Genomic DNA, 203,832 nt, shown 5'->3' with positions numbered 1-203,832 from the left:
CAGCCTTGACAGCAAGGCTCCCTGCCGTTTGAGGTGGCTGGGAGTTTAAGCCAGAAAAAGGATGCTTTTTCCACCTTAACTTTGCCGTTTCGTGGTCAAAGATTGGGGGTAAGCTCAGTCCGCCACACGGTGCGGGAGCCGCACCCTACAGCCCACAACGCCTATCGGTGTCTCGTAAGCTTCCCTGTGCTCATCGAACGACGCCTCATCACCCCGAAATGTATCGATTTTATGTCGTCATTTCGTGTTGTTTTTGGTGCCACCGGTTTAACGATTCGTGTTTGTCAGCAAGGTCAGACACCCCGAAAGCCGATGCTTCGAGCAGCGCTAAGCGGCTTGGAAGTCATACCTCACGGTTCGCGAAGCGGGTGGGGGGCGATAGCCTGCAGGGCGCATCATGTATGGCTTGAATAGCCGGTAATGGTAATCTTGGTGGAATGATGGACCCGAGGGTCGCGTGATGCCATGCGGTTCAGGTCCTGCAACCATCGCTTCGGAAACCGTGCAGTCACCGGTACACGATACGGCTTAGCGTGCAAGAGATGTCTGTAAGAATTACTGAGTCGATCTGTTTGTGTCTTACATCGATTGTTACGAAGAAGAGTGGAGAAGCATCATAATAGGCTTTCTTCGGCGGATATAGAAGTAAGGTGAGGAATCATCACTTTACTTTTTGGTCCCGGAATTGTATAGCCTATGGATACTTATTGGGCCTGTTTCTCCATGGGGAAAACTGGTTGCCCGAGGGTTCAATCCGGACAATCGAGCCTGAGTGGCTCATGAACAGTGTTATATAAATCATGCATGAAAACAGAGGAGACGACAATGAAGAAGCTTCTGGTTCTGTTCTGCTCCGCCGGTGTTCTGTTGATGGCGGGATGCGGGAGCGAAAAGGTGACCCCCGAAGATGTCGGGAAGAAGTACATGGAAAAACGGTTTGCCGGTGCCGAAGCCAATTTGACCGAGCTCAATTATGATGTCGTGGATACCGGCGATGACACGGCTACGGTATCCATTGAAGGCAGCATCTCCTACAAAGAGCAGATTTTCCTCGAGAAAAAAGGTGGCAAGTGGGTTGTTGCTGCGGAAGCTCCGGAGGCCACCGAAGCTGTTGCTGAAGCTGCAGAAGCAGACGAGGCTGTTCATGCAGAGGCGGATGCCGTCCAGGAGCCTGCGGCTGACGTTGAGGCCGATGCCGAGCCTGTCGAAGAAGCCCATGACGCCCATGGCGACAGCCATGCTCCCGAAGAAGTCGCTCATCACTGATTTTTGTGGGGTGTACGGGCAGCTGGATGCGTTATGTGCCCCGGCCCGGTAGATCCCTTGGCTTCGTTTTAAAAAACCGCCTCTTTCGAATTTTTCAGGAAGAGGCGGTTTTTTTTGTCTGAATGTTTCGGTTCTTCCGGATAGGGGCGTGCAAGAGCACCAGGAATCTTGACGCTGTACCTCCGGCGTGGTATGTAATATCATGCTTTTTTAGGTGGTTATCTCCTGGATTTTGTTATTTCCTTTCTTCATGATCTTTCTCTCAGCTTCTTTTCTTTCATGGCTCCTTTCACGTGACGCTTCTTCCTGTTTTCCCTTCTGAGACCTCGGTGAATGTTCCATTTGTCGATCGGGCATCTTTATATAAAGGTGCTCATGGGCTCCACGGTACGCTGTTTCCATGATGCCCCTTTGAGGGGTTGTGGCGGTGCATTTAGCCATGGAATCGTGCTGCTAACGCCGGGGGCCGGAGGTGAGGGTACGGGGGCGTTGCGCAAGGTGTCATCAGTCCGTTTGATCAACATATTCAATGGGTCACAGGCCACTGGTTTGTGTGTTCAGGGCAGGGTGAACGCAGCCTTTGCCAATCGTGTGGCTTTGACTGATTTTAAAATGCAACGGAACGCTGTTTTAGTTCTTGACGCTCTCTTTTGGTATCTGATATATCAGATACAGAAGATCACGCATCATCGGTGATGCGCTGGTATGTATATTAAATTGGGATAAGCGACATGTCAGAGATTTTAGAAATCGTAAAAAACAGAGACCCTCATCAGCCGGAATTCCACCAGGCCGTTACCGAAGTGGTGGAGTCCGTAATGCCCGTTCTTGAGCAGAACCCTCAGTACCGACAGCACAATGTCCTGGAGAGACTTGTGGAGCCGGAGCGTGTCATTATGTTTCGAGTCCCCTGGCTCGACGATGAAGGCAAGATTCAGGTGAACCGAGCCTTTCGCGTTCAGATGAACAGTGCCATCGGCCCCTACAAGGGCGGATGTCGTTTTCACCCCTCGGTGAACCTCAGTATTCTCAAATTCCTCGCCTTTGAGCAGGTCTTTAAGAACGCTCTGACAACCCTTCCCATGGGAGGCGGCAAAGCAGGCTCCGACTTCGACCCCAAAGGCAAGTCCGACAACGAAGTCATGCGCTTTTGCCAGAGCTTTATGGCGGAACTCTTCCGTCACATCGGTCCCAACACCGACGTACCTGCCGGCGATGTGGGGGTAGGGGCCCGTGAGATCGGCTACCTGTTCGGTATGTACAAAAAACTCACCAACGAGTTCACCGGGGTTCTCACCGGCAAGGGCCTCAACTGGGGCGGCAGCCTGGTTCGCCCCGAAGCCACAGGGTACGGCGCCGTCTACTTCCTGGACGAGATGCTCAAGACCCGCGGTGAGAGCATTGAAGGCAAGACCGTAGCCATTTCCGGTTACGGCAACGCCGGCACCTATGTCATTGAAAAAATCAATGAACTCGGCGGCAAGGTGGTCACCATCGGCGACGAGTACGGTTACGTTCATGACCCCGACGGCATCAAGGGTGAGAAGCTGAAGTACATGGCCGACCTTTGGACCATTTACCGTCGTCCCGCCAAGGATTATGCCGACAAGTACGGCTGTGAGTGGGTTCCCGGCAAAAGGCCCTGGGAAGTCCCCTGCGACGTGGCCATGCCCACTGCCCTTGAAAACGAACTCCAGCTTGATGACGCCAAGACCCTCGTTGCCAACGGCTGCAAGGCCGTGGTTGAGGTGGCCAACATGCCCTGTACCCTTGAGGCTGCACACCACTTCAAGGAGAACGGGATCCTCTTTGCCCCCGCTAAGGCAGCCAACGCAGGCGGTGTGGCCACCTCCGGCCTGGAGATGAGCCAGAACAGCATGCGCCTTGCCTGGGGCCGCGAGGAAGTGGACGCACGCCTTAAAGGAATCATGCAGAACATCCACAACACCTGCCTGTCCGCAGCCGAGCAGTACGGCATGCCCGGGAACTACGTGGCCGGTGCCAACATTGCTGGTTTCATCAAGGTTGTGGACGCCATGATCGATCAGGGCGTGGTTTAATTCCGGTATTTTAAGACGGTTACCAAAGAAATACCCGGAACAAGACAATACAGACGGGGGGCCGATGCTTCGCAGAACGCGTCTTATGCAGCCGAAGTGAGTCGGGAGGGTCGGCGCCCCCACCTGTCTTTAACATACATGAGTTTCCATTTTTTCTGGAAGGAGTGGACCATTGATAGATTTAAAAAGCATCCCCACAACCAAGGAAGACCTCGATTCCTACGAGGTGAAAAACAACTTTCATTCCTGGTCTTACCAGCCCGAGAAGTCCCCCCTGCGCGTTGTGTCCGCCAAGGGTGTTCGTTTTACCACCGAAGACGGTCGTGAGCGCCTGGACTTCAGCTCCTGCTTTGTCAGCCACAACATCGGCCACCAGGACCAGCGCGTTATCGACGCCATGTGCAAGCAGGCCAACGAGCTGACCTCCTTTGCTCCCAGCATGTCCACCAAGCCCCGCGCAGTCCTGGCCAAGATGCTGGCGGAAGTGACCCCCGGAGACCTCTCCAAGTCCTTCATCTCCCTGGGCGGCACCGAGGCCAACGAAGCGGCCATTAAGATTGCCCACCAGTTCACCGGACGCCGCAAGATCATCGGTCGTTTCCGCAGCTACCACGGCGGCACCGCCACCTCCATGAGCCTTTCCCTGGGCGACTCCCGCGGCTGGCAGCAGGTTCTGGGCGGTGCGGATCTCGTTCGCGTGCCCCAGCCCTACTGCTACCGCTGCATGTTCGGCCAGAGCTACCCCGGCTGTAAGATGGAGTGCGTCAAGTACGTGGACGAAGTGATTGAACTCGAAGGCGGCGGCGACAAAGTGGCTGCCATCATCTTCGAGCCCATCACCGGCGCCAACGGCATCATCGTGCCTCCCGACGAGTACATGAAGGAACTCCGAGCTGTCTGCGACAAGTGGGGCGTTCTCATGATCGCCGACGAGGTCATGACCGGCTTCGGTCGTACCGGTGAGTGGTTCGCCATGAACCACTGGGACGTGGTGCCCGACATCATGACCATGGCCAAGGGCCTCTCCTGCGGTTACCTGCCCATCGGTGCCACCATTGTGCGTGAGCACATCGGCGAAGCCTTCAAGAACACCTTCTTCGGCCACGGCTGCACCTACGCAGGCCATGCCATGAGCTGCGCGGCCGCCGGTGCGGTGCTTCCCATCTACCAGGAAGACAATCTTATCGAGAACTCCCGCGTCATGGGCGCCTACCTCCTGGACAAGGCCATGGAGCTCAAGGAGAAACACCCCAGCGTGGGCGATGTTCGCGGCAAGGGTCTGTTCGTGGGCATTGAGCTGGTCAAGAACAAGGAGACCAAAGAGCCCATCATGGCCGTTGCGGACCGCGTTAAAAAGGGCCTCAACCCCAAGACCGCCGTTGCCGCCAAGCTCGGCGAGCTGGGCATGATGGCCATGGCCGCCAACCCCAGCAACGTTATCGCCATGGCTCCCGCGCTTATCGTGACCAAGGATGAGATCGACGAAGGCATCGCCAAGATGGACGAAGCCCTCAATGTTGCCGACACCTATACTGAATAACAGCCTCTCTCCGGCTCCTGTCGGGAGCCGGAGGGACCTGTGGTTATAACTGAAGACCATTTCGCCGGGGCTGGGTTTATGAAGACCCCGGCGTCTTGAAACACGCTTTTCAAAAGGAGAGCAGTTACATGGAATTTACGAGAGTCAAGAACTTCATCAACGGTGAGTGGGTTGAAGACCCCAAAGCAACTTATATTCCCCTGCACAACCCCTCTACAGGTGAAGTGATCGGTGAAGTTCCCATGAGCAGCACCGAGGCCTCCATTGAAGCAGTCAAGGCTGCGGATGCCGCTTTCCCCGCATGGAAGAACCTGTCCATCGGCAAGCGCGTAGGTTACCTTTTTGCTCTTCGTCAGGCCATGCTTGACCACCAGGAAGAGCTGGCCGTTGCCATTGCCACCGACCAGGCCAAGCACATCAGTGAAGCCCGCGGTGAGGTGATGCGCGTTGTCCAGATCTTTGAAGCTGCCTGTAGCATCCCCACCCTGATGCAGGGCGAGACCCTGGACAAGATCGCCAACGGCATCAACGGTCGCGTGACCAAAGAGCCCATGGGCGTGTTCGGCGGTGTGGCTCCCTTTAACTTCCCCGCACTCGTCTTTGGCTGGTTCATCCCCTACGCCATCGGTACCGGGAACACCTTTGTCTACAAGCCCTCCAACGAGTCACCGCTCTTCATGCAGATCATCGGCGACATCTTCAACGAAGTGGGGCTCCCCAAAGGCGTGGTCAACATCATCCACGGCGACCCCAACGTGGTTGAGGCCTGGTACGACCGTCCCGAAATTGCCGGTGTCTGCCTCGTGGGCTCTTCCCCCACGGCCAAGGCCATCGCCCAGGGCTGCGGCAAAAACGGTAAGCGCTCCATGCTTCTCGGCGGCGCCAAGAACTTCCTTGTGGTCATGGAAGACGCCAACATGGATGTGTTCATCGAGAACTTCATCCATTCCGCCTACGGCTCCGCAGGGCAGCGCTGCCTGGCTGGCTCCATCATCGCCGTTGTTCCGGAAGTCTACGACGAGTGCATCGAGCGCATGGTCGAAGCCTCCAAGAAGGTCACCGTGGGTGATGCCATGGACCCCGATATCTACATGGGACCCGTCATCACCAAGGCAGCCAAGGAGCGCATCGAAAAGTACATCGAGATCGGCATCGAAGGCGGCTCCAACCTCGTTCTTGACGGTCGCAACCCCGAGCTGCCCGAGAAGAACAAGGACGGCTACTTTGTCGGTCCCACGATCTTTACCGATGTCACCCCCTGTCGCACCATCGCCCAGGAAGAGATCTTCGGCCCCGTGGTTTCCGTCATGAAGATCAACGACCTGAACGACGTGCTGGGACTCATCAAGGAGCAGCCCTTCGGCAACGGCGCCTGCATCTTTACCCAGAACCAGTACTACACCGAAAAATTCATCTCCGATGCCAACGTCGGCATGGTGGGTGTGAACGTGGGTGTCTGTGCCCCCCACCCCTACCTGCCCTTCGGCGGTATCAAAGACTCCCTTGTCGGCACCGACAAGGTCCAGGGTAAAGACGGTATCGACTTCTTTACCCAGAACAAAGTGGCCACCGTTCGCGTGACTCCCCCCGAGGGCGTTGCCGAGTGCGGCACTCGCGTAGACGGCGACAAGTCTGTTCGCAGCTGCGTAGCCCAGTAGGAGAAAAGCTGATCCTGAAAAGGGAAGAGGGGGCCCGTCAAAGGGCTCCCTTGACCCTTTCGGGACCGTCCAGCCAAGGGGAGAAGTGCCGCTCCCCGGATCCCCGAAAGGGGTTCTTAACTCCGGCTTAACTTGTGAAGTTACAAACCATACCGACAGGTGCACTATGGCGTACAAAAAAATTGTCGTGGCCGTTGATGTCAACGACGCAAGCTCTGCCCTCATGGAGCAGTCCGTTGAGCTTGCCGTGAAAGAGGGGGCGGAACTCGCCGTGTTCCATTGCCTACGCCAGTCTACGGTTGCGGAACTGGAAGACCGCATAGGAACCTTCACGGAGATGGATCAGGCGTCATCTCATCGGAAACGCATTGAACGAAAAGACGCCCAGGTGATGCACGCCGAGGCGTGGCTTCAGGGCCTGTGCATTCTTGCCAAAGGGAAGGGAGTCAAAACGAGAACCCATGTGGCTGTGGGAAACCCCGGGGAGGACATCGTCGAGTATGCCGGCGACTGGGGGGCGGACCTGATCGTGCTGGGGCGGACAAACCGCGGCACCCTGGCCGACCTTCTCCTGGGAAGTGCCAGTAACCATGTGGTTCATCATGCGCAATGCTCCGTACTGCTCGTTCATACGAGTCCGACGGGCGGGTAAACCCGACAGCGCCTGGTGACCTTCACGCCCAAAATAGATAACATCCAGAAACTATGAGGGGAATTTAAAGGTGGGGAACAATCCAGCTGTAAGAAATAAAATTGAAGTGAAGAACCTGACCAAGCGATTTGGCGACCTGCTGGTTCTTGACAAGATCAACTTTACCGTGGCTGAGGGGGAATTCCTCAGCATTGTCGGTCCGACCGGGTGCGGGAAAACCACGTTCCTGAATCTTCTGTCTACACTCATGCCTTCCTCTGACGGCAATATCTTCATCGATGGAGAGGTTGCCGATCCCACCAAGCACAACCTTGCCTTTGTTTTTCAAGAGCCCACATGCCTTCCGTGGCGAACCGTGCGTGAAAACGTGGCCTTCGGCATGGAGGTAAAGAACGTCTCCGAGGCGGAAAAAGAGGAACGCCTCGATCGTATCATGGATATGGTTGGCTTGACCGACTGCGCCAGCCTCTATCCCAACCAGGTATCGGCCTCCATGATCCAGCGGATTGCCGTTGCCCGTGCCTTTTCCGTCGACCCTGACCTGCTCCTGATGGATGAACCCTACGGCCAGCTCGACGTTAAGCTCCGCTACTACCTGGAAGACGAGCTTGTTTCGCTCCAGAACAAACTGAAAAGCACCGTTATTTTCGTCACCCACAACATTGAGGAGGCCGTCTACGTTGCCGACCGCATCCTGGTCCTGAGCAACAAGCCCACAAATGTTCGCGCCGAGGTGGTGGTGGACCTGCCCAGGCCCCGCAACCCCATGGACCCCAAATTTGTTGAGATCCGTGAGCACGTCACCGAACTCATCCGCTGGTGGTAACCGCCGCCTTTGGGGAAAAGATGCACGAAACCTTTTTTTAACCGGATGGTTGAAAGGGGCAAAAGCCGTTCAGACTGCAATCCCGGCTTTTAGCTTCCGCGCCACCCGGCAGCACCACGGTCCGCAGGCGAGGTTTACGCCGATGGGACCGCTTAAAGAACCCGACCTTGAGGCGATCGGGCGAGAAAAGACCCGATGGATGTCGGGCACTTTAGCACCTGTTGGTGAACCCTCCCCTTTTGAGGTGTGCAGGAGGAGGGACGAGGTGTCACTCCGTGAAACATTAACTGTAGTTATGCGAAGGAGAGTGTAATGAGAAAGCTTAAATTAATCGGCATCGTGTGCCTGGTTCTTTTGTTTGCCGTGACTGGCGTCGGAACGGCATTCGCCAAGAAGAAGCTTTTTAAATTAAAGACCTGCTGGCTTCCCGAACATGAAGCATTCATGGCCTGGTACATGGTGGAGAAGGGCTGGGACAGGGAAGAAGGTCTGGACATGGAACTTCAGTACTACGACTCAGGGATGGCACAGCTGGAAGCCCTTCCCTCAAAATCATGGCACCTGGGCGGTAACGGGGCCACTCCCCACGTTCTGGCAGGCCTGCGCTACGGCACCTACTGCGCCATGGTGGGCAACGACGAATCCTTTACCAACTCCGTGCTCGTGCGCGCCAACAGCCCCATTTTAAAGACCAAGGGATGGAACCCCAAGAACCCTGAGGTCTACGGCAGCCCCGAAACCATCAAGGGCATCACGATCCTCACCACCACGGTCTCTTCTCCCCACTACACCATGAGCTCCTGGCTCAAGGTTTTCGGCCTTAAGGACAAGGACGTCATCGTCAAGCACATGGACCAGGCCCAGGCCATGGCTGCCTTTGAAGCGGGCGTGGGCGACGCCGTCTGCCTCTGGGCTCCCAACATGTACATCGGCATGGACCGCGGTTGGAAGGTTGTGGGCAACATCCATACCTCCGGCACCAGCCTGCCCATCACCATGATGGTGGCCCGTGAGTTCGGCGACGAGCACCCCGAGATCGTGGCCAAGTTCCTCCGTCAGTACTTCCGCGTGGTCAATCTCATGAAAGAGCACGGCCAGGGCAACTTCGACACCCCCACCAGCAAGCAGCTCCTCGCCGATTACCGCCGGTTCTTTGAAGAGTGGGTGGGCACCCCTCTGACCAAAGAGATGGCCATGATGGACATCAAGATGCATCCCGTGTTCACCCTGGAAGAGCAGCTCGAACTCTTTGCCAAGAAGGACGGCCAGATGAGCACCGTGGAGATCTGGATGCGCGACATCACCGATTTCTTTACCGCCCAGGGCAAGTTCACCCAGGCCGAGCGCGACAAGGTCGTCAACAGCGACTACATCACCGACAAGTTCCTGAAGCTGGTGAAGACTCCGATCCCTGCGTACAACTAAGGATTGCTTCCTCCTGACATAAGGGATTTCCCCCTTTCCCTTTCCGGTGTTTTCGGAAAAGGGGAAGGGGGATCGGATGCAAAAAAGTACACGATTACGACTCGGAGGTTCATGATCCATGAGTTATGAAGAGGTGAAGGTTACCAAAGAACCCATCATGGTGATCCTTCCAATCATCAGCATCATCTTCTTTTTCGGGGCCTGGCAGTCCCTGCTCACCTTCGGGGTGGTGCCCAGCTCCCTTTTGGCGTCTCCCCTGGAGGTCCTCAAGCTGTTTATTGCCAAGTGGACCCAGTTGAACCCGGACGGCGCGCTTCTCACCACCCACATGTGGACCAGCATCCAGGAGGCATTTACAGGGTATGTTCTGGCGCTGCTGGTGGGGATTCCCCTCGGTCTTGCCATGGGGTGGTTCCCGGTTGTGGAAGGCCTCGCCCGACCCATTTTTGAATTGATCCGACCCATTCCCCCCATTGCCTGGATCCCCCTGACCATTTTCTGGTTCGGCATCGGCATCCCCGGCAAGGTCTTTATTATCTGGATCGCCGGTATTGTCCCCTGCGTTATTAACTCCTACGTCGGGGTGAAGATGACCAACCCCGTGCTGATTCAGATGGCGCGGACCTACGGTGCCTCCAGCTGGCAGATTTTTACCAAGATCTGTATTCCGTCTGCGCTTCCCATGGTTTTCGGCGCGCTCCAGATTGCCCTGGCTTACTGCTGGACCAACCTGGTGGGGGCCGAGCTCCTGGCTGCCGACAACGGACTGGGCTTCATGATCACCATGGGCCGCCGTCTGGCCATGCCGGACATGGTGCTCCTCGGGATGGCCATGGTAGGGTTGACGGGCGCTGTCATCGGCGTGGTCATCGATGCCGTTGAAAAGCGACTTCTTGCAGGGATAAGGAGGTAGGACACGTGACATCAATTGCCAACGAAACCCAATCGACGGCCAAGGAGCGGAGCCCCATCACGGTGAAGACCGTTTTGATGAACAAGTGGTTCCTCTACGCCGTCTCCCTGACCTGTTTTTTCGGGCTGTGGGACTATGTGGCCTACAAAAAGATCCTGGGCAGCTCCCTGGCCCGTCCCCTGGAGGTGGTGGAGTACATGGGGTACATGATCACCCACCGCCTGGCCGGCAACTCTTTGTGGGGCCATGTCTGGGCCAGTACCCGGCGCATCCTCATCGGCTTTTCCATTGCGTCCCTTGTGGCCGTGCCCCTGGGGCTGATGATGGCCCTGAACAAGTACGTCAACGCCATCGTCAAGCCGATCTTCGACCTCATGAAACCCATGCCCCCCATTGCCTGGATCTCCATCTCCATTCTCTGGTTCGGTATCGGGGAGCCCTCCAAGGTCTTTATCATCATCATCGGGACCTTTGTGCCCTGCCTGTTGAACTCCTACAACGGGGTGCGCCTGGTGGAGCCCGAACTTTACGATGTGGTCCGGGTCCTGGGCGGCAACCGGCGGGATGAGATCCTTCAGGTCTGCTTTCCCGCGGCCTTTCCTTCCATCTTTGCAGGGCTCCAGATTTCCCTTAGTATCGCCTGGACCTGCGTGCTGGCAGCTGAGCTCGTCAGTGCCCGCTCCGGCCTGGGGTACGTCATCATCAAGGGCATGAACCTGGGTCGTCCTGCCATGGTCTTGGGGGGCATGGTGGCCATCGCCCTTGCGGCACTTCTGACATCGCAGCTGGTGGGATTGCTGGAAAAAGTGCTCTGCCCCTGGAAGCGTGAAATCGAGGGACTCTAACCTATTGGAGGATGGAAACAAGACAATGGCTGAAAACGGAAACACAAACGCAAAAATTTCCTGTCGGAACATCAGCAAGACGTTCATCCAGAAGGGGAGCCAGAAGGTCCATGTTCTTGAAGACATTAGCCTTGATGTGGAAGAGAACGAGTTTGTGGTGATCTTAGGGCCCGGTCAGTGCGGGAAGAGTACTCTCTTGAGGATTATGGCGGGCCTTGAAACCCCCACCACCGGCAGCGTGGTCATCAACGGCAAGGAGGTGGACGGTCCGGGACAGGACCGGGGCCTCGTGTTCCAGAGCTACATGCTCTTTGCCTGGCGAACCGTCATGGGCAACGTGGAGATGGGCCCGAAGCTCCGCGGGGTCGGTAAGGAGGAGCGCCGAAAGGTGGCCCAGCACTATATCGACATGGTGGGCCTCCAGGGCTTTGAGAGCAAATTTCCCCACCAGCTCTCCGGCGGTATGAAGCAGCGCGTGGGCATTGCAAGGGCCTACGCCAACCAGCCCGAGGTGATGCTCCTGGACGAACCCTTCGGCCAGCTTGACGCCCAGACCCGTATCTACATGGAGCAGGAGACCGTCCGCATCTGGGAGCAGGAGAAACGAACCGTCATCTTTGTCACCAACAACATCGATGAGGCCCTGTATTTAGGGGATCGCATCATCTGCATGGAGGGCAAGCTGCCCGGTCGCATCCGCGAGGTGTACGAGGTCAACCTGCCGCGACCCAGGAAATTTACCGACCATGAATTTTTGAAGCTTCGCCATGAAATTACCGAGGCCTCGGAGTTGACCTTGTAACCCAAACGCGTTTACCGCACATCGGCGGGCCCTTCATCTTTCATGGGAAAGGTGGAGGCCTGCCGGGCGGGACCCGGGAAGGGGTTACGGTGTTTTTTTTTTAGTGGGAGGGCCTTTGGCCGCGGCACAGAGTGTGTGTCTGACGGGCAAGGGGCCGGGTTTTAACGGATTCATCTGTTTTGTGCGTGGTGTTCAATGAAGAATACTCTGTGCTGGATATTTCATAAAATATATAATATAAAATATCAGATAATTTGCAATACAAGGCACAGGGGGCTCCAAGGGCCATGAGGCCGGATCGACCCCTGTTTGCCTGAAATAAAAGACCATAAGGAAGGACCATGCAGTCGTCAGCAAGACAGGGGGAAAGCGGGGTGATTAACGTTCAACCCCTGCGCGAACAAATTTACGATTACCTTCGCAATGATATCAACAAAGGCAACCTGCAGCCCGGACAGTTGGTGAACACCAACGAGATCAGCCGGAGCATGGGCATCAGCAAGACCCCCCTGCGCGAGGCGCTGATTCAACTGGAGTGCGACGGTTTTGTCACCATCCTCCCCCGGCGTGGGGTGATGGTCAACCGGCTGACCCTTTCGGACGTGCGCGAGTCCTGGGAGATCTGCAGGGCCTTTGAGTCCGAGATGATCAACCGCCTGTTTCACCGCATCGACGCCTCCTGCATCGCGTCCATGGAGGCCATCAACAACGAGATGAAAGAGGCCATGGCCGAAAAGGACACGGATCGCTTCTACCAGCTCAACATCGACTTTCATGATGCGTTTCTCTCGTTGTCGGACAACCGCCAGATGCTTCGCATCCTGAAGCGCATCAAGCAGAGGCTCTACGATTTTCTGTCCCGCTCCTGCATTCCGGAGTGGGAGACCGTCAACTGCGACGAGCACGAGCACCTCATCGAGCTGCTGCGCTCCGGGGACCGGGAGTCCGCCACGGCGTTTCTGCGGGATATCCACTGGTCTTTTGAGAAGCAGGAAGACCATATCCGGCGCTTTTACAAGCAGGCCACCAAGGAAGAGGTGGCCCTGGCCGGGGAGTGAGGGTCAGGAAACACAGGCTATATCATCCCGGGGGTCAGGCCCGGGGTGCGATCAATATGAAAAAAGACGGGTGAACGCAGCAAGGCTGCTTTACCCGTCTTCGTGGTTTTAAACACAGGTGGGAGCCTGCTGTGGTACCGAGCCGGAAGGGGGCAGGGGGCAGCATGTTTTCGGTTCTCCGGCCCCGACCGTTATGTACGAAGGATGTTTGACGCATGATGACCTTTCTCTTGACCGGTATCGTGGTGTTCCTTACCCACACCCTGGAAGTGATTACCGGCTTTGGGTGTACTGTTCTCGCTTTTCCCTTTGTGACCTGGATCCTGGGGATCTATGAGGCCAAGATTCTGTTGGCCGTGTTGACCTGGATCCTGGGCGCCTACCTCGTCTCAACGAAGTTTCGCCACATCAACTGGCGCCAGTTCGGCATCATCGTGGCCCTGGTTGGCCTGGGCATGCCCGCGGGTATTTACCTCTTCAACCATTTTCCCAGCGACACCCTGAAGCTGCTTTTGGGGATCTTCATTGTCTGCACCTCCATCATGCAGCTGAAAAAAGAGTACGGCGGCATCCAGCTTCGCGTCACCATCCCCGAGTGGGTCTACTACGTGCTCCTGGTGTTGGGCGGTGTTCTTCACGGTGCCTTTGCCACGGGCGGTCCCTTTGTGGTCCTCTATGCCACGCGCAAGCTCCGGGACAAAGGAGAGTTCCGGGCCACCCTGAGCCTCCTGTGGGTTTCGGTCAACACCTTTCTCATTGCCACCGACGCCACCTTTGATCCCATCCTCTCCAACATGGGCGCCGTGATCACCCAGGGCGCCGCCATGGGCCAGAGCCTCCTCAACCTGGTCTGGTCCCTGCCGTTTCTGCTGGTGGGCATTCTCATCGGTGAGGTGGTCCATCATCGGGTGGATGCGGCCCTTTTCCGAAAGATCGTCTTCTGGGTGCTCCTGGCCACGGGTGTGTTCATCATCCTCGCCAACGTGCTTCATATCGCATAACGATTCAGCCCGAAAAAAGCCTCCGGCGGCCCTGCCGGGGGCCAAACTTTTAAAAAGTTTGACAAACAGGTCTTAAGTAAGCCTTCCAGGCTACGCCGAAACAATTTCGACATTTTCTGCCTTAGAAGAGTTTTTTGCGGAGCTTTTTTTTAAAAAAGCGACCCGCCGGAGGCATAGCTGAATAGTTACACAGATTTTAAAAATTCTTCTTAAATGAATTTCACTTGATTTGGCCCGAGAAACGAGGGACGAAGCGCAAGGGCAATCAGTTTTCGAGGTGGCTCACCTCGCCGCCGGATGTCTTTTTTTATTTACTTTAAATACGCAAAAACCGGTCCCGGCATGTCATGCCGAGACCGGTTTTTTTGTTTGGTAACCATGGGCCCCCATTGACGGGAGGCCGGGGTATGGGTGCTTACAATGACGTGAGCATCACTTGAGAACCGTGACATCCATGGCCGCCAGAGCCATGCGGGTGTCCGGGGATGCCTCGTAGAGTCGGATCATCTCAGCGGTGATGGGACGGCCCAGCTCCATGGAGAGCTTGTCGGCCAGGAGCTCCCTGTCGAGGTCCGGGACCTTCACCGGGGACATGCCCGCCTGCTTGAGATGCTTGTCTATGATGGATTTATCCCCCTGGGGCACGTAAATGGTCCCGGTGGAGATATCCACGGCAAAGGCAATCACCCCCGGGATGATGCCGAACAGGAGCCCTGCGGCATCCAGGAGAAACACGGCGGTATCGAGCCTGCCGCCGGATTGTCCCTTGCGCTCGGGGTAGAGGAGGTACCCGCAGGCCGTGAGGTTCAGGACGGCCGTCAACAGGGCGATGGCCGTCATTTTTCGTATCAGGTTTCTGGTTTTCATGGTGACTCCTTATTGCGGCACCAGCACCGTGTTGTCGATGAGCCGGGTTTTGCCCAGCATCACGGCAAGGGCCATGAGGGTGGGAGAGGTGACGGTCTCCACCTCGTCCAGGGTTTCGGGGTCGCACAGGGAGATGTAGTCGATGGTCATGTCCGGGCAGCCGGACAGGTGGGTCTCGGTCATGGCCTTGATGGCGGCGGCCTGGGTCTCTCCGGCTGTGATCATCTCCCGGGCCTTTGACAGAGACTGGCTGAGGCGAAGGGCTTCGGTGCGCTCGTCATCGCTTAAGTAGGCGTTGCGGGAGCTCATGGCCAGGCCGTCTGCTTCCCGGATGAGGGTTCCGCCGATGATCTCGATGTCCATGTTCAGGTCTTTGACCATGCGGCGGATGATGGCAAGCTGCTGAAAGTCCTTTTCACCGAAGACGGCCACATGGGGCTTGACGATGTGAAAGAGCTTGGTGACCACCGTGGTGATCCCCTTGAAAAAGACGGGTCGGGAGAGGCCGCAGAGGTGGTTGGGCAGGGTCTCCAGCTGAACGTAGGTCTCGTAGCCCTCGGGGTAGATCTGATCGCTGGTGGGGGTGAACACCACGTCCACGCCCGCGTCCCGGGACTTGGCCAGGTCGCTCTCCATGGCCCGGGGGTAGGCGTCCAGATCCTCGTTGGGGCCGAACTGGGCCGGGTTTACAAAGATACTGGTGACCAGGATATCTGCGTGTTTCTTTGCCTCCCGCATGAGGGAGAGGTGCCCGTCGTGGAGAAAGCCCATGGTGGGTACAAAGGCGATACGTTTTCCCTGTTGCCTCAGGCTGTCGCTTAAGCTCTGCATCTCGTGAATTGAACCGATGACGTCCATGTGGGTGGCCTCACTATTGGGGTTTGTTTCTTTTTTAACGTATGACGGCACCTGTGTCCGGGGCGGTTGTTTCTCCTGTTGCCCAAGCATCGGATGCCTGTTTTATCAGCCATGGGCTTAATCCAGTCTCGTTGAAAAGTCAATCCGTTGGAGTCGCTTTCCGGCGGAAAGTCCGGGAAACAGGCCGGAACTGAGGGGCCAAGGACCCTTGGAGGCCCCAGATCCCCAGGCCCTGTGCGGGGTGTGGTGGCAAAGCTTCCCATGCCTGGCGCTTGCATTGGTATTTGGTGTCTGATATATCAAAAGGTGCCCCTTTGTAAATCATGGCAAGCGGTATATATCATCTGAGATTCGGTACGAAGGAGGGTGTGGATTGACACAAAACGGCAGGTTGTCCATGGAAGAATTTGATTCCCGGTTTAAGGTGTTCTATGAGTTGATGCCCTGTAAAATCAGGGAAATCCTGTTGGTGTCCAGCCTGTATGATGCGTGCATCATGGAAGAGGACGGGCGCCTTTCCGAAAAGATCGTCACCGAGTACCGGGGGCTCAACCTGAGCCGTCCCCCGCGCCTGACCTGGGTGTCTACGGCCGAAGAGGCCCTGGACATGCTGGAGAAGCGTTCCTTTGATATGGTGGTCACCATGTTGCGCCTCGTGGACATGGATGCCTTCACCCTGGGGGAGGAGATCAAGCGCAAGTGCCCGAACATCCCCGTTGTGTTGCTCACCCACAGCCCCCTGCCCAGCCAGTTTGACCCGGTTCGGTCCAAGTCCCGGGGCGTGGACCGCATGTACGTGTGGACCGGAAACGCCGACATCCTCCTGGCCCTGATCAAAAGCGAGGAAGACCGCCTCAATGTGGCCCACGACACCGACAAGGCCGGTGTCCGTATCATTTTGATGGTGGAGGACTCTCCCCTGTACACGTCGGCCATCCTGCCCATCCTTTACAAAGAGGTGGTGACCCAGGTCCAGGACGTCATGGAGGAGGTCCTGAACCATGAGCACCGGCTGCTGACCATGCGGGCCCGGCCCAAGATTCTCGTGACCCAGAGCTATGAAGAGGCCATGGAGATCTACGAAGAGTACAAGGAGTACATCCTCGGGGTGATTTCCGATGCCAGTTTCCCCCGGGACGGTGCCGTGTGCGACGATTCCGGGTACCTGGTGCTCTCCCACATCCAGGGGGAACAGGCCGATATCCCCCTGATGATGGCCAGCACCGAGTCGTCCAACCGCAGCGTTGCCGATGAGCTCGGTATCTATTTCGTGGACAAGAACTCTCCCTCCCTGTCCGGTGACTTCCACCACTATTTTGTAAACCAGCTGGGCTTCGGGGATTTTGTGTTTCGGGACAGCGACGGGGGGGAGCTCTGCCGGGCCCCCAACTTCCGTGCCCTTGAGAAAAAACTGGTCGATATCCCGGACGAGTATTTTTACAACCACTGGAAGAAAAATGATTTTTCCCGCTGGTTTTTCGCCCGTTCCGAGACCCTCCTGGCAAACAGGCTGCGTCCGGCCACGGATGAAGATTTCATGGGCAACATTGCCGACATGAAGGCCTTTATCCTCAAGAATATCCAGGAACGGCGCCGCAACCGCCAGAAGGGGGTGGTGGTTCAGTTTGATGCCGATGAATTTGACCCGGAGACCGAGTTTCTGAAAATCGGGAGCGGGTCCCTGGGGGGAAAAGCCCGGGGCCTCGTTTTTGCCTCCACCCTGCTTCGCCATCACCCGGAACTCCACGACAGCTTCGGGGGCGTTGAAATTTCCCTGCCCCAGACCCTGGTCATCTCCACCGAGGGCTTTGACGCCTTTGTGCGGGAGAACGACCTGAAGTGGGTGGCCAAGGCCGATTTGCCCGATGAAGAGGTGATCGAGCTGTTCCAGGACGCCACTTTCCCCGGCTGGATCGACGAGGAACTCCGTGCATTTTTAAAGGAGATCAACCACCCCCTTGCCGTCCGTTCCTCGGCCCTGTTTGAAGATGCGCAGTTCATGGCCTATGCGGGCCTGTACCATACCTGCATGATCTCCAACGACGATGCAGAGCTGGAGGTGAGGCTGAATCAGCTCATCTCCGCGGTGAAGCTTGTCTACGCCTCCACCTATTTCCAGGGGCCCAAGAGTTTCGCCCGTCGGGTGGGGCATCGCACCGAAGAGGAGAAGATGGCGGTGATCATCCAGGAGGTCTCCGGCCGCAGGTGGGGCGACTACTACTACCCGGCCGTCTCGGGGGTGGCCCAGTCCTACAACTACTATCCCTTCGGCAAGATGGAGGCGGATGAAGGCATCGCCGCCATCGCCATGGGGCTTGGGCGTACCGTGGTGGAAGGGGAGCAGGCCCTGCGGTTTTCCCCGCGACGCCCCCATATCCTTCCCCAGTTTTCCCGGGTGGAAGAGATCCTGAAGAACGCCCAGCAGAGCCTGTATGCCCTGAAGGTGGGGGCAAAGGCGCGGCGCTCCGTCATGACCCTCAACTCGGAGATTGAAAAGCTCAACATCCGTGACCTGGACGACGCCGGGCCGGCCTCTTTCCTTTCCGGGACCTATGTCCGGGAGGAAAACACCATCCGGTACGGCCACCAGTGTCGAGGCCCCAAGGTGTTGACCTTTGACAGGATCCTTAAATACAACATGTTCCCGCTGCCTGAGCTCCTGTCAAAGGTCCTTGAGGTCGGTTCCCAGGGCATGGGCTGTTCCGTGGAGATCGAGTTTGCCGTGGAGCTTCCCCTCAAGCCCGGTGAGCAGGGGCGCTTTGTTCTGCTTCAGATCCGTCCCATGACTGATCGGGACGAGCTGGCAGACGTGGTGATCACCGATGAAGAGAAGGCCGCCGGGGTCAGTGTTTCCTCCCACGCCCTGGGAAATGTCAAGGGGCAGCCCGTCACTCATATCCTCTATGTGAAGCCCGATACCTTTGATTTGAAGAACACCCGGGAGATCGCCCGTGAGATCGGCCGCATGAACGCGGAGATGGCCAGGCGAGGGGAGAAGTACCTGCTGCTGGGGCCGGGGCGCTGGGGATCGGCAGACCGCTGGCTGGGGATCCCCGTGACCTGGGAGGAGATCTCCGAGGTATGCGGCATCATCGAGAGCAGCCACGCGGACCTTAAGGCCGACCCGTCCCAGGGGTCCCACTTTTTCCATAACATCACGGCCCTGGGCATCAACTACGTCTCCATCCTGGCGGAGCGGGGCGACTTTTTCGACATGGAATGGCTCCTTGAGCAGCCCGTGGCCGTGGACGGCGAGTTTACGGCCCTTGCCAGCTTCGAGGTCCCGTGCGTGATGAAGGTGGACGGGCGCCATGCTGTAAGCGTTCTGTTACCGCCAGCCTGAGGCACCGTGCAGGGGGGGCCTGCCGGGACCGTATCGCCCTGGGGTAAACACGTTTTCCCTTGGTGAAGGCCCTTGAACAGACGTTGACGGGCGAGTCATTTGTGTGTACATTCCGTTTTTTTGAATGATGGGGGCTCCTGTTTTTTTAAGGGATTGGTGAAAAGGGGGCCCCTTGCCTCCCCGTGGGAGGAGGCAGGTTGAAGAGCCGGTGTTGCCATGGGGCGCTGCCGGCTGGTGTGATTATATTTGAAAGGATACTTTGGAAAGGGTTTTCCGGCGCGCAGGTTTTGGCGCGAGCGGAAACATGGCCCGGGTGCTGTTGAATTGACCAGACTGATTTTTTTGACATCCATCCGGAGTTACCGACGGAAGAGTTGAACAGGATGCCCGCAGGGCATCCTCCTTGGGGACATTCCATGGAGCGGGAACACAACCCGTGACCCACGGCAATGATGGGGACCCCGAGGGGCGCGTTGCCGCACCGCCCTTCCGCATACTGATGAAGGAGATGTGTGATGGATAATCAGGGAAAACAAGGCATAAGCATCATTGCCAAACCTTTGCGGGAACAGATTTACGAGTATTTAAGGGATGAAATGTACCGGGGCAGCCTCCTGCCCGGCTCCCTTGTGAACGTCAATGAGATCAGCCAGCGCCTGGGCATCAGCAAGACCCCCCTCAGGGACGCGCTGATCCAGCTTGAGTGCGACGGGTTTGTTTCCATTCTTCCCAGGCGCGGGGTGATGATCAACAAACTCTCCCTGGAAGATGTCAAAAACGCCTGGGAGATCTGCAGGGCCCTGGAATCGGAGATCCTGATCCCCGTGTTCGACAAGCTCAAGGAACCGGCCCTGGCTGAAATGGAGCGGCTGACCAAGGAGATGAAGCGGGCCTCCGAGGTCAAAGACACCTACAGCTTTTACCAGAGCAACGTGGCCTTCCATAACGTCTTTCTCAACCTCTCCTCCAACGATCAGATGCGCCGTATCATCCAGCTCAACAAGCAGCGCCTCTATGATTTTCTCACCCGCAAGCACATTCCCCAATGGGAAGAGGAGCATTGCGAGGAGCACATGGCCTTCATCGACCTCATCCGTCGCGGTGACGCAGACGAAGCCGCCCAATACCTGAAGGTGACCCACTGGTCCCTGGAGGACCAGGAGACTTACATCCTCCAGTTCTACTTCAACGGGGAGACCCATGAGTAAGCACGCACCCGTGAGCCTGGAGACCCTGGGCATAGGCGTCCTTGACGGCGGCAGGGGCTGGGTGGCCCTGGACAAACCCTGCGGGGTTTCGGTCCATAACGATCCGGGCAGGGATCTGGTCTCAGCGGTGATCCATACCCTTGCCACGGAGCCCGCCAGGCTCCTGCAGGAAGAGGGCACCAGATCCGACTCGGTCCATGCCGTGCACCGCCTGGACGGGGACACCAGCGGGGTGGTGCTCTTTGCCTTTGGTAAAGAGGCTGCACGGCACCTGACGCGCCAGTTCGAAGAGAAACAGGTCACCAAGGAGTACCTGGCCCTGGTCCACGGCGACCTGACACCCGAAAAAGGAAGGTGGGCGCAGCCCCTGGCCAAGGAAGCCGGCGGGCGCACCAACCCGGCAGGCAGTGGAAAACGCATGGCATCCATCACCGCCTTTTCCGTTGTGTCCCGGTCCGTGCACTACACCCTGGTGCGCTGCAGCCCCCTCACCGGCCGCAAACACCAGATCCGTCGCCACGCGAAACTGTCCGGGCACCCCCTCACAGGAGACCGGAGGTATGGCTCCAAACGCGCCCTGGCTGTTCTGGAAGAGCGTTTCGGGTACCGCCGCCTGGGCCTCCACGCCCGGACCATCACCTTTTGCCCTCCGGGTTCAGACCAGACCATCACCGTGGCGTCGGCCGACTCCGTGCCCGAGGCCATGGAGACTCTTCTCCAGGGCGACATGGCCCAAGAATGATTTCACCTCAATGACGTTTAACCTGTCAGCAGCTTAATAAGCTGCTGTCATGGCTTTAACAGCTTGCATGTGACATTTTGTAGGGTGTGCTTGCGCACCATTTGTTCTGAATCGTTACGCCGATGTTTCAAACCTGTTTGTTAAACTTTTTTAAACGTTTAGCCCCCGGCAGGGCCGCCGGAGGTATGCTTTTCGCTTTCGCGAACCCCGGGGTGTTGCATGGGGACCGTCTGTGGTATAGTGCGCCATTCGGATCGGCATCCGTGGATACCGCCGGGCCTGGGGAGTTCCCTGAAGCATTTGCGGGCGGGCAGATAAGTCACCATCAATCTATACGAAAGAGATCATGAGCCAGACCATCAATACATCAGTGGATATCGGAGGCGTACGCCTCGCCAACCCGGTGATGACCGCATCGGGAACCTTTGGGTACGGCAAAGAGTTTGACGAGGTCCTCAACCTCAACCGGCTGGGCGGCGTCGTCATGAAGGGGCTTTCCCTGTATCCCGCCAAGGGCAACCCTCCCCCCCGCATCGCAGAGACCTCCTGCGGCATGCTCAACGCCATCGGCCTTGAGAACGTAGGGATCCAGCGGTTTATCAAGGAAAAACTTCCTGAGATGAAGGCCTTTGACACCAAGGTGTTCATCAACATCTACGGCAAGACCGTGGAAGAGTACGCGGCCATCGCGGACACCGCCGAGGGCGTGGAGGGCATCCACGGCATTGAGATCAACATCTCCTGCCCCAACGTGAGCGCAGGGGGCCTGGCCTTTGGCGTGGACCCGGTGGCGGCAGCCAACGTGGTCAGGGCGGTGAAGGCAAAAACCAGCCTGCCCGTCATGGTCAAGCTCAGCCCCAACGTCACGGATATCACCGAGATCGCCCGGAGCGTGGAAGGGGAGGGGGCTGACTCGGTTTCCCTGATCAACACCCTCACCGGCATGGGCATTGACATCCATACCCGTAAGCCCCTGCTGGCAAACGTGGTGGGGGGGCTCTCCGGGCCTGCGGTGAAGCCCGTTGCCATCCGCATGGTCTACCAGGTGGCCAAGGCCGTGAAGATTCCGGTCATCGGCATGGGCGGGATCATGACCGCTGACGACGCCGTGGAATTCCTCATTGCAGGGGCCTCCGCCGTTCAGGTGGGCACGGCCAACTTTGTGTACCCCGACGCCGCCGAGAAGGTGGTGGACGGTATCGAAGCCTTTCTCAAGGAGAAGGGGATCAGCGATGTCAACGACCTCATCGGAAGCGTAGAGGTCTGAAGTCCTTAAAGCCCTGACAGCCGGGCTTCGATGATCAGGACATACGAAAGAATTTTAAAAGCCGCGTTTTTACGCGGCTTTTTTTATTGGGGGACGACACCTTGGGATGCGGCTTCAGCCGTGGGGCTTTTCCCTTGCGTTTCGTTCCCCTCAGGTTCCGAAGGCGGTGCCCCGGGATCGGCAGGTGGTGAATATCCTTGCTTTTGAGCTCTATCTTTGTTTATTAAGACTGAACATAGTTAGGGTTTATGTCTGTTGTCTTTTCATTTGGTTTGTCGTTCGAATGTTAACCGATGTGAAACAATGGAAAGGGGGAGTTGATGAAGCGCACCATCCCGGTTCTTCTTGTTCTGGCTCTTTTGGTCTGCCTGCCCGGATCAGGCTCTTGCGAGGTGTCGGCAGACGTCATTCTGGGGCAGTGGTACACCAAGGATAACGAGGCTGTCGTCGAAATCTACAAGGAGGGCGACACCTATGCGGGGAAGATTGTCTGGCTGGCCGAGTCGGTGGCCACCGATGAGAACGGGGCCCCTGTGGTGGACGCCAACAACCCCGACCCGGAAAAGGCCAAACAGCCCGTTCTGGGCATGACCCTGGCCCACGGATTTTCCCATGTGGGGGGCAATGACTGGGAGAACGGTCATATCTACGACCCGGACAACGGAAAGACCTACAAGTGCCTCATGAAGCTTAAAAAAGGGGGCAAGCAGCTGAAAGTGCGCGGGTTCATCGGGGTGTCTCTGCTGGGACGCAACGAATACTGGACGCGCAAGGGGCTGTAGCTGTTTTATCCCCGGTGCAGACATGCGCGTGTACCGGCCCGGGCTCTCCGGGCCGACATCATACCGACCATCAAACGTCAATGAGGAGGAAATATGTGTAAGCGAATTGTGATGATACTTCTGGCCCTCTGCCTTGCCACAGGCACTGCTTTTGCCGTGGATGCAGAGGATGTCACGTTCCCGGAGAAGGTCACCTTTGACGGCGTAGACCTTGTCTTCAACGGCTCGGGCATCCGTGTCAAAAGCTTTGTAAAGCCCTATGTGGCGGCCCTTTTCCTCCAGGAGAAGAGCTCCGACGGTGAGGCCGTGGTCGCGGCCGATGCCCCCATGGCCATCCGGCTCCACATCACCAGCAAGCTCATCACCTCCAAGAAAATGTCCAAGTCCACCCGCAAGGGCTTTAAGACCTCCACCAACGGAAACACCGCCCCCATCCAGGCGGAGATCGACCAGATGATGGACGTGTTCAGCGAAAAGATCCACGTGGACGATGTCTACGACATGGTCTATGTCCCCGGCACCGGCACCTCCATTTACAAGCAGGGAGAGAAAAAGGCCACCATCAAAGGGTACGAGTTCAAAAAAGCCCTCTTCGGCATCTGGCTCGGCGCCAAGCCCACCACCGAAGCCCTCAAAGCCGGTATGCTGGGACAGTCCAACGGCTAGTAAAAAACAAAAGCATGCCTCCGGCGGCCAAGGGCTGAGCCCGTGAGCAGTGGGTGGCTACCCGAGGCTCGTCATCCAGCCTGTTGCGATGCTTAAAAATAAAAAAAGGTGGAACCGAACATTCGGTTCCACCTTTTTTATTTCAGCTTGCTCTCCACACCGCCGAAGGCGGTATGTAGAATGAAAATGCGACCGCGTTTTCTTTCTACAAGATAGCTTTCATGGCAGTCATGAAACTGCGGAGCTCTTTGCCGATGACTTCCACGGGGTGGTTGCGGATGGCATCGTTGACGCCGATGAGGGCCACGTTGTCCACGCCGTTGCCGTCTGCGGCAAGGCCTTTGCCGATGATGTCGGTCTCTACGCTCTTCATGAAGTCTGCCAGGAGGGGCACGCAGGCGTTGGCGAAGAGGTAGCAGCCGTATTCCGCGGTATCGGAGATGACCTTGTTCATCTCGTAGAGCTTCTTGCGGCTGATGAGGTTGGCGATGAGGGGGGTCTCGTGGAGAGACTCGTAGTAGGCGGACTCCTCTTTGATGCCAGCTGCCACCATGGTTTCAAAGGCCAGCTCGACCCCTGCCTTGACCATGGCCACCATGAGGATGCCGTTGTCGAAGAACTCCTGCTCGGAGATCTCCATGTCGCCGGCGGTGGACTTTTCAAAGGCAGTCTGGCCGGTCTCTTCACGCCATCCCAGGAGCTTGGCGTCGCCCTCGGCCCAGTCGGCCATCATGCCTTCGGAGAAAGCACCGCTCATGATGTCGTCCATGTGCTTGTTGAAGAGGGGACGCATGATGGTCTTGAGCTCTTCGGAGACTTCAAAGCATTTGACTTTGGAGGGGTTGTCCAGACGGTCCATCATGTTGGTGATGCCGCCGTGCTTGAGGGCTTCGGTGACGGTCTCCCAGCCGTACTGGATGAGCTTGCTGGCGTAGCCTGCGTCCATGCCCTTTTCGATCATCTTATCAAAGCAGAGGATGGAGCCGGTCTGGAGCATGCCGCAGAGAATGGTCTGCTCGCCCATGAGGTCGGATTTGACCTCGGCAATGAAGGAGGAGAGGAGGACGCCTGCGCGGTCACCGCCGGTACCGGCGGCGTAGGCTTTGGCAATCTCCAGGCCGTCGCCGTTGGGGTCGTTCTCTTTGTGGACGGCGATGAGGGTGGGGACGCCGAATCCGCGCTTGTACTCTTCACGTACCTCGGTTCCGGGGGATTTGGGAGCCACCATGACAACGGTTAAGTCCTCGCGGACCTGCATGCCCTCTTCAACGATGTTGAAGCCGTGGGAGTAAGCCAGGCAGGCGCCTTTTTTCATGAGGGGCATGACGGCCTTGACCACGTTGGTGTGCTGCTTGTCCGGGGTGAGGTTGAGCACGAGGTCGGCGGTGGGGAGCATCTCTTCGTAGGTGCCGACTGAAAAGCCGTTTTCAGTGGCGTTCAGGTAGGACTGGCGCTTCTCGTCGATGGCTGCCTGACGCAGGGTGTAGGAGACGTCAAGGCCGCTGTCACGGAGGTTCAGGCCCTGGTTGAGACCCTGGGCCCCGCAACCGACGACAACGATTTTTTTGCCTTTGAGCTTCTCCACGCCGTTGAACTCAGACGGGTCCATGAAGCTGCATTGGCCAAGCTGTTCCAGTTGAAGGCGTAAGGGAAGGGTGTTGAAGTAGTTCATCTTTGGATGCTCCATATCATGAAAATAAAGATTAATGGGCCATATCGGCTTGCTGGGGTCGCCCGAAGGCGGCCCCGATTGTGTTACCTGTTTGTCAAACGATTCAAACGCTTGGCCTCCGGCAGGGCCGCCGGAGGCTTTTTTTATATAAACCTATATCACATCACAGGACGTGACGGGGTTTGACTTGAAATATTCAAGGCGGTTCAGGCCGTTGATGTAGGCCTTGGCGCTGGCCGTGATGATGTCCGGGTCGGCGCCGCGGCCCAGGGAGACATGCTCCCCTTCCTTCATGCGGACGGTGACCTCACCCTGGGCGTCGGTGCCGCCGGTGAGGGCGCCGATGGAGAAGCGCAGGAGCTCGGGCTCCCGCCCGGCGATCTTGGCGATGGTGTTGAACACCGCGTCGATGGGGCCGTTGCCTTCAAAGGCTCCCTGCTTCACCTTGCCGTTGATGCCCAGGCGCACGCTGGCCATGGGGTAGACGGTGGTGCCGGAGGTGACGTGGAGGTATTCCAGGGTGTACACCTCGTGGCTTCGCAGGACCACGTCCGTGACCAGGGCTTCCAGGTCCTCGTCCACGATCTCTTTTTTCCGGTCGGCCAGGACCTTGAAGCTTTCGAAGACGGTGTTGAGTTCCTCTTCGGTGAGGTTGTAGCGCATCTCCTCCAGGCGGGAGCGCAGGGCAAAGCGCCCGGAGAGTTTGCCCAGCACCAGCTTGTTGGTGGTGAGCCCCACGGTCTCCGGCCTCATGATCTCGTAGGTCATGGGGTTCTTGAGCATGCCGTCCTGGTGGATGCCCGACTCGTGGGAGAAGGCGTTGGCCCCCACAATGGCCTTGTTGGGCTGCACCATGATGCCCGTGATGGAGCTGACCAGGCGGCCCGTGGCGTGGATGCGCGTGGTGTCGATGCCTGTTTCCATGGGAAAGGTCCCGGGGCGCGTGTGCAGCGCCATGACCACCTCTTCCAGGGCCGTGTTGCCGGCCCGCTCGCCGATGCCGTTGATGGTGACCTCGGCCTGTCCGGCTCCGGCGGCGATGGCCGCCAGGGTGTTGGCCGTTGCCAGTCCAAGGTCGTTGTGGCAGTGGACGCTCAAAGTGGCCTTGTCCATGCCCGGGGTGTTGGCCATGACGTGGCGCACCAGCTCGCCGAATTCACTGGGGACCGCGTAGCCCACGGTGTCGGGGAGGTTGACGGTGGTGGCCCCGGCCTCGATGACCGCCCCGAAGATGCGGCAGAGAAAGTCGGGGTCGGTGCGGGATCCGTCTTCGGCGGAGAACTCAATGTTGTCCGTGTACTGCCGTGCGTGGGAAACCGCTGCCACGGCCCGCTCCACCACCTCGTCGCGGCCCATGCGGAGCTTGTACTCCAGGTGGATGTCCGAGGTGGCGATGAAGGTGTGGATCCGGGGTTTTACCGCGTCCTTGATGGCTTCCCAGGCCCGGTCGATGTCCCCGGCGGTGGCCCGGCACAAGGCGGCCACTTCCGCGTTTTTTACGGTCTCCGAGATGCGGGAGACCGCCTCGAAATCACCGGGGGAAGATGCGGGAAAGCCTGCTTCGATGACGTCCACGCCCAGAGCGTCCAGATGGGTGGCGATGCGCAGTTTTTCCGCGGTGTTCATGCTTGCGCCGGGTGACTGTTCGCCGTCTCGTAAGGTGGTGTCAAATATGGTGATGGTTCTGTTCATGGTTTTGTGCTCCGAAAATTGGGTCTGCAAGTTTGTCTTGTGGTTCTAACGATGTGTCGTTTGAATTCAGGCAAACCCAGTGAGCATGGACCGCAGGATGCCTGCGGCGTCTCCTGCGGTCATTGTCACCTCTTTCATGGTACGGGGCCTCCTGGTCCCCTGTTGGTGGTATGGCGGCCATTGAAGACCGCCGTGTGTATGTGGCCTGCGGGACGTGTCGCAAAGGGTGCGTCCGGCTATTTTTTCTTGGCCAGCTTGTACTGAAAGCTGTCGGCCAGTGCCTCGAAGCTCGCTTCGATGATGTCCTCGGAGACGCCGATGGTGCTCCAGATGTCGTCGCCGTCCCGGGATTCGATGAGGACGCGGACCTTGGCCTCGGTGCCGCCCCGACCGTCCATGACGCGGACCTTGAAGTCCACCAGGTGCATGGTCTCCAGCTCTTTGTAGAACCGGCTCAGGGCCTTGCGCAGGGCGTTGTCCAGGGCGCTCACCGGGCCGTGGCCTTCGGCTGCGGTGATCTCGCTTACGCCGCCTACGTTCACCTTCACGATGGCGTGGGAGGTGCAGGGGCGGTCCTTGTCCTTTTCAATGGTGACCCGGAACGATTCCAGATCGAAGACGGGTTCGTACTGGAGCAGGAACTTGTCCATGAGGACCTTGAAGGAGCCGTCGGCCACCTCGTACTGGTAGCCTTCCTGTTCCAGCATCTTGATCTCGCTGACGATGCGCTTGGAGTCGAACTCCGGGGCGTCCAGGTCGATGCCCATCTCCTTGGCCTTGTACTCGATGTTGCTCCGGCCAGCCTGGTCCGAGACCAGCACCCGCCGCCTGTTGCCCACATCCTCGGGGTCGATGTGCTCGTAGGAGAGGGGCTCTTTCATGACGGCGCTCACATGGACCCCGCCCTTGTGGGCAAAGGCGCTCTTGCCCACAAAGGGGCGGGAGGCCAGGGGGATCATGTTGGAGGTCTCGCTCACGAAGCGGGACAGCGGTTTCAGTTTCTTCAGGTTCGCCTCGGACACGCAGGGGCGTTTCAGCTTCAGGTTCAGGATGGGGATCACCGAGGTGAGGTCGGTGTTGCCGCAGCGCTCCCCGTATCCGTTGATGGTGCCCTGCACCATGATGGCTCCTGCCTGGACCGCTGCGATGGAGTTGGCAACGGCCAGGTTGCAGTCGTTGTGGGCGTGGATGCCCATGCGGACGCTTCGGCCGGTTTCGGCATCAAGGGCGGCCTTCACCGTCTCCAGGATCTCCGTCACCTCGTGGGGCAGGGTGCCTCCGTTGGTGTCGCACAACACCACCACATCCGCGCCCCCGGCAAGGGCGGCGGACAGGGTTTTCACCGCGTACTCGGGGTTGGCCTTGTACCCGTCGAAGAAGTGTTCGGCGTCGTAGAGGACCTCGCGCCCGTGGCTTTTGAGAAAGGCGACGCTCTCTTCGATCATGGCCAGGTTCTCAGACAGGGTGTTGCCCATGATGTCCACCACATGGAGATCCCAGGTCTTGCCGAAGATGGTGATGGTCGGAGAGCCGCAGGCCACCAGGGCCTTTAAGTTGGCGTCTTCCTCGGCGGGGATCCCCTGCCGCCTTGTGGAGCCGAAGGCGGTGATGCGCGCGGTGGCGAAGGTTTCGCCTTTGGCAAGCTCGAAGAAGCGATCGGCGGCAGGGTTGGAGCCGGGCCATCCGCCTTCGATGTAGTGGATGCCCATGTCGTCCAGGCGCTGGGCCACTTTGAGTTTGTCCTCCGGCGAAAAGGAGATGTTCTCCCCCTGGGCGCCGTCGCGAAGGGTGGTGTCGAATATCAGGACCGGTTCCATGTCATCTTGCTCCGGGTGTTGTCTTGAAAATGATAACCAGGTGGCTCTTGTGCGTCTGTTTTTTTCTTGTACGCACCGGCCATGGGGTTGCCCCGGCCTTTCGCAGGCCGGGGATGTCTGTTTTGTGATCAGTTGCCGCGATACAGGGCAATACTGCCGGTGCGGACAATCTCTTTAATCCCCATGGGAGTGACCAGCTCAATGAAGGCCCTTAGCTTGTCTTCCGTGGCCGTGGCCTGGATGGTGACGTGCTCGGGACCCACATCCACGATCTTGTAGCGGAAGATATCGACGATGTTGATGAGCTCTCCGCGGTTGTCTGCCTTGGCGTGGACCTTGATGAGGGCCAGCTCCCTCTGGACGTAGTCCGATTCGGTGAGGTCGTGGACCGTCACCACGTTGATGAGTTTGTGGAGCTGCTTTTTGATCTGCTCCATGATGCCGGGGTCTGCCGTGGTCACCATGGTGATGCGGGAGATCTCGGGCTCGTTGGTGGCCGCCACGTTGAGGCTCTCGATGTTGTAGCCGCGGCCGGAGAAAAGGCCGACGATGCGGGAGAGGACGCCGGGCTCGTTGTCCACCTGGATGGAGAGGATGTGTCGTTTTTCGCTCATGGGTCGATTTCCTTCGTATCTATAAGGGGGGCCGGATTTCGGCCGCCCGTATCGGTTCAGGGTGCGATGGCGTTAAACGGCGGCCCTGCAGCAACGCAGGGCCGGTCCACGGATCAGACAAGGAGCATGTCGGTGATGGCCTTGCCCGCAGGGACCATGGGGTAGACGTTCTCTTCCCGGTCCACCATGAACTCCATGATCACGGCCCCTTCGGTTTCGAGGCCCTCTTTGAGGACGGCTTCCACCTCTTCGGGCTTGGTGGCCCGGAGACCTTTGGCGCCGTAAGCCTCAGCAAGCTTCACGAAGTCGGGGTTGTGGTCCAGGGTGGTGGCGGAGTAGCACTTGTCGTAGAAGAGATCCTGCCACTGGCGCACCATGCCCAGGTATCGGTTGTTGAGGATGATGACCTTGATGGGCAGCTTGTGCTCCACGGCCGTTGCCATCTCCTGCATGTTCATCTGGATGCTGCCGTCACCGGCCACGTCCACAACGAGCTTGTCCGGGCAGGCCATCTGGGCCCCGATGGCCGCAGGCAGGCCGAAGCCCATGGTGCCTAAGCCACCGGAGGTGATGAACTGGTGGGGACGGTTGAAGTGGTAGTACTGGGCGGCCCACATCTGGTTCTGGCCCACCTCGGTGGTGACGATGGCCTCGCCCTTGGTCATCTTGAAGAAGGTGTCGATGACGTACTGGGGCTTGATGGTCTCCTGCTGGTCGTAGGCCAGGGGCGTGGTGTTTTTCCAGGCCTCGATCTGGCTCTCCCATTCGGTTCGGTCCGGTGCGTTTTCGGTCACCGCCTCTTTTTCCAGGAGCTCGTTGAGTTTTTCCAGGGCGATCTTGCAGTCCCCCACGATGGGCACGTCCACCTCGATGTTCTTGTGGATGCTGGTGGGGTCGATGTCGATCTGGATGATGGTGGCGTTGGGGGCGAAATCATCGGTTCGACCCGTGACGCGGTCGTCAAAGCGAACCCCCACGGCCAGCATCAGGTCGCACTGGCTGATGGCCATGTTGGCACGGAAGGTGCCGTGCATCCCCGGCATGCCCAGCCACAGGGGATCGGTGCCGGGAAAGGCGCCTAAGCCCATGAGGGTGCTGGTGACGGGCAGGTTGGTGCTTTTTGCCAGCTGGGTCAGGGCCTCGGAAGCCCCGGAGAGCACCACGCCGCCGCCGGAAAAGATCAAGGGGCGCTTTGCGTTCTTGATGAGCCCGGCCACCCGTGAGAGCTGCTTGACGTTGGGCTTGTACGTGGGCTTGTAGGTCCGCATGGAGATATCCTGGGGACCGTTGACCTTGGCCTTCAGGGACTGCACGTTTTTGGGGATGTCCACCAGGACCGGGCCGGGGCGACCGGATCGGGCCAGGAAGAAGGCTTCCCTCAAGATGCGTTCCAGGCTGTCGATGTCCTTGACCAGGTAGTTGTGCTTGGTGCAGGGACGGGTGATCCCCACGATGTCCACTTCCTGGAAGGCGTCGTTGCCGATGAGCTGGGTGGGGACCTGGCCGGTGATGATCACCATGGGGATGGAGTCCATGTAGGCCGTGGCGATGCCGGTGACGGTGTTGGTGGCACCGGGGCCGGAAGTGGCCAGGCAGACGCCTGTACGGCCCGTGGCCCTGGCAAATCCGTCGGCTGCATGCACAGCGCCCTGTTCGTGGCGTGCAAGGATATGTCTGATATCCGTCCTGGCAAGTTCGTCGTAGATATCGATGACCGCACCACCCGGGTATCCGAAGATGGTGTCAACCCCCTCTTCCTTCAACACTTTCATCAGGATTTCAGTTCCTGTGAGTTCCATTGCAGACATTCCTTGATCCTTTGCTTGTTTGGCGACGGGGAAAGGCCGCGTCCCGTCGCCGTAGTCATCGTCAAAATTCTTTTAAAACGGAGTAAACGGCCGCCGAAGCGGCCGGTAAGTCCATGTTACTTCACCACGGCCCCTTGGCTGGCCGAGGAGACCATGCGGGCGTAACGGGCCATGTAGCCCTTGGTGATGCGGGGGGCGGGAGCCTCCCATTCGGCTTTGCGTTTTTCAATGGCCATCTCGGGGATCATCAGCTCAATGCTCTTGGTGGCGATGTTGATGGCGATGAGGTCCCCTTCGCGGATGAGGCCGATGGGACCGCCCGAAGCCGCCTCAGGTGAGACGTGGCCGATGGCCGCGCCGCGGGTGCCGCCGGAGAAGCGGCCGTCGGTGATGAGGGCCACGGAGCCGTCCAGCCCCATGCCCGCGATGGCGGAGGTGGGGGTGAGCATTTCGCGCATGCCCGGGCCGCCTTTGGGGCCTTCGTTACGGATGACCACCACGTCGCCTTTGTTGATCTTGCCGGCCATGATGGCCGCAGAGGCTTCCTCTTCGGATTCGAAGACGCGGGCCGGGCCCTTGTGCTGCATCATCTCGGGGAGGACGGCGGACTGCTTGACCACGCAGCCCTCCGGGGCGATGTTGCCGAAGAGGACGGCAAGGCCCCCTTCCTCGTGATAGGGGGTGTCCCAGGGGCGGATGACGTCGGCGTCCAGGACGTTTGCCCCTTTGATATTTTCACCCACGGTGGCGCCGGTGACGGTGATGCACTCTGTGTTGAGGCGTCCCTGGTCGGCCAGGATTTTCAAGATGGCCTGGATACCGCCTGCGCGGTTCAAGTCTTCGATGTGGTCCTTGCCGCCGGGGGACAGGGAGCAGAGGTGCGGGGTGACCTTGCTGACCTCGTTGATGAGGGACAGGGGCACCTCAACGCCCGCTTCATGGGCGATGGCCTTTAAATGGAGCACGGTGTTGGTGGAGCAGCCCAGGACCATGTCCACGGCCAGGGCGTTGGCAAAGGCCTCCTCGGTGAGGATCTGGCTGGGGGTGATGTTCTTTTCCACGAGTTCCAGGATCTTCATGCCCGCCAGTTTGGCCAGGCGCTCCCGGGCGGCCATGACCGCGGGGATGGTGCCGTTGCCGGGCAGGCCCATGCCGATGGCTTCTGTGAGGCAGTTCATGGAGTTGGCCGTGAACATGCCGGAGCAGGAGCCGCAGGTGGGGCAGGCCGAGTCTTCCATGGCGGTGAGCTCTTCCTCGGTCATCTTCCCGGAGAGAACCGCGCCCACGGATTCGAAGACGCTGATGAGGTCCACCTTTTCATTGGGGCGCTCGGGGTGGCGACCGGCCAGCATGGGACCGCCGCTGATAAAGATGGAGGGGATGTCGAGGCGCGCAGCGGCCATGAGCATACCCGGGACGATCTTATCGCAGTTGGGGATCAGGACCAGGCCGTCCAGGGCGTGGGCCGTGGCCACAACCTCCACGGAGTCGGCGATGAGCTCCCGGCTGCCCAGGGAGTAGCTCATGCCGGTGTGGTTCATGGCGATGCCGTCGCAGACGCCGATGGTCCCGAACTCAACAGGCATGCCGCCTGCCATGTAGATCCCTGCCTTGACCGCTTCGGTGATGCGGTTCAGGTGGGTGTGACCCGGAATGATGGTGTTGGCCGAGTTGGCGATGCCGATGATGGGGCGTTCAATTTCGGTGTCGGTGTAGCCCATGGCCTTGAAGAGGGATCGGTGCGGGGCTCTCTCTACGCCCTTCTTGACATTGTTGCTTTTCATGACGTGCTCCATAAAAAAAAGCCGTTATCAGCGAGGGCTGATAACGGCTTTTTTTTTGTGTGATATTTATGTTAAGCCATTACCAGTCGCCTTTATGTAGACGAATCCCAATCACGGGCACAATGCCCACTACAAGAATGAGAATCACAATAATAAGGTTGGTAATCGCTTTGGCGTCGTACATGAGTCCGGGTTTCCTAAATAGATTCATTTGATCGTCACTTGATATCCTCTTCATCCCCCTTTGTCAAGGAGTTCGTATCGGATGTGAAAAAAAGTCGGGGGGAATCTTTTATATATGTTAAGCCTGCGGGCGTTTCGCTTTAGGAAAAACGTGTTTCTTCTGGTAGAATCGGTTTCTCTTTATCTTCTTAACTGATTGATATGGTTGGATTGTTTTCTGTGTATTGTCTCGGGGAGGGAGGGCCCGGGATTAAATCACGCCCATGGTTGAGCATGGGCGTTTTTACAGGCTTTTTTCGCCGGTGACGAAGGGCCGAAGGCCCGGAACACGGACCGGGGCCCGGGCAGGATGGCTTACGATGCGGGCAGGGGAATGTGATTGATGGCCGAGGCCATGTAGCCGGCGCCGAAGCCGTTGTCGATGTTCACGGCGGCTACATTGGAACTGCAGCTGCTCAGCATGCCGAACAGGGCGGTCATGCCGCCGAAGCTGACCCCGTAGCCCACGCTGGTGGGAACGGCGATCACCGGGGCCTTCACCATGCCGGCCACCACGCTGGGCAGGGCGCCCTCCATGCCGGCCACCACGATGATCACTGTCGCCTTTTCCATGGCTTCCCGGTGGCGCATGAGGCGGTGAATACCGGCAACCCCCACGTCAAAGATGGACTGTACGCGGTTTCCCATGTATCGCGCGGTGAGCAGGGCTTCACGGGCCACGGGGATGTCCGAGGTCCCGGCCGAGAGCACCAGCACGGTGCCGTGACCTGTGGGCTCCGGGTCGGAGGGGGCCCAGATGAGCATGCGTGCGTCCATCTCGTACCGACAGGCGGGGATGGCCGCAAGGACGCGCTGCGCCTTCTCTTCATCCACGCGGGTGGTGAGGATGACATTCTCCTGGGTGATCATTCTCTCCATGATGCCGATGATCTGCTCGCTGGTCTTGCCCTCTCCGAAGATCACCTCGGGAAAGCCTTTGCGCAGGCTTCTGTGGTGGTCGATGTTGGCAAAGTCCAGGTCTTCGTTGACCACGTGGGTGAGTTTGCCCGCGGCCTCGTCCACGGAGAGCTCTCCGTTTTTGAGGGTTTCGAGAATCTGTGTGAGGCGTTGTTTGTCCATGGGGGTCCGTCACGGGTTGGGGGGTGAGTTCTTGGGGTACCTGTCGGACCTGTTCTAATCGTTTTTTGCGATGAGGTCAACGACGGCCTCGCGCATCTCCATGAACAGCTCCACCAGCCGGGGATCGAAGTGGGAGCCGCTGCACGCCTGAATTTCCCGGAAGGCTTTTTCCACAGGCCAGGGGGCCTTATGGGGGCGCTCGGAGATGAGGGCGTCAAACACATCGCAGATGGCCACGATGCGACCGATGAGGGGGATCTCTTCGCCTTTGATTCCCTGGTTGTACCCGGTGCCGTCCCATCGTTCATGGTGGGTGAGGGCGATGGTGCGGGCGTCCTGCATCAGCGGAGAGTTGCTTCCGGCCAGGAGGCGGGCGCCGATGGTGGTGTGCCCTTTCATCTGCTCCCATTCGGTGTCGGTGAGTTTTCCTTTTTTCATGAGGATTTCATCCGGGATGCCGATCTTTCCGGCGTCGTGCAGGGTGCTGGAGAGGGCCAGGCGTTCGGTCTCCTCTTCGGACAGACCGGCCCTGCTGCCGAGCATCTCGGCCAGTTTGCTGATGCGCAGCACGTTCTGGCCGGTGCCGCAGTCCCGGAACTTGGAGGCCAGGCTCAGGCGGTTGACGATCTCCACCTGGGTCTCCTTGAGTTCCCGGGTGCGCTGCCTCACCTTCTCTTCCAGGATGAGGTTTTTGTTTTTCAGGCTCTCCTGGGTCACCTTGAGGGTGAGGTGGGTTTTTACCCGGGCCCTGACTTCGGAGATGTCAAAGGGTTTGGTGATGTAGTCCACGGCACCGATGGAGAGCCCCTTGCGCTTGTGGGCGGGGTCGTCCATGGCGGTGATGAAGATGATGGGGATGTCCCGGGTGGCCGGTGACTCCTTGAGCCGGCTGCAGACCTCAAACCCGTCCATGCCCGGCATGAGGATGTCCAGGAGGATGAGGTCCAGAGGGTTGGCGTGGGCGTACTCAATGGCTTTTTCGCCGCCTAAGGCCACCCCGAGCTTGTAGTCCTCCCTGAGGGCCTGGACGAGGATGTCGATGTTGGCCTTGGTATCGTCAACGAGGAGGATTCTCCTGTTGGCATGTTCTGTCATGGGGTCGGTCCTTGTGCCAGGCTTCGAAGGCCTTTTATTCGTTGGGGCGCGACGACGTGCTTGCGCTCGCCGGGGCTGGCCCGCCGGTGTGTTTGAGGTGTCGCGAGAGGGTGTCCGTAAGGGAGGCGGCCCCCTCGAAATCGTATGCCAGGATCGCTTTTTCCATGGCCGTGATCAGTTGTGTCATGTCGGAGGCCGGCCGGGGGATACGGGCCAGGTTTTCCTGGACCTTCCGGAAGCACCCTTCTGAGGCCACGGGATCGAATTGTGCCAGGTGGCCGGCCAGCTCAGGCAGCAGGGCCAGTGCTGTTTCCATGGGCGAGGACGGACGGGGGGGCGTGACGGGCGGGACGTTGTCAGGGGCGGTGGTGTTGCCGATCTTTTCGGCGGATTCCAGCACCACGGCAAGGGAGGCCTCCACCAGGTGGAGTCTCTCGGCAATATGGTCCTTTTCCTCTTTCTGGATGGCCGTCTCAAGGGATTTGGCGGCCAGCATGAGCTCCCCTGCGGAGATGTTGCCGGCCACGCCTTTCAGGGCATGGACGCTTCGGGCGGCCTCGTCGAGGTTGCCTCCGGCCATGAGCTTTCTGAATTCCGTGAAAAACGGTGTGTACTGGGCTTTGAACTCCTGGAGGATCCGGACGTAGGTGTTCCAGGAGCCCCCCAGCCGGTGGACCCCTTCCTCCAGGTTGAGCCCGGGAAGGGTAAAGGAGAACTCCCGGCGGGCGGGAGCCTGGTCGGAGCGTTGGGCGTATCGGGCTCCCAGCTTCAGGGCTTCGGTAAGGCGGATGTTTTTCCGGATGACCGAAAAGAGGCGGGTTCGGTCGATGGGCTTGGAGATGTAGTCGTTCATACCCGCGGCCAGGCATTTTTCCCGGTCCCCGTACATGGCGTGGGCGGTCATGGCGATGATGGGCAGGCCGATGCGCTTCAGCTCGTTGCGGATGGCCCGGGTTGCCTGGTAACCATCCATCTGGGGCATCTGAATGTCCATGAGCACCACGTCGTAATTTTGAGTCTTTACCTTTTCAACGGCCTCGGTGCCGCATTCGGCTGTGTCGATGAGGGCCCCGGAGCCCTGAAGCATTTCGGTTGCCACCATGCGGTTGATGGGGTTGTCCTCCACCAGGAGAACGGAGACACCGGAAAATTCGTCGCTGGGGGCGGGGTGCCGGGCGGTGTCGTTTTTCTGGGTGGACTCGTACCCGAAGATCTCCATGATGGAGTCAAAGAGCAGGGACTGCTTGATGGGCTTGAGCAGGAAGCTCTCCACCCCGAGCTGCTTGGCCCGCTTGATCTCAAACTCATTTCCCAGGGCGCTGATAATGATGATTGGGGGGGCATCCGGCCTATTTGTCCCCTTGATCTGCCGGGCCACCTCAATGCCGTCCATGCCCGGAAGCCGAACGTCCAGGACCACCAGGTCGTAGGCACGTCCCTGGTGGGCACCCCGGCAGAGGCCAAGGGCCTGCTCCCCGGACTCAGCCAGGTCCGTGCGGAACCCGAAGGACTCCATGTACCGCTTGATCACCATGAGGGTGGAGGGGTTGTCGTCCACGATGAGGGCGTACATCTCGCCCATGGTGGGCGGCAGGGTGGGGGTGGCCGTGACGCTTTCGGGTACCACCTTGAACCGGGCGGTAAAGGAGAAGAGACTGCCCTGGCCCCGCTCGCTTTTTACCCAGATGTCGCCTCCCATGATGCGGACGATGTTCCGGCAGATGGCAAGGCCCAGGCCCGTGCCACCGTATTTGCGTGTGGTGGAGCCGTCCGCCTGGGCAAAGGCGTTGAAGATATCGTCCGAGCCGCTTTCAAGGAGGGCCGGATCGATGCCGATGCCGGTGTCCCGGATTTCAAAGAGGAGGGTGGCCCGGGATCCTTCCATCTCTTTTAGGGATACCCGGATGCAGATCTCTCCCTTTTCGGTGAACTTAAAGGCGTTGCTGATGAGGTTGGAGAGCACCTGGCGCAGGCGCAGGGGGTCGGCGATGAGCTGCCGGGGGATCCTGGGATCGATGTCGATGATGAGCTCCAGTTGCTTGGCCATGTTCTTTTCGAGGAACATGTCGGTGCTCTCGTCGATGAGTTCGTGCAGGGAAAAGGGGATGCTTTCAAAGGTGAGCTTTCCCGCATCGATCTTGGAAAAATCGAGGATGTCGTTGATGAGCTCCAGAAGGGAAAGGGAGGAGCTGCGGATGATGCCCAGGTACTCAAGGCGTTTTTCCGTGTCGATGTTTTTTGTCAGCAGGTCCGACATCCCCACAATGGCGTTTAAAGGGGTTCGGATCTCATGGCTCATGTTGGCCAGGAACTCGCTCTTGGCCCGGGTGGATTTGTCGGCCTCTTCCTTGGCCCGGGTGAGGCGTTCGTTGGCCCGGATCAACTCGGCGGTGCGCTCCTCCACCCGTTTTTCCAGGTCGTTTCGTGCCTGGGCAAGGGCCTCTTCAGCCCGCTTACGGTCGGTGATGTCCCGGGCCACGCCCCGGAAGCCCGTGGGTTCCCCGTGCTGGTTCCGGATAAGGGTGGCGGAGATGGAGAGGACAGCGGACTTGTTTTTGCCTACCATCTCATAGTCGCTGATCTTTCCGGAGGTGCCGGTTTTGTAAATGGTGCTGAAGACGTTGAAGAGCTCGGCCGCGGTTTTTTTGCTGGTGTACGCCTTGTAATGGAGGCCCATGAGCTCCTGGCGCGTGTAGCCGGAAATGTCGCACATGGAGTTGTTGAAGAAGATGAGCTTGCCGGCCAGGTTCACTTCGAAGAACCCCTCCTGGATGCTGTCCAGGATGGTCTGGTAGGAGCTTCGGCTCTTGATGAGCTCCTCTTCGTAGGTTTTGCGCTTGGCGATCTCTTCCCGGAGCTTCCGGTTGGCCGCCACCATCTCGGCGGTTCGGTTCTCCACCTTCTCTTCCAGCTTGTCCCGGTACTCTTCCAGTTCGGCCTGGCTGGTGATCTGCCGGGTGATGTCCCGGAGGAAGGTGAGGGTGGCGGGGCGCCCGTTCCACAGGATGCCGGAGGAGCGCAGGCGAACCACGCCAAAGCTGTCGTCGGCTTTGACGGTGCGGAAGGTGTACTCGGAAAACCCTTCTCCTGAGGCGTCTCCAATGGTGAGGCGGTAGCTCTCAAGGACCCTTATGGTGTCGTCGTGGTGGATGAATTCGGCGATGGGGTGGCCGATGATCTCCCGGGACGGGAGGCCCAGGTGCTGTTTCACCTTGCCGTTGGCAAAGACAAAGCACTCGTCCTGAATGACCACCACGCCGTCGCTGGCGTGTTCGACCATGGCGTCCTTGACGGCAAGGGAGGCACGGGCCTGGGTCAGTTCCGCCTCAAGGCGCAGAATTATCTCTTCCGGTGTCTCATGTCGCGTGGGGTCTGGCAACGGATAGCCCTCCGGTGAACGCCTGCCCACGTGCCCTGGTTTCATCATCGGGACCGTCGGGAGGCAGGGCGCTTCGGTGCTTCCTTTGGATGAGAAAAACGGGCGTGAGCAATGTTTATTTTTACAGCACTGCGTTTATCGTTACCGTACCTTTTCTTCAATTACAATGGGTTTGACTGTTTTTTTACGGACTGTTCCTTGTGGGCGGACAGGAATTCTTGCCTGATTTATTTCCCTTTGCGGGCCAAAGACGAGGGGTGGGTGGACTCGATGTAGCGCTTGACTCCCTTGACGATGCCGTCGCAGATTTTCTCCTGATAGGCGGAGTTACCAAGGCGCTTGCATTCCCGTTTGTTGCTGATAAAGCCCGTTTCCACCAGGATGGCGGGCATGCGGGCCCCCAGGAGCACATAAAACGGAGCCTGCTTGACCCCTTTGTTCTTGATGTTGCTGTAACTCCCCTTGAGGTTGGCCACCAGGGAACCCTGGACGTATTGGGCCAGCCTGCTGGACTCATTGATCTTGGCGTTTTTCATCAGGCTGTTCAAGATGGTGTGCAGGTCGCTGATGTTTTTTTCACTGGTGGCGTTTTCCCGGGCGGCCACGTTGATGGAGGCCCGGTCCTTGGCCAGGTTGAGGAAATAGGTCTCCACCCCGTAGGCCTTTCTGTTTCGTGAGGCGTTGGCGTGGATGGAGATGAACAGGTCCGCCCGCTTGCGGTTGGCAAAGGTGGTGCGCTCGTCCAGGCTCAGGTAGCGGTCGGTGCTGCGTGTGAGAATCACCTCGCACTTGAGTTCTTTGCGGAGCTTTACGGCCAGGCGCTTGGCAAGGGACAGGACAATGTCCTTTTCGGCAACGCCCTTGTAATACCCCGGGGCTCCGTGGTCCTTGCCGCCGTGACCGGCGTCGATGACAATACGCCGGACGCCCAGGGCCAGCTGACGCGCCAGGTCGTCGGGGGTGATGAGATCCCCGGGATCTTTTTTCGGGGCCTGCGGCAAGGAGGCGGGGGCCGAGGCTTTGCTGCTCCAGATATCCACCACAATGCGGTCCGGCTTTTTCAGGGAGAACACCTTGTAGTGGCTGAAATTAACCGCGTCCACCACCACCCGGACGGTGCCGGGCTTGAAGAGGCCGGAACGGACCTGCTTGACCCTGGGATCGTTGGGAAGAGTGATGCTCGTTTCCAGCTTTTTCTCCGCGTGTCCCTTGATGTCGATCCAGATGCGTTTGGGGCGCTTGTTTTTCGGGTCGTGGCGCAGCATGCCGTGGGTAAAGGCCAGGGACCCCTTGGTGTCCAGCACGATGCGGGTGCGTGAGGGAAGGGATCCGTAGCGGATGTGGGTGACGGCGCCATTGGTCGCTTTACCGCTGGCCGGGGTGGGGTGGACCACGGCTTTGTCGGCCTTCCGGGTTTCGGAGGCTTTGACGGAACGGGGCGGTGCCTTGGGTTTGGCCGGGCTGGCCGCAGGCTTGGGAAGGTGCCTCAGGAGCTTGGTTGCCTCATGGCTGTAACGGCTGGAGCTGAAGGCCCGTGCCTGGGTCAGGAGGCTCCGGGCGCGTTCGAGGTCCGAGCGCTTGCCGGAGTATTTTTCCAGTTCGATGTAGAGTTTTCCGGCCTGGTAGAGGCCTGCCGGAGCCCAGGGCCCCCGGGTGTCTTTGCGCCAGGCATCAAGGTATTTATTGGCACAGGTCTCCCATTTGTCTCGCCTGTTCTTCCAGGACGGGGTCTTCAGGAGTTTGCGGTGGTAGGCTTCTGCGGCATGGTAGGCTTTTTTTGCCTCGTCACGGGGGGCTGCCCCGGCCGGGGCGGCGGCAAGCAGCACCGGCAAAAGAAACAAGAGCAGGAGACAGGCCACGACAACGGTCCGAGGGCAACCCTGGGACCGTATGGGGGCATCTGTTTTTTTGTGGATCTCTCTGGTCTGCTGCACCCGATCTCCCACTTCAGCTCTTTGATTCCTCTTCGGACAGGGTTTTCAGTTCGTTGAGCAGGGCCAGGGCCTGCAAGGGGGTGGTGGCGTTGATGTCCACCGACCGGAGTTTTTCGAGAACCGGATTTTCCCGTGACGGGAAAAGGGCCAGCTGGACAAATCCGCTCTCTTTTTTTCTGGCTTTCCCGCTTTTTTTGGGCGGCTTTGCCTTTTTCTCAGGGAGGCCTTCTCCCAAGCGCCGCCCGAGGTTTTTCTGGTCGCCGTTTTCATCGCTTTCGATGACGGAGAGCACTTTTTTTGCCCGTTTGATGACGGTCTGGGGAACACCTGCAAGGCGTGCCACCTGGATACCGTAACTTCTGTTGGTCCCGCCTTCAACCAGTTTTCGTAAAAAAATGATGTTTTCGTTCCACTCTTTCACCGCAATGTTGAAGTTTTTGACCCGGGGCTTAAGCCCTTCGAGCTCCGTCAACTCATGGTAATGGGTGGCAAACAGGGTTTTTACCCCGGCTCCCGAGAGGTCGTGGAGGTATTCGGCCACGGCCCAGGCAATGCTGAGGCCGTCGTAGGTGCTGGTGCCCCTGCCGATTTCATCCATGATGATGAGGCTGTCGGAGGTGGCGTTGTTGAGGATGTTGGCCGTCTCCTCCATCTCCACCATAAAGGTGCTCTGCCCCTGGGAGAGGTTGTCCAGGGCGCCCACGCGGGTGAAAATGCGATCGGTGACGCTGACCACGGCCTTGGCCGCCGGGACAAAGGAGCCGAGCTGGGCCATGAGGGTGATAAGGGCCACCTGCCGGAGCACGGTGGACTTACCGGCCATGTTGGGACCGGTGATGAGGATCACCTGATTGTCCGTGTTGTCCAGGCGGATGGAGTTGGGGACATACCGTTCGGCGGTGATCATCTTTTCCACCACAGGGTGGCGTCCGTCCCGGATGTCGATGATGCCGTCGGTGGTGATAACGGGCCGCGTGTAGCCGTTGTGGTCCGCAATCTCGGCCAGGGCCAGGAGCACGTCCACCCGGGCGATGAAGCGCGCGGCCGAGGCCAGGTCGGCATTTTTTTCCGTGACGGCGTCCCGCAGGGAGCAGAAAATCTGGTACTCCAGGGTGCTGCGCCGCTCTTCGGCATGGAGGACCTTGGTCTCGAATTCCTTGAGCTCTTCGGTGATGTAGCGTTCGGCGTTGACCAGGGTCTGCTTTCGGATGTAGCTGTCCGGCACCTGGGCGGACTGGGCCTTGGAGACCTCGATGAAGTACCCGAAGACTTTGTTGTATTTGACCTTGAGGGAGGAGAGGCCGGTCTTTTCGCGCTCCGTCACCTCCAGCTCGGCGATCCAGCTCTTGCCGTCGGTGGTGAGGCGGATGAGCTCATCGAGCTCTTCGTTGAACCCTTCCTTGATGATGCCGCCCTCCTGAAGGGTCAGGGGGGCGTCTTCCCGGACGGCTCGCTGGAGCAGTTCGGCGAGCTCGGCAAGGCCAGCTGCGTTGCCGTCGAAGCGGTACAGTTCCGAGCCGAAGTCCGTGAGCTGTTCCAGAAGGCGGGGCAGGGCCACAAGGGAGTTTTTCAGGGCGGTGAGGTCCCTGGCGTTGCCCTGGTTCATGGCGATGCGCCCGGCCAGGCGCTCCAGGTCAAAGACCCCGCCTAGGTCCTCTCGTGCCAGGCTGCGGCGCGTCATGTGCTCCTTGGCTTCGGAGACAGCGTCCAGGCGGGCTTCGATGGCCTTGGGCGTCAGCAGGGGAGAGCGGATCCAGCTTTTAAGGAGGCGCCCACCCATGGCGGTGACGGTTTTGTCGATGGTGCCCACGAGGGTTCCTTTTCGGGAACCGTCACGTAAGTTGGCGATGAGCTCCAGGTTCCTGAGGCTGGAGTCGTCCATGACAAGGTAGTCGTCCAGCCCGTAGGTCTCAATGCGGTCGAGGTGTTCGATTTTCCTGAGCTGGGTCTCGCTGACGTAGGATAGGATGGCCCCTGCGGCGCCCACCCCGGCTTTGAGCCCTTCGCACCCGAACCCTTCCAGAGAGCGGGTGTTGAACTGATCCGTCAGGCGGCTCTTGGCGCCCCTGTGATCGAACTCCCGGTCCTCCAGGTAGGTGAAGGAACTGTTTTGAAGGGCCACTTTCAGGGGCTCCATGTCCCGGTCGATGCGAAGGGACTCGGGGAGCAGGACCTCCGAAGGAGAGAGCTTTACCGATTCATCAAAAAGGGCGGACAGGTCCGAGGTCTCGCAGAGGCGAAAGGTGCCGGTGGAGATGTCCAGGCAGGCCAGCCCGGCAGCCCCGTTGTTGCGGTGGATGGAGAGGATGAAGTTGTTGCTCTTCTCATCGAGAAGGGCCGAGTCCAGAATCATACCCGGGGTGACAATGCGGGTGACATCCCGTTTGACGAGCCCCTTGGCCGCCTTGGGGTCCTCCACCTGTTCACAGACCGCCACCTTGAGCCCGGCGTTGATAAGGCGGGCGATGTAGCTGTCCGCTGCCTTGGCCGGGACCCCGCACATGGGGATGGGGTTCTCGGACTTTTTGTCCCGGGAGGTGAGGGCAATCTCAAGGACCTTGGACGCTTTTTCCGCGTCTTCGAAGAACATCTCAAAAAAGTCACCCATACGGTAAAAAAGGATCGCGTCCGGGTGGCTGGACTTGATCTCAAGATACTGGGCCATCATGGGTGTGGGTTTGTTTTGCGTCATGGTTGTCTTGTTGGCTGCCGCTCCCCGCGAAAGCAAACGCCGCGCTCAGTGGCGCGGCGTACATGGCTTTGGGACGGATTACTACAGGGCATCTCCGGGATGAAAGGCTTTATGGCGACGATGCGTCAGTGCCTCTTCTGCCGGGTGATTTCCCGTGGGGTTCAGGTTAAATCTGGGCGAATAATCAGCTCTGTGAGGACTCGGATTCCAGGGCTTCGGGGGCTTCTTCAACGGCGACTTCTGCCTGGGGCTCGGGGGCTTCCACGGGGCGTCGCTTCAGAAGGTCCATCTCACCGCGGAGGGTGGAGATCTTCTCCTGCTGGGAATCGATGACCGCGTTGAGCTCCTTGACCATTTTACTGGAGCGGAAACGGGCCATGAGGCCGGAGGTGTAGGCCAAAAGGAAGCCCAAAAGGAAAAAACCGAGGAAGTAGAGGCCGTGGGCGATGGCCGGAGACTGGTAACCCCATACCTTGAGATCGACAGACAGTGCTTCAGTGGTGCGGAGGAAGACCCAGTTTTGATAGGCAACGACAAACAGTGCGACAAGTATCAAGAATATCAGAGCAAATTTAAGTTTTTTCATGGTTTTCTCCTGGTGTCGTGCCCGGTTTTTTTCCGTCGGCAGGGTTTTTGAGCCTGCGTTTGGGGCGCGGTCCGGCACAATGTGGCGGACGGGTTCGGCGAATCGGCAGGCAATTCGAGAAAGATACTGTTGGATTCACATAAACTTTTTGATTGAAAAGTTCAACCTTTTTTTCTCCTGAAGGGCTTGGGCGGCGGGCTTTTTGGGCCGCAAGCCATGGATCAGAGCCGCACGAGGTCCAGGGCTCCCCAGAACCCGATACGGGAACCTGCCACAACCACAAGCCCTTCCACTCCGGGGATGGTTTTCCCGAATTCGACGGCCCCGTCGATGTCTTTTTCACCTGCGACCCTGTTTCCGATGGACGTGGCCACCGCATCGGCCAGGGCGCCGGATGGGGAGACCACGCATACGGCGTCGCTTTTCCCGAAGCTCAGGGAGTGGCCCACGGTGCCGGAGGAGGTGCAGACGGCAAAGGGCGCTTGCACATCCTTGAAGGCCAGGCCCACCTTCATGGAGAAGGGCGAGTCCCCTGCGTGGAGGGCCACGGTGGTGTCTCCTTTGACGGCAATAAAGGTGTCCCCGCCGTTTTCAACAATCACCTCGGAAGAGTAGGGGAGCAGGGCCCTTGCCACAGACTCGGAGAGGGCGCCCGCCACGGCGGCCATGGGGCCGACCCCTGCCTTTTGGGATGCCTCGGCCATGGTGCGGACCAGGGCCGGGGCCGGGCCGGTGACCGGTACGGGGACCAGGGAGGTGGCAAAGTCCGGGTGGGTTTCGAGCCATGTCTCCAAAGGGGTGCGGGCATCCAGGATGGCCCGGACAGCTTCGGCGGTGAGGTCACGGCAGGCGGAAATGGCCAGGTCGGTCTCCTTGACCGTGGCCCGAAAGGTGGTGAGGCTCTCCCGTGTGCAGAGCTTGCGATAGGTTCGGTTTTGATAAAGGGGGTTTTCGTTGCTCATGGGGTCTCTATGGTGACGGGGTGAGATGAATGACCTTCGGGCGGAGTTCCTCCGGGCAGAGGCGCAGGAAGTAGGTGTCGGTCATGCCCGAGATAAAGTCCCGGACCACCATTTCGGCCGGGGTGGTTTCCAGGTAGGCCGCGGGCATGGTGCGGACAAAGCCCTCCATGATGAGGGAGCCTTTGCGTTTGCTGCGCAGGTCGTCCAGGCAGGTGTCAAAGACCAGGGCAAAGAGCTGGGAGAGGTTCCCCAGGTGCGCCTTGATGGCCGGGCTTCGGTAGATGCGCTTGAGGTTGAATGTCTTTAGGGCCTTTATGGCCTCTGCCGCCTCGTCGGAGTAACGGATCTCCCCTTCGGTGCTGTGGGTGATGACGTCGGTGACCAGGCTGTAGACGATGGTGCCGTTGGTCTCGCCCAGGATCCGGGTGCAGGGCTTCGGCAGGTCGCTGCGCTTGATGATGCCCAGGCGGATGGCATCTTCGATGTCCCGGCCGATGTAGCTGATGGTGTCCGCAAATTTGACCACGCACCCTTCAAGGGTCAATGGTGCCGGGGCAAACCGCTCGCCCTGGCCCAGTCGGCGCATCTCGTCGTCCAGGCGGGCAAAGGTTTTGTGCCTGTCCGGGGCAAGGGGAAGGTCATGGCTCTCTCCGTTGTGGCAGAAGATCCCGTCCAGGGTCTGGAGGGTGAGGTTCCAGCCTTTTCCCCCTTTTTCCAAGGTGTCGAGGCACCGGACGCTCTGGATGTTGTGGCGGAAGGGACCTGAGCCTGCCTGTCTGGAGAGCTCCGAAAGGATCTTTTCCCCCTGGTGGCCGAAGGGGGCGTGGCCGATGTCGTGGCCCAGGGCGATGGCTTCGATGAGGTCTTCGTTGAGCCCCATGGCCCGTCCCACGGTGCGCGCAATACGGGAGGCCAGCTGCACGTGGAGCACCCGGTGGGTGAGGTGGTCGTTCTGGATCAGGGAGAAGACCTGGGTTTTGTCGATGTATCGGGTGTAGGCCTGGGAGTTGATGATCCGGTCCACATCCACGGCGTAGGCGGGGCGGTAGCCGGATGCTTCGGCTGGATCGGGCTGGCGGCGCAGGGCGTCGGTGGACCTTGCTGCATGGGGAGACAGGGTCTCTTCCACGCGTTCTAAACGGCGTCGGATTGTGGTGCCGGATGGGTCCATGGGTTGCAACCGTTTGGTGTGTGGGCTGACCAACGGGCGTACCGGCCCGGAAACAAGCCGGGCCGGTATGCGTCGATTTTACAGCTGCTTGACGATTTTTGCGATCACGTCGTCAAGGGCTTTGGAGAATTCGTTGGACTTGTTTTTGGTGAAAATGGGGGTGCCTGCATCCGAGGCTTCCACCACCTCCGGGTCAAAGGGGAGGGTGCCCAGGAAGGGAATGCCCATCTGGGTGGCCGTGGTCTGGCCGCCGCCGCTCTTGAACAGGGAGATCTTGGTGTTGCAGCCGGGGCAGGAAAAGGGACCCATGTTCTCCACGAGGCCCACCACGTCGAGCTTTACAGTCTGGCAGAAGTTGATGGACTTGCGCACATCGGCAAGGGCTACTTCCTGGGGCGTGGTGACCACGATGGCCTTGGACTCAGGGATGGTCTGGACCACGGTGAGGGGCTCGTCGCCGGTTCCCGGAGGGGCATCGATGACGAGGAAGTCAAGATCACCCCACTCCACCTGGCTGACAAACTGCTGGATCATGCCCGCTTTGGCCGGTCCTCTCCAGATAACAGCCTGATCGGCTTCGCGCATCAGGCACTGCATGGTGATGACCTTCAGGTTCTCACCTTTTTGGGCAGGGATGAGTTTTCGCTCTTCGTTGATGTCGAGGAGCTCGCTTAAGCCCATGATCTGGGCAATACTGGGGCCATGGAGGTCCACATCCATGAGGCCTACCTTAAAGCCCTTGTCGGCAAGGCCCACGGCGAGGTTGGCGGAGATGGAGCTTTTGCCCACGCCACCTTTGCCGCTCATGACAAAGAGTTTGTTCTTGATCTTGGAGAGGGTACCCTTGATCATTCTTTCCTGTTCCTGGGCGGCATCGGTTTTTCCGCCTTTGGCTTTTTTAGCCGCATCCACACTGTCGTGAATCATGGTGCTCAACACTCCTTAGTGAGTTCAGTCTGCGGGCTTGTTTGTGGTACTGGTGTTCGGCCCGCTGGTCATGAGGTCACCGGACTGATCGTCCGGGCTTTCACACTCTCCACGAGCGACACATGGAATGCACACGCCGTTTCGTGGGGACTGTAAAAACAGGGTCGCCTCCCCTGCCGTCCATCAGGGGAAGACTCAATATAATGCAAATCAGGATTTCTTCAAGGTGTAATGGACGAGATATTTTTTTACCTGATCTGTTTTGGGATGGCTAACTTGTTTTGTTTTCTTTGCTCTGTTTTGATCGTGTTCCTTGTATTTGTGAGCGATCCCCTGTAAATCAAAGACAAAGGAAGGGTGCCGGACCGTCATGTTCACGGCGCTTTTTTTTATCGCCATTTTCGGCTCGCCTTTTGGCAAGCCGCATATATGTTCCGGTTGTATGCCGACTCTTCGTTTCTTTTTTTGTAACTATTCAGCTTATGCCTCCGGCGGCCTGCCGGGGCTAAACTTTTGCCTGATTTTATAAAGGCGGGTTTAACAAACAGGTTTTAAAAAATCTTTTTGAGTGAACTTTTACTTTAAAGGCAGATGTGATTTGACCCGAGGAACGAGGGGCGAAACACATCTGCTATCTGCTTTCAAGGTGGCACACCTTGCCGCCGGAGGCTGTTTTTTTGAGCTGAATAGTTACCTTTTTTTTAGGTGCAGATACTGACTATGGATAATAAGACCATTGAACCGGGCGCCTTTGCGGCGCACTCCATGGCGTTGACGGTGCTGAGCCGTCTCAGGGACAAGGGCTTCCAGGCCCTTGTGGCAGGCGGGGCTGTGCGGGATTGCCTCCTGGGGCGCCCCGTACGTGAACTCGACATTGCCACAAACGCCTCCGCCCTGGAGGTGACGGCGCTTTTTAACGGTGCGCGGGTGGAAAAGGTGGGCCGCAGTTTTCCCCTGGTCCTTGTGAATGGGGTGGAGGTGGCCACGTTCCGCGGGGAGAGCCTTGAAGAGGACCTTTTTCGGCGGGACCTCACCTTCAATGCCATGGCCTGGTGCCCGGATACCCATAGGGTCATCGACCCCTGGGGGGGCGTCGGGGACCTGTCGAAGCGCATCGTTCGCTTTACAGGCAACCCTGTGGAACGAATCCGGGAGGATCCCTTGCGCCTGTTGAGGGCGGCGCGGTTTGTGGCGGAGCTTTCCGGGGAGATGGCAGAAGAGAGTCTTGATGCCATGGCAGCCGAGGCAGGCCTCATGGCCGACGTGGCTTCCGAGCGGATCCACCATGAAATCCTCAAGGCCATGGCAGGAGAGACGCCGTCCCTGTTTTTCGAGACCCTGAGGCAAGGCGGGCTTCTTCCGTATCTCTTCCCCGAGATGGAAAAGAGCGTGGGCCACGACGGGGGCATTCATCACGACGAGACCGTCTGGGAGCACATGATGATGGCCACCGACGCCATCTCGCCTAAATTTCCCTTGCTGCGGCTTGCCATGGCCCTGCACGACGTTGCCAAACCACAGTGCGCGGACACGGGCAAGAACGGTATCCGGTTCCATGGTCACGAAAAGGCGGGCGAGCCCCTGGTGGACGCATATCTGGAGCGCCTGGGGTTCAGCAACCAGCAACGGGCCTATGTCTCCAAGATCGTGCGCCATCATATGCGGCGCATCGATGCCGATTCCACCCCCAAGGCCGTGCGCCGCATCCTGCGGGACCTGGACGAGAGCAGCCTGCCCTGGCAGGACTGGATGCGCGGGGTATTTGCCGACGGCAAGGCCAACAAAAAGAAGCGGGGCGGATACTCCCTTGCTGAAATGCGGTTGATGGTGGGCGCCGTGTACGCCGAAACCTCCCCCAAAAAACAGGGCGCCTTTTCCCTGGCCCACCTGGCCGTCAATGGCTCCGATCTCATCACCCATGCGGGCATTCCCCAAGGGCCCTGCGTGGGAAGGGTCCTCAAGGCCCTCCTTGACAAGGTGATCGAATCCCCGGAACTCAATACCAAAGAGACCCTGCTTAGAGAAGCGGCATTGCTGGCAGAAAAGCAGGCATAGCCTTGGGTGGCTAAAAGCAGCCTCCGGCGGCCCTGCCGGGGGCTGAACTTTTAAAAAGTTTAATAAATAGATTCAGCTTAATCTAAATCAAAGGCGAATGTGGTTTTTCCTGAGGAACGAAGGGGAGAGCGCATTCGCAACCTGCTTTCAAGGTGGCACACCTTGCCGCATTTCTTAAACCCACCGTGGAACCTTTTGGCAATAGTCCCGGTAACTCTCCCCGAACAGCTCTTCCAGCAGTTTTTCCTCCCCACAGATGACAAATCGGTACAGGACCTTTTTGAGCACCCAGACAAAGGGCAGGGTGGCAGGGTTTCCCAGGACCGCGCACCAGCCGGTCATGACCATGAGTGCCACCACGTACATGGGGTTCCTGGTCTGGCGATAGGGGCCCCGGACGACAAACGCCCTGGGGCGGGTAAAGGGGTGGGTTGGGGTATGGGCCTGCCGAAATTTTTGGACGGCATGCCAGAAGATCCAGAGGGCAGGCACCCAGAGAATGGGACCGGTAAGATAAAAGGGGCTTTCCGGAAGCCTGAGTCCGGGAAGCAGGCGATCCGTAAGAAAGGCCAGAGCGGCCATGAGGGTGAGCCAGGCCGGTGGCCAGATACGCAGGTGCATTTTAGGTGGTTCCTTTCTTTTGTGGGCGGAGTGTTTGCAACTAGTGAGAGGTGAATAGTGAGTAGTGAATAGTGAGTGGTGAATAGTGAATAGTGAATAGTGAATAGTGAATGGCACGGTTTCGTAAGGCGTGCCAACCACGGGCGGAGCCCGTCAGCAAATGTGAAGGGGCGAAGCCCCGGAGCATTTGCGAGCCTGGGTCCCAAGGGCTCAGCCCTTGGCCGCCGGAGGCCTGCTTTTTCCCGCTACTTTGAATGTCCGGGCGCGATTGATGACGGCGGCCAGTTCGAGCTTTCGAAAGGCGGCCAGGTCGCCCCTCAGGATGTCGGAGAGGGATTCGAGCCCCTTTGCTTCAACGGTCTCCATAACCTGGTCCAGGATGTCTGCCAGGGTGCGGGAGCCGTCCATGAGGGGGGCGGCTATGGCCACGGCCTGGGCCAGGGCGCGGGTCTGGGAGGCTTCCACGATCTGTTCCACGTCGTCAAAGGTGATGCGGGTGGTGCCCAGGACCATTTCGTGGCGTCCGTAGGTGGTGATTTTGACCCGTCCCCGTCGTTCTTCTATGGGGATGCTTTGGGGGTGCGGGGTTCGGTGGGCCACGGGGCGCAGGGGGCCGGTGGTTTCCTTCACGCGGCCGTCGGCATGCTCTTTGGCGATGGCGTGGGCTTTTTCTGTGACATCTTCCGGGGCGTAGTCCGTCATCTGGATGACATGGTCTGCCGTGGCAAAGTAGTCGCCGGAGCCGCCCATGACAAGGATGGTGGAGACTCCCTGGCGCGTTCGAAGTTCTGTGACCCGATCGATGAAGGGGGTGATGGGTTCGTTTTCCGAGGCCACCAGGCGCTGCATTTTTTCATCGCGGATCATAAAATTGGTGGCCGAGGTGTCCTCATCCAGGAGGAGGAGCCGGGCTCCTGCCTCGATTCCTTCGCAGATTCCCGCGGCCTGTGAGGTACTTCCGCTGGCGTTCTGGGTGTGAAAGGCCGCGGTGCTGCGTCCGAAGGGGAGGTTGTTGATAAAAGGCGAAATATCGGTGCCTGTGATGCTGCGTCCGTCGGCTGCCCGGATCTTGAGGGCGTCGGGCCGGGTGATCACCAGCTCTCGACCGTCCCCGGGGATGTGGTTGTAGACCCCCAGCTCCAGGGCGTTTAAAAGGGTGGACTTTCCGTGGAACCCGCCACCGACGATGAGGGTCACGCCCTCAGGGATTCCCATGCCCGTCACCTTGCCCCGGTTGGGCAACGCCACCTCCATGCGCAGGGAGGCCGGTGAGGAGAAGGGAACGACCCCTTTGCCCAGGGGCCGCGGGTCGATGCCGCTGGCCCGGGGGAGCAGGGCGCCGTCGGCCACAAAGGCCACCCGCCCAAGGCATGGCAGCTGGGCCCTCAGGGCGTCGGCGTCTTCGCAGCATGTCACGTGGGCGGTGAGGGCGGCGCGCCTGTTTTCTTTGAAGAAGAGAGCTTCGGTGGCGATGGCCGGGAGTTCGGAGAGAAGCATCTCCATGGCGTCCCGTCCGGCGATGCGTCGTCCGAAGGCGGGGAGTCCGAGGAAGAAGCGGGCCTCGACGTGGTCGTCCGTGACGGACATGGCCGTGCGGGGCAGGATCTCCTGGGCCGGGGTGTCGATGAGGATGAGCCCACCTTTGCCTGTGCCCCGGATGCCTTTGATCGTGTTTCGTGCGGTGCGGGTGAAGAGCCGGGTCAGGTAGTCGCAGAGGGCCGTGGTTCGGCTCGGGCTTGAGGTGAAACTGCCGTCAAAGCCGGAGGCGGCGCGGTCCACCCGGACACGGAGGCGCGAGGGCTGGGCAAAGGGGTCCCCCTGGACATGGTCGATGAAGAGGGTAAAGGCCTTGAAGGCATAGGTGCCCTGGAGCTCTTTGTAGGCTTTGTACCCCTTGCCGTCGATGCGGCGCAGGATGTTTTGAAGTGTCTGCGTGTCTTTCATGGGGGATCCGTGATCCGTATGTGTCTGTTGCGGCGTGCCAGCCCGGCTCGCCCGAAGGGTGAGAAAATCAAACAGCAAACGTTGAGTTACATTTTGCATGTGTAAAATAGCTGCCATTTTTATTGTGGTCTCACGAAATCATATGGTTTTCCTTTCGGCTTGTTGTTTTCTTATGAAATATCCGGGCCAGGGCGCCTGATGGACCGGCGAGGGCGGGTAAATCCTGAAACACGTGTTGAGTGTCAGGATACCCCATGGGCGGACATGCTGACAAGGCGTGGCGCGTTGGGGCCGTAGGTTTTTTGTCTTCGGCGGTCCTGCCGGGGCTGGTTTCTGTGGTTCGTGTTGTGAACATCGTTAATAACACGTTGACAGGCCAGGGGGGACACGGTACACCCTTTAACGTCTTCCCCCTGGCATAACGTCTGTTATTTTTGGTGTCCCGAACCTGGGCACGGCCCCCGGATGTGCCTTCAGCAGAGAGGTCCCATGAACCGACTGATCGATGTTGCGGTGTCCCACCACCGCCGTGTCCTGCTTCTGGTGTTCCTGGCAACGCTCCCTTTTCTCTGGTTTTACGCACACCAGAGCTTCCGCAATCACATCAACGAATTTTTTGATGCCGACGACCCGGATATCGCCTATTACACAACCTTTCAGGAGGTGTTCGGAAACGACGAGGTGATGGCCGTGGTGTTCAGGGACACGGATATCTTCACCCCGGAGAATCTCTCCTTTATCCGGGATCTCACCGATCTCATGGAACGGCATGCCGGGGTGCAGCGGGTGCTCTCCCTCACAAATGCGGAGGTGGCCGTGGGGGACGGGGACACGGTGTCCTTTGACCCGGTCCTGCCCGACGGGGCTGTCACCTCCGAGGTGGCGGAGGCCTCCCGGGGGATGGCCTTGTCCCATGAGATCCTTACCGGCCAGGTCATCTCCGCCGACGGCACCACCACCTGCCTTCTTGTGGAGCTGCTTCCCTTTGACTCCAATGAGGAGAAAGGCAAGGCGATTCGGTCCCTTCAGGCCGCAGCGGACTCGGTCTCCGGGGGGCGTCACCTGCGGTACTCGGGAGGCCCCTGTGTAGAGGTGGAGATCAACGCGTTGACAAGGCGCGACAACATGCTCTTTACTCCTGTGACCTTTCTGATTATCATGGTCATCGTTTATCTCATGCTGAGAAATGCGGCTTTGTCGCTTCTCGGCCAGGTGAACATACTGATCATTGTTTTATGGGGTGTCGGGCTTCTGGTGATGTGCGGAGAGGTGGTCAACACAGTGACGGTGGTGATCGCACCGGTGCTTCTGGCCATCTCCATTGCCGACTCCATCCATATCCTTTCCCACTACCGCACCCTGTACAACCGCAACGGCCGTAATCATCGGGCTGCGGTGAGGGAGGCGGCCCGCAACCTCTGGCGACCCTGTCTGTTTACCAGTCTCACCACCGGCATGGGCTATCTCTCCTTTGTGACCACAACGGTGAGGCCTGTGAAAATCGTGGGGGTGTTCACCGCCGTCGGCGTGATGATCGCTTTTTTCATGTCCGTGTTTGTCCTGCCTGCGTTTTTGATGGCGTGCCGCGCGGCTGTGGAAAAGCGCCATGGGGACAGATCCCCCCTCGGCAAGGGGGGCCAGGATCCCCTGATCGGGATGTTGACGCGGCTGGGCCACTGGGTGGTGGCCCGCAGCGGGGTGGTGGTGCTTGTCTTTGTTGTGGCGGCGGCGGGGGTGGGGTACGGCATGAACCGCCTTCGGTTTGATACGGACTTTGCCGCGTACCTCAAGGACGGCAACCGGGTAAAAAAGGACATTCGGTTTGTGGAGGGCAATATCAGGGGGACCGTCCCCGTTGAGATGGTGATCGAGGCGGTGGGCCCGGAAAGTGATTTTACCCACCCGGAGAGCATGAAGGTGCTCTCTGAGGTGGCGGACGAGGTGATGGCCCATATGGCCGGGCAGTACACCCATGTGTTCTCTGCAGCAGATTATTTCGCTGAGATCCACGGCGCCTTTACCGACGGAGAGGTTGGAGAAGGGGCGTTGCCCGGGAGTCGCTTAGACCTGCTGGATTATTACGAGCTGGCTGACCCCGAGGTTCTGGAGCGGATCTTGTCTCCGGATTACCGGATGGCGCGCATCTCCTTTGCCTCCAAGTTCGGGCCCAATGCCAGTGCCGAAAAGGTGCGGGCCTTTGCCGAGGCAAGGGTGGGGCAGATTCTGGGAAGTAACTACCGGTATCGGTTTACAGGGCTCTCGTCCCTTTACAACACCATGGACAAGAACCTGAAGATCAGCCAGGTCAGAAGCTTCGGCACCGCCTTTGTCCTGATCTTCGTGATGATGTTTTTTGTGTGCAAGAGCCCGCTGCTGGCCCTGCTCAGCATGGTGCCCAACCTGTTTCCCATCTGCACCACCCTGGGCATCATGGGGTGGGTCGGCATCCCTTTGGACACCTCCACCATCATGATTGCAAGCGTTACCATCGGCATTGCCGTGGATGATACCATCCATTTCATCACCTGGTTTCGGCGAAATTGCGAGGCCGGGCTCTGCACACGGGAAGCCCTGGTGAAAACCTTTGGGGATACGGGCAAGCCCATCGTGATGACATCGGTGGTGCTCTGCACGGCCTATTTTGTGTTTATGACAGGGTCGGTGAAGCCCGTCATCGCCTTTGGGGCGCTGGCGGGGCTGTCCATGTTTTTTGCGTTGCTGGGGGATCTCCTGATCCTGCCGGCGTTGATTTACCTGATAAAGCCTGCGCTGTGCAGGGACGAGGCTCAAGGTGATGCCCCGGGGAGATGTGTCTGATGCGTTGTAGGGTTGTGGCCTGTGTTGTGCTGATCTGGGCCGTGTGTGTGGGGTGGGTGTGTCCGGTGTGCGCCTGGCTGCCGGAGGGTGTGGAGGCTGAGTGGACCCTCGGTGCCAAGAGCATGGCGCCCATGAACAATACGGATTATGTCGAAGACAGCATGATCAGCAACGAGGTGAGGCTGGAAGGGGCGCTCTTCTGGGCGGGGGAGGGGTTTTCTGTTTATGGGACCCCTGAGCTGCGAATCAACGATGCCGTGTTCAGTGACTCCCCGGGCGGGGAGATCCGCTACAGTGACAGCGGGACAACCCTGAGGCGGAACCTCACGTTGTCGTCGCGGGGAGTCGAGCTCTCGTTCCGGGAGCTTTATGTGGAAAAGGAGACGGACACAAGCCGCTGGCGGGTGGGAAACCAGGTCTTTGCCTGGGGCACCGCCGACTTCATCAACCCCACCAGTTACTTCAACCCCGAAGATCTCCGGGAGCTTTTCCTGAAAGAGGAGGACGGCCTGTTGCAGGGGGTGCCTGCGGTCTCCATGCTGCGTTTTATCGGGGACTACTCCGTGGAGGCTGTTTTTATGCCCATGGGGGTGGGGCGGCTCAACGCCTGGGAGGGGGACTATTTTTACATCGATCCCGACAACTTCTCCCTGCCCGTGAAGCGGACGGACAACGAAGAGCCCGATGTCACCGTGGACAATGCGGGGGTGGGGATCAAGGCGTCCCGGAGCGTGGGCAGCTGCGATCTTTCGTTGAGTGCCTACCACGGCCCCGACCGTGAGCCCCTCATCACGCCGGACCGGGTGATTATGGAACCGGGGGAGCCGGTGTCTGTGGTGGCCCGCTCTTTCCACGGGGATGTCACCTCTGTGGGGGCAGACGTCTCCGCCGACCTGGGGCAGTGCGTGGTGCAGGCGGAAGGCGCGTGGAGCTTTGACAAGCAGGGGTATGTTACCCAGGACACGAGCAATCCGGCTGCCATGGTGTTTCCCTATGAGATTGTGGACTCCGGTTTCTGGTCGGTGTCGGCCGGGCTGAACTGGTTCCTTCCGGTGGTGGACTGGTTCCCCGCCCACGAGGGAGAGTCCGTGGTGACCCTGGAGGCTCATCGGTCGGGCTACACCCGCAATGGCCTTGGGGACCCTTTTTACGACGAAACCCTTGCCTTCCGATACCAGGACAGCTTTTTAAGCAGCCGGATTCCCGTCTCCCTTTTCTGGGTGATGGACGGTGAGGACGAAGGGCAGATGACCTGGGCCAAGGTGGGGTACGATTTTCAAAACGGCCTGGTGGTGGAGGGCTCCCTGGTGTTTTATGACGGATCTGCCCCGGAGCTGAACGAGGTGGGATCCCCGTTCTGGTACCTGAGGGATCGGGACCTGTTCATGGTGACTTTAGAGTATCAATTTTAACCCTACCGGCTGTGTCGGTGTTGGTCCCGGGCGGAGCTTGGGCGGCGGCGCGGCACAGGTGTTTTTATGACATTGAGGTGACTGATCGCCTTATCACTGCCAGAGGCATGGGGGGCGAATGGTCACCGGAAGAGAGGAGCAGATGGTAAAAATGCGAAAAATCATGATTCTTGCGGTTGTCGGTGTGATGATCCATGCCGGGGCCTTTGCCCTCACGGGGCGCGAGGTGGTGGACCGGTCCGAGGAGATCGCCAGTCCGGATACGGCCACCAGCGAGGTGGTCATGGAGATCGAAAAAAAGGGCAAGGTGACGGAAAAGGTCTTCACCCTCACGGCCATGGACACCGAAGACGGTGAAGACCGGGCCCTCATTGCGTTTCACAAGCCGTCCCGCATCAAGCTGCTGACCCATGCCCATAAAGGCAAGGATGACGATCAGTGGCTCCAGATGTCCTCGGGCCGGGTCAAGCGCATCAGCCAGTCTTCGAAAAAGAAGGCCTTTGTGAACTCCCACTTCACCTATGAGGATATCGCGTCACGGGATGTGGACGATTACGCCTACACCCTTTTGGGCAAGGAGACCGTGGCCGGAGAGCCCTGCTACATGGTGGAGAGCCTGCGGATCAGGGGCAAGAAGGTGTATGACAAGACCGTGCTTTACATCAGCGAGAAGGACTGGTTCCTGAGGAAGATGGACTACTATTCCAAGGGCAAGTTGTTAAAAATTCTTGAGAACAAGGATATCCGGACCGTCGACGGGATCCTGACTCCCTATGAGGTGGTGATGAGCCGGGCGGGAAACGGGGGACAGACACGCCTCCTTCTCCAGGAGATCCGGTATAACCTGCCCATGAAGGCCACGGATTTTCGAAAAGAGTCCCTGCGGTAAACCGGGTGTGGCCGGTTTCGCTTTGATAATTCCTGAACGTGTGGTAAAAAAGTTGATCTCTCCTTCGGTGAAGGAGGCTTCCACGAATTGTCGTTTATCATGCCAATGACCATGAACCCGATGGAGACTATGGATACATCCAAAGCAACAGGGACGAACGCACCCCGCAACCTGACCAAGGGCGAGGCCACAAGGCGGCGCATCCTGGATGCCGCCCGCAAGGTTTTTTCAGAGCACCCCTACCATGCGGCCAGTGTCCGGATGGTGGGAAAGGCTGGGGGATTTGATCACCCGATCATTCATTACTATTTCCCGAAAAAGGCCGGCTTGTTCGAGTGCGTCATGGAAGAGCATGTGGTGGAGTTCCGCGAGTTCATGGAACACTGGTTCGATGGCCTGGACGCTTACACCACCGACGAGGGGCTGGCTGTATTCATCGAGCGGGTCATTGATTTTCATCTCTCCAACAAGGACCTGTTCAGGACGCTCATGCAGAATACGGCCCACGTGGAAAACTTCGATCAGTTTCCCGCCTCGGCCCAGTACGCGGTGTTCCACGACAGCTTCCTCAAGACCTTTCGTCAGAAGGTGCATCACAACGCATCGGACGAGGAGGTGAGCAAGTTCGTTTACAGCTTTACCGTCCTGGCGGCCAACTACCTGGGTGCAAGCTCCACCTACGCCCGGTTCCTGGGCATGGACGGAGAGTGCGACGCCTACTGGGATTGGGTGAAAGAGACCATTCATTACCTGTTTTTACCGCGAATGGAAAAGATTATTTTCGATCATCAGGACAAGTAACGGGCCCCTCGGGGGGTTTCAAACCGATTCTTTCAGGCGGGGCAGACGGCGATGCAGTGACCCGGCAACGGATGCCCCGGCCACAGGATACGCAACCGCTTTATTAAAAAAAATGCCGGGTTCCGTCAGGCATGGCATGGCCAAGAAAAAGAGATCAAGCAACTACCCCGAGCCGCAACGGCTCTCCTATCCCGAGGCGGAAAAGGCCCATTCATGGCTTTCCATGCTTCTGGATGCTTACATCATCGCCGACAAAGGCATTCATGCCAGCGTGGAGGCCCAACTCAAGAAAGGGCGACGGCTTGCATGCGCCAAAGGGTGCTCCACCTGTTGCTCCACCCACGTCACCATTCCTGTCTACCCCCTGGAACTTGCGGGGATCTACTGGTACGCCATTGAGAGCCTCAGCGGAGAGGCCGCACAAACCATCCAGCACCAGCTGGCCCGGTTTCACCCCGGGGCCGGGTGTCCGTTCCTCGTGGACGGAGGCTGTGGCATTCATCCCATGCGCCCCCTGGCCTGCAGGCATTTTAACGTCTTCGACACCCCCTGCGCCGAAGGGGAGGACCCGTTTTTTACCCGCAGGGGCGATGTGCTCACCCCGGATGAGAAGGCCAAGGACAAGGCCCTTATGGCCATGCTCCCCTACCACGGCATCACGGACCGGGCCGAAAAGCGCGAGACCATCAAAAAAGGGCTTATTCACAACACCGTCCAGAACCTCCAGGAGATCGAGTGGGTGAAACTGGCCCAGAGGATGGGGGGGAAATAGGAAACAGGAAATAGGTGATAGGTGATAGGTGATAGGGGGGGGAAGGCCCTCGTTTTATGACCTTATGGATTACATGAGCTGGAACTGCCCGGCGAAGATGGCCGCAAGGGCCAGGGTGTAGCCGGCCAGAAAGCTGATGTAGCTGAGTTTGAGAAGCTTGAACTTCGGGGTGAGGATCACGGTGCTCATGCGGTAGAGGTCCCGGGCCACCATGGTCCCCATGGTGGCTGAGTTCTCAAGCATTTCGGCCATTTTTTCGATATAGGCCTCTTCGGTGTACTCGGCAATGCTTGAAAAGTGGAGCAAAGGGGGCTTCGGGTCCCCTTTTTTCGTGTAGCGCCTCGGAATGAGGCTGAGGACAGCGAAAAAAATGCTGAGAACCGAGGCTGAGACGCCCAGGAGGATGCCCCAGTGCCACTGGGGGCGCACCAGGCCCGAGAGGGCGATGGGGATGAGAAACGAGTTCACCGTGATGACCGTGGACGCCCGCCGGTCGGCAAACCCCACGTAGTTGATCTGCTTTGAGATGACCGCGCCGAGGATGGAGGCGCGAAAGACCGGCGGCCAGATGGTTTGTTTCAAAGGGTCTTGATCGGTGGGGGCTGGCATACCGCTCCTTAAAATTTTTTTTCCTAACTGTTTGGTGTGTTGAGGCCCGGCTTGTTCCGTTCCGGCCCGGCTGCGCGGGCGGGTGAGGCAACAACCGGCTCAAGGGGGACGCTGACCGGGTGCTTCGGCAGTTAAGGAAACCATGTTGTCATTCCATTGTCAACGCAGGGGAGGCCTCCCTTGACTTGATTCTGAAGCTGGCTTAGTCTGAAGCAAGTGCGGCGCGTTGAAACCGGAGTGGCAACTGACAGCTGTTTTTCCGGTTTTTTTGTGCCATCGCTTGATGGACCATCGTCAACAATCGACAGCAAAGAGGACTCACCATGGTGATACCCGTTATCCTTGCCGGGGGCTCAGGCACCCGGCTCTGGCCCCTTTCCCGCGAACTTCATCCCAAGCAGCTCATCGGCCTCATCAATGAGTACACCATGTTGCAGAACACGGTGCTGCGTCTTTCCGGGTTCGAGGCCATGGGCCGTCCCATCGTGATCTGTAACGAGAACCATCGGTTCATGGTGGCCGAGCAGCTTCGCAGCATCGGCATTGATCCGTTGGCCATCATGCTGGAGCCCGTGGGCAGGAACACGGCACCGGCCCTGGCCGCCGCTGCGTTCAAGGCCCTTGAGGTCGACGAAAACCCCACCCTGCTTGTTCTCCCTGCGGACCACACCATCACCCATACCGAAAAGCTGCACGATGCCATGCGCGAAGGCCGTGACCTGGCCGAGGCCGGGCGCCTCATCACCTTCGGCATCGTCCCGGAGTCGGCGGAGACCGGATACGGGTATATCCGCAAAGGCGCGTCCGTCAACGGGGGGAGCGCCGTGGTCATCGACCGGTTCGTGGAAAAGCCGGATCTTGAGACCGCCGAGTCCTACGTGGCATCCGGGGAGTATTGCTGGAACAGCGGCATGTTCATGTTCGGCTGCCGGGAGGTCCTCGGTGAGCTGGAGCGCTTCGCCCCGGAGATCGTGGCCACCTGCCGGGAGGCCGTGGAGAAAGGGGCGTCGGACCTCGATTTTTTCCGCCTGGATAACGAGGCGTTTTCCGCCTGTCCCGAGGACTCCATCGACTATGCGGTGATGGAAAAGACCGACAAGGGGGTGATGATCTCCCTTGCCGCCGGGTGGAACGACGTGGGCTCCTGGGACGCCATCTGGCAGATCGGGAACAAAGATGAGAACGGCAACGTGGTCAAAGGGGACGTGGTTACCCACGACGTCTCCTCCTCCCTGCTCCAGGGGGAGAGCCGGATGATCGCGGCGGTGGGTATTGAAGACATGATCATCGTGGAGACCAAGGATGCCGTGCTGGTTGCGCCACGGAACCGTGGTCAGGACGTGAAGAAGATCGTCAGCCAGCTCAAGGCCGATACCCGCTCCGAGGCCCAGCTCCACACCGTGGTCTACAGGCCCTGGGGATCCTATGAGGGCATTGACATGGCCGACCGGTTCCAGGTGAAGCGCATCACCGTCAAGCCCGGTGCCGAGCTCTCTTTGCAGAAGCATTTTCACCGCGCAGAGCACTGGGTGGTGGTGCGGGGAACCGCCATCGTCACCCGGGACGACGAAAAGATCCTCCTCAAGGAGGACGAATCCACCTACATCTCCCTGGGGACGGTGCACCGGCTTGAAAATCCGGGGAAAATTCCCCTGGAACTCATTGAGGTGCAATCGGGAAGCTATCTCGGGGAAGACGATATTGTCCGCCTGGAAGACAACTACGGCCGATAGGCACGGTTTGGCGAAAGGGGTTGTATGGTGAGTCGATCCGTGATGACACATGACCATTCAAAGGGTGGGTACCAACGATGAGCGGAGATGTATTTCATTCCCTTAAAGGGCATTTTCTCCTGGCCATGCCGTCCATGAAGGATCCCAATTTTGCACGGTCTGTGGTGTATCTCTGCGAGCATACCGTGGACGGGGCCATGGGGTTTATCGTCAATCGTCCAAGCCACCTGATGGCGGCCCGCGACGTCTACCAGGAGTTCAAGCTCGACCATGTGGATGCCGCCGTGAATGTGCCTGTGTACACGGGGGGCCCGGTTCAGCTGGATGAGATCTTTCTCCTGCACGGCCCTCCCTTTGATCATGAGGGTACCTTCCCCATGGACGAGGAGGTGGCCCTGTCCAACTCCATGGAGACCCTGTCGGCTGTGGCCCGGGGGGAAGGTCCTGAAAAAGTGGCTATTTTTCTGGGTAGCTCGGGGTGGGCCGCCGGGCAGCTCGAAGGGGAGCTCGCGGGCAATGTGTGGTTGACCGTGGAATCCGGCATCGACCTGATCTTTGAGGTCCCGGCGGAGATGCGATGGGAAAAAGCCCTGGATCGCCTTGGCATTGATCCCGTGCTTCTTTCCGGCGATTTTGGCCGGGCCTGACCGGCCGGTAAAGACAACCCCCGCTCCTGACAAATGAAAGGGCGCGTTCCTTGAGGACGCGCCCTTTTTTTTATCCTGCCTCAACGAGCGCTTTTCTGATGTTGCTAAACGGTGTTTATTTCTGTATTGACATTCCAGAACTTTCATTTTAGAAAAAACCGCGCATCGGGTCCGTTGATGAATGACGACAGGCTCCCCTGGGCAGATACACCTCCTAACAAACGGTTTTTGGAGATGATATCCTGTTGAGGTGTTGCTGATCGATGCAGCTGAAATCTGCAGCGGCCGCTGTTCCGGCATGGGCCGACGGATTATGGCAAAGGTCAGCCCACGGGATGGCTGTTTTTTGGGAATTAAACAGAACAAGTGTTTTGATATAAGCCTGCCATTGAGCCGAGGGATGTGCCCGGCGATGCCTCGTTCAAGGCGCGTGAGCCGAACGGTACACGTCTGGGTTCAAGCAGGCCCTGGTTTTCTTAATGTTAAGGAATGTGACGTGTTGACTACAATGAAATTGAGAACCCGGATGCTGCTGAGCATCTGTTCGGTCATGGCCCTGGCTTTTACGGTGACCATCGGGATCGTTGCCGTGATGTCAGGCAACCTGGCAGAGACGGAAGCCCTGGAAAAAGCAGAGCAGATGGCCCACCGGTACGGCGGCGTCGTCAAAGCGGAAGTGGAGGTGGCTGCGGACTCGGCCCGGACCCTGGCCCAGGTCTTCGGGGGCGTGGTGACCGGCCTTGACACGGTGGACGGCGACCTGTCCCGCCGGGATTTGTTGACGCACCTCATGAAACAGGTGATAGACAAAAACCCCGCTTTTTATGGTGTGTGGACGATCTGGGAGCCCAACGCCCTGGACGGCAGGGATGCCGATTTTGTGAACGCCGAAGGCCACGACGCCACCGGACGGTTTGTGCCCATCTGGAGCCGCAGCTCTGGCAGCCTGAAGCTTCGGCCCAGCCTGAACTACCGGCGTGAGGGTGACGGGGATTACTACCTTGTGCCCCAGCGAACCGGCAGGGAGGTGCTTGCCGAACCCTATGCCGTCAACATCGGCGGCCGGGATCATTTGATGACCACGGTGAGTGTTCCCATTGTCATCGGCGGCAAGGTCCTGGGGGTGGTGGGCGTGGACATCGCCCTGAAAACATTCCAGGACGCCTTTGCCGGACTCAAGATTTACGGGACGGGTTACCTCTCCATTGTCTCCAACAGGGGCGTGTATGTCTCCCATCCCGATGGGGCAAGGCTCGGCAAAAGCCTTTTTACGGAGACCTCCTGGGGACGCAATTTCGACCAGGCCATCCGGGACGGGAAGTCTTTCCGGGGGAACAACATCTCCAAGACCCTGGGGTGTGAGGTGGTGCGCATGGGCGCGCCCATCAGCATCGGTCGGTCCGATACCCCCTGGGCGGCCATGATCAGTATCCCCACTGCAAAAATTTTGAAGGAGGCGCACACCATCCGGCACGTCTGCCTCGGGGTGGCCCTGGTTGCCATGCTGCTGCTTGTTGCCACGGTTTATGTGATCACGGGGCGCGCCACCCGGCCCATCATTCGGGCGGTGGACTTTGCCGAGGCCGTTGCCAAAGGTGATTTCAGCCGGACTCTCTCCACCCGGAGGCACGATGAGATCGGTACCCTTGTGGGGGCGCTGAACTCCATGGTGGGCACCCTGGGAGACATGTTCCGGGATATTTCGGCGGGGGTAAGCCAGCTCAATGCCTCCTCCTCCAACCTCTCCGCGGTTTCTGCCCAGATGTCCTCAGGCGCCCGGGAGACCATGGAGAGGACAAGTTCATCCACCGCGGCCGCAGAGGAGATGAGCACCAACATGGCCTCGGTGGCTGCCGCCGCCGAGCAGTCTTCCCAGAACATCGGTCGGGTCGCAGCAGCCACGGAACAGATCACCGGGACCATCGAAAAGATTGCGGGCAACTCCGAAGAAGCCCGCCACGTGAGCAAAGAGGCGGTATCCAGCGCCAAGCGATCTTCTGAAAAGGTAAAAGCCCTGGGGGCCGTTGCCCATGAGATCAACACCGTGACCGAGGTGATCACCGAGATTTCCGCCCAAACCAACCTGCTTGCCCTGAACGCCACCATTGAGGCGGCCAGGGCAGGGGAGGCCGGCAAGGGCTTTGCCGTGGTGGCAAATGAGATCAAGCACCTGGCCCACCAGACCGCCGAGGCCACCCAGGAGATCAAGGAAAAGATCAACGGCATTCAGGTCTCCACCGATGAGACGGTCAAGGAGATCGAACATATCTCCGAGGTGATCTTCCAGACCAACGAGATCGTCTCGTCCATTGCAGAAGAGGTGGATGAGCAGTCCATGGCCACCCGTGACATTGCGGACAGCATCACCCAGGCATCCCAGGGGATGGCTGAGGTGAGCGCCAGTGTGTCGGAAAGCACGGCTGTGGCCGCGGATATGGCCCAGGATATCGTCGGTGTCAACGAGGCGGCCGAGGAGATTGCCGAAAGCAGCGCCGGTGTCAAACAGAATGCGGGGGATCTCCACGATTTGTCGGATCAATTGAAAGGGATGGTGGAGCACTTTCAGCTATAGCACGGCTGGTTACTTGGAAATATTTAGATATTTCAAAAATGCAAAAGGTATTTCACCGTTTTCTGATCGAATTTCTCACCCTTCGGGCGAGCCGAGTGCACCCATCTTCTGCGTTATCAGAGCTTTTATATAACCACGACATCTGCAGCTCTGATGGTGTGTTTTTCGCTTGTGCCTCCGGCGGACCTGCCGGGGGCATAAGCACATGCCTATTGCCGCGCGTGGGCCAGGGTCATGTCGATCATCTGTTCAACCTCCTGCCGCCGGGCTCCTCCCTTGATCATGATGACCATGCCCATGAGCTGGCAGAAGAGGTGGCTGGCAAGGACAGCCGTGTCCTTTTCGGCCGGGATTTCCCCTTGCTCTTTTGCCGCGTCCAGGCAGATCCTCAAGTCAGCTTTCTGAAGGGTCCAGTGGTGCTGGACGCGGTCCAGGACCATCTGGTCCACCTGGTTTTTTTCCGACACTGTGGTGAGGAGGAGGCACCCGTTGCCCCTGCCGGAGTAGGCATAGTCGATGCGGTGGCGGAAAAAATCATTGATATTCCTCAGGCCCAGGGGCTGGCGGCGGAGGATATGCCCGACATGTCGGTGCACGGCCTGGATATAGTGGTCGATGCACGCGCAGAACAGTCCTTCCTTGTTGCCGAATTCCACATACATGCTGTGTTTGTTGAGCTTTGTCGCCTTGACCAGGTCGTTGACGGAGACGCCTTTGTACCCTTTGTCAAGGAATTGCGAGGTGGCCGCGTTTAACACGTCCTGGTGATTGTACTCTTTGTTGCGGGGCATGGTTCTGTCCTGTGGAGGGTTGGTGGTGGAAGGGGTAAATTAAAATGACCGTTCTGTTATGTCAAGGGCCAATGTCCGGCGTCCCTGGTGTCGGTGTGAAGGGTGTGGAATATAGAGATATATCTGATATAATACAGCATCCCGTCAGGTTTTCTTCCTTTTACCCCCATGGAAAGGCAGGCCCCAATGACCCATCACGCGGCAGTTGTCCGGATGATCCGATCCCTCCTTGATGCTCAGCGACTTGGCGTTCTCAGCACCCATTGCAGGGGGCATCCCTATGCATCTCTGGTGGCTTACGGAGTCACCGACGACTTTTCCCGGCTCTTTTTCGCCACCCCCCGGTCCACGCGTAAATACGCGAATATGACCGAGGACGACCGGGTTGCCATGCTCATCGACAGCAGGTCCAACGCGGAAGCCGACTTTCACGAGGCCCGGGCCGTGACCATAACAGGCCGGGTGTCCGAACCCGGGGAAGACGCCGCCGCTCCCTTAAAAGCCCTTTTTCTATCCCGTCATCCCTACCTCTGCGATTTTGTCACGGCCCCCTCCTGTGCCTTTATGGTGGTAAAAGTCCGGCGCTGCATTTTTGTGGAGCGGTTTCAAAACGTCACCGAGATCGAGGTGAGCCCATGACCTTTCTTGTGCCCCTGGCCCGTGCGGGAACCCACGGCGAGTCGGTGGTGGGGGGCAAGGCCAGTGCCCTGGCCCGCATGGTTCAAAACGGTATTCTGGTCCCGGACGGGCTCTGCGTGACGGCTGAGGCGTACGGCGTGTTTGTTTCAGAGGCCGGGCTCTTTGAGCGGATCCAGATGACGCTTCAGTGCAAGCCTTTTTCCGAGATGCGGTGGGAAGAGGTGTGGGACGCGGCCTTGAGGATCCGCAACCTGTTTCTGACGGCACCCTGGCCCCCGGCGCTTTATGAGGCCCTTGCCACCGGATTGGAACGATTCGTTGACGGTGGTCCCCTGGTGGTGCGATCGTCGTGTCCTGAGGAGGACTCCAGGGGCGCGTCCTTTGCCGGCCTGCATGACTCTTATGTGAATGTTCGCGGCCTGGAATCCACTCTGGATCACATCAAGCGGGTCTGGGCCTCCCTCTGGTCGGACGGAGCCCTTCTTTACCGGCGGGAGCGGGAAGCTGATTTCCGTTCGGGAACCATGGCCGTCCTTGTCCAGCGGCTGGTGAGCGGTGAGGTGTCCGGTGTGGCCTTCAGCCAAAGCCCCCTGGTGGCATCCGAGGGGGTGGTGGAGGCTGTGTACGGTCTCAATCAGGGGTTGGTGGACGGCACGGTGGAGCCGGATCATTGGCGGCTGGACCGTGCCTCCGGGGCGATCCTGTCGCACCGGCCACCTGAAGGCCGTCCGTCGTGCCTTGGGGTGGGGCCTTCCGGGGTTCGCACGGTCTTGCTTCCCGAAGCCAGGGCGGCCAGGCCTCCGCTTGGGCCGGAAGAGGTGGCATCGGTGTTTGCCCTGGCGCGTCGCATGGAGTCCCTGCTGGATTCTCCCCAGGATCTGGAGTGGACCCTGGCCAAAGGGCGGGTGCATGTGCTTCAGTCCCGGCCCATCACCACCCTGGAGGCTCCGGGTGCATCCGGGAACGACGCCCTGCACAAACGCCTCCACCGCAGCTACGACAACCTTTGTGCCTTACGGCAGAAAATCGAGACCCGGCTCCTGCCGGAGATGGCCGATGCGACCGAGGAGATGGCCCGGGTCTGCCTGGAAACCCTGGACGATGGGGCGCTGGTCCGCGAGTTAAGGCATCGTCTTGAGATCAACGAGACGTGGGTCGGGGTTTACTGGTCGGAGTTTATCCCCTTTGCCCATGGGGTTCGGCTCTTTGGCCAGGCCTACAACGATGCCGTCAAGCCCGACGATCCCTTTGAGTTTACCCTTCTTCTGACCCATACGCCCCTTGTGGGCATGGCGCGAAACCGTCGCCTGGGAGCCCTGGCAGCCCAAATGCGGGAGCACCCGGACTGGAACGGAGGGGCTGGTTTCAGCGTTGCCTCGCTGCCCCCTGAGATTGAGGCGGCGGTGTCCGCGTTCATCGAAGACTACGGAGAGCTCTCCTGGGCGGTGGCCGGGGGGGCTTTGGCCCAGTCGCCCCGGCAAACCCTTGTGTCCCTCATCCTTGAGATGGCGGCCCACCCGCCTGCACCCGAGGCCACGGCCAGGGACGCATCCACGCTGGAAGAGAGGTTTCTGGGCTCTTTTCCCATTGAGTCCAGGGAGTACGCCCAGGGGGTCCTGGCCCTGGGGCGGTCCAGCTACCGTCTTCGGGACGATGACAATATTTACATGGGGCGCCTTGAAGCTGAACTCTTTCGCGCTGTGGCCGAGGGGCGCAGGCGGCTGGAGCAGAAGGGGACGGGGGCCGATGCCGAGGGACTTCGTGGGGAGCTGGAACGCTTCGGGAGCCGCCCCACCATCCAAAGCGCTCCGGCCCGGGATGCGGAGAAGGCCTCCGTGGTCACAGCCCGCCAGATCATGGGGCAGCCCGCCGGACAGGGACTGGCCCGGGGCAGGGCCCGTGTGATCCGAAGCCCCGGAGATCTTGCCGGGCTGGCATACGGAGAGATCCTGGTGTGCGACGTGGTGGAGCCGACCATGACCCATGTGGTGCCCCTGGCCGCAGGGATCGTGGAACGACGCGGGGGGATGCTCATCCACGGGGCCATCATTGCCAGGGAATACGGCTTGCCGTGCGTGACCGGCGTGCCCGATGCCACGGTTCGCATTGCCACCGGGGATCTGCTGACCGTGGACGGGTACCTGGGCATCGTGACCCTGGGGGAAACCGATGAGATCTTCGGGGAGGGGACGGCGGGCTGCGTGAAAAAAGATTGCTGATTTAAGTGCGATACGATATAAGCAGGCGTCGCATGAACCACGGGTTGCTACGACCCGTGGTTTTTTTATTGTCCAAACTGAGGAACCTTCTATGATCTGCGCAACCAACGTGGCGCTTGCCTACGGCAAACGCGTCCTGTTTAAAGACGTCAATATCAAGTTCACCCCCGGCAACTGCTATGGCCTTATCGGTGCCAACGGCGCCGGCAAATCAACTTTTCTCAAGATCCTTGCAGGGGAGATCGAGTCCGACAAGGGCGACATCAGCGTCGGGCCCGGCGAGCGTATTGCTGTCTTGAGGCAGGATCACTTTGCCTTTGATGAAGAGACGGTCATCAACACGGTGATCATGGGCCACCAGCGGCTCTACGACATCATGGTGGAGCGGGACGCCATCTACGCCAAGGCGGAGTTCACCGAAGAGGACGGCATCCGTTCCGGTGAGCTGGAGGCGGAGTTTGCCGAGATGAACGGCTACGAGGCCGAGTCCGAGGCCGCGGTTCTTCTGAATGGCTTAGGGATCCCGGAAGAGATGCGCCATCTGAAGATGAAGGAGCTGGAAGGGGGGGACAAGGTCCGTGTCCTGCTGGCCCAGGCCCTCTTCGGCAACCCCGACGTGCTGCTCCTTGACGAACCCACCAACCACCTGGACCTGAAGTCCATCGCCTGGCTGGATGATTTCCTGGCGCGGTTCCAGAACACCGTCATCGTGGTCTCCCACGACCGTCACTTTCTCAACCAGGTGTGTACCCATATCGCCGACATCGACTACGGCAAGATCCAGGTGTTCGTGGGCAACTACGACTTCTGGTGTCAGGCGAGCCGCCTGATCCAGAAGCAGAAGCAGAACGAGAACAAGAAGACCGCGGACAAGGCCAAGGAACTCACCTCCTTTATCCAGCGATTCAGCTCCAACGCGTCAAAAGCCAAGCAGGCCACCTCCCGGAAAAAGCTCCTGGAAAAACTGACCCTGGAAGACATGCCCGTTTCGTCCAGGCGATACCCCTGGGTGGCCTTCAAGCCGGAGCGTCCCTGCGGCAACGTCATCCTGGAGATCGAAAACCTGAGCAAGACCATCGACGGCCAGGAGGTGCTCCGAGACCTCAACCTGGTGGTCAACAACGGGGACAAGGTCGCCTTTGTGGGGGACAACGGCCTTGCCAAGAGCACCCTTTTTCAGATCCTGGCAGGGGAGATGGAGCCGGACTCCGGCAGCTTCCGCTGGGGTCAGACCATCACCCCCTCTTTTTTCCTCAAAGAGAACCGGCAGTACTTTGAAACCGACATGACCCTGGTGCAGTGGCTGCTCCAGTACGCACCCCCGGAAGAGGGAGAGAGTTTTGCACGGGGTTTTCTCGGTCGCATGCTCTTTTCCGGTGAAGAGGCCATGAAAAAGACCGGGGTTCTTTCCGGTGGGGAGAAGGTGCGCTGCATGCTGTCGCGCATGATGCTCTCCGACGCCAACGTGCTGGTCATGGACGAGCCCACCAACCACCTGGACCTGGAGTCCATCACCTCTCTGAACGAAGGGCTCATGGCCTTTCCCGAGGTGATCCTTTTTGCGTCCCACGACCACCAGTTTGTCTCCACCGTGGCCAACCGCATTGTGGAGCTTACCCCCCGGGGCAGCCTGGACCGGCTCATGAGCTTTGACGACTATCTGGCCAGCGCCGACGTCGCAAAGGAGAGGGAAGAGCACTACTGCGGGGAGAGCGCCCTGGCGCTGTAAGTTTTAAAATTCTTTGGCGAACGGGCCATGCCAGTGCGGCGCCCGTGCCTTGAACCGATGCGAAACCTCTGCGCCCCCGGTACCCGTGCCGGGGGCTCTTTGCCATGTGGGAGAGAGACCATGAACATCAGCACCATGCCCATCACCGACCTGAAGGTGGAAGAGCCCTTTTCAACCCTGTTTCCCGTGGGGGAGGACACCCTGGAGGGGATCCGCCTGGATATGGAGTCCAACGGGTACGACGACGCCTTTCCCATCATCGTGTGGGAAGAAAAGGGCATCGTTGTGGACGGTCACACCCGGTATACCGCGGCCCTGGCCGTGGGGTTGGAGACCGTTCCCGTCCTGATCCGGAATTTTGAAAACGAGGACGACGCCATCCTCTACGCCTTTCATCTCCAGCGCAACAGGCGAAACCTGGCCGATGAGGACATCGTCCGCTGCCTGCAGCTCCTGGATTCCATTGACGAGGCCCGCGGGGACGACGGGGAGAAGCGCACCAAAAAAGAGATGGTCAAGGAGCGCGCCAACGAGCTGGGCACCAGCGAGAGCAAGGTGGACAAAGCCCGAAAGGTGATGGAACACGCCGACGATTCCATCCGTGAGGCCGTGGAATCCGGTGAAAAGTCCATCAACCAGGCCTTTAACGAGATGCAGGAGATGCGACGGGAGAGCGGCGAGCTCAAAGGGCGCACCACCTCGTCACTGGCCTGCGGCGCCCGCTACAACAAGACTCTGGGCAAGCTCATCGAAGAACTCACCCGGATCCGGGACGAAGGCTGGGAGCAGATCTCCATGGAAAAGGCCCTCCTGGATGTGGAGACCCTCAAAAACATTGTGGAGGGGTAAATCGGCCAGATGCCTCCGGCTGCAAGGTGGGGGCACCTTGAAATCCTATGGCGAATGGATGGAGGCAGACATCATGCACCTGTTTTCGTGGAATTGGCGTGTTGTGTGATATGGCGCAGCCGTTTTAGCGGAACTTGTTTCAAGAAGCGATCCGTCATAAGGCCCATTGGCCCTCTGTAACGCATATTGGATAGATGACAGGCGCGATTCCTTGGTGAATCGCGCCTGTTGTGTTTTTGGGGGAAACTTTTATTGCGGGGTCTCAAGGGTGAACATGGTGCGGTCCACCACAGGGTTCACGAAGGCGCGATCGATGCGGATGGTGGCCTTCACCCCTTTTGCCGTGGTGAGGGTGATGGTGCGGAACCGGTTGGTGCCGTCCGGGTCGGCCGTGGGTGAGAGGTGGAGGTCGTAGACCTCATCCCCGCCTTTGGACAGGCTGGTCCGGGTGGGGAGGCCCCGGGAGTCTATGTCGATGGTTTTGGTGTGACGCCTGTCGAGGCGAAGCACCAGCGCCCGGGCGCCCTCTTCGGGCAGGGAGTGGAGCCGTGCGGACTCAAAAGGCCCCACCATGATCTTGCCCGAGAGCAGGGCGTGGATTTCGGAGAGGGACAGGGGGATGCCCGTGGCAGAGGCCAGGGAGGGGTCTTCCACCTTTTTGGCATAGGGTTTATGGCTGCCCATGTGGGAGCGGAGCCTGAGGCGCGTGCCGTCATAGGCAATGGACTCCACGGGGGTGGCCGCGGCCATGATCTCCAGCCTCAGGAGGTTGGGGGCATCACCGGCCCAGGCAAGACGAAACCGTCGGGTTTCCCCGTCTTCGGTGGTGGTCACCGAGCCGATGCCTTTAAAGGTGGTCACCTCGTGGTTGAGTTGGGTGAGGCGAAGGAGTTCCTCTTGGGCGCCGTCGGTCTCGAACCGGAGGGCAGGGGGGGAGAGGATGCTGCATGCTGAAAACAGGGGCAGGACACAAAGAACGATGAGGATCAGGACTGGGCGTTGCATGGATGATTACTTTCTTCCGGTTGTGTGAATAGGGGCGGACATCACCTGGCCCTGGAAAGGCCGCGTCTCCGGTAACGATTCGGCTTATGCCTCCGGCGGCCCTGCCGGAGGCAAGCTGAATAGTTACGTTGCTTTTAAGATGAAATACCTTGTTGCCGGAGGCGGGTTTTTGGCGCTGGGTCGTTACCGTCTCCGTACGTCAGGTTAACAACAAGTGCACGGCGTCTATTGGGCCGTGTCGCTCCCTTCCAGGGAACGGATTTTTTCACGGATGGCCGGTGCGTCTTCATGGCCCAGCTTCAGGGATTCCCGATAGTAGTTCAGGGCCTCCTGGGTCAGGTTGTTCTGTACCAGGGCGTCCCCCAGGTGCTCCATTACCACCGGGTCCTCGGGAAGCAGGGCCGCAGCCTCCCGCAGGGTGCTCAGGGCCTTGGAGTACTGGCCTTTCTGGTAGTAGACCCAGCCCAGGGAGTCGGTGATGTAGCCGTCTCCGGGCTTGTACTCCAGGGCCTTTTTGATGAGGCGTTCGGCATCTTCCAGGTGGATGCCCTGGCGTGCGTAGGTGTACCCCAGGTAGTTCAGGGCATTGGGGTCCTCGGGGTCCAGCTCAAGGGCCCGTTTCATGGCACTGGTGGATGCCTCGCTTTTTCCCCATTTGTCGTAGAGAACCCCGATGCGGAAGTGCAGTGTCGGGTCTTCCGGGGTGAAGGAGATGGCCTTGAGGAGGCAGGCTTCCGCCTTGTCGTATGCCTTTTGCTCTTCGTAAAACGAGGCCAGGTAGTTCAGGATTTCGATGCTTTCGGGCTGTTGCTCCCGTGCCTCTTCAAGGGTTTGGATCGCTTCATCCTGTCTTCCCTGTTCCCAGAGCTGGACACTGACAAACAGGATGGCCCGTTCGTAATAGTCCGATGCGGGGGAGATGCGGGTAAAGCACTGGATGGCCTCTTCGGAGTCTCCGAGCTTTTCACAGACGAACCCGAGCATGTAGTTGAACTCGGAGTTGTCCTTGTAGGCGGTCATGACCCCGGTGAGGAGCCGGTGGGCTTCGGAGTACTTACGGCGTTCAATGTACTGCTGATTGATGAGGGTGTAGATCTCGGGCCACCGGTCTGCAGAGGCGGTGATCTCATCGTAGAGCGCCCGGGCCTGCTCCTCTTCCTCCAGTGTGTCGTGGAGCAGGGCCATGGCCAGGCTGGCGTGGAGATCACCGGGGCTGTGGGTAAGGGCCAGGCGGTACTGGGCCTTGGCCTCGTCGTATTGTTTACGGCTGACGAGGATATCGGCAAGCTCCAGCCTTGCCTCGATGAACTCCGGAGCGATGTCCAGGCTCTCTTTGAGGTGGTGCATCGCCTTGTCCTCATCGCCTTTCTCTTTGTACAGGAGGGCGGCGTAGTAATGACCGGCGTAGGCGTAAGGGTACGCCTCCAGAAGCTTCAGGTAGGTCTCAAGGGCGTTGTCGCGTTTGCCGATGGTGGTCTGGAGCAGCCCCAGGCGAAAGTAAGCCTCTTCCCGCGTGGGGTCGGATTCAATGACCCGTTTCAGGAGCTTTTCGGCCTGTCCGGCCCGACGCTCGGCCAGGCGGATACGGACCAGAAGCAGCAGGGAGTCGGCGTCATCGGGGTGGTCGGCCAGGATGCCGTCGATGACCTCAAGGGCTTTTTCTTTATCCCCGGCGAGAAGGTGCACCACGGCAAGCTCCCGCTTGAGAATCAGGGCCGATGGGTCTTTTTCGGACGCTGTGGTGAGGTACGCGGCGGAGGTGGCGTAGTCTTCGGCCTTGCGGGCCAGCATGGCCTCAATGTAGAGGCGGTAACCGGACCAGGTTTCCGGGCTGTCGGGCTCCTCAATGGTCGATGTTTCTGGGGCCATGGGGGTGGAGGCGGTGGAGGAAAGACCTTCCCGGGTGGAGGAGGCGCACCCGGAAAGAAGAAGCACCGACAGGGTCAGGGCCGACAGAAAGACCGGGGCGCGTCGAAGCCCCCGGGTCGTGGCTGAGGTAAGGTTCATACATTCCGTTCCATGTGGTTGAGGAAGGGAGTTATTCGGACCGATCGGTGTACAGGTGGAAATCCGGAAGCTCGCTTTGAAAGAAATCCTTCATCCGTCGGGTGATGTTTTTTTCAATCTGACGGACCCGTTCCCGGGATATGTTGTACTTTTCACCGATCTCCTGAAGGGTCAGGGGGTCTTCCGAGAAGATGCGGGAGTTGAAGATCTCCAGTTCCCTTTCGGCCAGTTCCTTTTTGAATGCCTCCACTTTATTGTGGAGCAGCGATTCCAACTCCTTCCGTGCGACCTGGTCTTCCGCCGAGTCGGATTCGGAGTTGAGAAACTCAATCCGTTCCGTGTCGGAATCTTCCTTCAGGGGAGCATCCAGAGAGACATCCCAGCCGTCCAGGCGCTGGTCCATGTCGATGATCTCCTTGGGGGAGACGCCGAGGCGTTCGGCAAGAAGCTTCGGTTTGGGGTCAAAGCCCTGCTCGATGAGTTTTTGTTTCTCCTTTTTCAGTTTGAAAAAGAGCTTTCTCTGACCCTGAGTGGTTCCGATTTTGACCAGGCGCCAGTTATCCATGATGAACTTCAGGATATAGGCTTTGATCCAGAACGAGGCGTAGTAGGAAAATTTTACGTTTTTATACGGGTCGAACTTTCGCACGGCCTGCATCAGGCCGATGTTGCCTTCCTGAATAAGGTCCAGCAGGTTCTGCATCCAGACGCGCTGGAAATCCAGGGCGATCTTGACCACGAGCCTCAAGTTGGCGGTGACCAGCTGGTACGCGGCCTCGGGGTCTTCATGTTCCTGGATGCGTATACCCAGTTCCACCTCCTCTTCCCGGGTGAGCAGCTTGTACTGGCTGATCTCCGAAAGATAGCTCTGGAGCGGGTCAAATTTGGCGACTGCATTGCCGCCGGAGGATTTGACAGGCAGATGGGTATTTTTAGACGCAGGCTTCTTTTTTTTGGAAGCCTTGACGATGACCTCGGTTTCAGATGTCATAGGGTCTCTTTGTGAAGCGTTGTTGTCGTTTTTCTCGTTGTCTCTTTTTATTTTCATATCGAAACATTGTCACTGAAGATGTAAGGGGGCTGCGGTTTTTTCATCACCGCCTGTGCACAGGGCACCTCCCGTGGAAATCGTCGTAAAAATGGTTTCGCACCTCTTTATGCAATAAAGCAGGGTGTCGTCTTATCTGAATGTATCATGAATCGCCGATTATGGGAAAAGTCTGCAATTCTCAGTCCCCGATATATCACAGTGGGGCGAATTGCCAACCTTGGAAACACCGGCCCCTTGAAGAGGTCGTGATTTCGACCTGTTGACCGGGTGATTTCTTTTAACGGACCGGATTTTAACGAAAGCAGGCATGCATGACCTCTCAAGGTACCTTTTCCCTGTCTGTGGGCTCGTCATGGGAGCCGCGTCATCAGGGCGTCATCCGCACCAGTCGTGTCACCCGGATCGGGAACAGCCTTTTTCAATGGGGTCCTTTTTTTGGGTGGACAAACGAAATACCGTCTGCTAAATAGCTTCTCGCATCAATCAATGCGCCTGTAGCTCAGTTGGATAGAGCATCCGCCTTCTAAGCGGATGGCCGCAGGTTCGAATCCTGCCAGGCGTACCATAAAAAAAATAAAGGCATTCCTTGATTTCAAGGGGTGCCTTTTTTGTTTTATGGGGCACCGCCTTCCTGTTTGTGACTCACACGTCTCTGCATCTCCTTTATTCCTCGTATAACAACCGGTTTGCTGCCCTGTGTTCGGTATGGTGAAAATTTGTGTGCCATAGGGTAAAAAGAAAGCAACTGTTGTGCCACGAACAGGCGTTTTTCATAACTGTCCGGGGTCGCAGCAATATCAGGGATGGAGGCGATGGGCTCAGACGGTATGGCCCTGTGGATTGTGTCTTTTGTAGGCACCCTGGACGAATGTGTATCAAAAAGATCCGTACAGGGGGCGACGTCCCGGCAAGGCCCGTCAGCCCGCTGATCCTTCACCGCCCCGGACCAGGCGTCTCACGCCGTGGCAGACCACCGCACACTCCAGCCCGAAGGGGAGGTATCCCCCATACCCCAGCAGGGGCATTTCGAATACGTGGAACCGCCCCACATAGGGAATCGCGTAGGTCCAGCGTGCCAGGCTGAACATGTTCCACATCTCCCAGAAAAAGCCGCAGGCAAGGGCCGAGATGGCCATGAGCCAGAGGTGCGACCAGTTTCCCGATTTCAAAGGGCTGAAGACCGTTTCATACCCCGCCACCTGTTGAACGGAGACGATGAGCAGAAGAGGGGAGAGCCACAGGAACGGATAGAGAAGGTCCGGGCGGATCCCGATGCCGACCAGGGCCACGGCCGAGATAAGCAGAAGGCACAACGGGGCCAGGGGCTTTGCACCAATGTCGATGCGTACAAACCGGCCCATGCCCGCCCAGAGGCGCGGAAAGGTGGCCAGGAGGTCGCAGGTGCTTGCCACCCCGGGGAGGACCGTTGCAAAGGCCAGGCTGGCCTGGCCGTTCAAGGCGAGCAGCTCGTCGTGGCCTGCGTGGTAGGACCAGTTTGCCGCAAAGCGGTTCAGGTACTCGAAAAACCACCAGAACACCGGGCTCGCCGCAAACAGGGCGATAAGGTAGACCGGCTCGTGGGTCAGCATGCACCGCCCTGTTCGTTTGTGGGTGATTCCGTTGACGACCAGGATAAAGGAGAGCCAGAGGGGCACGAAGGTCTGGTCCTGAAGGGGCTCGAACCAGGGGAACCGTGTCCAGGCCAGGGCCCAGGAGACCAGGAGCATCATCAGGCCGATTCGGCCCCACCAGGGAAGCCGTCTGGTCGAAACTCTTTTCGGGCGGGGTTGTGGCTCCTGGGACCGGATGAGGTGGCGGAAAAACGGGCCCATCACAAGGAGGATGGCGGCTGCAACAGCCACAAAAGCACCCCAGGAAAAGGGAGCCGGGGGCTGGAGGTCGGGTGTTGCGGTGAGGGTAAAAAAGGGCCGGAGCGGTTTGCCGTCGAGCCAGGCCCCCAAAAGGGGCAGCCCGATGAGCAGCAGGGCAATTCCGGCCGCGATAAGGGTTGGGGTCACGAATTTTTTTATCACGATACGCCTGTGCGGTTCTTGTCGTAGAGGCACGCATGCCAAAGGGTGGACGTCAGTCTTTTGAGTCTCAGGGGAGTGGGGAAAGTCGTGGGGCGATGAACGTGGACGGACGGGGCGCTGAGCCGCTCCCTGAATAAAGGGGTCATAGCCCGACGTCCCGTGGAGCGAAGAACCGGACGGGAAAAACATGTTCCAATGCGTCATTATATAAATTTGGGACGTAATGATCAACAACAGCAACTACAGGGCCAACGCATTTAACAATTCCGTTGCCTCCGGCGGGTCGCTTTTTGAAAAAAGCGTCGCAAAAACTTTCCGGTAATCAAAACACGTCTCTTGATAGGGGGGCTATGGCCGGTTGCGACGCATCCAAAAATGAAACCTGTTTGTCAAACTTTTCAAAAGATTGGCCCCCGGCAGGGCCGCCGGAGGCAAAATCTAAATGCGTTTGCCCTGACGGCAACTATGCCCCGGAAGACGCCAGGTTGATTTCCAGTTCGGCCTTCAAAGGGGTGGCGGCGCTTCTGGATGAACCTCTGCCGCCCCGCCTGCCCTTGCCTCCGGCCCGTTTACCCCCTGACGCCTTGGGTGGGGTTGTCTCGGGAGATGTAATCTCAAGGGTTACGCTGGTCCCGGGGGTGGTGTTTGCCAGCAGGGCCATGGCCTTGAGGTTGAGTCTGGCCTCCAGTATCAGCCGGTCGAATCGGTCCTGGGTCAGCAGCATTTCAATGCCCTTTTTACGGGCTTCGGATGGCGTGAGGTCCGTGGGGTGGACGGAAGGGGGCACCGTGATGGCGATACCGGCAGGCGCGGTCATGGCGTTTTGGGGGCGCGGCTGGTCCCTGTTTTGACGTTCGCTTTTTTCCGGTTCTTCTCCTGGCTTGATGGTCAGAGCCACATCCTGGCCTTCGGTGTTATCAAAGCCGAGGGTGAGGGTCAGGCCGCTGTGCATCACCTTTCGTGCCATGTTTCTTGATCCCACGGTGAGACAGATAAAGAGGTCGTCCTCGTTGTTCATGGTTCGGACGGCAAGGCGGCTGTCCTCGTCATAATACTGGGGCCGTATGGTGTCCCATTCGTTCGTCTGGCCGTCGACCCGCAGGGTGTCAACGGGTTGCCAGGCGCTTTGGATTTTCTGGGTCGAGCTGCATCCCATGAGAAGGAGCGCTGTAAGAACGGCGAAGGGGACTGCAATGAGTGTGCGGATGCTTTGCGTTTGGTGCATGGAGGGTGGGTTCCTTTGCTGGGGTAAGGGTCTCTCTGGACCGCCGATGACGATAATCTGCAGGGTGTACAGCAATGGGCATGCCAGCCGGGGGGATGCTTACGGAACCGTTAGAAATTCAGGGAATGGGGCCGCCGGGGGTGGGCTATGCACCTCGTGGCGGCCCCGGAAAGTGGGGGATTTCGGGACACTGGGGTGGGGCTGTGGGTAAAAATTCCCCACATCTGTGGCGTTTCAGGTCAGGTGACAGCCGTTACGCGGCGCGTTGGCTGAACACCACACCCAGCAGTACGGCCCCGGCCATGAGGAGCTGCAGGGAGGTGAGGGATTCGCCCAGGAGGACCCATCCGATCAACACCGCATTGACGGGGACCAGGTTGATGAAAATGGAAGCCCTGGAGGCCGGTACATGGCTCATCCCCCAGTTGTAGAGGCCGAAGGCGCCAAGGGTCACAAAAAGTCCGAGAAACGCCATGGCAACCATGAGCTCCGGGGTCCACACGGCTGTGGGTGTTTGAAGGAGAAGGGGCAGGCCGGGGGTGAAGAAGAGGGCCCCTGCCAGCAGCTGCATGGCGGTGAGGCTCCAGGGGTTGTAGCGCTGGCACAGCTGCTTGACGATGATCATGTTGATGGCCGCGCTTACCATGGCGCAAAGTTCAAGCCCGTTTCCCAGAAGAGGGTTCTGGGCCTTGCTGCCCGGGGCGTCCAGGATCGTGAGGCAGATGACGCCTGCGATGGTGATCCCCAAGCCTGCCATGAGGTTGCGGTTGATCTTTTCCTTGAGGAAAAGCCAGGCCCCGAAGGCAACGAAGAGGGGAACCAGGGCCGAGATCACACCTGCCTGGGATGAGGTTGTGTAGGTGAGTGCATAGGATTCCAGCAGAAAATAGAGGCAGGGCTGAAACAGGACCATGGGGACAAGGAGTTTCCAGTCCCCTCTGCGATAGCTTGCAAAGGCGGATTTACCCACAAAGGGGGCCAGCAGGAGCAGTGCCGTGGTCATGCGGAGCCACATGACAGACCAGGGGTTTAAGACCGCAACGGCAATTCGCATGGCGGCAAAGGAGCCGCCCCAGAGCAGGACGGCCGCCAGGAGCGCCGCCACCGGTAACAGGAGGCGCTGCGGGGAAGGGGTTGTGTGGTGTGCGGTGGGTAAAGGGGCCTGTGCTGTCTCCATGGATGATCTCCTCTGTGTCGGGTTGATACAGACCCTATCTCACCGGCGAAGGAGGGTATTGTATGAAATTGCGGTGGGGATGCTTTTTTGTCTGGCCCCTTATGCTTCCGCCATGTATTGCCTGGGCGTTGCCCCGGTGAACTGCTTGAAGCGCTTGGTGAAATGGCTTTGATCGCTGAACCCCGTTTCCAGGGCGACCTGGGAAAAGGGCATCCCTTGCCGCATGAGGCGCTGGGAGAGGTCAATGCGGCGCTGGGTGCGAAAGGCATGGGGCGCAATGCCCGTGGCGTGTTTGAAGACACGGAGGAAATGGTATCGGCTCAGGCCTATGGCCTCGGCCACTTCGTCCAGGGACATTTTCCGGCCCAGCTCCTCGGAGAGGTACTCCTTGGCCAGGCAGACACGGCGGGACTCGCCCTGAAACGTGTCGGGGCTCTGGGCATTGGCATAGCGAATCAAGAGGTGCCCCAGGGATTCCATGAGGGCTGTTTCCAGGGCAAGCCGCCCCTCATGCATGGTCATTCGATGGAAAAAAAGCAGGAGGCGATCCTGAAGGCCTCTGTCGCGAACCACCATGCGTTGGAATTCCGGTGGTGCAGAGTCTTTTCCCGAAACATCCCTGAAGGATGCGGTCATCACATCAAGCATGATGTTGACAGACCAGTACGAGAGCTGCTCCCGGCCGATGGGAATACCGGAGTGGACCTGGCCCGGATTGATCAATGCAAGGCTTTGCCTGTCCACAACAGCCTCGTGTTCCTCCGGCCCCACGCAGTAACTTGCCCCCCTGTCCGCGAGAACGAGGGTGTAGGTGTTGTCATGGACATGCTTGGGGAAAATGTGATGGCTATCAATGACTCGCGTAACTTCGATATCTTTAAGCTCGCCATGGCGATAGAATGTCGTGTTTCCAGGTTTTTTCATGGCCCAATACCGGTCTTTTCTCGTGTTTGGCAAGAAGGATCGATTCTATCAGGTGTCTCTCCATATTTCTTGTAGAAAATTGCGGGGGCCGCTATCCGAATCTCCGTTACCGGGTGGGTGCGGCAAGATCAGGGACTTGGGAAGGGCGATTGTTCTGTGGTAGAATAGCAACGTAACTTTGACGGGTTAGGCCGGTGTTTCCCCAATGGGATACCGGCCCCTCTTCATAAAAACCCCACGGTGGTGTACCGGTTATCTTCTTGCTCAGGAGGTGTGCATGAAAAAGAGATGGCTTTGGATGGTTGCGATGGCCCTTGTCTTCAGCGGGTGCTCCGGGATCCGGGTCAATCAGGACTACGACCCGGCACAACAGTTCGGCAGGCTGAAGAGTTACGCCTGGCTCTCTGAATCCCAGCCTGTCACCGGGGACCCCCGTATCGACAGCTCGTTGCGGGACAGCCGGACCCGTTCGGCCGTGGAGCAACAGCTCAGGGCAAAGGGAATCAAAAAGGTGGATGACGCAGACGCGGCCTTTTACCTCCGCTATGAGTTTGTCCTGAGAAAAAAGATCGAGTCCAGCGGAACCGGCGGAAGCGTCGGCTTCGGCAGGGCCAGCCATGGGCGCTACAGCGGTGTCGGTATCGGTACGGGGACCAGTGTGAGCGATTACGATGAAGAGTCCCTCATCATTGATTTTGTGGGGCGAGACTCGTCCACCCTTTACTGGAGGGGTACCGGGGCTCAGCGTTATTCCGAATACAAGGACCCCGATAAAGCCATCAAGTCCCTTAACAAACTGGTGAAAAAAGTGCTGGACCAGTTCCCCCCGAAGTGAGGCCCAGGGTTTCGCCCGGTCTCCCCGGACAACGGCACACACCGGCTGTTGTCGTGTTCCTGCCTTTCCCCTAATTTCAAAAAACGAGGGATAAATGCGCCCATTCGCGTCGGTATTCCGGCTTGAGCTTGTTTGATGAGGTTCCCTTTCCCGTGAATATCGTGTAAGACAGCCATCGCGCCAAAAGAGCACGGATGGAAAAGGCGAGGGGGTTGTGCGGGTGGGAATGGTGAGCAGTAACGTGAACAATGGTCTGTTTTTGATTGCCGTCATGCGCAGCCGTCTGATATAACCCATCGTTATTTCCATAAAGAGAGCAGCAACAAAGAGACGGATGAAACGACAGGCGATGCCCGAAGTTACGGCGCGCGGGTCGAAGCGTGTAGAAAGTTAGGGTGAGGTGGCTTGACGGCAACCGGTTCGGCGGGGTCTTGCGGATGCCTTCCGACGGGGAAACGGTTAAGGTGCCTCAAAGAGAAATGGAGAAGCAGGTAAGGAGACACAGATTCATGAAGGACAATGTTTTGGCAAACCCGGGGCCCCTGGGTCTGATGGGTTTTGGAATGACCACCGTTCTTTTGAACATTCACAATGCCGGGTTTTTTCCCATGAGCGCCATGATCCTGGCCATGGGCCTGTTTTATGGCGGCATGGCACAGATCATCGCAGGGATTCTTGAGTTCAAGAAAGGCAACACCTTCGGGGTGACCGCCTTTATCTCGTACGGCCACTTCTGGCTGACCCTGGTGGGGCTGATCCTCATGCCGAAATTCGGGTGGATCGAAGCCACGGAACACCATTTCATGGGGTGGTACCTCTTTATGTGGGGGCTTTTCACCTTTTTCATGTTCTTCGGGACCCTCAAGGCCAACCGGGGCCTTCAGTTCGTGTTCGGCTCCCTGACCATCCTTTTTGTCCTTTTGGCCGCCCACAACTGGACCGGCTCCCATCTCATCGGCGTCATCGCCGGTTTTGAAGGCATTGTCTGCGGACTGAGCGCCATCTACCTGGCCATGGCCGAGGTGCTTAACGAGCAGTACGGCCGCGTGGTGCTTCCCATCGGGTAGCGATCCGGTCGCGGCTTGAGCCCAACGGGTTACCAAAAGCCCCCCACTGTCCCGGCGACGACAGTGGGGGGCTTTTTTTGTGCGGATCGTCGCGCCCTGCGACACCCTGTGCGACAGGGGGCGTCGCATGCACACCCTCCACCTGGTGGCCACGGGCATTCTCCTTGTTTGCTGCCGGATGAGTATGATAAGACAAACAAATTCTAATTGACGATGCAACCTCACGGAGAATCCCGAGCACCATGAAAGTGATTAAAATAGGCGGCGGCTGCCTCAAGGGCAAGAAGACCATTGAATCGATCCTGGACCTCCTGGCGGGTCGGGTGAAAGGCGACATCATCGTTGTTTCGGCGTTGAACGGCATCACCGACATGCTCATCGACGGCATGGCCGATGCCCTGGCCGACGAAGAGACGATTCCCACGCTCATGAGCCGCCTGCGGACCAAGCACATGTCCACGGCACGGCACATCATCGCCGATGCTGATCTCCAGAAGACCTTTTCCAAGACCTTCGGCAAGGGCCTGCAGCGCCTGGAACGGTATTATTACGGCCTGAGCTACACCGGGGAGAGCACCCCCAAGATGCGCGATCTCATCAGCAGCTACGGGGAGCGCTTCAGCGCGGAGCTGCTCACCTGCGCCATGAACGCGCGGGGCGTCAGGGCTGTCTGCCGCATGCCCCAGAATATCGGGATGATCACCGACGGAAAGTACGAGGATGCCACCGCAGACCTGGAGGTGACCCGGGCGAATTTTCGCGAGCACTTAGGGCCCCTGGTGGGCGAAGGGACCCTGGTGTTCATGCCGGGTTTTTACGGGATCAGCGAAGAGGGCAACATCACCACCTACGGCAGGGGAGGCACCGACTACTCCGCGGCCGTGGCCACCGTGGCCATGGAAGCCGAGGTCCTGGAGTTCTGGAAGGACGTGGCCGGGTTCATGAGCGCGGATCCGCGCATGGTGCCCGATGCAGAGCTGATTTCCGTTCTCTCCTATGCCGAAGCCGCTGAGTTGTGTTATTTTGGTGCAAAGATTCTTCATCCCCGCGCCGTGGAGCCGGTGCGCCGGTACGGTCTGGACATCGCCATCAAAAGCACCCTGGATCCCGATGCCGAGGGGAGCCTCATCACCACAAGCAGCCCCGAGGCGCCCCACGTGGTGAAAAGCGTCACCCAGAACACCGACGTGGGCATCATCAAGGTGTATGCCTCGGGCATGGGAGCCCGGCCGGGCATGCTCTCCGAAGTGACGGGCTGCGTCACGGACAGCGGCATCAACATCCGGTCCGTGGTCACCTCCCAGACCTGCATCTCCATTCTCCTGGACAAAAAAGACATGGACCGAGGCTACGAACTCCTGGAAAAACTGACCCCCAACCCCTTTCGCAAGGTGGAGCGGGAAGACGATGTGGCCCTTATCAGCATGGTGGGGGAGGGGCTCAACTCCCGCAAAGGGGTTGCCGCCCGCTGTTTTTCCGCCATGGACGACGCCGGGATCAACGTGGAGATGATCGCCTTCGGCCCCTCGCCGGTGGCCCTCTATTTCATTGTCCGGGAAGAGGATCTCAAAGCCTCGGTCCGCGCCCTGCATGCAACCTTTTTCAACGGCGCGTCGTAAGGGGCGATGTTAACTATTCAGTTGTCTCCGGCGCAGCAAGCCGCAAAAACATTCCGGCTGAATGTCCGATACGTTTAATACAGTCGGCTTGCAGATAACTTTCGGTCCGGGGCGTCCTTAAGACCTGTTTGTCAAACTTTTCAAAAGTTTGGCCCCCGGCAGGGCCGCCGGAGGCAACAACCGTGCTTTTTCCCTTTTTACCTCATTCTACTTGTGCGAAGGAGTCTCCATGGGGCTTTTCTCTCTTTTTGTCAAATCACCCGAAGACCTCGAAAAAAAAGGCGATGGCCTGGTTCTGTCCGAACATTACGGCCCTGCCCGTACCCAATACGCAAAGGCCCTGGAGAAACTGGCCGGAAAAGAGGCAGGCCAGGAAGCCCTTGTTGCCCGTATTGAAGAGAAGCACGCAGGCTGCGGCGAGTGCCTGGCCAAGGAGCACCTGGCCAACGCGGCGGAGCTCCATGAGTCGGGCATTGACGCCGAAGCCCATCACCTGCTTCACCTGGCGGGCCAGCTGGCCCGGGAAGCCGAAACCAAAGAGGCCATCCAGGCCCTGTTGGGAACGCTGAAGAGCTCCATGGCCCGGGAGGGCGAGGAGTGGGACGACGACGAAGACGAGCCCGGGGTCGAGGCCCCGTACACTGAGGATGATCAGGCCTTTGAAGCCCTGTGCATGTCCCTTGCCGAAGAGCAGGGCGAGGCCTACATGGATTACGGCGATGCCTTCCGAAAGGGGTACAGCGCCTTGAACTCCGGTGCCTTTGCCGAGGCCGAAGAGGCCCTGGACCAGGCCCTTGAGGAAGACGGCGACGACGGGTACGTGCCCCTGGAGCTTGCCGCCGCCTGCCTGAACCTTGGAAAACGGGACAAGGCAAAAAAACTGCTGGAGACGTTTTTGTCCAGCCACCCCTTGCACACCCACGGCGTGGAGCTCTTGTGCCATCTCCATCTGGACGAGGAAGAGCCGGAAACATCCCTTGCCATCCTGGATGATACATTGAATGGACTTGAGGAGTGCCCTGTGGAGCTGGCCCTGCTCAAGGGCCGCCTTCTCATGGCGTGCCGACGGGCCGGTGACGCCGAGGCGTTTCTTGCCCAGGAGCTGGAGGAACGCTGGGACGACAACCTCGCCTTTTTCCTGGCCAACCTGAAAAAAGACGGCGGAGACGCCGCCGCAGCCCGAACCCTTCTGGAGACCAGCATGGGCCGCTGTGCCGGGTGCGGAAAACGCCCTCCCTCCCATATCCAGCTTACCTACGCCAACCTTCTCAAAGAGGCGGGGGACACCTCGGTCCCTCTCATCGAACGGTATTTAAAGCTTGCCATGGAAGACCCCGCAACGGCCCCTTACGCCTATCAGGCCGTCAGCGACATCTATCGGAGCAAGGGAGACGCCTCCGAAGCAGACCGGTACGCCGCCATGGTGAGCTGACATCTTTGTGACGGAGATCATGGCGGCTTTGCCGTGTGTTGTGGTAGCCCTGAAAGCTGAGGAATCATTGAACCGACGTTTTTAAGCTGTTCCCAACTCGTTGAGGATCCCACCATGAATCGATTCGTAGCGCTTCTGGCAGGTCTGGTTATGGCGGTGTTCGCCTCGGTTTCCCTGGCGGCCGACACCTTTCGTGTTCTGGACATCGGTGAACGGGAGTATGAGAACGGCCCGGCCCTGTCCGTCCTTTTTTCCGAGCCCCTTGCCCGGGATGTGCTCCAGGGCGGATTTCTCCAGGTGACGGTGGGCGATGGCCCTGCCGACGGGGGCTGGGTACTTTCAGAGGACGGGCGGAGGCTCTGGTTTCCCCATGTGGAGGCTGAGACATCGTATACGGTGACGGTTCTGGAAGGGGTGACGTCCGCCTCTGGCCAGGTCCTTGCCGAACCGGTGGTGGGCCGGGTGGAGACGCGGAAGGTGGAACCCATGGTGGGTTTTGCCCGCAGCGGGCTGGTGCTTCCCCGGGGGCTTTCCGGCGGCCTGCCCGTGGCCACGGTGAACGTCCCGGCCGTGGACCTGGAATTTTTCCGCATCAACGCAGAGGGCTTGCGGCGGTTCGCCCAGTGGCGGAACCCCACGGACAGCATGGGGCTCTACCGGTTGGAAGACATGCCGCAGTATGGTGAGCTGGTTTACTCGGCCCGTTTTGACCTGGATCCCGTGAAAAACCGGCGGGTGGTGCGCCATATCCCCGTGCGGGAGATCAGTGTTCTGTCGCAGACCGGTCTCTATTTTGCGGTGATGAAGCGGCCGGGTACCTTCGGGTATGCGTACCAGAGCACCTTTTTCATGGTGACGGACATCGGCCTGTCCCTGCGCTCCTACAAACAGGAGACGGTGGTTACGGCCTCCTCCCTTGCCGACGGCACCGCCCTTGAAGGGCTCCTGGTCTCCCTGTTTGACGACAAGGGGCGAACGCTGGCCCAGGGCCGCACCGATAAGCTGGGGCTCTTTCGGAGCCGCGATGCCCGTGTGAAAAAGAGTGTCCTCATTCGCGGGGAGAGCGCGGGAGGGGACCTTGCCTTTCTCTCCACCCGGGCCCCCGGAAACGATCTCTCCGAATTTGACGTCACCGGACGCAAGGACAGCCCCGTGGATGTGTTCGTCATGGCTCCGCGGGATCTTTACCGGCCCTCCGAGGCCGTCCCCCTCTCATTTCTGGTGCGGAACAACGACGGCAGGCCCGTGGATGTAAAAAACCTGTTCGTCCGCTGGGTCAAGCCCGGGGGCAAGGTGTTTTCCAACGTCAGTCTGGCGCCTTCGGGGTCCTCCGGGTATTTTGAGGCCGTGGCCACCCTTCCGGGCAACGCTGCCACCGGTCGCTGGCGGGCCGAGGTGAGGCTTCGTCCCGGCAAGGTACGACCGGTTTCCACCTTTGAGTTCATGGTGGAGGAGTTCCTGCCGGAGCGCATGGCCCTTGATCTCTCCTCCGACAAAACCGTTCTGGTCAAAGAAACAGCCCACTCCCTGAAGGTGGCCGGTCGATACCTCTATGGGGCCCCTGCCGCAGGGAACCGGGCCGAAGCGCGGCTTACCCTTCGAACCCGGCGCGCCTGCTTTCCCGATGGCCTGAAGGATTTTTCCTTTGGCCTGGAAGAGGATGCGGACTTTCTCTCCGTCTCGGACCTGGGGAGCCTCACCCTGGATGACGGCGGCAAGGGCGCCTTTGCCGTGGATGAGGAGGCTGCAAAGAGCCGCTCGCCCCTTTCCGTTACCTCGGAGGTGAGCCTCTTTGAAAGCGGTGGACGCCCGGTGACCCGGCGATTTTCCCTGCTCTGGATGCCGGACCGGCGCATGCCGGGAATCCGGTACGGTGGAGGCCGGGGCGGCACCGGAGAGCTTGAGACGCACAGCCTGGACCTTGTGGTGGCCGATGCCGCCGGAAAGCCCGTTGCCGTAAAGCAGCTTCTGCTCAAGGTGATCCGCATCGATCGCAACAGTTACTGGGAGTTCAATGAAGGGGCCGGGTGGCAGCACCGGGTCACGGAAAAACGCTACACCTTTGCCGAATCCTTCATGGACCTGCCCCCAGGGGTGGTGACCCATGACCTGACCCTGCCCTCTGGGGACTACATCGTCGAGGCCGTGGACCCCGGAACGGGTCTTTCCACCACCGTGTCTCTCTCCTCGGGCCGTGGCTATGGCGACGGCGCCCCCCATCCCGCCAAAGTGAACCTCCTTTTTGACAAAAAAACGTACCGACCGGGCGATGTGGCCCGGGTGACGGTGGTTCCCCCGGATGAGGGCGAGGCCCTGGTGATGGTGGAGGGAAAGGGCCTTCTCTGGGCCCGGCGCACGGCCGTTGAACGGGACGGCACCGTGGTGGAGATCCCCGTTGCCGAGGCGTGGCAGAGCCACGACATCTATGTAAGCGCCGTGGTGCTGCGCAAGACGGCACCCAAAGACCCGGAGACCCCCTTGCGCGCCATCGGTGTGCAGCACCTTGCCCTGGACCGGGAGCCTCGGGCCATGGACGTGGAGGTTCTGGTGGCACGGACCTGGCAGGAAGAGGCGCCCCTGCCTGTAACGGTGACGGTGAAAAAAAAGGGGCAGGCCCACTACGGTCGGGTCTGGCTGGCTGCCGTGGATGTGGGGATCCTGGGGATTACCGATTTTGCCTCCCCGGATCCCTACGCCTGGTTTTTTGCCCGGCGCTGGTACGATGTGAAGGGCACGGACCTCTTCGGAAAGGTCATCGAAACCGACGCGTCCTTACGGGCCGCCATGCGGTTCGGCGGTGACGGGGACATCTCCCTGGGCGGTGGAAAGCCCCAGGCCGAGGTGATACTCTTTTCAAAGGTTCTCGGCCCCTTTGAGACCGACCGCAGCGGAAAGATCACCGCAGAGATTCCCCTGGACGATTTTTCAGGGTCGCTGCGTCTCATGGCCGTGGCCTTTGACGACACCTCCTTCGGGGCCGCCGAGTTCGAGACCACGGTGACCCCGCCCCTGGTGATACAGCTCTCCGCCCCGAGGTTCCTTGCGCCCGGGGATGCCTCCATCCTCACGGCGGACCTGACGCGGATGGTGGCCGGGGAAGGCGACTACTCACTGCGCCTGGAAGCCGGGGGGCCGGTATGCATCGACGCCGACGCCGAAACAGTGACGCTTGCCGAAGGAAAAAGGAAGGTCCGCTCCTGGCCGGTGACGGCTGCCTGCGATGCGTCCCAGCCTCCTTATGGGGTGGGTGAGGTGGTCATGACCGTGCAGGGGGACGGGGTGACCAAACGCATCACCGCCCAATGGCCCGTACGTCCCGGCTACCCCGGTGAGGCCCGGGAGACCCGCGTGCGCCTCAACCCCGGGGAGAGCCTCTCCCTTGACGCCCAGTCCATGGCAGGCCTTATTCCGGCCACCGTGGGCGGTGCCGTTGCCGTCTCCACCAGGCTGCCGTTGCCTGGTGATGCCTATGTGCGTGGGTTGCTCGATTATCCCTACGGCTGCCTGGAACAGGTTGTCAGCCGTGCCTTTCCCCAGCTTTGGCTCCTGCCCGAACGGGCCCGGGCCATGGGCATTGAGCCCGTGCCTGTGGAGAAACGGCGTGAGATCCTGGATGACGCCGTGGCACGGGTTGCCGCCATGCAGCGTCACAACGGAGGGTTTGGCCTCTGGAGTGCATCCGGCCCGGAGGACCCCTGGCTCTCATGTTACGCCGTGGATTTTCTCCTCACCGCCCGTGAGATGGGGGTGAGGGTGCCCACGGAGGTCCTGCGCCGGGGATTGGAGCGCCAGCGCACCTGGCTGGTCAAGGGCCCCGGTGGAGAGCTTCGTAACGACAGGGCCGCTTCCTTTGCGGTTCGCAGTTATGCCGCCCATAACCTGTCCAGGGTCCGAAAAGGGCACCTGGCGACCCTGCGAACTCTGTTTGACAATCATGTGGAAGATGCCGCCGATCCCCTGTCTGTGGCCCGCCTTGCCCTTGCCCTGAAAGCCTCCGGGGACAAGCGGCGAAGCAGGGGCGCCGCAGACAGGGCCCTGGTTCTTCGCCCCGACGCAGAGCACTGGCGAAGGGATTACGGCAGTGCTCTGCGGGACCTGTCCATGACCGTGGCCCTTTTCACCGAGCAGAAAATCGCCGTGCCTTCCATGGCGGACATCCTCGACACCCTGGAGACGAACCTGAGGCAGACGAGGTGGCTGAGCACCCAGGAGCGGTTTGCCCTGTTCCGCCTGGCCCTGGCTTTTGCCGAGAACGACGACACTGTCTCCCTTTCGGTGGCAGAGGGCGGTGAGTCCCGGAAGGTAAAGGGCAAAGGCCCCTTTGCCATGAGCCTTTCTGCAAAGATGTTGGCCCGGGGGCTCTCCCTGACGTCAACGGGAAAGGAGCCCCTGTTTGCTTCGGCCGTGGTCACGGGGTACGCAGAGACGCCCCCTGCTCCCATGGATGAGCGTATCCGCGTGGTCCGTGAGTATTTTGACCTGGAGGGGCGCAGCCTGGATCCCGAGAGCGTGCCGTCGGGCACCCTCATGCTGGTGAACCTGCGGGTGACCGCTTCCGAGGAGGTTCCTGACGCCCTGGTGGTGGACCTGCTTCCCGCCGGACTGGAGATTGAAAACCCCAATCTGGAGCACAGCATCCGGGCTGATGAGGTTGTGATCCGCGGCAAGGCTGTCTGGCGTCATGCCGAGGAGAACCCCCTGATCCATGCAGAGTACCGTGAGGATCGATTGGCAGCATCCGTGTACCTACGCAGGGACCATGAGTTCAGCCTGTTTTACGTGGTGCGTGCCGTAACACCGGGGACCTTTGTGGTGCCGCCGCCCTTTGCCGAGTCCATGTACCGCCCCGAAATTCGGGGGATCGGTGCCGGGGGACGGGTGATCCGGGTGGAAAAGTGACACAGGAGCCCGGAATACCAGGGCAGGGGACACACGCCTTTTTTGTGTCCCGCTGTTTTGGTGTGCTGCCGTTATTTTGCAGGAAAAAGGTGTTTTATGCCCCGGTCGAGGCATCCGTGTTTGTCTTTTTTGTTTAACGTAAGGAAACCCGTTGTCACGGCCAACGGGGCTGTTGACATGCCATGACATGGGAGGATCAAAGAGAGATTTCCTGTTTATGGTCAGTAAATTTATGATATTTTTTTTGTTGATAAATCTGCTATAATACACCCACATATGGTTCCAGATTTACTCTGGACGCAATCATCCCGTATGGCTTTCCCACGACGGGCCGGACAAATAGCCGCATGACGCGCATTCTCTGAGCCACTTCTCCATACGACGCCCTCCTCCTTCCGCGCACGATGTTCTGCGATATCTGATTTTGTCCGGGCATCACAGCTCCATATCTCCAGTTCACAAGACATCATTTTTTCAGCTGTTTTACGTTGGTAACGAAAAGGACTTCATTGCTTTTTTGCCATACGCAGGTCGATTCGAGCCGCCATGGACGGTGGGCATCGGGGGACCTTGCAAGAATAAGGAAGGCATTATGACCAACAGCAGAGGCATGACCCTCCTTGAACTGATGGTGGCGGTGGCGATTCTGGCCGTCCTGGCGGGGATCGCCGTGCCGGAATTCAAGCAGTGGGCCGCAGGGCAGCGGCTCTCCTCTTCGGCCCGGGATGTGCACCTGGTGTTGCAGGCTGCCAGGGCCGAGGCCATCAAAGGGGGAGAGGACGTGGTGGTTGTCTTTACCGAAGGGACCGGGGCTGCCGGGCAGTATACGTCCTTTGTAGACGAGGACGGCGATCGTTCCCTGGATACGGGGGAGACAACCCTGGAGTCGGGCAGCTTTCCCGGGGGCATCGATATGTTCCATGCCCGGTTTGACCTCAATGGCTCCGGCACCCAGGACAAGGATCGGACCCACTTCGGCCGCCACGGGTTGACCACCGGCCGCAACGGGGAGGTCAAGTTCAAAAACACCTATGGAAAAGCAATGCGCGTGGTGCTCAACGGCGCCGGGACAAGCCGCGTGGAAACGATGTGACGGGGAGACGATGCTCATGGTGATGTACTCAAAACAACAGGGGTTTACCCTCTTGGAAATCATGGTGGCCGTTGCCCTTTCCTTTATCCTGATTTCGGCGGCCTACTTTTTCTACAACCACCAGGTCCAGACGCGGGTCACCCAGGAACGGGTCACCGATATGCAGCAGAACCTGCGGGCCGCCATGCTTCTCATGGAGGACGACATCCGCATGGCAGGTTACGACCCCAACGGCACCACCGGTGCTGCCATTACCGTTGCCACAGCCTCCCGTCTGACCTTCAGTTACTCCATGGACGGCGACGCCAACGGTACCGACGACGACGGTGACGGTGATGTGGATGAAGCAGACGAAGCCCTCCTTACCGAGACGATTTCCTACGGTCTTTTTGACGATGGCAGCGACGGGGTCTCGGATCTGGGCCGAACCGTGGGCACCGGATCTCCGGTGGCGGTGTCCGAGAACGTGGAGGCCATGGAACTCTCCTATCTGCTGGAAGACGGCAGCGTCACGGGGACACCTTCGGACCTGACGCAGATCGTGGCAGTGCGTTTTGCCATTCTGGCCCGGACCCGGACGGGTGAACAGGGGTTTTCCAACAGCGCCACCTATGCCTACGACCCACTGGATTCCACGAAAGTATGGGGCCCTTACAACGATGAGCACCGGCGACGCCTCCTGCGTCACACGGTGCGGTGCAGGAATCGGGGGATATAGAACGTATGGAAATGAATCGGAACGCGCAGGAGGAGGGTATGACCCTCATTGAGGTGATGGTGGCCAGTGTGATTCTCCTGGTGGGGATTTTGGGCATCGCCGCCCTCCAGATCCATGCCATGAGGGCCAACGCCCAGGCCTTTGACATGACCGAAGGGGCCGTGGCCATCGGGGATCGCATTGAGCGGGTGCTGGCGGAAACCTGGACGGACAAGGTCACGGGGGGGGACCTGGCCGAAGGCACCCATACCTCGACGGACGGGAGTTACACCGTCACCTGGACCGTGGTCGACGCAACCGACGGCCGCAGCAAGACCGTGAATCTCACCGTGAGCTGGGGGAGCGGGGATGACAGTCACTCCATTTCCCAGGTGATGGTTCGGGCAAAACAGTGAGAAAACCCTTTTGGGGCTTTAACCAAGGCAGCCTGCGGGTGGTCCTTTTTTCAACGAAGGAGAGACCCATGAAACGGTGGTGGCAAAAGACCAAAGGACGAAATGAAGAGGGGAACGTGCTTCTGGTGGTGATGGTGCTTCTTTTTCTGGTCACCATGATCGGCATCGCCTCCATGAACAACTCCGTGGTGGAGCTGCGCCTTGCAGGGAGCGATCGGGTGGTGAAGCGCAACTTTTACAACGCCGAAGCCGGGCTCTTTGAGGCGGTGGCCAATTTTGAGCGCATCTACGCCAATGAAGCCGATGACGATGGGAACCGGCTCTACACCCTGGACAGCACGACCTTTCCGCTGCGGGACCGAGACCCGGAAAACGGCGGGGTTTCCTTTGCCTCCCCGGTCCTTGACGGGGACGGAATCCCCGTGGCCTGGATCGAGGTGCGAGCCATTGTGCTCAAGGCCAACAGGCTTGCCAGCGGCCTTTCGGACGACGCCGACGAGGTGCCCTCCATCGCCCACATCGGGCCAGCACCTCCGGGGTTTGACAAGGCCACCTACCGAACGCGGCGATACGCTGTGACGGCAACGGCCATCGACCCCACAACGTATGATGCGACAAACCCAACGGATTCCCTTACCGGACCCACGATCCAGTGCGGCGTGGATATTGGAGAGGAGTTCGACAAAGTGGTTCATCTGGTGGGGCTCTGATCCCAAAGGGAGGTTGATATGCGCAGTCGACACACATGGTGGTTGGTGGCCCTGGCTTTTCTGATTACAAGCCCGGCCCTGGCCGATGACACGGCCATCTACGGGACCCAGCCTGTGACCCTGGAGCCCAATGTCATGATTATTTTCGATACCTCCGGGAGTATGTCCACCGCGGATGTGCAGGGGCAGCCCTATGACTCAACAACGGTTTACGGTGGAACGTATTCGAGTGACGCAGTGTATTATCGGAGAAAAGGAAGCTGGGAGGTATTGACGAATCATGTGGATAATATTTTGTGTCAGCCCATCAAGAATACCTTGAAAACGGTGGGGTATGATCGAGATTATCTTAAAAATAACCTGAACTGTGGAGGCGCTCGGAAACGCATGCGGACCGGCAATTACATGAATTATGACAGCAGTAATTTGTCGGAAAACAGGACCCGTATGTCCGTGGCCAAGGAGGTCGTGAACGAACTTCTGGCCGATATCACCGGTGTTCGTTTCGGGTTGATGGTGTTCCATTACAGCGAAGGTGGATACGTGGTGGCCGAGTGCGGTACGGACAACAGCACCATCTCCACGGCCGTGTCCGGGCTTACCGACGGTGGGTACACCCCCCTTGCGGAAACTCTTGCTGAGGCAGGGCTTTACTTTGCCGGACAGGCCAGTCATTTCAACAACGGCACGTCGTATACCAGTCCCATCCAGCACAGTTGCCAGAAAAATTATGTCATTATCGTCACCGACGGCGAACCCACACGGGATGCGAACCAGATCCTGTACCAGAACGATTATTACAACGGCAAAAAAATTGGGGATTACAATAATGACGGGCGGGAGTTCAATAACGACGGAACCCTCAGCAGCACCTCCAACACCGATTTTCTGGATGACGTGGCCGGATTCCTCTACGACACAGACATGCACACCATGGGGGCCGGGACCTCCTTTGAAAAGCAGAACATCATCACCCACACCATCGGCTTCAAGCTGGACCACGACCTGCTCTCCCGCACGGCCATCCTGGGCGGGGGAAGCTACCACACGGCCAACACCGCCTCCAGTCTCAAGGAGGCCTTTGTCCAGATCATCAGCACCATCGTGGAGGAGTCCACGGTGTTCGTGGCGCCGGTGGTGCCGGTGAACCGGGTGAAGCGTACTGCGGACGGGGGCTTCATCTACCTGGCCTTTTTTAAGCCCATTCAGATCGGGGAGTGGCTGGGCAACCTGAAGAAGTACGGCCTGGATTCGGTGGGGGATATCCTTGATTCCACGGGCGTTGCCGCGGTGAATGCCGATGGCACCATGAAGGACAACAGCCTCTCCTACTGGACCCAGCTGAGCACGGATGGAGCGGATGTGACCAAGGGCGGGGCCGGAGAGCGGATCCAGGTGCAGACCAGCCGCAATATCTACACTTACACCGGCACCAGCAACGACCTCACCGATGCAAGCAACAGCTTTGTGGAGACCAACACCGCCATTGGCGTGGATGCGGCCCTCATCACCGAGGTCCGGAACGGCATCAACGACTGGCCCATCGGATCCATCATCCACTCCGAGCCCACGGTGGTTCATTACTCCACCTCTGCCACGATGATTTACTTCGGGTCCAACGACGGGCTGTTCCGGTGCATTAACGACGCCAATGGCGAGGAGGTCTGGGCCTTTGTTCCTCCGGGCCAGCTGAACCGCCTCAACCTGCTCCAGGACAACAACAACGATTACTACGTGGACGGACCTCCTGGGGTGGACTACGGGGCACGCATCACGGGCACGGACCTTTTTACCCCGGAAACGGTGCTTGTGGGCGAGCGCAGGGGCGGATCAACGTACTACGCCTTGAACATCACCGATTACAACGCCCCGAGGTGGAAGTACGATATTGAAGAGACGCACCTGGGAACCGGGGCCGAGGTCCTGGGGCAGTCCTGGGGGACCCCCGAGGTTCGAACCATTAAGGTGTCCGCAGATACCACGGCGGACGTGTTTATCCTTCCCGGGGGCTACGACAACCAGCAGGACCTGGATACGCCAGCCTCCACGGACAGCGTGGGGCGTGCCCTGTTTGCCGTGGTCGCTTCCTCCGGGGCCCTTACCCCCGTTAAGGTCCATGCCGGAAACTGGAGCAGCATGACCCACAGCATCGTGGATGTCGCGGCCGTGGACCACAACGCCGACGGCATCACCACCCGCATCTACGCCGGGGACATGGCCGGCCAGGTGTTCGTCCTTGCCGACGACGTGGCCATCACCGGCACCGGGGCAGATCAAAAGGCCGAAGAGGTGGCACCGGCTGGCACCTGGTCCTACAAGAACCGCCTGTTCCGCAGCGGCCTGGGCAAGATCTTCTACGCGCCCGTGGCCTCGGACATTGAGGGCAGCGTGGAGGTGCTCTACTTCGGTACCGGCAACCGGGCCGATCCCCTGGACACCACCGAGTCCAATCGGTTCTACGGCGTGTACAACTACTGGCTGGATACCGACCTGACCCCCGCCAACGACCTTCTGGATGTCTCGAATCCCAACGGGTCCTATGACGAAGCCCTTAAGGCCAAGAAGGGGTGGTACATGAACCTGCCCAACCCGGGGGAGAAGGTCGTCTCCCAGGCCCTGGTGGATTCGGGGGTGGTCTACTTCACCACCTACACCCCTGTGGTGACGGGAATTGCAGCGCCCATCGACGATCCGTGCGGAGGCACCGGGGCCCGCGGGACCGGTCGCCTGTATGCCGTGAGCATGCTGGACGCCACGCCTGTGACGGACTGGGGCAACTCCTCCTCGGGCAAGGTGCGGTCGACGATTCTGCCTGCTGACCTGCCCATTGCCGTGCCCATCATCAAGAACCGCAAGATCTACGTAGGGGCCAAGAGCTGGGATTTGCCCGAAAACGATCGGGTGGAATACTTTTACTGGAAGCAGACCCGTTAGGTTAGGAGGACGAGACGATGAAACGATTCATTCTGGCCGTTGTGTGCATGGTGTGGGCCATGGGAACGGCTGCCTGGGCCGGAGAGATGTTGAGCGAGGAGGAGTACGACGTCTTTGACTTTATCGAGATGCAGGCCCGGGTCCTGGAGGTGGCTGGGGACTGTACCTGGGTGGTGGTGGGTGAGACCCGGTTTTACGTTGGGTCTGCGGTCTATGACGGCAACAGGGTCCGGACCACCTGCCTGGATGCAAGTGGGAACCCTTTGAAAAATGCCTGTCTTATCAAGCCCCGTGATCGGGTGTACGCCAAGGGCGTGATCCTGGAGGACCGAACCATCATGGCGGTGACCATCAGGAAACGAGACCCGTAAACGTATCGCCCTGAAGGTGAAACGGCATGTCGGCTTTGAATGTCTTTTCGAGTACGGGCCACCCTGCGCCACCGAACACGGTGGGCGAAGGGGTGGCCCGTTTTTTTGTGTGTTGCCTCTTTCTTTTTTCCAGTGGTATGGGTAGTTGAAGATAACTTGTGAGCTATTTTGTGAGTTAAATGATCCGAGCCGACATCCGGGCATGTTTGTACGAAACGGATGGGAAGGAAGAGACCATGGCGACAGAGACCAGCACAACCCGGGAGATGTGTCTGACATCGGTGGGGGTTGTCCGAAGCAGCCTGACCAACCCGGAGCTTAAGGCCAGGAAAGACGGCATTGAACTGAAAAAAGGCGATGAGGATGTCAGGGCCCGTGTGAAAAAGATTTCCGAGCTCGTTTCGGAGATCGTCATCGACGATCGATTTGACGGCATCCTGGAAGGCATTGAAGAGTTTTCCCATATCCTCGTTCTCTACTGGCCCCACCTGGTCCCGGACGAGGGGCGCTCCGTCCTTCAGGTTCACCCCATGGGTCGAAAAGACGTTCCCCTGAAAGGCGTCTTTTCAACGTGCAGCCCGGCACGGCCCAACCCGGTCCTGGTGACCGCTGTGCCCCTTGTGTCCCGTGAGGGCAACGTCCTGAAGGTGCAGGGCCTGGAAGCCGTGGACGGCAGCCCCATCATCGACATAAAACCCTACATGACCCATTACTACCGTCCGGAAGGGGTGGAGATGGCAGGCTGGATGTGTCGGCTCCTGGAAGAGGTGGACGGGTAGAGAGGCGTGGTTTGTGACGATCGTCCCTTGTGCCTCCGGCGGGTCGCTTTTTGAAAAAAGCTCCGCAAAAACTTTCCGGCTGAATGTCCGTTATGTTGAAACAATCGGCCAGCCCTCGTCATTCGTAAGACCTGTTTGTCAAACCCAAGTCATAAAATCGGGTAAAAGTTTGGCCCCTGGCAGGGCCGCCGGATGCAATTTTTGGAGCTGAAGAGTTACATGTAATGAAAATTTGCGCGAATGCTTTCACCCTGAGGAACGAGGGGGGAAAGCATTCGCAACCTGGGGTCCAGGGGATTTATTCCCTGGACCCCGGAGGCCTGTCTTTTCCCCCTCGTTAGCCTGCAAGGGGCAGCTGTTCCAGGGTATCCGGTGCGGTGAGGGTGTAGAGGCTGTCGGCGGTGTGGATCATGTTCTCCACGTCGTGGGTGACGTGGATGACGGTGGTGGTTTTTTTGGAGAGGGCCTCCTCCAGGTGCTTGCAGATGGAGTCCCGCAGGTCCGGGTCCAGGCCGGTAAAGGGTTCGTCCAGCAGAAGGAGGTCCGGCTCGATGGCCAGGGCACGGGCAATGGAGACCCGCTGCTTCATGCCCCCAGAAAGCTGGTTGGGGTAGCTGTGCTCGAACCCTGTAAGGCCCATGTCGGCCAGGCAGCTCATTCCGGCCTTCTGGGCCTCTTTCTTTTTTTCTCCCCTGGCGATAAGGGGCAGGGTGACGTTTTCAAGGGCCGTGTTCCAGGGCAGGAGGCGGGGTTCCTGAAAGACGTAGCCGGTTTTGCAGGTGTGGCGGACCACCCTGCCGGATGTGGGGGTGACAAGCCCTGCGATGATCTTCAGGATGGTTGATTTTCCGGCCCCGCTGGGCCCGGTTACGGCCATGCGCCGCCCTTCCGGTATGGTCAGGTTGAGGCGACGCAACACCTCCCGGTTCTTGAAGGACATGGTCACATCAATGAGTTCAACGGCCGGTTTCATGATTCCCTCCACAGGTATTTCTCTTTTAACGGTTTCAGCAGGAAAAATTCGATCCCCCCGACAATGGACATGCTGATCAGGGCCAGGGCGTATAGCTCCGGTGTGTCGAGGTTTGTCCGGGAGATGGCCAGGCAGTGGCCGAGGCCGTTGTTGGCCCCGAGCACCTCGGCCAGGACCACCACCCGGATCCCGTTGCCCACGGCAATGACCGCCGCCGAAAAGAAGGGACCGGCCACGGTCATGGCGTAGATGCGCCTCAGTTTCATGGACAGGGGAAATCGGTAAATCTCGGCCATCTCCAGAAGGGATCTGTCCACTGAACTCATGGCCTGGGAGACGTTGACATAGACCACCGGTGCGATGGTGCAGGCCGTGATGCTGATGACCATGAGGTTGCCCATGCCGAACCAGAGCATGAAGACCACCACGATGACCACTCCGGGGATGGTCATGAGCATCCACCTGAGGGGTTCGATCATCAGCCTGAAGGGGTCGAAGAACCCGGCCAGGAGGCCCAGGCTTCCGCCGACAAGGAGCCCGAACACCAGGGCCAGGCCCACCCGCTTCAGGCTCACGGCAAAGTGCCGGAGGATAAAGGTGGGGTCGCTCAGGAGCCTGGCTGCCGCAGAAAGGGTCTCCAGGGGCGAGGCCACCACCAGGCCCGAGTAGTGGCGCGCCACAATCTCCCAGGCCAGGACGAGCAGAAGGATGCCGGAGATGCGGAGGAGCAGGCGGGCTGTGGTGCCGTGGATGGTTCCCATCATTGCGTCACCAGAAAAAAGTCTTCCCCCGGAAGATCGCCTCCCGTGGCCCTTGGTGCCTGCCTGGAGAGTTGATCAAGGAAGAAGAGGGTGTCGGAAAAGGCCTGTGGCTCGCTGGTTACACGGATGTCCACCCCGGGAAGGGTCCCGTCTTTTGACTGGGCCACCAGGGCCGGAAAGCTGTTCTCCGCCATGGCCAGGGCCTGTTCCGGGTTGGCCGAGATGCCCTCGACGCCCCTGCGGTACTCCTCCAGGATCCGGCGGACCATGGCGGGGTTGTCCAGGGTGTTGCCAAAGAGGGCAAAACCGCTGACATAAAGGGGCTTGCCGTCAAACTTTTTTTTCCAGAGCGTCCTTAAGTCCAGGTGCCTTTCAAGGAGGGGCGCCCCTTTGTCCGCCATCTCTTTGGATCGCATGACCGCCAGGGTGGCCGCGGGCTCGGCCAGCAGTGCATGGTGCCCTTTGCCAAGGAGCAGCAGATTCACCGCCTCCAGGGCGCCACCTGTGTGGTGGCGGTTGATTTTCGGGGCCCCTTGCCCCAGAAGGGCGTTAAAGAGAAGCTCGGGCATCTCTTTGTGCCCGAAGGGGAAGAGAATGGTTCCGCTGAGGTCTTCCAGGTCTGTTTCTGAGGCCTCCGACGTGGAGACGATCCACAGGGGGGTCTCAAAAAGGGCGGCCAGCTTGGCGTGGACTCCCTTGTGGTAAAACAGGGAGGCCGATGCCGTGGTGACGATGGCTCCGTCCACCTGTCCCCCGGCGATCATGGCCCGGATCTGGTCCGGGGAGTGCCAGGGGGTGAATTCGATGGTCATGGCCGGATCGTCAAAGGTCATGCCGGACATCATTGCAAAGGGGAGGCTTTCGGCCACAGGCGGTCCGGAGAGCCTTATGACCGGGGCTTCGGCGGCTTGAATGTGTAGCGGCCGTAAGGCTGTGGCACAACAGAGGGCCAGCACAATCATCATGACACGGGTTAGAAACACCCCGGGTCTCCCCGGGGTGCGTACAGCGTGGGTCATTATTTATCCTTTCTGTTTCCGGGCGATGGTCAGCTCCACCTCGCCCACGGGAAGGGTGAGGGGAGAGGTCTCCACCGAATCAAATCCCGCTCGGCGCAGGTGATCGGCGATCTCCCCTTTTTGAAAGACATAGTTCTGGCCTTCCAGGGCCAGGGACAGCCTGGAGAGCACCACATGCTCCGGTGCCGTGCCTTCGCCGGTGGTGCCTTCGTGGAGACTCACGAAAACCCCGCCGTCGTTCAAGGCCGTATGGAGGCGGGAGAAAAAATCAGAGGCCTCCTTGACGTAGTAGAGGTTGTGACTGGCCCAGATGATATCGTAGCCGGTGCCGAAGTCCGTGGTGTTGTAGTCCCCCTTGATGTAGGAGATCCGTGATTCCATCCCTTCTTTTTTTACCTCTTTTTCCGCCAGGCCGATGATGGCCGGCAGGTCGCAGAGAACCCCTTCCATGGCCGGATGGCGTTTGAGGACCTCCATGCACATGAGGCCGGGGCCGCATCCGATGTCCATGATCTTTGTGGCAGACGTGCATTCGGGCAGGGCATCGATGGTATCGGCGGCAAGGGCGGCAATGCCTGCCCGTTGGTAGGGTGCCAGGTGCTTGACCGATGCCTGCCATTTGCTCTCGTCTGCGAGGCGGTCCTCTTTTTTCACAGGCGGGGGGCCGCCTTGAACCAGCGCTTCGATTCTGCCAATGTTCCGGTGCTGCATGCGGGACAGGTTAAGAACCATATCTCCCAGGTAGACCGGGCTTTCCGTACGCAGGGAGGTCTCGGCAAAGGGCGAGTTGAGGTAGTTGCCCTGGTGCTTCACGGCCAGGCCGATGCCCGCCATGCTGTCCAGGAAGTGGGTGAGGTTCCCGAGGTCCGTCTCGCCGGGCAGGGCCGCTGCGATCTCCTCGGGGGTCGAGACCCTGGCCAGGATGTCGGCCATGCCCATCTCCACGGCTGCCTTGAGGATGGCCATGCGCACAGGCCCCTGAAGGGCTTCGAAGATGGGTGTCATGGGGTTTTTGCCGTTGATGTTGAACAGGGGTGTCATATTAAAGCCTCCAGTTGAGTGTCAGCCCAAAGGTGAGTGGGTCGCCGTCTTCCACCATGGTAAATCCCTGCATGCTTTTAACTTTTTTGGTGGCGTACTCTTCGTCCAAGAGGTTTTTGCAGTAGACGGAGACATCAAAGCGATCAAAGGCGTAGCCCAGCTTGAGGTTTACCAGGGCGTACCCGTTGTCTTTCAGGGTGTTGGCCGCGTCAAAGTATTGTTTGCCCGCGCCTGTGACGTCGGCGATGCCGTAGAGGCCGTTGGTCATGTAGTAGGCGGCCCCGGCGTTCCAGGTGAATTCAGGGGCCCAGGGCAGGGAGTTCCCCGAGTAGTCGAAGGGCATGCCGCCGGACGTGCCCTGCCAGGTGTCGATCTCCGTGTCGGAGAGGCCCACGCCCGCAAAAACTTCCAGATTGCCCAGGGGCAGGGCGGTGAGGTCCAGTTCAACACCCTGGCTGTGGGCCTTGCCTGCGTTGGAAAACTTCCAGATGCCCTGTCCTCCCCCAGGCACCTCTTCCCTGACCTGCTTGTCGTCGATGTCGATGTAAAACAAGGAAAAATCGGCCTTGAGTCGTCGGTCAAAGAAGGTGGCCTTAAGGCCTGTTTCGTAGTTTACGGTGTACTCGGGCTCATAGCCGAAGGTCTCTTCGGAGTTTGCCGAAAAGTAGTTGAAGCCCCCGGCAAGCCAGCCACGGGCACAGGTGGCGTAGGCCGTCAGGTTGTCGGCAATGTCGTAGGAGGCCGAGGCCATGGGGAGCCATTCTGTTTCGGAGAGCTTTTCGTCGAAGGTCACGGGCCCCATGATGCTGGTGAAGGTCTGTGTGCCTTCGGCTGTGGCGTGCTCCCCTCGCAGGCCGCCGGTAAGCTTCAGCTTGTCCGTAAGCCGGTAGGTTGCCTGGCCGAAGATGGCGTAGCCATCGTATTCCGAGTCCGTCACTCGGTTTTTGGCCATGGCGGGATTGATATGGTTCAATGTCATGGTGGTGTCCAGGTCCTCGGTGAACCCGAAAAGTCCCATGACCCAGGAGAGGGGGGCCTCTCCTTCGGAGGCGACTCGGAACTCCTGGCTCCAGTTGTCCTGGTCGATATCTAAATCGGTGGTTCCCAGTTTAACCGGGGTCCGGTCAAAATCGTGGGTAAACTCCCGTGTAAACTGACGGTTGCTGGTGATGGATGTGAATTTGGCATTATCGGCTCGCCAGTTCATCTTGATGACCCCACCCACTTCCTCTTCATCGGCGCGGTCCTCTTCGCTGGAGCGGACCTTGTGCCTGTCCGAGGCCTGGGGGCCGTCTTCAAAACGCAGGGTGCTGACGCCTTTGTCCTGGTCCATTCCGTCCAGGGTGGCCACGAGCTCGAAGCGTTCTCCGGGGGTCCAGCGGAGGGTTCCCCGGGCTGCGGTGGTCTCTTCGTCGGCCACGTCGTCTTTGCCTGTTACCTCATTTTCTACGAAACCGTCTGATTTACGGCCTGTCACGGACAGCCCCAGGTAGAGGGTGTCTTTTACCACAGGCCCGCTCACCGAGGCTTCCCCGCACCAGGTGTTGTAGTTGCCGCCGGACAGGCTTGCCGCTGCCTTCAGTTTGTCTCCGGGCTCCTCCAGGACCACGTTGATGACCCCGGATTCGCTGTTGCGGCCATAGAGGGTTCCCTGGGGCCCCCGGAGAACTTCCACCCGCTTTACGTCGGTGAGCAGCTGATTCTGCATAAAGCTCAAGGGGTAGGCGACGTCGTTGATGTAAAGGCCCATGGGGCTGAACAGCGAGGTGTCGATGGTGGAGATACCCCTGGAGACAAAGGCGTCCCCGGAGGTGGTCTTTTTAAAGTAGACGTTGGGGATAAACAGGGTCAGCTCGGAGAGGTCCTTGACCTCATGATCGTTGATGAACTGACCGTCCTTCACGGTGATGCTCCCTGCAAAATCTTCCAGGGAGGATTCCCTTTTGCTTGCGGTGATGACCATGTCATCCAGGGCGCGCTGGGGTTCTTCGGTTGCAAAAACAGCGGGTGTTGCCAACAGAACAGCCAGGCAGGCTGCAAGGGCGCCCCGTTTGAGCGGGGCTGAATACGATATCATCTTCACTAACACAACTCCTTTACCTTCTTGGGGGATCGCCTGGTGAAGGCATGGTATTTTTCGGCATGCCTGAGCACCTGTTCGATGGTGTCGGCCATGCAGCGGTCCACCTGTTCAAAGTTCATATGGGGGATGTAGTATTGCTCCAGTTTGCCGTGGGTGTGGCCTGCGCGGACGAGGGCCTCCATGGCCGCATCAATCATGGCGTCGTAGTGGTGGTCATCGCTTTTTATCTCTCCCTGTTTTGTGCTGATACCGGGTTTCAGGAAGGCATTCAGATCGTGCTCCTGTTCCCTGGGAAGCCCCTTAAGGGTGTCGGTTGAGATCACCACGTCCATGGCAGGGATGATGAGGTGGCTGATCCTGTGGTGGTCCAGGGGGTGGTGGCAGTATTCCACCTTGTGGCCCCGGCTCCTGGCCTTTGCGGCGAGCCGCGACAACATCGTGGATTTTCCTGTACCCGGTGCACCGTGGATGAGAACCAGGCGGGTGGAGGGGCCAATCACCGTGTCCATGAAGCTGACCGTGCCCTCCGGGGTGATGGAGTTCATGAAGAGGTGCCTTTCCGGTCCCACGGCGTCGGCCAGGGGATGGCCGGTGAAAAGGTCTGCACAAAGGGCCTCGTACAGTGCATTGACCTTGGAAAAGTCCTGGTGTGCCGTGGCCAGGTCCGCCCTGTTCGTGCGAACGAGGTGGGCTGCGGCGAGGAAGCGGTACGCCCTGCCGAAGCACCGGTCGGATTCGGCGGTGATGTCCATGATCTCCTTGCCGTGGGGGCGAATGCCCGCCTCATCCCAATAGCGGCCCAGGTTGATGATTTCGTCGACGGCACCGGGGTGCTTGGGGTCGAAGACGTGGTGGCCGGTGGCGGCCGTGACCACCGCCTTGATCTCCGGGACGATGATGGCGTCCAGGGAGTCGGGATCCAGGGAACAGTGTTGCTGTTCCACGGCAAATCCCTGGTTGCGCATCTCATCGGCGATTTGCTTCAGGAAGGTGGATTTGCCCGTCCCCGGCCCACCTTTGATGATGGTGATTTTTGCATCGGTGAGGTCATGGAAAAAGTCAAAGAAGCAGTGAAATCCATGGGCGGAGTTGCAGCCGAAAAAACTTTTCCGTACGAGGTGTTTTTCAGGGGGTGCAGTCATGGGTCCATCCTTAAACGTATGTGTGGGTTTGTTATGTCCCGTGCTCGGGGATCGTGCCTGTTGGGTTCGGGCATGTGCCCATGCCTATGCCCGCATGGGGTGACGTTCCTTCTCTTTTTTTCCGTGGGCCGTCAGGAACACATGGTAGAGGCCGTGGGCCTTTACCCGGGTTTCAACGGCCTTGGGATCGGTGGTGTAGAGGTCGAGGCGCTTCATGCGGTTGAAGTAGTTGCCCCCTGAGAAGGTGTACCGGTCGGTGAGCCCTTCCATGGTGGTGCTTGCCTGGTTTTCGTGCCGGATCAAATCGCCGATGGCCAGGCCGTCGGGCAGGGAGAGCAACGGGCGGCCCGTGGCCTGCTGCACGCTGTTCCAGCCAGCGAGGCTTCCCGTTGCCATGGCCTCGGTGTGTCCCACGAAGAGCCCTGCCTTTTCCCCGGCGCAAAAGAGGTTGGCGACGCCCTGGGCCTGCAGTGCATTGTTCCGGTGCGTCCGTGCCAGGAACCGGACCGAGTTGGAGGCGCCCCCTGAAAATTCGTACATTGCCCGTTCCAGCCCTTTTATTTTTCGCAGCTTTTCCAGGGGGAAAAAGGGCATCATCATTTTGGCGCGGGCCCCGGTGTCCAGGAGGATAAGGTTTTGTTTGAATTCGGGGATCGCATACTGCTTGCAGGCCTTGAGCTTGAGGATTCCCTCATCCACGAGGTGTTTCTCAAGGGGAAGGATGGCCACTCCTTTGTCGTGCAGGCTCTGCCGGATCTCCGGGCTCAGGGTGGCTTTGTTGAGTTCGCAGGAGCCGCTGAAGGATCCGTAGGTTTCACCGTCCCGAAGCCCGACGCTCTCTTCGCATCCTGCCATGTGGCTGAGGCTGACCCTGGGGCCGAAGGAGGGGCATCGGAGCACGCACATGGTGCAGCCGTTTCCGTACCGGGCGCAGTTTCCCATGGATCCGGCAGAGCCCGTGGTCTCGATGAAGACGTCTCCGTGGATGACGGACCCGTCGGCCAGGGAGACCGAGCGGATACGATCCGGCTTCTCCCCATCCGATTCCTCCATGGAAACCCCCACGGCGCGGGCCACAAAGCGAAGCTCAACGCCTTTGTCTTTCAAGGCCTTTCGCACGGCGGGTTCCACGCGGGAGGTGTCGTAGAGGCTGGCATGGTAATGGCCCGGAAAATCAATGCCGACGTGTTGGGAGAGGGCATCTGTGAGATCGATGAGCTCTGGGGCGCCTAAGTATTTGAGCTCTTCTGCGGCGGTGAATCGTCCGTTGTTCCGCATGATTCCACCGGCAAGCCCGCATCCCAGGAGGAGGTCTGTCCGTTCCAACAGCACCACCTGGGCGCCTGCGTTCCGGGCGGCAATGGCCGCCGCGCATCCAGACCACCCTCCACCGATGACAACTACCTTGGGCATGATACGATTCCTTTCCTCATTGAGTGTATTCTCATGGGCAGACGGCTCCCTCTTCCGCGACCTGCTTCGGGTCGAACTGCACCTTGCAGGATCTTACGGATTTGTCGCCCATGGTCACCATGCAGCTCCCGCAGATCCCTTCGCCGCAGCAGAAGGTGTGATTGTTGGAGACCGCAAGGCCTGCTCCGGGACAGTGGCGCTCCAAAAAGGCGGTGACAAGGTCGTGCTGGGGCGTGCTTCCGGCGCTGAAGGCAAAGGCGATGGACTCCTTGTCCGGCAGCTGTTCCATGGTGGCCTGACCCTGGCTTCCGTGAAGGGGGCCTTTCCGAACGATCACATCGTCGGGGAGGTATCCCGAGATAAAGAACGGGCCGGGCGTGTTGACCAGCAGGGTCACCTTGTTTCCATGGGCGAGGAGGCGCTTGATCACCAGGGGAACCGAGGCCTGGGACATGCCGCCGGTGACCACGAGGCAGCGGGCGTCCCGCACGCTCTCCACGGCCCTGTTACCCTGGAGACCGTTCCAGTAAGGGCCCCTCAGGAACAGGCGCAGGGGGCTTCGCTCCAGAAGCCGGGTCTTAGGGCCGGTGACATGGAAGGCCAGGGTTACCGTGCCTTCCATGATGTCCGATGCCACAATGGCCATGGGGGCATCGAAAAAAGAGCGTTCCGTAAGCCCCCTGACGAAAACATAGCTTCCCGGGTGGTTGAGGGACCGCGCCATGGCACGGGAGACCGCGATTTTTTTCAGGTATATTCCGTCCTCGATCCGTTGTGAGTCGGCGATATCGCAGAGCACGGTCTGCTTTCGCTTCACCGCCTTGGATCCGTTACGCAGGTATCTCTGGTAAATACACACCTTCGACCAGTTGCAGGCACACACCTCTTTGCCCTGGAGCAGGGTACAGACCGTGCATTCACCCACTTCGGCCAGGTAACAGGGACAGAACTCCGTGCCGGCGTCGATGCATTCAAACGGGTTCATGGAGGGGCTCCACGGCTGTCTTGCGGGTGGTGGCACGGGTTTTTACGACATAAAGGCTGTAAAAGCCCGAAGCGCACAGGACCACCTCTTCATAGCACCCGAAGAGGCCCAGGCATTTCGGGATGTTGACAAAGGCCCAGACCAGAAGAAGGATGAAGATATCTCGGTCCATGCGGCGGGCCGCCGAAAAGAGCACGAGGGTGAACCCGGCCAGGGGGCAGGGGAACATGGGGAGCACCACGAATCCATGGCCCAGGGCCATCCCGGCAAAGGGGAAAAGATAGACACAAAGCAGAAGCACTCCGACCAGGACCTGGTGCAAGGGCGTGTCGGGCAGACGATAGGAACATTTTCCGGTGACCAGCAGGTCGATGAGGAAGAGAAAGGAGATCACCAGGTACAAGGGCCCTCCCACAAAGAGTGCCATGGGGCTTTTCCCGCAGTAGAGCAGGAAACAGGCGATGCCGTTCCAGGCAAAGGCTGCGGCCAGAAAGGCCGTCATTCCTTTATCCGATGCTTTTGACGGTTTCGCAAAGACTCCGTAAAGCGCGAAAAGGGAGAGCAGGATAAGCAGGATTTGTACGGGCAGTGTGTCTTCGTTGAATTTCCTTAGAATCGTCCAGAACATCTCAGTTTTGTTCACGTCTCCTCCGAATGCGTGGTGTGGCGGTTTCCGCAACATACCGACGGTTGCCGGTGAGGGGGTTGCGGGTGAGCATAATGAACCCGATGTGGTCATGTACTGGGTGTTATTTCTTTACTCAGGAAGGCTTAGGTATCGCAGGCTCTCCTCGGGTGCACAGGATTACATGATCATCTGGTTCCATCATGCAGACAATCCACCCAAAGGATCTGCTGCTGTAAGACTCGCGTACCCGACGGCAGCGATGTGTCTGGATATTTACCCGTCGTACAATTTTATGTCAATACATAATTTTGTCCTTCCTAACATTTTTATAACTTCCATATGACTTCTCGCGATGCCAACAGAATACCTGCCGGCCCAGGCCATCGTCGTGGCCGGTGTGCATCGTATCCTGTCACGCAGTTGCGAATCCTTTGGTGAGGTTTTGTCAAGGTTGTTAAAAATCAGGGCCTTCCATTTTATTTGCATGTTCCAAAGGGTGGGTGTCGTGATATATTAACAGCGCTGCAACCGGATTTCGCATTCCTTGAGACCGGTACATGGTGTGCTTGATTTTTCGATCGATTTCTTTTGTCGTCGTCGTCGCGAAAGCCTTTGTTCCTCATTTGGTGCATATAGTCAATTATGTCGAAGGTCCTCGATACCTAAGATGAAAAGGAGTGGCATATGAAAACACGTCGGATATCCATGGGAGTCGCCTTGTGCGTGGTTTTCGGGGCATTGGTCTGGGGGGACGCGGAAGGGTCCTGGCTGGATAAGATCAATATCTTTAAGAAAGACAGTGGAGAAAATGCGGAGGTGGCTGAGGGCGCACCATCCACCGGTGAGATCGGCGATGCCTTCAAGGAGGCGCTTCGCATGGGCACCGAGAGTGTCGTGGGCCGTTTGGGCACCGTGGACGGGTTCAACGGGGACCCGGCTATCCATATTCCTTTGCCCACGGAGCTTCAGGCGGTGAAGGCCGTGTTGGACAAGGCGGACATGGGGCATCTGACCGATGATCTTGAGCTCAAGCTCAATCGTGCCGCCGAAGCAGCCACCCCCAAGGCGAAGACCCTTTTCTTCGATGCCATCGCCCAGATGACCTTTGAAGACGTCAAGGCGATCTATGAAGGACCGGACAATTCGGCGACCCTCTACTTCCAGGAGAAGATGACCCCCTCCCTTAAAAAGGAGATGGAGCCCGTGGTGGAAGAGACCCTGTCCCAGGTCGGCGCCATCCGGGCCTACGACCAGGTGATGGACCAGTACACATCCATGCCGTATGTCCCGGATGTGAAGGCCGACCTCACCGATTATGCCCTGGATAAAGGCATCGACGGGATTTTTCACTACATCGCCATGGAGGAGGCTGCAATCAGGAAAGACCCGATGAAGCAGACCACCGCCTTATTGAAAAAAGTGTTCGGGGAGTGATGGGTGATATCCTGTGGAATGTTTCTGTTTCGGTCGGTCTGTTTCATGGGTGAACAAGGTGCTCACCTGTGGTATGGTCGGAGGCGCGTTTTGACCTCTTCCCGTGAACCCGAACCAGAACAGGCAGGTGACCATGATCGAACCAGACCACACAGGAAAACTTGATTCCGGTTTTGCCTTGATCCTGATCATTTGGGGGGCCATTTTGGCTTCCCTGGGGGTGTATCTGGGGGTAGGGCTGTTTATGGGGGACACCTTTACGGTGGCGCTCAGTGATGAGTTTCCCGTGGTGACCCTGCGCTACGTGCTGTTCGGTATTTCCGCAGCCACCCTTGCCGGGGTGCATGTCCTGCGCCGGTTTATGCTCGGCCATCCCGGAGGGAGCACCCCTTCGGCCTCTTCCGGCCAGCACCCTGCGGTGGCCCGGTATGCCGTTATCGTGATTCTCTCCTCAGCCCTCCTTGAGAGCATCGGCATTTACGGCCTTGTGCTGTTTCTCACCGCCGGTGATTCCCTTTCCCTCTACCAGCTCCTGGGTCTGTCGGCGGTGGCCATGCTGGTGTATCGCCCCAGGAAGGCGGAGCTCCTGGACCTTGCCCGGCGCATGGGCACCATGAATTGACTCATCCTGGAGAGAGCCTCCGGACGCACCGTTACCGGCATGGTCCGGAAGGCTTTTTATCGGCCGGGTTAGCCCACGGGAAACAGTGGGAGCTTCTCCAGAAAGACGATATCCTCCCGGGATGCGGCATCGCCTTCGGCGAGAATGGCCGCTTTGACGGTGACAATGCCTCCTGCGGCCTGGACGAGGCGGCTGATGGCCTCAATGGACTCGCCGGTGCTGATGACATCGTCGATGATGGCCACGCGCTTGCCTTTGATGGCCGCGGCATCCGTGGCGTCCAGGCAGAGGAGCTGCTTGCCCGTGGTGGTGATGGACTGCACCTCGTCGATGACCGGGTTTTCCATGTAGGCTTTCACGCTTTTTCTCGCCACGAAAAACCGCTTCATCCCCATGAGACGCGAAACTTCGAAGACAAGGGGGATGCCCTTGGCTTCGGCGGTGACAAGGACGTCTACCTCCGGGAGTTTTTCCATAAGAAGGGGCGCTGCAGCGCAGATGAGCTCGGTGTCCCCCAACACCACAAAGCTTGCGATGTTGAGGGTCTCGCTGACGGGGACGATGGGAAGTTGGCGGGTCACACCGGCCACTTCCAGGGTGTATGTTGTGTTCATGGGATGTCCTTAAAAAAGCTTAAAAAAACGTAACTATTCAGATCAAAAAAGCCTCCGGCGGCCCTGCCGGGGCAGATGCAAAAAATCAGAATCCCACCAGCGGTGAGATGCATTTCACAATGAGGCCCGCCATCATGCCCAGGAAAGGATCGGAGATGGCGGTGACCGTCATGGTCACCCCGCCCACGATGGTGTCTCCACCGCCAAGGGCTGCGGAGGCGTTGATGGGTACGGTGACAATGGCCCCCAGCACAAAGAGGAACCCGGCGATGGATTCGCTGGGCACGTATTTTCCGATCTTGGGAAGAAACCCGGCAAAAAGGATGACAGCCATGAGGGTCATCATGAGCACCCCGGAAAAGACGGGGTGGGGGGCGCTGCCCGTGGCAGAGATAATGGCCTCCACCGGGCCGCCGCCGAACAGGGAAGACGCCATGTCCGCGAGGCTGCTGTAGATGGCCAGGTGGTCCACGTTGACGCTTGAGCCTGCAATGTTGCCGGTGATCTTGCCGAAGGCGATGTTGGCTCCGATGTTGAGGCAGACCATGGCCAGGGCACCCCGGGCCACGGAGAGGTTCATGATGGGCTTCTGAAGGGAAAACCCTTCTTTTTCAACGGCGTTCATGTCGGATTTCTGTTTCAGCGACAGGGCCACGGCACTTGAAAGGACCACGGAGACGGTGATGGTATAGACCAGGTCCTTGGTCATCATGTAGGTGAGAAACCCTGAGGCAATGGAGCTGAACCCCACGGCTTTGTTCTTGGTGGCCATGCCGAAGGCCACCCGGGCGAGCATGATGCCGACCCCAGCCATCATGCCGTTGGTGATGGCAGGCCCCACAAAGGTGACGATTTTCTCCAGAAAGCCGAACACGCCGATGGTGGCCATGGCCGCTGCACCAAAAAAGATCATGGAGAGGCGCTCCCGCATGTTGTCGCCCATGGTCCCGGCAAGGGTGATGGTTTCGGCCTGGAACGAAATGGGGGCCACGCAGCCGAAGAGAAGGCAGCCCCCGGCACCCACGATAAAGGCCAGGGCCGTGGGGATGGAGGCAAAGCCGAAGGAGAGGGCGAGAAGGCCCTGGGGGAGGCCGTTGAGAATGACGCTCAAAGCGGCCAGGATATCTTTGATATATTCCATTGTAAGAGACTCCTTGTGGGGTGTCATGTTCCTGAAATACATGCCGAACAAGGGGTCTCGTGAGGGCGCAGAAATACGGAAACAGATCACCCGGGACAACAGGGGGACCTGCGGTTTTTCTTGCACTCCCATAGTCGGATGGACGGCCTTCCGGTAGAGACTCCTGACCCATGTCATCAGGATTATATGGGGTGGTTGGTTGTGAAAGAGTGTGGATAGCAGAGCCTTTCAAGGAATACAATGGGGATTACTATATTTTGTAATGGCCGTGATGCCACAGGGAACTGTGTTATTGGTGAATATTTTGGGCGTTGTTTACTAACGGCTCGAAACAAAAATAGAAAAGCCGAATGGCTGGACTGCTGAGAAATATTCATTGATCATCGGTTTGGGAAGACAAGGCCGGGAAGCAGGGGGCCGTGAAGGCGAATCCAGCAGGTTGGGTCCCTGTCAAAGGGGGATGACGGCAATGGCGGCGGCGGGCAGGGCCCGTCGTCCATTGGATGTATGGAGAAAAGGGCAACCCATGGCACGTGTGCTTGCGATCATCTGGGGAAAATGGGGGCTTGCTGTGCTGGCCTGCGCGGTGGCGCTGACGGTCTGCCTGGACCTGGCCTTTCCACCCGATATTCCGGCACCCGGGGAGGGCATGGCCGTAACGGTTGTGGACAGGGAAGGGAACCCCTTGCGGGTGTTTCCCGATGCCCGGGGAATCTGGCGGTACCCGGTGACCCCGGACGAGGTCTCCCCCCTTTATATCGAGGCCCTGCTGGCTTACGAGGACCGTTGGTTCTACCGGCACCCCGGCGTCAACCCCCTGGCCATGGGCCGGGCCCTTGCCGATGCCCTCCGGCACGGGCGCATTGTCTCGGGCGGCTCCACCCTCACCATGCAGGTGGCCCGGATCCTCCATCCCCATCGGCGAACCGTTTTCGGCAAGATCGGCCAGATGCTTCGTGCCCTTCAACTGGAGCGACGTCTCACCAAAGAAGAGATCCTGACCCTGTACCTGAACCACGCCCCCTTTGGCGGCACCGTGGAAGGGGTCCAGGCCGCGTCTTTAACCTACCTGGGCAAACCCGCCTCTGAGCTGACCCACGCCGAGGCGGCCCTGCTGGCGGTGTTGCCCCAGGCTCCGTCCCGCTACCGTCCCGATCTTCATCCGGACCGGGCTGTGGCGGCCCGTAACAAGGTGATAGGGCGCCTGGTGGGGTTCGGGCGCTGGGAAGCCTGGCAGGGGGACGAGGCCCGGGAAGAGCCCCTGGCCGTTCACCCATGGAAGCCTCCGTTTCGGGCGCCGCTTCTGGCCCGTCGCCTGAGGCGCGCCAGCCCCGGACAGGGCGTGATCCGCACCCCCATCGATCCCTGCCTTCAGGCCGGGCTAAGGGACCTTGCTGCCAATCTGAAGGGCGAACTGCCCTCCGGGACCTCCCTGGCCTTACTGGTGGTGGAGAACGAGACCGGGCTGGTAAGGGGCTACAAGGGCTCCATGGATTTTTTTGACGATGAGCGCTTCGGGCATGTGGACATGGTGCGGGCTGTTCGGTCTCCGGGGTCCACCCTCAAGCCGTTTCTGTACGCCATGGCCCTTGACGACGGCCTGATCCATTCGGAGAGCCTGCTCATGGACAGTCCCCTGTCCATCGGCGGGTACACCCCCTTGAACTTTACCCGCCATTTTGCAGGGCCGGTGTCGGCCTCCGAGGCCCTGGTCCGGTCCCTGAACGTGCCCGCCGTGGAGCTGCTCCATCGGGTGGGGCCGGTGCGCTTCGACAGCCTCCTGCGCCAGGCGGGCATCCATCTGCGCTACCCCCAGGGCGGGGGGCCCAACCTTTCCATGGTTCTGGGCGGGGTGGGTACCACCCTGGAAGAGTTGGTGGCAGGGTATTCGGCCTTTGGCCGTGGGGGCAGGGCGATCTACCCCGAGGGGCTCATCCTTGCAGACAGCCAGGAAACCCAGGTGCTTTCGGAAGGGGCGGCCTGGATTGTCCGTCGCATTCTGGAAACGCCTGAGAGAAAGCGGAACAGAAGGGGGCGGTTCGGCATGCGGCGCAGCCGTAAGCTGGCCTGGAAAACCGGGACGAGCTATGGATTTCGAGATGCCTGGGCCGTGGGGGTGACCGAGTCCCATACCCTGGGGGTCTGGGTGGGACGCCCGGACGGTACGCCCCTTCCCGGTCACTACGGCGCTGTTACGGCTGTTCCTGTCCTTTTTCAGGTGGCAGACCGGCTTCCATCGGCAGCCCCCAGGGGCTCTTCCATGCCCGAGAGTGTGTCCCGGGAATCCGTCTGCTGGCCCCTGGGCGTTTTGTCGTCGGACACCGAGCCCGGCCACTGCCACGTCAAGCGGACGGCCTGGGTCCTCAACGACACCGTTCCCCCGACCTTCGGGCCCTGCCAGGATGAGGTCCTCATGGCCCCCAACCCGTTGATTGTTTCCGTGAACCCGGACACCGGCAGGGGGCTGTACGGGCCCTGCCTGGATCGCTGGCTGGCGGAGCACCCCCAAACCCGGCACATTCCCACCCGCACCATTGCCAGGTGGCCGGCAGGGGCCCTGGCTTTTCTTCCTCCGTGGATCCGGGACCGCAGCCGCTGCCCCGATCCCGATCTTTCCTGCCTTGAGGGGGAAGCCCCTTTGAGCGCGCCCATCGTCATCCACGGTGCCAGGGACGGCGCCGTCTTCAAAGATCCCTTGAAACCCGGCGGGCCCCTCACCGTGGAGCTCTGTGCCACAGGCGGCAGCGGCTCCCTGCACTGGATGATCGATCACACCTGGGTCTCCAGAAGCCGCCCGGGCGCAGCGGCCCGCATCACCTTTGCCACCCCCGGCAGGCACACCCTGACGGTGATGGACGCCTCGGGACAGTATGCCGACCTCTCCGTGGTGGTGCGATAAACCGGATATCCTACAAGAAAAAAACACAACGCAAACCAAGATATGATGTTCGTGTAACCCAGGCTTAACACCGGGCAGGTAAACAGAGTCAGCTGTCAAACAACAACCCGTATGTCTCAGGAGGAACCATGAGAATCCTTGGAAAGCAGGGCTGTTTTTTGGGTATTGCGTGTTTCATGATCGGGCTTTTTGCCCCACCGGTCTCGGCTGCAAAACATGTGATCCTGATGATCAGTGACGGTCAGGGCATGGGCACCGTCATGGCAACGGATTTTTACAACGGCAACCGGGCGGTTTATGAGTCCTTTGAGGACAAGTATGCCATGACCACCTACAGCGCCCTGGGCGCCTACAAGCCCGATCTGGGCTGGCGGCTGTTCGGCTCGCATCTTTTGAACCCCACGGATTCCGCGGCGGCTGCTACGGCCATGGCCACAGCGGTCAAGACCTACCCCGGCATGCTGGGAAAATCCCCTCTTTTCATCGACGTTAAAAACATTGTGGAGACCGCCTCCACCCAGGGCCTGGCCACGGGGGTGGTGACCTCCGTGGAGGTGAGCCACGCCACACCGGCGGGCATGGTGGCCCACAACATCTCCCGCAACAACTACGAAGAGATCGCAGCCCAGATGATCTACGGCAGCGAACTCGACGTGATCATGGGGGCGGGCCACCCCATGTACGACAACAACGGGCACCTGAAGTCCCATGACCGGGACTACGCGTACGTGGGCGGGGAAGCGGTCTTCGCCGATCTTACCGATGCGGACGGGGCCCGGGCAAAGGACGGGCGTTCCTGGGCCTTCATGGATGAGAAAGCTGATTTTGAAGCCCTGGCCCAGGGCTCCCTTTCTGCGGGCAAGGTGTTCGGGTTGGCCAGGGCCGCCACCACCCTTCAGCAGGGACGTTCCGGCGATCCTCAGGTGGTGGATCAAAGCAACCGGAACCCTTCCGTTCCCAGCCTTTCGGACATGGCCCTGGGGGCCCTTCATGCCTTGTCCAACGATCCGGACGGCTTTTTCCTCATGGTGGAGGGCGGGGCCGTGGACTGGGCCAATCACAGCAATGAAAAGGGCCGCATGATCGAAGAGCAGACAGCCTTCAACGCGGCCGTTTCCGAGGTGGTTGCCTGGGTGGAGGAGAACAGCAACTGGGACGAAACCCTGCTCATCGTCACCGCCGACCATGAGTGCGGCTACCTCTGGGGAGCCGATGAGAGGGCCTTTGTCCCGGTGGGAGACAACGGGGCGGGTAACCTGCCGTCCATGGTGTTCCATGCCGACACCCACAGCAACGTGCCCGTCCCCTGTTATGTGAAGGGCTCCGGTGCCGGGCCGTTCCTCGATGGCCTGGTGGACGGTACGGACACCTTTTTTTCAGAGCTCTTTTCAGGGTTTGACCCGGGGTTCTCCGGCGACTTTATCGATAACACCGACCTGTTTCTCCTCATGAGCCGCTGGCTGGAAGGGGAGGATGAGGGCTCCAACGGCTCAGGGCAGTGGCTTAAAGGGGATCTGCACGCCCACTCCCTGCACAGCGACGGCAACGCACCGGTGGCGGCCGTTCTGAAAAGCGCGGAAGACAAAGACCTTGATTTTTTTGTCCTCACCGAGCACGACTCGAACATGTTTGACCCCCAAGACCCCGGCCCGGTCATGCCCACCCACTGGGAAGACCCGGATTACACCTCCGAGGAGACCGTGCTCCTCTACGGCGTGGAGTGGACCACCGGCAAGGGCCACGCCAATGCATGGGCCGCAGCGCCCTTTGACTACACACCCCTCTGGCACGCCAACACCGGTCTGGATGCCGTGGCCGCGGTCTACGGAGCCCATGACGGGGAAGCTCTTTTCTCCATCAACCACCCCTCGGCCATTTTCTGCTGTCCCTGGGAGTATGATGTGGACAACGCCGTGGACACCATCGAGATCTGGAACAGCATGTACCGCATCCCCAACCTCAACGGCTGGTCCAGCCACCCGTTCTGGGATGCCGAGCTCCTCAAAGGGCGCCGCATGACCGGTGTGGGGGGCTCGGACACCCACAAGTTAGTCGAGTATGCTTCGGACCCCTTTGCAAAGATCGAGGCGGCCCTCTTCGGCCACGGAAACCCCACCACCTGGGTTTACGCCCAAGAAAAGACGGGAGACGCCATCCTTCGCAGCCTGAAAAACGGCCGTGTCTCCCTGAGCTACGCCCCGGACGCCGAGCGCCTGGACCTGGTGGCCGACCGGGACGGCGACGGATACTTCGAAACCCTCATGGGGGACAACCTGATCCAGACCCCGGGCCGGGAGCTCTCCTTTCAGATCGATATCCGCAACCCGGCCCCGCCGGGCTGGTTTGCCGTGCCAAGGGTCAAAGAACTCACGGCCGAGAACCTGGTGAAGCTCGTGGCAGGGGAGGTGGATCTTCCCTCGCTGCTGGGGCTTTTGGCCGGAAAAGACACCTACCTTGTGGGCGTCTTGAAAAACGGTATCCCCCACAGGGCCTGGATCGTCAGCGGCGGCGCCACCCGTGTGACCTTTACCGACACCCCGGCTTCAAGGGGCAGGACCTATTACCGCGCGGAACTCATGGGGACCCCCGACCTCCTTCTTTTCCAGCGCCTCCTCTACGGCCGGGTGAAGGCGGTCACCAATCCCATCTATGTGAATTTTCCGGCCCGGTAGGTGTTGCATCCGTGGCGGCGAACACCTGCCGCCACAGGATCATCACACAGGACAAGCCTGCCGTGAGGTCCGAGAGGAGCTGGCTGGCGGCGATCCCGTTGATGCCGAACCTGCCGGGCAGGACCAGCAGCAGCGGGATGAGGTAGATGCCCTGGCGGGCGAAAGAGACATACATGGCAAGCCTGGCGTTGCCCTTGGACTGCTCGAAGATCATGGCGATGAGCTGAACCGGGACCATGGCGAAAAAGCCCATATAGATGGCAAGGGATCCGGACAGAATCGTCGTGACGGCAGCCTCCGTTGAAAAAAGGGCTGCAAGGGGCCTGGAAAAGATCAAAAAGAGAAGGGATGCGCAGGCTCCGTAACCCGTTCCGATTTTGAGAAGGGCGGAGAGAAGGGCTTTGATTTTTGCGGGGTCTGTGTCCACCACACAGGCCCCGATTAATGACTGGACGCCGTTGGCAAGGCCCATGACGGGCAGGGTGGATACCGTGTAGAGCCTCAGGGCGATGCCGATCCCCGCCACGGCCTCTGCCCCGAAAGCGGCGGCCTGTCGGTTGACCAGGACAACCGCCAGGACATTGATCACAAAAGCCATGAAGGTGGGAATACCGATACTCAGGATGGCAGCGCACACGTGGCGGTTCACGGCCCGGAGGGTTGGGCGGATCCGAATTCGGCTTTTGTTGCTGGAAAAATACCAGATGTATGCTCCCACTGCGGGGATCTGGGCAAGCAAGGTGGCACAGGCTGCTCCGCGGATGCCCAGGTCCATCCAGAAAATGAATATCGGGTCGAAGAGGGCGTTGAGGGCAAAGGCAATGATCAGCGTCACCATGGAAAACAGGGTCCCTCCCTGGCTTCGCGCAATGAAGCCGAAGATGGTGTTGGCAAGCACGAGGAGGAAGGCCACCAGGATAAGCCTCCCATACCTGTAAAAACAGGCCTCGGTCCCCGGGACGGTTCCCATGATACGGGCCACAAGGTCAAATTTCCAAAACATCACTCCAAGGTAGGTCCCCCCTGCCAGAATCCCCAGCATCAGGCCGCTGCTGGCGGCTGCATGTGCGTGGGCAAGGTCATTTCGCCCGATGCTCCGTGAGGTGATGGCCGCTGTGCCGATGCCGATGCTCTGGCCCAATGCGATGAGCACAAAGGTCAGGGGGTAGGTGAGGTTCACGGTTGCCAGCTCGGACACCCCCAGAAATCCTACGAAATACGCATTGAGAACCTGGTACATGGCCTGGATGATCAGGCCGAAGATGGTGGGGGCGGAGAGAGCCAGGATTTTTGAGTAAAGACGATTCATGGATCGGGCCTTGGTTTCTATTTGGTTGGGACATGGGTTTTTTGCGATGAGAGGGCCTTCTCGGGCCGGGACATGCGGCGAACGGGATGCGTTAAGGGGGGGGGGCGTCGCATGGTTGTTATGTATACCCTTGTCGGAAAGCCCCGTCCACAGGGGCTTTTGCTTATGTGGGCGTACAGAGGGTATCTTTATGTCGGGGAGATGGCGGGCTGAACGGTGTTTGCCTGTGGGGAAGAACCGAGATCGCGAAAAAAGATCGTGGGTCTTTGCACTCGGGTCCGACCCGGGTCTCTCCTTGGATTTTGTCGTGGGCAAACCTTGCGTATTTACAGGGGATGGCGGGTTTGGTAGAGTTGGGTTTATGGCGTGTGTCTTTGGCATTTGGTGTATATCGGCTGTTTTCTCCTTCCTCACTCTCTGTTCGTTTCTGCCTTCATTTTCTCTCCTCTCACCGATTCCTGACTCCAGGTGATACCTGCGCGTGTCATCTTGTTGTCGGTATTCCAGCAGGGACCATGCCGTCCGCCGGTACCGGCCATGACCGTGTGTCGCGTCATCTCTTGTGATGCGGGCCGGGCCTTCGCCCTTGTGAAAAAGCCATCAAGAAAGGAATAGAACCCATGAGTGATAAGCCTGTAAAATTGACGGGGGCGTCCAAGAGCCCCTTTAAGGACATGGTCATGAAGCTCCTTCCGAAGGGAGGGAATCTCAACTCCTGCCTGACCTGCGGGGTCTGCTCTTCGGGCTGCCCTGCCACGGGGCTGGATGACATGGATCCCAGGAAATTCCTGCGCATGGCCGCCCTCGGCATGGATGAAGAGATCAAAGAGAGCCGATGGCCCTGGTTCTGCACCATGTGCATGCGGTGTGTGCATGCCTGTCCCATGGAGATCAACATCCCTCAGCTCGTCTTCAACGCCCGGAGGCTGCGGCCTCGCGACGAGATGCCCAAGGGCATCCTGGGCTCCTGCGACATGGCCCTGGCCAAGCCCACCAACAGCGCCATGGGCTGCACCCAGGAGGATTTCGCCTTTGTGGTGGAGGATATCCTCGACGAGATCAAGGAGGAGTATCCCATCTGGGAAGAACGGAACCTTGAAGCCCCCATCGACAAGAAAGGGGCCGAGTATTTTATCAACCAGAACTCCAGGGAGCCCATGATCGAGCCCGAGGAGATGGGGCCTTTGTGGAAAATCCTTAACCTTGCCGGGGTGGACTGGACCTACGGCAGCTCCGGCTGGGCCGCCGAGAACTACTGCATGTTCATGGCCGACGACGCCGGGTGGAAAGAGCTCACCGAGCGCAGCGCCCGGCAGTGCGAGGAGCTGGGGTGCAAGACATTCTTGAACACAGAGTGAGGGCACATCACTTTTGCAGTCCTGGTAGGACTGGACAAATTCAAGATTCCTCACAACTTCAAGGTCGAGACCATGTACACCATGTATGCCCGGTGGATCCGCGAAGGAAAGCTCAAGCCGGATCCCAGCTGGAACGATGAGCTCAAGATTAAATTTACCCTTCAGGATCCTTGCCAGATCGTTCGGAAATCCTTTGGGGATCCTGCTGCCGATGATATGCGGTTTGTGGTGAAATCGTGCGTGGGGGAAGATAATTTCGTGGATATGTATCCCAATAAATCAAACAATTTCTGCTGTGGCGGAGGCGGCGGGTTCCTGCAGTCCGGCTACAAGGATCAGCGGCTTGCCTACGGACAGATCAAGGACCTGCAGATAAAGAAAACACAGGCCACCTACTGCGTCACCGGCTGTCACAACTGCCACGCCCAGATCCACGAGCTGGGTGAGCACTTCGGGGGCGGGTACCACGCAGTCCATGCCTGGACCATCCTGGCCCTTGCCCTGGGCGTTCTGGGCAGCACCGAGCGGATTCACCTGGGCGAAGACCTCCAGGAGGTGAACCTTCCTGATCCGGGTTGATGGGATTGCCTTTGTAACGCGTAGAAAATCGTGAGTGACAGTATACCCATGGCCGGGGGGCATCTCCTCCGGCCATATTTTTTTTGTGCCGGTTCCTGAGGGTTTTGTTTCGATGTCACGGTGTGTTATGGCATATTGTCCTTTCTTTTTGAGGCCTGGGGTATTAAAATTGCCTCGACGATTGACCGGTGCCGATATGCCGTGATCCGGCGCGGGACAAATCCCAGCTTTCCTTTCCATGAAATCACTACCATTCCCTGTTTTTCTTTTGAACCGTTGTGGCATGCACTCCGGTTTCCTTTGTCGGGCCCTTCTGCCTGCCCTTCGGATATGTCGATCTGTTTCAGACTGCCAACCGTTAAACCGTAATGGAGGAAAAAATGAAAAAGCTGAGCGTGTTTTTGTCCACACTTCTGTTTGTCGGGCTGGCCTGGTTCGGCGTTGGATGCCAGGGGGGTGCCGAAGCTCCCAGGGACGGTGTCTTTCTTCACATCAGCCACGGTGCGGACGCCCCCCACAGGCTGCTGATGGCCTTGAACATGGCCAGCATCATGGCAGATGACAAGGATGTCCTCGTCTATTTCGACATCAAGGGCGTGGAGGCCGTTCTGCAGGATGCCGAAGAGGTCACCTTTTCCCATTTTCCGTCCTCGAAAGCGGCCCTGAAAGCGCTCATGGACAAGAATGCGGTCCTCATGGCCTGCCCGGGGTGCCTCAAGGCGGCTGGGAAGAGCAAGGACGACCTGATTGACGGGGTTCGTGTTGCCGACAAGCAGACCTTTTTTACCTTTACCAAGGGACGCATTGTGACCCTCGATTATTAGCAGGCTTTTGAAATGAGAGAAAACATGCGATGAAGGAGAGATGAAACTCAAAATCTCTCTTTTATCACTCTTGTTGGTTTTCTGCTGGGTGCCATTGGCGTGCGCGTGCACGGGTTTTGCCGTGTATGGCGAACAGATCGTCTATGGAATGAATTTTGACTATTTTCCAATCCCGTTGAAATTTCTCATCGAATCCCGTGGCGGCATGAACGTGTTTCATCTGGCTTTTCTCTATGAGAAAACCCAGAACGACCCGATGTTCAGGAACCACTTCGCCAAAACCTGCGGCATGAACGACCGGGGTCTTTTCTGCTCCTGTCAGGAGATCGAACCCTATGTGAATGGCGTGGAGAGCTTGGGGGAGGAGGATGGGTATATCGGGGATCAATACGATGCCCTGGCTTCCTGTGGCCGGGTGGACGAGGTCCGGCGCCTGATTTCGTCAAAAAGGTGGGTTCAGTTCACAGGGCCGTCCGTGCACAACCTTTTTGCCGATGTGGACGGCCATGCCATGGTTACGGAGACGGATAACAGAGAGCACGTCATCACCGAGATGGACGGGGATTATCTGGTCATGGCCAATTTTTCAAATCACGCCATGGCCCATAAGCCCCTTGCGGATGTGGTGGGCGTCGGGGCGGAACGCTACCGCAGGGCCCATGCTTACCTTGCGGCGCATAAGCAAGCCTTCGGTGTGTCCCGGGGGTTCGACTTGCTGAGGCAGGCGGTATGTGATGATCCGGGGTGTAGGACCCTGTGCTCCATGGTGTGCCTGCCCCGGGAAAGAACCATTTATCTGACCACAGACCCTGAACTGGAAAAGATCTGGAAGGTCTCCCTGGGGCGCAACCTCATGGAAACAGAACGGGGATTCGACAGATACATGTGCCATTCCCTGGGACCCGAGGGGATCCTGGCATCGGAACTTGAGTCTGTGGCCGGTTCATGACACAAGCGCTGTCCGGACGGATTGGTTTTGGATGAAACACACATGGCCCCGGGAGGTATGTCCCGGGGCCATGTGTGTTTATAAGGGCATGGTCGGTTCAGGCAAAGGCGTAGTTGGTGCCGTGGAATTCGATGCGGGCCGCGCTGAGTCCCGAAAGGTCCAGGCCCGGGTTCAGGGCGGGATCGATTTTGAACTGCCACTGGGTAAAGGGGCCCAGGGCCGCATATTCGTTTGGCCCATGGTCTGCGTTTTGTTCCATCCCGAAGTTGGCGTCTTCAAATATCTCTTTTGTTGTGAGGTTGTAGGTGAACAGCTTGGTGACGGGTTCATGGCTGAAGGTGAAGCGGTTGTTCGCCTGGTCGTAGATCTCTTCCCTGCCGGTGTGGGTGATGTGGATGCTGAGGGTCTTCCCATCTGTTTTGACGCCGTCCAGCCAGAGCCGCACGCGGGAGATGCGGACATCACACATGCCCGCAAAGACGCTGTCGGCCTTGCCGGTGGTAAGGCTGGGGGCGTTAAGGGAGACCGTCATGAGGTTCAGGTACTGCAGCACCGAGCGCTCCCCCTGGCCCACCGTAACCACCAGCCCTTGCTGGCCGGGTTTGTCCGGGAAGTGCTGGGCATTGGAACCAAAGTGTTCCAGGGCCTTGTCTGTCTTGGTCAGCAGGTCGCTTTTTGCAGCCAGCAGGACGGAGGCATTGAGGGTGGGCAGGTTGCCTGAAAAGGTGCTGCTGATGATCTCAGCGTCAGACAGGGCCCAGAACCTGTAGGCCTGCTGGGTCAGGTCCATGAACTCCATGATCTGCTGCCGGGCCGTGTAATAGGTTCGGGCCATGAAGCTGACCATGTCGGGGAGGGAAGGGTCCATGGTGGAGAGGACCTTGGCGGTGTAGGTGGCGTCTTCAGCGGTGAGGCTGTCGATGAGCTGGTGGTTCTTCAAGGCGACAATGACCTGGGCGTTGTACTGGAGAATGTGGTTGTTTCTCTCCTGGACCTTCTGGATATAGGCGTCGAAGGCCTTTTTCAACTCCTTAAGATCGTCGGGGAACTGGTCCTTGAAGTCATTGAAGAACGTCTGGAACTGCTGCTCTTCGGCCATGAGCTTGGCCCCGCCCGGGTCGTCGGGTTTCAGGGTGCCGTCGTCTAAGGCTTCGTAGCCCTCCTGCAACCCTTTGACGCTGGACTGCACCGTCTGAATTTCGTCCACCAGGTAGGCCTTGTTCACCGCAATCCCCCGGCTGTCCGTGACCTTGGACAGGGAGTTGTGAAGAAATTCGGCCCCCTGGGTCAATGCCATGAACTTGGACTCCGGGGCAAAAGCCACCATGCTCATGTTCTGAAGGAAGCTGTCGAAGTTGAAGTCAAAGTGGTCCTTGACCTTGGTCTCAAAGGTTTTGAGGAGGTCCGTCACCTTCTTTTTCAGGGTCGGCAGGATGCTCTGGTAGCTGTCGATGACCCCCGCCTGCTTGATAAGAAGGACTTTCAGCATTCGGATCTGGCTTTTGGCGTTGCTGATGAGGGCTTCGTTTTTCTGCCGGGTGGTGACCACCGATGCGATCTTCGCTTTTTTTTCTTTCAATTTGGCAAAGTAGTCGTCGTAGGCGGTCTGGATGAGGCTGAAGTTGGCCATGAGCTCATCCAGGGTTTGAAAGAGGCTGTTAAAGGAGACCAGGGGCACGTGGTCCGCGGCAAACCCGAAGAGGTCCTGGCCCTGTTTGATCTGCAGCAGGGCGTTGACCGCCTGGGCATGGAGGCTCTGGAGCTGCTGCACCGACCCCAGGGCACCGTACTCGGTTTCATGGGCCGTGTAATAGGAACGCAGGGCCTTGTTTTCCGGGGTGGCGTCGGCAAAGGGCGCGGTTTTTTCCTCGATCTGCTGAAACAGGACCATGGTGTCGGTGACAGACTGAGGGCGGCCCACAGGGTCCATGGTCCAATAGGTGAGCCTGGCTTTGTCCATGAGGCGGCTCACCTGGCTGGGATGGACGAAAAATCCCGGGGCGGTGTGCCCCTTTTCCCAGTCCAGCTGGGAGAGTCGGCCAAAGGTAAAGAGGCTTTTGCTTCCCGGGGATCCCGGGGAGCCGTTGGTTCCCGGGGTTTTGCCCTGGCCGTAGGTGCCGTAGGCCCCGCCGTTGACCACCAGGTTGCCGTGGAGGGTGTTGTCGAACTGGGAGTCCATGGATGCCAGCTGAGCGGCAACGGCTTCAAGGGCATGTGTGGAGTCGTCCAGGCTCTTGGCCCGGGCCGCTTTGGTGAGCAGGGGAATCAATGACGCCCATTGGGAGTCCGCTTTGTAGGCACCGATGATGGGGGTCAGGGCCACGTGCCGCCGGGCAAGGCTGTCCAGCCCGGCGACTGCCCGGAGGTTGTCCAGGAGGTCGCAGCAGCTGAGGCCCACCAGGACCTCCGCTGTGCCGCCGTTTCCTCCGTTCCCCCCATCTCCCCCGTCGGTGTTGATTTTGCCCTGCTGCCCGTCGCCTCCGGCTCCGCCCGCAACAGACACCTTGAAGTTCAGCCGGTTGTCGGCCACGTTCTGGAGATAGAGGCGAAAGGTGCCGCCGGGCCCCCCAGGCCCTCCGGATTGTCCTTTTTCATTGGGGTTCTGGTTGGGGGTGTCCGGGCTGGTGCCCGGTTTGCCGGAGAGGTCGAAGAGTCCCTGACCGGTAGTGGTGAGGCTTTGCAGGGAGAACAGGCTGTTCTTGAGCTTGACGGATTGGCTCAGGAGGCATCCCTGGCCGTAGAGATAGACATGGTCGTAGGCGGTGAGGTCGTCGCCGATGTCCGTGCCTTTGCCCAGGGATACCTCGTCCAGCACGCTGATGATGAAGAGATTGCCCCCCGACGCCAGGGTCTGGAAAGCCTCCTGGGGGTTGGAGAGCAGGGTGGTGTCGGTTGTGGGATTGTTCATGTTATTTCCCCTCGAATACGTGGTCTTTAAGGGCCGCCCGGCGCTCCGCCGCCTCCTTGCTCTTTTCTTCGGCCTCTTTCCGGGCGGTTTCGTTGCTTTTTTGGGCCTCTTCAGCCTTGGTGTATTTTTCGTCTTCGGCCTTGAGCTTGTCCGTCAGGTCGGCCAGTTCCCGGGTCAGCTCTTGTTGGCTCTTTTTCAGGTCTGGGTCATCGGGTTTGGACTTGAGTTTTTCCTCCACCTCTTTGAGCTGCTGGTTCTTGGTTTCCATGGAAGCACTGGTCTCCTGCCGGGCCGTGCCCGCTTCGGCGATGGTGGCCTGGATGGTTCCCGCCTCCTGGGAAAGAAGGTGTTGCTTTTTCTCCAGAAGCACCTGGTCGGTGACCGTCTGAAGGTAGCCCGGGCCGCCGGATACCTCTTCGGTCAATTTTGCCAGGCGCTCCTTGACCATCTGGGACTGGAAGAGGGTGGCCACGCCCGAGACCTGGATCCGGGTGACCAGGTCAGTAAAGCCCGGTTCCGGGGCGATGAGGCTTACGCCGGTTTTGGTGAGGGCCGAGGCCACCGAATCCATGACGCCGTCCTGCATGGTTTTGTTCAGCTCGGTAACCGAGGTGTCAAAGGGTGTGTCCATGGACGACAACTGGCGGTTCACCGAGTCGGCAACGGCCTTGTCCACGGTGGTGGGTTCAAAGGACCAGTCTACCTTCTTGGACATATCCCGGACCGTTTTTTCCAGAGGGGAGAGGACCTCCAGCTGTTCGGGCAGGGGCACGAGTTTTTTGCTCTCCGGCTGGTCGAACTGGGCGTTGTAGGTGAGATCGTCCATGGTGTAGGCCTGGCGGACCACAGGGCTGCCGTCTTTCAGGATCTGGTAGCCCGAGGCTCGTCCCTGGGGCTCCACGTCCAGCACCATCTGGCCCTGGTCGCATCGAAAAATCGTGTTGAACCCGCCGATTTCCCGTGCTGAGGAGACCTGGATGCACGGCAGGTCAAAGGTTTCAAAGGCAGCGTTGCCCACGGCCCGGGTAAAGCTGTAGTCCTCTCCCAGGTAGAGGTCTTCCAGGCTGCGCCCCTTGACGATGTCCGCCCCTTCCTTGAGCATGTTTTTGTAGATCAGCTGCGGGTAGCTCATGGGGTCTGCGGTGAACCGGAGGTTCAGCCCGTCCTGGGGCTGATTGAAGGTGTAGAGGAAGACGCTGCGCAGGTTCCCCGCTGTTTCCATTTTGGCTTGCGGCGCTTTACCCGCTTCGTAGTGCATGTACTCCACCGGGGTCTGGGGATCCAGGGGCGTATCCGTGAGGGCCTGGGTCATGTAGTGCTTCATCTCGGCAAAGGTAAAGTCTTTGTCGAACAGGAACTCGTTGGAGGTATACAGGCCCTGGCTGCCGCCCCCTTTGCCGTCGGTGCCGGTCCAGCGGTTGTTGTCTTTGCTTAAGGGCTGCCAGACCTTGAGTACCTCGTTCCAGAGCTGGGGCCGGTCTGCGATGTAGCTGCCATAGCGGTAGACGGCGTCGCCTTTGGTGAACGAGACCGTGCGGCTTGTCAGCGGGGTTTGCTTGAAGACGGTTTTGGCCATGTTGAACGCCAGATCATACAGCAACACCTCAATGGGTTTGGGCATGGGAATTCTCCTTAGCCCGGACATTTCATGAGAAAACAACTATCCCAAAGGAAAGTTATATGACTTCTGTAGTCTACAGCAAAAATGTCAGCTATTTTAAAAATGCAAAAGTAAATCAGCGTTTGCTGTTTGATTTTCTCACCCTTCGGGCGAGCCGGGTGCACCCATCTGATGCCTTGCTCATGAGTGTACCCGACTCGTGAAATATCCGGGCAGTGTTGGCGGCCCGGCAGGACCGGGCCCGTTGTGTTGTGGCCCTCACGCAGCCCGGGCTGCGGGTGAGGGCCGGTTATGGCAAGGGCTGAGCTCCCTGCACGTTTTACGGGGTGGACTACTTGCTCGCCACCTGTCCCACCAGCAGGAAGTCCATGGGGGTTTTGACACCGGCAGTGCTCGAAAAGTCGATCATCTTTTCACCGGGGGCCAGCAGGTTGGTCTCCATGAGGAAGTTCAATCCCTTGAGATCCAGTGTGAGGCTTTGGGGCATCACAAGGTGATCGTCCAGGTTGTCGTAGAACGAGGGGTGGGATTCCATGCAGCCCCCCAGGCGTTCCCAGAAACTGCAGCCGTCGTTGTGCAACCCCACATGGATGTCCTTAGGCGTGATGGAGATGGCGGCGATGCTGATTTCATCGGTGGTGGTGTTCAGGCTGATGGAGCCGCCGCTCTGTTCATAGGAGAGGGTTACCTTTACACCGCCCCAGTGGTTGGAGGAGGACTGACCGAAGGAGGCGTTTTCAGACCAGGAGGTGTCGGCCGAGGCCTGCCAGTTGAGGGAAACGCTTCCGTCTGCGATCTGCATGCGGATGGGGTGGTCCTTGAAGTTGATGTCAAACCCCTTGTAGTAGTGGCTGCCGAAGAACCAGTGGCCTGAGTCGTCCTTGGCAAGGATCTCCAGGTCCTTGCTTACATTGCAGGCAATGCCCTTGGGAACCGACTCGTAGGTCACGGTAAATCCTTCGTCTTGAAGTTGTTTGGTGATGTAGCTGGTGGTGAGGAGCTGGTAGCCCAGGATGAGGCTGGCGGTGTAGCCATCCGGAATGGGGAGCATCTCTTTGGTGCCAGGCTGAAAGGAGGGGTTGCGGTTGCCCGGGGGGTTGCCGCTCTCCTTCACCTGGATGTAAAGGCTCAGGATACCCGTATCCCCGTCTCCCTCCGAGGCAAAGACAAAGGATTTGGGCGTGAGCAGCACGCTGCCCTGGGAGGCCTTGTCGTTGTTCACCTGGGCCAGGGCGTAGTCGATCTCTTTGACATGATAGGTGAAGTAGCTCTCCACGGCGTCGACGAACTGCGGGTTGATGATGGCTTTCAGTGACGGGTCGGGCTCGGGCATGATCTTGAACTGGGTGCCCTTTTCATTGGCAAAGTGGAGGATTACGTGGCTCTGGCTGGTTTTGTCGTCGTCAAAGGTGACGATGTCTCCCTTGGAGGAGACCGTACCGGTGTCGCCGGTGACGGCCGCCAGGGGAACATAGGCATCCACGCTGTACGTGTTTTTTGGGAAATCGGCTGTCCTGAAAGGTTTCTCCTGGCCCTTCAGGTAGATGCTGTACGTACCGTCGGTGATGAGCATGGTGAGAGTGGCCTGGTCCGATCGACCGGCGATGAACTTCAGGGTGGGCTTGCCGAGGAACAGATCGTATTTCACGGTAAAGGGCTCCCCGGTCAGGGGGTCGTCTTCCTGAACGTCGAAGTGCATCTCAGTGACCAGCTGTTTTTTCGCATAGGCGGTGGCGAGAAAATCGTTGAGTTGCTTTGTGGTGTAGGAACAGACCATGTCCCAGTTGTTGGTGGAAGAGCTGCCGTTCATGGCGTTGACCAGGTTATCCATTGTCGGGTAGGTACTCATGGAGCCTCCTGAGGATTGTGAGTTGGTGTTACGTAATGAACGTTTTATGACGACGATATGGTGTTGATGAACTGTGCGATGTGGGTGTGTCTTGAATGGTAAATGGCTGTAACAGTATTTAATTTAGGCTTTTTAGATCCGGGTATCTGCATCTGTGCGACGTGGTGCGGCGATTTTTATAACATGGCTGAGATGTCGGGCAGGGCGCCCATGCATCAAGCCCGAAGGATGAGAAAATCGATCAGAAATCAGAGGATTATATTTTGTATTTTAGAAATGTCTACACTCTTCTCAGTAACCAGATGCAATGACATCTTAAACTATCTTTGGCGTGGCCGCTTATTCATGAAATATCCGGGTAAGGCCTGTTGCTGTTGGATCACAGAGGGCTGAGGTGTCCGTGGGGTGAGGACAGTACGGTGAGCGTCTCAGCATTATAATGCTTTGAACTATAGGGATTGTTTTTCTTTTTGCCAAGGGAAAAAAATATCCTTGTCTTTCTGGCGACAGACGCCCCCGTTACCTTCCTTACCGTGTTTTTCTGCCCCACCGATTCGACCTTGGAAGGCTCTCGTTTTAAGGGCCGTCCCTCCCCAGGGGTAAACCCGGCTTTTTTGTTGAAACATGGCTGTGATTATCGTAATTTTATTCTCATATTTTAATACATAGAATCAGTAGAGGGCGGCAGACGATAAAGGCCCACAGCCGTGTCTGCTGGGGCGAAGTCCCCCTTTTTGATTGGTGTGCTGTTTTTTAGTAAGGAGAAGGTTGTTGTCGCAAAAATTGAACAAAGATGGCGTAAAGTATCTGTTGGCACCCGTTCGATGGAACATTCTCATGGGTGTTGTCTTTTTTCTTGTGGCCGGGCGATGGGATATTGCCAGGGCCTGGCTGGCCTTCGGCATTCACATTATCGGAGCCGTTTTCGGCGGGTATTTGATGTTGCGGTTCGCACCGGAGCTGGCCAACCAGAGAGCGGAAGCCAGGGAGGGCACCAAGGGCTGGGACAAACTCATCCTCCTTTCCTACTTCCTGCTGTTGATCGTCTGTATCCCCGTGGTGGCGGGGCTGGAGATCGGACGGTTCGGAGGCGTTCAGATGGAAGGGCTCAGTTGCGTTGCCGGGATCGCATTGTACCTTGGCTTTTTTCTGCTGTTTTACTGGGCCATGCTGGTCAATAAACATTTTGAAGGGACGGTCCGTATCCAGACGGATCGGGACCATATAGTGGTTACGCGAGGCCCCTATGGCGTTGTCCGGCATCCCGGGTACGTGGCCATGGTGCTGGTTTGCCTGGCCGACCCCTTTATCATCGGTTCGAAGCTGGCGCTGATCCCCGGTGTCGTTGCCATTGCGGTAACGGTGCTCCGCACCTTCCTGGAGGACAGGATGCTTCAGGAGGAACTGGATGGGTATGCCGAGTACGCAACCAGGGTGAGGTACCGGCTGATTCCCGGGGCCTGGTAAGCCCCTTTCGCGTGGCGGCCCCGGGCGCAGTCCCAGGCCGTTATCATCTTCCATTCCCCCATGGGCCCGGTTCGCTTCGGGGGCAAAGGAGGCCATGTGAGATCCCTTGACGAGATGTCGACGAAGGAGACGGTTGCTCTGCTCAACAAGTGCTGGATGACCCACGACGGCATGTGGTTTTTTCATTGCCTCAATACATTTGGGATTGAGGCAACAAACAAGCTTAACAAAGAGGCGATCAGGTCCCTTTCATCCGTTGAAATTAACCGGCTCAAACAGGTCCTGGGTATCAATGGGCCGCTGGATCGCTGCGATGACTTTTTAACGTTTTTTAAAGAAGCATCCACGGTAATGATCCCTGACTTTATGCAGGTCCGTTTTGGTTACCCCGGTGGAAACATCCTCACATGGGCGTTTCCTCAAGGGGAGTGCTTTGCCTATAAGGGGGTAAAACGGCTCGGCGTCATCGACCGGTATGAATGCGGGGTGCTATACAGAATCAAGTGCTGGCTTGACGAACTCGGCATTGCTCACCGGTTCAACCCGGAGTGCGGGCTGTGTCTGATGCATCATCACGGGTCATGCGCAGGGGAGATCCGGTTGTTTGTCTGAAGCGCTTGCAATGTCTCCGACGGTACCTTTTTTCCCTGACTTACGTCTGGTTTTTTTGTGCCTTGATGCGGATCTCGAAGCTTATGAGGTCGAAGACGAGGTGCATACCGAGGTGCTCAAAAAATTTGGATGAGCCGTAGATTACCTTCCACCGGGTGCGGTCCAGGTCGAAGTGGGCTTCTGCTGCCAGGTGGCCTTCCTCGGTGGGGCTGACGGTGGCGGGAAAGGAGAGGGGGGCAGAGACGCCGCCGAGTTCAAGCTGCCCACTGACCTTGACGTTGGGAGCGCTCAAAAAGGGCTCCGGCACGGGGGCTGCGTCTTCCATGGTGAAGCGAGCCACTGGAAAGCGCCGGGTGAAGAAGAAGTCATCGGATTTCAGGTGGTCTTCCAGGACCTGTTGCAGCTCATCTCCTTCCAGGTTGATGTTGGCGATGGTGTTCATGTCGATGTCGAAGTGTCCGGTGACGGTTCCACCCGTTGCGTCTAAGGCTCCCGAGGCGAGACGAACTTGACCGTGGTGGCGGCTCGCAGGGTTTCGACCGACCCACAGGATAAAGCTCTCCTCTGTGTCGATGCGGTAGGTACCGTCGGGAATGATCAGCGTTCTCTGGGGGGCATGGACCACCTCCGGTGCGCTTCCCTCAAGGGGCAGGCCCTTTTCGTTCCATGCGCTGAGTCCCCCAGACAGGACATGGAGGCTGCGGTACCCGGCGCGGTGAAGTTTGCGGGCCGCCGTATCCGCGTCCAAGGAGCGATGGCTGGAGCCGTAAAGGACGATGACGGCTTCCGGATCCCTGGTGACGCCTTCGACCTGTTCCAGAAAATTGATCTCAAACACCGAAGCCCTCAGGGCTCGCGGCAGGCGTATCTTGGTGTAGTGGTCCTTGGTGAGGGTATGCAGCAGGTAAAAGGGTTTTTCTTCTTCAAGCCAGCGGCTGAGGGTTTCCGGTGACAAAAGCTCGTAGGGATGAGGTCCGGTCATGGTGTCTCCTTTGCAGCACCACCGACGTGCTGCGCTGTTTACGGCATGGGTTGTTGCCAAGAGCCTTTTGGGTCCATGCCCGCAGGGTGAATGTTTTTTTTACTGCTGTCGCCCCTCGGCGAAATCGCACTGAATCGAGGTGTCGTCGATGCGGCCATATGGAATCAATTTTATTTCGCGTTTTCTTCCTTTAACGGGCCTGCCACACATGGGCCCGATGAATTTAATCCTTTCTCTGCCCTTATATGTTTGTAACCCTCGTACGTTGTTGGTATATTTATCGGGTAACCACCGGTACTGGTGAGTGTGGTGCACTGCGACACTCAGTGACATCGCAAAGCCAGTCGTCTTTCAAGCCAGTCATGCTTTTCTGTTCGGATGTCCACATATTTACTTTTTGAAATTCAGCCTGAGGTCCACAGTCGTTTGGGCGATGGATTTTTTTGATCCAGCCTGCCTGTGCGTGCTGTTGGCTTTTTCGGAATCCTGGAGGATGATGCAAATCATACCATACTGTGAGGCCTCCTGCATTGGTAAACCGGGGGCAGGCTGTGGGCATTTGTCCTTATAAGTGGCGGCTTTTTAAATTGATTTTCGGAACGTTGTTTAGTTGAGGTTTCGTGCCGTTTCATACGGCGATTCCTAACTGATAAACATAGAAAACGGGGAAAACATGGACTTAAAAAAAAGAGACAGGGGCCTGGTGTTGGCCCGGAGGTTGCCCTTGGGCACCGGGCTCATGATTCTTGCGGCTGCTTTGGTGTTGTCCTGCGGCAGGAGGGGCGAGGAGGAGCCCGAGCCGGAGGTGGTGCGCCCGGCAAAACTCTTTCGTGTCTCGGCTGCTGTTGAGGAAAATCTCCGGGAGCTCCCGGGAAGGGTCAGGGCGAGCAGGCGGGCCGACCTTGCGTTCCAGGTGTCCGGTCCGTTGACCGCTTTTCCCGTTGAAGAGGGCGATCCCGTGAAACGGGGAGAGGTGGTGGCGCGGATTCTTCCAAGGGATTTCAAGACAGCCCTTGCCACGGCCAAGGCAAACGAGCTGGAGGCCATGCATCAGTATAACCGGTACAAGGACCTTTATATCAAAAAGCAGGTCTCCAAGGCCGATTTTGACAGGGCCAAACGGGAGTACGATGTGGCCAAGTCCGATGTGACCAACGCGGAAAACGCCCTGAAGGACACCTATTTAAGAGCCCCTTTTACCGGGGTCATTGCCCGGCGGTACGTGGAGAATTTCCAGGAGGTCCGTGCCAAAGACCCCATTGTCAGCCTTCAGGACGTTTCGGAACTGGAGATTGTGGTGGATGTCCCCGAAACCCTCATGGCCAGGGTCCGGAGCAAGTCCAAAGGGGCCGTTGTGGCCGAAGTGGAGTTTTCCGCCATGGCCGGGGTCAAGCATGACCTCACCCTCAAGGAGTTTTCCACAGAAGCGGATGATCAGACCCAGACCTATCGTGTGGTCCTTGCCCTGCCTGCTCCCAAGGGAGCCAACATCCTTCCCGGAATGACCGCCAAGGTGACGGGAAAGAGTCAGGCAGAGGCAGAGGCGGCAGCGGAAACAGATGAAAAGGCCAGCGAGGATACGGTGGAAGGCCTGAAGGGCATAAAGGTGAAAAAAGGATTTCTCGTGCCTGTCAATTCCGTTTTCGCAGATGAAACGGGCCGCGAATTCGTTTGGGTTGTAGACTCAGGCAGCATGACCGTGGAGATGCGTGAGGTGAAGGTCGGCAGCGTGTCCGGGAGCAGTATTCTTGTCCTTGAAGGGCTTGAAGCCGATGAAACGATTGTTTCCGCCGGTGTCAATTACCTTCAGTCCGGAATGAAAATCAGGGAAATGAAGGCCAACTAGCCCGGCTCGCCCGGAGGGTGAGAAAATCGAGTCGAGAATTGAAAGTTACATTCTGAATTTCTTGAATAACGAGGCTTTTCACACTGACGCGCCAATCACAGCCTGATTGCTTTGATGTGATCGTTTTCTCATGAAGTATCCGCTCATGAAATATCCGGGACAGGAGGCTGGTATTTATGAACATCGCAGAACTCTCCATTGAAAAAAAGACCGTCACGCTGGTGATTTGTTTTTGCATTGTCGTGGGGGGCATCCTTGCCTATTCCGGGTTGGGCCGCCTGGAGGATCCCGAGTTTACCGTAAAAAATGCCGTTGTTCTCACCCCGTATCCCGGGGCCACCCCCATGGAGGTGGCCGACGAGGTCACGGATCGTATTGAGACGGCCATCCAGCAGATGCCTCAGCTCGATTATGTGGAGTCCACCTCCCGGGCCGGAGGGTCCATCGTGACGGTGACCATCAAGGATCAATACGACAAGCACACCCTTCCTCAAGTCTGGGACGAGCTGCGGCGCAAGGTGGGGGACATTCAGTCCCAGTTGCCTCCGGGGACCCACCCCTCCATCGTCAACGACAGCTTTGGCGACGTGTACGGCATTCTCCTTGCCGTCACCGGAGAGGGGTACTCCTACGAGGAGCTCAAGGAGTACATGAAGTTTCTGAGAAAAGAACTCCTGCTGGTGCCCGGCGTTGCCAAGATTACCCTCTGGGGGCTTCAGGACGAAGCGGTCTTCGTGGAGATTTCCCGGGCGCGCATCGCTCGCCTTGGCATCGGCCTGGACAGTATCTACTCCGCCTTGAAGGATCAGAACCTTGTGGTGGAGTCCGGTTCGGTGAAGGTGGGACCCGAGTACATCCGAATCAATCCCACGGGCAGTTTCGACTCGGTTGAGGATATCGCCAATCTCCAGGTGCGGGATCCGGAATCGGACCGTGTCATTTATCTCAAGGACGTTGCCGACGTGAAGCGTGGGTATGTCACGCCGCCGTCCAGGGTGCTTCACTTCAACGGGTCCCCGGCCATCTCCATCGGCATCTCCGTGGTACCGGGGGGCAACGTGGTCTCCATGGGGGAGGCGGTCAAGGCACGGCTTGCGGAGCTTGAAAACCAGAGGCCGGTGGGTATGGAGATGGGGGTTGTCAACTTCCAGTCCGATGATGTCTCCAAAGCGGTGAACGGGTTTGTGAGCAATTTTATCCAGGCCGTTCTCATTGTGGTGGTGGTGCTTCTGCTCTTCATGGGGTTTCGGAGCGGTCTTCTCATCGGGGTGGTCCTGGCCCTGACGGTCCTTGCCACCCTGGTGATCATGAAGATCCTTGCCATCAACCTGGAGAGGATCTCCCTGGGGGCCCTTGTCATCGCCCTGGGCATGTTGGTGGACAACGCCATTGTCATCACCGAGGGGATGCTCATACGCATCGAGTCGGGGATGAATCGCATCAAGGCGGCAAAGGAGGTGGTGGACCAGAACCTCTGGCCCCTGTTCGGTGCCACGGTCATCGCGGTGCTGGCCTTTGCGGCCATCGGTGTCTCCCAGGACTCCACCGGGGAGTACTGCCGCTCCCTGTTTCAGGTGATGCTCATTTCCCTTATGAGCAGCTGGGTTATCGGTATCACCATTACCCCGCTGTTCTGCACCATGTTTCTCAAAAGCAAGGCCACTCAAGGGGATGAGACAGAGGAGAAAGATCCGTATCGCGGCGTGATTTTTGTGGGTTACAAGGCCTTTCTCAAGATGTGCATCAAGTGGCGCTGGATCACCATGGCGGTGATGATCGGTCTGTTGTTTTTTGCTATCACCGGGTTCGGCATGCTGAAGAACAGTTTTTTCCCGGAATCCACGCGGCCGCAGTTCATGATCAACTACTGGCTCCCGGCAGGCACAGATATTCGCCAGACCACGGCAGACATCGCCAAGATTGAAAAGCGGCTTCTGGAGGACGAACGGGTGGTCTCCACAGCGTCGTACATCGGCGAGGGGGCGCCCCGGTTCATGCTCACCTTTAACCCGGAGACTTCCAGGGACAAAGGCTTTGGCCTGATTCTCGTCTCCGTTAATGATTACAGGGTGATCGGGGACATTATTGAAGAGTACCTGGCCTATTTGAGCGATGAGTTTCCCGAGGCCCAGCCCATATTGGAGAAGTTCAAGCTCGGTCCGTCAAGCGGTGCCGTGGAGGTGCGGTTCAGCGGTCCGGACCCCGTTATTTTGAGGCAGCTTTCAAATCAGGCCAAGGATATCCTCCTTGCCCACCCGAATACCTATGCGGTGAGGGACGACTGGCGGCAGCGGGTGAAGACCATCCGGCCCCAGTTCGACGACACCCGGGCCCGGCTGGCGGGCATTTCGCGATCCGATCTGGCCCGGGCCCTGGAGATGAACGTCATCGGGACCACCATGGGCATTTACCGGGAGGGTGATGAGCTGATCTCCATCATCGCGCGGCAGCCCGAAGAGGAGCGCCTGGACGTGGAAAATATCCGGAGTCTTCAGGTGTGGAGCCCGGCCACGCGGAAAACCGTTCCCGTGTATCAGGTGGTATCCGATTTTACGACGGACTGGGAAGACTCCATGATCTATCGTCGGGACCGGAAGATGACCATCACGACAAAGTGCGAAAACAAGCCCGGGATCCTGGCAAGCTCCATCTTAGGGGACGTCAAGACCAAGATCGAGGCCATTGAGATCCCTCCGGGGTTCTCCATGGAGTGGGGCGGTGAATTCGAAGACTCTGCCAAGGCAAGGGAGAAGCTGGCCGGTTCCATGCCCGTCACCTTCATGCTGATGGTGCTCATCGTGATTATGCTTTTCAACTGCCTGAGACAGCCCCTGATCATCTGGCTCACCGTACCCCTTGCCATTATCGGGGTCTCCATGGGGCTCCTTATATTTGACCTGCCCTTTGACTTTATGGCCCTGCTGGGATTTTTGAGCCTTACGGGCATGATGATCAAGAGTGCCATTGTTCTCATTGATCAGATCAATATCGAGCTGGGCGGGGGCAAGGCCCCTTACATGGCGGTGGTGGACTCGGCGGTGAGCAGGATGAGGCCGGTGTGCATGGCTGCCATCACCACGGTTCTTGGCATGATTCCGCTGTTGCCGGATGTCTTCTTCAGGGCCATGGCCGTGACCATCATGGCCGGCCTCAGTTTTGCCACGCTTCTGACCCTCATCGTCGTTCCGGTTCTTTATGTCATCTTCTACAAGATCCCTTCCCAGGGATGAACCCTATATGCCGGGAGTTCAACCATGACACGTACATCCACCTGTTTCGCCATCATGCTGGTCACGCTGCTCACCCTGGCTTCCTCGGCGGTGGCCGTCACGGGGCTCCCTGTTGCCCGTATAGGGATCGTGACCGACGGGCCTTGGGCCAGGTACCCTGATTCCCTCGAGGTTTTTAAGGAGGAGATCATCACCCTGGCCGAAGGGGAGTTCGATATCCGGTTTCCGTCAAACCGAACCCTGGACGGCGGATGGAACGTCGGTGCAGTGACCGCTGCCCTGGATACCCTCCTTGAGGCGCCCGACGTGGACATTATCGTGGCCCTTGGGGTTGTGGCCAGCGACGAAGCCTGCCGCCGAAGGGGTCTGAAACGACCTGTCATCGCTCCTTTTATCGTGGATGACAGGCTCCAGGAGCTTCCCTTCAAGGATGGCACCAGCGGTGTGCCGAACCTTAATTATATCAACGTGCAGAAGAGTATCTCCAAGGAGATGACGACCTTTACGGACATCGCACCGTTTAAAACCCTGACGGTCATCGCCGACCAGTTTGAAATCAATGCGCTCCAGGATGTCGCAAAGCATATGACGGCTTTTGAAGAAGAGCACGGCCTTGGGATCAAGCTTATCGCCTATGACGTCAGCGCTGAGAAAACCTTGGAAAAGCTTACCCCTTCAACCGAAGCGGTGTTTGTGACCTCTCTGCTTCGCATGCCCCCGGATGAGTTTGAAAAACTGGTGGCGGGGTTCATCGACAGGATGCTGCCCAGCTTTTCTTTCTGGGGCATGGCCGATGTGGAGACCGGGATTCTGGCGACCATGACCCCCAAATCGAACATTCAGCACCTTGCCCGAAGCGTTGCCGTCAATATCATGGAGGTGCTTCGCGGGAAAAACGCCGGAGACCTTCCGGTTTTCTTCAGTCGTGGGCAGAGCCTGACCATCAACTGGGCCACGGCAAAGGCCATCGAAGTCTACCCGAAGTGGGACATCATCACCGGTGCGGAGCTTCTCAACAACAACGTCGAGGGCGTGGGAAGGCGCCTGACCCTAGAAGGGGCCGTCACCGAGTCGGTGCGCGCCAACCTCGATTTGAAAGCACTGGACAGGGCCGTGGCCTCAGGCCTGGAGGATGTCAAGAAATCACGGGCCGACCTGTTGCCGCAACTGGGGCTCGGCTCAGAGGCCAGAATGATTGACGACGACAGGGCAAGGGCGGCCCAGGGCCAGAGGCCGGAAAAGACATGGTCCGGCTCCATAACCGGCAGCCAGGTCATTTATTCGGACAAGGCCTGGTCGGCCTATACGGTGTCGAAACAAACCCAAAAAGCCCTTGAGGAAGATCGGGAGACCCTTCGGCTTGATATCATCAACAGCGCGGCCGTTGCCTACCTCAATGTGCTCAGGGCCGAGGCGGTCCTCAACATACAGACCGACAACCTCAAGCTGACCCGCGCCAACCTGGAGCGGGCCAAGGTCCGTGTTTCCGTGGGCGCGGCAGGCCCTGAAGAGGTGTACCGCTGGGAGAGTGAGCTGGCCAACCGCCTCCAGGACGCTTTGAACGCCGAATCTTCGCTTCTTGACGCCAGGAGCGAGATGAACCGCATCATGGACCGGCCCTTGACCGAGGCCTTTGCCCCAGCAGAGACGGGGATCAGGGATCCGGTGTCCGTGGTGGGGGAACCCCGGATTTTTCCTTATCTGGAGACGCCCCGAAGGGTTCGTGTCCTGAGTGATTTCTTTGCTGAAGAGAGTCGGGTCAAGGCCCCGGAACTCAGGGCCATCGACGCCCTGATCACCGCACGTATGCGGGTGCTGACCGCGGCCAAGAGAGAGTTCTGGCTCCCCACCTTTGAGCTTGTCGGCAACGTCACCGAGGTCTTTGATAAAAGCGGTGACGGTACCGAGTTTCCCCCCACCACCCCCGAAGTCCCGGATGACACCAACTGGACCGTCGGGGTCACAGCCTCCCTTCCTCTGTTCAGCGGAGGGGAAAGGTCGGCAGAGTTGAGGCAGGCAAGGGAAGAGATCCAGCGGCTCGGCAGGGAGCGCGAAGCTGCGGCGGCACGCATCAGCCAGAGGGCTGTTGTGGCCATGAACCGCGTCCGGGCTTCCTATCCGGGGATACGCCTTTCCAAGGACGCGGCAGCATCCGCGGCCAACAACCTTCAGTTGGTGACGGACTCTTATGTCCGTGGCGTGCTCTCCATCATCGACCTCCTCGATGCACAGAACCTTGCCCTTGTGGCCGAGCAGCAGGCGGCCAACGCTGTTTATGACTTCCTTACGGATCTCATGGAGGTGCAGCGATCCGTGGGCGATTTTTTCCTCTATGCCGACGAGGCCGAACGGGATGTCTGGTTCGACCTGATCGAGGCCTATTTCTCCCAGTGACATGCCATAAGAGAAGGATCAAACCCCATGGACCCTGTTGTCCTTACCGTGGCCTTTGTGCTGGGCTACCTGATGTACCGCCTGGGGCTGCCTCCCCTGGTGGGGTTTCTTGTGGCCGGGCTGTGCCTCAGCGGGTTTGGCTTTGAGTCCACCCCCATGCTCCAGGCCGCCTCGGATGTGGGGGTGACCCTGCTTCTGTTTACCATCGGGCTGAAGCTGAGGATCAGGAACCTCGTGAAGCCGGAGGTGTGGGCCGGGGCATCCCTGCACATGGCTCTCACCGTGGCCACCATGGGAGGGGCCCTGTTCTGTCTGGGGTACTCCGGGCTGCGTTTTTTCCTTGCAATCGACATGAGGACCGCGCTGCTCCTGGCCTTTGCCCTGAGTTTTTCCAGCACCGTCTTTGCCGTCAAGATCCTCGACGAGCAGGGGCGCATGGATTCCCTCAACGGCCGCACAGCCATCGGCGTGCTCGTTATTCAGGATATCCTGGCGGTGATCTACCTGACGGCGGCAACCGGTAAGGTGCCCTCGGTGATGGCCATTGGGGGCATTGCGCTTCTTCCCGTGGTGAGAAAGCTCTTTCTCCTGGTGATGGACCGCATCGGCCACGGGGAGCTGATGGTGCTATTCGGGTTGTTCGCGGCCCTCATCGCAGGGGCTCATATCTTTGACCTGGTTCGGCTGAAACCGGATTTAGGGGCTCTGATCCTGGGCATGCTCATGGCGCCGCATCCCCGGGCCAAGGAGATGGCAAATTCCCTGATGAGCATCAAGGATGTGCTGCTGGTGGGTTTTTTCCTTGATATCGGGCTGCGAGGCGTTCCAGGGGCTGCGGGGTTTGCGGCTGTGGGGATCCTGGTGGCCCTGCTTCCCCTTAAAATGGCCCTCTATTTTCTGGTCTTCACCCGGTTCCGCCTAAAGGCCCGGACCTCCTTTATGACCATGGCGAACCTCTCCAATTACAGCGAGTTCGGGCTCATCGTCTGTTCCCTTGCCGCATCCGTGGGCAGGCTGGATCCCCGGTGGCTGGTGGTGATGGCCATTGCCCTGTCTGTCTCCTTTATCCTGGCATCGCCTTTGAACACCTACTCGGACCGGTTGTTTGACCGTCTGGCCGACATGCTGAAACGGTGTGAAACCTGTGAGCGTCATCCTGAGGAAGCACCGTATGAGCGGAAATCTGCGGATATTGTCGTTATCGGTATGGGGCGAACCGGGGTGGGGGCCTACGACTGGTTTCAGGGGAAGTACGGCGAGGTTGTCCTGGGAATCGATTACGACAAGGAGACCGTGGCAGGCCATGAAATGCAGGGGCGGAGTATTGTGCAGGCCGATGTGACCGATCTTGACTTCTGGCGGCGGCTTCCCACTCCGGACGGGCGGGTGAAGCTGGTGGTACTGGCCTTGAACAACTTTGAGTCCACCCTTTCAGCCATTCAGAGGTTCAAGCAGTTCGGTTACACAGGGACTCTGGCAGCCGTGGCCCGTTATGACGATGAGGTGGAGAGGTTAAAGGAGGCCGGGGCCGATGTGGCCCTGAATGTCTTTGCCGAGGCCGGGGCAGGCCTGGCAGCCCATGCCGTGGGACGCCTCGGGTTGCCGGTGCCGGAGCAGGGACCGGCCTGATGCGGTGAAGCGGTCCCTGCGGGGGCTTATGGGGTATGCTGATCTTCCGGCCCTACAGGGCGAGCAGCTCCGGGGGCTCGGCGCATTCAAACCCTTCGTCTTCAAACAGGCCTTCGCCGCCCAGGTGCTTTTCGTAGTCCACGCCCCACTGGCGCATGTGCTGGAGGATGGGGATGATGGTGTATCCCAGGGCGGTCAGGGAGTATTCGACCCTGGGGGGAACCTCACGATAGACTTCTCGGTGCACGAGGCCGTCGGCCTCAAGCTCTCGGAGCTGTTTGGTCAGCATGCGCTGGGTGATCTCCGGGATGCTGCGGGTCAGCTCTCCAAAGCGCATGATCTGTTCCAAGGCCAGGTGGTTGAGAATGATGGGTTTCCACTTGCCTCCGATGACAGAAAGCGTCAATTCAAAGTAGCATCGGTATGTTTTCCCCTTAAGTTCTTTGATTTTGCAGGGTTCGGGCATGGTCGGTCTCCAAAGGTATCTTTTTTGTAAGTATGGCACAATAAATACCGTACTTGCGAAACAGGGCTCCCTTATGGATAGTGCACCTGTCAGGAACGGTCAAGGGGGCACGTGTGCTGCACCCCTAAAACCAGATAAAAACCGTGGGGAGGGACTTTGTCCGCTCCATCCATGAATCCACAAGGAGAAACAGGTATGTACGCCATTGCCGTCAACGGAAGCCCGCGAAAGGGCGGAAACACGGAAACGCTTATAAATCATGTGCTCGCCCCCCTTGAGGCGGCGGGTTGGGAGACCGAGACGGTTCGTATCGGCGGAAAATCCATGCGGGGGTGCACCGCCTGCGGGAGTTGTTTTGAAAAAAAAGACGGGTGCTGCATTTTGAAAAAGGACAGCTTTAACGAGGTCATGGCCAAGATGGTCCGGGCCGATGCCATTATTCTGGGCTCTCCCACCTATTTCACCGATGTGACGGCCGAGCTCAAGGCCCTCCTTGATCGCTCCGGCATGGTGGCCCTGGCCAACGACAGGGCTTTCAGGGGAAAGATCGGGGCTGCGGTGGTGGCCGTACGACGGGGTGGCGCCACCCATGTCTTTGATACCATCAACCACATGTTCATGATGTCCCAGATGATCGTGCCCGGCTCCACCTACTGGAACCTTGGTCAGGGACTCAACAAGGGTGACGTGCTGGAAGACGCCGAAGGGCTGGCCAACATGAAGAACCTGGGGGAGACCATCGCCTGGCTGGGGAAAACGATGGCGCCTCATAAAGAGAGCTTCCCGCAGACCCTTGAATTTTTCGGGTAGGCAGTCAGTCTCTGATACCCCATAACGCCAAGAGTTTTGGCTCCCCGGACATGGTGCACAGAGTGCACCCTGCGGGCTGAGGGCCTCACGGCACGGTGTCATGATGACGGATTTGATTTAAGGGCCGATCTTGTGGGGAGATCATGACTTGTTGAAACCATACAGCGTTCTCGTCCCGTTTGATCCTCCACGCGTTTATCGCTCAGGTGCCAGGATGGTGAGAAGTACCCCGGTGAGGATGAGGACGCTTCCCCCGTATCCTAAAACGCCCAGGGTCTCGTTCCAGAGGAGCCAGGCAAAGAAGGTGGCCACCACCGGTTCCAGGGTGGCGGTGAGGACGGCCCGTGTGGGGGCCAGGGTGCGCAGGCCCAGGTAGTAGAAGCTGTTGGCGCTGTAAGAGAAGAAGGCCAGAAGCAGGAGCTGGAACCAGATGACGGGTGTTTTGGGGGTGAACTCCACAAAGGGGAGAAGGCCCAGGATACCCGTGGGAAGGATCCAGAAGAAGAGGGTGTACGGGGCGTAGGTCCCCGAAAACATTTTACCGATGATGTAGTAGAGGGAGTAGCAGATCCCTGCGGTGAGTCCCCAGAGCACGGCCGTGGCAATGGACTCTCCGGCCATGGGGCCTCCGTCCAGGCAGATGCCCCAGACCCCTGCCACGGCAAGGGCCATGGCGATGCCCTTGATCAGGGTCATGCGTTCCCCGAAGAGAAAGAAGGAGAAGAGGGCCACCCAGAAGGGCGCGGTGTAGAGCAGCACCGAGGCCAGGGCCGCACCGCCCTTGTCGATGGCCATCATGTTGGCGGCGTAGAAAAGGGAGATGCCCACGAAGCCGAAGGCAAAGAGAACGGGCAGGTCTTTTTTTTTAGCCGCCATCTGTCGTTTGGCGGCTGCATGGGTGCCGAACATGATCCAGGTCAGAAGAGCGCGGAAAAAGCCCGCTTCAATGAGGGAAACCCCGGCGGCAAAGAGGTACCGGGAGACCGGGCCCAGGAGCCCCCAGAGAAGGGCGGCTCCGAAGATGAAAAGGTAGCCTCTGAGGCTGGGTGAGGAGATGTTCGGCACGGGAAGCTCCTTGTGTATGGATCTGATGCGGACCCGCGTCAGCGGATTGGATCAACGTGTCGTCATGGGCAGAACCGTGACGCGAGATCAAGCTTTACGGCCCTTGGTGTGCCATGTCAAGGGCTGTACGGGAAAGACCCAGGGTTAACGCATTTGGATTTTTGCCTCCGGCGGCCCTGCCGGGGGACAAACTTTTGAAAAGTTTGATAAACAGGTTTTGTTCTTTGAAAATGCGTCACTACAGAGCATAGTCCCTCTTCTTCATTTCGTTTATCAAGGCGCTTATCTTCAGCCCCTGCGGTGCTGGAGATAAGCGTCTTGATTACCGGAAAGTTTTTGCGGAGCTTTTTTCAAAAAGCGACCCGCCGGAGGCAACTGATTTTTTAAATGCGTTAACCCTGGGGAAAGCCCCCTGCAAAAGGGGCGCTGTCCTTATGATTACAAGGTCCCGACCATGATCACGGCGCCCAGGATGAGTACCGCCAGGGCAGGGAAGCTCTGGGTCGGCTTATGCCTGGTTTTGACGTGGGCGGCCACGGCTCCGACCATGGTCACGACCAGAAGAGCCGATGCCGCCAGGGTGAGGGCTTCTATCTGAAGGCCGATGGCGAGGCACACCTCCAGGCCGCCGATGAGGGGCATGGCATGCCTCGGCAGTCCGAATTCCTTGAACTGATCGGCCAGGGGTTTTACGCCCAAGAGTTTTGCAACCCCGGCAATGAGGATGAGGGCGGAGGCGATGAGTTTGACGATGGTCATGGTTGGTCTCCTTACACTGTGTCGTGGGACGAGGCCGGTGGACCCGGTTACCCGTCCTTGTTTCCTTCATTGGCCTTGAGGATGCTCTCAAGGCTGATGTGTTTTGTGTTGTGGGACGGTTTGGCCTGTGGTTCGGTGCTTCGGACATAGAGCACGGCTCCTGTCTCTTTTCCGGCGGCCTTCTGCCACTTGGGAACCAGTTCCAGGAGGCTTGCGGCCAGAAAGCCCAGGAAGAGGATTGTGGTTGCAATGCGTCGAAAGGTCATGGGGCCTCCTTGGGGTGGATATCCTGTACGGCGCGACGGCGCCATTGGCTGCGGACAAACCCCACATAGTCAAAGAGAGCGGTAACAGGGCAAAAGAGCCGGCACCAGGGGCGTTTGACCATGAGGGAACCGATGACCACGGCCAGGGTCATGGCAAAAAGGGCATCGGAGCCGGTGAAGTTAAACGCCATGCCAAAAGGCTCGAAGCTCGCCTGGGAAGGGTTTCGGAAAAAAAGGGCGGCGCAAAGGGCTGCAAGGGCTACAAGCCGCGCCGACCAGGTCATCCATGGGGCCCTCCTGGGCGGTGAGCAGCCCGTGATGCGCCCCAGCCCTTCCTGAACCGCGCCGAAGGGGCAAAGGATGGCGCAGTAAAGGTTTTTGCGGGTGAGGAAAAAGACCGCAATCGCAAGGATAAGGCAGACCAGGGCGGCGTAGGAGGCAAGGCCCTGTGTCCAGCCGCCGGAGATGAGCAGGTGCACGGTGGCAAGGGAAAACTGGGTGCTGTAGAGGACGCCCAGCAGCAGGGTCGAGACCGTCAACAAGGCGGCGCGGCCCTTTTTTTTGGACCAGGGGAAACGGCGCCCGGCCACAATGAGGGCGCAGCCGAAGAGCAGCACGATTGCCATGCTTTTCATGATCTCTTTTCGGTTCACGGGGCCGGGGGCGCCTTGTGCGGGCATGGGCTCACCTTTGCGGGCGGCGGCGATGCGGGCCGCTGCCTTCCTGATCCCTTCCAGGATCGCCGTTGAGGAGATGGTGGCCCCGGAGACAGCGTCCACGTCGGGGAGCTTGTCCAGCTTGTTGCCCGGAAAGGGATCGAGGAGCCCGTTTTCCACTACCTTGGCCAGGTAGGTGGCGGTGTCGGTGCTGCTGAGGATGGCCACATGCCGAATGGTTCCTTCTTCATCGGCTGCCAGGGCAACCTTCAGGGGGCCGCCGTAGCTTGGGCGGCTTGCAAGGGCGATATGCAAGGGGGCCTTCTGCGCGTTGCGCTGGTCCGCCCGGTAGAGGTGATCGCTTACCTGGGAGATGTTTGTGAATGAGTTTGAGATGTTCTGGATGTGCGCCGTGGCAGACTCCTGAAGCCTGGCCCTCCCTCCGGCCCAGGCGAGGATCAGGACCAGGAGGGAGAGGATTGCGGCTGCGCGTTCCATGTGCTGTTTTTGCATCAACCGGTGTTCCTTATGCCTTTTTCTTGAAAACAAAGAGCTTGAGCATCACCGTGCCTGCGATGATGTGGGGAAGCCCCAGGTAGCCGATGAAATAAAATCCGGCCCGGCTCTCGTATTCACCGGCCAGGGTGAAACCGCCCGCCACCACGGCGCAGAAGGAGAGAAAGCAGCCGTACATGAGCAGGGTCTGCCACCAGGGAACCTGTCTTCCGCTCTCTTTCAGCCAGGTGTTGGCACTTAAAATGATGATCACCTGCATGGCCCCCATGACCATCCAGAACAGGTAGTTGAGTATCGTTGATCCGGGAAACATCGTTTTTTCCTTTCAGGATATGGTGCGTCTTTTTCGTTGCGTGTCTTTGGCCGGGGCCCTTTTACTCCATGCCGTGGTATTGCCAGGTCCGTTCGATCTCAAAGAAGTCGTCGCTTCGCATCCACCAGGGCGCCTTGTGGTAGTTGGCCTCTTTGCCGCCGTCCCAGTCCGACTTGAACTCTTCGGCTTCCGGGTACTTGAAGAAGTTGGTTTGCATGGCAAGGAGACCCTTGGAGACCAGATGGGTGGGGTCCCGGGGTTCCAGCTCCCTGGAGATGGTGTGGATCCAGGTGTTCTTGCGGGAGTAAGGACAGAGCCCGATGCAGACCCGGCACCCGAGGCCGTCGCTGGTGGGGCCGCTGCACCACTGGAGGTGGCATTTCTCCTCATCCAGGCGCCAGCGCTTGAAGCCCCGTATGACGGTTTCCGGCCTGTCGCTCTTGGAGATGGCCCCGGAGGGGCAGGCATCCGCGCAGATCTTGCATTTCATGCAGAAGTCGGCCATGCGCACGCTGATGGGCTTGTCGTATTCAAACTCGATGTCGGTGATGACGGCGGCAGGCCGGAAGTTGGCCCCGAGCTCCGGCACCATGACCACCCCGGCCCGGCTGTACTCTCCCAGGCCCGCGAGCTGGACAAACGGACTCATCATCACCTCGTAGTGATGGCCGGGGAACTGGGCACGGGCGGGGTAGCCCAGCTCCTGGATAAACCGCTCCAGGAGGCCGGAAGCGCACCGGGATCGAAAATAGGCGTCAAAGGAGGTGGAGTACCCCACCGCGGAATAGGTGCTGTCCCAGTACATGGGGACCCCGAAAACGATGATGCTCTTCCAGTGCCCGGGGACCTTGTCTCCCCAGCTGTCGTGGCCCTGGTTGGGCATGCCGCGCATGAGCCCCTTGAACATGAAGCGGGGGTCGAACCTGGTGATCCCCACCAGGGACATGCCGTACATGTGGGCCATGCGCTTGATGAGCTTGGTGGCATGCTTGGGGGACTTGAACTTCAGGGGCTCCTTTCGCCAGATGTGGCGGTAGTCCCACTCCTCCGGGGGAACGGGGACGCCGGTCTGCTCGTATTTTTCCGCGGGGTCTTCGGGAACCGTGGAGCCGTATCGGTTGTACATGCCGGTGTCCCGGAAGGACGCGTTGTAGGCGTCGGCAATGGCGTAGCGTTTGTGCTTGCCCGCTTTCCAGGCTTCGGCCCGGATGACGCTGTTTTCAAGGGCCTTCATCATGGTCTCGAACTCTTCTTTGGGCCGGCTGCGGTAGTAGTCTCCCACCGGGCCGGGCAGGGCTTTGAGGCCTTTGTCGGGCGTCCAGGTGCCCTCCTTGATGTAGCCCATGATGACGGCCTTGCGCTGAAAGAGATACTCTGTCCAGTCGGGGCGCTCCACCTTGCCCACGGGCTTGAAGAAGGTGGGCAGGTCTGTTCTGAAGGGCTCGCGGTTGAAGAACATGTCGCCGCCCTGGTAGGTGCGGTTGTAGCCTGTGTAGGCGTCGTCGGAGCGGCCGATGGCAAAACCGGCGGCACCGGCGCCCCCCACCGAGGCCACGGCCGCGGTGAGGCCGCCTATTTTAAGGAAGCCGCGGCGTGAAAAACCGCCCGGCTCTTTTTCGGACGGCTCCTTGCCTTTTGGGGGCGGGGCAGCTTCCTCGGTCTCTTCCGGCTCCAGGTAGTCCGGTTTGGCGGTGAAGTTGGCCGGATCGTTGATGATTTCAAGGGCATCTTTTTCATTGGGCATGGGATTGGCTCCTTCCGTCCTGTGGACGGTCTTTATGGAAAGGCTCCTGTGGATCCAGGGCGCTTTGGAAATCGGGAAAATGGTCGAGGACGCATCGGACATAGGGGGGCGCTTTGTCGGGCTCCGTCTCCATGAGGCACCGGGCGCGGTTCACCAGGAATTCCCGTGCGTCAAAGTCGATGAGGGCCATGTCGATATGGCTGTGGGCCGCTTCAACGGGGTTGCCCAGAGCCAGCAGGGCGTCTCCTTTCACCCGCAGGGCTGTGAGCTCCGGCCCGAAGGCTTTGAGCATGTGCTCGCACAGGCAGATGGCCTCTTCGTGCCGGCCTGCGTGGAACAGGCAGATGGCAAGTCCCCGGCTGGACTCCGGGTGGTCGGGGTTCAGGGCCGAGGCCTGGTGAAAGTAGGGCAGGGCGGCATCGGGCTTTTCCAGGTGGAGAAGGCACTCCCCGGCCCAGAAATGGGCCCCGGCATAGTCGGGGGACAGCACCACGGCCCGTTCAAACAGGGGCAGTGCCTCGGCCACCCGGCCGGTCAATGCATGGCAGAGGGCAGCGTTGTAGGTGGCCCCCCCATGGTCGGGCTCTTTTGCAAGGATGGCTTCGTATCTTCCCAGGGCATCCTCAAAATCTTCCTCATACAGGGATATGTTGCCCCGGTTGTATGCGGCCCTGATGTTTTCCGGGTCAAGGGAGGCAGCGTTGTCAAGGTGCGTGCGGGCTCTGTCCATCTCTTCCTTTTGAAGCCAGAACAGGCCTATCTCGTTGTGGAGCCTTGCCAGCAGGCGCGTGTGGTCTTTTGGCTGCGGGATCTCTTCAATCCGTTTCTCTAGAAAAAACCGAAGCGATTCAGGGGGCTCTGTGCCCTTGAGCTTCCCTATGGCTTCCTCTATGTCCTCTTCCGACCACAGGGCAGGCTTCAGGGGAGGGCGGTTATATGGCATGGCCGTTGACATGGGTGTCTCCTTGACTGGCGTGTTTGTGTGATGCGGCAATTCGAACGGCTTTTTAGGGATAGCAAGCGGTGTGCCAAAAGGCAGTGGCTTGAAATGACAGGGAATGTGGATTCGAGGGAGATGTTGCGTTGGTAAATAAGGTAATTTTGGTCTATATTTGTCTTATAAGATGAAAAATTACTTTATTCGGCAATATGAGGTGACCCATGCCCGCCCCTTCCCCCACAGATGATCTGCGTTTTTTTCAGGAGACCGTCTCCCATCTTTCCGGAAGCCTTGAACTGGCCGACTCCATGGTGTCGGTCTTCAATCACCTTGCGGACCATTTCCCCCTGGAGGGGATCTCCCTGCACCAGTACTCCCAGGGGCTCAATGCCTTAAAATTGCTTTTTCTCGTGCGCGAGGGCCGCTTCGATTACGTGGAGAGCCTGGTGGACCTCACCCCCCGCGAAGGGGCGCTCATGCTTCATTTCGAGCAGGCCGGCGACGTCATCCTGGAACGGAAAATAAGCCGGGGCGGGGGGGCCGCAAAGCACGCCCAGGCCCTTGGGCACCTGTTGCCCGTCAAACCCCGGGCGTACCTTGTGGGGATCCTTACGTCCGGCAACGAAACCGTGGGGCACCTCTGCTTTATCGGTAAGGAGGAAGACTGCTTTACCGAGGAGCATGAGCGCAAGATCCGCCTGCTTCTCACCCCCTTTGCCCTGGCCATGTCCAACATGCTTCGGTTTCAGAGGGTGCTGGCGTTTCAGGAGCGGCTTAACGAAGAGAAACGCGGGTTGGAAAGGGCCCTGGAGCAGCTTCGGGATAATCGCATCGTCGGGGGGCTTGGCGGTCTGGGAGGGGTCATGGATGAGGTGCGCCGCCTGGAAGGACGGGAGGTTCCGGTGCTTATTCTGGGGGAGACCGGAACCGGCAAGGAACTCATCGCCGATGAGGTGCAGCGGATTTCACCGCGTCGAGACGCGCCCTTTGTGAAGGTCAACTGTGGCGCCATCCCCGAGGGCCTCATGGACGGGGAACTGTTCGGGTATGAAAAGGGGGCCTTTACCGGGGCCACCCGGAGTCGGCCCGGGTTTTTTGAGCAGGCCCACGGCGGCACCCTTTTCCTGGACGAGGTGGGCGAGCTGCCTCCCCAGGTCCAGGTACGGCTTCTGAGGGTCCTGCAGAACGGGGTGGTGGAACGATTGGGGGGCAAGGAGTCCATCTCTGTGGATGTGCGTATCATTGCAGCAACCCATCGCAATCTTGAGGCGATGATGAAGCAGGGGGCGTTTCGTGAGGACCTCTACTACCGCCTCTTTGTGTTTCCTGTTACGGTTCCTCCGCTGCGGGAGCGCAAACAGGACTTAGAAGCCCTGGCGTACCATTTTATCGAAAAGATACGCCGGAGGCTGAATCTGCCCCAGAGCCCCTCCCTTGCACCACGGGCCGTGGATGCGCTGATGCAGTACGCCTGGCCGGGCAACGTGCGGGAGTTGGAAAATCTTGTGGAGCGGGCCATGACCCTGTGGCCCGGGGGGCCCCTTCTCCTGGATCGCTTGTTGCCCCGGGAGCCTGAGTTGTATCAGAACGCTCGGGAGAACCTGTCGGATCTGGAACGGCTGGTGGAGGAGAAGGTCGCCGCCTGCTTTGAAAAACAGATGCCGGGCACACAGAGCCGTGAGGCGAGAAGCATCCCTTCGGTGCGTCCCCTCCAAACCCTTGATGAGGCGACACGGCAATGCATTGAAGCGGCCCTCTCCCACTGCAGGGGGAAGGTCCACGGGCCCGCTGGCGCCGCCGCCGTTCTGGGCATCAACCCCAGCACCTTGAGAAACAAGATGGTAAAGCTGCAAATCCGGGCCGATACCTGGAGGTCATAGGGTTTTTCATTGACGAATTCAGGAATGTTGAGCTGTGGGGAACTCTCGGTGAGTTGTTGCGACTTAAGTTCTTGATTGTGCTGTTTATATCTGGTTGCAAAAAGGTTGACATTGAAAAAACGCTCATGGTATCCATGACTGAGCGCTCGTTCAGGAAACCGGTTGTTGATGCCCTCATTCCCTCTTTGTTTTATCCTGAGCCCTCTGCCTGTTTGTCCCGGTTTTTCTTCGACGTGCTGTCCTGAACGTTATCACCCGTGAATATCCAACGTCTCCGACCCCGGAGGGAGCATGGCCCGTAAACGTCCCGATGAAGCCGGTGTGGTCTCCCAGGTGAAAAACCCGGAGCTGGTCCACACCCGTCGTCGCCAGATTGTGGATGCTTCCGTTCATCTTTTCATCGAAAAGGGGTTCCACAAAACCCCCACCCGCCGGATCGCCGAAGCCGTTGGTTTTTCCATCGGATCCCTCTACGAATACGTCTCATCCAAGGACGATGTTCTCTACCTTGTCTGCGACGCCATCCACGACGAAATAGAAACGGGCATCCATCGCGACATTGCGCGGGAAAAACAGGGGCTCGCCGGCCTGGAGGCCGCCATCGGGGTCTACATCCGGGTGTGCGATACCATGGCCGATCACCTTCAGCTGATCTACCAGGAGACCGCGTCCCTTTCCAAGAAATGGCGGCGCCGCGTTCTGGATAGCGAGGTGCGCATCACCAATATTTTTGTGGAGCGCATCGAGCAGGCCGTGGATGAGGGGACCCTGGCTCCCATGGAACCCTCATCCGTGGAGCTTCTGGCCCACACCATCATGGTCATCGGCCATATGTGGGCCTTCAGGCGATGGTTTTTAAAGGGGCGCTACACCCTTGAAGGGTACATCGCTTTTCAAACCCGCTTTATCCTGGCTGCTGCGCGAGAGGGCGGGGCGCCCTCGGCAGGGAGTGGCACAGGGCCTGATCCACATGCGGGTAACCCATCTTCTATGCATTGGAGACAACCATGAAGATCCATGAATACCAGGCAAAGGAACTCTTCAGGGCCCATGGCATCGCCGTCCCTGATGGGGCGGTGGCACGAACACCGGGAGAAGCGGCCTTTCGGGCGGTGAGCATGGGGGACTGGCCTGTGGTGGTCAAGGCGCAGATCCATGCCGGGGGGCGCGGCAAGGCCGGGGGGGTGAAGCTGGTAAATTCAGTCGACGAGGCGGAAGCGGTGGCCAAGAGCCTTCTGGGCTCCACCCTGGTGACCCACCAGACCGGCCCCGAGGGCAAGGAGGTGCACACCCTCCTGGTGGAAGAGGGGCTGGATATCGCCCGGGAGCTTTACCTGGGTATTGTGCCGGATCGTGCCACCGGCGACATCGTCATCATGGCAAGCTCCGAAGGGGGCATGGAGATTGAGGAGGTGGCGGAGAAGACCCCGGAAAAGATCATCAAGGTGCGCGTGGGGCCCCTTGCGGGGTTGTGGCCCGGCCACCTGCGCCGGGTGACCTTTGGCCTGGGTCTGGAAGGGCGCGAAGCCAAAGCCGTTTCCGCCCTTGTCCAAAAACTCTTTGCCTTTTTCGTGGCCAAGGACTGCTCCCTGGTGGAGATCAATCCCCTGATCCTCACCGGAGACGGTGAGGCCGTGGCCCTGGACGCCAAGGTTGATTTTGACGACAACGCCCTGTATCGCCACGCAGAGATTTCTGCCTTAAGGGACGTCACCGAAGAGGCCCCCCTGGAGGTGGAGGCCTCCCGTCATCGCCTTAACTACATCAGCCTGGACGGCAACATCGGCAACATCGTCAACGGAGCGGGCCTTGCCATGGCCACCATGGACCTCATCAAGATGGCCGGGGCCGAGCCCGCCAACTTTCTCGACGTGGGGGGCGGGGCCACCAGCGAGATGGTGGAGAACGCCTTTCGCATCCTGTTGAAAGACGACAAGGTCAAAGGGGTCCTCATCAATATCTTCGGAGGCATCCTGCGTTGCGACATTTTTGCCCGGGGTGTGGTGGAAGCCGCATCCAAAACCGGCATCAGCGTCCCTGTGGTGGTGCGCATGGAGGGGACGAACGTGGAGGAGGGCCGACGGATCCTTAAAGAGTCCGGCCTCGACCTTCAGACTGCCGTTGACCTGAAAGACGCTACGGAGAAGATCGCCGCCATCGTGGCGTGATCGGATCCTGCGGGAAAGGAGTGAGCTGTGAGCATCTTCGTCGATAAATCCACGCGTTTGCTGGTTCAGGGCATCACCGGGCGTGAGGGCAGTTTTCATACCGGTCAGTGCAAGGCTTACGGAACCCAGGTGGTGGCCGGGGTCACCCCGGGCAAGGGCGGGCAGACCCATGAGGGAACCCCGGTCTTTAACACCGTGGCCGATGCCATGGCCGAAACCGGCGCCAACGCAGGCATGATCTTTGTGCCCCCGCCCTTTGCCGCCGATGCCATCGTGGAGGCTGCCGAGGCAGGCCTGGAGTTGGTGGTCTGCATCACCGAAGGCATCCCCGTGCTGGACATGGCCCGGGTGAAAAAGGTCATAAACGGAACGGGGGTGCGCCTCATCGGGCCCAATTGCCCGGGTATCATCACCCCGGGAGAGTGCAAGATCGGCATCATGCCGGGGCCCATGCACAGGCCCGGCGGCCCGGCGGGTGTGGTGTCCCGCTCCGGGACCCTTACCTATGAGGTGGTGCACCAGCTCTCCAACCAGGGCATCGGCCAGACCACCTGCGTGGGCATCGGCGGTGATCCGGTGAACGGCACCTCCTTTGTGGATGTCCTTAAAGCCTTTGAGGCCGACCCCGAGACAAAGGGGGTGGTCATGGTGGGCGAAATCGGCGGCACCGCCGAAGAAGACGCCGCCGAGTTCATCCGGGACCACATGACCAAACCCGTGGTGGGGTTCATCGCAGGGCTCACCGCGCCTCCTGGCAGGCGCATGGGCCACGCAGGGGCCATTATCAGCGGCAACAGCGGCACGGCCCAGGCCAAATTGGAGGCCATGACCTCATGCGGTGTCCACGTGTGCGAAAACCTGGGCCGCCTGGGGGAGACCTGCTGGGAAGTGTTCGGGTAGGGAGTCCAGCCCCACAGCGGGTGGGCTCCATGGGAATCATAACCGGAGGCATGCATGATGGATCTGATCGGACGAATCGCAACACCTGTAGGTAAAAAGATGCTCATGGGGATCACCGGGCTGGGGTTCTGCGGGTTCCTGGTGGTTCACCTGGCAGGCAACCTCACCTTGTTTCGCGGGGCCGGGGCCTTTGCCGAGTACACCGAGAAGCTTCATTCCCTGGGCCTTTTACTGACGGTGTCCGAGTTCGTTCTCCTGCTCATGGCCCTTGCCCATGTCCTCACCGGGGTGGTGCTGGCCCTTGAAAATTGGCGGGCGCGCCCCGAGAGGTATCAGGTCACGGCCCGCCACGGAGGGCGAACCCTGGGCTCGGCCACCATGATCTACACCGGCCTTTTGGCCCTGAGCTTCATCGTCCTGCATCTCATCGGCTTCAAGTTCTCTCCCCCGTCCGGGGCGTCACGTTACCCCGTGGTGGTGGAGACCTTCTCCCGCCTCACCTATGTGGGGGCCTACCTGCTGGGCATTCTGGCCATTTCGTTTCATGTAAGCCATGGGTTCTGGAGTGCCTTCCAGAGCCTGGGGGCAAACGGCGAGGGGAGCACGCCTTTTTTGATGCGGTGCGCAACCTGGCTGGCCGTGGGGGTGGGGATAGGATTCGGGTCAATTCCTCTTGTGTTTTTTTTGCTGTAAGGGCGATGGAAGCAACGGCCGTCAGAACGCCTGGGTAAAATCATGAGGAAGACCACTTCGAACGATGAAACCAGCTTCTATGGCGAGATGGGTGCCCTTCACCTTGCAGCCGGAGTTATTCCGGTTAAAGTCAAACGAATCCCAGACGTTTTGCATCGTGTTTTAAGAAGAATGAAATGGGCTGCTCCTGCAAAGATGGTTGCCACATGTCACACATCACGCGAATGCCCCCATAGCGCAGGCAGAATGGTTGCCTTCATGCATTCGCCATAGGGTTTCCAGGTGCCCCCACCTGGCCGCCGGAGGCTGCTTTTTGTTGCCTGAATAATGACCTTTTTTGACCCAAGGAGATGGTTTATGGCTCTTGACGCAAAGATTCCGGGCGGGCCTCTGGAGGAGAAGTGGGACCGGCATCGTTTTGAGATGAAGCTCGTAAACCCCGCCAACAAGCGCAAGTACAGTGTCATTGTGCTTGGCACCGGCCTTGCCGGTGCGTCGGCTTCTGCCACCCTGGCGGAGCTGGGTTACCGCGTAAAGACCTTCTGCCTTCAGGACAGCCCGAGGCGGGCCCACAGCATCGCGGCCCAGGGGGGGATCAACGCGGCCAAGAACTACCAGAACGACGGGGACAGCGTGCGCCGCCTCTTTTATGACACCATCAAGGGCGGGGACTTCAGGGCCAGGGAGGCCAACGTTTACCGCCTGGCCCAGGTCAGCTGCAACATCATCGATCAGTGTGTGGCCCAGGGGGTGCCCTTTGCCCGGGAGTACGGGGGGCACCTGGCCAACCGTTCCTTTGGCGGGGCCCAGGTGTCCCGGACGTTTTACGCCCGGGGCCAGACCGGCCAGCAGCTTCTCCTGGGGGCCTACGGCGCGTTGTCCCGGCAGGTGGCGGGCGGAGGCGTGACCCTCTTTACCCGACGGGAGATGGTGGAGCTGGTGGTGGAGGACGGCCGCGCCGCAGGGATCATCGCCCGGAACCTTGTCACCGGGGAGCTGGAACGCCACGCCGCCGATGCCGTGGTCATGGCCACCGGGGGCTACGGCAACGTCTATTATCTCTCCACCAACGCCATGAGCTGCAATGTGTCGGCGGCCATGATCGCCTACCGCAAGGGGGCCTTGTTTGCCAACCCCTGCTTCACCCAGATCCATCCCACCTGCATTCCGGTCCACGGTCAGTGGCAGTCCAAGCTGACCCTCATGAGCGAGAGCCTGAGAAACGACGGCAGGGTGTGGGTGCCCAGGAAAAAAGGGGATACGCGCAGCCCCAGCTCCATTCCTGAATCGGATCGGGACTACTATCTGGAGCGTAAATACCCTGCCTTCGGCAACCTGGTGCCCAGGGACGTGGCCTCCCGAAGCGCAAAAGAACAGTGCGATGCGGGTCTGGGTGTCGGGGAGACAGGGTACGCTGTCTACCTCGATTTCCGGGACGCCATAAAGCGGGACGGAGAGGAGGTGATCAAGCGCAAGTACGGCAACCTCTTCTCCATGTACCAGCGCATCACCGACGAGGACCCGTACGGCACGCCCATGCGCATCTACCCGGCGTCCCATTACGCCATGGGCGGGCTCTGGGTGGATTACAACCTCATGAGCACCATCCCCGGCCTTTTTGTGCTGGGGGAAGCCAACTTTTCCGACCACGGGGCCAACCGGCTCGGGGCCAGCGCCCTGATGCAGGGACTGGCCGACGGGTATTTTATTATCCCCTACACCCTGGGGGGCTACCTGGCGGATCGTCCCTATGGGGCCCACAAGGACTCATCGGATGCCTTTGCCGAGGCGGAATCCGCGGCAAAGGCCCGCATCGAAGGGCTGCTGGTATCCACGGGCAAGCGGACCTGCGATGACATCCACAGGGAGCTGGGCCGCATCGTCTGGGAGCACTGCGGCATGGCCCGCACCAACGAGGGCCTGGACGCGGCCCTTTCCGACGTGGAGGCCCTGGAGGCGGTTTTCCGGCAGGATCGCGCCATGGTGGGCTCGGCAGATACCTTCAACCAGAACCTTGAAAAAGCCATGCGGGTCTCTGATTTCCTTTCCTTTTCCAAAGTAATGATTGCCGATGCCAGAGCCCGCCAGGAGTCCTGCGGCAGTCACTTCAACGAGGCCTTTCAGACCGAAGATCATGAAGCCTTGCGGGACGACACCTCTTATGCCCATGTGGCGGCCTGGCGACATCGCGGCGAGGATGAAGAGCCGGAGAAGGTGGTGGAGGAGCTGAGTTTTGAAAACGTCACCCTGAGCCAAAGGAGCTACAAATGACGGACACCATCGGGTTGACCCTGAAGATCTGGAAGCAGGATGGTCCCGGTTCTGGCGGTCACCTGGAGACCTACGAGGTGAGGGACATCTCCACGGACGCCTCCTTCCTTGAGATGCTCGATATCTTGAACGAGCGGCTGGTGCGGGCAGGGGAAGAGCCCGTGGCCTTTGACCACGACTGCCGGGAAGGGATCTGCGGCACCTGCGGGGCAGTGGTCAACGGCAAAGCCCACGGCCCCCTGAAGGAGACCACCCTGTGCCAGCTCCACATGCGCCACTTTGAAGACGGCGATGTGGTGGTCATCGAACCCTGGCGATCCCGGGCCTTTACCGTCATCAAAGACCTGGTGGTGGACCGTGGGGCCCTGGACGCCATCATCCAGGCCGGGGGCTACATCTCGGTAAACACCGGGGGCGCCCCGGACGCCAACGCCGTGGCCGTCTCCCAGGAGCAGGCCGAGCTGGCCATGGACGCCGCCGAGTGCATCGGGTGCGGTGCCTGCGTGGCTGCCTGCCCCAACGGCGCTGCCATGCTCTTTACCAGCGCCAGGGTCTCCCACCTGTCCACCCTTCCCCAGGGAAAGCCCGAGGCCAGAAAAAGGGTGGAGTCCATGGTGGCCTGCATGTCCGAGCAGGGGTTCGGCAACTGCGGCAACGAGCGGGAGTGTGAGGCGGCCTGTCCCAAGGGCATCTCCATTTCCCATATCTCGAAGCTGAACCGGGAATTCTTGAAATCGTTTTTTAAGTGATTGATTGTGTGTGTCGTGCTCACCCTGACAACTGGTTGAAATTTAAGTCGAAGACTCTATTCATCCTGCAGGGTTCATGATATAGAGGTTCGGATGCGGCCAGAGAAACAAGGCAAACAAAGTCAGGGACTCGGATAGCAATGAAGGGGGTAGACGACACATGGGTATTTACGATTTACAGTTTGACGACTACGGTAACACCAGGGCCCTTAAGGTCAACGCCAAAGGCAACGCGGTTCTGTTCCACAACTACACCAACAAAGGGGTGGCCTTCTCCGATGAGGAGCGCGAATTATTTGAAATCAGCGGGCTGGTTCCCCCTGAAGTCAAAAGCCTCTCCCAGCAGGTCTTGAACGCTCAGGATATCATCCGGGAGAAGATAAGCGACTTTGAGAAGTTCATTTATATCCGGTCCCTTTTTGACCGGAATGCCACCCTCGCCCACGCCCTCCTTGCAAGCGACATCACCCGATACATGTCCATTGTGTACACGCCCACGGTGGGGATCGTCTGCCAGCGGTTCTCCTCCATGTTCCGCCAGGGCAACGGACTCCATTTCTATCCCGGCAACATCGACGATGCCGAAAAGATCCTGCGCCGTTACGAGCGTGCGGATATCCGTGTGGCTGTTGTCACCGACAACCAGGGCATCCTGGGTATCGGCGACCAGGGGGCAGGGGGCCAGGCCATCTGCCTCGGCAAGCTCATGCTCTATACCCAGGGGGCCGGTATCGCGCCCTGGCACTGCCTGCCTATCTCTCTGGACGTGGGCACGGACAATGAGAAACTCCTCAGGGATCCCAAATACATCGGCTGGCACCACAAGCGCCTCACCGGGGACGAGTACTTCGCCTTTGTGGAGAAGTTCGCCAAAGCCTTTAAAAAAGTGTTCCCCAACGCCCTGTGCCAGTGGGAAGACTTCTCCAAGCAGAACGCCTTTACCGTGCGGGATACCTATGTAAACGATCTTATCAGCTTTAACGACGATATCCAGGGCACCGGTTCAGTAACCCTGGCAGGCATCCTGGCTGCCATGAAGATCAAGAACGAGGGCATTAAAGACCAAGTCTACCTCATCCACGGCGCAGGAGCAGGCGGCGTGGGCATTGCCGAGCAGATCGAGGCGGCCCTGGTGGAAGAGGGCATGGCCGTTGCCGACGCCCGCGCCCGTATCTACACCCTGGATTCCCGGGGCCTGGTCACCACGGACCGCCGCCTTGACCCCTACAAGGGAAAATTCGCCAAGGACCCCGGGGCACTCCCCTGGTTCAACAGCTCAGAGGACGGCGCCCTGGAAAACGTCATTGAAAAGGCGGGAGTCACCGTTCTCATCGGCACCTCCGGCCAGCACGGCTGCTTCACCCAAGAGGTGGTGACCAAAGTCCTGGCCAACACCGAGCGTCCCATCATCCTTCCTTTGAGCAACCCCACGGCCAATACCGAGGCCATTCCCGAGGACATCTACAACTGGACCGACGGCAAAGCCCTCGTGGCCACGGGCAGCCCCTTTGACCCGGTGAGCCACGGCGGCTCCGAATACCGCGTGGGCCAGTGCAACAACGTCTTCATCTTCCCCGGGGTGGGCCTGGGCGTCATTGCATCCGGGGCCACCACCGTGCTCCCCAGCTTTTTCACGGCCGCCGCCCATGCCGCAGCAGACTGCGTCGGCAACGAAGACCTCGCCCGTGGCGCCCTGTTCCCCACCGTGGACAGGCTCCAGGAGGTGACCCTCAAAGTGGCCAAAGCCGTGGGACGCGCCGCCATCCGCGAAGGCGTCGCCCGAAAATGCGCCTTCAGCTCCTTTGATCACGGCATGGACCCCGAACGCCTGGACGAAGCCGTGGACCATATGATCTGGAAACCGGTCTACCTTCCCTTGGAGGCCTAAAATTTAGGAAGCGTAAATATAGGAGAGGCCTTCTATGCTCAAAGTCGCCGGAAAAAGCAAGCCTCCGGCGGCGAGGTGGAGCCACCTCGAAAGCTTATTGCGCTTGCGCATTTTCCTTCGTTTCTCAGGAAAATGCGCAAGCGCCTTCGGTTCGGGCTTCGCCCGATACATAAGCTGATGGTTTGTACGAGTTGTCCCACAAACCTTGAAAGTATAGGGCGCGTTGCTGTAACTATCTAATTATCGGGATTAATCGCTCTGGTTCCGATTGTTGCGCCGTATCCCGATGACATGGGTTGAGCGTGATACCCAGACACGGGCGCAGCCCGTAAGCAAATGCGGAGGGCGAGGAACGAGCACCGAAGCATTTGCGAAGGAGGGTCCGTGTCGGGTATAACAGGGCCATGAATGAAACCCACGCATCCAACGCAGGAAAGGAACTCATGGCTTCGGGCATGTCCCGGGATTATCTTCTGATCCATACGGCCACGCTGCTCTTCGGACTGGCCGGGCTTTTTGGGAAGCTGGTGCACCTCTCCCCTGTGGCCATTGTGTTCGGGCGGGTGTTTTTTGCCGCGCTCTTCCTGGGGCCAGTGATTCTCCTGGCCGGACGTCCCTTGCGCCTTGCTTCCACGCGGGATTACCTGCTGATGGCCCTTCAGGGCCTTATCCTGGCGGTGCACTGGGGTACGTTTTTCCGGTCCATCCAGGTGTCGTCCGTTGCCGTCGGCTTGCTGACCTTTGCCACCTTTCCGGTGTTCACCACACTTTTAGAACCCCTTTTAGACGGCACCTCCTTTCGGTGGCGAACCCTTGCCCCCGCCTTGTGGACCCTTGCCGGGGTGTTTCTTGTGGTGCCCCGTTTTCATCCGGGAGAGCCTGTGTTCGAGGGGGCCCTCTGGGGCCTGGCCTCGGGCCTGACCTTTGCCGTGCTCTCCCTTCTCAACCGTCGGTTCGGAAAGAGGTATCACGGCGCCGTGGTCTCCTTCTGGCAGGATGCCGCCGCTGTGCTGGTTCTCCTGCCCGTTCTCTTTCTTTTCCCTCAAATTCCCACGGCAACCGATCTCGGGTACCTCCTGCTTCTGGGCGTTCTGTTTACCGGGGTCTCCCACACCTTGTTCATCCAGGGCATGAAAACCGTGTCGGCCCGAAAGGCAAGCATTATCGCGTCCCTGGAGCCGGTGTACGGCATCGCCGCTGCCTGTCTCCTCCTGGGCGAAGTGCCCACGGCGCGATCCCTTGCGGGCGGGGCCATGATCCTGGCCGCTGCCCTGTGGGTGACACTGCGGAGAGGGTAAAGGGCATGCAAAAGCAAACCTCCGGTGGCCAAGGGCTGAGCCCTTGGAACCCAGGATCGCAAATGCCCCGGGGCTTCGCCCCTGCACATTTGCTGGTGGGCTTGGTCCGTGGTGAATATCGAATGCAAGGGGGGAACCCTTGGACCAGGGGACCTTTCGTTCCCAGGCTCTGCCTCCATCCTTGAATCGCGTCATCTTGTATATTTTGCCCATGATGCCGCTATGCTCCACACCCGCAAGGCGGAGCCTTGCAACCGACGCCCCCAGGCAGAGCCTGGGAGCGAGAAACGGTTTTGCAGGAGTGGCCCGTTTCATTGGCTTTTTTTTGATGAAGTTTGGGCCGCCCCTTCAAAATAACAGAGATAAATCGACCGAAACGGAGCGCCGCACTCCGGTGCGGCTTTTTCGTCCGTCGTTACCCATGCCGCACAGGAGTGCGGCGCTCCAGGGGACAAGGGGGGCGGAAGTGTTGTTCCCAAGGAAGCCGCCTGCGCCCATGGCTATGAGTCACCCTTCGATTCACGTCAATGGCCTACGGCGCGACAATCGATTTGTCTTCGTAACGTGCTTTTAAGGTGGCACACCTTGCAGCCGGAGACAATGCGGTTAAATTTATAATGGTCAAGTATCGACGGCGGATCCTGTTGGGTCGAAGCTTGTGAACCAGTGCGCACACATCATCAGCGTTTGTATCGGGCGAAGCCCGAGTCGAAGGCCCTTGCGCTTTGGCCCGAGGAACGAGGGACAAAGCGCAAGGGCAATATGCTTTCGAGGTGGCTCACCTCGCCGCCAGAGGCATGCTTTTTTCCAGCAACTCCAACATCAAGGACGCATATGACAGACATACTGGACGCGGGGCTTCTGCTCTCGTGGTACGACACCCACAAGCGGATCCTGCCGTGGCGGCAGACCAGGGACCCTTACCGGATCTGGCTCTCCGAGGTGATGCTCCAGCAGACCCAGGTGGCCACGGTGATTCCCTATTACAACCGGTTCACCGATGCCTTTCCCGACGCCACGGCCCTTGCTGACGCCCAGGACGACCGGGTGCTCAAGATGTGGGAGGGGCTCGGTTACTACAACCGCTGCCACAATTTGCTGAAGGCCATGCGGAAGGTTCGTGATGAGCATGGGGGCAGGGTGCCGGACACCCCGGAGGCCTTTTCCGGCTTGCCCGGTGTGGGGCCATATACATGCGCGGCGGTCCAGAGCATTGCCTTCGGGCATTCCCTGGCAGCCGTGGACGGCAACGTCAACCGGGTGGTGACTCGGCTTTTTGCCCTTGACGGGGTGGTGACCTCCGCAGGGGTGAAACGGGCTATTCAGGATGCGGTGGACTCGGCTGTGTCGGAAACGCGGCCCGGGGATTTCAATCAGGCCATGATGGAGCTCGGGGCCACGGTCTGCACGCCCAGGCGACCCGATTGCTCCCGGTGTCCCTTGAGATCCGGTTGCAAAGCCCGGGCGTTGGGCAGGCAGGAGGCCTTTCCCGTCAAGGGAGCGAAAAAGGCCGTCCCCCTTTACCCCGTGGCCCTGGCCGTGGTGGTGAAGGACGGAAAAATCCTGGTGCAGAAGCGCCCGGCCAAGGGCCACCTTGCCGGGATGTGGGAGTTCCCCGGGGGGCGGGTCCTGACAGGGGAAACCCACGAAGATGCCCTGGGGCGGTGCCTCATGGATGAGCTGGGGGTGGTTCCGGCTGTGGGAAAACTGGTGGGAAGCGTGACCCACGCCTATTCGCATTTTCGGGTGCAGCTTTATCTCTATCTGGCAGAGGTTGGCGGAGGTTCCCCAACGTCGAAAAAGGGGCAGCCCGTGGACTGGATTACGACGGAGGACCTGAATCGCCTCGCCTTCCCCACAGCCAATAGAAAATTGTTTCCACTGTTGGTGGAGGCGTTGGGATAATCCTGGCGACATGAAACGTTTAAGGAAGGATAGTTGATGACAGACGAACGATGCCCCTGGTGCGGGGACACCCCTATTTACGTGGCCTATCACGACGACGAGTGGGGCGTGCCCGAGCACGACAGCGGAAAACTCTTTGCCATGCTTTTGCTTGAAGGGTTTCAGGCCGGGCTCTCATGGATCACGGTGCTCAAAAAACGGGCGCACTACATGGAGGTGATGGACGGGCTTGCCCCTGAGAAGATCGCCCTCTACGACGAGGCCAAGGTCGAGGCGCTCCTGGCCGATCCCGGGATCATTCGGAACAAGCTGAAGGTGAGGGGCGCGGTGAAAAACGCCAAGGCATTCCTCGCGTTGGAAGAGTCGCCGGGTGCCTTCTCAGAGCTTCTCTGGGGATTCACAGGCGGCAAGACCCTGGACAACGGTTTTCGAACCATGGCCGAGGTGCCCGCCAGCACCCCGGAGTCCGATGCCATGAGCAAAGCCCTTAAAAAGTTGGGGTTCACCTTTGTGGGGTCCACCATCTGTTACGCCTTTATGCAGGCCGTGGGCATGGTCAACGACCACCTGGTGACCTGCCCCCGATACCGCGAGCTGGGCGGCAAGGTGGGGGCACCTTGAAACCCCATGGCCAATGCATATGAATGCAGCCATCATGCGACCGGTTTTACTTTTCACTCCCAGGCTCTGCCTGGGAGCGAAGCAAATAAGTAGGGTATGTGAATACCCCACATCGTTGATTTCGGGCGCAGCCCGTCAGCACATGTGACGTCCCTGAGGAACGAAGGGAATAGCCTGTTAGCGGGGTACGTTTCGTTCCCAGGCTCCGCCTGGGAATGCTTTCGAGGTGTTTTCGCTATTGTGGCCTCGCCACCGGAGGCTGTTTGTTAACCAACTCCTCCACCCGTTTTACATACCCTTCAATATTGCATTTCCGTTTCAGGCCGGATGCCTTCATGGAGCGCACTTTGCCGAAGCCCGGCTGCTGTGGCCAGGCGCGGTCGTGGAGGCCGAATGTCCAGCCCACTCCGGCATAGGAGTTGGGGTCCCGTCCGTCCAGAAAGTAGCGGTTGTTGAGGTAGAGGGCTGTTTCAAAGGCTTCTTTGGCATCGTGTGACCATTCCAGTATTTTTTTCCCCCAGTACATTCGCATGTAGTTGTGCATGAACCCGGTGTGGACCATTTCGGCCATGGCTGCGTTCCAGTAGGGATCGTTGGTCTTGCAGGCCGTGAGTTCCTCTTTTGTATAGAGGTCCTTTTGCATACCCCGGGCGGCAAGGGTTTCCTGCGCCCAGGCAGGGGCTGCGGCCTCGAAGGTGTCGTAGTCGGGTTCGAACCAGGCGTAGTTGATGGCCAGCTCCCGGCGGACGATGAGCTCTTCCAGGAAAACGGCCACGTCTTCGGGGCAGGATGCTCCCCCGTGGCTTGCTGCAAGGGCTGCATCCAGGGGAGAGAGCTGTCCGAAGTGGAGGTAGGGGGAGATCTCGGAGATGGCGTTTTCCTCGGGTTTGTTTCGCAGGGACGCGTAGCGGGGAAGGATCTCCGACACAAAGTGGGCCAGTTTTTCCTGGGCTTCGTCTTCCCCGCCTTTGAATCGGCTGACAGGTGCCACGCTTCGGTCGACGTTGAAATGGTCCGGTACCCCCTTGCTTGGATCGATAGCGCCTTTGGGAAGGAGGGCAGGGGGAAAGGGGACCTTTACAGGCGTGGGGGCGAGCCCCACCAGGTAGCGGTCCAGAAGCCGTTCGATTTTGGGCCGGATGGTGCGGGCGGCGTATTCCCGTTTGGCGGATGCACATTCAACCGGCACCACGGCGTCGGACTCCACCTCCACCACCGGGCACGGGGATGAGGCGGCAATTTTAAGCCTCCAGCTGCGCTGGTGTCTGAGGTAGCCCCGGTCACAGACGATGAGGGCTGCGTCATCTGAGAGCCCAAGGGCAACCTCGGCCGGAACCCCGGGGAGGATGCTGAACCCGATGTCTCGTACTTTCAGGTTTTTTTGGACATCGCAGAGCCCTTCCATCATGAAGTGGTAGTGGCGCCAGGTGGCCTCGGGGTAGCCTTCCATGAGGCCTGTGACCGTGAGCAGGGGAAGGCTTTCGTCGTTGGCCCGTTGCACAGCGTACTCCAGGGCGTGGTTGAACCGGGTGCGCTGGCTCTGCTGCATGAGGTAGAGAACGTAGCGGCCCCTGGTCGGGCGCCGATTGCTGAGGTGGTGGATGCGTGTTGCATCAATAAACGGGTTGGCGGTGATAACCATGGGAACTCCGGTGCGGTTGGGTTGACGGGACAGGCTGTGGCTGAAACATGTGGCCTTCATTTTCTCACAGGCGGCGTCCCGGGACAAGGAGGATGGGGGACATGACCGCCGGAGCAGGGCTCCTGACGTGATGTGTTGGCTTGAAATAAGGGTTTCAAGGCGGTTCACTGTGCGTTAGGTTGGCTTTTGTCCGGGCTTCCGGAAAGGAAAAGATGTGTTTAACAGTGACGATGGATCAGGTGACATGTGATGAAAGAGTTTAAGGCGTGGTGTCGGAATTATTTTGAAGTTGCCATTGTCCTGCTGCTCCCCGGTTTGGGGTATGTGGCGGGACTTTTTCTTTATATCTGGGAATATGTGATCGAAGGGAGAAAGCCCCACCGGGTGCCGGGCCTTGAAAGGAGGTCCTTGCGATGAGTGATTCACAGCCTTCGTTGCGCATCTGTCTGGTGAGTTACCGGAGCAACCCGTATTGCGGTGGCCAGGGGGTGTACATTCGTCATCTGGCAAGGGCCCTTGCCGATCTGGGGCATCGGGTCCACGTTCTTTCCGGGGAACCTGCCCCCATCCTTGACGAGGACATCGGGCTTACCGTGTTGCCGGGCCTGGATCTCTACAGCCCCGAGACCATGGAGAATGGGGCAGGCTACAGCCAGTTGAAGGATCCCCTCAAGTTTACCGAATGGTGGCTCAACTCTACCCTTGGCTACCCCGAGCCCTTCTCTTTCGGGGTGCGCGCCCGGCGGTTTTTCGAGGCCGAGGGCCACCGGTTCGACATTATCCACGACAACCAGTCCCTCTCCTGGGGGCTTCTTTCGGTGAGCCGGAAGATCCCCACGGTCGCCACCATCCACCATCCCATGACACGGGACCGGGACATTGCCGTGATGAGCACCCGGAATCTTTGGAAGCGGGCACGGGCCATGCGCTGGTACTCGTTTATCGGCATGCAGAAACGTGTGGCGCGAAAGCTCCCTGCCGTCATCACCGTTTCCCAGGTATCAAAAACAGACATCGCGGCAGATTTCGGCGTCTCTCCGAGCAAGCTGCACGTCATCCCCATCGGCATCGACACAGCCCGTTTCTACCCGTTGCCGGAGATTCCCAAAGACCCCCGCAGGATCATCGTGACCAACAGTGCGGACAGCCCCTTGAAGGGGCTCTATTACCTGATGCACGCGGTGGCCGCCATGAAGGACGAGGGCGATGTGAAGCTTACGGTCATCGGTCAGCCCAAGGAGGGCGGTATTGTGCAGCGTCTGGTGTCGTCCCTGGGGCTTTCCGGGGTGGTAGAGTTCACCGGCAGGGTCTCGGATCGGCGCCTGGTGGAAGAGTATGCCCGGGCATCGGTTGCGGCGGTTCCCTCCCTGTACGAGGGGTTCGGCCTTCCCGTTGGCGAGGCCATGGCCTGCGGCGTGCCCGTGGTCTGCACGGACGGAGGGGCCTTGCCCGAGGTGGCGGGGGATGCGGCGCGCATTGTCCCGGCCGGTGATGTAACGGCCCTGAAGGATGGCTTGAAGGAGCTTCTGGCTGATGGGGATGCGGCCGCTTCCCTGGCGCGTAAAGGGGAGGACAGGGTCCACAGCCGGTTCGTCTGGAGGCGGACGGCCGAAGAGACTGTTGAGGTGTATCGCCGGGTGATGAAGTCCCACTGCTCCGTGTGACCCGTGAATTGTATCATGTAAATCGCCTGTTATGCTTTTGGGGAAGTCGGTGATCTCCTGGGGAACTAAGGTGCGTCTCCTTGGCTGATGTAAACGCCAGAATATTCGTATAGTAAAAGCGAACAGTGTTGACACGCTGTGACTATGTTTGTAGGCTATGTCTATTCTGGCGTACGGCTTTGTAATAAGCCCGTGTGTGGGGCCTTTCCATCGCAGCGTGTTCCGCTGTGATCCCGGACCCGGCAGCACGCTGAGGGCGCTTGTGTATCGGGGATCACCCCGATGCAGGGCCGTGGCAACAGTGTGGCAAAGGTGGTGGACCGTTTTTTTTCATGATGGCGGCTCATTGCGGTCTAACAATGAATACCGGTTCAGTGCCTTGCTGCATACGGCTTGTAAGGGAGAGCGGGAGTGCGTTTGCTCGACGCATCCGTTTGGATATAAATCAGGTTGATCTGCAGGGAGGTATTGTTGTGATTGAGCATAATGGACCGACGTATTACACAGATGTCACCAAGGTAGTGGACCATATCATCGAAGCATTTGATAAGAAGATAGCCTTCGGCATGCCCATTGCCTTAGGCAAATCCTATCAGATTGCCAACGAAATCTACCGCAGGGCCAAAAGCGATCCGACCATCGAGCTGACGATCATCACGGCCCTTTCCCTTGAGAAGCCCACCTGGTCGAATGATCTGGAGAGGCGCATGCTGCAGCCCCTCCGGGATCGTGTCTGGAAAGATATCCCCGATTTTGATTACATGCTGGACCTCCGAAAAGGGGCCCTGCCCCCCAACGTGAAGATGAAGGAGTTCTACTACAAGGCCGGATCCGTCAAGAACGATCCCATGGCTCAACAGAATCACTACAGCTCCAACTATACCCACGTGGGTCGCGATATCATGAACGAGGACTGCAACGTTCTCTACTGCCATGCCGTGGCCAAAAAAGAGATCGACGGCAAGGTGTGCTACAGCGACAGCTGCAACGCAGACCTTTCCCTTGATATCAAAAAATTCATCCCGGAAGCCAAGGCCGCCGGGAAGAAGTTTCTCCACGTGGGGCACGTCAACAACTCGCTGCCCTTCATGTACGGCGACGCCGTGGTGGGGGAGGATGATTACGACATCATCCTGGACAACCCCGAGTACGAAACCCCGCTTTTCTCCGTGCCCAAGGCGCCGGTGAACACGGCCGACCACATGATCGGCCTTCACGTCAGCTCCCTGGTCAAGGACGGTGGGTCCCTGCAGATCGGCATCGGGTCCCTGGGCGACGCCATTGCCTCGGCCCTGATCATGCGAAACACGGCCAACGCAGATTACAAGAAGGTGCTGGAAGATTTGGGCATCAACGCCAGGTACGGTACCCTCGTGGACCATATCGGGGGTCGGGAGCCCTTTGAAGAGGGCCTGTACGGCACCACCGAAATGCTGGTGGACGCCTTTATCGAGCTGTACAAGGGCGGGGTTATCAAGCGGCGGGTTTACGGGAACCTGGAGATACAGCGCCTTATCAACGAAGGTGTCCTTTCCGAAGCCCTGACCCGGGACTCCGTGAAGGCCCTGCTTTCCCAGGAATCCTTCCAGCCCATTATGAAAAAGGACGACTTTGAGAGCCTCCAGCATTTCGGGGTGTTCAAGCCGGGCCTGACCTGGAACGATTACGCCATCGTCAACGGCGAAGCACGTTACTCCACGGACTTTCGGGACGGGGCCAATCTGGACGCCATCCTGGACAACTGCATCGGAGAGAGCCTCCTCAACGGCGTCATCGCCCACGGGGGCTTTTTCATCGGGCCCAACCAGTTCTACGACACCTTGCGGAACATGAGCGACGACGAGCGCAAGCTCTTTGAGATGACCGGGGTGGCCGTTCTCAACCAGCTGTATGGTGACGAAAAGCTCCGAACCCTCCAGAGAAAGGACGCACGTTTCGTCAACGCCGGGATGATTGTCTCCGTTGTGGGCAACATCGCCTCCGATGCCCTTGAAAACGGCACCGTCATCAGCGGCGTGGGCGGGCAGTACAACTTTGTCTCCATGGCCCACGCCATTGACGACGCCCGGCTGATCATGATGATCCGCGCGGTGAAGGAGACGGCCAACGGTCCGAAGTCCAACGTGGTCTTTAACTACGGGTACACCACCGTGCCCAGGCACCTCAAGGACATCGTGGTGACCGAGTACGGCATCGCCGACCTGCGCGGCAAAGTAGACCACGAGGTGGTGGCGGCCCTCATCAACGTGGCGGATTCCCGGTTCCAGGGCGAGCTGCTTGAAAAAGCGAAAAAGGCCAAAAAACTGCCCGCCGACTATGAGATCCCTGCCGAGTACCGCAACAACTACCCCGAGGTCATCGCCAAGAAACTGCAACCCTTCCGGGCCATGGGCAAGAAGTACTTCGACACCTTCCCCTTCGGGTGCGAGTTCACCAAGGAGGAGCTGGTCCTCGGCCGCTCTTTGAGGGAGTTCAAGGCCAAGATGGACAAGCAGAAGATCAAGACCATCATGGGGCTTGCCAAGCAGATGATCTCTTCTGTTCCCGACGAAGCCAAGCCGTACCTCAAGCGGATGCAGCTTGACCGTCCCGGGGACTTCAAAGAGAAGATGACCCAGAAGCTGGTCACCTTTGCCCTGAAGGAGTCCGGTCAGATCTGATCAGCCCCTTAACAAACACGAAATGCAAAACGGCCGATGTGGACACCACATCGGCCGTTTTTATGTTTGGGGGGTGCCTCTGCTTTTAGTCCAGGGACCGGATAAAGCATCCGCCGCCACCGCCCCCTCCGGATGACGAGGGCGTTGCCTGGGTGGTGAAACTCCAGGTGACCGGTGAATCCAGGGCATTGCCGGCGGCATCCCGCACGTCCGTGGTGAGGGTGAAGGTGTAGGAGGTCTGGTAGGCAAGGGGAGACGCCGGGGTAAAGGAGGCGGTGCGACTGGCCGCATCATAGGTGACGGTCCCAGCAAGGCCCTGGGCGCTGGTGAAGGTTGCCGTGGTGATACTGGCCGGGTCCATGGGCTCGTCAAAGAGGACGGAGACTGTGCTGTTGACGCCGATTCCTGACGTGCCGGACGTGGGGTAGGTCTGGGAGACCGTGGGCGGCACCACATCGAAGATGATGTCTATAACCTGGGTGGCCGTGTTGTCTGCGTCGGCGTTGTCCGTTGCCTTCACCGTGACGGTGTTGGTGCCCGGAGAGAGGGTGAGGTCAGACGACCATGACGCGGTTGCGCCGCCCAGGGCGGAACCGCCGGCGGCAGGCACCCCGTTGACAGTCACCTGCTGGACGCCGGAGTCGCCCCGTCCGGCGTCCGAGGCGGTGCCGGTAAGGGTGATGGTGTCTGTCCTGACAAAGTCACCTGTGGTGTGGCTGGTGACGGTAAGCAGCGGGGCCACCAGGTCACCGATGGCTTCGGGCATGGTGAGGGTGACGGTCGATGCTCCGTCCGCCACGGTGTGGGAGACGGTGTGGCTGAAGGAGGCAATGGTTGCCCGCAGTTGAATGGAGCGGCGGGTGGGGTGGATGGCGTTGGTGAGCCCTGAGGCATCGGTGGTGTCAAAGGGTGTCTGGTCCAAATAACTGTCACTTCGGACTTTATCCCCGGTAAGGACCGCGTTGTTGGTGACGTCCCCGTATACCCGCCCTCCCTGGAGGCTGTTCTGGCCGTCCACGGGAGCGGCTGCATCCAGAAGGTCCACGGTGACACCCACAATGGGCTGACCGATGCTGTTTTCCACCCTCACGGTCAGGGTACTCCTGGGATACCCGTGGACCAGGGCGGCAATATCGTCAAGCTCCAGGCTGCCTTTGTCCCTGAAACCAATGGCCCCTGCCGAGTAGTTCCAGTACATGGTCGCCTCTTCAAAGTTGGCACCGCACCCTTCGGATCCGGCGCTCTGGCATTGGGCCCCGGCGTGGCTGAGCCCAGCGCTGTGACCGCTTTCATGGGCCACCACCGCAGCGGTGTCGATGGTGCCGCCGCTGCCGTCTCCCCATGTGTACTCCTCGCCGTTGAAGGCGATGTCCGATTCAACGGCCCTGTAGGAACCGCCCACTCCGAGGGTCCAGGTGGTGCTGATGGCAAGGACCCCTTCACCGACCCGGTCGTTGCGGGTGGCAAACTGGGGGTCGATGTTGATGAGGTTGGTGCCGTCCCTGGACACGGTCGTGAGGGGGGAGGATCCCTGGTATGAAAAGGCGAAGGTGCTCATCTCAATGGCATTCCACGTGTTGACACCGGCTTGCAGGGAGGGGATAAGGCCAGCCGGCGTGGTGTTGGAGATGGCATAGTCCATGGTGCCCCCGGGCCATCTGCGCAGGTTGCCGTCGCAGCATCTTTCGACGTAGAGCAGTGCCCCGCATCCCTGGTTGGTGCTGCCCGTATCCCGAATCCAGCACCAGGCAAAGAGGGGCCCGGGCAAAAGGAGAAGCAGCAGGCCGGATATAAAAAGTTTCGACAGGGTTGATTTCATGCAAAAAAAGCCTATGGTTGTCGCGCTTCATCGGCGGGCGGAAGAAGGGCCCGGACACGTTGGAAAAACAGGTCCAGGGCCTCGCCGTTGGGGGGCAGGGGGTTGAGGCTGAGGGCCTTGGTCTCCGCGCTTTGCGTGGTCCTGGCCCGGAAAACGGGGCCGGTGACGCTCTGGGAGGCGTCGTCCGGGTCGGTTTCAATGCGGCAGAGGCCGTAGTAGAGCCCGTAGATGGTGTAATCCTCTTCGTGTTGCCGGAGAAAGAGGACCACCTCTTCATCGACATGGAGGTCCGGCACGCCGTGGACCTCCATGCGCATGTCCCCGATCTGGCCGCCCATGGTGCGCACCACGATGGTCTCGGGGCGATGGGCGGTGGGGTGTTTGAGAAATTCCATGGTCTCAAGGGTCACATCCGTGTAGATGCGGCCCTCGTCCCAGTACGCATGGGTATCCCGAACGACACCCGCCACGATGGTGTCGACCTTTTGCGTCAGTTGGGTCAGGCTGACGGGAATGACTGTTGTTGCGGAAGAGGAGGGGACAGAAAAGATAAACAACAGGATGGACAAAAACGCTGCATAACGCACAGGAGCCATACAAGCCTCGACAGTGTATCTTACGTTACCATAAACGGTGTGAATGACATTTTATAAATGTACCACATCCGCTCACACAGGAGAACGGTTCCGTCGCGTTTATCTCAATTTAGGTGTGCCTTGTCAGGAAGCGGAGGGGGCTCAAGCCCGGCTCTTACCGACCACACCCAGCTCCCTGAGGAGGTTGAAGAGGGTTGCCGTGGCCCGGATGCCGGTTTGTTTGTCGAATGTTTCATTTTTCCCATGGGTAAGCCGCTGGGGCGACACTCGGCGTTGGGACCGGGCTCCCGGGCCTGCGACCACGGGGAAAAAACGGTCCCTGAGGGACGGGACCATGGTGTTGACGATGGTGGAGGCATCTGAGATCCCGGTGTTGTGGTCCAGGGTGATCTCAAGGGGCTGGGGCCCCATGGTCTCCACGGCTCGCTGGAATGTGGATCCCGGCCACCGGTCCCGCATGTCCATGCCCGGGGAGATGGAAAAGTCCTTGAGCTCCCGGTAAGGGATTCCCGTGAGCTGCCTGCGGACGGTGTCCAGGCTGTCAAAGGTGCGGTTGCTCAGGACCAGGGTGTGGGCCGTGGGCACAGGGGCGTGCCCTTGCTTGATCTCCGTGGGGATGACCCCGAAGCTGTCCGGGGCTCCGGCGCAGAGCAGGTCCGAGTCACTGGCGTTAAGGATGATCTCGGTGAGCATGTTCTGGTTCCGGGGTACGGAGCAGACGTGGCCCCCTTTTTGTGTGAGGACCTCGGCCCAGGCGTCCGGGGAGGCTTCGGGGTAGATGCAGACAGGGTTCCAGGCGGCAAGGCCGGAAAGGATGTGCCTCAGCTCGGCAAGGGGCCCGGTGACATCGATGACAAAGTTGCTCCGTTCCGCCGTGTAGAGGCCCAGACTGGGTGAGGCGCCTGCTGTCACCGTGTTTTCAAGGACCAGAAGCAGGGTCTCGTTTTGGCTGACGGGAAGGGTTTTCCCCAGGGCCCGGCCCATGTGGACGGCGCTTTTGTGCCCTGCGCCTTCTTCTTTAAAGGTGATGGTGAAGATGAGGTTATCAAGGCAAAGGCGCCCCTTTCCTGCGAGCTCTGCCAGGAAGAGCTGAAAGGCCACCCCTGCCTTGCAGTCCGAGACCCCGCGGCCCACGATCTCGTGGTCATCTTCATATGGCACAAAAGGAGAGAAGGGGGCGTCCCATTCGGTGTGATCTGCGTCCACGGTGTCCACATGGGCGCTTAGGTATACCAGTTTTTTTTTGAGGTCCACGCTGGCGGGCAGGGCAATGAGATTTTGCCCCTCGTCTTCTATGACGGTGTAATCCGGGAGGGCCGACACAAGGACTTTTTTGCAGTACCCCATGGCTTTTTCCACGTCCCGGGGCCGGGTAAAGACCGACGGAAGGGCCGCCAGGTTGCGAAGATGGGCGAGATAACGGCTCGCATGGGTTGAGACAAAGGCTTCCATGATCGGCACTCCTTCCGTTGTAACCCGCAATGCGTGGGATTCATGACCCTTTTTGCGGGAAGGTGTTGTGGGCTCGGGATCCTTCCAATATCACAGCGGGGGTTGACTTGGAAAGGCAAGGTTTTTATTCTTGTAGACACGAACCAGGAGAAAGGGGCGCTTCTTGTCCCTTCATCTCCGGCCCTCACCGGGCCCACGGGTTCATGCCTCACCGACCCGACCTTTGTTGTTGATTTACCCGCAGACCGTACGAAAGCGCGAGAGCATCACGGTTGATGATGTTTCCTTGACCATGCCTTGCCACATGCCCTTGCGCGTGTGCTTTTTTCCACAACCCCTAATAAAAAGGTGCAGACCCATGACACAGACTTCACGGGAAGAGAAGAAGGCAAAGGTGATTGAGGTGTTGAACAAGGCCAGGGCCATGGAACTTCACGCCATCGGCCAGTACATGAACCAGCACTACGCCCTGGACGACATGGATTTCGGGGAGTTGGCAGCCCAGATGAAACTCATCGCCATTGACGAGATGCGCCACGCCGAAATGTTTGCCGAGCGCGTCAAGGAGCTTGGTGGCGAGCCCACCACCGAGCCTGCCGATAACGTGGAGCGGGGACAGGCCGTGGATGTGATTTTTGGCTTTGACACGGAACTGGAAGATGGCGCCCTGGCCGAATACAACGCCTTTCTGGCGGTGTGTCTGGCCTGCGGAGACAGCCTGAGCGCCAAGCTCTTTGACGATGTCATCGACGAAGAGCAGGCCCACTACAACTATTTTGACAACGTGGCCGGTCACATCAAGACCCTGGGGGCCGCCTACCTGGCCCAGAAGGCGGGGACCTCGTCCGCCACCGGGCTCAATACCCAGGGCTTTGTGGCCCGCAAATCCACACCACCCCCCGCCTGATTCGAGGTTTTTTTATTCCCCGGCTTCAGGTTTGCCGAGATCCGGCGATATATGAGACAGGTACCCGGCTGCCGCAGAAAAGGCAGCCTGGTGCCGAGGCCTTTTTCAGGGCCATGGAAGACCCCGGACGCACGGATGCGCCGGGCCGGATTGCGGTGCGAAAGCACCGGGTACACCGTTGAATGACCAGGGAAGGTTATGGGACGAATGGTGATGTCAAAGATACGAGGCGCCGTGTGTGCGCTGGTCGTGTTGGGGTTCGCGTGTACGGCGGCCGGGGCCGACGGCGTCAACGGCTACGGTCCCGACGGGCTGAAACCCGATGCCGAGGCCATCGCCGTGGTGGCCAAGGCCGTTGAAGAGGTTTCGTCGCGTCTCCTCGATGCCAAGGAGCGCCTTGTGGTGCTTGCCGTTGAAGGCCGGGACACCCGCAGGGTCCACCGGGAGATTGCCCACCTGGAGGAGGTCCTCCTCAACCACAAGCGTGAGTTTTCCGATATGGTCAAGGTGATGGCCGAAGCCGGGGGCGGTGAAATACCGGTCTGGCTCAAGGGCACCATGGCCGTGGTTCTGGAAGAGGAAGGGCTGATTTCCGATCCCGATTTCTCCGTGAAGAAAAAGCGGCGCGCCCTCCACGCCGACCTTGCCTCCCAAATCAAAAAAAGCGATGTGGCCTCCTGGCTATCCCTGGACAAGACCACCTCCGAACTGGTGGTCCACCTGGATCTGCCCGTGTTTTTTTCCGCCAACGGGAGCCGGGTTTCCGGCGAGTACAGGGACACCCTTCAGCGCGTAGCCACAGTGCTGAAACCCTATCGACCCGTGGTGGTGGTGACTGGCTTCACGGATGCCGAAGGGGCCAACGCCCGGTTTGCCCTGAGTGCCGAGCGGGCCGCCAATGTGGCCCGGGAGTTCCTGGACGCAGGCATGGCCTCGGATGCCCTTTCCATCCGCACCCGCGAAGAAGAGTCAGGCATGGATCGGGTGGAGGTATCCTTCAGGATCTCGGACCCGGAAGAGGTGATTCCGGGGTAATTCTCTGGTTGTGCTGCTTCCCGTCAAATGGCTTGAAACACGTTGCCGCACACGTTTGTGCGGCTTTTTTTGTACCTGTTCACCATACCTTTGCCTTGGGCGATCCTGTTGGGAGCAACGTTTTTGCAGAGCCTATTTACAACGACGTGACCCGTCGGAGACCGTGCGGCCAGATCCACAATGGACAAGTGGCGACAACGTATCCCGTTAGGTCGAAGCTTGTGAGCCAGTCCGTACAAACCATAAGTGTTTGTGTAGGGCGAAGCCCGAGTCAAAGGCAATCAGCTTTCGGGGTGTCTCACCTCGCCGCCGGAGGCCTGTTTTTTCCACTCACTTAAACCATAGAAGGCACAACAGAATGGTTGCGCTTTTTTTTGCTGATCCCGTCGTTGCATTTCCTATCGGTGTTCTCTCTCAAATCCCCTTGACAATCAAAAAAGCCGCGTGGTACTTCTTACCAGACTGAGCGCTCGTTCAGGCCCTTGAACTTCGTTTCTTTTTATTCTTCTTGCGATATTCCTCCTGCGTCCTGTGCGTTTGCCCGAGAGCGCGATTCAACCAGAGACAATTCATACGTGGCCTTTCCTGAACCGGATATTTCACGAGGCGAGTGCACCCATACTCAAGGCATCAGAGCTGCAGATGTAGTGGTTTACCTCAATGCTTTGATAACCATCGGCAATGACCTTTCATTGAATTTATATAGTCGTTTTCTTGTGAAATATTCGGGCTAATGTGTCTTTATCATGCAGAGAGGAGACCTCCATGAAGGTGCTTCACGTGGATCACATCGGTGTGGCGGTGCACGGTATCGACGCCGGGCGACGCTTCTGGGAAGAGGTTCTTGGGCTGTCTTTCGACGGCACGGAGACCGTATCCGAGCAGAAGGTGACCACCGCTTTTTTTCCGGTTGGGGAGAGCGAAGTGGAGCTCCTGGAGGCCATGGAGCCCGACAGCCCCGTGGGACGATACCTTGCGAAAAAAGGTGAAGGGGTGCACCACATTGCCTTTCGGGTTGCAGACATCGACGAGGCCCTGGCCGAGCTTAAGGCAAAGGGGGTTCGTCTCATTGACGAGACGCCCCGCATGGGTGCCGGGGGGGCGCGCATTGCCTTTATCCATCCGAAAGAGACCCAAGGGGTGCTGGTGGAGTTGTGTGAAAGATAAAACAGGAAAATAAGGTCATAGGAAAAACAGGGAACAGGGACTACTTTGTTTGTGTCGCGTACAGGTTGATCCGATTGTGGTTTTCTTCGGCGTTTTATCATCCATAAGGAGACTCGTCATGGGCAGTGGCAAAGGGCTTGAGATGTGGCGGACGCTTGCAGAAAAGGAACTTCGGGGCAGGGCCCTTGAAGAGCTGACCCGGGCCACGCCCGAGGGGATCTCCATTAAGCCCCTTTACACGGAAGATGACCTGGAGGGCCTGGAGTGGGCCGGTGCCATGCCGGGGCTGTCTCCTTATGTCCGGGGGCCCAAGGCCACCATGTACGCCGGGCGTCCCTGGACCATTCGCCAGTACGCGGGCTTTTCCACAGCCAAGGAGTCCAACGCCTTTTACCGGCGCAATCTGGCGGCAGGGCAGAAGGGGCTTTCCGTTGCTTTTGACCTTGCCACCCACCGGGGCTACGACTCCGACCATCCCAGGGTGTCCGGGGACGTGGGCAAGGCAGGCGTGGCCGTGGATTCCGTGGAGGACATGAAGGTCCTTTTTGACGGGATTCCTCTGGACGCCATGAGTGTTTCCATGACCATGAACGGTGCGGTGCTGCCCGTACTGGCCGGGTACATCGTGGCAGCGGAAGAGCAGGGCGTGCCCCATGACAAGCTCACCGGCACCATCCAGAACGACATCTTAAAAGAGTACCTCACCCGGAATACCTACATCTATCCTCCGGCCCCTTCCATGCGCATCGTTTCGGACATCATCGGGTTTTGTTCCAGGGAGATGCCCCGGTACAACACGGTGAGCATCAGCGGGTATCACATGATGGAGGCTGGGGCCGACTCGGTACTTCAGTGCGCCTTTACCCTTGCCGACGGCCTGGAGTACGTCAAGGCCGCCCTTGACGCGGGCCTGGATGTGGATGCCTTTGCCCCGCGCCTCTCCTTTTTCTTCGGCATCGGCATGAACTTTTTCATGGAGATCGCCATGCTCCGGGCGGCCCGGTTTCTGTGGGCGGAGATCATGGCCCGGTTCAACCCCAAGGATCCCCGGTCTTCCATGCTGCGCACCCATTGTCAGACCTCCGGGTGGAGCCTTACGCGTCAGGACCCTTACACCAATATTATCCGTACCACCCTGGAGTGCATGTCCGCCGTGCTGGGCGGCACCCAGTCCCTTCACACCAACGCCTTTGACGAAGCCGTGGGGCTTCCCACGGAGCTCTCTGCACGGGTGGCGAGGAATACGCAGATCGTGGTGCAGGAGGAGAGCGGGGTGTGTGGCGTGGTGGATCCCCTGGGAGGCTCGTACTACGTGGAATCCCTGACCCGTGAGATTGTCGATAAGGTGCGCGGTGTCCTGGCCGAGGTGGAGGCTCTGGGCGGCATGGCCCGTGCCATTGAATCGGGCATGCCCAAGATGCGCATTGAAGAGGCCGCTGCCCGGCGTCAGGCGCGTATCGACCAGGGGCTGGATGTCATCGTCGGGGTTAACCGGTACCAGGTGGAGGAGGAAGAGGAGATGGAGGTGCTGGACGTACCCGCTGCCATCCGGGAGGAGCAGGTCGCCGGGCTCAAAAACCTGAAAAAAAGCCGGGATGCGGCCGAGGTGGACCGGTGCCTTGCGGCCATCACCCGCTGCGCTGAAGGGGATGGCAATCTTTTGGAGGTGGTGATCCCTGCCATGCGCGCTCGGGCCACCGTGGGGGAGGTCTCCGAAGCCATGGAGAAGGTCTTCGGACGCTTTACCGCCACCACCCGGTGCATCTCCGGTGTCTACGCCGGTGAGATGGGCGACAACGGGGCCATGGCAACCCTGCGGAACCGCACCGATGCCTTTGCCGAGCGTAACGGGCGCCGCCCGCGGATCCTTCTCACCAAGATGGGCCAGGACGGCCACGACCGGGGCATCAAAGTCATCGCCACTGCGTATGCCGATTTCGGCTTTGACGTGGACCTCTCCCCCATGTTCCAGACCCCGGAGGAGGCAGCGAAAATGGCCGTGGAAAACGATGTCCACGCCATCGGCGTCTCTTCCCTGGCTGCCGGGCACAACATCCTTGTCCCGGAGCTGATCCGTCACCTTGCCGATCATGACGCCGACGATATCGTCATTTTCGTGGGCGGCATCATCCCGCCGTCGGATTACGATCTTTTATCCACAATGGGCGTCAAAGACGTCTTCGGCCCCGGTACCCGCGTCACCGAATCCGCCAACCGGATTCTCAATGTGCTGATGGAAGAGTCACCAATGTAAAAAAGCTGCATGATGCCAAGGGCTCTATGAATGTCCTTGATACACCATATATCGACTGTGAATCTTAGCCCTTAGCCCTTAGCCCTTAGCCCCATTAACCCCTTACTACTAACTATCCCATGTCTTCTTTCTCCCACCCTCCAGATTATCTCATCCAGGGCGTTCTTGCCGGAAACCGCCGTGTCCTTGCCCGCACCATCACCCTGTTTGAAAGCCGAAATCCTGACCATCTCCGGTTGGCTGCCCAGGTTCTGCAAGGGCTGGCTCCCCATGGGGGCAACGCCCTGCGCCTGGGGATCACCGGTGTGCCGGGTGTGGGTAAATCCACCCTTATCGAGGGACTCGGGCTTCATCTTGTAGAACGGGGGCACCGGGTGGCCGTGCTGGCCGTGGATCCTTCCAGCCGCGTGAGCCAGGGGAGCATCATGGGGGACAAGACCCGCATGGAGGAGCTGTCGCGACGGACAGACGCCTTTGTGCGCCCCTCTCCTTCGGGCGGGACCCTGGGCGGTGTAGCCGCACGGACGCGGGAGGCCATGGTTGCCTGTGAGGCGGCCGGATTTGACGTTATCCTCGTGGAGACGGTGGGGGTGGGGCAGTCCGAAACAGCTGTCAAAGGCATGGTGGACTTTTTTCTCCTTCTCATGCTGACAGGGGCCGGTGACGAGCTCCAGGGAATCAAGCGGGGCATCATGGAGCTGGCCGATGTCGTGGCCATCACCAAGGCCGACGGCGAGAACCGGGAACTCGCGGAAAGGGCCCGCAAAGCGTATGAAAATGCCCTGGCCCTGTTCCGTTTTGATCGAGAAGTGCCTGTCCTCACCACCAGCGCCCTGAATGGGGAAGGGTTGGCACCTCTGTTGGACAGTCTTTTTCGATTGTATGAGGCAGACAAGGCCACCGGGGCACTTTTTAACAGGAGAAAAGCGCAGCAGGTGGACTGGTTCTGGGAGCTGGTGGAAGAGGGTCTTCTGGATCGGTTCAGGTATGCCCCAAAGGTGGCATCCCTCATGGACGAGACCTTAGCAGGAGTCGAAAAAGGTGAGGTTTTTCCCGGCCACGCAGCCCGGAAACTTCTGGATCGGTTTACCGATGAGGGAGGATAAAGAGGATGCACCGGTTTCTTTTGTTTTGGGGGTACCATGGACATGACGATGACGCAAGCATCGTGCGAAGCGCTTTATTTATTGTTGAGTTGTTGTGAACTGAATTACTGGATTTCGAGAGCATAAATAGGCAATCTCAAAAAGATGTATAAGTGAAATAATGAATACAGAATGAATTTCTATTTAGATAGGTGTTGACAATGTGATTGAAGACTGCTTATTGTAATTTTGTCAAAGAGGGCTGGGCTATAAGTAAACTTTTTTACGCTTCTGGTGAGCCCTTATCCGTCTGTTCTATAAGATTTATAGCCTCAAAAAGCTTTCAGAACATGCTGTTAGAGGGCTTCCTCAAACACTGCTCAACGCCTGTGTTAATGGGAAAACAACCTTATTCATGACCGGGTTGTGAAACCATTTTAAGTCTTTCTTTTACCATGCCTCGGGGAGGGTGGATGATATCTATCTCCTCGAGTTCTGATCTCCAGAGTGATGCCATGAAATGCCTTAATTTTGTATCCGCATCGTGTTGTGCCTCACCGTACTCTGCCATTTCCGATTTATGGCAGCCCCAGGTTTACCAAGCAAACCGATACGAATTCAAAAAAGATAATCTGCGAATGAATGGGAACGCCTGTTAATCAATCAAGTGAAGTATGCGAAATATTCCCAGAGAATTTCGACGCCGGGGATACTCATTATTCGTGCCCTTGAAACTGTGACGAAATGTGTCACACGTGTCGCGTTATTCAGTCTTTGCGCGCCATGCCAGATAGCCCGGATATCTCAGGAGTCGAGTGCACCCTTATTTAAGGTATTTGAGCCGCAGGTGTCGGTACTTACGTCGAATTTCTCGTAACCCGGAAGGTGGGTCTCTCGGTTTGTCCTCAGGGTGACAAACCCGGTCAGGAGATCCTGAACCTAAGCTATAATTTCAGTAGATCGATTTTGCCATAATAACCGAATTTTAGCGAAATATAACTAAGGTAGAATTATTTTTTTATGATTGAGTATCCGGGATAGATTTCCCACCTTGGCTTCAGTCAAAGGGGCTTCATGGGAGCTGATAATTCGATATTTCCAGGTATTCAGGGGCAGGTCGCGTGTTGATCGTGCTGTTGAGGGTTTATTTTTTTGCATGGAGTCATGTGTTGTGGATGATGCCAAGGTTCAGGTTGCCAGCGTAAGCCCGAAGCAGGATGGGGCGGCAATGGAAAAAAACGAAGGCCCGGGGGCGGTGCCCGGCTTGAACTCTTCTGCAGGGGCGGAACAGGAGATATCGTTTAGTGACGAAGCCGTCATGGCCTTTTGTATGATGCTTGCGTTCATGAAGAAACCTGTGAGTCCGGAAGCCATCAAGCACGAGTTTGCCGCTTCCGGGAGCTCGTTTGGGACCGATACCCTTGTGAGGGCCGCAAAGAGGCTCAAGTTGAAAGCAAAGGTCGTCACGGTAAAGCAGGACAGGCTTTCAAAATTCAATCCTCCGTTTATATGCCGCGACACGCAGTCGCGGTTTTTTATTTTCGGGGGTGCAAAGGACGGCGAAGCCCTGATCCACAGGCCGGGCCAACGACCGGAGACCCTCTCTGAGGAAGCGCTCTGGCAGATCTGGGACGGCACCGCAGTCCTTATCACCAGCCGCTCTCGAATCGCCGGGGGAGAGAGGCGGTTTGATCTCACCTGGTTTATCCCTTCCGTTGCCAAGTACCGCAAGATTTTCGGTGAAGTTCTCATCGCCTCTTTTTTTCTTCAGCTCTTCGGCCTGGTGATGCCTTTACTCTTTCAGGTGGTCATGGACAAGGTGCTGGTTCACCAGGCGTTCAGCACCCTCCATGTGGTACTTGCCGGGTTGGTGATCATCCATCTTTTTGAGTATATCTTAGGGGGCCTGCGCTCTTTTATTTTCAGTCATACCACCAGCAAAATCGATGTGGAGCTCGGGGCCCGGCTCTTTGACCACCTGCTCCGGCTGCCCCTGGCGTATTTCAGCACGCGCCAGGCCGGTCAGGTTGTGGCAAGGGTACGTGAGCTGGAGACCATCCGTTCCTTTTTGACTGGAAATGCCTTAACGGTGGTTCTGGATCTCATCTTCAGTGTTGTCTTCATTGCGGTGATGTTTATTTACAGTCCGCTTCTTACCTGGATTGTCATAGGGTCCATCCCTTTTTATGTCATCCTTTCTCTTTTGATCACCCCGTCGCTGAGGGCCCGTACCGAAGAGACCTTTCAGCGGGGCGCCTTGAACCAGTCCTTTCTCACCGAAGCGGTCGTGGGCATGGAGACAATCAAGTCCATGGCCGTGGAACCACAGATGAGAAATGTCTGGGAAGACAACCTCGCCGGGTATGTCGGTGCATCGGTGAGCCGCAATGTGCTGGGCATCTTCGGCAGTCAGTCGGTTCAGTTGATCAGTAAGGTGGTGGGGGCGTTGCTTCTTTTTACCGGGGCCAAGCTTGTCATCGGTGGCGAGCTGACCATCGGCGGGCTCATCGCCTTTAACATGCTCTCCGGTCAGGTAGCACAACCCATTCTTCGTCTGGCTCAACTCTGGCAGGACTTTCAGCAGTTTCGCATCTCCCTGGATCGCCTTGGGGATGTGCTGAATTCACCCCCTGAATCCAGTGTGAAACTGGATCGTCCGGGCATGCCACCCCTCACCGGCAAGATCGACCTTTTAAACGTTTCCTTTCGGTATACACCGAAGAGCCCCCTGGCTGTGGATGATCTCTCCCTTTCGGTAAGCCCGGGGCAGACCATCGGCATTGTGGGGCGCTCGGGCTCCGGCAAGTCCACCCTGACAAAGCTGGTCCAGCGCCTTTACATGCCGGAGCACGGACGGGTGTTATTGGACGGCCAGGACATTTCCCTTCTTGATCCCTCCTGGCTGCGCAGGCAGATCGGTGTGGTTCTACAAGAGAATACTCTCTTTAACAGAAGCATTCGGGAGAATATCGCCCTGGCCGACCCCGGTATGTCCATGGAGCGCGTGATCCAGGCTGCGCGCCTGGCCGGAGCCCATGAATTTATTCTGGAACTTCCCTTCGGTTACGACACCCTAGTGGAAGAAAGGGGCTCCAGCCTGTCCGGAGGACAGCGGCAGCGCATCGCCATTGCCCGGGCACTCTCCACCAATCCGCGCCTGTTGATATTCGATGAAGCAACCTCAGCCCTGGACTATGAGTCCGAAGAGATTATCCAGAACAACATGAAGCATATCGCACGGGGGCGCACCGTTCTTATTATTGCTCACCGCCTCACGGCCGTAAGGTATGCGGATCGCATCATCACCATGGAAAACGGACGGCTCATCGAATCCGGCTCCCATAGCGAACTTCTGGTTCGGGGAGGTCGCTATGCGGAGCTCTGGAAACGGCAGGAGAGTGGAGGGAAGGCAGCATGATGAGCTGGATTCGCATTTTCAGGGAAGCGGTTCGCCTGGAAAAAGAGAAAGAACAGGCCCCCAGGGAAGGATTTGAGGTGGAGTTTCTGCCTGCTGCCGTTGAAATCCTGGAGACTCCGGTCTCTCCGGCGGGGCGTGCGGTGGCCCTGAGCTTGTGTGCGCTTTTTGTCCTTGTGCTGCTTCTCTGTATTTTCGGCAGGATGAACATTGAGGCCGTTGCCCGGGGCAAATTAATTCCCCTGGGGCATATCAAAAAGGTCGAGAGCCTTGACATGGCCAAGGTGGAGTCCATCCTCGTTGAAGAGGGGCAATACGTGGAAAAGGGCCAGGAGTTGATCCGGCTGGATCCCACGGAGCGCACCAGCGACCTGGAGCAGGTGACCCAGGAATACCTCCAAGACGTCCTCATCAGCTGCCGGGCCGAAGAGGTTCTCAAAGCATTGAAGTCAGGCCTTTCGGTTCGCAGTACCGGCATAAGAGAGGCCGTGAAGCAGGTTGCCTTCTCAGGCGGGATCCTTGAGGAGGAGATTCTCCTGCATCAGGTTTTGTGCAATCGGCAGGTGGGACAGTTTACAGCCCAGGTGGACGATTACGATGAGCAGATAAAAGCCTGTCGAGCAGAAACCGTCTCAGCCCGCGCCCGTGTCAAAAAACTCGCAACCCTTCTCCCCCTGTATCTGGAAGAGGAAAAAGTGAATCGTCAACTCGAGGAGTCTCGTTTGATCGATCACATGGAGTGGCTGCGGAGTAAAGAGACGCTGGTCAACACCCGCGAGCAATTGGCTGTGGAAGAGAGCACCATCAACCGGTGCACAGCTGAAATCAGCGCCCTGGAGAAACGAAAAACCTCGTTTTGCGAATCCTTTCTTTCCGAGCGCCTCACCGAACTCACCGAAGCCCGCGCCCGTGCAGCCAGGCTTCGTCCTGCCATCGTCAAAGCCCGTGAACGGGAAAAGAATTTTATCCTCACAGCCCCGGTTGCGGGCATCGTCCAGCAACTCCAGGTCCACACGATTGGGGCCGTGGTGCAGCCCGCTGTCCCCTTGCTGACCATCGTCCCAAAGGACACGCGCCTTGAAGTGGAAGCCATGGTGGAAAACAAGGACATCGGGTTCATTGAGAACGGCCAGGCCGTAAAAGTCAAAGTGGACAGCTTTCCCTACACCAAATTCGGCATGATTGAAGGCACCGTGAGGCATATATCCATGGACGCAGAGGAGTTCGAAGACGGCCGGATTCTTTTTCCCGTGAAGGTTTCCATGGAAAATCAACATATACAGGTCGACGGTAGACCGGTGCGACTCTCGCCGGACATGAGCGTCACAGCTGAAGTGAAAACCGGCAAACGCCGGGTCATTGAGTTTTTTTTGACTCCTTTTTTAAGGGGGGTGGATGAAAGCTTGAAAGAGAGGTGACGGGGTTTAGGGAATGAGCACACGATAAGTTTTATAAAAATGCTTCCGGTGGGTCATTTTTTGAAAAAAACTCCGCAAAAACTTTCCGGTCACACCCACGATTTTCCTCGTTCCTCGGTAAAGTCGTGTATGTGATAAGCAGCTTTATTGGGTTAAACTTATTTAGGTTCCGTTCCTATGCTTCGCCTTTTTGTAAGCCAAGAGGGCATCACAGAGGTGGGCAATTATGTAGTTAATATTTAAATTGGCATTGAAAGGTGTTGCATGCATTTTGGTGGAATTCATTTTTTTGCGAGTCTATTACTTCTTGCCGGTTGTGTGGGGGTAACTCTGGGGATGCTTTATCTGGGTTACTTGACAATCCTGCTGTTACGTACAGTCCTATACAAGGCGCGCTACTCTATCGCGGAAAAGAATTGGATCCAGGGCGCTGGACCTGCACCGGACGAAGTGGTGAGTCCTCCGTCGTGGTCGTATCGTAATCCTCAGCTTGCCAAAAAGCTTATGATAGGATGCACGGTCTTTTTGAGCTTGATCTATGTCTACCAGCGTTCTCAATGGATGCGTGACGATAATTCGTACTATGAGGCGAAAGAGTACTGGGTGGCAGGACAGGTTGTCAATTCCCATCGTATGGTTATAGGGCAGTATCTTCATCCGGAAAACCCTTTGAACTACCCTTATACCCTTTTACTGAGAGCTATTTATAAGATGGGTGTGACGTATCTCCCGAAAAATGATGGGGAAAGATATGTTTGGAAGAATCAGTGGTTTTTATACCATTACACGAGGAAAAAAGATCGGCCCTATTTTGTAACGAGTTATAGATATGAACCAAAAATGGTCGCATTACTGGACTCTTGTTGGTCTTCTTTACAAGGCATGGCCTCTAACGAATACCAGGACAAGCGGATGATTCGTCTGTACGCCTTGGGATACCCAAATCTTGCGTCTTATTATTCAATTCTGCAGAGTCATTATACTGGAAAATTATTTGGCGGAGGAACGTTAAGGCGAAAAGATCCTGGGTTGATGGGTAAGTTGTACGAATTGTTCGTTTGGCTGGATAATGTTGAGAGTGTTTGGGCAGAGAATGGCTATGAAGATGAAGTGAAGGGAAGGTACAGTTGGGTACCGGCATGCCGACAGGAAGCACTCATGAATATTCTTCAAAACCTCACACTTTCGTTGGTGATCACCGGGGAGTTCCGTTGTGACCACCCATTGGTGGAAAGGCTGTATGAAGAATACCTGAATTCCATGTCAGAAGACCCGGAGCGAAATCCTTTTCTTCAATACAAAGATAGAAATAGAAAACAAGCCAAGCTTCTTTATAAAAGTGCGCTTTATGGGTCCATTGGATCTTCAGGTCACTATCTTCTTAGACATATCTGTGAGCGCGATTTCCCAGAGGAACAATATGTTGTTGTTAGTAAACAAGATCACTTCTGTTTTTTTGAATCAAAAGATGACGTTGAGTTTGTTTATCGGGATGAATTGAAAAATATACTTGAGGAGGCGAGATGAACGACTTTTACACCCAATGTTTTGATCAAAATCAGGAGATTGCGGATGCGATCAGAGAGGAAGCTTTAGTTAATAATGTCAGTTTCACAGTAGAGCAAATTATGATGCTTACCGCTGCTGTTGTAGGCTCTCTGTCAGGACAATTATTACCCAAGCCTATTTCAAAGATGGCAGAATTTAAGAGGGAATTTGTTTTTTCTTTGTATGAGGGGGGCACGATAACAGGCATATCATTTGCTATTACGAGCGATATGACTGGAGAGAGTTTCATTAAGTTTTTGGTCGGCAATGCAGGCTCTGCTATCGCGGGAATGGCTGTAGGGTCATTGGGCTTGGCTTTCGGGACGGAAGTCCTGTTCCTCTGGGCTGCAGGAAACCTTGTAAATCAGGTCGTTAGTGATGGCTTTGATGGCGTGGCTGATAAAAATGCAATTTTTCAAGCTCAAGATGATGAATCAATTGTCATTACATGCGCTTCTCCTTTACAAGAATTTCTTGAAGAGAATTGGGAGTTTGTTAAGGACTTTGACAGATGGTCTCTTAAGAGTGAAAGCGATTCGACGAATCAAATATTAACTTTTAAGATTGTTGATGGCGATATTCCGGCCTTTTACGTAGAAACCAACTTCGAGAGCTACCCTGATGAAAATCTGTTTGAGGTCATTCTAAGGAAGCTAGAAATAGATTTTGATTTTAAGCGCCAGGGATCTGATGTGGATCGTATACATAATTATATCGGAAAGAGTCTTGATCAGCTGTATGGACTTACCGATGATAAAGGTGCTCTTTTTGCCATGCAGCATCTTGCACCATATATAACAGAAAAAGAAAAAAATACACTTGAATTGAATCCTGATGATTTCAGTGAGAATTATAAGAAGGATCGTGCGAGGTTTTTATATTACAGCATGAATCCTGGTGAACGAGTTTTTGATGAAAAAGAAACGATTTTATTTGAAGATATTGCCTTAAAAAAAAACGGGAATGGATACAACCAGAGGCACTATGCCCATGCCGCAAGAAATCCGGCGTATCTGGCAGATAAAATCAGAAAGTATACTTTTGCCACAGAAAATGACGATGCCGGAGACGATAAGATCGAAGGTGGTATGTACAATGACCATCTTTATGGCCTTGGAGGTGATGATGAGATTTTTGGATATTATGGTGACGACTATATCGAAGGTGGCCAAGGCCAGGATACCATGGAGGGTGGCGACGGTGATGATGTTTTCTTCGTTCAGGGCGAAGATGCTGCCTATGATACGTTTATAGGTGGCGACGGAGAAGACCGCATTGAAGGGGGAAAAAAAGACGATACAATTCGGCTTTACCAGTTCGCAAAGATAGAAACAGGCATTTTTAGTTCAGATGATCAACGGGTTGAGTTGATCGATGGGAAAGAAGGAAAAAATATTGTTGCCGGTACCGAGTTGGCTGATCATATTGATTTGTCGGAAACAGAATTAAAGAACATTAGTGAAATTCAACTCGGCGCCCAGGATGATAAGCTGTTTTTAGATGATAAAAAACATGATGGGGCATTAGGGCTTATAGATGGCGGGGATGGTGTTGACACTATCAGTCATGGGACAGGCGAGAAACGTGAGATCGATTTAAGTTGTATAGAGTTGAAGGGTATTGAGAATATTGTCTCTATGGGTGCCGGTTACAATATTAAACTTGAAGACTCCAAATTCGATACCATCGAAAAAATTGAGTTTGGAGGCGGTTTTGAAAAAGCTTCATTGAAGGGCGCTGTCGGCGAAAAACTTGAATCGCTTTTGGGTGGTGGGTCTGAGAACAATTTTGACCTTTCAAACTCGATAATCAATACAATCGGAACCATTGATCTTGGTGATGGGCCGAACACCCTTGATTTGAGTGGGGCTACGTCTGATCTCATCCGTGAAATAACAGGTGGTGCTGGGCAAGATACCATTAAGCTGAGTAGTGCCGACATTAAATCGATTGATTCGATCCAAGTCGGTAATGGGAAAAATAAGATTATCGCAAGCGGTATGCAGGGTGGGCATGTTGAAGGGATTACAGGCGGTAAAGGTAACGATGATTTTCAGTTTTCCAATGCAACCAATCTGACCATTGACATGTTAGCAACAGGGGATGGTGATAACCGTGTCGATTTTTCCCAATCTACCGGTGTTTCTATTGGTACTTTAAAGGGCGGTAATGACGGTAGTTTACTGTTTACAGACAAAGACCTGTTTATTTTTAATGGTGCAAGTATAAGTAATATTGGGGCAATCAATGCCGGACATGGAAACAATACTTTAAGTTTTAATGATGCCACTATCCAGAATATTGGAAGTATTAACGGTGGAAGCGGTGAAGATGTCTATAATTTTTCTGGCTCAACAATTAGTGAGTTGGGATCGGTCAATACCGGTGGTGATGATGATACCCTGACGTTTGATAATGCGGATATTTCAGGTGTTGGTACGATTCAACTTGGAGAGGGAAATGATACGGTTTCTGCCAGCGGTGCCAATATAAACGGGGGACTCACCATATATGGAGAGGATGGCGAAGATGCCATTAAGGGTAGTGACGGCCATGATTCTCTTTATGGCGGCGATAAGAAAGATACCTTAACCGGTGGAAAGGGAAACGATACCCTTGTCGGTGATGAAGGGGACGATACTCTAACAGGTGGAGATGATAATGATACGCTAATAGGTGGTGCCGGGGCTGATAGTCTTTTTGGTGAAAGTGGTTTTGATACCTATAATGCCGGTGACGGAGATACGATTGAGGATTCCGATTCCAAGGGGACAGTTCATTTCGGCGGGATTACATTGAGCGGCGGAGAACAGAAAGAGGAAGGCTCAAATATTTATAGAGGTACCAATGGAGAAGAGTATAAGTTAAATGGTGGAATCCTGACTGTTAATAAAGATGGAGAGACCCTAAGGATTAAAAATTATACTGACAATGCTCTCGGTATCCATCTCAAAAAGAAAAAAGAAGAAGAAGAGGGGCAAAACTTCTCTTCACCCCTTGTCCTTGACCTGAACGGCAACGGCACAACCTCGGTTTCCATGTTTGACACCACAACCTACTTTGACCTGAACGGAGACGGCTTTAGGGAGAGAACCGGATGGGCTGAGGCGGGGGACGGCATCCTTGCCCTTGATCGAGACGCCAACGGGGTCATTGATTCCGGCAACGAACTTTTCGGGAACCATACGAAAAACAATCAGGGTGAGGTCGCCCAGGACGGTTTTCAGGCCCTTTCCGAGCACGACGGCAATTATGATGGTGTTATCGATAAAAAAGATGCGGTGTTCAGCTCCCTGAGGGTCTGGATGGACACCAATCAGGACGGGATCACCCAGGCTGATGAGTTGAAGACCCTTTCTGAACTCAACATCAAGTCCATCAATCTTGGTGCTGATGAGATTTCGAACCTTGAGGAGTACAACAACATCTCCCACGCCTCCACCTTTACCCAGAAAAAAGCAGATGCTCAGGGTGAGTTTGTCACCGATGCCGACGGCCAGGTCGTTAACGAAGAAAAAGCCATCAAGGACGTTTGGTTTCTTACCAATGGTAAGGACACTCAGTATGATTTCGAAGGTGAAGTATCTGAAGAGATCCTTGCCATGCCGGAGATCAAGGGCACCGGCATCGTAAAGAACCTGTCCCATGCCATGAGCGAAGATGATGGGCTGAAGGCCAGTGTGACTGATCTTGTCAGTGCCGGGGCTGGAACCCTTTCAGATATTGACGATAAGGTCGAAGAACTTCTTGCAGAGTGGACTCACACTGAGGGAATTGATTCCGGCAAGACCCGAGGGATTCAACATATCCTGAACCACAATTACTCGAATCCCAGTGTCGTGAAGGCGTTCAGGGTGTATGCCTATGAAAGGGATATCAGCATTCTGGAACGATTCGACGGTGAAGAGTTTCGGATGGTTGTGGATGGGGTCTCGACACGGGATGTGATGGGCACCCAGATGGCAGAGTTCATGGCCAAAAAGTATGACCGGCTCAAAAATGATGTGGTGATCGCTATCCTCGGGCAATCTCTCTTTGGAAAAGGTGTGTACGATGTCGAGACAGGGGAACTGGTTAAGGATGAGCTTTACACTCAACTCGAAAATGAGCTGAAAACATGTACGGATTCGACCCGTTTAAAAAAGGTTGCAAACCTTTTTGGTGTCATGCTGAATCGATACAACATGGCTGTGTTCGATCATATGGATGCTTCTGTTTTGAATGTGGCGTCTGTCCAGAATTTGCTTTCTGAAGAAAACATTGCCCTTGCAGTGGATTCGGAAGGAAACGTCTCCGGGCGTGTTCATGAGAAAGTATTTTTTGGTGACGGGGATGACTTTATTTCCGGCAGTGGCAGCCGGGATATTATTTATGGTGGCGCTGGTAGTGACATCATTACGGGAGGGGATGATCACGATATTGTCTACGGCGGTGCAGGGGACGACACCATCGAAGGAGGTGCAGGTAGTGATATCCTATACGGTGGTGACGGCAACGATATCCTGAAGACCGGTGACGGATACGGCCATGATATTCTGGTGGGTGGTCACGGCGATGATACGCTGACCGGTTCAAGGCGTAGTTCCACCTACGTGTACACGTATGGGGACGGTCACGACACGATCATCGACTCCGGTCAGGTCGGGAATACTGGGGACAGAATCGAGTTTAACGGGATCTATTCTGAAGATATCAAACTCGAACTGTCCGGGAATGACCTCATTCTGTGGATTCGAGATGCTGCTGGTGACCCCTCGGATTACAGTAAAAGTTCAATTCGAATTGTTGATGCTTTTGGTAAAGGAACCATTGAGTCTTTTGCGTTTGAAGATACAACAATCAAATGGGAAGATTTTTTGGGCAAACTGGGTAACGGGGATACGGGATATACCTATGATCTTTCCGATGGTGAAATGGTGGTTCGAGATATTGGAGGCCAAGATCAATTAGTTTTTGGCGAAGGAATCTCGTCGGATCAGTTGATATTCAGATCAATAAAAGACACGGGGGCTCTTGTTATTGCCATTGCTGAACAGGGTGTACCTTTTAACAATCTTACCCATCGGATTATTTTTGAAGGCGGGTTGAGGGATAACTGTTGTATCGAAACGTTTGCTTTTGAAGATGGAACTGTATTGCACCTTGATGAGATTCCGCAACTTCATCAACCCACGATTGGAGATGATTATATTCGGATTTCTGGATCCGGGTTGTCTGAAGTGGATGGTCGCGGTGGTGATGATGTGATTGTGGGTTGTGATAGTAATGATACCCTGATTGGCAATGTTGGAAATGACATGTTAATCGGGGGCCTGGGAGATGATACCTATCAGTTTAATCGTGGTGATGGGCATGATGAAATATTCGAACACAAGGACGGCGGGGCAGATACACTCAAATTCGGTGAGAATATTACGTTTGATGATCTAAAGATAGTACAACAAAATGATGACCTCTATATCGGATTGAAAGAAGAGGGTATTGAGTTTGATGCGCTCAGTGACAAAGTGGTGGTGAGAGGATGGCTTCGAAATGGCTGTGTGCTTGAAACCCTTGCTTTTGCAGATGGTACCGAACTCAGCATGGCCAATGTTTTTAGCTCGATAGATCTCACTTTGGATGGTGATAATAATTTGATTTACGGTCAGGAAACTGACGATACGATCGTGGGAACGGATAATTCAGATATTGTCATGTCCATTGGTGGCAATGATGTCATCTCAGGGGGAGATGGGGACGATCATCTCTATGGAGGAAAAGGAAACGACACTCTCTCTGGAAATAGTGGTCGAGATTTCTTGTCCGGAGGACAGGGCGATGATGCCTATGTATTTCATTCCGGCGATGGTTTAGCTCACATCATTGACGATGGGGGTAGTGATCGGTTGGTTTTTTCCGAAGATATCACACCTGACGATTTGAAGGTTCGCTGGGTTCAGGGGGGAAAAGACATCCAGATTACGTTTGTCGGAAATGAAGCTGATTCTATATATCTTACTAACTGGTACAACAGTGAAACTCGAATTGAGTTTTTTGAGTTTAGCGATGGGACTGCCTGGAATGCGACTCAGGTGCTTGATCGAATGGGGTCGGCTTCGGACGATGTTTACATCGGCTTTAAAGGTGTGGACAACATTTTAAGTGCAGGCAGCGGAGACGATATAGTTACCACGACTGAAGGGGATGACCAGATTCATGGGGGTGGGGGAGATGACGCCCTGGATACTGGGGCTGGTGACGATCTCCTTCATGGCGGCACAGGAAATGACTTTTTGTGGGGTGGCTTGGGGAATGACGTCTATTTTTTTAACAGAGGAGATGGGCGTGATACGATTATTGATAGTTCCATAGGCTCCGCTGAAATGACAGGCAACGACATATTGCGGTTCGGTGAGGGGATACAGAAGGAAGAATTAATTTTTCAGAAAGGTGAGGGAAACTCCTTGTGTATTGGTGTGAGGCCTGTCGGGGGAGGAACTGTTCCTTTTAACGAACTTTCCGATGTCGTGACGATAGCAGACTGGTTTGTTAAATCATTTCGTGTTGAATCTATTGTTTTTTCGGATACAGATGAAACGATGACTGTGGCTGATATTATGATGGAATTGGCAACAGATGGGGACGATACCCTGAAAGCACTGGAAGAGGGCAGTCGTCTTATTGGCCGTAAAGGAAACGATTGCCTTGTAGGAAACATGGGTGACGATACTTTATTGGGCGATGAGGGGGATGACACCCTGTCGGGGGGGCATGGCAACGATAGCCTTATCGGTGGGAAAGGCAATGATATACTGGAAGGAGGGAGAGGAAACGATACTTATCACTTCAGGCTTGGGGATGGGCACGATACCATAAGGAATGATGACAGACAGTCAGGGCGATTCGATAGTTTGGTGTTTGGAGAAGGGATCCTTTCAGAACATATTATTATTCAGCGTTCTGGGAATGATCTTGAGTTGTCAATTTGTAATACAGAAGACTCTGTTGTTATCTCAGGCTTTTTTATTGGAGATGGGTACAGGGGGTTTGCACTTGATGAAATCCGTTTCGAAGATGGAACAGTATGGGGTGTTGGCGATATCAGGCATTTGGTTTTAAAAGGAAGTGAGTCTTCCGATGAAATCGTCGGTTATGATGTTGATGATGTGATCACAGGCCTTGGCGGAGACGATCATATCATGGCAAGAGCAGGTGATGATACCATATCTGGTGGGAAAGGCGATGATATTCTTGATGGTGGCGCTGGTGACGACACCTATCAATTTGCCTTGGGTGATGGTCATGATACCATTGTAAAACATCGTTATGACAATGGTTACCATGATACGATTAAGTTATCTGAGGGAATATCGGAAAACGATATTGCGTTAATCCGAGATAATAATAACCTGGTTCTTACTGTCGGAACAGCAGGAGACCAGATAGTTGTCTCCGATTTCTTTTATGGAGATGATTTCGAAATAGATGAGATACTCTTTTCGGATGGTACCTCATGGGACGCCGAACACATCAAGGCTCTGGTTCTCCTGGGATCAAGCGGTGATGACCACCTCCTCGGTTATGAAAGCGACGATATACTCAAGGGTAATGGGGGCTCAGATTTTCTGCACGGCTACGCCGGGAATGATGTACTGACCGGAGGGAAAGGGGATGACCGCCTATATGGGGGGGACGGTGGTGACACATACCACTTTGCCCAGGGTGATGGTACCGACCGCATTCACGATGAAAGTTATTCAGGTGAGACAGGCCGCATAGATGTCCTGAAGTTGGGTGCAGGCTTGCAGCCTGACGCTGTTAACATTTCAACCGTTGATGGAAAAGATTTGGTTCTTGATTTTGGAGGAGATGATCAAGTTACCATTGAAAATTATTTTTATGGGCAAAACCGTATTGAGGAAATACATTTCAATGGTGGTGATGTGTGGACCTTTGGTGATGTTTTAAGCAAAGTAAGCACCCAGCCGACGGAAGGGGATGATACAATAATTGGTTTTGTGTGTGATGAAACCCTTGTCGGTTTATCTGGTGACGACAGTCTCCATGGCGGTGCCGGAGATGATATTTTGATTGGAGGGGCGGGCGATGATACCCTTCATGGTGACAAAGGCGCTGATACATATCATTTCGAGAAGGGTTTCGGCCGCGATACCATCAAGAATGGTGTCTTTGAAACGATTGGGGCAACCCAATATCATGATAGTTCTGAGCGAAATAAGGATGTGATTCGGTTTGGCTCAGGAATTAGTCCTGATGATGTCGAACTCGCCAAAAGTTGGCAGCATTTGATCATTTCTTTTAAAAACAGTTCCGACCACCTTACAGTATACAGGCATTTCGCGATTGAGGATCATAACCCAGACAGACCCCGTGTTACCTACGAAATCAAAGCCATTACTTTCGATGACGGCACCGTATGGGATCAAAACAGAATCAACGAGTTGATTCTTACCTGTACGGAAACGGACGATTTTATAAGAGGCCATGAAACCGATGATTACATCAGTGGGCTGGGAGGAAAGGATCATCTGGAAGGGGAGTATGGAGATGATACTATTTTCGGTGGCGATGGAGATGATGTTATTTTTGGCGGAGAAGGAAACGATATTCTCAACGGGGATAGCGGAAATGATACGTTGAGGGGAGGACTTGGTAATGACCTTCTTGATGGAGGTGCCGGAGACGACACATTTGATGGCGGCGCTGGTGTTGATACCATTGTTTTTGGGGGTGGCGCAGGAAATGACACAGTCGAATATATACAGAATGAAGATATTATTTCCGTTGTAAGTGGATGGGGAATACAGGATGTTAATATTATCCGTAGCAGTGATGATCTGGTTATCAGCTCTCTGGATGGAGAAGACTCACTAACGGTAACTGATTACTTTCTTCTTGAAGGGGGTTGTGGTTCTCCTGATGGTGATGCACAGATAAAGTTTGCCGATGGTGATGTCTTGTCTGTTGAGTTGATTCGGCAACTGTTGTTTGAGCAAAATACCTTTACCCTTGGCGATGATCAAATTAATGGTGATAAGGAAGATAATAATTTCGACGGTCTTTCTGGAAATGATACGATTAATGGCGACCACGGGAATGATACACTTTCGGGTGGTGAGGGTGATGATATCCTTAACGGAGGCAATGGCGATGATACTATCCATGCCGGCCAAGGCAACGATAAGGCTAATGGTGGTGATGGGGTGGATCAGATCCATGGTGGATTAGGCGATGATCATATCGACGGTGGAGACGGTAACGACGAGTTGTTCGGGGACGAGGAACAAGACGTGCTGTTAGGCGGAATGGGAGACGATACGCTTAATGGTGGGGCTGGTGATGATACGCTTATCGGGGGGATGGGAGATGATCATCTTTTCGGAGGAGATGGCAACGATACCCTTTATGGCACTAAAGATATCTATTATGGAGAGGTAGACTGGTTTGAAGGAGGTAAAGGAAATGATATTTTTTACGGCTCCACAGGCCGTGATGTCTACCGGTTCAACCTGGGTGATGGTCAAGATATCATAAGAGAGTCTACTGCTGATTATGAAGGCTCTGATGATGCCTACGTACCGGATCGGATAGCTTTTGGTGAAGGAATCGTTGCTGATGACATTGAGTTTGTGAGGCAAGGTGATGATCTTGTTTTAAATATTTCCGGTGGCGCAGATCGTATTACGGTAGAGAACTGGTTTAGTTCCACATCCAACAGATTTAAAATTGAAGAAATAGTTTTTCAGGATGGCACTACACTCTCCGGTGAAGAAGTAGAGAGAAATGCTGTAGTCATGGGAAGTGATGGTGACGACCAGCTGGCCGGTCATCATGACTATGACGAGACAATATTTGCTGGCAACGGCAATGATACCGTTTGGGGTGGCCTGGGGAATGATGCAATTCATGGTGGTGAAAATAACGACAGCCTTTACGGTGGAAACGGAAACGGTGCAGGATCAGGCGATGATGTACTATTTGGGGATGATGGCAATGATCGGTTAATGGGAGAGGACGGAAACGATACACTTATTGGCGGAGCAGGGGACGATCAGTATGTCTTCAGTCCCGGCTTCGGTAAGGATGTTATTGACAATATCGGTGGTGGGGTTGACTGGATCGTTTTCACCAATGGGCTCACTCAGGATAAGCTCGTTTTTTCCCAGGACGGCAACAACCTGGTGATTCAGGTGACTGACAGCACCGATCAGGTCACGGTTAAAGATTGGTTTAAAGGCGATGAGTACAAGGTTGATTACATCCAGCCAGATGGCGGCCACGGGATCTCTGCTTCAAGCATTGAAGGGATGATTGGTAACGGTAATACTGGTGGCGGAGATACTGGCGATGATGGGCTTCCTGAAGAAAGCACCTTCGACGAGGTGAGAACAGGTACAGATGCTGGTGAGCAACTTGCCGGGACTACCGGTGCAGATCTCCTTAAAGGTCTAAGCGGTGATGATTATCTGTTCGGTTATGGTGGAAATGACTGGCTGCTTGGTGGAGCAGGAAACGACTACTTCGAAGCAGGTGATGGTGACGATCATCTTCTGGGCGGTGAAGGAAACGATGATCTTTCCGGCCAGGCAGGAAACGATTACCTTTTTGGCGGTGGTGGTGACGATACATATTTCTTTAACCCCGGTTTTGGGCAGGATGTTATCGACAATAGCGGTGGTGGAATAGACTGGATTCTGTTCGCCCCGAGCTTGTGCCTGGATGATCCTGTTTTAGTCGGGGGCGGCGACAGCCCGGTGCTCGAGGACAATATTGCCTCATCTGAGGATGACCCAATCTCAGAGATTCAGGACTTGTTTCTTTTTGTAAAGGATGGCGACAACCTGGTGATTCAGGTGAAGGACAGTACGGACCAGATCACTGTCAAAGACTGGTTCAAAGGTGATGAATACAAAGTAGACTATATCCAGTTGGACGGCGGGTACGGGATTTCGGCATCAAGTGTCGAAGGAATTCTTCAGGGAGATCCCGGAGGCGATGAGCCCGGCGAAGAAGGGATTCCTTCGGAAGACACCTTTGATACGGTGAAAAAAGGCACGGAGGCAGGGGAGCAGCTTACCGGTACCAGCGGTGCCGACCTGTTGAAAGGCCTTGACGGCGACGATCAGTTGTTCAGCTTCGCCGGGAACGACTGGCTGGTGGGCGGAAAAGGCAACGACTACCTTGACGCCGGAGAAGGGGACGATCATCTCCTGGGAGGCGAAGGAAATGACCAGCTTGGTGGAGAAGCCGGTGCAGATGAGCTCATCGGCGGTATCGGTGATGACAAGTATGTCTACAAAGCCGGTGGGGGGCAGGACACCATCGACAATACCGGTGGCGGATATGACGGTGTGTTCTTTACCGAAGGCATCGGGCGGGATCGTCTGACCTACTCCAGGGACAACGACGACCTTCTCATTACCCTGGATGGCGACGCAGGCAATAGCGTGAGGGTGAAAAATCATTTTCTGGGCGGGGACTGGGCCATCGATTATGTTCAGCCGGATGACGGCGGGGCACTGCTCACCGGCGAAGATATCGAAGGGCTCATCGACGGAGGAAGCTCCGGCGGCGACACTCCTCCCGGACCCCAGACAGGCGGTGACGATACCCTTACCGGTTCGGCCGCTGCAGAGATTCTTGTGGGCGGTGCCGGAAACGATACCCTCGTGGCCGGTGGCGGAAACGATCTTCTTATTGGGGGTGCAGGCGATGACGCCTATGTGTTCTCAAGCGGATCCGTGGTCATCGACAGCACAGGCGGTGGCACGGACACCCTTCGGTTTGCCGGGGGCATCACCTTTAGCCAGGTGGGCTCAGGGCTGACAAAGTCCGGGGATGATCTGATTTTGAACGTCTCCGGCACCTCGGATCAGGTCACCTTGAAGGGTTTCTTCCTCGGGGGCGACAACCTTGTGGAAACCATTGCCTTTGATACCGGTGGACAGATTACGGCGGATCAGGTCTTCGGGGCCTTTGGCCTTGCGGTTCCGACCCCTCCGGCCGGGTTTGATCAGACCGTATCGGGAACCACCGGAAACGACCCCGCCCTTGACGGTGGCACGGGCCGTGACTTGATCCAGGGCGGTACCGGAGACGATACCCTCAACGGCCAGGCTGCGGATGATCGCCTTGAAGGGGGCAGCGGAAACGACACCTTAAGGGGTGGCCTTGGCAATGACGTGCTTGTGGGAGGCCGTGGGGACGATACCTATCGGTTTGCCGCGGGGGACGGCCAGGACGTGATTGACGGCACCGGCGGAGGGGTGGATGCCCTCGAGTTTGAAGGGATTGACTTCAATCAGGTGGCCTCCGGCCTGTCCAAGTACGGGGATGACCTGATTCTTAACGTGAGCGGCTCCACCGACAAGGTGACCCTGAAGGATTTCTTCAAGGGAGGGGACGCTGCCATCGACACAGTGCGCTTTGCCAGCGGGGGGGCCATTTCCAAAGCTCAGATCTTCGGGGCCTTTGGTCTTTCAGACCCGGATCCCCAGGGTTCTCCTGTGTATGCCGGGCTTCCCGATGAGAGAAGCTACGGAACCGTTGTGGCCGCCTCTTCAGAGAGCCATCGCATCCTGGGGTCCTCGGATGACGATTTTCTCGACGGCGGCAGCGGGGATGACCACCTTATCGGCAATGGGGGCAACGACTGCCTCCTGGGCGGTGATGGTAACGATACCTACCATTTTGCGGCCGGAGACGGCTCCGACCTCATCTTCAATCAGTCCGGCAATTCTGCCGGGGACACCGATACCCTTGTGTTCGAAGGGGGAATCACCAATGAGAATCTCTGGTTTTCCCAGGATGGAGACAACCTCGTCATCGACGTGATCGGCTCTGAGGACCAGGTCGTGGTTTCCGACTGGTATGACGGGGATGCGGCAAAACTGGATGACATCTCCACTGCTGGATTTGCCCTGGCCTCCGAGAACGTGGCGACGCTTGTGAACGCCATGGCGCAATTCGGGGCACCCCCTGCGGGCAATGCCTCCCTGCCCCAGGCTGTCCGGGATGAACTCGCCCCGGTACTGGCTGTCTCCTGGCAGGCTGTCTAAGCCCCATTCACGGGATCAAAACACCCCTTTCCCTTATTGGGGAAGGGGTGTTTTTCTAACTTATTTATCCGTAAAAGACCCATGAATTGAATAATGTGGTTGGGTTTATAGCCTTTTAAGCATGGAGTGTGTTTGTTGAAAGCGTTTGTCTTGCTGCTGGCCTTTGTTGTTGTAGTACCGGGAAATCTATACGCAAAAAACCATGGCACGGTGTCTGGTTTAGCGTCTCCTGCCGCAGAGAGTGGTTCCTCCCAAGAGATATCTTCCGGTTACCATATAAAAGGCAACCGGACGGCCACCCGGGTGACCCTTGATGAATACATCCGTATGGTTATCCAAAACAACAATGACCTTGCGGTTCACTATCTTGATTTCAAAGCAACCCAGGAGACGGCCCGGGGAGAAGAGGGCGCCTTTGAACCTGAGTTTGTCACCTCGTACCAGGCCGGTGAGGATCGGGTACGGTACTCCCAGGAAGATAAGTCATCCGTGCTTTTTGCCCAGGAGCGGGATGCGGCAAGTTCTGATTTTTCTGCATCTGTTCAGATGCTGACCCCCACGGGTACCACCCTGAAAGTTCTGCACTCCACACGAAAATACAAAGACCGAACGACCTATGACGACTATGACTACACATCCAAAGTCGGCGTGGAAGTGACCCAGCCTTTATTAAAAGGTGCGGGTACAGCTCCTGTGGCACAGCTTCGGGCTGCTTTGGCGGAATCCGATGAAGCGTACCATCTCTATCGAACGGAAAAACAGGAGACCGTAAAACAAGCCCTCATGGCTTGCTGGGATCTTTACGGAGCCATGGAGAAGCTTAAGGTTCGGGGTGAGTCGGTACGGATTGCACGGGCGTTGTTCGAAAATAACAGGAAACGAGCGGCCCTGGGTCGCATGGCAGAGACCGAGGTGCTGTTGGCTGAGGCGGGATTGAACAAGCGACTTGCGTTTGAAACCATGGCCGACCAGGAGTGCGATGCAGCCAGGGACAGGGTTCGCACCTTTGTCTCCTATGCCCAGGAGGGACAGCCACTGTCTATCGATTTTTCCCACGCAGACCGGTTGCCAGACCATCGAGCCGAGTACGCAGGCAGCATGCAGCGTGCTTTTTCTTATCGTCCAGAATATCAGGTGTTAAGACATCGGATTCTGAAAGAGAACATCCGATTGAAGTTTGCAGAAAATCAACGGTGGCCTCAGGTTGACCTCAAGGGCAGCTACGGGTTGAACGGCCTGGGGGACAGCGTTGGTGATGCGGGTGAGAACGCTTTCCATGATGATTACCGCACCTGGAGCGTTGGGGTGTACTTTTCTGTTCCCCTTATGGGAGGGATCCAAGCCCGAAGCCAGCTCTCCATTGCCGAGATGAACAAACGAAAAGCTCTTTTGGAACTGAAATCCCTTGAAGTTGACGTAGCCAACACAATTCATTCCTTGACCGGTGAGGTCAACAGCGCCTTTGATCAGCTGGATTACCTGTCAAAATCCAGTGAGGCCAATGAACGCCTGCTGAAAATGGTCCTTGCGCGATTTAACGCGGGCAGGACCAGTAGCGACGAGGTGTTAAACAGGGAGGAGGACGCCATCGAAGCCAAAGAGGACAGACTAGACGGATTTGTGCAGCTTCAAAAATCCATGGTGGAACTGCGCGCTGCCGAAGGTCGTCTCCTGGTTCAATACGTGGGAGACCCCGGGGCTGGACTGGTGGGGGAACAAGTGGCTCAAGCCAGGTGACCTCAAACATCCCGATCTGTCTGCCTTATGGCAGGATGGGTATTGCTTTTGCCTCGGGGGGGATACCGTGCGCACCGATATATCGGCAACAGGCCATCCATGGACGGCCCTGGCGACTGTTATTGTATAAGTGCGTCCCTTCAGCATGACGATGCGACTCTTTAATTCAATTGTCCCGGATCATGACCGTGAACTCACAAACATCATCGCCGTTTCCAATGGATTGCTTGATGTGGACGTCAGCTTTTTTACGTGTGACGTGTGAGAAAACCTTTTCAATCATGCCCTTGGAGCACAAACACTGAACAGGAGTAAGCTGAACAAATCCCGACCGAACCAGTGGGCAGCCGCACTCATGGAATGTCCCCGTGATGCAATCACCATCTATGACCCACTTTCCCCGGAGATTTTTTGATTTTCTGACAGTGTTCCAGCCAGTGACGAGGTCCTCAAGAGAACCCACAGGATGATTCAACACGCTCTCACACAAAGCCAGAATGTCAGAGGAACATCCCACACCCGCCTCACGCATGACCATTAAACGGTCTTGTTCGCTGAGTTGATTTATGGCCGTCTGTAAGCTTCCAACCCAACGCCTATTCTTTTCAATCATTTTAAGATTACCCTTCATAATACTGACGAATAAACAACCGGCATCACAACGCCGTATGGCGAGAAACGAGCGGAATCTTACGTGATGCCTGAGAGCGTTTTGGTGCGTACGCCCGGTATGGAGTGACTTTGTGCGGCGATCCCTATACTTAATGATGGGATAGCCTCTGGACAAGAAGAATCCAGGCGATCATCGAACGGCTTAACATACGAGCTTTTGCAGTTCAAGGATGGGGCCATTGGCACCCACCGGCAAGGGCTTTGAGGTCGTTTGTCGAACGGTTTGGGCGGGCATTCCCTATGGCACTGTCGCTGTTGTGCTTTATGGTGGGTAGTAAGATGCTGAGGCCGTCATTACGTCAGAATAAACAGAGCAGGCACCTACTACGCCGCAATGGGGTGGTGCTCGATCCTTATTAATAGCTGTGGTGACCGTCGGGACGGAAGGGATAATACGTGTCAGCACTTTCCGGCGGCCCATCTGCCTTAGCATTTTTGGTTCCGGGTAATCGAATATGGTGCATGAAATGTGGGCTGCAAGGGAATATTTGTCGTGTTTCTATGTATAGGAATGAGATAAATTATTTTGATGGAACTGTCCAATTTTTTTGGGCAAACGGCCGGGACTTTTCTTTCCCCTTTCGTGGATTTGGCGGCGCTTGGGGTCGTTGCTGACGGAAAACAACATTAAAATCCGGACATGAAACGTTGTTTTTATTTGGGCGCGTTTTTTGGAGCTTCCCGAAATCAGGAGGTTTTGTCGTATTTGCCCTTCAAGGCCCTGGAAAAAAGGTTCAGGAAGGGGCTTGCTTTTTTGGAAGATTCTTGAGAGTTCCAATAAGTCACGAGCCTCAGCACCTGCTATTTCGGGTGTTGCTGACAGTGATGGTAACTCTGCACTGTGCTCGTTCCCGGAGCAGTATGACTCGACGTGTTACAGGTTCAGGAAATAGATTTTCAAGACGCATGGACTGTCTTTTGCAAATAATAAAGGCGCTCCATGTTCTTTTTGAAGCCGAGGATTGTCATGGTCCAATGAGAATCCCTCGGTCCTTTGGCGTGTTTAAGGTTTGTTTCCTCTTTTGAAATATTTTCGCAGTCTGTCGTGGAGTAAATGTTATGGAGAAAAGAAAGCTTTTAAGTATCGTTTTGTTTTCGCTTGGAATTGTGGCCATGGCCTCGCTGGTTTACGCCAGTGGGGGAGGGCATGGCGCATCAAACGGCGAGGTTTTTCCAAGGGCCCTTGACTCTTACGGGGACGCTCATGCCTCTGGAATTTTAGAGATTCTAAAGGACCGAGTGGCCCAGGAACCCTTTAACCTGGTGGCGAGTCTCATCTTTCTCTTTGCCATCATTCACACCTTTGTTGCCAACAAGTTTCTCGCCATAGCCCACAAGTGGGAACACGAGCATCAGGAAAAGATTGAGCGCGGGGTCGCGGATAAATATTCCGTGAGCCATGGTGCCGAGCTGTTTCACTTTCTGGGTGAAGTGGAGGCTATTTTCGGCATCTGGGCCATTGCCCTGGCTGTGGCCATTCTCGGGTTCTACGATTGGCATACCCTCCTGAACTACCTCGGTCATAAGGTCAACTTCACGGAGCCCATGTTCGTCGTGGTCATCATGACCCTGGCCTCCACGAGACCTATCCTGAAACTGGCCGAAGGAGTCATGTGGAAGATCGCCAACCTTGCCGGTGGAACCCTCATCGCCTGGTGGTTCACCATCCTCACCTTCGGTCCCCTTCTTGGGTCTTTCATTACCGAGCCTGCCGCCATGACCATCTCGGCGCTTCTTCTTTCCGCAAAATTCTACGATCTGAACCCCAGCGAGAAGTTCAAGTATGCCACCATCGGCCTGCTGTTCGTGAATATCTCCGTGGGCGGCACCCTGACCCATTTTGCGGCGCCTCCGGTCCTCATGGTTGCCAGTCCCTGGGATTGGGGCATGATGCACATGCTGACCCATTTCGGATGGAAAGCCCTGACCGGTATCCTGATTTCCAACGTGGTCTACTTCCTGCTCTTCAAAAAAGAGTTCAACAAGCTGCAGGAAAAATTTGAGCTTACGAGCCTCAAGGAGGAGATCGGTAAAAGATACTTTACCCGTGAAAACCTTGAGCAGGAGTTCAGCGACCTGGAACACATCATCAGCAACAAGCTCGGGTTCACCGATTCCTTCAACGAGGCGTGCAGCCGGATCAAGGAAAGGACCCGGACCCGGCTCCGTGAAGAGCTTGCAGAGCGCATTGAGCGCAGGGGCACCGATCCCGAACTGGTGAGGGAAGCCTTTAACGAGCGCTTTGAAGAGATCAAGCGCCGCGAGATGCGAAAGACCATTCCCGGCCTCATGCCCCACAACGAGCGTGCTAACTTCTACGACCCCGAATGGGACAAGCGTGATGATCCCGTCCCCCGTTGGGTGGTTGTTGTCCACGTCCTCTTTATGGTCTGGACCATTCTCAACGCCCATTACCCGGCCCTGTTTATCTGCGGCATGCTTTTCTTCCTGGGCTTTGCTCAGGTGACCTCGCCCTTCCAGAACCGCATCGACCTGAAGCCCGCGCTTCTTGTTGGTTTCTTCCTCGGCGGGCTGGTTATCCACGGCGGCGTCCAGGGATGGTGGATCGCACCTGTCCTCGGCAACCTGGGTGAACTCACCCTGATGCTCTGCGCCACTGTCCTTACGGCGTTCAACGACAACGCGGCCATTACCTTCCTGAGTACGCTGGTACCCAACTTCACCGATCCGCTTAAGTACGCGGTGGTGGCAGGTGCCGTTGCCGGTGGTGGTATGACCGTTATCGCCAACGCCCCGAACCCCGCGGGTCAGGCCATTTTGAAGAAGTACTTCAAAAACGGCGTGAACCCCGGCAAGCTTGCCATGGCGGCCTTCTTCCCCACGGTTGTGGTGGTCCTCGCCTTCCTGCTTCTGTAGAAAGCGGGGGCAAAGGCTTAAAAAGCTGATTGCTTGAAAGACGGGCCCTTTTCGAAGGGCCCGTACATAAGATATCGAATTAAAAAAAGCGCTTTTCATCTTCGCGGATGGGAAGCGCTTTTTTTGTGCGAGTGGCAAGTGGCCCGCTGCATTACGAGGGGTTATGTGGCAACGGGAGACGGTGGTGGGAGCCATGCGTACCGTTTTTTAGAATAGCAAAGGTGATGGTGAGTTCGTTTTTAATGGACTGGTCGGTGGTGGGCTGGGGGGCGAAATGCCGGGCTAACTGAATGTAATGATATTTGTCATTGTTTGTTTTTTCCTTTGAAGGAATTGACTAAACAATAAATGCACAAAAGAATTGATGTAAATCCCCAGGTATAACTATGGATCAGCGCTCCTCTAAATCTGCTAAATGATGGCTCCTTGCTGAAGTCATATATTGCCAACCCACCCCAGAAAATAAAACCAAGTAGGTTGCTGTAGTTTAGCTCTATGTTTTTAAGATAAAAATAAATTTTGGATCGCTTTATCAATGGTGAGTGGTTGATCAGCGTGTCACAAACAATGATAAAAACGAATGCTGAGAAAACGCTAACGATTAGAATTGAGGTATATTTCATACTTAGCATATATAAAGTCTGCCATTCGGTTTAGAGGCGGTAGATGATATAATCTTGTGTGAAACTGGCATAAGCGTATTCGGATGGTGTGAGGCTTAGGGTTAACTGGAAGTCATCTGTTTGCGAAAAATTTTGATTGTAAATATGCTTAACATGAGTATTGTTGCTATGGCAAATTAACGGGTCGTCCAATAGGCAAAGCGGTAGAAGTTCATATATCAGGATCGTAGCCGCTTTTTCCTATGGGGCAACGAGAAAAAGTAGGGTGCGCCATGCGCACCGAATTCTTGTAAGTACAGGTGTTTGGTCCGTATGTCCATACGCTACCAGACCATGACTATAGGGATGCGCCATAATGGCCGTAAAGGCTCAAGGATGGGAGGCTTCCGGTAGGATGAGCAGAGCCAGAAGCATGTCCATCTTTATACCTGAAGGACGTGTCCCTTCTATACCAGCGTATGCTGGCGGGGCAGGGGGGGGGAGAGAACCTCCTTTTACCTGCCTATGTTCCCGTTTTATTTATATTACCTGAAACATTCCAGGCGCATCACTTTTACGCATCTTAAAACCAAAGGCTTCATAATATGCTTCGAGTCCCGGTGCTGACATCAAAGCGATGTATGAGCCAGGCTTCGCTGTTTGTCTGACCCATGTCATGAGCTCTTTCATCATGGCCTTTCCGATGCCCTTGGATTGGCAATTGGGTTGGACAATCACGTCTTGA

142 protein-coding genes, 1 tRNA gene and 1 riboswitch (1 of these 144 cut by a window edge) are annotated in these 203,832 nt (G+C 57.7%); of the genes, 83 read left to right on the top strand and 60 right to left on the bottom strand.

Annotated elements, in window-relative coordinates:
• The first annotated feature begins 825 nt into the window (after positions 1–825).
• Entirely contained in the window at positions 826–1,266 is a 441-nt protein-coding gene (locus tag MSL71_RS16110) for a hypothetical protein (protein WP_180142221.1), read from the top strand.
• 210 nt (positions 1,267–1,476) lie between these two features.
• Here MSL71_RS16110 and MSL71_RS16105 read toward each other — a convergent pair whose 3' ends face one another.
• Positions 1,477–1,668, bottom strand: a complete 192-nt coding sequence (locus MSL71_RS16105) for a hypothetical protein (protein WP_180142219.1) — start codon at positions 1,666–1,668, stop codon at positions 1,477–1,479.
• A 329-nt stretch (positions 1,669–1,997) separates the two neighbouring features.
• On the opposite strand from MSL71_RS16105, the gene gdhA reads away from it, so the two are divergent.
• From gdhA to MSL71_RS16050, 11 genes are all read left to right on the top strand, one after another.
• Positions 1,998–3,326, top strand: coding sequence for an NADP-specific glutamate dehydrogenase (gdhA, locus tag MSL71_RS16100; protein WP_180142217.1), 1,329 nt, complete (start codon positions 1,998–2,000; stop codon positions 3,324–3,326).
• Positions 3,327–3,498: 172 nt separating this feature from the next.
• Entirely contained in the window at positions 3,499–4,866 is a 1,368-nt protein-coding gene (locus MSL71_RS16095; protein WP_180142215.1) for an aminotransferase family protein, read from the top strand.
• A 128-nt stretch (positions 4,867–4,994) separates the two neighbouring features.
• The gene (gene mmsA, locus MSL71_RS16090; protein ID WP_180142213.1) at positions 4,995–6,524 is read left to right on the top strand and encodes a CoA-acylating methylmalonate-semialdehyde dehydrogenase; all 1,530 of its coding nucleotides are present in this window, start codon (positions 4,995–4,997) and stop codon (positions 6,522–6,524) included.
• Between the two features lie 166 nt (positions 6,525–6,690).
• The gene (locus MSL71_RS16085; protein ID WP_180142211.1) at positions 6,691–7,176 is read left to right on the top strand and encodes a universal stress protein; all 486 of its coding nucleotides are present in this window, start codon (positions 6,691–6,693) and stop codon (positions 7,174–7,176) included.
• 70 nt (positions 7,177–7,246) lie between these two features.
• Positions 7,247–8,002 carry an ABC transporter ATP-binding protein gene (locus MSL71_RS16080; RefSeq protein WP_180142209.1) on the top strand — a complete coding sequence of 252 codons (756 nt, stop codon included), beginning with the start codon at positions 7,247–7,249 and terminating at the stop codon, positions 8,000–8,002.
• A 312-nt stretch (positions 8,003–8,314) separates the two neighbouring features.
• On the top strand, positions 8,315–9,427 hold the full coding sequence (locus tag MSL71_RS16075; RefSeq protein ID WP_180142207.1) for an ABC transporter substrate-binding protein: 1,113 nt from the start codon (positions 8,315–8,317) through the stop codon (positions 9,425–9,427).
• Positions 9,428–9,545: 118 nt separating this feature from the next.
• Positions 9,546–10,340, top strand: coding sequence for an ABC transporter permease (locus tag MSL71_RS16070; RefSeq protein WP_180142205.1), 795 nt, complete (start codon positions 9,546–9,548; stop codon positions 10,338–10,340).
• A gap of 5 nt (positions 10,341–10,345) precedes the next feature.
• The gene (locus tag MSL71_RS16065; RefSeq protein ID WP_218951053.1) at positions 10,346–11,185 is read left to right on the top strand and encodes an ABC transporter permease; all 840 of its coding nucleotides are present in this window, start codon (positions 10,346–10,348) and stop codon (positions 11,183–11,185) included.
• A gap of 25 nt (positions 11,186–11,210) precedes the next feature.
• Complete coding sequence (locus MSL71_RS16060) at positions 11,211–11,987, top strand: ABC transporter ATP-binding protein (RefSeq protein ID WP_180142203.1); 777 nt, start codon at positions 11,211–11,213, stop codon at positions 11,985–11,987.
• A gap of 341 nt (positions 11,988–12,328) precedes the next feature.
• Positions 12,329–13,045 (top strand): GntR family transcriptional regulator, encoded by a 717-nt coding sequence (locus tag MSL71_RS16055; protein WP_180142201.1) that lies wholly within the window; start codon positions 12,329–12,331, stop codon positions 13,043–13,045.
• Between the two features lie 215 nt (positions 13,046–13,260).
• Complete coding sequence (locus MSL71_RS16050; RefSeq protein ID WP_180142199.1) at positions 13,261–14,046, top strand: sulfite exporter TauE/SafE family protein; 786 nt, start codon at positions 13,261–13,263, stop codon at positions 14,044–14,046.
• Positions 14,047–14,478: 432 nt separating this feature from the next.
• Here MSL71_RS16050 and MSL71_RS16045 read toward each other — a convergent pair whose 3' ends face one another.
• The gene (locus MSL71_RS16045; protein ID WP_180142197.1) at positions 14,479–14,913 is read right to left on the bottom strand and encodes a polyribonucleotide nucleotidyltransferase; all 435 of its coding nucleotides are present in this window, start codon (positions 14,911–14,913) and stop codon (positions 14,479–14,481) included.
• Between the two features lie 9 nt (positions 14,914–14,922).
• Complete coding sequence (gene panC / locus MSL71_RS16040) at positions 14,923–15,771, bottom strand: pantoate--beta-alanine ligase (protein ID WP_180142195.1); 849 nt, start codon at positions 15,769–15,771, stop codon at positions 14,923–14,925.
• 397 nt (positions 15,772–16,168) lie between these two features.
• On the opposite strand from panC, the gene MSL71_RS16035 reads away from it, so the two are divergent.
• The 6 genes from MSL71_RS16035 to MSL71_RS16010 all read left to right on the top strand — a co-directional run bounded on the left by MSL71_RS16035 (position 16,169) and on the right by MSL71_RS16010 (position 23,779).
• Positions 16,169–19,114, top strand: coding sequence for a PEP/pyruvate-binding domain-containing protein (locus MSL71_RS16035; RefSeq protein WP_180142193.1), 2,946 nt, complete (start codon positions 16,169–16,171; stop codon positions 19,112–19,114).
• A 515-nt stretch (positions 19,115–19,629) separates the two neighbouring features.
• The gene (locus tag MSL71_RS16030) at positions 19,630–20,322 is read left to right on the top strand and encodes a GntR family transcriptional regulator (protein ID WP_180142191.1); all 693 of its coding nucleotides are present in this window, start codon (positions 19,630–19,632) and stop codon (positions 20,320–20,322) included.
• Positions 20,315–21,064, top strand: coding sequence for an RluA family pseudouridine synthase (locus tag MSL71_RS16025; protein ID WP_180142189.1), 750 nt, complete (start codon positions 20,315–20,317; stop codon positions 21,062–21,064). Before MSL71_RS16030 ends, MSL71_RS16025 begins: the two co-directional genes overlap by 8 nt.
• 346 nt (positions 21,065–21,410) lie before the next feature.
• Positions 21,411–22,331 carry a dihydroorotate dehydrogenase gene (locus MSL71_RS16020; RefSeq protein ID WP_180142187.1) on the top strand — a complete coding sequence of 307 codons (921 nt, stop codon included), beginning with the start codon at positions 21,411–21,413 and terminating at the stop codon, positions 22,329–22,331.
• Positions 22,332–22,651: 320 nt separating this feature from the next.
• Positions 22,652–23,113 carry a DUF2147 domain-containing protein gene (locus MSL71_RS16015; RefSeq protein WP_180142141.1) on the top strand — a complete coding sequence of 154 codons (462 nt, stop codon included), beginning with the start codon at positions 22,652–22,654 and terminating at the stop codon, positions 23,111–23,113.
• Between the two features lie 93 nt (positions 23,114–23,206).
• Positions 23,207–23,779, top strand: coding sequence for a chalcone isomerase family protein (locus MSL71_RS16010; RefSeq protein ID WP_180142140.1), 573 nt, complete (start codon positions 23,207–23,209; stop codon positions 23,777–23,779).
• Between the two features lie 205 nt (positions 23,780–23,984).
• On the opposite strand, the gene ilvC is transcribed toward MSL71_RS16010, so the two are convergent.
• The 15 genes from ilvC to MSL71_RS15935 form a co-directional block, all read right to left on the bottom strand.
• The gene (gene ilvC, locus MSL71_RS16005; RefSeq protein ID WP_180142138.1) at positions 23,985–25,451 is read right to left on the bottom strand and encodes a ketol-acid reductoisomerase; all 1,467 of its coding nucleotides are present in this window, start codon (positions 25,449–25,451) and stop codon (positions 23,985–23,987) included.
• A 153-nt stretch (positions 25,452–25,604) separates the two neighbouring features.
• A complete protein-coding gene (locus tag MSL71_RS16000) occupies positions 25,605–27,143 on the bottom strand; it encodes a 2-isopropylmalate synthase (RefSeq protein ID WP_180142135.1) in 1,539 nt (512 codons plus the stop codon).
• Positions 27,144–27,379: 236 nt separating this feature from the next.
• Positions 27,380–28,960: a citramalate synthase gene (gene cimA / locus MSL71_RS15995; RefSeq protein ID WP_180142133.1), complete on the bottom strand. Its 1,581-nt coding sequence runs from the start codon at positions 28,958–28,960 to the stop codon at positions 27,380–27,382.
• 128 nt (positions 28,961–29,088) lie between these two features.
• On the bottom strand, positions 29,089–29,574 hold the full coding sequence (gene ilvN, locus MSL71_RS15990) for an acetolactate synthase small subunit (protein WP_180142131.1): 486 nt from the start codon (positions 29,572–29,574) through the stop codon (positions 29,089–29,091).
• Positions 29,575–29,687: 113 nt separating this feature from the next.
• On the bottom strand, positions 29,688–31,373 hold the full coding sequence (gene ilvB, locus MSL71_RS15985; protein WP_180142250.1) for a biosynthetic-type acetolactate synthase large subunit: 1,686 nt from the start codon (positions 31,371–31,373) through the stop codon (positions 29,688–29,690).
• A gap of 125 nt (positions 31,374–31,498) precedes the next feature.
• Positions 31,499–33,166 carry a dihydroxy-acid dehydratase gene (gene ilvD, locus MSL71_RS15980; protein WP_180142129.1) on the bottom strand — a complete coding sequence of 556 codons (1,668 nt, stop codon included), beginning with the start codon at positions 33,164–33,166 and terminating at the stop codon, positions 31,499–31,501.
• Between the two features lie 537 nt (positions 33,167–33,703).
• Positions 33,704–34,468 carry a nickel pincer cofactor biosynthesis protein LarB gene (gene larB, locus MSL71_RS15975; protein ID WP_180142127.1) on the bottom strand — a complete coding sequence of 255 codons (765 nt, stop codon included), beginning with the start codon at positions 34,466–34,468 and terminating at the stop codon, positions 33,704–33,706.
• 54 nt (positions 34,469–34,522) lie between these two features.
• Positions 34,523–35,563 (bottom strand): response regulator, encoded by a 1,041-nt coding sequence (locus tag MSL71_RS15970; protein ID WP_180142125.1) that lies wholly within the window; start codon positions 35,561–35,563, stop codon positions 34,523–34,525.
• 34 nt (positions 35,564–35,597) lie between these two features.
• Positions 35,598–38,942: a hybrid sensor histidine kinase/response regulator gene (locus MSL71_RS15965; RefSeq protein WP_180142123.1), complete on the bottom strand. Its 3,345-nt coding sequence runs from the start codon at positions 38,940–38,942 to the stop codon at positions 35,598–35,600.
• A 227-nt stretch (positions 38,943–39,169) separates the two neighbouring features.
• Positions 39,170–40,876, bottom strand: coding sequence for an N-acetylmuramoyl-L-alanine amidase (locus tag MSL71_RS15960; protein ID WP_180142122.1), 1,707 nt, complete (start codon positions 40,874–40,876; stop codon positions 39,170–39,172).
• A gap of 13 nt (positions 40,877–40,889) precedes the next feature.
• Entirely contained in the window at positions 40,890–43,568 is a 2,679-nt protein-coding gene (gene mutS, locus MSL71_RS15955) for a DNA mismatch repair protein MutS (RefSeq protein WP_180142120.1), read from the bottom strand.
• A 184-nt stretch (positions 43,569–43,752) separates the two neighbouring features.
• Positions 43,753–44,154, bottom strand: coding sequence for a hypothetical protein (locus MSL71_RS15950; RefSeq protein ID WP_180142118.1), 402 nt, complete (start codon positions 44,152–44,154; stop codon positions 43,753–43,755).
• 221 nt (positions 44,155–44,375) lie between these two features.
• Positions 44,376–45,116: a UPF0280 family protein gene (locus tag MSL71_RS15945; protein ID WP_180142117.1), complete on the bottom strand. Its 741-nt coding sequence runs from the start codon at positions 45,114–45,116 to the stop codon at positions 44,376–44,378.
• Positions 45,117–45,123: 7 nt separating this feature from the next.
• Positions 45,124–46,287, bottom strand: a complete 1,164-nt coding sequence (locus MSL71_RS15940) for a deoxyguanosinetriphosphate triphosphohydrolase family protein (protein WP_180142115.1) — start codon at positions 46,285–46,287, stop codon at positions 45,124–45,126.
• 78 nt (positions 46,288–46,365) lie between these two features.
• A complete protein-coding gene (locus tag MSL71_RS15935; RefSeq protein ID WP_180142113.1) occupies positions 46,366–47,214 on the bottom strand; it encodes an Mrp/NBP35 family ATP-binding protein in 849 nt (282 codons plus the stop codon).
• Positions 47,215–47,934: 720 nt separating this feature from the next.
• On the opposite strand from MSL71_RS15935, the gene MSL71_RS15930 reads away from it, so the two are divergent.
• Positions 47,935–49,269, top strand: a complete 1,335-nt coding sequence (locus MSL71_RS15930; protein ID WP_180142111.1) for a CCA tRNA nucleotidyltransferase — start codon at positions 47,935–47,937, stop codon at positions 49,267–49,269.
• Between the two features lie 174 nt (positions 49,270–49,443).
• On the opposite strand, the gene MSL71_RS15925 is transcribed toward MSL71_RS15930, so the two are convergent.
• Together MSL71_RS15925 and MSL71_RS15920 are read right to left on the bottom strand one after the other, a co-directional pair.
• Entirely contained in the window at positions 49,444–49,890 is a 447-nt protein-coding gene (locus MSL71_RS15925) for a methyltransferase family protein (RefSeq protein ID WP_180142109.1), read from the bottom strand.
• A 210-nt stretch (positions 49,891–50,100) separates the two neighbouring features.
• On the bottom strand, positions 50,101–51,834 hold the full coding sequence (locus tag MSL71_RS15920; RefSeq protein ID WP_180142107.1) for an ABC-ATPase domain-containing protein: 1,734 nt from the start codon (positions 51,832–51,834) through the stop codon (positions 50,101–50,103).
• Positions 51,835–52,323: 489 nt separating this feature from the next.
• Between MSL71_RS15920 and MSL71_RS15915 the strand changes: the two genes are divergently transcribed.
• From MSL71_RS15915 to MSL71_RS15895, 5 genes are all read left to right on the top strand, one after another.
• Entirely contained in the window at positions 52,324–54,651 is a 2,328-nt protein-coding gene (locus tag MSL71_RS15915) for an efflux RND transporter permease subunit (RefSeq protein ID WP_180142105.1), read from the top strand.
• Positions 54,651–56,063: a DUF1302 family protein gene (locus MSL71_RS15910; RefSeq protein WP_180142103.1), complete on the top strand. Its 1,413-nt coding sequence runs from the start codon at positions 54,651–54,653 to the stop codon at positions 56,061–56,063. Before MSL71_RS15915 ends, MSL71_RS15910 begins: the two co-directional genes overlap by 1 nt.
• Before the next feature lie 118 nt (positions 56,064–56,181).
• A complete protein-coding gene (locus MSL71_RS15905; RefSeq protein WP_180142101.1) occupies positions 56,182–56,952 on the top strand; it encodes an outer membrane lipoprotein-sorting protein in 771 nt (256 codons plus the stop codon).
• Between the two features lie 129 nt (positions 56,953–57,081).
• Positions 57,082–57,753, top strand: coding sequence for a TetR/AcrR family transcriptional regulator (locus MSL71_RS15900; protein WP_180142099.1), 672 nt, complete (start codon positions 57,082–57,084; stop codon positions 57,751–57,753).
• A 136-nt stretch (positions 57,754–57,889) separates the two neighbouring features.
• Positions 57,890–58,525: a YkgJ family cysteine cluster protein gene (locus MSL71_RS15895; RefSeq protein ID WP_180142097.1), complete on the top strand. Its 636-nt coding sequence runs from the start codon at positions 57,890–57,892 to the stop codon at positions 58,523–58,525.
• A 69-nt stretch (positions 58,526–58,594) separates the two neighbouring features.
• On the opposite strand, the gene MSL71_RS15890 is transcribed toward MSL71_RS15895, so the two are convergent.
• Positions 58,595–59,134, bottom strand: coding sequence for a Pycsar system effector family protein (locus MSL71_RS15890; RefSeq protein WP_180142095.1), 540 nt, complete (start codon positions 59,132–59,134; stop codon positions 58,595–58,597).
• Positions 59,135–59,457: 323 nt separating this feature from the next.
• On the opposite strand from MSL71_RS15890, the gene MSL71_RS15885 reads away from it, so the two are divergent.
• From MSL71_RS15885 to MSL71_RS15875, 3 genes are all read left to right on the top strand, one after another.
• Entirely contained in the window at positions 59,458–60,867 is a 1,410-nt protein-coding gene (locus tag MSL71_RS15885) for a mannose-1-phosphate guanylyltransferase/mannose-6-phosphate isomerase (protein WP_180142093.1), read from the top strand.
• Between the two features lie 77 nt (positions 60,868–60,944).
• Positions 60,945–61,514 (top strand): YqgE/AlgH family protein, encoded by a 570-nt coding sequence (locus tag MSL71_RS15880; RefSeq protein WP_180142091.1) that lies wholly within the window; start codon positions 60,945–60,947, stop codon positions 61,512–61,514.
• A gap of 508 nt (positions 61,515–62,022) precedes the next feature.
• Positions 62,023–64,086, top strand: a complete 2,064-nt coding sequence (locus MSL71_RS15875; RefSeq protein ID WP_246317808.1) for a methyl-accepting chemotaxis protein — start codon at positions 62,023–62,025, stop codon at positions 64,084–64,086.
• A 209-nt stretch (positions 64,087–64,295) separates the two neighbouring features.
• Here MSL71_RS15875 and MSL71_RS15870 read toward each other — a convergent pair whose 3' ends face one another.
• Complete coding sequence (locus MSL71_RS15870) at positions 64,296–64,877, bottom strand: TetR/AcrR family transcriptional regulator (protein WP_180142086.1); 582 nt, start codon at positions 64,875–64,877, stop codon at positions 64,296–64,298.
• A gap of 213 nt (positions 64,878–65,090) precedes the next feature.
• Between MSL71_RS15870 and MSL71_RS15865 the strand changes: the two genes are divergently transcribed.
• From MSL71_RS15865 to MSL71_RS15850, 4 genes are all read left to right on the top strand, one after another.
• Positions 65,091–65,516, top strand: a complete 426-nt coding sequence (locus tag MSL71_RS15865; RefSeq protein WP_180142084.1) for a pyridoxamine 5'-phosphate oxidase family protein — start codon at positions 65,091–65,093, stop codon at positions 65,514–65,516.
• Positions 65,513–67,735 (top strand): PEP/pyruvate-binding domain-containing protein, encoded by a 2,223-nt coding sequence (locus tag MSL71_RS15860; protein ID WP_218951052.1) that lies wholly within the window; start codon positions 65,513–65,515, stop codon positions 67,733–67,735. The genes MSL71_RS15865 and MSL71_RS15860 overlap by 4 nt, the downstream gene beginning before the upstream one ends.
• A gap of 91 nt (positions 67,736–67,826) precedes the next feature.
• Positions 67,827–69,464: an ABC-F family ATP-binding cassette domain-containing protein gene (locus MSL71_RS15855; protein WP_180142082.1), complete on the top strand. Its 1,638-nt coding sequence runs from the start codon at positions 67,827–67,829 to the stop codon at positions 69,462–69,464.
• 120 nt (positions 69,465–69,584) lie between these two features.
• Entirely contained in the window at positions 69,585–70,313 is a 729-nt protein-coding gene (locus tag MSL71_RS15850; RefSeq protein ID WP_180142080.1) for a ParB/RepB/Spo0J family partition protein, read from the top strand.
• 249 nt (positions 70,314–70,562) lie between these two features.
• On the opposite strand, the gene MSL71_RS15845 is transcribed toward MSL71_RS15850, so the two are convergent.
• The 3 genes from MSL71_RS15845 to MSL71_RS15835 form a co-directional block, all read right to left on the bottom strand.
• Entirely contained in the window at positions 70,563–71,318 is a 756-nt protein-coding gene (locus tag MSL71_RS15845; RefSeq protein WP_180142078.1) for a hypothetical protein, read from the bottom strand.
• 225 nt (positions 71,319–71,543) lie between these two features.
• Positions 71,544–73,325, bottom strand: a complete 1,782-nt coding sequence (locus MSL71_RS15840) for a tetratricopeptide repeat protein (protein WP_180142076.1) — start codon at positions 73,323–73,325, stop codon at positions 71,544–71,546.
• A gap of 31 nt (positions 73,326–73,356) precedes the next feature.
• Positions 73,357–74,316, bottom strand: coding sequence for a sigma-70 family RNA polymerase sigma factor (locus MSL71_RS15835; protein ID WP_180142074.1), 960 nt, complete (start codon positions 74,314–74,316; stop codon positions 73,357–73,359).
• 548 nt (positions 74,317–74,864) lie between these two features.
• Here MSL71_RS15835 and MSL71_RS15830 point away from each other — a divergent pair.
• A tRNA-Arg gene (locus tag MSL71_RS15830) sits at positions 74,865–74,941 on the top strand.
• Between the two features lie 352 nt (positions 74,942–75,293).
• Here MSL71_RS15830 and MSL71_RS15825 read toward each other — a convergent pair.
• The 4 genes from MSL71_RS15825 to MSL71_RS15810 form a co-directional block, all read right to left on the bottom strand.
• Positions 75,294–76,409 (bottom strand): hypothetical protein, encoded by a 1,116-nt coding sequence (locus tag MSL71_RS15825; protein ID WP_180142072.1) that lies wholly within the window; start codon positions 76,407–76,409, stop codon positions 75,294–75,296.
• A gap of 463 nt (positions 76,410–76,872) precedes the next feature.
• Positions 76,873–77,634 (bottom strand): hypothetical protein, encoded by a 762-nt coding sequence (locus tag MSL71_RS15820; RefSeq protein ID WP_180142070.1) that lies wholly within the window; start codon positions 77,632–77,634, stop codon positions 76,873–76,875.
• Positions 77,635–77,887: 253 nt separating this feature from the next.
• Positions 77,888–78,811 (bottom strand): DMT family transporter, encoded by a 924-nt coding sequence (locus MSL71_RS15815; RefSeq protein ID WP_180142068.1) that lies wholly within the window; start codon positions 78,809–78,811, stop codon positions 77,888–77,890.
• A gap of 99 nt (positions 78,812–78,910) precedes the next feature.
• Positions 78,911–79,735 carry a helix-turn-helix transcriptional regulator gene (locus MSL71_RS15810; RefSeq protein ID WP_180142066.1) on the bottom strand — a complete coding sequence of 275 codons (825 nt, stop codon included), beginning with the start codon at positions 79,733–79,735 and terminating at the stop codon, positions 78,911–78,913.
• 277 nt (positions 79,736–80,012) lie between these two features.
• Between MSL71_RS15810 and MSL71_RS15805 the strand changes: the two genes are divergently transcribed.
• The 12 genes from MSL71_RS15805 (at position 80,013) to tsaA (ending at position 96,587) form a co-directional block, all read left to right on the top strand.
• Positions 80,013–80,570 (top strand): DUF4136 domain-containing protein, encoded by a 558-nt coding sequence (locus MSL71_RS15805; RefSeq protein WP_180142064.1) that lies wholly within the window; start codon positions 80,013–80,015, stop codon positions 80,568–80,570.
• A 509-nt stretch (positions 80,571–81,079) separates the two neighbouring features.
• On the top strand, positions 81,080–81,637 hold the full coding sequence (gene satP, locus MSL71_RS15800; RefSeq protein WP_180142063.1) for an acetate uptake transporter: 558 nt from the start codon (positions 81,080–81,082) through the stop codon (positions 81,635–81,637).
• Between the two features lie 242 nt (positions 81,638–81,879).
• Entirely contained in the window at positions 81,880–83,256 is a 1,377-nt protein-coding gene (locus MSL71_RS15795; protein WP_180142061.1) for an aspartate kinase, read from the top strand.
• 229 nt (positions 83,257–83,485) lie between these two features.
• A complete protein-coding gene (locus tag MSL71_RS15790) occupies positions 83,486–84,688 on the top strand; it encodes a tetratricopeptide repeat protein (RefSeq protein ID WP_180142059.1) in 1,203 nt (400 codons plus the stop codon).
• Between the two features lie 114 nt (positions 84,689–84,802).
• Positions 84,803–89,587 carry an alpha-2-macroglobulin family protein gene (locus MSL71_RS15785; protein WP_180142057.1) on the top strand — a complete coding sequence of 1,595 codons (4,785 nt, stop codon included), beginning with the start codon at positions 84,803–84,805 and terminating at the stop codon, positions 89,585–89,587.
• Positions 89,588–90,179: 592 nt separating this feature from the next.
• On the top strand, positions 90,180–90,680 hold the full coding sequence (locus MSL71_RS15780) for a GspH/FimT family pseudopilin (RefSeq protein WP_180142246.1): 501 nt from the start codon (positions 90,180–90,182) through the stop codon (positions 90,678–90,680).
• A gap of 22 nt (positions 90,681–90,702) precedes the next feature.
• Positions 90,703–91,398, top strand: a complete 696-nt coding sequence (locus tag MSL71_RS15775; RefSeq protein ID WP_180142055.1) for a prepilin-type N-terminal cleavage/methylation domain-containing protein — start codon at positions 90,703–90,705, stop codon at positions 91,396–91,398.
• A gap of 5 nt (positions 91,399–91,403) precedes the next feature.
• Entirely contained in the window at positions 91,404–91,793 is a 390-nt protein-coding gene (locus MSL71_RS15770; RefSeq protein WP_425484426.1) for a type IV pilus modification PilV family protein, read from the top strand.
• Between the two features lie 68 nt (positions 91,794–91,861).
• Positions 91,862–92,503 (top strand): pilus assembly PilX N-terminal domain-containing protein, encoded by a 642-nt coding sequence (locus MSL71_RS15765; RefSeq protein WP_180142014.1) that lies wholly within the window; start codon positions 91,862–91,864, stop codon positions 92,501–92,503.
• A gap of 18 nt (positions 92,504–92,521) precedes the next feature.
• Complete coding sequence (locus MSL71_RS15760; protein WP_180142012.1) at positions 92,522–95,437, top strand: VWA domain-containing protein; 2,916 nt, start codon at positions 92,522–92,524, stop codon at positions 95,435–95,437.
• Positions 95,438–95,454: 17 nt separating this feature from the next.
• Entirely contained in the window at positions 95,455–95,808 is a 354-nt protein-coding gene (locus MSL71_RS15755; protein WP_180142010.1) for a hypothetical protein, read from the top strand.
• 236 nt (positions 95,809–96,044) lie between these two features.
• The gene (tsaA, locus tag MSL71_RS15750; RefSeq protein ID WP_246317804.1) at positions 96,045–96,587 is read left to right on the top strand and encodes a tRNA (N6-threonylcarbamoyladenosine(37)-N6)-methyltransferase TrmO; all 543 of its coding nucleotides are present in this window, start codon (positions 96,045–96,047) and stop codon (positions 96,585–96,587) included.
• Positions 96,588–96,924: 337 nt separating this feature from the next.
• On the opposite strand, the gene MSL71_RS15745 is transcribed toward tsaA, so the two are convergent.
• From MSL71_RS15745 to MSL71_RS15705, 9 genes are all read right to left on the bottom strand, one after another.
• Complete coding sequence (locus MSL71_RS15745) at positions 96,925–97,560, bottom strand: ABC transporter ATP-binding protein (RefSeq protein ID WP_180142008.1); 636 nt, start codon at positions 97,558–97,560, stop codon at positions 96,925–96,927.
• Entirely contained in the window at positions 97,557–98,324 is a 768-nt protein-coding gene (locus MSL71_RS15740; protein ID WP_180142006.1) for an ABC transporter permease, read from the bottom strand. Before MSL71_RS15740 ends, MSL71_RS15745 begins: the two co-directional genes overlap by 4 nt.
• Positions 98,321–99,340, bottom strand: coding sequence for an ABC transporter substrate-binding protein (locus MSL71_RS15735; protein ID WP_180142004.1), 1,020 nt, complete (start codon positions 99,338–99,340; stop codon positions 98,321–98,323). The genes MSL71_RS15740 and MSL71_RS15735 overlap by 4 nt, the downstream gene beginning before the upstream one ends.
• A gap of 3 nt (positions 99,341–99,343) precedes the next feature.
• Entirely contained in the window at positions 99,344–100,381 is a 1,038-nt protein-coding gene (locus tag MSL71_RS15730) for a class I SAM-dependent methyltransferase (protein ID WP_180142003.1), read from the bottom strand.
• Position 100,382: 1 nt separating this feature from the next.
• Positions 100,383–102,458 (bottom strand): TonB-dependent receptor, encoded by a 2,076-nt coding sequence (locus tag MSL71_RS15725; RefSeq protein ID WP_246317807.1) that lies wholly within the window; start codon positions 102,456–102,458, stop codon positions 100,383–100,385.
• A gap of 5 nt (positions 102,459–102,463) precedes the next feature.
• Entirely contained in the window at positions 102,464–103,606 is a 1,143-nt protein-coding gene (locus MSL71_RS15720) for a hypothetical protein (RefSeq protein WP_180141999.1), read from the bottom strand.
• Between the two features lie 84 nt (positions 103,607–103,690).
• Positions 103,691–105,019, bottom strand: a complete 1,329-nt coding sequence (locus MSL71_RS15715; RefSeq protein ID WP_180141998.1) for an FAD-dependent oxidoreductase — start codon at positions 105,017–105,019, stop codon at positions 103,691–103,693.
• Between the two features lie 31 nt (positions 105,020–105,050).
• Positions 105,051–106,004, bottom strand: coding sequence for a sulfide/dihydroorotate dehydrogenase-like FAD/NAD-binding protein (locus MSL71_RS15710; protein ID WP_180141996.1), 954 nt, complete (start codon positions 106,002–106,004; stop codon positions 105,051–105,053).
• Positions 105,991–106,647, bottom strand: a complete 657-nt coding sequence (locus tag MSL71_RS15705; RefSeq protein WP_180141994.1) for a DUF6064 family protein — start codon at positions 106,645–106,647, stop codon at positions 105,991–105,993. Before MSL71_RS15705 ends, MSL71_RS15710 begins: the two co-directional genes overlap by 14 nt.
• 669 nt (positions 106,648–107,316) lie before the next feature.
• Here MSL71_RS15705 and MSL71_RS15700 point away from each other — a divergent pair.
• Together MSL71_RS15700 and MSL71_RS15695 are read left to right on the top strand one after the other, a co-directional pair.
• Complete coding sequence (locus MSL71_RS15700) at positions 107,317–108,066, top strand: DUF4197 domain-containing protein (protein WP_180141992.1); 750 nt, start codon at positions 107,317–107,319, stop codon at positions 108,064–108,066.
• Positions 108,067–108,199: 133 nt separating this feature from the next.
• Positions 108,200–108,688, top strand: a complete 489-nt coding sequence (locus tag MSL71_RS15695) for a hypothetical protein (RefSeq protein WP_180141990.1) — start codon at positions 108,200–108,202, stop codon at positions 108,686–108,688.
• 68 nt (positions 108,689–108,756) lie between these two features.
• Here MSL71_RS15695 and MSL71_RS15690 read toward each other — a convergent pair whose 3' ends face one another.
• Entirely contained in the window at positions 108,757–109,302 is a 546-nt protein-coding gene (locus MSL71_RS15690) for a phosphoribosyltransferase family protein (RefSeq protein WP_180141988.1), read from the bottom strand.
• Between the two features lie 85 nt (positions 109,303–109,387).
• Complete coding sequence (locus tag MSL71_RS15685) at positions 109,388–110,443, bottom strand: NCS2 family permease (protein WP_180141986.1); 1,056 nt, start codon at positions 110,441–110,443, stop codon at positions 109,388–109,390.
• Positions 110,444–110,554: 111 nt separating this feature from the next.
• Positions 110,555–110,653: riboswitch (purine riboswitch) on the bottom strand.
• A gap of 316 nt (positions 110,654–110,969) precedes the next feature.
• Here MSL71_RS15685 and pbpC point away from each other — a divergent pair.
• Both pbpC and MSL71_RS15675 read left to right on the top strand, forming a co-directional pair.
• The gene (gene pbpC, locus MSL71_RS15680) at positions 110,970–113,342 is read left to right on the top strand and encodes a penicillin-binding protein 1C (protein ID WP_218951051.1); all 2,373 of its coding nucleotides are present in this window, start codon (positions 110,970–110,972) and stop codon (positions 113,340–113,342) included.
• Between the two features lie 128 nt (positions 113,343–113,470).
• Positions 113,471–116,014 (top strand): alkaline phosphatase, encoded by a 2,544-nt coding sequence (locus MSL71_RS15675; RefSeq protein ID WP_180141982.1) that lies wholly within the window; start codon positions 113,471–113,473, stop codon positions 116,012–116,014.
• Here MSL71_RS15675 and MSL71_RS15670 read toward each other — a convergent pair.
• On the bottom strand, positions 115,977–117,323 hold the full coding sequence (locus MSL71_RS15670; protein ID WP_180141980.1) for an MATE family efflux transporter: 1,347 nt from the start codon (positions 117,321–117,323) through the stop codon (positions 115,977–115,979). The two genes, MSL71_RS15675 and MSL71_RS15670, sit on opposite strands and share 38 nt — an antisense overlap.
• Positions 117,324–117,943: 620 nt before the next feature.
• Between MSL71_RS15670 and MSL71_RS15665 the strand changes: the two genes are divergently transcribed.
• From MSL71_RS15665 to MSL71_RS15655, 3 genes are all read left to right on the top strand, one after another.
• Positions 117,944–119,260 carry a (Fe-S)-binding protein gene (locus tag MSL71_RS15665; RefSeq protein WP_180141977.1) on the top strand — a complete coding sequence of 439 codons (1,317 nt, stop codon included), beginning with the start codon at positions 117,944–117,946 and terminating at the stop codon, positions 119,258–119,260.
• A 380-nt stretch (positions 119,261–119,640) separates the two neighbouring features.
• Positions 119,641–120,084: a DsrE family protein gene (locus MSL71_RS15660; protein WP_180141975.1), complete on the top strand. Its 444-nt coding sequence runs from the start codon at positions 119,641–119,643 to the stop codon at positions 120,082–120,084.
• 205 nt (positions 120,085–120,289) lie between these two features.
• Positions 120,290–121,033 carry a C45 family peptidase gene (locus MSL71_RS15655; protein WP_180141973.1) on the top strand — a complete coding sequence of 248 codons (744 nt, stop codon included), beginning with the start codon at positions 120,290–120,292 and terminating at the stop codon, positions 121,031–121,033.
• Between the two features lie 97 nt (positions 121,034–121,130).
• Here the strand turns inward: MSL71_RS15655 and MSL71_RS15650 are convergent, their stop codons facing one another.
• The gene (locus MSL71_RS15650; protein WP_180141972.1) at positions 121,131–123,941 is read right to left on the bottom strand and encodes a hypothetical protein; all 2,811 of its coding nucleotides are present in this window, start codon (positions 123,939–123,941) and stop codon (positions 121,131–121,133) included.
• Between the two features lies 1 nt (position 123,942).
• On the bottom strand, positions 123,943–125,562 hold the full coding sequence (locus tag MSL71_RS15645; RefSeq protein ID WP_180141970.1) for a hypothetical protein: 1,620 nt from the start codon (positions 125,560–125,562) through the stop codon (positions 123,943–123,945).
• 59 nt (positions 125,563–125,621) lie between these two features.
• On the opposite strand from MSL71_RS15645, the gene MSL71_RS15640 reads away from it, so the two are divergent.
• Positions 125,622–125,765, top strand: coding sequence for a hypothetical protein (locus MSL71_RS15640; protein WP_180141968.1), 144 nt, complete (start codon positions 125,622–125,624; stop codon positions 125,763–125,765).
• Between the two features lie 128 nt (positions 125,766–125,893).
• Here the strand turns inward: MSL71_RS15640 and MSL71_RS15635 are convergent, their stop codons facing one another.
• Complete coding sequence (locus MSL71_RS15635) at positions 125,894–127,411, bottom strand: hypothetical protein (RefSeq protein ID WP_180141966.1); 1,518 nt, start codon at positions 127,409–127,411, stop codon at positions 125,894–125,896.
• Between the two features lie 837 nt (positions 127,412–128,248).
• Here MSL71_RS15635 and MSL71_RS15630 point away from each other — a divergent pair.
• Both MSL71_RS15630 and MSL71_RS15625 read left to right on the top strand, forming a co-directional pair.
• The gene (locus MSL71_RS15630; protein WP_180141964.1) at positions 128,249–128,878 is read left to right on the top strand and encodes a methyltransferase family protein; all 630 of its coding nucleotides are present in this window, start codon (positions 128,249–128,251) and stop codon (positions 128,876–128,878) included.
• 96 nt (positions 128,879–128,974) lie between these two features.
• Positions 128,975–129,490 (top strand): DUF6125 family protein, encoded by a 516-nt coding sequence (locus tag MSL71_RS15625; protein WP_180141962.1) that lies wholly within the window; start codon positions 128,975–128,977, stop codon positions 129,488–129,490.
• Between the two features lie 40 nt (positions 129,491–129,530).
• On the opposite strand, the gene MSL71_RS15620 is transcribed toward MSL71_RS15625, so the two are convergent.
• Entirely contained in the window at positions 129,531–130,472 is a 942-nt protein-coding gene (locus MSL71_RS15620; RefSeq protein ID WP_180141960.1) for a YceI family protein, read from the bottom strand.
• Positions 130,473–131,145: 673 nt separating this feature from the next.
• On the opposite strand from MSL71_RS15620, the gene MSL71_RS15615 reads away from it, so the two are divergent.
• From MSL71_RS15615 to MSL71_RS15600, 4 genes are all read left to right on the top strand, one after another.
• A complete protein-coding gene (locus tag MSL71_RS15615) occupies positions 131,146–132,318 on the top strand; it encodes an efflux RND transporter periplasmic adaptor subunit (protein WP_180141958.1) in 1,173 nt (390 codons plus the stop codon).
• 176 nt (positions 132,319–132,494) lie between these two features.
• A complete protein-coding gene (locus tag MSL71_RS15610; RefSeq protein WP_180141956.1) occupies positions 132,495–135,548 on the top strand; it encodes an efflux RND transporter permease subunit in 3,054 nt (1,017 codons plus the stop codon).
• 24 nt (positions 135,549–135,572) lie between these two features.
• The gene (locus tag MSL71_RS15605; protein WP_180141955.1) at positions 135,573–137,942 is read left to right on the top strand and encodes a TolC family protein; all 2,370 of its coding nucleotides are present in this window, start codon (positions 135,573–135,575) and stop codon (positions 137,940–137,942) included.
• 27 nt (positions 137,943–137,969) lie between these two features.
• Complete coding sequence (locus MSL71_RS15600; RefSeq protein ID WP_180141954.1) at positions 137,970–139,571, top strand: cation:proton antiporter family protein; 1,602 nt, start codon at positions 137,970–137,972, stop codon at positions 139,569–139,571.
• Positions 139,572–139,623: 52 nt separating this feature from the next.
• Here MSL71_RS15600 and MSL71_RS15595 read toward each other — a convergent pair whose 3' ends face one another.
• Entirely contained in the window at positions 139,624–140,037 is a 414-nt protein-coding gene (locus tag MSL71_RS15595; RefSeq protein ID WP_180141953.1) for a winged helix-turn-helix transcriptional regulator, read from the bottom strand.
• 195 nt (positions 140,038–140,232) lie between these two features.
• Here MSL71_RS15595 and MSL71_RS15590 point away from each other — a divergent pair, with 195 nt between their 5' ends.
• A complete protein-coding gene (locus MSL71_RS15590; protein ID WP_180141952.1) occupies positions 140,233–140,847 on the top strand; it encodes a flavodoxin family protein in 615 nt (204 codons plus the stop codon).
• 195 nt (positions 140,848–141,042) lie between these two features.
• Here MSL71_RS15590 and MSL71_RS15585 read toward each other — a convergent pair whose 3' ends face one another.
• The 7 genes from MSL71_RS15585 to MSL71_RS15555 form a co-directional block, all read right to left on the bottom strand.
• Positions 141,043–141,912 carry a DMT family transporter gene (locus tag MSL71_RS15585; RefSeq protein ID WP_218951050.1) on the bottom strand — a complete coding sequence of 290 codons (870 nt, stop codon included), beginning with the start codon at positions 141,910–141,912 and terminating at the stop codon, positions 141,043–141,045.
• A gap of 438 nt (positions 141,913–142,350) precedes the next feature.
• The gene (locus MSL71_RS15580; protein WP_180141951.1) at positions 142,351–142,671 is read right to left on the bottom strand and encodes a DoxX family protein; all 321 of its coding nucleotides are present in this window, start codon (positions 142,669–142,671) and stop codon (positions 142,351–142,353) included.
• 47 nt (positions 142,672–142,718) lie between these two features.
• The gene (locus tag MSL71_RS15575) at positions 142,719–142,937 is read right to left on the bottom strand and encodes a hypothetical protein (RefSeq protein ID WP_180141950.1); all 219 of its coding nucleotides are present in this window, start codon (positions 142,935–142,937) and stop codon (positions 142,719–142,721) included.
• Positions 142,934–144,106, bottom strand: a complete 1,173-nt coding sequence (locus MSL71_RS15570) for an FMN-binding protein (protein ID WP_180141949.1) — start codon at positions 144,104–144,106, stop codon at positions 142,934–142,936. Before MSL71_RS15570 ends, MSL71_RS15575 begins: the two co-directional genes overlap by 4 nt.
• A gap of 13 nt (positions 144,107–144,119) precedes the next feature.
• The gene (locus tag MSL71_RS15565) at positions 144,120–144,422 is read right to left on the bottom strand and encodes a hypothetical protein (RefSeq protein ID WP_180141948.1); all 303 of its coding nucleotides are present in this window, start codon (positions 144,420–144,422) and stop codon (positions 144,120–144,122) included.
• A gap of 61 nt (positions 144,423–144,483) precedes the next feature.
• Positions 144,484–146,166: a 4Fe-4S dicluster domain-containing protein gene (locus MSL71_RS15560; RefSeq protein ID WP_180141947.1), complete on the bottom strand. Its 1,683-nt coding sequence runs from the start codon at positions 146,164–146,166 to the stop codon at positions 144,484–144,486.
• Complete coding sequence (locus tag MSL71_RS15555) at positions 146,156–147,121, bottom strand: tetratricopeptide repeat protein (RefSeq protein WP_180141946.1); 966 nt, start codon at positions 147,119–147,121, stop codon at positions 146,156–146,158. Before MSL71_RS15555 ends, MSL71_RS15560 begins: the two co-directional genes overlap by 11 nt.
• 206 nt (positions 147,122–147,327) lie before the next feature.
• On the opposite strand from MSL71_RS15555, the gene MSL71_RS15550 reads away from it, so the two are divergent.
• The 11 genes from MSL71_RS15550 (at position 147,328) to MSL71_RS15500 (ending at position 161,479) form a co-directional block, all read left to right on the top strand.
• A complete protein-coding gene (locus MSL71_RS15550; protein WP_180141944.1) occupies positions 147,328–148,986 on the top strand; it encodes a sigma-54 interaction domain-containing protein in 1,659 nt (552 codons plus the stop codon).
• Between the two features lie 291 nt (positions 148,987–149,277).
• Positions 149,278–149,997: a TetR/AcrR family transcriptional regulator gene (locus MSL71_RS15545; RefSeq protein WP_180141942.1), complete on the top strand. Its 720-nt coding sequence runs from the start codon at positions 149,278–149,280 to the stop codon at positions 149,995–149,997.
• Positions 149,994–151,154, top strand: coding sequence for an ADP-forming succinate--CoA ligase subunit beta (gene sucC, locus MSL71_RS15540; protein ID WP_180141940.1), 1,161 nt, complete (start codon positions 149,994–149,996; stop codon positions 151,152–151,154). The genes MSL71_RS15545 and sucC overlap by 4 nt, the downstream gene beginning before the upstream one ends.
• 27 nt (positions 151,155–151,181) lie before the next feature.
• Positions 151,182–152,054, top strand: a complete 873-nt coding sequence (sucD, locus tag MSL71_RS15535; RefSeq protein ID WP_180141938.1) for a succinate--CoA ligase subunit alpha — start codon at positions 151,182–151,184, stop codon at positions 152,052–152,054.
• Positions 152,055–152,108: 54 nt separating this feature from the next.
• Positions 152,109–152,747, top strand: a complete 639-nt coding sequence (locus MSL71_RS15530) for a succinate dehydrogenase cytochrome b subunit (protein WP_180141936.1) — start codon at positions 152,109–152,111, stop codon at positions 152,745–152,747.
• A gap of 357 nt (positions 152,748–153,104) precedes the next feature.
• A complete protein-coding gene (locus tag MSL71_RS15525; RefSeq protein WP_180141934.1) occupies positions 153,105–155,018 on the top strand; it encodes a fumarate reductase/succinate dehydrogenase flavoprotein subunit in 1,914 nt (637 codons plus the stop codon).
• Positions 155,015–155,767 carry a succinate dehydrogenase/fumarate reductase iron-sulfur subunit gene (locus tag MSL71_RS15520; protein ID WP_180141932.1) on the top strand — a complete coding sequence of 251 codons (753 nt, stop codon included), beginning with the start codon at positions 155,015–155,017 and terminating at the stop codon, positions 155,765–155,767. The genes MSL71_RS15525 and MSL71_RS15520 overlap by 4 nt, the downstream gene beginning before the upstream one ends.
• 160 nt (positions 155,768–155,927) lie before the next feature.
• On the top strand, positions 155,928–157,655 hold the full coding sequence (locus MSL71_RS15515; RefSeq protein ID WP_180141930.1) for an NAD-dependent malic enzyme: 1,728 nt from the start codon (positions 155,928–155,930) through the stop codon (positions 157,653–157,655).
• A gap of 404 nt (positions 157,656–158,059) precedes the next feature.
• Complete coding sequence (locus MSL71_RS15510) at positions 158,060–158,953, top strand: DMT family transporter (protein WP_180141928.1); 894 nt, start codon at positions 158,060–158,062, stop codon at positions 158,951–158,953.
• A gap of 834 nt (positions 158,954–159,787) precedes the next feature.
• Positions 159,788–160,858 (top strand): A/G-specific adenine glycosylase, encoded by a 1,071-nt coding sequence (mutY, locus tag MSL71_RS15505; RefSeq protein WP_180141926.1) that lies wholly within the window; start codon positions 159,788–159,790, stop codon positions 160,856–160,858.
• 36 nt (positions 160,859–160,894) lie between these two features.
• Positions 160,895–161,479, top strand: a complete 585-nt coding sequence (locus MSL71_RS15500) for a DNA-3-methyladenine glycosylase I (protein ID WP_180141924.1) — start codon at positions 160,895–160,897, stop codon at positions 161,477–161,479.
• 235 nt (positions 161,480–161,714) lie between these two features.
• Here the strand turns inward: MSL71_RS15500 and MSL71_RS15495 are convergent, their stop codons facing one another.
• Positions 161,715–163,121 carry a deoxyribodipyrimidine photo-lyase gene (locus tag MSL71_RS15495; RefSeq protein ID WP_180141922.1) on the bottom strand — a complete coding sequence of 469 codons (1,407 nt, stop codon included), beginning with the start codon at positions 163,119–163,121 and terminating at the stop codon, positions 161,715–161,717.
• A gap of 413 nt (positions 163,122–163,534) precedes the next feature.
• On the opposite strand from MSL71_RS15495, the gene MSL71_RS15490 reads away from it, so the two are divergent.
• Together MSL71_RS15490 and MSL71_RS15485 are read left to right on the top strand one after the other, a co-directional pair.
• The gene (locus tag MSL71_RS15490; protein ID WP_180141920.1) at positions 163,535–164,785 is read left to right on the top strand and encodes a glycosyltransferase family 4 protein; all 1,251 of its coding nucleotides are present in this window, start codon (positions 163,535–163,537) and stop codon (positions 164,783–164,785) included.
• Between the two features lie 473 nt (positions 164,786–165,258).
• Positions 165,259–167,445 (top strand): acetyl-CoA hydrolase/transferase C-terminal domain-containing protein, encoded by a 2,187-nt coding sequence (locus MSL71_RS15485; protein ID WP_246317803.1) that lies wholly within the window; start codon positions 165,259–165,261, stop codon positions 167,443–167,445.
• Between the two features lie 85 nt (positions 167,446–167,530).
• Here MSL71_RS15485 and MSL71_RS15480 read toward each other — a convergent pair whose 3' ends face one another.
• From MSL71_RS15480 to MSL71_RS15470, 3 genes are all read right to left on the bottom strand, one after another.
• Entirely contained in the window at positions 167,531–169,264 is a 1,734-nt protein-coding gene (locus MSL71_RS15480) for an Ig-like domain-containing protein (protein WP_180141918.1), read from the bottom strand.
• A gap of 11 nt (positions 169,265–169,275) precedes the next feature.
• The gene (locus MSL71_RS15475; protein ID WP_180141917.1) at positions 169,276–169,860 is read right to left on the bottom strand and encodes a hypothetical protein; all 585 of its coding nucleotides are present in this window, start codon (positions 169,858–169,860) and stop codon (positions 169,276–169,278) included.
• A 141-nt stretch (positions 169,861–170,001) separates the two neighbouring features.
• Complete coding sequence (locus MSL71_RS15470) at positions 170,002–171,312, bottom strand: M20/M25/M40 family metallo-hydrolase (protein ID WP_180141915.1); 1,311 nt, start codon at positions 171,310–171,312, stop codon at positions 170,002–170,004.
• Positions 171,313–171,670: 358 nt separating this feature from the next.
• Here MSL71_RS15470 and MSL71_RS15465 point away from each other — a divergent pair, with 358 nt between their 5' ends.
• The 5 genes from MSL71_RS15465 to meaB all read left to right on the top strand — a co-directional run bounded on the left by MSL71_RS15465 (position 171,671) and on the right by meaB (position 177,781).
• A complete protein-coding gene (locus MSL71_RS15465) occupies positions 171,671–172,219 on the top strand; it encodes a ferritin-like domain-containing protein (protein WP_180141913.1) in 549 nt (182 codons plus the stop codon).
• Positions 172,220–172,432: 213 nt separating this feature from the next.
• Positions 172,433–173,254: an OmpA/MotB family protein gene (locus MSL71_RS15460; RefSeq protein ID WP_180141911.1), complete on the top strand. Its 822-nt coding sequence runs from the start codon at positions 172,433–172,435 to the stop codon at positions 173,252–173,254.
• 765 nt (positions 173,255–174,019) lie between these two features.
• A complete protein-coding gene (gene mce / locus MSL71_RS15455) occupies positions 174,020–174,421 on the top strand; it encodes a methylmalonyl-CoA epimerase (protein ID WP_180141909.1) in 402 nt (133 codons plus the stop codon).
• 118 nt (positions 174,422–174,539) lie between these two features.
• On the top strand, positions 174,540–176,675 hold the full coding sequence (scpA, locus tag MSL71_RS15450) for a methylmalonyl-CoA mutase (RefSeq protein WP_180141908.1): 2,136 nt from the start codon (positions 174,540–174,542) through the stop codon (positions 176,673–176,675).
• Positions 176,676–176,794: 119 nt separating this feature from the next.
• Positions 176,795–177,781 (top strand): methylmalonyl Co-A mutase-associated GTPase MeaB, encoded by a 987-nt coding sequence (gene meaB / locus MSL71_RS15445; RefSeq protein WP_180141906.1) that lies wholly within the window; start codon positions 176,795–176,797, stop codon positions 177,779–177,781.
• A gap of 1,167 nt (positions 177,782–178,948) precedes the next feature.
• Here the strand turns inward: meaB and MSL71_RS15440 are convergent.
• Entirely contained in the window at positions 178,949–179,107 is a 159-nt protein-coding gene (locus MSL71_RS15440; RefSeq protein WP_218951049.1) for a hypothetical protein, read from the bottom strand.
• Between MSL71_RS15440 and MSL71_RS15435 the strand changes: the two genes are divergently transcribed.
• From MSL71_RS15435 to MSL71_RS15320, 5 genes are all read left to right on the top strand, one after another.
• Positions 179,106–181,178 (top strand): type I secretion system permease/ATPase, encoded by a 2,073-nt coding sequence (locus tag MSL71_RS15435; RefSeq protein WP_218951048.1) that lies wholly within the window; start codon positions 179,106–179,108, stop codon positions 181,176–181,178. The genes MSL71_RS15440 and MSL71_RS15435 overlap by 2 nt on opposite strands.
• The gene (locus MSL71_RS15430; RefSeq protein ID WP_180141902.1) at positions 181,175–182,593 is read left to right on the top strand and encodes an HlyD family type I secretion periplasmic adaptor subunit; all 1,419 of its coding nucleotides are present in this window, start codon (positions 181,175–181,177) and stop codon (positions 182,591–182,593) included. Before MSL71_RS15435 ends, MSL71_RS15430 begins: the two co-directional genes overlap by 4 nt.
• 264 nt (positions 182,594–182,857) lie before the next feature.
• Positions 182,858–184,120 (top strand): hypothetical protein, encoded by a 1,263-nt coding sequence (locus MSL71_RS15425; protein WP_180141900.1) that lies wholly within the window; start codon positions 182,858–182,860, stop codon positions 184,118–184,120.
• Positions 184,117–197,199, top strand: a complete 13,083-nt coding sequence (locus tag MSL71_RS26505; protein WP_180141897.1) for a calcium-binding protein — start codon at positions 184,117–184,119, stop codon at positions 197,197–197,199. The genes MSL71_RS15425 and MSL71_RS26505 overlap by 4 nt, the downstream gene beginning before the upstream one ends.
• 327 nt (positions 197,200–197,526) lie before the next feature.
• Positions 197,527–198,936: a TolC family protein gene (locus tag MSL71_RS15320; RefSeq protein ID WP_180141895.1), complete on the top strand. Its 1,410-nt coding sequence runs from the start codon at positions 197,527–197,529 to the stop codon at positions 198,934–198,936.
• A 166-nt stretch (positions 198,937–199,102) separates the two neighbouring features.
• Here MSL71_RS15320 and MSL71_RS15315 read toward each other — a convergent pair whose 3' ends face one another.
• On the bottom strand, positions 199,103–199,549 hold the full coding sequence (locus MSL71_RS15315) for a methanogen output domain 1-containing protein (RefSeq protein WP_180141893.1): 447 nt from the start codon (positions 199,547–199,549) through the stop codon (positions 199,103–199,105).
• 1,298 nt (positions 199,550–200,847) lie between these two features.
• On the opposite strand from MSL71_RS15315, the gene MSL71_RS15310 reads away from it, so the two are divergent.
• Positions 200,848–202,485, top strand: a complete 1,638-nt coding sequence (locus tag MSL71_RS15310) for a putative Na+/H+ antiporter (RefSeq protein ID WP_246317802.1) — start codon at positions 200,848–200,850, stop codon at positions 202,483–202,485.
• A gap of 1,142 nt (positions 202,486–203,627) precedes the next feature.
• Here MSL71_RS15310 and MSL71_RS15305 read toward each other — a convergent pair.
• Positions 203,628–203,832, bottom strand: the 3' portion of a protein-coding gene (locus tag MSL71_RS15305; RefSeq protein WP_180141888.1) for a GNAT family N-acetyltransferase. It continues 194 nt past the right edge of the window; 205 of the gene's 399 nt are visible here — the last part of the coding sequence; its start codon lies off the right edge, out of view; its stop codon occupies positions 203,628–203,630.

The organism is Desulfoluna butyratoxydans (genome assembly GCF_900699765.1).
Classification (GTDB): domain Bacteria; phylum Desulfobacterota; class Desulfobacteria; order Desulfobacterales; family Desulfolunaceae; genus Desulfoluna; species Desulfoluna butyratoxydans.
This window is presented reverse-complemented; position numbering and strand designations above follow the sequence as displayed.

Bases quoted from the DNA above. Each gene is read 5' to 3' on its own strand.
- MSL71_RS16110 (WP_180142221.1), top strand. From the start codon at position 826: ATGAAGAAGCTTCTGGTTCTGTTCTGCTCCGCCGGTGTTCTGTTGATG.
- MSL71_RS16105 (WP_180142219.1), bottom strand. From the start codon at position 1,668: ATGGAAACAGCGTACCGTGGAGCCCATGAGCACCTTTATATAAAGATG.
- gdhA (WP_180142217.1), top strand. From the start codon at position 1,998: ATGTCAGAGATTTTAGAAATCGTAAAAAACAGAGACCCTCATCAGCCG.
- mmsA (WP_180142213.1), top strand. From the start codon at position 4,995: ATGGAATTTACGAGAGTCAAGAACTTCATCAACGGTGAGTGGGTTGAA.
- MSL71_RS16085 (WP_180142211.1), top strand. From the start codon at position 6,691: ATGGCGTACAAAAAAATTGTCGTGGCCGTTGATGTCAACGACGCAAGC.
- MSL71_RS16075 (WP_180142207.1), top strand. From the start codon at position 8,315: ATGAGAAAGCTTAAATTAATCGGCATCGTGTGCCTGGTTCTTTTGTTT.
- MSL71_RS16070 (WP_180142205.1), top strand. From the start codon at position 9,546: ATGAGTTATGAAGAGGTGAAGGTTACCAAAGAACCCATCATGGTGATC.
- MSL71_RS16060 (WP_180142203.1), top strand. From the start codon at position 11,211: ATGGCTGAAAACGGAAACACAAACGCAAAAATTTCCTGTCGGAACATC.
- MSL71_RS16055 (WP_180142201.1), top strand. From the start codon at position 12,329: ATGCAGTCGTCAGCAAGACAGGGGGAAAGCGGGGTGATTAACGTTCAA.
- MSL71_RS16050 (WP_180142199.1), top strand. From the start codon at position 13,261: ATGATGACCTTTCTCTTGACCGGTATCGTGGTGTTCCTTACCCACACC.
- MSL71_RS16045 (WP_180142197.1), bottom strand. From the start codon at position 14,913: ATGAAAACCAGAAACCTGATACGAAAAATGACGGCCATCGCCCTGTTG.
- panC (WP_180142195.1), bottom strand. From the start codon at position 15,771: ATGGACGTCATCGGTTCAATTCACGAGATGCAGAGCTTAAGCGACAGC.
- MSL71_RS16035 (WP_180142193.1), top strand. From the start codon at position 16,169: ATGGAAGAATTTGATTCCCGGTTTAAGGTGTTCTATGAGTTGATGCCC.
- MSL71_RS16030 (WP_180142191.1), top strand. From the start codon at position 19,630: ATGGATAATCAGGGAAAACAAGGCATAAGCATCATTGCCAAACCTTTG.
- MSL71_RS16025 (WP_180142189.1), top strand. From the start codon at position 20,315: ATGAGTAAGCACGCACCCGTGAGCCTGGAGACCCTGGGCATAGGCGTC.
- MSL71_RS16020 (WP_180142187.1), top strand. From the start codon at position 21,411: ATGAGCCAGACCATCAATACATCAGTGGATATCGGAGGCGTACGCCTC.
- MSL71_RS16015 (WP_180142141.1), top strand. From the start codon at position 22,652: ATGAAGCGCACCATCCCGGTTCTTCTTGTTCTGGCTCTTTTGGTCTGC.
- MSL71_RS16010 (WP_180142140.1), top strand. From the start codon at position 23,207: ATGTGTAAGCGAATTGTGATGATACTTCTGGCCCTCTGCCTTGCCACA.
- ilvC (WP_180142138.1), bottom strand. From the start codon at position 25,451: ATGAACTACTTCAACACCCTTCCCTTACGCCTTCAACTGGAACAGCTT.
- MSL71_RS16000 (WP_180142135.1), bottom strand. From the start codon at position 27,143: ATGAACAGAACCATCACCATATTTGACACCACCTTACGAGACGGCGAA.
- cimA (WP_180142133.1), bottom strand. From the start codon at position 28,960: ATGGAACCGGTCCTGATATTCGACACCACCCTTCGCGACGGCGCCCAG.
- ilvN (WP_180142131.1), bottom strand. From the start codon at position 29,574: ATGAGCGAAAAACGACACATCCTCTCCATCCAGGTGGACAACGAGCCC.
- ilvB (WP_180142250.1), bottom strand. From the start codon at position 31,373: ATGGAACTCACAGGAACTGAAATCCTGATGAAAGTGTTGAAGGAAGAG.
- ilvD (WP_180142129.1), bottom strand. From the start codon at position 33,166: ATGAAAAGCAACAATGTCAAGAAGGGCGTAGAGAGAGCCCCGCACCGA.
- larB (WP_180142127.1), bottom strand. From the start codon at position 34,468: ATGGACAAACAACGCCTCACACAGATTCTCGAAACCCTCAAAAACGGA.
- MSL71_RS15970 (WP_180142125.1), bottom strand. From the start codon at position 35,563: ATGACAGAACATGCCAACAGGAGAATCCTCCTCGTTGACGATACCAAG.
- mutS (WP_180142120.1), bottom strand. From the start codon at position 43,568: ATGACGCAAAACAAACCCACACCCATGATGGCCCAGTATCTTGAGATC.
- MSL71_RS15950 (WP_180142118.1), bottom strand. From the start codon at position 44,154: ATGAAAAAACTTAAATTTGCTCTGATATTCTTGATACTTGTCGCACTG.
- MSL71_RS15945 (WP_180142117.1), bottom strand. From the start codon at position 45,116: ATGAGCAACGAAAACCCCCTTTATCAAAACCGAACCTATCGCAAGCTC.
- MSL71_RS15940 (WP_180142115.1), bottom strand. From the start codon at position 46,287: ATGGACCCATCCGGCACCACAATCCGACGCCGTTTAGAACGCGTGGAA.
- MSL71_RS15935 (WP_180142113.1), bottom strand. From the start codon at position 47,214: ATGATTCACGACAGTGTGGATGCGGCTAAAAAAGCCAAAGGCGGAAAA.
- MSL71_RS15930 (WP_180142111.1), top strand. From the start codon at position 47,935: ATGGATAATAAGACCATTGAACCGGGCGCCTTTGCGGCGCACTCCATG.
- MSL71_RS15925 (WP_180142109.1), bottom strand. From the start codon at position 49,890: ATGCACCTGCGTATCTGGCCACCGGCCTGGCTCACCCTCATGGCCGCT.
- MSL71_RS15920 (WP_180142107.1), bottom strand. From the start codon at position 51,834: ATGAAAGACACGCAGACACTTCAAAACATCCTGCGCCGCATCGACGGC.
- MSL71_RS15915 (WP_180142105.1), top strand. From the start codon at position 52,324: ATGAACCGACTGATCGATGTTGCGGTGTCCCACCACCGCCGTGTCCTG.
- MSL71_RS15910 (WP_180142103.1), top strand. From the start codon at position 54,651: ATGCGTTGTAGGGTTGTGGCCTGTGTTGTGCTGATCTGGGCCGTGTGT.
- MSL71_RS15905 (WP_180142101.1), top strand. From the start codon at position 56,182: ATGGTCACCGGAAGAGAGGAGCAGATGGTAAAAATGCGAAAAATCATG.
- MSL71_RS15900 (WP_180142099.1), top strand. From the start codon at position 57,082: ATGGATACATCCAAAGCAACAGGGACGAACGCACCCCGCAACCTGACC.
- MSL71_RS15895 (WP_180142097.1), top strand. From the start codon at position 57,890: ATGGCCAAGAAAAAGAGATCAAGCAACTACCCCGAGCCGCAACGGCTC.
- MSL71_RS15890 (WP_180142095.1), bottom strand. From the start codon at position 59,134: ATGCCAGCCCCCACCGATCAAGACCCTTTGAAACAAACCATCTGGCCG.
- MSL71_RS15885 (WP_180142093.1), top strand. From the start codon at position 59,458: ATGGTGATACCCGTTATCCTTGCCGGGGGCTCAGGCACCCGGCTCTGG.
- MSL71_RS15880 (WP_180142091.1), top strand. From the start codon at position 60,945: ATGAGCGGAGATGTATTTCATTCCCTTAAAGGGCATTTTCTCCTGGCC.
- MSL71_RS15875 (WP_246317808.1), top strand. From the start codon at position 62,023: ATGAAATTGAGAACCCGGATGCTGCTGAGCATCTGTTCGGTCATGGCC.
- MSL71_RS15870 (WP_180142086.1), bottom strand. From the start codon at position 64,877: ATGCCCCGCAACAAAGAGTACAATCACCAGGACGTGTTAAACGCGGCC.
- MSL71_RS15865 (WP_180142084.1), top strand. From the start codon at position 65,091: ATGATCCGATCCCTCCTTGATGCTCAGCGACTTGGCGTTCTCAGCACC.
- MSL71_RS15860 (WP_218951052.1), top strand. From the start codon at position 65,513: ATGACCTTTCTTGTGCCCCTGGCCCGTGCGGGAACCCACGGCGAGTCG.
- MSL71_RS15855 (WP_180142082.1), top strand. From the start codon at position 67,827: ATGATCTGCGCAACCAACGTGGCGCTTGCCTACGGCAAACGCGTCCTG.
- MSL71_RS15850 (WP_180142080.1), top strand. From the start codon at position 69,585: ATGAACATCAGCACCATGCCCATCACCGACCTGAAGGTGGAAGAGCCC.
- MSL71_RS15845 (WP_180142078.1), bottom strand. From the start codon at position 71,318: ATGCAACGCCCAGTCCTGATCCTCATCGTTCTTTGTGTCCTGCCCCTG.
- MSL71_RS15840 (WP_180142076.1), bottom strand. From the start codon at position 73,325: ATGAACCTTACCTCAGCCACGACCCGGGGGCTTCGACGCGCCCCGGTC.
- MSL71_RS15835 (WP_180142074.1), bottom strand. From the start codon at position 74,316: ATGACATCTGAAACCGAGGTCATCGTCAAGGCTTCCAAAAAAAAGAAG.
- MSL71_RS15820 (WP_180142070.1), bottom strand. From the start codon at position 77,634: ATGCACCAAACGCAAAGCATCCGCACACTCATTGCAGTCCCCTTCGCC.
- MSL71_RS15815 (WP_180142068.1), bottom strand. From the start codon at position 78,811: ATGGAGACAGCACAGGCCCCTTTACCCACCGCACACCACACAACCCCT.
- MSL71_RS15810 (WP_180142066.1), bottom strand. From the start codon at position 79,735: ATGAAAAAACCTGGAAACACGACATTCTATCGCCATGGCGAGCTTAAA.
- MSL71_RS15805 (WP_180142064.1), top strand. From the start codon at position 80,013: ATGAAAAAGAGATGGCTTTGGATGGTTGCGATGGCCCTTGTCTTCAGC.
- satP (WP_180142063.1), top strand. From the start codon at position 81,080: ATGAAGGACAATGTTTTGGCAAACCCGGGGCCCCTGGGTCTGATGGGT.
- MSL71_RS15795 (WP_180142061.1), top strand. From the start codon at position 81,880: ATGAAAGTGATTAAAATAGGCGGCGGCTGCCTCAAGGGCAAGAAGACC.
- MSL71_RS15790 (WP_180142059.1), top strand. From the start codon at position 83,486: ATGGGGCTTTTCTCTCTTTTTGTCAAATCACCCGAAGACCTCGAAAAA.
- MSL71_RS15785 (WP_180142057.1), top strand. From the start codon at position 84,803: ATGAATCGATTCGTAGCGCTTCTGGCAGGTCTGGTTATGGCGGTGTTC.
- MSL71_RS15780 (WP_180142246.1), top strand. From the start codon at position 90,180: ATGACCAACAGCAGAGGCATGACCCTCCTTGAACTGATGGTGGCGGTG.
- MSL71_RS15775 (WP_180142055.1), top strand. From the start codon at position 90,703: ATGTACTCAAAACAACAGGGGTTTACCCTCTTGGAAATCATGGTGGCC.
- MSL71_RS15770 (WP_425484426.1), top strand. From the start codon at position 91,404: ATGGAAATGAATCGGAACGCGCAGGAGGAGGGTATGACCCTCATTGAG.
- MSL71_RS15765 (WP_180142014.1), top strand. From the start codon at position 91,862: ATGAAACGGTGGTGGCAAAAGACCAAAGGACGAAATGAAGAGGGGAAC.
- MSL71_RS15760 (WP_180142012.1), top strand. From the start codon at position 92,522: ATGCGCAGTCGACACACATGGTGGTTGGTGGCCCTGGCTTTTCTGATT.
- MSL71_RS15755 (WP_180142010.1), top strand. From the start codon at position 95,455: ATGAAACGATTCATTCTGGCCGTTGTGTGCATGGTGTGGGCCATGGGA.
- tsaA (WP_246317804.1), top strand. From the start codon at position 96,045: ATGGCGACAGAGACCAGCACAACCCGGGAGATGTGTCTGACATCGGTG.
- MSL71_RS15745 (WP_180142008.1), bottom strand. From the start codon at position 97,560: ATGAAACCGGCCGTTGAACTCATTGATGTGACCATGTCCTTCAAGAAC.
- MSL71_RS15740 (WP_180142006.1), bottom strand. From the start codon at position 98,324: ATGATGGGAACCATCCACGGCACCACAGCCCGCCTGCTCCTCCGCATC.
- MSL71_RS15735 (WP_180142004.1), bottom strand. From the start codon at position 99,340: ATGACCCACGCTGTACGCACCCCGGGGAGACCCGGGGTGTTTCTAACC.
- MSL71_RS15730 (WP_180142003.1), bottom strand. From the start codon at position 100,381: ATGACACCCCTGTTCAACATCAACGGCAAAAACCCCATGACACCCATC.
- MSL71_RS15725 (WP_246317807.1), bottom strand. From the start codon at position 102,458: ATGATATCGTATTCAGCCCCGCTCAAACGGGGCGCCCTTGCAGCCTGC.
- MSL71_RS15720 (WP_180141999.1), bottom strand. From the start codon at position 103,606: ATGACTGCACCCCCTGAAAAACACCTCGTACGGAAAAGTTTTTTCGGC.
- MSL71_RS15715 (WP_180141998.1), bottom strand. From the start codon at position 105,019: ATGCCCAAGGTAGTTGTCATCGGTGGAGGGTGGTCTGGATGCGCGGCG.
- MSL71_RS15710 (WP_180141996.1), bottom strand. From the start codon at position 106,004: ATGAACCCGTTTGAATGCATCGACGCCGGCACGGAGTTCTGTCCCTGT.
- MSL71_RS15700 (WP_180141992.1), top strand. From the start codon at position 107,317: ATGAAAACACGTCGGATATCCATGGGAGTCGCCTTGTGCGTGGTTTTC.
- MSL71_RS15695 (WP_180141990.1), top strand. From the start codon at position 108,200: ATGATCGAACCAGACCACACAGGAAAACTTGATTCCGGTTTTGCCTTG.
- MSL71_RS15690 (WP_180141988.1), bottom strand. From the start codon at position 109,302: ATGAACACAACATACACCCTGGAAGTGGCCGGTGTGACCCGCCAACTT.
- MSL71_RS15685 (WP_180141986.1), bottom strand. From the start codon at position 110,443: ATGGAATATATCAAAGATATCCTGGCCGCTTTGAGCGTCATTCTCAAC.
- pbpC (WP_218951051.1), top strand. From the start codon at position 110,970: ATGGCACGTGTGCTTGCGATCATCTGGGGAAAATGGGGGCTTGCTGTG.
- MSL71_RS15675 (WP_180141982.1), top strand. From the start codon at position 113,471: ATGAGAATCCTTGGAAAGCAGGGCTGTTTTTTGGGTATTGCGTGTTTC.
- MSL71_RS15670 (WP_180141980.1), bottom strand. From the start codon at position 117,323: ATGAATCGTCTTTACTCAAAAATCCTGGCTCTCTCCGCCCCCACCATC.
- MSL71_RS15660 (WP_180141975.1), top strand. From the start codon at position 119,641: ATGAAAAAGCTGAGCGTGTTTTTGTCCACACTTCTGTTTGTCGGGCTG.
- MSL71_RS15655 (WP_180141973.1), top strand. From the start codon at position 120,290: ATGAACGTGTTTCATCTGGCTTTTCTCTATGAGAAAACCCAGAACGAC.
- MSL71_RS15650 (WP_180141972.1), bottom strand. From the start codon at position 123,941: ATGAACAATCCCACAACCGACACCACCCTGCTCTCCAACCCCCAGGAG.
- MSL71_RS15645 (WP_180141970.1), bottom strand. From the start codon at position 125,562: ATGCCCAAACCCATTGAGGTGTTGCTGTATGATCTGGCGTTCAACATG.
- MSL71_RS15640 (WP_180141968.1), top strand. From the start codon at position 125,622: ATGACTTCTGTAGTCTACAGCAAAAATGTCAGCTATTTTAAAAATGCA.
- MSL71_RS15635 (WP_180141966.1), bottom strand. From the start codon at position 127,411: ATGAGTACCTACCCGACAATGGATAACCTGGTCAACGCCATGAACGGC.
- MSL71_RS15630 (WP_180141964.1), top strand. From the start codon at position 128,249: ATGGGTGTTGTCTTTTTTCTTGTGGCCGGGCGATGGGATATTGCCAGG.
- MSL71_RS15620 (WP_180141960.1), bottom strand. From the start codon at position 130,472: ATGACCGGACCTCATCCCTACGAGCTTTTGTCACCGGAAACCCTCAGC.
- MSL71_RS15615 (WP_180141958.1), top strand. From the start codon at position 131,146: ATGGACTTAAAAAAAAGAGACAGGGGCCTGGTGTTGGCCCGGAGGTTG.
- MSL71_RS15610 (WP_180141956.1), top strand. From the start codon at position 132,495: ATGAACATCGCAGAACTCTCCATTGAAAAAAAGACCGTCACGCTGGTG.
- MSL71_RS15605 (WP_180141955.1), top strand. From the start codon at position 135,573: ATGACACGTACATCCACCTGTTTCGCCATCATGCTGGTCACGCTGCTC.
- MSL71_RS15600 (WP_180141954.1), top strand. From the start codon at position 137,970: ATGGACCCTGTTGTCCTTACCGTGGCCTTTGTGCTGGGCTACCTGATG.
- MSL71_RS15595 (WP_180141953.1), bottom strand. From the start codon at position 140,037: ATGCCCGAACCCTGCAAAATCAAAGAACTTAAGGGGAAAACATACCGA.
- MSL71_RS15590 (WP_180141952.1), top strand. From the start codon at position 140,233: ATGTACGCCATTGCCGTCAACGGAAGCCCGCGAAAGGGCGGAAACACG.
- MSL71_RS15580 (WP_180141951.1), bottom strand. From the start codon at position 142,671: ATGACCATCGTCAAACTCATCGCCTCCGCCCTCATCCTCATTGCCGGG.
- MSL71_RS15575 (WP_180141950.1), bottom strand. From the start codon at position 142,937: ATGACCTTTCGACGCATTGCAACCACAATCCTCTTCCTGGGCTTTCTG.
- MSL71_RS15570 (WP_180141949.1), bottom strand. From the start codon at position 144,106: ATGCAAAAACAGCACATGGAACGCGCAGCCGCAATCCTCTCCCTCCTG.
- MSL71_RS15565 (WP_180141948.1), bottom strand. From the start codon at position 144,422: ATGTTTCCCGGATCAACGATACTCAACTACCTGTTCTGGATGGTCATG.
- MSL71_RS15560 (WP_180141947.1), bottom strand. From the start codon at position 146,166: ATGCCCAATGAAAAAGATGCCCTTGAAATCATCAACGATCCGGCCAAC.
- MSL71_RS15555 (WP_180141946.1), bottom strand. From the start codon at position 147,121: ATGTCAACGGCCATGCCATATAACCGCCCTCCCCTGAAGCCTGCCCTG.
- MSL71_RS15550 (WP_180141944.1), top strand. From the start codon at position 147,328: ATGCCCGCCCCTTCCCCCACAGATGATCTGCGTTTTTTTCAGGAGACC.
- MSL71_RS15545 (WP_180141942.1), top strand. From the start codon at position 149,278: ATGGCCCGTAAACGTCCCGATGAAGCCGGTGTGGTCTCCCAGGTGAAA.
- sucC (WP_180141940.1), top strand. From the start codon at position 149,994: ATGAAGATCCATGAATACCAGGCAAAGGAACTCTTCAGGGCCCATGGC.
- MSL71_RS15530 (WP_180141936.1), top strand. From the start codon at position 152,109: ATGATGGATCTGATCGGACGAATCGCAACACCTGTAGGTAAAAAGATG.
- MSL71_RS15525 (WP_180141934.1), top strand. From the start codon at position 153,105: ATGGCTCTTGACGCAAAGATTCCGGGCGGGCCTCTGGAGGAGAAGTGG.
- MSL71_RS15520 (WP_180141932.1), top strand. From the start codon at position 155,015: ATGACGGACACCATCGGGTTGACCCTGAAGATCTGGAAGCAGGATGGT.
- MSL71_RS15515 (WP_180141930.1), top strand. From the start codon at position 155,928: ATGGGTATTTACGATTTACAGTTTGACGACTACGGTAACACCAGGGCC.
- MSL71_RS15510 (WP_180141928.1), top strand. From the start codon at position 158,060: ATGAATGAAACCCACGCATCCAACGCAGGAAAGGAACTCATGGCTTCG.
- mutY (WP_180141926.1), top strand. From the start codon at position 159,788: ATGACAGACATACTGGACGCGGGGCTTCTGCTCTCGTGGTACGACACC.
- MSL71_RS15500 (WP_180141924.1), top strand. From the start codon at position 160,895: ATGACAGACGAACGATGCCCCTGGTGCGGGGACACCCCTATTTACGTG.
- MSL71_RS15495 (WP_180141922.1), bottom strand. From the start codon at position 163,121: ATGGTTATCACCGCCAACCCGTTTATTGATGCAACACGCATCCACCAC.
- MSL71_RS15490 (WP_180141920.1), top strand. From the start codon at position 163,535: ATGAGTGATTCACAGCCTTCGTTGCGCATCTGTCTGGTGAGTTACCGG.
- MSL71_RS15480 (WP_180141918.1), bottom strand. From the start codon at position 169,264: ATGAAATCAACCCTGTCGAAACTTTTTATATCCGGCCTGCTGCTTCTC.
- MSL71_RS15475 (WP_180141917.1), bottom strand. From the start codon at position 169,860: ATGGCTCCTGTGCGTTATGCAGCGTTTTTGTCCATCCTGTTGTTTATC.
- MSL71_RS15470 (WP_180141915.1), bottom strand. From the start codon at position 171,312: ATGGAAGCCTTTGTCTCAACCCATGCGAGCCGTTATCTCGCCCATCTT.
- MSL71_RS15465 (WP_180141913.1), top strand. From the start codon at position 171,671: ATGACACAGACTTCACGGGAAGAGAAGAAGGCAAAGGTGATTGAGGTG.
- MSL71_RS15460 (WP_180141911.1), top strand. From the start codon at position 172,433: ATGTCAAAGATACGAGGCGCCGTGTGTGCGCTGGTCGTGTTGGGGTTC.
- mce (WP_180141909.1), top strand. From the start codon at position 174,020: ATGAAGGTGCTTCACGTGGATCACATCGGTGTGGCGGTGCACGGTATC.
- scpA (WP_180141908.1), top strand. From the start codon at position 174,540: ATGGGCAGTGGCAAAGGGCTTGAGATGTGGCGGACGCTTGCAGAAAAG.
- meaB (WP_180141906.1), top strand. From the start codon at position 176,795: ATGTCTTCTTTCTCCCACCCTCCAGATTATCTCATCCAGGGCGTTCTT.
- MSL71_RS15435 (WP_218951048.1), top strand. From the start codon at position 179,106: ATGAAGAAACCTGTGAGTCCGGAAGCCATCAAGCACGAGTTTGCCGCT.
- MSL71_RS15440 (WP_218951049.1), bottom strand. From the start codon at position 179,107: ATGAACGCAAGCATCATACAAAAGGCCATGACGGCTTCGTCACTAAAC.
- MSL71_RS15430 (WP_180141902.1), top strand. From the start codon at position 181,175: ATGATGAGCTGGATTCGCATTTTCAGGGAAGCGGTTCGCCTGGAAAAA.
- MSL71_RS15425 (WP_180141900.1), top strand. From the start codon at position 182,858: ATGCATTTTGGTGGAATTCATTTTTTTGCGAGTCTATTACTTCTTGCC.
- MSL71_RS26505 (WP_180141897.1), top strand. From the start codon at position 184,117: ATGAACGACTTTTACACCCAATGTTTTGATCAAAATCAGGAGATTGCG.
- MSL71_RS15320 (WP_180141895.1), top strand. From the start codon at position 197,527: ATGGTTATCCAAAACAACAATGACCTTGCGGTTCACTATCTTGATTTC.
- MSL71_RS15315 (WP_180141893.1), bottom strand. From the start codon at position 199,549: ATGATTGAAAAGAATAGGCGTTGGGTTGGAAGCTTACAGACGGCCATA.